General features: G+C 66.3%; 200 protein-coding genes, 2 tRNA genes, 1 other RNA gene and 1 riboswitch (2 of these 204 cut by a window edge). Of the genes, 112 read left to right on the top strand and 91 right to left on the bottom strand.

Annotated elements, in window-relative coordinates; all coding sequences use genetic code 11:
* Together BM43_RS20430 and BM43_RS20425 are read left to right on the top strand one after the other, a co-directional pair.
* Positions 1-167, top strand: partial view of a MarR family winged helix-turn-helix transcriptional regulator gene (locus tag BM43_RS20430; RefSeq protein ID WP_036049465.1) — the 3' portion only. 286 nt of this gene lie to the left of the window's left edge; 167 of the gene's 453 nt are visible here — the last part of the coding sequence; its start codon lies beyond the left edge, outside the window; it ends in the stop codon at positions 165-167.
* A 143-nt stretch (positions 168-310) separates the two neighbouring features.
* A complete protein-coding gene (locus BM43_RS20425) occupies positions 311-1,630 on the top strand; it encodes an MFS transporter (RefSeq protein WP_036049468.1) in 1,320 nt (439 codons plus the stop codon).
* 183 nt (positions 1,631-1,813) lie between these two features.
* Here the strand turns inward: BM43_RS20425 and fusA are convergent, their stop codons facing one another.
* The 4 genes from fusA to BM43_RS20410 all read right to left on the bottom strand — a co-directional run bounded on the left by fusA (position 1,814) and on the right by BM43_RS20410 (position 6,114).
* Entirely contained in the window at positions 1,814-3,925 is a 2,112-nt protein-coding gene (gene fusA, locus BM43_RS20420; RefSeq protein ID WP_013699158.1) for an elongation factor G, read from the bottom strand.
* Between the two features lie 414 nt (positions 3,926-4,339).
* Entirely contained in the window at positions 4,340-4,858 is a 519-nt protein-coding gene (locus tag BM43_RS20415; protein ID WP_036049471.1) for a DUF192 domain-containing protein, read from the bottom strand.
* 217 nt (positions 4,859-5,075) lie between these two features.
* The gene (locus BM43_RS39245; protein WP_013699156.1) at positions 5,076-5,279 is read right to left on the bottom strand and encodes a hypothetical protein; all 204 of its coding nucleotides are present in this window, start codon (positions 5,277-5,279) and stop codon (positions 5,076-5,078) included.
* 256 nt (positions 5,280-5,535) lie between these two features.
* Positions 5,536-6,114 carry a pseudouridine synthase gene (locus BM43_RS20410; RefSeq protein ID WP_013699155.1) on the bottom strand — a complete coding sequence of 193 codons (579 nt, stop codon included), beginning with the start codon at positions 6,112-6,114 and terminating at the stop codon, positions 5,536-5,538.
* Between the two features lie 235 nt (positions 6,115-6,349).
* Between BM43_RS20410 and icd the strand changes: the two genes are divergently transcribed.
* A complete protein-coding gene (gene icd, locus BM43_RS20405) occupies positions 6,350-7,603 on the top strand; it encodes an NADP-dependent isocitrate dehydrogenase (RefSeq protein WP_017920497.1) in 1,254 nt (417 codons plus the stop codon).
* 168 nt (positions 7,604-7,771) lie between these two features.
* Complete coding sequence (locus BM43_RS20400; RefSeq protein ID WP_036049473.1) at positions 7,772-10,000, top strand: NADP-dependent isocitrate dehydrogenase; 2,229 nt, start codon at positions 7,772-7,774, stop codon at positions 9,998-10,000.
* 183 nt (positions 10,001-10,183) lie between these two features.
* Here BM43_RS20400 and BM43_RS20395 read toward each other — a convergent pair whose 3' ends face one another.
* The gene (locus tag BM43_RS20395) at positions 10,184-10,411 is read right to left on the bottom strand and encodes a hypothetical protein (protein ID WP_013699152.1); all 228 of its coding nucleotides are present in this window, start codon (positions 10,409-10,411) and stop codon (positions 10,184-10,186) included.
* A 659-nt stretch (positions 10,412-11,070) separates the two neighbouring features.
* Here BM43_RS20395 and BM43_RS20390 point away from each other — a divergent pair.
* From BM43_RS20390 to BM43_RS20365, 6 genes are all read left to right on the top strand, one after another.
* Positions 11,071-13,473: an ATP-binding protein gene (locus tag BM43_RS20390; RefSeq protein WP_013699151.1), complete on the top strand. Its 2,403-nt coding sequence runs from the start codon at positions 11,071-11,073 to the stop codon at positions 13,471-13,473.
* A gap of 13 nt (positions 13,474-13,486) precedes the next feature.
* A complete protein-coding gene (locus BM43_RS20385) occupies positions 13,487-14,221 on the top strand; it encodes a methyl-accepting chemotaxis protein (RefSeq protein ID WP_036053020.1) in 735 nt (244 codons plus the stop codon).
* The gene (locus BM43_RS20380; RefSeq protein ID WP_036049474.1) at positions 14,218-14,745 is read left to right on the top strand and encodes a hypothetical protein; all 528 of its coding nucleotides are present in this window, start codon (positions 14,218-14,220) and stop codon (positions 14,743-14,745) included. The genes BM43_RS20385 and BM43_RS20380 overlap by 4 nt, the downstream gene beginning before the upstream one ends.
* Positions 14,746-14,785: 40 nt before the next feature.
* Complete coding sequence (locus BM43_RS20375; protein ID WP_025098178.1) at positions 14,786-15,751, top strand: chemotaxis protein CheX; 966 nt, start codon at positions 14,786-14,788, stop codon at positions 15,749-15,751.
* A gap of 20 nt (positions 15,752-15,771) precedes the next feature.
* On the top strand, positions 15,772-16,137 hold the full coding sequence (locus tag BM43_RS20370; RefSeq protein WP_013699147.1) for a response regulator: 366 nt from the start codon (positions 15,772-15,774) through the stop codon (positions 16,135-16,137).
* Between the two features lie 154 nt (positions 16,138-16,291).
* Positions 16,292-17,884, top strand: coding sequence for a multicopper oxidase family protein (locus BM43_RS20365; RefSeq protein WP_036049476.1), 1,593 nt, complete (start codon positions 16,292-16,294; stop codon positions 17,882-17,884).
* Positions 17,885-18,021: 137 nt separating this feature from the next.
* On the opposite strand, the gene BM43_RS20360 is transcribed toward BM43_RS20365, so the two are convergent.
* Positions 18,022-18,225 (bottom strand): cold-shock protein, encoded by a 204-nt coding sequence (locus tag BM43_RS20360; protein ID WP_004196460.1) that lies wholly within the window; start codon positions 18,223-18,225, stop codon positions 18,022-18,024.
* A gap of 531 nt (positions 18,226-18,756) precedes the next feature.
* On the opposite strand from BM43_RS20360, the gene clpS reads away from it, so the two are divergent.
* Both clpS and clpA read left to right on the top strand, forming a co-directional pair.
* Positions 18,757-19,071, top strand: a complete 315-nt coding sequence (gene clpS / locus BM43_RS20355; protein WP_036049478.1) for an ATP-dependent Clp protease adapter ClpS — start codon at positions 18,757-18,759, stop codon at positions 19,069-19,071.
* A complete protein-coding gene (clpA, locus tag BM43_RS20350; RefSeq protein ID WP_025098176.1) occupies positions 19,068-21,365 on the top strand; it encodes an ATP-dependent Clp protease ATP-binding subunit ClpA in 2,298 nt (765 codons plus the stop codon). Before clpS ends, clpA begins: the two co-directional genes overlap by 4 nt.
* 120 nt (positions 21,366-21,485) lie before the next feature.
* On the opposite strand, the gene dut is transcribed toward clpA, so the two are convergent.
* From dut to BM43_RS20325, 5 genes are all read right to left on the bottom strand, one after another.
* Positions 21,486-21,932, bottom strand: coding sequence for a dUTP diphosphatase (gene dut / locus BM43_RS20345; RefSeq protein ID WP_013699142.1), 447 nt, complete (start codon positions 21,930-21,932; stop codon positions 21,486-21,488).
* Positions 21,933-22,012: 80 nt separating this feature from the next.
* Positions 22,013-23,224 carry a bifunctional phosphopantothenoylcysteine decarboxylase/phosphopantothenate--cysteine ligase CoaBC gene (gene coaBC / locus BM43_RS20340; protein WP_036049481.1) on the bottom strand — a complete coding sequence of 404 codons (1,212 nt, stop codon included), beginning with the start codon at positions 23,222-23,224 and terminating at the stop codon, positions 22,013-22,015.
* A gap of 104 nt (positions 23,225-23,328) precedes the next feature.
* On the bottom strand, positions 23,329-23,829 hold the full coding sequence (gene lspA, locus BM43_RS20335; protein WP_013699140.1) for a signal peptidase II: 501 nt from the start codon (positions 23,827-23,829) through the stop codon (positions 23,329-23,331).
* Between the two features lie 2 nt (positions 23,830-23,831).
* Entirely contained in the window at positions 23,832-26,669 is a 2,838-nt protein-coding gene (gene ileS / locus BM43_RS20330) for an isoleucine--tRNA ligase (RefSeq protein WP_036049482.1), read from the bottom strand.
* 96 nt (positions 26,670-26,765) lie between these two features.
* A complete protein-coding gene (locus BM43_RS20325; RefSeq protein ID WP_308416487.1) occupies positions 26,766-27,761 on the bottom strand; it encodes a bifunctional riboflavin kinase/FAD synthetase in 996 nt (331 codons plus the stop codon).
* 154 nt (positions 27,762-27,915) lie between these two features.
* Here BM43_RS20325 and purN point away from each other — a divergent pair, with 154 nt between their 5' ends.
* The 6 genes from purN (at position 27,916) to nadC (ending at position 34,873) form a co-directional block, all read left to right on the top strand.
* Positions 27,916-28,575: a phosphoribosylglycinamide formyltransferase gene (purN, locus tag BM43_RS20320; RefSeq protein ID WP_017918714.1), complete on the top strand. Its 660-nt coding sequence runs from the start codon at positions 27,916-27,918 to the stop codon at positions 28,573-28,575.
* A complete protein-coding gene (locus tag BM43_RS20315; RefSeq protein WP_036049484.1) occupies positions 28,572-29,966 on the top strand; it encodes an RsmB/NOP family class I SAM-dependent RNA methyltransferase in 1,395 nt (464 codons plus the stop codon). Before purN ends, BM43_RS20315 begins: the two co-directional genes overlap by 4 nt.
* Before the next feature lie 14 nt (positions 29,967-29,980).
* Positions 29,981-31,330 (top strand): mechanosensitive ion channel family protein, encoded by a 1,350-nt coding sequence (locus tag BM43_RS20310; protein WP_036049486.1) that lies wholly within the window; start codon positions 29,981-29,983, stop codon positions 31,328-31,330.
* Positions 31,331-31,551: 221 nt separating this feature from the next.
* Positions 31,552-32,748, top strand: coding sequence for a DesA family fatty acid desaturase (locus BM43_RS20305; RefSeq protein ID WP_013699134.1), 1,197 nt, complete (start codon positions 31,552-31,554; stop codon positions 32,746-32,748).
* Between the two features lie 119 nt (positions 32,749-32,867).
* On the top strand, positions 32,868-33,995 hold the full coding sequence (nadA, locus tag BM43_RS20300) for a quinolinate synthase NadA (RefSeq protein WP_013699133.1): 1,128 nt from the start codon (positions 32,868-32,870) through the stop codon (positions 33,993-33,995).
* Entirely contained in the window at positions 33,992-34,873 is an 882-nt protein-coding gene (gene nadC / locus BM43_RS20295; RefSeq protein WP_036049489.1) for a carboxylating nicotinate-nucleotide diphosphorylase, read from the top strand. Before nadA ends, nadC begins: the two co-directional genes overlap by 4 nt.
* A 131-nt stretch (positions 34,874-35,004) precedes the next feature.
* Here the strand turns inward: nadC and nadB are convergent, their stop codons facing one another.
* From nadB to radC, 4 genes are all read right to left on the bottom strand, one after another.
* Entirely contained in the window at positions 35,005-36,585 is a 1,581-nt protein-coding gene (gene nadB, locus BM43_RS20290; RefSeq protein ID WP_013699131.1) for an L-aspartate oxidase, read from the bottom strand.
* Positions 36,586-36,803: 218 nt separating this feature from the next.
* The gene (gene rpmG, locus BM43_RS20285) at positions 36,804-36,971 is read right to left on the bottom strand and encodes a 50S ribosomal protein L33 (RefSeq protein ID WP_007180630.1); all 168 of its coding nucleotides are present in this window, start codon (positions 36,969-36,971) and stop codon (positions 36,804-36,806) included.
* Between the two features lie 17 nt (positions 36,972-36,988).
* Positions 36,989-37,222, bottom strand: a complete 234-nt coding sequence (gene rpmB / locus BM43_RS20280) for a 50S ribosomal protein L28 (RefSeq protein WP_004186391.1) — start codon at positions 37,220-37,222, stop codon at positions 36,989-36,991.
* Positions 37,223-37,488: 266 nt separating this feature from the next.
* Positions 37,489-38,337: a RadC family protein gene (gene radC / locus BM43_RS20275; protein ID WP_036049491.1), complete on the bottom strand. Its 849-nt coding sequence runs from the start codon at positions 38,335-38,337 to the stop codon at positions 37,489-37,491.
* A 134-nt stretch (positions 38,338-38,471) separates the two neighbouring features.
* Here radC and BM43_RS20270 point away from each other — a divergent pair, with 134 nt between their 5' ends.
* The 7 genes from BM43_RS20270 to BM43_RS20240 all read left to right on the top strand — a co-directional run bounded on the left by BM43_RS20270 (position 38,472) and on the right by BM43_RS20240 (position 44,973).
* Positions 38,472-38,927 carry an FKBP-type peptidyl-prolyl cis-trans isomerase gene (locus BM43_RS20270; RefSeq protein WP_013699129.1) on the top strand — a complete coding sequence of 152 codons (456 nt, stop codon included), beginning with the start codon at positions 38,472-38,474 and terminating at the stop codon, positions 38,925-38,927.
* A gap of 2 nt (positions 38,928-38,929) precedes the next feature.
* Positions 38,930-39,910 carry a 4-hydroxy-3-methylbut-2-enyl diphosphate reductase gene (ispH, locus tag BM43_RS20265; RefSeq protein ID WP_013699128.1) on the top strand — a complete coding sequence of 327 codons (981 nt, stop codon included), beginning with the start codon at positions 38,930-38,932 and terminating at the stop codon, positions 39,908-39,910.
* A gap of 153 nt (positions 39,911-40,063) precedes the next feature.
* Positions 40,064-41,113, top strand: a complete 1,050-nt coding sequence (locus tag BM43_RS20260) for a hypothetical protein (protein WP_144417683.1) — start codon at positions 40,064-40,066, stop codon at positions 41,111-41,113.
* A 212-nt stretch (positions 41,114-41,325) separates the two neighbouring features.
* Complete coding sequence (locus BM43_RS20255; RefSeq protein ID WP_013699127.1) at positions 41,326-42,276, top strand: branched-chain amino acid ABC transporter permease; 951 nt, start codon at positions 41,326-41,328, stop codon at positions 42,274-42,276.
* 10 nt (positions 42,277-42,286) lie between these two features.
* Positions 42,287-43,459 carry an ABC transporter permease subunit gene (locus tag BM43_RS20250; RefSeq protein ID WP_036049496.1) on the top strand — a complete coding sequence of 391 codons (1,173 nt, stop codon included), beginning with the start codon at positions 42,287-42,289 and terminating at the stop codon, positions 43,457-43,459.
* A 24-nt stretch (positions 43,460-43,483) separates the two neighbouring features.
* Entirely contained in the window at positions 43,484-44,257 is a 774-nt protein-coding gene (locus BM43_RS20245) for an ABC transporter ATP-binding protein (protein ID WP_013699125.1), read from the top strand.
* Positions 44,257-44,973: an ABC transporter ATP-binding protein gene (locus BM43_RS20240; RefSeq protein WP_013699124.1), complete on the top strand. Its 717-nt coding sequence runs from the start codon at positions 44,257-44,259 to the stop codon at positions 44,971-44,973. Before BM43_RS20245 ends, BM43_RS20240 begins: the two co-directional genes overlap by 1 nt.
* A gap of 140 nt (positions 44,974-45,113) precedes the next feature.
* Here BM43_RS20240 and BM43_RS20235 read toward each other — a convergent pair whose 3' ends face one another.
* The 3 genes from BM43_RS20235 to BM43_RS20225 all read right to left on the bottom strand — a co-directional run bounded on the left by BM43_RS20235 (position 45,114) and on the right by BM43_RS20225 (position 48,153).
* Positions 45,114-45,569 (bottom strand): GNAT family acetyltransferase, encoded by a 456-nt coding sequence (locus BM43_RS20235; RefSeq protein WP_036049498.1) that lies wholly within the window; start codon positions 45,567-45,569, stop codon positions 45,114-45,116.
* Between the two features lie 19 nt (positions 45,570-45,588).
* Complete coding sequence (locus tag BM43_RS20230) at positions 45,589-46,773, bottom strand: acetylornithine transaminase (RefSeq protein WP_025098159.1); 1,185 nt, start codon at positions 46,771-46,773, stop codon at positions 45,589-45,591.
* A 348-nt stretch (positions 46,774-47,121) separates the two neighbouring features.
* On the bottom strand, positions 47,122-48,153 hold the full coding sequence (locus tag BM43_RS20225) for a CDP-6-deoxy-delta-3,4-glucoseen reductase (RefSeq protein WP_036049502.1): 1,032 nt from the start codon (positions 48,151-48,153) through the stop codon (positions 47,122-47,124).
* Between the two features lie 26 nt (positions 48,154-48,179).
* On the opposite strand from BM43_RS20225, the gene BM43_RS20220 reads away from it, so the two are divergent.
* Positions 48,180-49,295 (top strand): NAD-dependent epimerase/dehydratase family protein, encoded by a 1,116-nt coding sequence (locus BM43_RS20220; protein WP_080752238.1) that lies wholly within the window; start codon positions 48,180-48,182, stop codon positions 49,293-49,295.
* Here BM43_RS20220 and BM43_RS20215 read toward each other — a convergent pair.
* Complete coding sequence (locus BM43_RS20215; protein WP_013699119.1) at positions 49,288-49,476, bottom strand: hypothetical protein; 189 nt, start codon at positions 49,474-49,476, stop codon at positions 49,288-49,290. The two genes, BM43_RS20220 and BM43_RS20215, sit on opposite strands and share 8 nt — an antisense overlap.
* Positions 49,477-49,608: 132 nt before the next feature.
* Positions 49,609-50,325 (bottom strand): 16S rRNA pseudouridine(516) synthase, encoded by a 717-nt coding sequence (locus BM43_RS20210; RefSeq protein ID WP_036053023.1) that lies wholly within the window; start codon positions 50,323-50,325, stop codon positions 49,609-49,611.
* A gap of 281 nt (positions 50,326-50,606) precedes the next feature.
* Here BM43_RS20210 and BM43_RS20205 point away from each other — a divergent pair, with 281 nt between their 5' ends.
* Positions 50,607-51,611, top strand: coding sequence for a LysR family transcriptional regulator (locus tag BM43_RS20205; RefSeq protein WP_036049507.1), 1,005 nt, complete (start codon positions 50,607-50,609; stop codon positions 51,609-51,611).
* Between the two features lie 34 nt (positions 51,612-51,645).
* Here BM43_RS20205 and BM43_RS40675 read toward each other — a convergent pair whose 3' ends face one another.
* Positions 51,646-52,866: a hypothetical protein gene (locus tag BM43_RS40675; protein WP_144417682.1), complete on the bottom strand. Its 1,221-nt coding sequence runs from the start codon at positions 52,864-52,866 to the stop codon at positions 51,646-51,648.
* Positions 52,867-52,993: 127 nt separating this feature from the next.
* Between BM43_RS40675 and BM43_RS39240 the strand changes: the two genes are divergently transcribed.
* Both BM43_RS39240 and BM43_RS20195 read left to right on the top strand, forming a co-directional pair.
* Complete coding sequence (locus tag BM43_RS39240) at positions 52,994-53,302, top strand: PAAR domain-containing protein (RefSeq protein WP_370448927.1); 309 nt, start codon at positions 52,994-52,996, stop codon at positions 53,300-53,302.
* Positions 53,303-53,718: 416 nt separating this feature from the next.
* Positions 53,719-54,807, top strand: coding sequence for a type VI immunity family protein (locus tag BM43_RS20195; protein WP_036049513.1), 1,089 nt, complete (start codon positions 53,719-53,721; stop codon positions 54,805-54,807).
* A gap of 1,018 nt (positions 54,808-55,825) precedes the next feature.
* On the opposite strand, the gene BM43_RS39230 is transcribed toward BM43_RS20195, so the two are convergent.
* From BM43_RS39230 to BM43_RS20185, 3 genes are all read right to left on the bottom strand, one after another.
* A complete protein-coding gene (locus tag BM43_RS39230) occupies positions 55,826-56,368 on the bottom strand; it encodes a GNAT family N-acetyltransferase (protein WP_080742217.1) in 543 nt (180 codons plus the stop codon).
* 123 nt (positions 56,369-56,491) lie between these two features.
* Complete coding sequence (locus BM43_RS20190; protein ID WP_036049516.1) at positions 56,492-57,103, bottom strand: class I SAM-dependent methyltransferase; 612 nt, start codon at positions 57,101-57,103, stop codon at positions 56,492-56,494.
* Between the two features lie 151 nt (positions 57,104-57,254).
* Entirely contained in the window at positions 57,255-57,830 is a 576-nt protein-coding gene (locus tag BM43_RS20185) for a recombinase family protein (RefSeq protein ID WP_010114312.1), read from the bottom strand.
* A 358-nt stretch (positions 57,831-58,188) separates the two neighbouring features.
* On the opposite strand from BM43_RS20185, the gene BM43_RS39225 reads away from it, so the two are divergent.
* From BM43_RS39225 to BM43_RS20150, 10 genes are all read left to right on the top strand, one after another.
* Entirely contained in the window at positions 58,189-59,838 is a 1,650-nt protein-coding gene (locus BM43_RS39225) for an AAA family ATPase (protein ID WP_157693218.1), read from the top strand.
* Between the two features lie 4 nt (positions 59,839-59,842).
* Positions 59,843-60,775, top strand: coding sequence for a DUF4435 domain-containing protein (locus tag BM43_RS39220; protein WP_158380927.1), 933 nt, complete (start codon positions 59,843-59,845; stop codon positions 60,773-60,775).
* 813 nt (positions 60,776-61,588) lie between these two features.
* Complete coding sequence (locus tag BM43_RS39215) at positions 61,589-61,864, top strand: helix-turn-helix transcriptional regulator (RefSeq protein ID WP_230081259.1); 276 nt, start codon at positions 61,589-61,591, stop codon at positions 61,862-61,864.
* Positions 61,861-62,385: a hypothetical protein gene (locus tag BM43_RS20175; protein ID WP_036049524.1), complete on the top strand. Its 525-nt coding sequence runs from the start codon at positions 61,861-61,863 to the stop codon at positions 62,383-62,385. The genes BM43_RS39215 and BM43_RS20175 overlap by 4 nt, the downstream gene beginning before the upstream one ends.
* Positions 62,386-62,712: 327 nt before the next feature.
* A complete protein-coding gene (locus BM43_RS41750) occupies positions 62,713-62,889 on the top strand; it encodes a hypothetical protein (RefSeq protein ID WP_088555494.1) in 177 nt (58 codons plus the stop codon).
* Complete coding sequence (locus tag BM43_RS20170; RefSeq protein WP_036049526.1) at positions 62,882-63,184, top strand: hypothetical protein; 303 nt, start codon at positions 62,882-62,884, stop codon at positions 63,182-63,184. Before BM43_RS41750 ends, BM43_RS20170 begins: the two co-directional genes overlap by 8 nt.
* Positions 63,177-63,389 (top strand): hypothetical protein, encoded by a 213-nt coding sequence (locus BM43_RS20165; protein WP_009962292.1) that lies wholly within the window; start codon positions 63,177-63,179, stop codon positions 63,387-63,389. The genes BM43_RS20170 and BM43_RS20165 overlap by 8 nt, the downstream gene beginning before the upstream one ends.
* Positions 63,382-63,729, top strand: a complete 348-nt coding sequence (locus BM43_RS20160) for a hypothetical protein (protein WP_036049532.1) — start codon at positions 63,382-63,384, stop codon at positions 63,727-63,729. The genes BM43_RS20165 and BM43_RS20160 overlap by 8 nt, the downstream gene beginning before the upstream one ends.
* Positions 63,730-63,738: 9 nt before the next feature.
* Positions 63,739-64,065: a hypothetical protein gene (locus BM43_RS20155; protein WP_011545897.1), complete on the top strand. Its 327-nt coding sequence runs from the start codon at positions 63,739-63,741 to the stop codon at positions 64,063-64,065.
* A 127-nt stretch (positions 64,066-64,192) separates the two neighbouring features.
* Positions 64,193-67,054: a DUF927 domain-containing protein gene (locus tag BM43_RS20150; protein ID WP_036049534.1), complete on the top strand. Its 2,862-nt coding sequence runs from the start codon at positions 64,193-64,195 to the stop codon at positions 67,052-67,054.
* Between the two features lie 615 nt (positions 67,055-67,669).
* Here the strand turns inward: BM43_RS20150 and BM43_RS20145 are convergent.
* The 3 genes from BM43_RS20145 to BM43_RS20135 form a co-directional block, all read right to left on the bottom strand.
* Positions 67,670-68,884, bottom strand: a complete 1,215-nt coding sequence (locus BM43_RS20145; protein ID WP_036049536.1) for a tyrosine-type recombinase/integrase — start codon at positions 68,882-68,884, stop codon at positions 67,670-67,672.
* A 172-nt stretch (positions 68,885-69,056) separates the two neighbouring features.
* Positions 69,057-69,141 (bottom strand) — tRNA-Leu (locus BM43_RS20140).
* Positions 69,142-69,281: 140 nt separating this feature from the next.
* Positions 69,282-70,223: a CysB family HTH-type transcriptional regulator gene (locus BM43_RS20135; protein ID WP_013699099.1), complete on the bottom strand. Its 942-nt coding sequence runs from the start codon at positions 70,221-70,223 to the stop codon at positions 69,282-69,284.
* A gap of 224 nt (positions 70,224-70,447) precedes the next feature.
* Between BM43_RS20135 and BM43_RS20130 the strand changes: the two genes are divergently transcribed.
* The 6 genes from BM43_RS20130 (at position 70,448) to cobA (ending at position 76,643) form a co-directional block, all read left to right on the top strand.
* The gene (locus BM43_RS20130) at positions 70,448-72,127 is read left to right on the top strand and encodes a nitrite/sulfite reductase (RefSeq protein WP_036038519.1); all 1,680 of its coding nucleotides are present in this window, start codon (positions 70,448-70,450) and stop codon (positions 72,125-72,127) included.
* 18 nt (positions 72,128-72,145) lie between these two features.
* Positions 72,146-72,682 carry a DUF934 domain-containing protein gene (locus tag BM43_RS20125; RefSeq protein WP_013699097.1) on the top strand — a complete coding sequence of 179 codons (537 nt, stop codon included), beginning with the start codon at positions 72,146-72,148 and terminating at the stop codon, positions 72,680-72,682.
* Positions 72,679-73,416, top strand: coding sequence for a phosphoadenylyl-sulfate reductase (locus tag BM43_RS20120; RefSeq protein ID WP_036049538.1), 738 nt, complete (start codon positions 72,679-72,681; stop codon positions 73,414-73,416). Before BM43_RS20125 ends, BM43_RS20120 begins: the two co-directional genes overlap by 4 nt.
* Positions 73,417-73,500: 84 nt before the next feature.
* Positions 73,501-74,463: a sulfate adenylyltransferase subunit CysD gene (gene cysD / locus BM43_RS20115; RefSeq protein WP_013699095.1), complete on the top strand. Its 963-nt coding sequence runs from the start codon at positions 73,501-73,503 to the stop codon at positions 74,461-74,463.
* 22 nt (positions 74,464-74,485) lie between these two features.
* A complete protein-coding gene (locus tag BM43_RS20110) occupies positions 74,486-75,802 on the top strand; it encodes a sulfate adenylyltransferase subunit 1 (RefSeq protein WP_036049540.1) in 1,317 nt (438 codons plus the stop codon).
* Positions 75,803-75,860: 58 nt separating this feature from the next.
* Positions 75,861-76,643, top strand: a complete 783-nt coding sequence (cobA, locus tag BM43_RS20105) for a uroporphyrinogen-III C-methyltransferase (RefSeq protein WP_036049542.1) — start codon at positions 75,861-75,863, stop codon at positions 76,641-76,643.
* A 172-nt stretch (positions 76,644-76,815) separates the two neighbouring features.
* Here cobA and BM43_RS20100 read toward each other — a convergent pair whose 3' ends face one another.
* The 3 genes from BM43_RS20100 to lptF are packed head-to-tail and all read right to left on the bottom strand — an operon-like array spanning position 76,816 to position 79,458.
* Complete coding sequence (locus tag BM43_RS20100) at positions 76,816-77,190, bottom strand: sirohydrochlorin chelatase (protein ID WP_013699092.1); 375 nt, start codon at positions 77,188-77,190, stop codon at positions 76,816-76,818.
* Positions 77,191-77,214: 24 nt separating this feature from the next.
* On the bottom strand, positions 77,215-78,363 hold the full coding sequence (gene lptG, locus BM43_RS20095; RefSeq protein ID WP_013699091.1) for an LPS export ABC transporter permease LptG: 1,149 nt from the start codon (positions 78,361-78,363) through the stop codon (positions 77,215-77,217).
* Between the two features lie 3 nt (positions 78,364-78,366).
* Positions 78,367-79,458 carry an LPS export ABC transporter permease LptF gene (gene lptF, locus BM43_RS20090; RefSeq protein ID WP_036049543.1) on the bottom strand — a complete coding sequence of 364 codons (1,092 nt, stop codon included), beginning with the start codon at positions 79,456-79,458 and terminating at the stop codon, positions 78,367-78,369.
* Between the two features lie 109 nt (positions 79,459-79,567).
* Here lptF and BM43_RS20085 point away from each other — a divergent pair, with 109 nt between their 5' ends.
* The 3 genes from BM43_RS20085 to BM43_RS37625 are packed head-to-tail and all read left to right on the top strand — an operon-like array spanning position 79,568 to position 83,023.
* Positions 79,568-81,079: a leucyl aminopeptidase gene (locus tag BM43_RS20085; RefSeq protein WP_013699089.1), complete on the top strand. Its 1,512-nt coding sequence runs from the start codon at positions 79,568-79,570 to the stop codon at positions 81,077-81,079.
* A 43-nt stretch (positions 81,080-81,122) separates the two neighbouring features.
* Positions 81,123-81,539: a DNA polymerase III subunit chi gene (locus tag BM43_RS20080; protein WP_013699088.1), complete on the top strand. Its 417-nt coding sequence runs from the start codon at positions 81,123-81,125 to the stop codon at positions 81,537-81,539.
* 17 nt (positions 81,540-81,556) lie between these two features.
* Positions 81,557-83,023 (top strand): DUF2486 family protein, encoded by a 1,467-nt coding sequence (locus BM43_RS37625; protein ID WP_052409257.1) that lies wholly within the window; start codon positions 81,557-81,559, stop codon positions 83,021-83,023.
* 148 nt (positions 83,024-83,171) lie between these two features.
* Here the strand turns inward: BM43_RS37625 and BM43_RS20070 are convergent, their stop codons facing one another.
* Positions 83,172-83,498, bottom strand: a complete 327-nt coding sequence (locus tag BM43_RS20070; RefSeq protein WP_013699086.1) for a c-type cytochrome — start codon at positions 83,496-83,498, stop codon at positions 83,172-83,174.
* A 156-nt stretch (positions 83,499-83,654) separates the two neighbouring features.
* Positions 83,655-85,328, bottom strand: coding sequence for a dihydroxy-acid dehydratase (gene ilvD / locus BM43_RS20065; protein ID WP_036049545.1), 1,674 nt, complete (start codon positions 85,326-85,328; stop codon positions 83,655-83,657).
* A gap of 130 nt (positions 85,329-85,458) precedes the next feature.
* On the opposite strand from ilvD, the gene BM43_RS20060 reads away from it, so the two are divergent.
* On the top strand, positions 85,459-86,370 hold the full coding sequence (locus tag BM43_RS20060; protein ID WP_013699084.1) for a LysR family transcriptional regulator: 912 nt from the start codon (positions 85,459-85,461) through the stop codon (positions 86,368-86,370).
* Positions 86,371-86,464: 94 nt separating this feature from the next.
* The gene (gene lgt / locus BM43_RS20055; protein ID WP_036049547.1) at positions 86,465-87,355 is read left to right on the top strand and encodes a prolipoprotein diacylglyceryl transferase; all 891 of its coding nucleotides are present in this window, start codon (positions 86,465-86,467) and stop codon (positions 87,353-87,355) included.
* A 129-nt stretch (positions 87,356-87,484) separates the two neighbouring features.
* Here lgt and BM43_RS20050 read toward each other — a convergent pair whose 3' ends face one another.
* The 5 genes from BM43_RS20050 to BM43_RS20035 all read right to left on the bottom strand — a co-directional run bounded on the left by BM43_RS20050 (position 87,485) and on the right by BM43_RS20035 (position 89,985).
* A complete protein-coding gene (locus BM43_RS20050) occupies positions 87,485-88,186 on the bottom strand; it encodes an SIMPL domain-containing protein (RefSeq protein ID WP_036049549.1) in 702 nt (233 codons plus the stop codon).
* A gap of 196 nt (positions 88,187-88,382) precedes the next feature.
* The gene (locus BM43_RS20045; protein WP_013699081.1) at positions 88,383-88,844 is read right to left on the bottom strand and encodes an EVE domain-containing protein; all 462 of its coding nucleotides are present in this window, start codon (positions 88,842-88,844) and stop codon (positions 88,383-88,385) included.
* Between the two features lie 198 nt (positions 88,845-89,042).
* Positions 89,043-89,224, bottom strand: a non-coding RNA gene (gene ssrS / locus BM43_RS37840) — 6S RNA.
* Positions 89,225-89,317: 93 nt separating this feature from the next.
* Positions 89,318-89,632 carry a cell division protein ZapA gene (locus tag BM43_RS20040; protein WP_013699080.1) on the bottom strand — a complete coding sequence of 105 codons (315 nt, stop codon included), beginning with the start codon at positions 89,630-89,632 and terminating at the stop codon, positions 89,318-89,320.
* Positions 89,629-89,985, bottom strand: a complete 357-nt coding sequence (locus BM43_RS20035) for a hypothetical protein (RefSeq protein WP_013699079.1) — start codon at positions 89,983-89,985, stop codon at positions 89,629-89,631. Before BM43_RS20035 ends, BM43_RS20040 begins: the two co-directional genes overlap by 4 nt.
* Before the next feature lie 175 nt (positions 89,986-90,160).
* A riboswitch (cobalamin riboswitch) is annotated at positions 90,161-90,441 on the top strand.
* A 67-nt stretch (positions 90,442-90,508) separates the two neighbouring features.
* Here BM43_RS20035 and BM43_RS20030 point away from each other — a divergent pair.
* The 6 genes from BM43_RS20030 to cobC all read left to right on the top strand — a co-directional run bounded on the left by BM43_RS20030 (position 90,509) and on the right by cobC (position 96,955).
* Positions 90,509-92,518, top strand: a complete 2,010-nt coding sequence (locus BM43_RS20030) for a TonB-dependent receptor domain-containing protein (RefSeq protein ID WP_036049551.1) — start codon at positions 90,509-90,511, stop codon at positions 92,516-92,518.
* 75 nt (positions 92,519-92,593) lie between these two features.
* Positions 92,594-93,619: a FecCD family ABC transporter permease gene (locus tag BM43_RS20025; RefSeq protein WP_036053027.1), complete on the top strand. Its 1,026-nt coding sequence runs from the start codon at positions 92,594-92,596 to the stop codon at positions 93,617-93,619.
* Positions 93,620-93,624: 5 nt separating this feature from the next.
* Positions 93,625-94,467, top strand: coding sequence for an ABC transporter ATP-binding protein (locus BM43_RS20020; protein WP_036053029.1), 843 nt, complete (start codon positions 93,625-93,627; stop codon positions 94,465-94,467).
* A gap of 79 nt (positions 94,468-94,546) precedes the next feature.
* Positions 94,547-95,602, top strand: coding sequence for a nicotinate-nucleotide--dimethylbenzimidazole phosphoribosyltransferase (cobT, locus tag BM43_RS20015; RefSeq protein WP_036049553.1), 1,056 nt, complete (start codon positions 94,547-94,549; stop codon positions 95,600-95,602).
* A gap of 13 nt (positions 95,603-95,615) precedes the next feature.
* Positions 95,616-96,374: an adenosylcobinamide-GDP ribazoletransferase gene (locus BM43_RS20010; RefSeq protein WP_036049556.1), complete on the top strand. Its 759-nt coding sequence runs from the start codon at positions 95,616-95,618 to the stop codon at positions 96,372-96,374.
* The gene (gene cobC, locus BM43_RS20005; RefSeq protein WP_036049559.1) at positions 96,359-96,955 is read left to right on the top strand and encodes an alpha-ribazole phosphatase; all 597 of its coding nucleotides are present in this window, start codon (positions 96,359-96,361) and stop codon (positions 96,953-96,955) included. Before BM43_RS20010 ends, cobC begins: the two co-directional genes overlap by 16 nt.
* Positions 96,956-96,971: 16 nt before the next feature.
* Here cobC and BM43_RS20000 read toward each other — a convergent pair whose 3' ends face one another.
* The 4 genes from BM43_RS20000 to cobU form a co-directional block, all read right to left on the bottom strand.
* Positions 96,972-97,940, bottom strand: coding sequence for a cobalamin-binding protein (locus tag BM43_RS20000; RefSeq protein ID WP_230676252.1), 969 nt, complete (start codon positions 97,938-97,940; stop codon positions 96,972-96,974).
* An 18-nt stretch (positions 97,941-97,958) separates the two neighbouring features.
* The gene (cobD, locus tag BM43_RS19995; RefSeq protein WP_036049562.1) at positions 97,959-98,999 is read right to left on the bottom strand and encodes a threonine-phosphate decarboxylase CobD; all 1,041 of its coding nucleotides are present in this window, start codon (positions 98,997-98,999) and stop codon (positions 97,959-97,961) included.
* Positions 99,000-99,104: 105 nt separating this feature from the next.
* Positions 99,105-100,049 carry an adenosylcobinamide-phosphate synthase CbiB gene (gene cbiB / locus BM43_RS19990; RefSeq protein ID WP_013699070.1) on the bottom strand — a complete coding sequence of 315 codons (945 nt, stop codon included), beginning with the start codon at positions 100,047-100,049 and terminating at the stop codon, positions 99,105-99,107.
* Entirely contained in the window at positions 100,043-100,603 is a 561-nt protein-coding gene (gene cobU, locus BM43_RS19985) for a bifunctional adenosylcobinamide kinase/adenosylcobinamide-phosphate guanylyltransferase (RefSeq protein WP_036049563.1), read from the bottom strand. The genes cbiB and cobU overlap by 7 nt, the downstream gene beginning before the upstream one ends.
* Before the next feature lie 63 nt (positions 100,604-100,666).
* Here cobU and BM43_RS19980 point away from each other — a divergent pair, with 63 nt between their 5' ends.
* From BM43_RS19980 to BM43_RS19970, 3 genes are all read left to right on the top strand, one after another.
* Positions 100,667-102,166: a cobyric acid synthase gene (locus BM43_RS19980; protein ID WP_230676253.1), complete on the top strand. Its 1,500-nt coding sequence runs from the start codon at positions 100,667-100,669 to the stop codon at positions 102,164-102,166.
* A gap of 104 nt (positions 102,167-102,270) precedes the next feature.
* The gene (locus BM43_RS19975; protein ID WP_013699067.1) at positions 102,271-102,699 is read left to right on the top strand and encodes a DoxX family protein; all 429 of its coding nucleotides are present in this window, start codon (positions 102,271-102,273) and stop codon (positions 102,697-102,699) included.
* 404 nt (positions 102,700-103,103) lie between these two features.
* Entirely contained in the window at positions 103,104-103,745 is a 642-nt protein-coding gene (locus BM43_RS19970) for a ParA family protein (RefSeq protein ID WP_017921374.1), read from the top strand.
* 85 nt (positions 103,746-103,830) lie between these two features.
* Here BM43_RS19970 and panD read toward each other — a convergent pair whose 3' ends face one another.
* From panD to BM43_RS19950, 4 genes are all read right to left on the bottom strand, one after another.
* A complete protein-coding gene (gene panD, locus BM43_RS19965) occupies positions 103,831-104,217 on the bottom strand; it encodes an aspartate 1-decarboxylase (RefSeq protein WP_036049566.1) in 387 nt (128 codons plus the stop codon).
* Between the two features lie 43 nt (positions 104,218-104,260).
* Positions 104,261-105,100: a pantoate--beta-alanine ligase gene (gene panC, locus BM43_RS19960; RefSeq protein ID WP_013699064.1), complete on the bottom strand. Its 840-nt coding sequence runs from the start codon at positions 105,098-105,100 to the stop codon at positions 104,261-104,263.
* A gap of 279 nt (positions 105,101-105,379) precedes the next feature.
* Positions 105,380-106,249, bottom strand: a complete 870-nt coding sequence (locus tag BM43_RS19955) for a segregation and condensation protein A (RefSeq protein WP_036049568.1) — start codon at positions 106,247-106,249, stop codon at positions 105,380-105,382.
* Between the two features lie 4 nt (positions 106,250-106,253).
* Positions 106,254-106,442: a DUF3460 family protein gene (locus BM43_RS19950; RefSeq protein WP_013699062.1), complete on the bottom strand. Its 189-nt coding sequence runs from the start codon at positions 106,440-106,442 to the stop codon at positions 106,254-106,256.
* A gap of 319 nt (positions 106,443-106,761) precedes the next feature.
* Here BM43_RS19950 and BM43_RS19945 point away from each other — a divergent pair, with 319 nt between their 5' ends.
* Positions 106,762-108,561: an autotransporter assembly complex protein TamA gene (locus BM43_RS19945; RefSeq protein WP_036053033.1), complete on the top strand. Its 1,800-nt coding sequence runs from the start codon at positions 106,762-106,764 to the stop codon at positions 108,559-108,561.
* Positions 108,562-108,583: 22 nt separating this feature from the next.
* Positions 108,584-112,954, top strand: coding sequence for a translocation/assembly module TamB domain-containing protein (locus tag BM43_RS19940; protein ID WP_036049570.1), 4,371 nt, complete (start codon positions 108,584-108,586; stop codon positions 112,952-112,954).
* A 132-nt stretch (positions 112,955-113,086) separates the two neighbouring features.
* On the opposite strand, the gene metG is transcribed toward BM43_RS19940, so the two are convergent.
* Positions 113,087-115,243 carry a methionine--tRNA ligase gene (gene metG, locus BM43_RS19935; protein ID WP_036049571.1) on the bottom strand — a complete coding sequence of 719 codons (2,157 nt, stop codon included), beginning with the start codon at positions 115,241-115,243 and terminating at the stop codon, positions 113,087-113,089.
* 555 nt (positions 115,244-115,798) lie between these two features.
* A complete protein-coding gene (locus BM43_RS19930; protein WP_013699058.1) occupies positions 115,799-116,449 on the bottom strand; it encodes a YiaD family glycine zipper/OmpA-like lipoprotein in 651 nt (216 codons plus the stop codon).
* 346 nt (positions 116,450-116,795) lie between these two features.
* Here BM43_RS19930 and apbC point away from each other — a divergent pair, with 346 nt between their 5' ends.
* From apbC to BM43_RS19905, 5 genes are all read left to right on the top strand, one after another.
* Positions 116,796-117,884 carry an iron-sulfur cluster carrier protein ApbC gene (apbC, locus tag BM43_RS19925; RefSeq protein ID WP_036041144.1) on the top strand — a complete coding sequence of 363 codons (1,089 nt, stop codon included), beginning with the start codon at positions 116,796-116,798 and terminating at the stop codon, positions 117,882-117,884.
* A 126-nt stretch (positions 117,885-118,010) separates the two neighbouring features.
* Positions 118,011-118,541, top strand: a complete 531-nt coding sequence (locus tag BM43_RS19920; protein ID WP_013699056.1) for a superoxide dismutase family protein — start codon at positions 118,011-118,013, stop codon at positions 118,539-118,541.
* A 106-nt stretch (positions 118,542-118,647) separates the two neighbouring features.
* Complete coding sequence (gene dcd, locus BM43_RS19915) at positions 118,648-119,217, top strand: dCTP deaminase (protein ID WP_013699055.1); 570 nt, start codon at positions 118,648-118,650, stop codon at positions 119,215-119,217.
* A gap of 86 nt (positions 119,218-119,303) precedes the next feature.
* Complete coding sequence (locus tag BM43_RS19910) at positions 119,304-121,583, top strand: arginine/lysine/ornithine decarboxylase (protein ID WP_013699054.1); 2,280 nt, start codon at positions 119,304-119,306, stop codon at positions 121,581-121,583.
* Between the two features lie 2 nt (positions 121,584-121,585).
* Entirely contained in the window at positions 121,586-122,326 is a 741-nt protein-coding gene (locus BM43_RS19905) for a lysozyme inhibitor LprI family protein (protein ID WP_036049574.1), read from the top strand.
* Between the two features lie 68 nt (positions 122,327-122,394).
* Here BM43_RS19905 and BM43_RS39195 read toward each other — a convergent pair whose 3' ends face one another.
* From BM43_RS39195 to ppc, 5 genes are all read right to left on the bottom strand, one after another.
* Complete coding sequence (locus BM43_RS39195) at positions 122,395-122,940, bottom strand: DUF4276 family protein (protein ID WP_080742212.1); 546 nt, start codon at positions 122,938-122,940, stop codon at positions 122,395-122,397.
* 35 nt (positions 122,941-122,975) lie between these two features.
* Positions 122,976-124,163, bottom strand: coding sequence for an AAA family ATPase (locus tag BM43_RS39190; protein ID WP_080742211.1), 1,188 nt, complete (start codon positions 124,161-124,163; stop codon positions 122,976-122,978).
* Between the two features lie 71 nt (positions 124,164-124,234).
* Complete coding sequence (gene argH, locus BM43_RS19900) at positions 124,235-125,641, bottom strand: argininosuccinate lyase (protein ID WP_036049576.1); 1,407 nt, start codon at positions 125,639-125,641, stop codon at positions 124,235-124,237.
* Between the two features lie 147 nt (positions 125,642-125,788).
* Positions 125,789-126,652: a helix-turn-helix transcriptional regulator gene (locus BM43_RS19895; RefSeq protein ID WP_036049577.1), complete on the bottom strand. Its 864-nt coding sequence runs from the start codon at positions 126,650-126,652 to the stop codon at positions 125,789-125,791.
* A 347-nt stretch (positions 126,653-126,999) separates the two neighbouring features.
* Complete coding sequence (gene ppc, locus BM43_RS19890) at positions 127,000-130,101, bottom strand: phosphoenolpyruvate carboxylase (RefSeq protein ID WP_036049580.1); 3,102 nt, start codon at positions 130,099-130,101, stop codon at positions 127,000-127,002.
* Between the two features lie 203 nt (positions 130,102-130,304).
* On the opposite strand from ppc, the gene hemC reads away from it, so the two are divergent.
* From hemC to BM43_RS19875, 3 genes are read left to right on the top strand one after another with little or no spacing between them, the layout of a single operon-like run.
* The gene (gene hemC / locus BM43_RS19885; RefSeq protein ID WP_013699047.1) at positions 130,305-131,276 is read left to right on the top strand and encodes a hydroxymethylbilane synthase; all 972 of its coding nucleotides are present in this window, start codon (positions 130,305-130,307) and stop codon (positions 131,274-131,276) included.
* On the top strand, positions 131,273-133,474 hold the full coding sequence (gene hemDX, locus BM43_RS19880; RefSeq protein ID WP_036049582.1) for a fused uroporphyrinogen-III synthase HemD/membrane protein HemX: 2,202 nt from the start codon (positions 131,273-131,275) through the stop codon (positions 133,472-133,474). Before hemC ends, hemDX begins: the two co-directional genes overlap by 4 nt.
* Before the next feature lie 2 nt (positions 133,475-133,476).
* On the top strand, positions 133,477-134,667 hold the full coding sequence (locus BM43_RS19875; protein ID WP_036049583.1) for a heme biosynthesis protein HemY: 1,191 nt from the start codon (positions 133,477-133,479) through the stop codon (positions 134,665-134,667).
* A 77-nt stretch (positions 134,668-134,744) separates the two neighbouring features.
* Here the strand turns inward: BM43_RS19875 and BM43_RS19870 are convergent, their stop codons facing one another.
* From BM43_RS19870 to BM43_RS19860, 3 genes are all read right to left on the bottom strand, one after another.
* The gene (locus BM43_RS19870) at positions 134,745-136,049 is read right to left on the bottom strand and encodes an MFS transporter (protein WP_017920073.1); all 1,305 of its coding nucleotides are present in this window, start codon (positions 136,047-136,049) and stop codon (positions 134,745-134,747) included.
* A gap of 106 nt (positions 136,050-136,155) precedes the next feature.
* Positions 136,156-136,914 (bottom strand): SDR family oxidoreductase, encoded by a 759-nt coding sequence (locus BM43_RS19865; RefSeq protein ID WP_036049585.1) that lies wholly within the window; start codon positions 136,912-136,914, stop codon positions 136,156-136,158.
* Between the two features lie 88 nt (positions 136,915-137,002).
* Positions 137,003-138,442, bottom strand: a complete 1,440-nt coding sequence (locus BM43_RS19860; RefSeq protein ID WP_036049587.1) for an aldehyde dehydrogenase family protein — start codon at positions 138,440-138,442, stop codon at positions 137,003-137,005.
* 248 nt (positions 138,443-138,690) lie between these two features.
* Between BM43_RS19860 and ppa the strand changes: the two genes are divergently transcribed.
* The gene (gene ppa, locus BM43_RS19855) at positions 138,691-139,218 is read left to right on the top strand and encodes an inorganic diphosphatase (protein ID WP_013699041.1); all 528 of its coding nucleotides are present in this window, start codon (positions 138,691-138,693) and stop codon (positions 139,216-139,218) included.
* Positions 139,219-139,350: 132 nt separating this feature from the next.
* On the opposite strand, the gene BM43_RS19850 is transcribed toward ppa, so the two are convergent.
* Together BM43_RS19850 and BM43_RS19845 are read right to left on the bottom strand one after the other, a co-directional pair.
* On the bottom strand, positions 139,351-139,851 hold the full coding sequence (locus BM43_RS19850; protein WP_036049590.1) for a GIY-YIG nuclease family protein: 501 nt from the start codon (positions 139,849-139,851) through the stop codon (positions 139,351-139,353).
* Between the two features lie 74 nt (positions 139,852-139,925).
* Entirely contained in the window at positions 139,926-141,107 is a 1,182-nt protein-coding gene (locus BM43_RS19845; RefSeq protein ID WP_036039482.1) for a GNAT family N-acetyltransferase, read from the bottom strand.
* A 106-nt stretch (positions 141,108-141,213) separates the two neighbouring features.
* On the opposite strand from BM43_RS19845, the gene BM43_RS19840 reads away from it, so the two are divergent.
* A complete protein-coding gene (locus BM43_RS19840; RefSeq protein ID WP_036049591.1) occupies positions 141,214-142,899 on the top strand; it encodes an NAD+ synthase in 1,686 nt (561 codons plus the stop codon).
* Between the two features lie 54 nt (positions 142,900-142,953).
* Entirely contained in the window at positions 142,954-143,292 is a 339-nt protein-coding gene (locus BM43_RS19835; protein WP_036049593.1) for a P-II family nitrogen regulator, read from the top strand.
* 239 nt (positions 143,293-143,531) lie between these two features.
* On the opposite strand, the gene BM43_RS19830 is transcribed toward BM43_RS19835, so the two are convergent.
* The 6 genes from BM43_RS19830 to BM43_RS19805 all read right to left on the bottom strand — a co-directional run bounded on the left by BM43_RS19830 (position 143,532) and on the right by BM43_RS19805 (position 149,492).
* Positions 143,532-144,605: a porin gene (locus tag BM43_RS19830; protein ID WP_036049596.1), complete on the bottom strand. Its 1,074-nt coding sequence runs from the start codon at positions 144,603-144,605 to the stop codon at positions 143,532-143,534.
* A gap of 683 nt (positions 144,606-145,288) precedes the next feature.
* Entirely contained in the window at positions 145,289-146,068 is a 780-nt protein-coding gene (locus BM43_RS19825) for an ABC transporter ATP-binding protein (protein ID WP_025096599.1), read from the bottom strand.
* An 18-nt stretch (positions 146,069-146,086) separates the two neighbouring features.
* Positions 146,087-146,800: an ABC transporter permease gene (locus tag BM43_RS19820; RefSeq protein ID WP_013699034.1), complete on the bottom strand. Its 714-nt coding sequence runs from the start codon at positions 146,798-146,800 to the stop codon at positions 146,087-146,089.
* Positions 146,797-147,486 carry an ABC transporter permease gene (locus tag BM43_RS19815; protein ID WP_036039488.1) on the bottom strand — a complete coding sequence of 230 codons (690 nt, stop codon included), beginning with the start codon at positions 147,484-147,486 and terminating at the stop codon, positions 146,797-146,799. The genes BM43_RS19820 and BM43_RS19815 overlap by 4 nt, the downstream gene beginning before the upstream one ends.
* 181 nt (positions 147,487-147,667) lie before the next feature.
* Entirely contained in the window at positions 147,668-148,444 is a 777-nt protein-coding gene (locus BM43_RS19810) for an ABC transporter substrate-binding protein (RefSeq protein ID WP_036039489.1), read from the bottom strand.
* Between the two features lie 499 nt (positions 148,445-148,943).
* A complete protein-coding gene (locus BM43_RS19805) occupies positions 148,944-149,492 on the bottom strand; it encodes a periplasmic heavy metal sensor (protein WP_036049597.1) in 549 nt (182 codons plus the stop codon).
* A 228-nt stretch (positions 149,493-149,720) separates the two neighbouring features.
* On the opposite strand from BM43_RS19805, the gene BM43_RS19800 reads away from it, so the two are divergent.
* Positions 149,721-150,446, top strand: coding sequence for a response regulator (locus tag BM43_RS19800; protein WP_013699030.1), 726 nt, complete (start codon positions 149,721-149,723; stop codon positions 150,444-150,446).
* On the top strand, positions 150,430-151,743 hold the full coding sequence (locus BM43_RS19795; protein WP_013699029.1) for an ATP-binding protein: 1,314 nt from the start codon (positions 150,430-150,432) through the stop codon (positions 151,741-151,743). The genes BM43_RS19800 and BM43_RS19795 overlap by 17 nt, the downstream gene beginning before the upstream one ends.
* Before the next feature lie 150 nt (positions 151,744-151,893).
* Here the strand turns inward: BM43_RS19795 and BM43_RS19790 are convergent, their stop codons facing one another.
* Positions 151,894-152,160, bottom strand: a complete 267-nt coding sequence (locus BM43_RS19790; protein WP_013699028.1) for a double-stranded DNA-specific endonuclease — start codon at positions 152,158-152,160, stop codon at positions 151,894-151,896.
* 532 nt (positions 152,161-152,692) lie between these two features.
* Here BM43_RS19790 and BM43_RS19785 point away from each other — a divergent pair.
* The 5 genes from BM43_RS19785 to BM43_RS40645 all read left to right on the top strand — a co-directional run bounded on the left by BM43_RS19785 (position 152,693) and on the right by BM43_RS40645 (position 162,002).
* Positions 152,693-154,447, top strand: coding sequence for an ABC transporter permease (locus BM43_RS19785; RefSeq protein WP_013699027.1), 1,755 nt, complete (start codon positions 152,693-152,695; stop codon positions 154,445-154,447).
* Positions 154,448-154,469: 22 nt separating this feature from the next.
* Positions 154,470-155,798 carry an ABC transporter ATP-binding protein gene (locus BM43_RS19780; RefSeq protein ID WP_013699026.1) on the top strand — a complete coding sequence of 443 codons (1,329 nt, stop codon included), beginning with the start codon at positions 154,470-154,472 and terminating at the stop codon, positions 155,796-155,798.
* A 395-nt stretch (positions 155,799-156,193) separates the two neighbouring features.
* Entirely contained in the window at positions 156,194-158,716 is a 2,523-nt protein-coding gene (locus tag BM43_RS19775) for a type VI secretion system Vgr family protein (RefSeq protein WP_080742179.1), read from the top strand.
* Positions 158,717-158,778: 62 nt separating this feature from the next.
* Positions 158,779-161,493 (top strand): hypothetical protein, encoded by a 2,715-nt coding sequence (locus tag BM43_RS40650; RefSeq protein WP_144417681.1) that lies wholly within the window; start codon positions 158,779-158,781, stop codon positions 161,491-161,493.
* Positions 161,494-161,513: 20 nt separating this feature from the next.
* Positions 161,514-162,002: a hypothetical protein gene (locus BM43_RS40645; protein ID WP_059443142.1), complete on the top strand. Its 489-nt coding sequence runs from the start codon at positions 161,514-161,516 to the stop codon at positions 162,000-162,002.
* 272 nt (positions 162,003-162,274) lie between these two features.
* On the opposite strand, the gene BM43_RS19770 is transcribed toward BM43_RS40645, so the two are convergent.
* Together BM43_RS19770 and BM43_RS19765 are read right to left on the bottom strand one after the other, a co-directional pair.
* On the bottom strand, positions 162,275-162,775 hold the full coding sequence (locus BM43_RS19770; protein ID WP_013699023.1) for a hypothetical protein: 501 nt from the start codon (positions 162,773-162,775) through the stop codon (positions 162,275-162,277).
* On the bottom strand, positions 162,772-163,404 hold the full coding sequence (locus BM43_RS19765; RefSeq protein WP_036049603.1) for a hypothetical protein: 633 nt from the start codon (positions 163,402-163,404) through the stop codon (positions 162,772-162,774). The genes BM43_RS19770 and BM43_RS19765 overlap by 4 nt, the downstream gene beginning before the upstream one ends.
* Before the next feature lie 259 nt (positions 163,405-163,663).
* Here BM43_RS19765 and BM43_RS19760 point away from each other — a divergent pair, with 259 nt between their 5' ends.
* Together BM43_RS19760 and otsA are read left to right on the top strand one after the other, a co-directional pair.
* Entirely contained in the window at positions 163,664-163,876 is a 213-nt protein-coding gene (locus BM43_RS19760) for a hypothetical protein (protein WP_036049605.1), read from the top strand.
* A 200-nt stretch (positions 163,877-164,076) separates the two neighbouring features.
* Entirely contained in the window at positions 164,077-165,495 is a 1,419-nt protein-coding gene (gene otsA / locus BM43_RS19755) for an alpha,alpha-trehalose-phosphate synthase (UDP-forming) (RefSeq protein WP_036049608.1), read from the top strand.
* Positions 165,496-165,607: 112 nt separating this feature from the next.
* On the opposite strand, the gene BM43_RS19750 is transcribed toward otsA, so the two are convergent.
* From BM43_RS19750 to BM43_RS19740, 3 genes are all read right to left on the bottom strand, one after another.
* A complete protein-coding gene (locus BM43_RS19750; RefSeq protein WP_036049610.1) occupies positions 165,608-166,978 on the bottom strand; it encodes an MFS transporter in 1,371 nt (456 codons plus the stop codon).
* Positions 166,979-167,151: 173 nt separating this feature from the next.
* Entirely contained in the window at positions 167,152-167,655 is a 504-nt protein-coding gene (locus BM43_RS19745; protein WP_025096584.1) for a YbhB/YbcL family Raf kinase inhibitor-like protein, read from the bottom strand.
* 139 nt (positions 167,656-167,794) lie between these two features.
* On the bottom strand, positions 167,795-168,184 hold the full coding sequence (locus BM43_RS19740; protein WP_036049612.1) for a DUF5594 family protein: 390 nt from the start codon (positions 168,182-168,184) through the stop codon (positions 167,795-167,797).
* A 208-nt stretch (positions 168,185-168,392) separates the two neighbouring features.
* On the opposite strand from BM43_RS19740, the gene BM43_RS19735 reads away from it, so the two are divergent.
* Complete coding sequence (locus BM43_RS19735) at positions 168,393-168,761, top strand: hypothetical protein (RefSeq protein ID WP_029949158.1); 369 nt, start codon at positions 168,393-168,395, stop codon at positions 168,759-168,761.
* 219 nt (positions 168,762-168,980) lie between these two features.
* Here the strand turns inward: BM43_RS19735 and BM43_RS19730 are convergent, their stop codons facing one another.
* Entirely contained in the window at positions 168,981-169,370 is a 390-nt protein-coding gene (locus tag BM43_RS19730; protein WP_036049615.1) for a hypothetical protein, read from the bottom strand.
* Positions 169,371-169,548: 178 nt separating this feature from the next.
* Between BM43_RS19730 and eco the strand changes: the two genes are divergently transcribed.
* Entirely contained in the window at positions 169,549-170,085 is a 537-nt protein-coding gene (gene eco / locus BM43_RS19725) for a serine protease inhibitor ecotin (protein WP_036049618.1), read from the top strand.
* 28 nt (positions 170,086-170,113) lie between these two features.
* Here eco and BM43_RS19720 read toward each other — a convergent pair whose 3' ends face one another.
* The 3 genes from BM43_RS19720 to BM43_RS19710 all read right to left on the bottom strand — a co-directional run bounded on the left by BM43_RS19720 (position 170,114) and on the right by BM43_RS19710 (position 172,076).
* Complete coding sequence (locus BM43_RS19720) at positions 170,114-171,349, bottom strand: serine hydrolase (RefSeq protein WP_036049620.1); 1,236 nt, start codon at positions 171,347-171,349, stop codon at positions 170,114-170,116.
* A 112-nt stretch (positions 171,350-171,461) separates the two neighbouring features.
* A complete protein-coding gene (locus BM43_RS19715) occupies positions 171,462-171,674 on the bottom strand; it encodes a hypothetical protein (protein ID WP_025096578.1) in 213 nt (70 codons plus the stop codon).
* Positions 171,675-171,803: 129 nt separating this feature from the next.
* Positions 171,804-172,076 carry a hypothetical protein gene (locus BM43_RS19710; RefSeq protein ID WP_013699011.1) on the bottom strand — a complete coding sequence of 91 codons (273 nt, stop codon included), beginning with the start codon at positions 172,074-172,076 and terminating at the stop codon, positions 171,804-171,806.
* A gap of 301 nt (positions 172,077-172,377) precedes the next feature.
* Here BM43_RS19710 and BM43_RS19705 point away from each other — a divergent pair, with 301 nt between their 5' ends.
* Both BM43_RS19705 and BM43_RS19700 read left to right on the top strand, forming a co-directional pair.
* Positions 172,378-172,923 carry a hypothetical protein gene (locus tag BM43_RS19705; RefSeq protein WP_036049622.1) on the top strand — a complete coding sequence of 182 codons (546 nt, stop codon included), beginning with the start codon at positions 172,378-172,380 and terminating at the stop codon, positions 172,921-172,923.
* A 190-nt stretch (positions 172,924-173,113) separates the two neighbouring features.
* On the top strand, positions 173,114-173,542 hold the full coding sequence (locus tag BM43_RS19700) for a hypothetical protein (protein ID WP_017920641.1): 429 nt from the start codon (positions 173,114-173,116) through the stop codon (positions 173,540-173,542).
* An 84-nt stretch (positions 173,543-173,626) separates the two neighbouring features.
* On the opposite strand, the gene BM43_RS19695 is transcribed toward BM43_RS19700, so the two are convergent.
* Complete coding sequence (locus tag BM43_RS19695) at positions 173,627-175,339, bottom strand: hypothetical protein (protein WP_174490196.1); 1,713 nt, start codon at positions 175,337-175,339, stop codon at positions 173,627-173,629.
* 379 nt (positions 175,340-175,718) lie between these two features.
* On the opposite strand from BM43_RS19695, the gene BM43_RS19690 reads away from it, so the two are divergent.
* The 5 genes from BM43_RS19690 (at position 175,719) to BM43_RS40635 (ending at position 178,687) form a co-directional block, all read left to right on the top strand.
* Positions 175,719-175,991: a helix-turn-helix domain-containing protein gene (locus tag BM43_RS19690; protein WP_020381335.1), complete on the top strand. Its 273-nt coding sequence runs from the start codon at positions 175,719-175,721 to the stop codon at positions 175,989-175,991.
* Positions 175,992-176,123: 132 nt separating this feature from the next.
* The gene (locus BM43_RS19685; RefSeq protein WP_036049625.1) at positions 176,124-176,387 is read left to right on the top strand and encodes a hypothetical protein; all 264 of its coding nucleotides are present in this window, start codon (positions 176,124-176,126) and stop codon (positions 176,385-176,387) included.
* 354 nt (positions 176,388-176,741) lie between these two features.
* Positions 176,742-177,134, top strand: coding sequence for a DUF6232 family protein (locus BM43_RS19680; RefSeq protein ID WP_052409226.1), 393 nt, complete (start codon positions 176,742-176,744; stop codon positions 177,132-177,134).
* 472 nt (positions 177,135-177,606) lie between these two features.
* On the top strand, positions 177,607-178,230 hold the full coding sequence (locus BM43_RS40640; RefSeq protein WP_126242625.1) for a hypothetical protein: 624 nt from the start codon (positions 177,607-177,609) through the stop codon (positions 178,228-178,230).
* Positions 178,217-178,687 (top strand): hypothetical protein, encoded by a 471-nt coding sequence (locus BM43_RS40635; protein ID WP_126242624.1) that lies wholly within the window; start codon positions 178,217-178,219, stop codon positions 178,685-178,687. Before BM43_RS40640 ends, BM43_RS40635 begins: the two co-directional genes overlap by 14 nt.
* Positions 178,688-178,806: 119 nt before the next feature.
* Here the strand turns inward: BM43_RS40635 and BM43_RS42500 are convergent, their stop codons facing one another.
* A complete protein-coding gene (locus BM43_RS42500) occupies positions 178,807-178,932 on the bottom strand; it encodes a hypothetical protein (RefSeq protein ID WP_255222508.1) in 126 nt (41 codons plus the stop codon).
* Between the two features lie 663 nt (positions 178,933-179,595).
* Here BM43_RS42500 and BM43_RS40630 point away from each other — a divergent pair.
* The gene (locus BM43_RS40630) at positions 179,596-181,017 is read left to right on the top strand and encodes a hypothetical protein (RefSeq protein WP_144417680.1); all 1,422 of its coding nucleotides are present in this window, start codon (positions 179,596-179,598) and stop codon (positions 181,015-181,017) included.
* A gap of 82 nt (positions 181,018-181,099) precedes the next feature.
* Here the strand turns inward: BM43_RS40630 and BM43_RS19665 are convergent, their stop codons facing one another.
* A complete protein-coding gene (locus BM43_RS19665; RefSeq protein ID WP_036053041.1) occupies positions 181,100-181,675 on the bottom strand; it encodes a recombinase family protein in 576 nt (191 codons plus the stop codon).
* A gap of 443 nt (positions 181,676-182,118) precedes the next feature.
* Positions 182,119-189,633, bottom strand: coding sequence for a CHC2 zinc finger domain-containing protein (locus BM43_RS39185; RefSeq protein WP_080742178.1), 7,515 nt, complete (start codon positions 189,631-189,633; stop codon positions 182,119-182,121).
* A 395-nt stretch (positions 189,634-190,028) separates the two neighbouring features.
* On the opposite strand from BM43_RS39185, the gene BM43_RS39180 reads away from it, so the two are divergent.
* The 9 genes from BM43_RS39180 (at position 190,029) to BM43_RS19625 (ending at position 196,433) form a co-directional block, all read left to right on the top strand.
* Entirely contained in the window at positions 190,029-190,883 is an 855-nt protein-coding gene (locus BM43_RS39180; RefSeq protein ID WP_172535057.1) for a hypothetical protein, read from the top strand.
* Between the two features lie 102 nt (positions 190,884-190,985).
* On the top strand, positions 190,986-191,249 hold the full coding sequence (locus BM43_RS39175; RefSeq protein WP_080742177.1) for a helix-turn-helix transcriptional regulator: 264 nt from the start codon (positions 190,986-190,988) through the stop codon (positions 191,247-191,249).
* A complete protein-coding gene (locus BM43_RS39170; protein WP_080742176.1) occupies positions 191,249-191,725 on the top strand; it encodes a hypothetical protein in 477 nt (158 codons plus the stop codon). Before BM43_RS39175 ends, BM43_RS39170 begins: the two co-directional genes overlap by 1 nt.
* A gap of 366 nt (positions 191,726-192,091) precedes the next feature.
* Entirely contained in the window at positions 192,092-192,268 is a 177-nt protein-coding gene (locus tag BM43_RS41745; RefSeq protein WP_088555490.1) for a hypothetical protein, read from the top strand.
* Positions 192,261-192,563, top strand: coding sequence for a hypothetical protein (locus tag BM43_RS19645; RefSeq protein ID WP_015876770.1), 303 nt, complete (start codon positions 192,261-192,263; stop codon positions 192,561-192,563). Before BM43_RS41745 ends, BM43_RS19645 begins: the two co-directional genes overlap by 8 nt.
* Positions 192,556-192,768, top strand: coding sequence for a hypothetical protein (locus tag BM43_RS19640; RefSeq protein ID WP_009962292.1), 213 nt, complete (start codon positions 192,556-192,558; stop codon positions 192,766-192,768). Before BM43_RS19645 ends, BM43_RS19640 begins: the two co-directional genes overlap by 8 nt.
* Entirely contained in the window at positions 192,761-193,108 is a 348-nt protein-coding gene (locus BM43_RS19635; protein ID WP_036049647.1) for a hypothetical protein, read from the top strand. The genes BM43_RS19640 and BM43_RS19635 overlap by 8 nt, the downstream gene beginning before the upstream one ends.
* A 9-nt stretch (positions 193,109-193,117) precedes the next feature.
* A complete protein-coding gene (locus tag BM43_RS19630; RefSeq protein ID WP_011545897.1) occupies positions 193,118-193,444 on the top strand; it encodes a hypothetical protein in 327 nt (108 codons plus the stop codon).
* A 127-nt stretch (positions 193,445-193,571) separates the two neighbouring features.
* Positions 193,572-196,433, top strand: coding sequence for a DUF927 domain-containing protein (locus BM43_RS19625; protein WP_036049649.1), 2,862 nt, complete (start codon positions 193,572-193,574; stop codon positions 196,431-196,433).
* 617 nt (positions 196,434-197,050) lie between these two features.
* On the opposite strand, the gene BM43_RS19620 is transcribed toward BM43_RS19625, so the two are convergent.
* The 3 genes from BM43_RS19620 to BM43_RS19610 form a co-directional block, all read right to left on the bottom strand.
* Positions 197,051-198,265 carry a tyrosine-type recombinase/integrase gene (locus BM43_RS19620; protein ID WP_036049652.1) on the bottom strand — a complete coding sequence of 405 codons (1,215 nt, stop codon included), beginning with the start codon at positions 198,263-198,265 and terminating at the stop codon, positions 197,051-197,053.
* Positions 198,266-198,428: 163 nt separating this feature from the next.
* Positions 198,429-198,503: transfer RNA gene (locus BM43_RS19615), tRNA-Arg, on the bottom strand.
* 180 nt (positions 198,504-198,683) lie between these two features.
* Positions 198,684-198,866, bottom strand: coding sequence for a rubredoxin (locus BM43_RS19610; RefSeq protein WP_013698980.1), 183 nt, complete (start codon positions 198,864-198,866; stop codon positions 198,684-198,686).
* Positions 198,867-199,085: 219 nt separating this feature from the next.
* On the opposite strand from BM43_RS19610, the gene BM43_RS19605 reads away from it, so the two are divergent.
* The 5 genes from BM43_RS19605 (at position 199,086) to BM43_RS19585 (ending at position 206,963) form a co-directional block, all read left to right on the top strand.
* Positions 199,086-199,508, top strand: coding sequence for a DUF4399 domain-containing protein (locus tag BM43_RS19605; RefSeq protein WP_036049653.1), 423 nt, complete (start codon positions 199,086-199,088; stop codon positions 199,506-199,508).
* Between the two features lie 190 nt (positions 199,509-199,698).
* Positions 199,699-201,657: an ATP-binding cassette domain-containing protein gene (locus BM43_RS19600; protein WP_025096556.1), complete on the top strand. Its 1,959-nt coding sequence runs from the start codon at positions 199,699-199,701 to the stop codon at positions 201,655-201,657.
* 200 nt (positions 201,658-201,857) lie between these two features.
* Positions 201,858-203,843 (top strand): DNA topoisomerase IV subunit B, encoded by a 1,986-nt coding sequence (locus BM43_RS19595; RefSeq protein ID WP_025096555.1) that lies wholly within the window; start codon positions 201,858-201,860, stop codon positions 203,841-203,843.
* A 54-nt stretch (positions 203,844-203,897) separates the two neighbouring features.
* Complete coding sequence (gene parC, locus BM43_RS19590) at positions 203,898-206,222, top strand: DNA topoisomerase IV subunit A (protein ID WP_036049654.1); 2,325 nt, start codon at positions 203,898-203,900, stop codon at positions 206,220-206,222.
* Between the two features lie 282 nt (positions 206,223-206,504).
* The gene (locus BM43_RS19585; protein WP_013698975.1) at positions 206,505-206,963 is read left to right on the top strand and encodes a CopD family protein; all 459 of its coding nucleotides are present in this window, start codon (positions 206,505-206,507) and stop codon (positions 206,961-206,963) included.
* An 88-nt stretch (positions 206,964-207,051) separates the two neighbouring features.
* Here BM43_RS19585 and BM43_RS19580 read toward each other — a convergent pair whose 3' ends face one another.
* From BM43_RS19580 to BM43_RS19550, 7 genes are all read right to left on the bottom strand, one after another.
* Complete coding sequence (locus tag BM43_RS19580; RefSeq protein WP_036049655.1) at positions 207,052-208,257, bottom strand: chromate transporter; 1,206 nt, start codon at positions 208,255-208,257, stop codon at positions 207,052-207,054.
* 160 nt (positions 208,258-208,417) lie between these two features.
* Positions 208,418-210,769, bottom strand: a complete 2,352-nt coding sequence (locus BM43_RS19575) for a bifunctional diguanylate cyclase/phosphodiesterase (protein ID WP_036049657.1) — start codon at positions 210,767-210,769, stop codon at positions 208,418-208,420.
* A gap of 582 nt (positions 210,770-211,351) precedes the next feature.
* Positions 211,352-212,236, bottom strand: coding sequence for a PhzF family phenazine biosynthesis protein (locus BM43_RS19570; protein WP_045577485.1), 885 nt, complete (start codon positions 212,234-212,236; stop codon positions 211,352-211,354).
* A complete protein-coding gene (locus BM43_RS19565) occupies positions 212,233-212,691 on the bottom strand; it encodes a RidA family protein (protein WP_036049658.1) in 459 nt (152 codons plus the stop codon). Before BM43_RS19565 ends, BM43_RS19570 begins: the two co-directional genes overlap by 4 nt.
* Positions 212,692-212,752: 61 nt before the next feature.
* Entirely contained in the window at positions 212,753-213,928 is a 1,176-nt protein-coding gene (locus BM43_RS19560; RefSeq protein WP_036036011.1) for an aminotransferase-like domain-containing protein, read from the bottom strand.
* A gap of 45 nt (positions 213,929-213,973) precedes the next feature.
* Positions 213,974-214,885 (bottom strand): DMT family transporter, encoded by a 912-nt coding sequence (locus BM43_RS19555; RefSeq protein WP_036049660.1) that lies wholly within the window; start codon positions 214,883-214,885, stop codon positions 213,974-213,976.
* Between the two features lie 58 nt (positions 214,886-214,943).
* Complete coding sequence (locus tag BM43_RS19550; protein ID WP_036049661.1) at positions 214,944-215,627, bottom strand: VOC family protein; 684 nt, start codon at positions 215,625-215,627, stop codon at positions 214,944-214,946.
* Between the two features lie 415 nt (positions 215,628-216,042).
* Here BM43_RS19550 and BM43_RS19545 point away from each other — a divergent pair, with 415 nt between their 5' ends.
* The 7 genes from BM43_RS19545 (at position 216,043) to mctP (ending at position 223,892) form a co-directional block, all read left to right on the top strand.
* Positions 216,043-217,536 (top strand): aminotransferase-like domain-containing protein, encoded by a 1,494-nt coding sequence (locus BM43_RS19545; RefSeq protein WP_036049663.1) that lies wholly within the window; start codon positions 216,043-216,045, stop codon positions 217,534-217,536.
* A gap of 262 nt (positions 217,537-217,798) precedes the next feature.
* On the top strand, positions 217,799-219,697 hold the full coding sequence (gene htpG, locus BM43_RS19540) for a molecular chaperone HtpG (protein ID WP_036049665.1): 1,899 nt from the start codon (positions 217,799-217,801) through the stop codon (positions 219,695-219,697).
* Positions 219,694-220,302: a chorismate--pyruvate lyase family protein gene (locus BM43_RS19535; RefSeq protein WP_036049667.1), complete on the top strand. Its 609-nt coding sequence runs from the start codon at positions 219,694-219,696 to the stop codon at positions 220,300-220,302. The genes htpG and BM43_RS19535 overlap by 4 nt, the downstream gene beginning before the upstream one ends.
* Entirely contained in the window at positions 220,299-220,811 is a 513-nt protein-coding gene (locus BM43_RS19530) for a DNA-deoxyinosine glycosylase (RefSeq protein WP_036049670.1), read from the top strand. The genes BM43_RS19535 and BM43_RS19530 overlap by 4 nt, the downstream gene beginning before the upstream one ends.
* A gap of 124 nt (positions 220,812-220,935) precedes the next feature.
* Positions 220,936-221,862 carry a class I SAM-dependent methyltransferase gene (locus BM43_RS19525; protein WP_025096541.1) on the top strand — a complete coding sequence of 309 codons (927 nt, stop codon included), beginning with the start codon at positions 220,936-220,938 and terminating at the stop codon, positions 221,860-221,862.
* Positions 221,863-222,102: 240 nt separating this feature from the next.
* Positions 222,103-222,345, top strand: coding sequence for a DUF3311 domain-containing protein (locus tag BM43_RS19520; RefSeq protein ID WP_025096540.1), 243 nt, complete (start codon positions 222,103-222,105; stop codon positions 222,343-222,345).
* The gene (gene mctP / locus BM43_RS19515) at positions 222,342-223,892 is read left to right on the top strand and encodes a monocarboxylate uptake permease MctP (RefSeq protein ID WP_036049671.1); all 1,551 of its coding nucleotides are present in this window, start codon (positions 222,342-222,344) and stop codon (positions 223,890-223,892) included. The genes BM43_RS19520 and mctP overlap by 4 nt, the downstream gene beginning before the upstream one ends.
* A gap of 125 nt (positions 223,893-224,017) precedes the next feature.
* Here the strand turns inward: mctP and BM43_RS19510 are convergent, their stop codons facing one another.
* The 4 genes from BM43_RS19510 to BM43_RS19495 all read right to left on the bottom strand — a co-directional run.
* On the bottom strand, positions 224,018-224,452 hold the full coding sequence (locus BM43_RS19510; RefSeq protein WP_036049673.1) for a VOC family protein: 435 nt from the start codon (positions 224,450-224,452) through the stop codon (positions 224,018-224,020).
* 186 nt (positions 224,453-224,638) lie between these two features.
* Entirely contained in the window at positions 224,639-225,592 is a 954-nt protein-coding gene (tal, locus tag BM43_RS19505; RefSeq protein ID WP_036049675.1) for a transaldolase, read from the bottom strand.
* A 239-nt stretch (positions 225,593-225,831) separates the two neighbouring features.
* On the bottom strand, positions 225,832-227,052 hold the full coding sequence (locus BM43_RS19500) for a benzoate/H(+) symporter BenE family transporter (protein ID WP_036049677.1): 1,221 nt from the start codon (positions 227,050-227,052) through the stop codon (positions 225,832-225,834).
* Positions 227,053-227,182: 130 nt separating this feature from the next.
* A protein-coding gene (locus BM43_RS19495; protein WP_036049678.1) for a vWA domain-containing protein crosses the window boundary here: on the bottom strand, positions 227,183-227,383 show its end. 975 nt of this gene lie beyond the right edge of the window; only the last 201 of its 1,176 coding nucleotides appear in the window; its start codon lies off the right edge, out of view; it ends in the stop codon at positions 227,183-227,185.

Genomic DNA, 227,383 nt, shown 5'->3' with positions numbered 1-227,383 from the left:
GGCAGACGCTGATCGCGCTGGCCGAGGTCTATCGCGAGCGCCTGCGGGCCAGCCGCGCGGCGCGCGAGGATTGGCTCGGGCGCGCTCTCGAGGCACGCCTGTCGGCGGCCGAGCGCCAGGAGCTGGCTGCCGCCGTCACGCTGCTGCAGCGGCTCGCGGAGGACTGAGCGATGAGGCGCGGCGAGCGATCCGATTCCTCTGTACCGAGGTGCTTGCCGGCCAGCCGCGCGCCGCGTTCGGTTGTCGCTTCCCTCGCTTGCACCTCCCGCGCTCCCGTCGCCTGCACGTCCACCGCCAGCCCGGAGCCGCGATGAACCTGGCCCGCTCGTTCCGTTCGCTGCGTCATCCGAACTACCGCCTGTGGGCGGCCGGTGCGCTGGTCTCGAACATCGGCACCTGGATGCAGCGCACCGCGCAGAGCTGGCTGGTGCTGACCCAGCTCACGCGCCACGACGCCTCGGCGGTGGGCCTGGTGATGGCGCTGCAATACGCGCCGCAGATGCTGCTGCTGCCCTGGACCGGCTACGCCGCCGACCATTTCGACCAGCGCAAGCTGCTGCGCGTGACCCAGGCGCTGATGGGCCTGTTCGCGCTGCTGCTGGGCCTGATCGTGGTGACCGGCGTGGCGCGGCTCTGGCATGTCTATGTGTTCGCGCTGCTGTTCGGCAGCGCGGCCGCCTTCGACGCGCCGGTGCGGCAGACCTTCGTTACCTCGCTGGTCGGCGACGAGGACCTGCCCAACGCGGTCGCGCTCAATTCCACCGTGTTCAATGCCGCGCGCATGGTCGGCCCTGGCGTGGCCGGGGTGGTGATCGCCTCGGTCGGCACCGGCTGGGCCTTCGTGATCAACGGGCTGTCGTTCGGCGCGGTGCTGCTGTCGCTGTCGCGGCTGCGCGTCTCGGCCCAGCATCCGGGCGCGCGTTCGCGGCGCGCCCAGGGCGGGCTCGCGGCCGGGTTGCGCTACGTGAGCGGCCGGCCCGACCTGATCGCGATCCTCGCCATGCTGTTCCTGATCGGCACCTTCGGCCTGAACTTCCAGATCTTCATCTCGACCATGGCGGTGGACGTGTTCCATGCCGGCGCGAGCGGCTTCGGCCTGTTGTCGTCCATCATGGCGATCGGCACCATTGCGGGCGCTTTGGTGGCCGCCGGCCGGGAGCAGCCTAACCTGCGCACCCTGCTGGCCGGCTCGGCGATGTTCGCGCTCGGCTGCGCCTGCGCGGCGCTCTCGCCGGGCTTCTGGATCTTCGCCGCGATGCTGGTGGTGACCGGCATCGCCTCGCTGACCATCACCAATACCTCGAACAGCCTGATGCAACTGTCCACCGAGCCCGGCATGCGCGGGCGCGTGACGGCGCTGCGGGTGGCGATCGTGATGGGCGGCACGCCGATCGGCGCGCCCATCGTCGGCTGGGTGGCCGATCGCTTCGGCCCGCGCTGGGCGCTCGGGGTGGGCGCCGCCGCGGGCGTGGCGGCCGCGCTGGTCGCCATCCGCGCGATGCGGCGCCAGGCGCGCGACGGCGAGGCCGCGGCGGCGGCCAAGGCCTTCGACGTGGTGCAGGCGATCGCCTCGGAGCCGGCGGCCGGGCAGGCCTCGGCCGCTTCCCGCGAGCCGCCCGCGCGGCGCTGAAGCACGATGCTGAAGCGCGGCGCGCCCCTGCGAGCCCGCCGCCATCCGCTGCCCGAGCCGGTCGCGGCATCGACCGCCTTGCCGCCGCGGCACGCCCAATAAAAAGCCCGTCCACCAGGGACGGGCTTCGGAATTCAGGGCGCCGCCCGCGAGCGGCGCCCCGTGTCGATCAGCGGGCCGACCTCAACCCGCCTTCGACTTGATCACGGCTTCCGAGACGTTGTTCGGCGTTTCCGCGTAGTGCTTGAACTCCATCGTGTAGGTGGCGCGGCCCTGGGTGGCCGAGCGCAGCGAGGTCGAGTAGCCGAACATCTCCGAGAGCGGCACCTCGGCGCGCACGATCTTGCCGCCGCCGCCGGCGATGTCGTCCATGCCCTGCACGATGCCGCGACGGCTCGACAGGTCGCCCATCACATTGCCCATGAAGTCCTCGGGCGTTTCCACTTCCACCGCCATCATCGGCTCGAGCAGCACCGGCTTGGCGCGGCGCATCGCTTCCTTGAAGGCCATCGAGCCGGCCATGCGGAAGGCGTTTTCGTTCGAGTCGACATCGTGGTACGAGCCGAAGGTCAGGTGCACCTTCACGTCGACCACCGGGTAGCCCGCCAGCACGCCGGCCTTCAGCGTGTCGGTGATGCCCTTGTCGACGGCCGGGATGTACTCGCGCGGAATCACGCCGCCCTTGATCTCGTCGAGGAACTCGTAGCCCTTGCCCGGGTTCGGCTCCAGCGTGATCACGGCATGCCCGTACTGGCCGCGGCCGCCCGACTGCTTGACGAACTTGCCCTCGACGTCCTTCGCCTCGGTGCGCACCGTCTCGCGATAGGCCACCTGCGGCTTGCCGACCGTGGCCTCGACGCCGAACTCGCGGCGCATCCGGTCCACCAGGATTTCCAGGTGCAGTTCGCCCATCCCGGAGATGATCGTCTGGCCCGATTCCTCGTCGGTCTGCACGCGGAACGAGGGATCCTCCTGCGCCAGGCGGTTCAGCGCCAGGCCCATCTTCTCCTGGTCGGCCTTGGTCTTCGGCTCCACCGCCTGCGAGATCACCGGCTCGGGGAATTCCATGCGCTCCAGGATGATCGGCGCGTTCACCGCGCACAGCGTGTCGCCGGTGGTCGCGTCCTTCAGGCCGACCGCGGCGGCGATGTCGCCCGCGCGCACTTCCTTGATTTCCTTGCGCTCGTTGGCGTGCATCTGCAGGATCCGGCCCAGGCGCTCCTTCTTGTCCTTGGTCGCGTTGAGCAGGGTGTCGCCCGATTCCACCACGCCCGAATAGACGCGGAAGAAGATCAGCTGGCCGACGAAGGGGTCGGTCATGATCTTGAAGGCCAGCGCCGAGAACGGCTCGTCGTCGCTCGGATGACGCTCGGCCTGCTTTTCCGGATCGGCGAAGTCGTGGCCGAGGATGGCGGGCACGTCGACCGGCGAGGGCAGGTAGTCGATCACGGCGTCGAGCATGGCCTGCACGCCCTTGTTCTTGAACGCGCTGCCGCACAGCATCGGCACGATCTCGTTGGCGATGGTGCGCTGGCGCAGCGCCGCCTTGATTTCGTCCTCGGTCAGCGAATCGTGGTCGGTCAGGTACTTGTCGAGCAGTTCCTCGCTCGACTCGGCGGCCGCCTCGACCATCTTCTCGCGCCATTCATGGGCCAGCTCGACGAGGTTCGCGGGGATCTCCTCGTAGCTGAACTTCACGCCCTGGCTCTCGTCGTCCCACAGGATCGCCTTCATCTTGACCAGGTCGACCACGCCCTGGAAATGATCCTCGGCGCCGATCGGAATCTGGATCGGCACCGCCACGCCCTTCAGGCGATCGCCGATCTGCTTCTGCACGCGGAAGAAATCCGCGCCGACGCGATCCATCTTGTTGACGAAGGCGATGCGCGGCACCTTGTACTTGTTGGCCTGGCGCCAGACGGTTTCCGATTGCGGCTGCACGCCGCCCACCGAGTCATAGACCATGCAGGCGCCGTCGAGCACGCGCATCGAGCGCTCGACCTCGATCGTGAAATCGACGTGCCCGGGGGTGTCGATGATGTTGATCCGGTGCTCGGGATAGTTGCCGGCCATGCCTTTCCAGAACGCGGTGGTCGCGGCCGACGTGATCGTGATGCCGCGCTCCTGCTCCTGCTCCATCCAGTCCATCGTGGCCGCACCGTCATGCACTTCGCCGATCTTGTGGCTCACGCCGGTGTAGAACAGGATGCGCTCGGTCGTCGTGGTTTTGCCGGCGTCGATGTGGGCGCTGATCCCGATATTCCGATAGCGCTCGATGGGGGTTTTGCGGGGCACGTGAACCTCCTGGTGGTTCCTGGACGTACGGATCGGCCGAGATTGACCGGTCCGGGACTACTTTTTCGAGATTTCAAGCATAGCCTGTGCTCGTGGCTTTTGCAGGTGGGGATCGCGGGCCGGGATTCAAGCGGGGGCGCGAAACCTGGCGGGCGAGGGCGGCGGCCGGCCGGAAAGCCGCATCGGGCGTGCCGCGGCGGGCGATGCCGGAGGGACATTCAGCGGGGAATTCGAGACGATTCTGGGCGATTCAGGGCGGGCACGGCGGCGCGGGACGACGTTTCGGGCCGGGGCAGAGCCCCGGTCCGGCGTGGGCCACGCGCGATTTTCAGGCCCGCCGCGCGCGATCGCGCCGACGGGCTGCTGATGTATACAGTGACGACAAGGGCTGCGAGAAGGTCGTGCCGGCCGCGCTCACTGCTGCTGTTGCGGCTGCGGCAGGCCGTCGAGCTTCATGCCCGGCTTGATGCCCTTGGCCGTGAACCAGCCCTTGCTCATTTCCAGCGCATAGACGCCGTTGTTGCGCGGGCAATGGTTGTCGGTGGTCTCGGCCTGCATCTCGTCGATGTCGGTGATGGTGCCGTCGGCGCGGATGAAGGCGATCGACAGCGGGATCAGCGTGTTCTTCATCCAGAAACAATGGACCGCGTTCTCGTTGAAGACGAACAGCATTCCCTCGTTCGGCGCGAGCTGGCTGCGATACATCAGCCCCTGTTCGCGATCGGCCTCGTTGGCGGCCACGGCCGCGTCGATCACGTACATGCCGGCGCGCAGCTTGACGCGCGGGAACTCGCTCGGCTGCTTCGCGCCCGGCGGAATGCCGTTCGATTGCGCGAGGGCGGGCGCGATGCCGCCGGCGGCGAACGCGAGCGCGACGGGAACCACGGCAAGGCGCACGAGGCGGGACAGCGAAGAGCGCGGGGAGAATCGCACGACGGAACTCCTGAACGGGTAATCGAGGGCTGCATGGTACGCGATGCGCGCGCGCCGGTGCAGCGGGGATGCGCGCCTCGAAGCGCGCTGAAAGCTTCGCGGCCGGGCGCGCCTGGGGCGTGGCCAAAACAAAAAGGCAGATCGCCTCGCGGTGATCTGCCTTTCAACGGCATGGGAGCCGGGTTGCCGGCCCCGATGCTGCTTACAGCCTGCTTACTTAGTTCGAAGCAGCTGCCGGTGCTGCTGCGTCGCTTGCAGCTGCCTTCTTCTTCGAAGCGTGCTTCTTCGTTGCGTGCTTCTTGTGCGTTGCCTTCTTGGCCGGTGCCGAAGCGGCTTCCGGAGCAGCGGCCGGAGCCGAAGCTTGTGCGAATGCAGCCGTTGCGAACAGGCCAGCGACCAGAGCGGCGATCAGTTTGTTCATCTTGTGTTTCCTCAGCTTTAGTTAATTAACCAAATGACCCGGCATAGGAGTCAATTCGTCTAACGAGGCCATCCACCTTTCGGTTGACAGACGCGACAGGAAATTTTTCCTGGCGCTGCGGACACGGCTGCGGGCGGCTTCGGTCTGGAAGGACCAGGCTTACCGCGGCTTGGCGCCAATGCCGGATAGCTTCGGTCGGCATCTGCGTCTGATAACGGGCGGTCGAGAGGATCGGTTGACGCACGTCATGAAACTTTCATGCGTGGGGCGCAAAACCGTCCCAGGGCGCGCGCGGCGGCAGCGCGAGCGTGTCACCCGGTGCAAGGCCCAGCGCGAACAGGTCGAGCGCGCCGATGCCCACGCGCACCAGGCGCAAGGTCGGGTAGCCGACCGCGGCCGTCATGCGGCGCACCTGGCGGTTCTTGCCTTCGGTGATCGACAGCTCGATCCAGGTGGTGGGGATCGCGGCGCGAAAACGCACCGGCGGATTGCGCGGCCACAGCGTCTCGGGCGGTTCGACGTAATCGGCGCGGCAGGGGCGCGTCACGTAATCGCCGAGATCGACGCCGCGCGCCAGCGCCTTGAGCGCGGCGTCGTCGGGCGTGCCTTCCACCTGCGCCCAATAGCGCTTGACCAGCTTGTGACGCGGTTCGGCGATGCGCGCCTGCAGCGCGCCGTCGTCGGTGAGCAGCAGCAGGCCTTCGCTGTCGGCGTCGAGCCGCCCGGCCGGATAGACGCCGGGCGTGCGCACCCAGTCGCCCAGCGAGGGGCGGGTTTCGTGCGCCGAGAACTGGCAGATGGTGCCGAACGGCTTGTTGAGGGCGATCAGGGGCATCGAGGGAGCGGGCGCGGGGCGGGCCGCGTCGTGTGGCAAATGGCGGAATCTTAATGCATAATACGGAACGCCAAGTCTTTTGTCTTATATAAGACTTGATGGTCGTCGGCAGCCGCGCGCGTTGCTCGCGCCGCCTTGCCCGGTCGGGGCGCTAGAATAGCGGCCAAGGTTTTCTGTGCATCAGCCAGGCAACTACACGCTTTTCAATCAGCCCAGCCATTCACTGGAGTCGACCATGCCGTATCAGCACATCGTGGTTCCGGACGGGGGTGACAAGATCACCGTCAATCCGGATTTGACGCTCAACGTGTCGGATCAGCCGATCATCCCTTACATCGAGGGCGACGGCTGCGGCGTCGACGTCACGCCGGTGATGCTGAAGGTGGTCAACGCCGCGGTTGAGAAGGCCTACGGCGGCCAGCGCAAGATCCACTGGATGGAGATCTACGCGGGCGAGAAGGCCACGCGCGTCTATGGTCCCGACGTCTGGCTGCCCGAGGAGACGGTCGAGGTGGTGCGCGACTACCTGGTCTCGATCAAGGGCCCGCTCACCACGCCGGTCGGCGGCGGCATCCGTTCGCTGAACGTCACGCTGCGCCAGGAACTCGATCTCTACGTCTGCCTGCGCCCGGTGCGCTACTTCAAGGGCGTGCCCTCGCCGGTGCGCGCCCCGGAGAAGACCGACATGGTGATCTTCCGCGAGAACTCGGAAGACATCTACGCCGGCATCGAATGGCCGGCCGATTCGGAGCAGGCCAAGAAGGTGATCCGCTTCCTGCGCGAGGAGATGGGCGCCAAGATCCGCTTCCCCGACAGCTCCGGGCTGGGCATCAAGCCGGTCTCGCGCGAGGGCACCGAGCGCCTGGTGCGCAAGGCGATCCAGTACGCGATCGACCACGACCGCAAGTCGGTCACCCTGGTGCACAAGGGCAACATCATGAAGTACACCGAAGGCGCGTTCCGCGACTACGGTTACGCCCTGGCCCTGAAGGAATTCGGCGGCGAGCTGATCGACGGCGGCCCCTGGGTGCGCGTGAAGAACCCCAGGACGGGCGCCGAGATCACCATCAAGGATTCGATCGCCGACGCCTTCCTGCAGCAGATCCTGCTGCGCCCGGCCGAATACGACGTGATCGCCACGCTGAACCTGAACGGCGACTATATTTCCGATGCGCTTGCCGCGCAGGTCGGCGGGATCGGCATCGCGCCGGGCGCGAACCTGTCGGATTCGGTGGCGATGTTCGAGGCCACCCACGGCACGGCGCCGAAGTACGCGGGCAAGGATTACGTGAACCCGGGCTCGGAAATCCTGTCTGCCGAGATGATGCTGCGCCACCTCGGCTGGACCGAGGCGGCCGACCTGATCATCGCCGCGATGGAGAAGTCGATCCAGCAGAAGCGCGTCACCTATGATTTCGCGCGGCTGATGGAGGGCGCGACGCAGGTCTCGTGCTCGGGCTTCGGCAACGTGCTGATCGAAAACATGTAAGCAAGCCCAGCGGTATCGCCGGAGCGATCCGGCCACCCCGGCGCGCGGCCGATGTCGCCGGGGCAAGAAAGCGGTTCGTCGGCCTCGCATTCGCGGTTGGTTAGATCGCGGCCCGGTTGGTTCGCTCTCAGCGATCTTCTGTCAATTTCTCGGTTCCAAGCATCAAACATGTCCACGTCCAAGATCATCTACACCCTCACCGACGAAGCTCCGGCACTCGCGACCTATTCGCTGCTGCCGATCGTCAAAGCCTTCACGCATTCGTCGGGCGTCGACGTCGAAACGCGTGACATCTCGCTGGCCGGCCGTATCATCGCCGCCTTCCCCGAGGCGCTGACGCCCGAGCAGAAGATCAGCGACGACCTGGCCGAACTCGGCCAGCTCACGCTGCGCCCGGAAGCGAACATCATCAAGCTGCCGAACATCAGCGCCTCGGTGCCGCAGCTCAAGGCCGCCATCGCCGAGTTGCAGGCGCAGGGCTACAAGCTGCCGAACTATCCCGACGAAGCGGGCAACGACGCCGAGAAGGACGTCAAGGCACGCTACGACAAGATCAAGGGCAGCGCCGTGAACCCGGTGCTGCGCGAGGGCAACTCGGACCGCCGCGCGCCGCTGTCGGTCAAGAGCTACGCCCGCAAGCACCCGCACAAGATGGGCGCCTGGACCGCCGATTCGAAGTCGCACGTCTCGAGCATGAGCGAGGGCGATTTCTACGGCAGCGAGAAGTCGGCGCTGATCGGCACGGCCGGCAACGTCAAGATCGAGCTGACCACGGCCGACGGCACCAAGAAGGTGCTGAAGGAAAAGACCGCCGTGAAGGCCGGCGAGATCATCGACGCCTCGCTGATGAGCCGCGCCGCGCTGCGCAGCTTCCTGGAAGCGCAGGTCGCCGACGCGAAGGCCAAGGACGTGCTGTTCTCGGTGCACCTGAAGGCCACCATGATGAAGGTGTCCGATCCGATCCTGTTCGGCCAGGTGGTGTCGGTGTTCTATGAAGACGTGCTGGCCAAGCATGCCGACACGCTCGCCAAGATCGGCTTCAACCCGAACAACGGCATCGGCGATCTTTACGCGCGCCTGAAGGACCTGCCGGCCGAGACGCGCGCAGCGATCGAAGCCGACATCAAGGCCCAGTACGAGAAGCGCCCGCACCTGGCGATGGTCAACTCGGACAAGGGCATCACCAACCTGCACGTGCCGAGCGACGTGATCGTCGACGCCTCGATGCCCGCCATGATCCGCGACTCGGGCGGCATGTGGGGCGCCGACGGCAAGCTGCACGACGCCAAGGCCGTGATTCCGGACCGCTGCTACGCGGGCGTGTACCAGGCCGTGATCGACGACTGCAAGCAGCACGGCGCGTTCGATCCGGTGACGATGGGCAGCGTGCCCAACGTCGGCCTGATGGCGCAGGCGGCCGAGGAATACGGCTCGCACGACAAGACCTTCCAGATCCCGGCCGACGGCGTGGTGCGCGTCACCGACGAAGCCGGCAACGTGCTGCTCGAGCACACGGTGCAGACGGGCGACATCTGGCGCATGTGCCAGACCAAGGACGCTCCGGTGCAGGACTGGGTCAAGCTGGCCGTGAATCGCGCGCGCGCCTCGAACACGCCGGCCGTGTTCTGGCTCGACGCGAACCGCGCCCACGACGCGCAGATCATCAAGAAGGTCGAGCAGTACCTGAAGGATCACGACACCAGCGGTCTCGATATCCGCGTGCTGCCGCCGGTCGAGGCGACCCGTTTCTCGCTGGATCGCATCCGCGCCGGCAAGGACACCATCTCGGTGACCGGCAACGTGCTGCGCGACTACCTGACCGACCTGTTCCCGATCATGGAGCTGGGCACCAGCGCCAAGATGCTGTCGATCGTGCCGTTGATGGCCGGTGGCGGCATGTTCGAGACGGGCGCGGGCGGTTCGGCGCCCAAGCACGTCCAGCAGTTCAACGAGGAAGGCTTCCTGCGCTGGGATTCGCTCGGCGAATTCCTCGCGCTGGCCGCCTCGCTGGAGCACCTGGGCAACCAGTACCACAACCCGAAGGCGCTGGTGCTGGCCAAGACGCTCGACCAGGCCACCGGCAAGTTCCTCGACGAGAACCGTTCGCCGGCACGCAAGGTGGGCGGCATCGACAACCGCGGCAGCCACTTCTACCTGTGCCTGTTCTGGGCCCAGGCGCTGGCCGCGCAGACCGATGACGCGGAACTGGCCGCGCAATTCGCCGGCGTCGCCAAGACGCTGACGGAGAACGAGGCGCGCATCGTCGAGGAACTCGGCGCGGCGCAGGGCAAGCCGGTCGACATCGGCGGCTACTACCGTCCGAACGTCGAGCTGACCAGCAAGGCGATGCGCCCGAGCGCGACGCTCAACGGCGTGGTCGACGCGCTGGGCAAGTAAGCCGGGCGAGTGCCCGGCGCCGATCGATCGCATGCGAGCGCGATAACCGGCGCCGGACGAAACACGGCGCGCGAGGTGGGGTTCACCTTGCGCGCTGCGGCCTGTGTCGATAGCCGGGATGCCGGCTGTCGACCGGGCGAAGCGGGAGGCCCGCGCAGCGATGCGCGGGCCTCCCGCTGCCGTTTACACGTGGACGATTTCCCAGTCGTCGAGCTGGCCCGGGATATCGAGCGTGGACGTATCGACTTCCTCGAGCGTCGGGCAGTTCACGCCGCGCGCCAGGTAATCGACCGCGTGCTCGGGGCTCTGGAATTCACCGAGCGAGTCGTTGCCGAAAGTGGCTTCCCAGCCGTCGTTGCCCGGCAGGATATAGAACGATCCCTGGTCCGATCCGTAGCGAAATCCTTTCATTTCATCCTCCGCCTGCTAGTCAAAAAGAATCCGATGTGTGACGGTCATCGTGGGTGGCGCTGTCTGCCTGCCTGCGAAACCGTCGATCCATGGAAACCAGTCTACGTGCGCGCCGAATCCGGATCGAGCCCGTAGAGGTCTCGTTCCAAACAAAAATAAACCAACAAAAACAATGACTTGAAAAATATATTTCGCGATGCGCAACGTTGTGCGGCATTGCGAAAACGTCGATTTGTGCCCCGCACCACGATTTTTTACGACACGCGGCAACGTTCCGCATCGTGAAATTTTCGGGGTTCAGGGCGACGACGGGATGGCCGGCACGAAAAACCGAGGCCGGAAGCGCGGGCGAACGGGGGAGAGGAAGGGTGAAACGAGAGGAGAAATGGACCCGCGGGAGCTGAGCCCGAGCAGGCTGCGGACGATCCCGGAAAGCAGCCCGAAAACGCGATCCGGCCGGAGATTAACGGCATCGCTTCGACGATCTTTAGGCTTCCTCCGGGATATCACGTGGAAATTGTCCATTTCGATACCGAATTTCGGAAGGTCATCGTTCGGTCATATCGCGGTCGCCATAATGCGCCCGCCCGCCGATTCGTCCGATAGTTCGAACGGACGGGCGGGCCGACACAAAACACATGGCTGCTACGGGGATTCACATGACCATCCGACATCGCATTACGTTGCTTGTCGCGCTGATGTTCGTCGCGCTGGCGGCGATCGGCGGCTACGCCGTTTATCAGGCGCAACGCAGCGCGGCGAGCGTTCGTCAGGTGACGCAGGGCGTGGTGCCCAGCGCGCTCGCATCGTCTGATCTCGTCGCCGACGTCAAGGACGTCCAGATCGCGACGATGACGCTCATCTACGCGCCCGATGCCGCCATGGCCTCGCAGGCGCGCGCCGAACTCGACGCCAAGGAAGCGTCGCTGAACACCGCGCTCGACGCGCAGGGCCGCTCGGCGGCCAGCCACGCCCAGGCCGGGCTGGTCGACCAGGCCCGCGAGAGCCTCAAGAACTACTTCGACGCGATCCACGACACCGCCAGGATGAAGGCCGACGGCAAGGCCGAGCTGGCCCAGGCCAACCTGTTCGCCAACGTCGCCCAGTATCGCGACGAGCTGGAGGGCATCATCGAGACGCTGCGCATCGAGAAGAACCGCCAGAAGGACGAGGCGATCTCGACGCTCAACGGCATGCTCGCCACCACCACCATGACGATTTCGGCGGTGGCCGGCGTGGTGATCATCGTGCTGATCGCCGTCGGCCTGATGCTCTATCGCCAGATCGTGCGCCCGCTCGGCCGCATGCAGGAGATGATGAGCGAGATCGCCGCGAGCCAGGACTTCACGCGCCGCGTGCCGGTGGGCCGGATGGACGAGATCGGCCGCTCGATCGTCGCCTTCAACGGCATGATCGAGACGATCCAGCGCAACGCCGCCCAGCTCAAGCAGCGCACCGCCGACATCCAGGCGATGCTGCAGAACATGCAGCAGGGCATCCTGACCATCGTGCCCGGCGGCACCGTGCATCGCGAGTACTCGGCCTTCCTCGAGCGCATCTTCGAGACCGGCGATATCGCCGGCCGCCCGGTGATGGAGCTGGTGTTCGCCGATTCCGACATCGGCTCGGACGGCCGCGCGCAGATCGACGCGGCGATCGACTCCTGTCTCGGCGAGGACGGCATCAACTTCGAGTTCAACCAGCACCTGCTGGTCAACGAGATCGGCAAGCGCATGCCGAACGGCAGCGAGAAGCGCCTGGACCTGTCCTGGTCGGCGATCACCGACGAGACCGGCACCATCGTGCGCCTGATGCTCTGCGTGCGCGACGTCACCGAGCTGCGCGCGCTGTCGGCGCAGGCCAACGAGCAGCGCCGCCGCCTGGAGATGATCGGCGAGATCCTGGCGGTCAGCCAGGACAAGTTCCACGATTTCGTCGAGAGCGCCACCGGCTTCCTGCACGAGAACGAGCGCATCATCCGCCAGCACGAGCGCGCCGACAGCTCCGCGCTGGCCGAGCTGTTCCGCAACATGCACACCATCAAGGGCAATGCGCGGACCTACAGCCTGCAGCACCTGACCAACATCGTGCACGAGGCCGAGCAGGTCTATGACGAGCTGCGCAGCGCCGAGGCCGCGCGCGCCTGGGACCAGCACGAGCTGATGACCGACCTGGCGCGCGTGCGCGAGGCGCTCGACCACTACGCGACCATCAACAGCGTGAGCCTCGGCCGCCGCGGCCCGGGTGGCCCGGGCGCCGCGGTCGAGCCGGATCGCTACCTGGTGGTGGAGCGCCGCCGCATCCACGAGAGCCTGCGCCTGCTCGAGGCGGCCGATCCTTCGGATCCGCACGACTGGCTGAGCATGCGCGATTCGGTACGCGACACGCTGCGCCTGCTGGGCACCGAGACGCTGGGCGAGATGATCGCCGGCGTGACCGATTCGCTGCCGGCGCTGGCGCGCGACCTGGGTCGTGCCGAACCGCTGGTGCGCATCGACGACAACGGCTACCGCGTGCGCAGCGAGGCGGCGGGCGTGTTGAAGGACGTCTTCATGCACCTGCTGCGCAATGCGCTGGACCACGGCATCGAGCCGGTCGAGGCGCGTCGCGAGATCGGCAAGGCCGAGGCGGGCACCATCGACATCGAGGTCGGCGTCGACGCTGGCATGCTGCAGATCACCGTCAGCGACGACGGCCGCGGCCTGGCGCTGGAGCGCATCCGCGGCATCGCCGCCGAGCGCGGCTGGCTCGACGATCCGGCCGTGGCCGGCAACGACGAGGCGGTGGCCGCGCTGATCTTCCGCCCCGGCTTCTCGACCGCCAGCACCGTCACCGACGTGTCGGGCCGCGGCGTGGGCATGGACGCGGTGCGCAGCTTCGTGGTGCGCGCCGGCGGCAGCATCGCGCTGCGCTTCACCGACGATCGCCAGGGCGCCGCCTATCGCCGCTTCCAGACCATCGTCAGCCTGCCGGACCGCTTCGCGGTCGACAGCGTCGGCATCGTGGTCGAGGGCGGCGAAGCGCCGGTGCGCGACGCGGACCGGGCAATCGATCGGGCGTGACGGGGTGTTGATGATGCAAGCAGAAGTTCTGGCGGCCGTGTTCGCGATCGTCGCGGTGGCGGCGATCGCGGCGGCCGTGGTGCTGCGCCTGCGCCTGGCCGGCGCGCGCGACGAGCTGCGGCGCGGCCTGGCCGAGCGTGAGGCTGCGCGGGCGCATCTCGCCGCGCTGGAAGCCGATTGGACGCGGCGCGGCCAGGAGGCCGAGGACGCCGCGGCGGCGCGCGAGCAGTCGCTCGCCGAGACCATCGAGCACGCCTGCGCGCAGATCGCCGAGGTGCGCGCGGCGCTGGCCGCGGCCGTGCAGGAGCGCGATGCCGCCGCCGCCCTGGCCGCGCGGATCGCCGCCGAGGCGGCGCGCCTGCGCGGGCTGGCCGGCACCTTCGAGCGCTGGCACGAGCAGATGATCTCGTTGATGACGCAGAACCAGGACATGCACGCGAAGAACCGCGAGCTGTCCTCGATCGTCGCGCACGTGCTGATCGTCTCGTTGAACGCCTCGATCGAGGCGGCACGCGCGGGCACCGCCGGGCGCGGCTTCTCGATCGTCGCCAGCGAGGTGCGCTCGCTGGCCTCGCGCTCGCAGGAGCTTTCGAAGAGCTACCAGGACAGCCTGAACCGCAACGACCTGGTGACCACCGCGACCTTCCAGGACATCCAGGCCGGCGGCAAGATGATCACCGCCTCGCTCGGCAATGTTGATGCGCTGGCTACCCAGTTGCGCGGCCAGCTCGAACGGAGCGCCGCGTGATCGGATCGAACGCGATCGAGAGCTTCGAGCGGATCTTCTTCGGCGCGGCGCGCGCGCGGCTGGCCGGCGAGGGCGCCTGCCAGATCGTGCCGCGCGAGGCGCCCGATGCCGGGCGCGGGGTGGAGGCGGTGGTGCTGACGATCTCCTCGCTGAGCTTCCGGCTGCTGCTGTTGCTGCACTACCGCGACGACGACGCGACGCGCGCCCACTACGTCGGCGCCGCCGCCCAGCGCAGCCTGCGCGAGGCGATCCTGGAGGTGGCCAACCTCTGCTGCGGCGCGATCAACCAGGCGCTGGTCGAGCATTTTCCCGATCTCGGCATGTCCACACCCTACCGGCTGAACGGCGCGAGCGCCGCGCACCTGGCCGAACTGAAACCCGATCACCTGGCCGCCTACGACCTGAGCCTCGGCGAGGGCGTGAAGCTCGGCGCGACGCTGTGCGTGTGCGCCAACGCGCCGATCGATTTCGTCGCCGACATGCTCGATGTCGACGCGGGCGCGGGCGAGCTCGAACTGTTTTGAACGACGAACCACCGCGAACGAACTCGCGGCAGGAGAATCCATGACGACCCACGATACGCCCGTCAGCAAGGTGCTGGTGCTCGACGACAGCGACACGCATCTCGATGCGATCCGGCAGTTCTGCGACGAGCACCACCTGGTCGGGCTCAAGGCGCGCCGCAACCGCCTGCTGAAGGTGCTGCGCTCGAACATCGACCTCGGCGCGGTGCTGCTGGCGGCCGACTACGGCGGCTCGGCCGACGAGGCCGCCGCGGTGGCCGCGCAGATCGACGCGCTGCGCCCCGAGCTGCCGATCATCGTGCGCCGCGCCGATGGCAGCGACGAGGCCAGCCTGCCGGACGCGCTGCGTCGCGTGGCCTGCGCCAGCTACGCGCTGCCCGACCTCGAGCCGCTGCGCCGCGCGGTGGATGAGTACCTGTTCAGCCTGGCCTATCCGAACGCGCTGGTGCGCGGCATCGAGGAGATCACCGAGGCGCGCCTGGGCACCATGTTCCGCGGCATGAGCATCGAATGCGAGACGCCCTGCATCGTGCGCGACCAGATCATCTACGGCGAGGTGTTCAGCCTGATCGCGCTGGAGAGCGCCTGGTGCCGCGGCTACATGATGCTGCAGGCCGACGAGCAGCCGATGCTGGACTTCGTCGCGGCGATGCACCCGGACGAGCGCGCGCCCGATTTCCGCGACCTCAACGGCGTGCTCGGCGAGTTGACCAACCTGGTCTGGGGCGCCTTCAAGGACCGCTTCCTCGGCAGCAGCAACGGCATGCCGGCGAGCAGCACGGTGCAGGTGCCGCTGCTCGTCAATCACAAGCAGAAGTACATCTCCTTCGGGTCCGAGAACCCGCAGCTCTGCTTCAAGTATCGGGTGACCGACGATGCGTCGGGCCGCACCGTGACCCTCCATCAGCGCTTCGTGTTCAGCCTGCAATGGTCGCCGGAATCGTTCGACGACAGCGCGCAGGCGGTGGGCGAGATGGTCGAGGCGGGCGAGCTCGACTGGTTTTGAGTGACAAACGGAAAACAGACATGGCAAAGATTCTGGTGGTGGACGATTCGAGCACGGTGCGCGACGAAGTCGCGGGCTTCCTGCGCAAGAACGGGCTGGAGGTCGAGACGGCCGTCGACGGCAAGGACGGCCTGACGAAACTGAAAGGCAGCCCGGGCATCAAGCTGGTGGTCAGCGACGTCAACATGCCGAACATGGACGGCCTGACGATGGTCGAGAAGATCCGCGGCGAGCTCGGCAACGCAGCCGTCAACGTGGTGATGCTGACCACCGAGAGCAGCCCGGCCATGAAGGAACGCGGCAAGGCCGCCGGCGTGCGCGGCTGGATCGTCAAGCCGTTCCGCGGCGAGGCGGTGCTCGAGACCTTCCGCAAGCTGGCGAGCTGAGGCGACGTCGGGGCCGCCGCGTGAGCGGCAGGCTGCGCGCGAGCGCGAGCGGGATCGCGGTTTGCATCCGCAAGGTTTCGCGTTTGCGATGGCGCTGCTTGCGCGTCGCGCGTCTGGTGTATCGTCATCCCTTCGCTGACTCGGGATTCGATGGATGATACGCAGGCAATTCTTGCGCCGCGCGCTAGTCGCGGCAGCCACGCTGGCCTTCGCCCGCGCCGCGTTCGCTCAGTCGCACGCGATGCACGGCATGGCGGGCATGGACGACATGAAGGGCATGGCTGGCATGCACGACGCGCCGGCTTCCGAAGCCGCGGCCGACATGGAACTGGCGGCCGCCGACGCGCTGCCCGGCGGCGCGCCGCTCCCCCCTCTGCGCGTGCTCGCCAACCGGAGCGACACGCCGGGCCGTTTCAGCGCCACGCTGGTCGCCCAGCCGGTGGCGCGCCAATTGCTGCCGGGCGCCGCGCCCACTCCGATGTGGCTGTATGGCGATGCCGCGCAGGGTTCGGTCGCCGGCCCGCTGATCGAGCTGCGCGAGGGCGACCAGGTGGAAATCCGCGTCGTCAACCGCCTGCCGCAACCGACCACCATGCACTGGCACGGCCTGCCGGTGCCGCCCGACCAGGACGGCAACCCGCTCGCGCTGATCGAGCCGGGCGCATCGCGCATCTACCGCTTCACGCTGCCGAAGGGCTGCGCCGGCACGTACTGGTATCACCCGCATCCTCACAACATGACGGCCGAGCAGGTGTTCCGCGGCCTGGCCGGCCCGATCGTGGTGCGCGCCGCAGACGATCCGCTGGCCGGCTGGCCCGAGCGGCAACTGTTCATCTCCGACCTCAAGCTGGCCTCGGACGGCACGATCCCGCCGAACGACATGATGGACTGGATGAACGGCCGCGAAGGGCAGTTCGCGCTGGTCAACGGCGCGCGCCTGCCGCGCATCGATGTCGCGCAGGACGAACGCTGGCGCGTCTGGAACGCCAGCAGCGCGCGCTACCTGAACCTGTCCTTCGACGACGGCCGCGCCTTCGAGCAGGTCGGCACGGACGGTGGCCTGCTGGAGCGCTCGCGCAGCGTCAGCGCCCTGCTGCTCGCGCCGGGCGAGCGCGCCGAATTGCTGGTGCGCGCCGGCGATCGGGCCGCGAAGGCCATGCTGCGGGCAGGGACTTACGATCGCAGCAAGATGGCGATGGCCATGTCCGAGGACGACGAACCCTCGCTGCCGGCGGACCCGCCGCTGCCGCTGGCCGAGGTGGCGTTCTCGCCAGCCGCGGCCCGCGCGGTGTCGGCCATGCTGCGCCCGGTGCCGGCGCTGGGCGCGCCGGTCGCGCGCAAGACCGTCACGTTCGGCGAAGCGATGGACATGAACGCGATGATGGCCTCGAAGCCGGGGTCGCGCCCCGCCGGCATGCGCTTCATGGTGAATGGACAGAGCTGGTCGCCGCATCGCGCCACCCTCACCAGCCGACGCGGCGACGTCGAATTGTGGAGTATTGCGAACAATACGGACATGGATCATCCATTCCACCTGCACGGCACGCAATTCCAGGTGGTCGAGCGCGAGTATCGCGGCCGGCGCACGGCGGAGCCTTACCGCGCGTGGCGCGATACCGTGAACGTGAGAAAGGGCGAGACGGTGCGGATCGCGACGGTCCAGCACGAGGCGGGCGAGCGCATGTTCCACTGCCATATCCTCGAACACGAGGACCTCGGCATGATGGGCACGCTGAAGGTGGTGTGATCGCGCGAGTAGAAGAGACTGTCGGTCTCGGGCGAGGCCGACGGAAAGCGCTCAGGAAAATGCACGAGAAAGACGCCGGCAAGGGCGCAAAAAAAACCCGGCTCGGAGCCGGGTTTTTTATCGAGAATCCAATGCGCTCAGGCTGCCTGGATGTTCGAAGCCTGCTTGCCCTTCGGGCCTTGGACGACCTCGAAGCTCACCTTCTGGCCTTCCTTCAGGGTCTTGAAACCCTGCATGTTGATAGCCGAGAAATGTGCAAACAGATCTTCGCCGCCTTCGTCGGGCGTGATGAAGCCGAAGCCCTTCGCGTCATTGAACCATTTGACAATACCAGTTGCCATACCTACTTCCCCTGTCACTCAGTCGTTACCACGAGCACGCTCGAAAAGCTAAACGACCGGCAAATGCAGCCGTTCCCCCCTCACAAGCTCACCTCGGCCCATTCTCCGTCGTCAAAAAAGACAGATTGAAAAAAGTGCCAGCTTGATTGTTGGCGCTCTTTATTTGAGTGTCAAGGGGAATTTGTCGGTGGTTTGGGGGCCGTTGTAAAGAACCCATTTTCAGGGTTTATCCCGCTTTCCACTGTCATACGGGTGCCAAGCGAGGGTGCTTGAAAAGCCCCATAATCAGCCCATATAGCATGCTCGGGCGTCAGGCCTTCGAGCTTGGCGGGAATATGGGATACTCGATCCACGCGTCGCGACACCGGGCTGCCTGCCGGGTTGCGGACACCTTCGGAAGTCGGCGCCGCGAGCCGGTTTTCGCGGCGTGCGAGTGGCGCGAGTCTGTGAGCATGCAGGCTAAACGGTGCCGGCCGCAAGGCTGGTTTATGACAGGATTGCGGGCCTGTCCGAGTTGTTTAGAATGGGTGTATGGCGATTATCCCGGACAAGCAGGACAACACCGTCCTGGAACGCAGCGAGCAGAAGCTGAAGCCGCCTTCGATGTACAAGGTGGTGCTGCTGAACGACGATTTCACCCCGATGGAATTCGTCGTCATGGTGGTGCAGGAGTACTTCAAGAAGGATCGCGAGACCGCGACGCAGATCATGCTCAAGGTCCATCGCGAGGGGCGGGGGGTATGTGGGGTCTATACGCGGGACATCGCGTTGACCAAAGTTGAGCAAGTCGTTACCCATGCGCGGCAGGCAGGGCATCCGCTGCAGTGCGTGATGGAGGAAGCATGATTGCCCAGGAATTGGAAGTCAGCCTGCACATGGCGTTCATGGAAGCGCGCCAGGCGCGGCACGAGTTCATTACAGTCGAACACCTGTTGCTGGCGCTGCTCGACAACCCGACCGCGGCCGAAGTGCTGCGCGCCTGCGCGGCCAATATCGAGGACCTGCGCCAGAACCTGCGCAACTTCATCCACGACAACACACCCACGGTGCCGGGCACCGAGGACGTCGACACCCAGCCGACGCTCGGTTTCCAGCGCGTGATCCAGCGCGCGATCATGCACGTGCAATCCACCTCGAACGGCAAGAAGGAAGTGACGGGCGCGAACGTGCTCGTGGCGATCTTCGGCGAGAAGGATTCGCACGCGGTCTACTACCTGCAGCAGCAGGGCGTCACGCGCCTGGACGTGGTGAACTTCATTTCCCACGGCATCGCGAAGACGGGCAGCGCGGACGCGGCCAAGGCCGGCGACGGTGCACCCGAATCGGAAGACGCGAACGCGCAGAAGGAAACCCCGCTCGCGCAGTTCACGCAGAACCTGAACCAGATGGCCAAGGACGGTCGCATCGATCCGCTGATCGGTCGCGAAACCGAGGTCGAGCGCGTGGTGCAGGTGCTCTGCCGTCGTCGCAAGAACAATCCGCTGCTGGTCGGCGAGGCCGGGGTCGGCAAGACCGCGATCGCCGAGGGCCTGGCCTGGCGCATCACGCGCGGCGAGGTGCCGGACATCCTGGCCAACGCCCAGGTGTTCTCGCTCGACATGGGCGCGCTGCTGGCGGGCACCAAGTACCGCGGCGATTTCGAGCAACGTCTGAAGACGGTGCTCAAGGAACTGAAGGAACGTCCGCACGCGATCCTCTTCATCGACGAGATCCACACGCTGATCGGCGCAGGCGCGGCCTCGGGCGGCACGCTCGATGCGTCGAACCTGCTCAAGCCGGCGCTGTCCTCGGGCAACCTGAAGTGCATCGGCGCGACTACCTTCACCGAATATCGCGGCATCTTCGAGAAAGACGCGGCGCTGTCGCGGCGCTTCCAGAAGGTCGACGTCAACGAGCCTTCGGTCGAGCAGACGGTGGCGATCCTGCGCGGGCTCAAGTCGCGCTTCGAGGAGCACCACGGCGTGAAGTATTCGTCGGGCGCGCTGTCGGCCGCCGCCGAATTGTCGGCACGCTTCATCACCGATCGTCACCTGCCGGACAAGGCGATCGACGTGATCGACGAAGCGGGCGCGGCGCAGCGGATCCTGCCGAAGTCGAAGCAGAAGAAGACCATCGGCAAGTCCGAGATCGAGGAAATCATCTCGAAGATCGCGCGCGTCCCGCCGCAAAGCGTGTCGCAGGACGATCGCAGCAAGCTGCAGACGCTCGATCGCGACCTGAAGAGCGTGGTGTTCGGGCAGGACCCGGCGATCGACGCGCTGGCCGCCGCCATCAAGATGGCGCGTGCCGGCCTCGGCAAGCTCGACAAGCCGATCGGCGCCTTCCTGTTCTCGGGCCCGACCGGCGTCGGCAAGACCGAGGTGGCGCGGCAACTCGCGTTCACACTCGGCATCGAGCTGATCCGCTTCGACATGTCCGAGTACATGGAGCGTCACGCGGTCAGCCGCCTGATCGGCGCGCCCCCCGGTTATGTCGGTTTCGACCAGGGCGGCCTGCTGACCGAGGCCGTCACCAAGAAGCCGCATTGCGTGCTGCTGCTCGACGAAATCGAGAAGGCGCATCCGGACATCTTCAACGTGCTGCTGCAGGTGATGGACCACGGCACGCTGACCGACAACAACGGCCGCAAGGCGGATTTCCGCAACGTCATCATCATCATGACGACCAACGCGGGCGCCGAGTCGATGCAGAAGGGCACCATCGGCTTCACCACGCGTCGCGAGGTCGGTGACGAGATGTCGGAGATCAAGCGCTTCTTCACGCCGGAGTTCCGCAACCGCCTGGACGCGACGATCAGCTTCCGCTCGCTCGATGAGGAAATCATCATGCGCGTGGTCGACAAGTTCCTGATCCAGCTCGAGGACCAGCTTCACGAGAAGAAGGTCGATGCGCTGTTCACCGACGCGCTGCGCAAGTACCTGTCGAAGAACGGCTTCGATCCGCTGATGGGCGCGCGGCCGATGCAGCGCCTGATCCAGGACACGATCCGTCGCGCGCTTGCCGACGAACTGCTGTTCGGCAAACTCGTCAACGGCGGCCGCGTGACGGTCGACGTCGACGAGAACAACACCGTGCAGTTGTCCTTCGACAATTCGGCCGAACCGCCGAAGCCGAGCGAGGAAACGGTCGAAGTGGAGTGAGGCGCGAAGCGCCGGCCACGGCGCCATGAACAAACGGCGCGGGATGCGAATCCCGCGCCGTTTTCTTTTGTCTTTTGTGCAGCCGTTCGCTGCCTTGTCGGGCGACGAACGGCGACCGGCTTACTGGCGGCCGGTGCTGCCGAAACCACCCTCGCCGCGCTCGCTCTGCGCGAAATCCTCGACGATGTTGAAGCTGGCCTGCACCACCGGCACGATCACCAACTGGGCCAGGCGCTCGAACGGATTCAGCACGAATTCGCTCTGCCCGCGGTTCCAGGTCGAGACCATCAGCTGGCCCTGGTAGTCGGAATCGATCAGGCCGACCAGGTTGCCGAGCACGATGCCGTGCTTGTGGCCGAGGCCCGAGCGCGGCAGGATCAGCGCCGCGTAGCCGGGGTCGGCCACGTGGATCGCCAGGCCCGTCGGCACCAGGGCGGTGTCGCCCGGCTTCAGCGTGATCGGCGCGTCCAGGCAGGCGCGCAGGTCGAGGCCCGCGCTGCCCGGCGTGGCGTAGTTCGGCAGGTAGTCGCGCATGCGCGCGTCGAGGATCTTCAGGTCGAGTTTCATCCGGCAGGTCGCTGGCAAGAAGTCTGGAAGGAAGCGCCGGGCGGCCCGCTTCGCGCGCGGGCGCCCGGCAGGGGATTGCGTCAGATCAGGCGCGTATCGGGCAGGCGTTTCGCGATCTCCTCGATCAGCGTGTGCGCGAGCGTGGCCTTGGCCGCACGCGGCAGGCGCGTGGTACCGGCGGCCTCGAACAGCACCACCTCGTTGTCGTCGAGGCCGAAGGTCAAGGGGCCGAGGTTGCCGATCAGGAGCGGCACCTGCTTGCGGCGGCGCTTCTCCTCGCCATGCACCTCGAGGTCGCCGCTCTCGGCCGCGAAACCGACGCAGTAGGGCGCGTCGGGCAGGGCGGCCACGCTGGCCAGGATGTCCGGGTTCTCGACGAACTCCAGCACCGGCATCTTGCGATCGGCGGTCTTCTTGATCTTGTGCGCAGCCGGCTGCGCGACGCGCCAGTCGGCCACCGCGGCCACCGCGATGAACAGGTCCGCGTCGGGCACCGCATGCATCACCGCGTCGTGCATCTGCTGGGCGGTCTGCACGTCCTGGCGATAGACGCCCCAGGGCGTGGCCAGGTGGACCGGCCCCGCCACCAGATGCACCTCGGCGCCGGCCTGCTGGGCCGCGCGCGCCAGCGCGAAACCCATCTTGCCGCTGGACAGGTTGGTCAGGCCGCGCACCGGGTCGAGCGGCTCGAAGGTCGGGCCGGCGGTGATCAGCACGCGCTTGTGGGCGAGCCGCTTGGGCCGGAAGTGCGAGACGATCGCCTCGTAGATGGCCGCCGGCTCCAGCATGCGGCCGTCGCCGACCTCGCCGCAGGCTTGCGCGCCCGAATCGGGGCCCAGCACCGAGATGCCGTCGGCGCGCAGTTGCGCGGCATTGCGCTGGGTGGCCGGGTTCTGCCACATCTGGCGATTCATCGCCGGCACCACCAGCAGCGGGCAGTCGCGCGCGATGCACAGCGTCGAGAGCAGGTCGTCGGCGAAACCGTGGGCGAGCTTGGCGATGAAGTCGGTCGAGGCCGGCGCGATCAGGATCGCGTCGGCTTCGCGCGACAGGTCGATATGCGCCATGTTGTTGTCGACGCGCGCATCCCACTGGCTGGTGTAGACCGGCCGCCCCGACAGCGCCTGCATGGTCACCGGCGTGATGAACTGGGCGGCCGCCTCGGTCATGACGATCTGCACGCTCGCACCGGCCTTGGTCAGCAGGCGTGTGAGCTCGGCGATCTTGTAGCAGGCGATGCCGCCCGTCAGGCCGACGACGAGGTGTTTTCCTGCGAGTTCCTGGTGTTCCAACTGGACCTCCGCGAATGAAACGGGCCGGCGCCCCAAGGCCCGGCCCCGTAATTTACCGCGCGGCGCCTGCCGACGCTCGCGCGTCGGCGCCGGCCGGCTTGGCTTCAGCGCGTGCCGCGCACGCGGCGCAGCTCGTCGTAGATCAGCAGGATCGCGCCGATGGTGATCGCCGAATCGGCCAGGTTGAAGGCGGGCCAGTGCCAGCCGCCGACGTGGAAATCGAGGAAGTCGATCACGTGGCCGTACATCAGCCGGTCGATCACGTTGCCGAGCGCGCCGCCCAGGATCAGCGCCAGCGACAGGCTGAACAGGCGCTGGTGGCCGTGGCGCTTGAGCAGGTAGCAGATCACCAGGGTCGCGCCGATGCCCAGCGCCGTGAAGGCCCAGCGCTGCCAGCCGCTGGCGGCCGACAGGAAGCCGAAGGCCGCGCCGCGGTTGTAGACCAGCACCAGGTTGAAGAAGCCGGTCAGCGCATGCATCGCGCCGTAGCTGAAGGTCTTCAGCACCGCGATCTTCGAGAGCTGGTCGAACAGGATCACGATCAGCGAAATGCCCAGCCACGGCGCGAGCGCGCCGCCAGTGGATTTCGACAGGGTTTTCGCCATGGTTATGCAGCGCTCCGGGTTTCGCCGTTTTCAAAGAGGTTGGAGAAGCAGCGGCCGCACAGCGTCGGGTGCTCCGCGTGCGCGCCCACGTCGGCGCGGTAGTGCCAGCACCGCTCGCACTTCTGGTAGGTCGAGGCGGCCACCTCGACCGCCTCGTCGGCTTCCGAGGCCACCTCGGTGACGGTGGCCGCCGAGGTGATCAGCACGAACTTGAGGTCCTCGCCGAGGCTCGCGAGCGCCGCGTGGCGCGCGCCGCTCGCGCGGATCTCGACCTCGGCCTGCAGCGAGGAGCCGATCCGGTTCGCGCTGCGCGCTTCCTCCAGCGCCTTGGTCACGTCCGCGCGCACCGCGCGCAGCAGCGTCCACTTCTCGAGCAGGGCGGCCGCGCCGTCGATCTCGGGATAAGCGTAGTAGGTTTCCGTGAAGATCGTTTCGCTGGCCGGCTGGAACACCTTCCAGGCTTCCTCGGCGGTGAACGAGAGGAAGGGCGCGAGCACCCGCAGCAGGCCCTGCGTGACGTGGTAGAGCGCGGTCTGCGCCGAGCGGCGCGCCGGCGAGGCGGGCGCGCTGGTGTACAGCCGGTCCTTCAGCACGTCGAGGTAGAAGCCGCCGAGATCCTCCGAGCAGTAGGTCTGCAGCTTCGCCACGATCGGGTGGAACTCGTACTTCTCGTAGTGCGCGAGCAGCTCGGTCTGCAACTGGGCCGAGAAGGCGATCGCGTAGCGGTCGATCTCGAGCCATTCGGCGGCCGGCAGCGCGTCCTTCGCGTAGTCGAAGTCCGACAGGTTGGCGAGCAGGAAGCGCAGCGTGTTGCGGATCCGGCGATAGCCCTCGGTGACGCGCTTGAGGATTTCCTCGGAGATCGCCAGCTCGCCCGAGTAATCGGTCGAGGCGATCCAGAGGCGCACGATTTCCGCGCCCAGGCGGTTCGAGACCTCATGCGGGTCGATGCCGTTGCCGAGCGACTTGCTCATCTTGCGGCCTTCGCCGTCGACTGTGAAGCCGTGCGTGAGCAGGCCCTTGTAGGGCGCGCGGCCGTCGATCATCGAGGCGGTCAGCAGCGAGGAGTGGAACCAGCCGCGATGCTGGTCCGAGCCCTCCAGGTAGAGATCGGCCGGGAACTGCAGCGCGTCCTTGTGCGAGCCGCGCAGCACGTGCCAGTGCGTGGTGCCCGAGTCGAACCAGACGTCGAGCGTGTCGCGGTTCTTCTCGTAGAGGTTGGCCTCGTCGCCGAGCAGCTCGCGTGCTTCCAGCGTCTGCCAGGCCTCGATGCCGCCGGCCTCGACGCGCTTGGCCACTTCCTCGAGCAGCTCCAGCGTGCGCGGATGCAGCTCGCCGGTTTCCTTGTGGACGAAGAAGGCCATCGGCACGCCCCACTGGCGCTGGCGCGACAGCGTCCAATCCGGCCGGTTGGCGATCATGCTGTACAGGCGCTGCTTGCCCCAGGCGGGGTAGAAGGCGGTGTCCTCGACGCCCTGCAGCGCGACTTCGCGCAGCGTGCGGCCGCCGTCGTTGGGCTGGGTGTCCATGCCGGCGAACCATTGCGAGGTCGCGCGGTAGATGATCGGCGACTTGTGGCGCCAGCAGTGCATGTAGCTGTGGGTGTACTTCTCGCTGCGCAGCAGCGTGCCGGCGGCTTGCAGCGCCTCGACCACCTTCGGGTTCGCGTCCCAGATCGGCAGGCCGCCGAACAGCGGCAGCGATTCGATATAGCGGCCGTCGCCCATCACCGGGTTGATGATGTCGGCGTCGCTCATGCCGTGCGCCTTGCAGGAGACGAAGTCCTCCACGCCGTAGGCGGGCGAGGAGTGGACGATGCCGGTGCCGGTGTCGGTGGTGACGTAGTCGCCGAGGTAGACCGGCGAGCTGCGCTGGTAGCCCGGATGCGAGCCGGCCAGCGGGTGGTGGAAGCGCAGGCCCGAGAGCTTCGCGCCGGGCGCGGTGGCGATCACCTTGCCGCTCAGCTTGAAGGCTTCCAGGCAGGCGGCCACGCGTTCCTCGGCGAGGATCAGCAGGCCGCGCGGGGTGTCGACCAGCGCGTAGACGATTTCCGGGTGTGCGTTGAGCGCCTGGTTGGCGGGGATCGTCCAGGGCGTGGTGGTCCAGATCACGATGCCGCCGTCGGCGCGCGGCAGCGCCGGCAGGCCGAAGGCCTGGGCGGTGCGCTCCGGTTCGGCGAACGGGAACATCACGTCGATGGTCGGATCGGTGCGGTCCTTGTACTCGACCTCGGCCTCGGCCAGCGCCGAGCCGCAGTCGAAGCACCAGTTGACCGGCTTCAGGCCGCGATAGACGAAACCCTTCTCGATGATCTTGCCGAGCGCGCGCAACTCCTCCGCCTCGTTCTGGAAGTTCATCGTCTTGTACGGGTTCTTCCAGTCGCCGAGCACGCCCAGCCGCTTGAAGCCGACCTTCTGCTTCTCGATCTGCTCGGTGGCGTAGGCGCGCGCCTTCTTCTGCACCTCCGCGGCCGGCAGCGACTTGCCGAACTGCTTCTCGATCTGGATCTCGATCGGCATGCCGTGGCAGTCCCAGCCCGGCACGTAGGGCGCGTCGAAGCCGGCCATGTTGCGCGACTTGACGACGATGTCCTTGAGGATCTTGTTGACCGCGTGGCCGAGGTGGATGTCGCCGTTCGCGTAGGGCGGGCCGTCGTGCAGGATGAACTTCGGGCGGCCGGCGCTGGCCGCGCGGATCTTCTCGTAGATGCCGCGGTCCTCCCAGTCCTGCACCCACTGGGGCTCGCGCTTGGGCAGGTCGCCGCGCATCGGGAACGGCGTGTCGAGCAGGTTGACCGGATACTTGGCCTGCGGTTTGGAATCGGCTTTCTTGTTGCTCATGTCGGGAATCGCTATCTCGTTCGGGGACGCTCGCGCGTCGTGATCGGGGGACGGGCGCCGTGACGGCGCGGCGGGCGCCTGGCGCGCCCGGACGGGTCAGCTAATTCGGTCGGTCGCCGAGGTGGCGAAGCCGGTGGCGCGGCCGCCGGGCGGCACGCCGTGCGCGGCGAAATAGGCGCGCGTGTCGACCACGTCCTGCGCGATCGCGCGGGTCAGCGTCTCGAGGTCGATGAACTTGGCCTCGTCGCGCAGCTTCTTGAGGAACTCGACGCGCACCAGCTTGCCGTAGGCGTCGCCATGCCAGTCGAGGATGTGCACCTCGAGCAGCACGCGGCCCGCGTCCACCACGGTGGGCCGCACGCCGAGGCTGGCCACCGCCGGCAGCGGCTTCTCGCCCAGGCCGTGCACCAGCACCACGAAGATGCCCGACAGGGCCGGGCGCTTGTGCGCGATCGACAGGTTCAGGGTGGGGAAGCCGAGGTCGCGGCCGAGCTTGAGCCCGTGCGCGACGTGGCCGCTGATCGCGTAGCCGTGGCCGAGCGCCTGCTTGGCCGCGTCGAGATCGCCCGCGGCCAGCGAGGCGCGCACGCCCGAGCTCGAAATACGCGCGCCGTTGGGCGCGGCCAGCGTGGCCATCTGCTCGACGTCGAAGCCGTGGCGCGCGCCGGCTTCCTGCAGCGAGGCGAAATTGCCGGCGCGCCTGGCGCCGTAGCAGAAATCGTCGCCCACGATCATCCAGCGCGTGTGCAGGCCGTTGACCAGGGTCTGCTCGACGAAGGCCTCGGGCGCCTGGTTGGCGAAGGTATGGTTGAAGTGCTCGACCACCACCCGGTCCACGCCGTTCTCGCGCAGCGCCTCGAGCTTGTCGCGCAGCATCGCGATCCGGGGCGGGGCGCCGGCCGGATTGAAGAACTCGCGCGGGTGCGGCTCGAAGGTCATCACGCAGACCGGCAGCCCGCGCGCGTCCGCGGCCGCGCGCACGCGCGCGAGCAGGGCCTGATGGCCACGGTGGACACCGTCGAAATTACCGATCGTCAGCGCGCACGGGGCGCGGCTCTCGGCGTTGGGCAGGCCGCGAAAGACTTTCACGATAGCGGGTTGGCAGCGGGCTCGATGAAGACTAGGGAACCGAAATACGGCACAAACGGGGCGGGCGGATGCCGCAAAGCACAAGATTATAAACGGTTCGGGGCGATGGGCGGCTCGGCGGCCGGGAAACGGTGGTCCCGAATGCTAAAATCCGCGGATGAAAAATCTTGTCATCCTGATTTCAGGCCGCGGCAGCAACATGGAGGCCATCGTCGACGCCTGCGCGCGCGACGCCTGGCCGGCCCGCGTGGCCGCCGTGATCGCGAACCGGCCCGAGGCGGCCGGTTTGTCGTTCGCGGCCGAGCGCGGGATCGCGACGGCCGTCGTCGACCATCGCGAGCACGACGGCCGCGAGGCCTTCGACGCCGCGCTGGCCGCCGAGATCGAGCGTTTCGCGCCCGATCTGGTGGTGCTGGCCGGCTTCATGCGGATCCTCACGCCCGGCTTCGTGTCGCGTTTCGAGGGCCGGATGCTGAACGTCCATCCCTCGCTGCTGCCCAGTTTCAAGGGCATGCGCACGCACGAGGCGGCGCTGGCCGCCGGCGTGGCCCTGCACGGCGCCACCGTGCATTTCGTGATCCCGGAGCTCGACAGCGGCGCGATCGTCGCGCAGGCGGCGGTGCCGGTGCGCGAGGGCGACACGCCCGAGACGCTGGCCGCGCGCGTGCTCGAGGCCGAGCATGTGCTCTATCCGCGCGCGGTGCGCTGGTTCGTCGAGGGGCAATTGCGGCTCGAGGCGGGGCGCGCGGTGCTGGCCGACGGCACCTGCCGCTGGCTGGTCGCGGATGACAACAACAAACAGGGTGAGGGTGTATGAAGCTGCATGGTTTTCTGATTGGCCAGACCGAGACGCTGCTCGGCGACGTACTGAAATTCGCGGGCCCGGCCGATGCGACCACGAGCCGGTTCTTCCGCGCGCATCCCAAGCTCGGCCATGCCGAGCGTGGCGTGATCGCCGAGGCGGTGTTCGCGGTGCTGCGCCGGAAGATGGAATACGCGCACCTGGCCGAGAGCGGCACCGGCACGCCGGCGCGCCGCCTGACCCTGCTGGGGCTGATGCAGACGGCGGGCCGCTCGGCGCTCAAGCCCCATGTGTCCGAGGCCGAATGGTCCTGGCTCGACCACGTCGCCAAGATCGACCCGGCCAGCCTGCCGCTGCGCGTGCGCACCAACCTGCCCGACTGGATCCACCAGGCGCTGTCGCAGCGCTTCGATGCCGACGGGCTCGCGCAGTTCGCGGCCGCGGTCAACTACCCGGCGCCGCTGGACCTGCGCGTGAACGTGCAGAAGGCCACCCGCGACCAGGTGCTCGACGCGCTCAAGGCCTCCGGCATCGAGGCCGGCGAGACCCCGTTCGCGCCGAACGGCGTGCGCGTGATCGGCAAGCCGGCCCTGACCAAGCTGTCGATCTTCCAGGACGGCCTGATCGAGGTGCAGGACGAGGGCAGCCAGCTGCTCTGCTCGCTGATGGCGCCGCGCCGCGGCGAGATGGTGGTCGACTTCTGCGCCGGCGCGGGCGGCAAGACCCTGGCGCTGGGCGCGGCGATGCGCTCGACCGGGCGCCTCTATGCCTTCGACGTGTCCGAGAAGCGCCTGGCCAAGCTCAAGCCGCGCCTGGCGCGCAGCGGGCTGTCCAACGTCAACCCGGTGCTGATCGACAGCGAGCACGACGCCAAGATCAAGCGACTGGCCGGCAAGATCGACCGCGTGCTGGTCGACGCGCCCTGCAGCGGCCTGGGCACGCTGCGCCGCAATCCCGACCTCAAGTGGCGCCAGACGCGCGACTCGATCGAGGAACTCGCGCCCAAGCAGGGCTCGATCCTCGCCAGCGCCGCGCGCCTGGTGAAGCCGGGCGGCCGCCTGGTTTACGCGACCTGCAGCGTGCTGGAGGCGGAGAACGAGGCGATCGTCGTGCAGTTCCTCGCCGCGCATCCCGACTTCGTGCTGGTGCCGGCCAACAAGGTGCTGGCCGAGCAGCGCATCGCGCTCGATACCGGCGATTACCTGTCGCTGTGGCCGCATCGCCATGCCACCGACGGTTTCTTCGCGGCCGTGCTGGAGCGGCGCGCGAAGCCGGCCAAGCCGGCTGCCGCCAAGGCCGGCGCCGAGGCGGCGGCCCCCGCCGACGCGGCCGAAGCCGTCGAAGCCAAGGCCGTCGAAGCCAAGGCCGACGCCGCAGGTGCGGAAGCGGCCGACGAGGCGAGCTGATCGCGGGCGGCGCCATGCAGGATCCGCTGCTGTCGAAACGGCTGGCCGGCGTCGCGCGCGACTTCGGCCAGCCGGTGATGATCTGGCAGCTCGCGGTGCTGGCCGGCACGCTCGCGCTGGCCTGGCTGCTGGCGCGCTGGCTGCGTTCGCGCATCGAGGCGCGCCGGCGTGCCGCGGGCCGCGCTCCCGGTACCGGCGCGAGCAGCCTCGACCGGGCGCTGTTCCCGCTGGCCGGCGGCGTGTTGCTGCTGGTCGCGCAGGAGGTCGGCGAGCGCTTCTTCTCCACCTCGCTGCTGCAGCTCGCGCTGGTGCCCCTCTTCGGCATCGCGCTGATCTACCTGCTGTTCTCGGTCGCGCGCCGCGCCTTCGCCCGTGACGGCGATACCCACGCCTGGCTGTCGATCATCGAGAAGCTGGTCTCGGTGCTGGTGTGGGTGGCGATGGTGCTCACCGTGCTCGGCATCCAGCGCGACGTGGTCGATTGGCTCGACGGCGTGCGCTTCCATGTCGGCAGCGCTCACCTGAGCCTGCTCTCGCTGCTGTCGGGCTGCTTGTGGATCTGCGTCACCCTGGTGGTGGCGATGTGGCTCGGCTCGCTGCTGGAGGACCGCCTGTCGCGTGCCGCGACGCTCGACGCCAACCTCAAGGTGGTGCTGTCGCGGGTCGGCCGCGCGCTGCTGGTGGTGGCGGCGGTGCTGATCGGGCTCTCGCTGGTCGGCATCGACGTGACCGTGCTCGGCGTGTTCGGCGGCGCGCTCGGCGTGGGGCTCGGTTTTGGCCTGCAGAAAATCGCCAGCAACTACGTGTCGGGCTTCATCATCCTGCTCGACCGCTCGCTCAGGCTCGGCGACGCGATCGACGTGGGCGGCCTGCAGGGCATCGTCACCCAGATCCGCACTCGCTACACGGTGGTGCGCGGGCTGGACGGCTACGAGAAGCTGATCCCGAACGAGAAGCTGATCACCGACGTGGTGCAGAACCAGTCCTCGTTCCAGACTCGCGGCTACGCCAAGGTGGCGGTGCGCATCGCCTACAGCAGCGACGTGGAGGCGGCGCTGGCGTTGCTGGCCGAGGCGGCGAAGGATGTCGAGCGGGTGCTCGAGGACCCGGCGCCGGCGCCCTACCTGGTGGGTTTCGGCACCGACGGCATCGAGCTCGAACTGGGCTTCTGGATCGCCGATGCCGCGCGCGGCACCTCGGGCGTGCGCTCGGCGGTGAATCGCAAGCTGTGGCGGCTGTTCGGCGAGCACGGCATATCGGTGCCGCTGCCGCAGCGCGAGTTGCGCATCGTCGGGCAGGGCCCGGCGGCGAGCGCAGAAATCGGGGCGAATGGGGCGCGATCGGGCCCGGCGCCGGGCACTTGAAGCGGCCCTTTTTCCGTTTGTCGGGCCGCGAATGGACTGCTTCGCCGGGCTAGTCCGGCGTTGGACGCGAAGCCCCTTGCGCCATAGCAACAATCATTCATTTTTGACAGTTGCCCGGAACGGATACAGTAAAATTTCGTCTACACACGGTATGCTTTCATTTTTATGACGTCGGCGCGCGGTCCTGACCGGCGCCGTCTCTGAATTACAGGTAACCTGCCTTGCTGAATTCTGTGCTCGACTTCCTGGCCCACGGGCTGCTGCATTTCTCGTGGTGGCAGATCGTTCTGGCCACGCTTGTGGCCACGCACGTCACGATCGTCTCCGTCACCATCTATCTCCATCGCTGTCAGGCGCATCGCGCGCTCGACCTGCATCCGGCCGTCAGCCACTTCTTCCGGCTGTGGCTGTGGATGTCCACCGGCATGCTGACCGGCCAGTGGGCGGCCATCCATCGAAAGCACCACGCCAAGTGCGAGACCGAAGAGGATCCGCACAGCCCGCAGACGCGCGGCATCTGGAAAGTGCTGCTCGAAGGCGCCGAGCTCTATCGCGCCGAAGCCAAGAACGAGGAAACGCTGCGCAAGTTCAGCCACGGCACGCCGAACGACTGGATCGAGCGCAACGTCTACTCGAAGTACACGATCCTCGGCGTGAGCCTGATGATGGTGATCGACGTCGCGCTGTTCGGTATCGTCGGCCTGTCGGTCTGGGCCGTGCAGATGATCTGGATCCCGTTCTGGGCGGCCGGCGTGGTCAACGGCCTCGCGCACTTCTGGGGCTATCGCAACTTCAACTCGGCCGATGCGAGCACGAACCTGATTCCCTGGGGCATCGTGATCGGCGGCGAGGAAATGCACAACAACCACCACACCTTCGCCACCTCGGCGAAGTTCTCGAACAAGTGGTACGAGTTCGACATCGGCTGGATGTACATCCGCATCCTGTCGGCGTTCAAGCTCGCCAAGGTCAAGAAGATCGCGCCCACGCCGCGCCTGGTGGCACGCAAGGCCGTGGTCGACCAGGAAACGCTGCAGGCCGTGCTGTCGAACCGCTACGAAGTGATGGCGAACTACGGCAAGGCACTGAAGCGCGCCTACCGCCAGGAGCTCGCGCACCTGAAGGAGCTCGGTTCGAGCGAGAAGTACCAACTGCTGCGCGGCGCCCGCTCCTGGTTCCACAAGGACGAAGAGGGCCTGAACGAGCCGCAGAAGCGCCTGCTGCCCGAGATCTTCGCCAACAGCCAGAAGATGCATACCTACTTCCAGCTGCGCCAGGACCTGGCCTCGATGTGGGACCGTTCGAACGCTTCGCGCGAACAGCTGCTGGCCCAATTGCAGGACTGGTGCCATCGTGCCGAACAAAGCGGCATCAAGGCGCTGCAGGAGTTCGCGACGCGTCTGCGCCGCTACGCCTGATCTGAAATCGATTAGAATTTCGGAACGTCACAAACCCCGCGCTGGCGGGGTTTTTTCTTTTGTGCCGCCGCTTTCGCGCGGCGGCCGATCGGCAGCGCGAAGGAGCAGAGGAGAGGAAGATGCAAGCCGCGATCAAACCCGTCGAATACGACCGGCCGGGTGCCGTGTGCGGAGTCGGGCAGGCTTGGGCCAAGGTGCCCGACAGCCCGTCCGCGGTGGAGCGCGCAGCGCTCAAGGCACGCATCAAGGCGCTGCTGGAGCGCGAGAAGGCCGTGCTCGTCGCGCACTATTACGTCGATGCCGAATTGCAGGAGCTGGCCGACGAGACTGGCGGCTGCGTGGCCGATTCGCTCGAGATGGCGCGCTTCGGTCGCGATCACGCGGCGCAGACGCTGGTGGTGGCCGGCGTGCGCTTCATGGGCGAGACGGCGAAGATCCTGAGCCCGGACAAGCGCATCCTGATGCCCGATCTCGATGCCACCTGCTCGCTCGACCTCGGCTGCCCCGTCGACGACTTCTCGGCTTTCTGCGATGCGCATCCGGATCGCAAGGTGGTGGTGTATGCCAACACCAGCGCGGCCGTGAAGGCGCGCGCGGACTGGATGGTCACCTCCTCGATCGGCCTGGAGATCGTGGCCGACCTGCATGCGCGCGGCGAGAAGCTGATCTGGGCGCCGGACCGGCACCTCGGCAGCTATATCCAGAAGAAGACCGGCGCCGACATGCTGATGTGGCAGGGCTCCTGCCTGGTGCACGACGAATTCAAGGGCATCGAGCTCGACCTGTTGCGCGCCGAGCATCCGGACGCGAAGGTGCTGGTGCATCCGGAATCGCCCGAGAACGTGGTGGCGCTGGCCGACGTGGTCGGCTCGACCACCCAGCTGATCGACGCGGCCGTCAAGCTCGACGCGCAACGCTTCATCGTCGCGACCGACCTCGGCATCCTGCACAAGATGCAGCTCGCGGCGCCCGGCAAGACCTTCATCGCCGCGCCGACGGCCGGCAACAGCGCGACATGCAAGAGCTGCGCGCATTGCCCCTGGATGGCGATGAACGGCCTGGCGAACCTGGCCGAGGTGCTGGAGCGCGGCCATAACGAAATCTTCGTCGATCGCGCGATCGGCGAGCGCGCGCGCCTGCCGATCGATCGCATGCTGGAATTCGCGGCCCAGCACAAGCGGCGCGTCCAGGCCAGCGGCGACCTGCAGCGCGATGCGCAGTTGTTCTCGAACGTGGGGGCGGCATGAGCACGGCGGTTTCCCCGATCTACCAGGACATCGTTGGCGAATACGGCGCGGCCTTCGAGGCCGCGATCGCGCGCAACGTCGCCGATGCGATCGCCGAGGACGTCGGCAGCGGCGACCAGACCGGCCGCCTGGTGCCCGACGGCCCGGCCCGCCTCGCGCGCATCATCGTGCGCGAGGACGCGGTGCTGTGCGGCGTGCCCTGGTTCGAAGCGGTGATGCGCTCGGTCGATCCGGCCATCGAGGTCAGCTGGTCCTATCGCGAAGGCGATCTGATGCGCGCCGACACCACCGTCTGCGAACTGCGGGGCCCGGCACGCGCGCTGCTGACGGCCGAGCGCAATGGCCTGAACTTCCTGCAGTTGCTTTCGGGCGTGGCCAGCGCCACGCGCCGCTACGTCGCGCTGATCGACGGCCATCGCGCGCGCATCCTCGACACGCGCAAGACGCTGCCGGGCCTGCGGCTCGCGCAGAAGTACGCGGTGCGCGTCGGCGGCGGCGCGAACCAGCGCCTGGCGCTGTACGACGGCATCCTGATCAAGGAGAACCATATCGCCGCGGCGGGCGGGGTCGGCGAGGCGCTCGACGCCGCCTTCGCGCTCGAGGCGGGCGTGCCCGTGCAGGTCGAGGTGGAGACGCTGGCCCAGCTCGACACGGCGCTCGCGCATGGTGCGAAATCGGTGCTGCTCGACAATTTCAGCTTCGAGATGATGCGCGAGGCGGTGCGTGTGACTGGCGGCCGGGCGGTGCTCGAGGTGTCGGGCGGGGTGAATGCCGAGACCGTGCGCGATATCGCCTCGACCGGCGTCGACCGGATCTCGATCGGCGCGCTGACCAAGGACGTACGCGCCACCGATTTCTCGATGCGGATCGTCGACTGAGATCGCGGGCGATGGTGGCGCGTGATGCGCCATCCTCGCTGGCTCGCCATCCCTGGAAACAACAAGGCCGCTTGCGGAAACCCTCCGCAAGCGGCCTTTGTCATTGACCGCGCCACGCGCTCGCGCGTCGCTCAGCGGCGCGGCGAGAGCACCGTCGGCAGCGCCTTCGGCAGCGTATCGGGCCAGTCGCGGCTGAAATGCAGGCCGCGGCTCTCGCGCCGCGAACGCGCGCTTTCGACGATCAGCGAGGCCACGTCGACCAGATTGCGCAGCTCCAGCAGATCCGGGCTGACGCGGAAGTTCGCGTAATACTCCTGGATCTCGTCGCGCAGCAGCTCGATGCGATGCTTGGCGCGCGCCAGCCGCTTGTCGGTACGCACGATGCCGACATAGTTCCACATCAGGCGGCGCAGTTCGTCCCAGTTGTGGGCGACCACCACTTCCTCGTCCGGATCCGACACGCGGCTTTCGTCCCAGGCGGGCAGGGCGTCGTGCGCGACGCGCTCGTAGCCGGCCGTCTCGATCGCCTCGGCGGCCGCGCGGCCGATCACCAGGCATTCGAGCAGGGAATTGCTGGCGAGCCGGTTGGCGCCGTGCAGGCCCGTGTACGAGGTCTCGCCGACCGCATAGAGCCCCGCCAGGTCGGTGCGCCCGGCCAGGTCGGTCACCACGCCGCCGCAGGTGTAGTGCGCGGCCGGCACCACGGGAATCGGCTGCTTGGCGATATCGATGCCGAATTCGAGGCAGCGCGCGTGGATGGTCGGGAAGTGCTCACGCAGGAAGGCCTCGGGCTGGTGGCTGATGTCGAGATAGACGCAGTCGATGCCGCGCTTCTTGATCTCGAAGTCGATCGCGCGTGCCACGATGTCGCGCGGCGCGAGTTCGGCGCGCGGATCGTGGGCCGGCATGAAGCGCGTGCCGTCCGGCAGCTTGAGCAGCCCGCCCTCGCCGCGCACCGCTTCCGAGATCAGGAAGGATTTCGCGTAGGGATGGTAGAGGCAGGTCGGATGGAACTGGATGAATTCCATGTTCGCGACGCGGCAGCCCGCGCGCGAAGCCATCGCGATGCCGTCGCCGGTCGCCGTGTCGGGGTTGGTGGTGTAGAGATAGACCTTGCCCGCGCCGCCGGTGGCCAGCACCGTGTGCGGCGCCTCGATGGTCACGGTCAGCCCGGTGCGCACATCGAGCGCGTAGAGGCCGACGCAGCGCCCGCCGGGCAGGCCGATCCGATCCGAGGTGATCAGGTCCACCGCGTGATGGTTTTCGAGGAAGGTGATGTTCGGATGCTTGCGTGCGCGCTCGCTCAGCGTCGCCAGCACGGCATGGCCGGTCGCGTCGGCCGCGTGGATGATGCGGCGATGGCTGTGGCCGCCCTCGCGCGTCAGGTGGAAGCCGAGTTCGGCCGCCGCGTCGCGCGTAAACGGCACGCCCTGCGAGATCAGCCATTCGATCGCCGCGCGGCCGTGCTCGACGATGAAGCGGGTGGTGGTCTCGTCGCACAAGCCGCCGCCGGCGATCAGCGTGTCGCTGACATGGTTCTCGACGCTGTCGGCCGAATCGAGCACCGCCGCGATGCCGCCCTGCGCGTAGTCGCTCGCGCCTTCCATCATCGATCGCTTCGCGATCAGCGCGACCTTGCGCGTCTGCGCCAGGTTCAACGCGACCGACAGACCGGCAAGACCGCTGCCGACGATCGCCACATCGAAATTCATCTTGCTTCTCCGTTTCCGCGCTGTCGTCCGCTGGCTTGCCTCGTGCCGGCGCGGCCTGGCAGAGGAAGGCAGAGCATACCGCGATCCATGTGGCAATGTGTCACGGCGAAGACAAAAAGACGGCGCCTGCGTGATGCGGCGCAGGGCCGGCGTGCGCGGAAAACAAAAAGCCCCGCGAGAGCGGGGCTTTTCGTGTCATCAGGCCAGGGAGGCGAAGATTACTTGATCTTCGTTTCCTTGTACTCGACGTGCTTGCGAACGACCGGATCGAACTTCTTGATCAACATCTTTTCCGGCATGTTGCGCTTGTTCTTGGTGGTCGTATAGAAGTGACCCGTGCCAGCGGTCGACTCCAGCTTGATCTTGTCGCGTGCGCCCTTCGCCATTTTCGTGCTCCTTGGACTTAGGCTTCGCCGCGTGCGCGCAGGTCAGCGAGCACGGAATCGATGCCGTTCTTGTCGATCAGGCGCAGGCCGGCGTTCGAGACGCGCAGACGCACCCAGCGGTTTTCGCTTTCCACCCAGAACCGGCGGTTTTGCAGATTCGGCAGGAAGCGACGCTTCGTTTTGTTGTTGGCGTGGGAAACGTTGTTGCCGCTCATCGGCGCTTTCCCAGTTACTTGGCATACGCGTGCCATGAGAGCACTCCTAATACGCTGAATTCGGGTTCAATCGCCGATGAAGTTTCTTCGCTCAACGACTGCGAACCGCTGCCGTCTTGGAAAGACCGAGCCACACTGGATGGCCAGACCTCTCGTCCCTTCTTTGGCTTCAGAACTGGTTGGAAAAAAGTCAGACGGCGATTCTAACAGAAAAAATTCTGGAAAATCAACCCAATTTCCGGTGTCGATCGACCGGGCCTGCCTGATGGACCCGACGCGGCGTCGCCTCGAACGGGGCCATATCAGAGCAGCCCCGCCTGGGCAAAGGAGAAGGTCTCGCTCTCGCCCACCACGATGTGATCGGTCAGCCGCACGTCGACCAGCGCGAGCGCGTCGCGCAGCAACTGCGTGAGACGACGGTCCTCGGCGCTGGGCCGGACCACGCCGGAGGGGTGATTATGCGCCACGATCAGCGCCGCCGCACCGGATTCCAGCGCGCGCCGCACGATTTCGCGCGGATAGACGGCCATCCGCGTGAGCGAGCCGATAGTGCTTTCCTCCAGTTCGAGCAGGCGGTGCTGGGCGTCCAGGTAGAGGCAGAGGAAGGTTTCGCGCCGGCGCGTGCCGATCTTCAGCCGCAGGTAGTCGCGCACGGCGCCCGGCGAATCGACCTGCGAGCGCGCGCGGGCGCGCTCCACCAGCGCGCGGCGCACCAGCTCGGTGGTGGCGATCAGTACCGCCGCGCGTGCCGCGGCAATACCTTCGACGGCCTGGATCTCGTGGTGCGGGGCGTCGAGCAGCGCGCGCAGCGAGCCGAATTTCTCGAGCACGCGCAGGGCGGTGTCGCCGCTGCGGCCGAAGCCGATCCCGTTGCCGATCAGCAGCGCGACCAGCTCCACGTCGGTGACCGCATCGGCGCCGCGCTGGAGCAGGCGTTCGCGGGGCAGGTTCTTGCACGCCTCCTTGCCCAGGCGCTTCTTATGCTTGCGAGGGGCGCCGGCTGAACCGGCCGGCGTCGCGACGGGCCTGGCGGCGGCCGACGCGATCGCCGTCAGGGCGGGCGCCGCCTCGGCGGCCCGTGCCGCCGGCGCGCAGAGGGATTCTGGCGATTCGGGCGCGTCATGGCACGCGCCGCTCGGATTCGAAGGCATCCGCTGTTCTCCGATGACGAGCGCGCAACACCGGGCGAGGCCGGCCGCGGGGCGACATTCCGCCCCGAGCGCTCAGGTGACTTACAATAGGGGTTTTGCGCTGTGCCGCCCGGCGGCGGACTGAACGAGTAAACATGAGCCTCATCGATATTTCAGAAGTGAAGCCCGGTTCCCACGTCACGCTTCATTACCGGCTTGCGCTCGCCGATGGTGCCGACATCGTCAACACCTTCGCCGACAAGCCGGCTACCCTGCTGCTTGGCGCCGGGCAACTCGCGCCGGCACTCGAGAACATTCTGCTCGGCCTGAAGTCGGGGCACCACTCGACCTTCCAGCTAGGGGCAGGCGAGGCCTTCGGTCCCCGCAATCCGGAGATGATCCAGCGCGTGTCGATGAAGACGCTGCGCGAGAACGGCATGGTCGGCGAGGATTTCACGCCCGGCGATCTGATCGAGTTCAATGCGCCTGACGGCGGCCGCTATGCGGGCGTGCTGAAGGAAGTGGGCGAGACCTCGGCGCTGTTCGACTTCAATCACCCGCTGGCGGGGCAGGCCATTACGTTCGAAGTGAAAATCATCGGGATTCTGTAACCATGAGCATTACCGATACGCTGTCCGGCCCGACCGTCGCGGCCGACGCCGAAATCCTGCTCGCCCAGCCGCGCGGCTTCTGCGCCGGCGTCGATCGCGCGATCGAGATCGTCGAGCGCGCGATCGCGATGCATGGCTCGCCGATCTACGTGCGTCACGAGATCGTGCACAACAAGTACGTGGTCGAGGATCTCAAGAAGAAGGGCGCGATCTTCGTCGAGGAACTCGAGGAAGTGCCCTCGGGCAACACCGTGATCTTCAGCGCGCACGGCGTGTCGAAGGCGGTGCGCGACGAAGCCGACGTGCGCGGCCTGCGCATCTACGACGCGACCTGCCCGCTGGTCACCAAGGTCCACGTCGAGGTCGCGAAGATGCGCCAGGACGGCGTCGACATCGTGATGATCGGCCACAAGGGCCACCCCGAGGTCGAGGGCACGATGGGCCAGGTCGAGCGCGGCATGCACCTGGTCGAGAGCGTCGAGGACGTGCTCGCGCTGGAGCTGCCCGATCCCGAGCGCGTCGCGCTGGTCACGCAGACCACCCTGTCGGTGGACGACGCGGCCGAGATCATCGCCGCGCTCAAGCGCAAGTTCCCCGCGATCCGCGAGCCGAAGAAGCAGGACATCTGCTACGCCACGCAGAACCGCCAGGACGCGGTCAAGTTCATGGCGCCCCAATGCGACGTGGTGATCGTGGTCGGCAGCCCGAACAGCTCGAACTCGAGCCGGCTGCGCGAGGTCGCGGAAAAGCGCGGCGTGGAAGCCTATATGGTCGATTCGCCGGACCAGATCAACCCGGCCTGGGTGGCCGGCAAGCGGCGCATCGGCGTGACGGCCGGCGCCTCGGCGCCCGAGGTGCTGGCCCAGGCCGTGATCGCGCGGCTGCGCGAGCTCGGCGTGCGCAACGTGCGCGCGCTCGAGGGCATCGAGGAAAATGTCTCGTTCCCGCTTCCGCGCGGGCTCAACCTGCCGCCCGCCGTCTAAGGTTCGATCCTTTTCATTCGTCGGATCAATTCCCCGATCCGATCGTCCCCCGACAAAGCGCGCCACTCGGCGCGCTTTTGTTTTGCCTTTCGGTTTCGCTTTCGCGCTTCGTTTTGCAACTGCTCGCTTCGCATAAGGTGCAACCCGGTTGCGATGATTTTGCGTCCATTTCATAAAAAAATGGTTGCAATGCAGGAAAACCCTGTCGAATCAGGAATATTGGTCGTCCTGAAATTGGAGTTACAATGCGCGCGTTTTCAGGCCGTAATGCATTGCAGACGAGGTTTTTGCAGTGTGCAGGAGACCGATTTAATGCAGCAGGAGTTGGCCGTTGCCCCCTCCGTGACAGGCAGGGTTGCAATCCTTCGCGCAGCGCGGGAACGGGGTACGGCGACGCGTGTCGGCGCGATGGTCATCGAGGTGGCTGGGCGCCGGCCGGATGACGAGCTTGGAGCTGGTCGCGGCGCGTCGAACGGGAAGCAGCACAACGGGAAGCAGAACGACAACGAGGTCTGTTTGGGGATCGAAGCAATGCATGCGCGTGGCCTGCGGGCCGCGCGGGTCCGCTCGGCGGACCCGGAATGGCCGGTGCCGATTGCAATGGGCATGCAAATTGCTGATTTGTCGGAGCGAAACGGAAGCTGCCGCGCGAGCCGCGCGGCGCATCAGGCCAGCCCGCTTCGGGCGCCCGGCATTCTTGGCGGTTTGGGTATTGTGCGGAATACGTTTTTCTTGAATCGTCCGGCCGACGCGGCAGCGCGGGCGGACGAGACGGCGGGCAGGATCGATGCACCGATGATGTGCGTCGCGATGCCCGTCTTCGGGGCGGGAATGTCCGGCGGCGCGATGCGCGGCGCCGGATCCGCCGCGATCGCGCCAGACGCGACGCGGCAAGCTCGCCACGCCGTCGATGCGTTCGCATCGGCGGCGGGCGGGTCGGCCGCCGGGCAGCAGGCCGGCGCCGCCGACATCAGGCCGACGCGGCGTGCCGCGCGGTCGTGCCGGAACGCGAGCCGGCAGGACGAGCGCATCGCAGCGCGCGCCACTCACCTCATGTCTGTTCCACGGGTTCCGTTCGCTCGCCGTCCGGCGGCGGGCGCTCGCTCGGGCGCGGACAGGCGGCAGGCGGCGTACCTGGGTGTAAGGATGCCTAACGACTTCATGGAGGCCAGGATTAACGTCCTCGATGTCGTGACGATGTAGCGACGGGACCCGTGACGGCACCGGAATCGTGCGGTGCCGTTTTTGTATCCGTTCCGGCGGCAGGCCGTGGTGTAGCAGCCACGCGAGGCGCGCCGGGACGTCATCACCCTTATCGGTATTTATTCGTACCCGCAGTGCCGTCGAGAGCGTGTATTCCTCGCCTACCCGCGTGGAGCAGCGTCTGTCGGACGGCACGGACCAAGGAGCTTTTAATGGATATTTTCGTCCAGCAGGTCATCAACGGGCTGGTGCTCGGCAGTGTGTACGCCATCATCGCGTTGGGCTACACGATGGTGTACGGCATTCTCGGCATCATCAACTTCGCGCACGGCGACGTGCTGATGATCGGCGCCATGGTGGCCCTGTCGGCGATCACGGTGCTGCAGAACCACTTCCCGGAACTGGGCAACGTCGCGACCCTGACGATCGGCCTGGTGATCGCCGCCGCGGTTTGCGCCGCGGTCGGCTTCACCATCGAGCGCGTGGCCTATCGGCCGCTGCGCCGCGCGCCTCGCCTGGCGCCGCTGATCACCGCGATCGGCGTGTCGATCCTGCTGCAGACGGCTGCCATGATGATCTGGTCGCGCAACCCGCTGCCGTTCCCGCAGCTGCTGTCGACCAATCCGCTCAACGTGATCCATCCGACCGACACCACGCCCGGCGCGGTGATCTCGCCGACTGAAATCGTGATCATCGCGGTGGCCTTCATCGTGATGGCGGGCCTGCTGCTGCTGGTGCATAAGACCAAGCTCGGCCGCGCCATGCGCGCCATCTCGGAGAACCCGAACAACGCCAGCCTGATGGGCGTGAACCCGAACTTCGTGATCTCGGCGACCTTCATGATCGGCTCGGCGCTGGCCGCGCTGGCCGGCGTGATGATCGCCTCGGAATACGGCAACGTGCACTTCTACATGGGCTTCATCCCCGGCATGAAGGCCTTCACCGCGGCGGTGCTGGGCGGTATCGGCAACCTTGGCGGCGCGATGGTGGGCGGCGTGCTGCTCGGCCTGATCGAACAGCTGGGCGCAGGCTACATCGGCAACCTGACGGGCGGCGTGTTCGGCTCGAACTACCAGGACGTGTTCGCGTTCGTGGTGCTGATCATCGTGCTGGTGTTCCGTCCGTCGGGCCTGCTCGGCGAACGTGTGGCCGATCGCGCATAAGGAGACCAAGATGACTTCCATTCAACCGATCGAAACCTCGACCACGCTCGTCGAAGAGCGCAACCCCGCCAAGACCCTGGCCATCGGCGTGGTGCTGGCGATCCTGGTCGCCGCCGCGCCGTTCGTGATCGGCGCGGCCGGCGGCAACTACTGGGTGCGCGTGCTGGACTTCGCGATGCTGTACGTGATGCTCGCGCTGGGCCTGAACGTGGTGGTCGGCTTCGCCGGCCTGCTCGACCTCGGCTACATCGCGTTCTACGCGGTGGGCGCCTACGTCGCCGCGCTGCTGACCTCGCCCCACCTGACCACGCAGTTCGCGTGGATCGCCGCGATGTTCCCGAACGGCCTGCATACGCCGTACTGGATCGTGGTGCCCTGCGCGATGGCGCTGGCCGCGCTGGCCGGCGTGCTGCTCGGCGCGCCGACGCTGCGCCTGCGCGGCGACTACCTGGCGATCGTCACGCTCGGCTTCGGTGAAATCGTGCGGATCTTCATGAACAACCTGGACCGCCCGGTGAACATCACCAACGGGCCGCAGGGGATCACGGGCGTCGCGCCGTTGCACATCGGCGGTTTCAACCTGTCGCAATCGCACACGCTGTTCGGCGTCACGATCACCTCGGTGTACCTGTACTACTACGTGTTCGTGATCTGCTCGCTGCTGGTGATCTGGGTCTGTACGCGCCTGCAGCATTCGCGCATCGGCCGCGCCTGGGCCGCGATCCGCGAGGACGAGATCGCCGCCAAGGCGATGGGCATCAACACCCGCAACGTCAAGCTGCTGGCCTTCGCGATGGGCGCCTCGTTCGGCGGCCTGTCGGGCTCGATGTTCGGCGCCTTCCAGGGCTTCGTGTCGCCGGAATCGTTCACCTTCTGGGAATCGATCGTGGTGCTGGCCTGCGTGGTGCTGGGCGGCATGGGCCACATCCCGGGCGTGATCCTCGGCGCGGTGCTGCTGGCGGTGTTCCCGGAAGTGCTGCGTTCCACCATGGGCCCGCTGCAGCATGCGCTGTTCGGCCATGAGATCGTCGATACCGAAGTGATCCGCCAGGCTCTCTATGGCCTCGCCATGGTGCTGATCATGCTGTACCGCTCGGAAGGCCTGTGGCCGGCGGCGAAGCATGAGGACAAGATCGCCAAGATCACGAAGCGCAACGGCAAGAAGGCCGCGGCTCGCGCCTAACGCACGCTTACGGAGAAACAAGCAATGAGCGAGAACATTCGACTGTCCGTGACGGGCGTCAACAAGCGCTTCGGTGGCCTGCAGGCGCTGTCGGACGTCGGCCTGAAGATCCGCGAGGGCGAGATCTACGGCCTGATCGGCCCGAACGGGGCCGGCAAGACCACCTTCTTCAACGTGATCACCGGCCTCTACACGCCCGATTCGGGCGAGTTCAAGCTGGACGGCACTGACTACACGCCGACCGCCGTGCACGAAGTGGCGAAGGCCGGCATTGCCCGGACCTTCCAGAACATCCGTCTGTTCGGCGGCATGACCGCGCTCGAGAACGTGATGGTCGGCCGCCACGTGCGGACCAGGCACGGCCTGCTCGGCGCGGTGTTCCAGACGCCCTCGGAGCGCCAGGAAGAGCGCGAGATCAAGGAGCGCGCGATCGAGCTGCTCGACTACGTGGGCGTGCTGCAATACGCCGACTACACCTCGCGCAACCTCTCCTACGGCCACCAGCGCCGCCTGGAGATCGCACGGGCGCTTGCGACCGATCCGAAGCTGCTCGCGCTCGACGAGCCGGCAGCCGGCATGAACGCGACCGAGAAGGTCGAGCTCACGCGCCTGCTCGACAAGATCCGCTCGGATGGCAAGACCATCCTGCTGATCGAGCACGACGTGAAGCTGGTGATGGGATTGTGCAACCGGATGACGGTGCTCGATTACGGCAAGGTGATCGCCGAGGGTCTGCCGCAGGACGTGCAGAAGGATCCGAAGGTGATTGAGGCATATCTCGGCGCAGGGGTGCACTGATGGCAGCGGCAATGTTGACGGTTACGGGCTTGCAGGTGAACTACGGCGGCATCCAGGCGGTGAAGGGTGTCGACATGGAGGTTCGCCAGGGCGAGCTGGTCACGCTGATCGGCGCCAATGGCGCGGGCAAGACCACCACCATGAAGGCGATCACGGGTCTCAAGCCGTTCTCGGCGGGCGACATTCTCTACGACGGCAAGTCGATCAAGGGCGTGCCCACCCACGAGCTGCTCAAGCGCGGCCTGGCGATGGTGCCGGAAGGCCGCGGGATCTTCGCGCGCATGTCGATCCTCGAGAACATGCAGATGGGCGCCTACCTGCGTACCGACAAGGAAGGCATCAAGAAGGACGTCGAGCGCATGTTCGGCTTCTTCCCGCGCCTGCGCGAGCGGGCCACGCAGTTCGCCGGCACGCTCTCGGGCGGCGAGCAGCAGATGCTGGCGATGGCGCGCGCGATCATCAGCAAGCCCAAGCTGCTGCTGCTCGACGAGCCCTCGATGGGCCTCTCGCCGATCATGGTCGAGAAGATCTTCGAGGTGGTGCGCGAGATCTCCAAGGAAGGCCTGACGGTGCTGCTGGTCGAGCAGAACGCGCGTCTCGCGCTGCAGGCGGCCGACCGCGGCTACGTGATGGACTCGGGCACGGTCACCATGACCGGCAATGCCCGGGACATGCTCGACGATCCGAAGGTGCGCGCCGCCTACCTGGGCGAATGACGCAATGAAGGCACGCGACGCCGGTCGACAGGCCGGTGTCGCGCGGCACATGAAAAAGCCGCCACGGTGATGAACCGTGGCGGCTTTTTTCGTCCGGGCGGCGGCCCCGCCAACACGGCCCGGCGCGGATCGGGATAGCCTCAGGCCGTCATCGGCAGCCGCTTGCCGAACGAGACCAGCGGCTCGACCTGGTAGCCGAGCGCCGCGTAGAAGCGGCAGGCCTCGTCGTTGTCCTGCAGTACCTGCAGGTTGATCTTGCGGCAGCCCAGGGCGGCGAGCTCGGCCTCGGCGTGCGCCATCATCGCGCGGCCGATGCCGAGCCGGCGCGCATCGTTGGCCACCGCGAACGAATAGAGCCAGCCGCGATGGCCGTCGTAGCCCGCCATCACGGTGCCCACCAGGCGCGCGCCGCGCAGCGCGACGAAGAGCAGCTCGGGCTGCGTGGCGAGCTTCATCTCGATCGCGAAGCGCGGATCTCGATGCGGCGCGCTGCGCTCCGAGTAGCTCGGGAAGGCCTCGATCCAGAGCGCGATCACCCGCTCGGTGTCGGCGCGCTCGAAGATCCGGATGCTCAGGTCCTCGTCGTCGGAATGCATGGCGGGCCTCGTCGTCCGATCAGAGCGTGTCGAGGATCGAGCGCAGCATCGCCATCATCTGGTCGATTTCCGCGTTCGTCACGTTCAGCGCCGGCATGAAGCGCAGCAGGTTCGGGCGCGCCGCGTTCAGCAGCAGGCCGTCCGGGCCCATGTCGCGCGCCTTCTCGACGATCTGCGGGCCGATGTCCTTGCCCAGCAGCAGGGCGCGCAGCAGGCCCTCGCCGCGCTCGCCCTCGAAGCCGCGTTCCTCCGACAGTTGCAGCAGGCTCTGCTTCAGGTAGTCGGCGCGCTCGCGCACGCTCTCGAGGAAGCCCGGCGCCACCAGTTGCGAGATCACCGAGTAGCCGGCGGCCGTCATCAGCGGGTTGCCGTTGTAGGTGCCCCCCTGGTCGCCGGCCTCGAACACCGCCACCTCGGCCTTGGCGAGCAGCGCGGCGAGCGGCACGCCGCTGCCGATGCCCTTGCCGAGCGTCATGATGTCCGGCTCGACGCCCGACAGCTCGTAGGCGAACAGCGTGCCGGCACGCCCGCAGCCGCTTTGCACCTCGTCGACGATCAGCAGCAGATTGTGCTTGCGGGTGAGCTCGCGCAGTTGCTGCATGAATTCGCGGGTGGCGGGAATCACGCCGCCTTCGCCCTGGATCGGCTCGAGCATCACGGCGACGGTCTTGCCGGTGATCAGCTTCTCGACCGAGGCGATGTCGTTGAGCTCGGCCTTCGGGAAGCCCGGCACCTGCGGCGCGTAGATCGTGTCCCAGCCGGGTTTGCCGCTGGCCGACATGGTGGCGAGGGTGCGGCCGTGGAAGCTGTGGTCGAAGGTGATGATTTCATAGGCGCCGTCCTTGAACTTGCGGCCCCACTTGCGCGCGAGCTTGATCGCGCCTTCGTTGGCCTCGGCGCCGCTGTTGGCGAAGAACACCTTGTCGAACACGCTGTGCTGCGTGAGCAGGCCGGCGAGCTTGGCCATCGGCTCGTTGTAGAAGGCCGGCGAGGGGTTCAGCAGGCGCTCGGCCTGGGTCTTCAGCGCCTCGACCACGCCGTCGTTGCAGTGGCCCAGGCTGTTGACCGCCCAACCCTGGATGAAATCCAGATAGCGCTTGCCGGTGTGATCGTAGAGCCAGGAACCCTTGCCGTGCGTGAACACGATGTCGGGGCGGTTCGTGATGTACATCAGCGAGTCGATCGGAAATTCGTTCAGAGGCATGGCGGCGAGCTCCAGCGGGTAGCGACAAGGGAAAAAAAGACAACAAAAAAGCCACGGAATGCCGTGGCTTGGTGGTTCGAACAGCTAGTGCGTAACGAAGAGGGGGTTACGCGTGCGTCCGTGACGAGCCGGCGGCAGCCATGAGGTGCGGCGAGCGGCGACGTCGGAGGGCGGACAGGAAGCGGTTCATGGCGCAAGCATACGGCATGACGCGGCAACAAGTAAACCGCTCGCTTGCGACAAACGAGTGTCGGCGCTGCATTTTCATGCCGGGCGCGACACCGGCCGGGCATGAAGATGCGGCGCGAGCGGGCGGTTCGGACCCAGGTCCGCCGCCCGCCGCGTGCCTCAGACGGCGTGGGCCAGGTCGGCCGCGCTGGTGAAGGAGTCCGCGTAGAACTCCTCGGCCGGCAACTGGTGGTGGGCAGTGAAATCGCGCTGGGCCGATTCGACCATCACCGGCGCGCCGCAGGCATAGACCTGGAAATCGGACAGGTCGGGCAGGTCCTCCACCACGGCGCGGTGCACGAAGCCGGTGCGGCCGGTCCAGGCGTCGTCGGCGTCGGGCTCGGAGAGCACCGGCACGAACCGGAAGTTCGGGATCTCGCGCGCCCATTGCTCGGCCAGCTCGAACAGGTAGAGGTCTTTCTTGCGGCGCGCGCCCCAGTACAGGCGCATCGGCCGCGTGAATCCGCGATGCCGCGCGTGTTCGACGATCGCCTTGATCGGCGCGAAGCCGGTGCCCGAGGCCAGCAGCACGATCGGCTTTTCCGAATCCTCGCGCAGGAAGAAGGTGCCGAGCGGCCCCTCGAAGCGCAGTATCTCGCGTTCCTTCATGGTGTTGAAGACGTGGTCGGTGAATTTGCCGCCGGGCAGGTGGCGGATATGCAGCTCGACCGGGCCTTCCTCGTGCGGCGCGCTGGCCATCGAGTAGCTGCGGCGCGAACCGTCCTTGAGGATGAACTCGATGTACTGGCCGGCCAGGTACTGCATGCGCTCGTTGGCCGGCAGCTGCAGCTTCAGCACGATCACGTCGTCGGCGCGCCGCTCGATCACGTTGACGCGGCAAGGCAGCTTCTTGACCTGCACGCCGTCGACGCCGGCGATCTCGCGCACGTCGATCTCGAGGTCGCACTGGGCGGTGGCGCAGCACAGCAGGGCCAGCCCGCGCGTGCGCTCGTCGTTGGACAGCGCCGAGGCCGCATGCGGGCGCTGCTCGACCTGCCCCTGGACGATCTGCCCCTTGCAGGAGCCGCAGGCGCCGTTCTTGCAGCCGTAAGGCAGATGCACGTTCTGGCGCAGCGCGGCTGCCAGCACGGTTTCGTCGGCCTCGACCTGGAACTGTCGACCGCTTTGCTTGAGGATTACGTTGAATGCCATAAGTCCATGAACCAAAAGTGGGGACCGTGCGAATCGTGCACGGCGGCTACAATGTTTGCGCTACGAATTCCGGTAACACCATGATTGCGACACGAATCCTGCGCCGCTCGCGCGTCCTGATCGTCGGCTGCGGCGATGTGGGCATGCGCTGCGTCGAACAGTTGCGCGGGCGGGCTCGTCCGCCGCGAATCATCGCGCTGACCAGCCAGCCGGCACGGCGCGCTGAGCTGGCCGCCGCGGGCGTGGTGCCGGTGGTCGGCGACCTGGACCGGCCGGCGACGCTGGCGCGGCTCGGCGGCCTGGCGCGGCAGGTGCTGCTGCTGGCGCCGCCGCAGCCTTCGGGCCCGGACGACCGGCGCACCCGGGCGCTGATCGCGGCACTCGGCGCACGGCACCGTGCGCGGGGCGGCCCGGCCCACTCGGGCGCGGCGCCGGTGGGCCGGATGCGCGCCTTGGCCGGGGCCTGGCGGCGCGGCACGGACCGCGGCCAGGCCGCGCCTGGAGCAGCGCGTATTGTACCCGAGGGGCCTGGCGCGCCCCTGCGCCTGGTCTATGCCAGCACCAGCGGCGTGTATGGGGATTGCGGAGGGGCGCGGGTCGACGAGACGTGGCCGGTGCGGCCGGCCAACGCGCGCGCGGTGCGGCGCGTGTCGGCGGAGCGCCAACTGCGGGCGGCCACGGCGCGCGGCGCGCTGTCGGCGCGGATCGTGCGGATTCCGGGCATCTACGCCGCCAACCGGCTGCCGATCGCGCGACTCGAACGCGGCACGCCGGCGCTGGTCGATGCCGACGACGTCTATACCAACCACATCCACGCCGACGACCTGGCCGCCATCTTGCTGGCGGCGGCCGTGCGCGGCCGCGCGGCGCGCGTGGTGCACGCCTCGGACGATACCGAGATGAAGATGGGCGAGTATTTCGAGCGCGTGGCTCGCGCCAGCGGGCGCGCCAGCCCGCCGCGCATCACGCGCGCCGAGGCCGAGACGCGGCTCGAACCGGTGCAGCTGTCCTTCATGCGGGAATCGCGCCGGCTGGTCAATACGCGGCTCAAGCGCGAACTGCGGTTCGCGCTGCGTTATCCGACCGTCGACGACTTCCTGCGTACCGTATCCGCGGACAGCGAACTCGGCTCGCTCAGATGATCGCGGGCAAGGCCTCGATCAACAGGAAGCAGAGCAGGGCGCCGATCAGCGCCCCAATCAGGTTCGGATGATATTTTCGTCGCAGATGCATCGTCGCCAGCAGCGCGCCGATCGCGACCGCGCCCATCACCGCGAATACCAGTATCACGGTCGAAAGTTCGAATGGACTGTTGATGCTCATGATCTTCCCCTGACCCGCTCGTTGTGCTCTTTTTTCTTCTTGTGATTCGAGTATAGCGGCGGTTTGTCGCGCGTCCATATTGCAATGCAACGTGTTTGTCGGGGCGGCGCAACGCAGGGGAACGTGGCGCGTTCAGGCGGCCGGCGGTGCCGCGCGCAAGGCAGCCAGGTCGGTCGCGTCGAGCCAGCGCCAGCCGCCCGGCGCGAGATCGGCCGGCAGCGTGTAGCTGCCCACCCGCTCGCGGTGCAGCGCCTCGACGCGGTTGCCCGAGGCGGCCACCATGCGCTTGACCTGGTGATACTTGCCTTCGAGCACGGTCAGCTCCAGGCTGCGCAGCTCGCGTGCCCGCGCGGCGACGGCCGCGATCGGTTTCGGTTCGCCATGCAGCAGCACGCCCTCGCGCAGGGCGGCCAGCTGCCGGTCGTCGAGCGCGTGCTTGACTTCGGCGAGGTAGGTCTTGGGGACCTTCTTCTTCGGCGAAGTGTAGGCGTGCACGAACTGGCCGTCGTCGGAGAGCAGCAGCAAGCCGGTGGTGTCCTGGTCGAGCCGGCCCACGCATTGCACGCCGCGCGCGCCGAATTGCGGCGGCAGCAGCGAGAACACGCTCAGGTGATGCTGCGGGTCGCGCGAGCATTCGTAGCCGGCCGGCTTGTTCAGCACGAGGTAGGCCTGGGCGCGATAGGGCCAGCGCGTGCCGTCGACGTCGAAATGGAGATCGTCGGTGGCGAAGTCGGCATCGGCATCGTCGCGGACGATACCGTCGATCGAGACGCGGCCCGCCTCGACGAGTGCGCGGCACTGGCGGCGCGAGCCGAAGCCCTGCGAATAGAGAATGGTTTCGAGATCCATGGCGCGCGCATTGTAGCAAGCGGGTGGCAGACCGGCGTGCAAGGCCGCTGTGCAGCGCTGGGCTTGATGCTTCGCATGATCGTCGCGCGGCATGGCGCATAACATGCGAGTGTCGTTTTCCATCGAGAAACTGCCCGAGCTCGGGTCGAGGTGACGTGTCGTCGATCGGGCTCGATGAATTGCTCAGTTCTCCTCCTTTTTTGGATAGGCATCGCGTAGCGCAGCCACACCGCCGTCGCCGCGTCCGGCTCGCGATGCCGTCCTCTCCCCGGCCGTGAACCATGCAAAACAAGCTACAGAACATGCGCATCTTCGTGTGCGTCGCGAACGCGAACAGCTTCACCGCCGCGGCGCGCCTGCTGAATACGACGATTCCGCAGGTGTCGCGTGCGATTGCCGCGCTCGAAGCCCATCTGCACACGCGCTTGCTGAACCGCACCACGCGGCGGCTTGCCCTGACCGAGGCCGGCGAGCGCTACTTGCATCGCTGCCGCTCGATCCTCGGCTACCTCGACGAAGCGGAAGCCGAGGCGCGCGACGCCAATGTCAATCCGAGCGGCTGCCTGCGCGTGCATTGCGCGGTGAGCCTCGGGCAGCACTATCTGGTTCCTGCCTTCGCGAAATACCGGCAGCGCTACCCGGACGTCCTGCTCGACATGACCTTGTCGCAACGGGCGCCTGCGTTGGTCGATGAGGGCTTCGACGTATCGGTTGTGGTCGGCGACGATGAGCTGCCGAGTTCGGGGCTGATCGGCGTGCGGCTCGGCGAGACCTTCGGCGTGCTGTGCGCCTCGCGCGATTATCTCGATCGTCATGGCAGTCCGCGCCGCATCGCCGACATGGCGAGGCATGCCTGCGTGGCCTATGAAGCGCCGGCGCCCGGCAGGAGCGAGTGGGAACTGGTCGGCCCCGACGGCCCGGAGCATGTCGCCGGGGCGGCTTCGTCGTTTCGCGTGAACTCCCATGAAGCGATGGCGGTGGCGATTCGCGAGGGAATGGGGATCGGCGTGCTGCCCGTCCACGCGGCGATCGACGGCCTGCGCTCGGGGGACTTCGTGCGCGTCATGCCGCAATGCCGCTCGCCCAGCGGGGTGATCTGGGCACTGTATTCGTCGAGGCAGTATGTGGACGCGAAGATCCGCACTTGGCTGGATTTCCTGCGCGAGGAGCTTGCGGTGCTGCAGCAGGCCGAGGCGAAGGCATTTCGGAGCCTGGACGGGCGCGGGAAGGATGAGGGGCTGCAGCATGCACTGCGTGCAGAGCTGGGACGATCTTGGCTGGAGTGACTGGTCCCGTGCCCGACGTGAGGGGCACAGGGCCTTAGCGGCTGAAGCGCTTGTCTTCGGTAAGCCGGCGGTGCTTCATCAGCGGCATCCAGTCGATCTGCGGCAATGGCGCTGCAGCGCGCGGCTCGACGGGCAGCGCGTTGATTGGCGAGGCCTCGAGAATTGCGGCTTCTTCAGCCGTTGCGATGCGAGGTTTGATCGATGCTCTTTGCGGCTTCGCGTGCCGACGCGTGGTGTCAGGCGATGAAGGCTTCATTGCCGAAGCCTTGTATGTCCTGGTTTTGTTTTCTTCGCGCCGTGACATTTTTGTCACGGCGTTTTTGCGTCGATCGCTACGTGCGACATGGTTTGGATTGGTTGCTCGCGGCACTTGCGCAATCACGGTCGGCGAAGCGGGTTGGCGTGGTTTCGCGGCGTGGTTCGATGTCGTTGTTGTCGCCGGTGCTGCCTGTGCCGGCGAGATAGTGTCCGCCGCCACCGCTTCGGGAGGCTGCGTCCGTCGATATGGCGAGCCGATCATCAGGCAGGCGAGCACGATTGCCATGCCGGCCACGGCGCTGACGGCGATCGGGCGATATCGCGGTCGCGGCATGAGCTTGATCAGGGAGATGCGCGAGGTAATGGAACCGAGCGACGCTGTGGCTTCTCGTCGTTTCGGCGTGAGGCGGATCGGGGAGCGGCCGCGCGACGATGGGATGTGGGCAATGGCGACGTCGATCGGATCGGCGGACTCGCATGTGGTAGCGCCCCAACGACACGATGGATGCGGTGCCATCACGTCGATGCAGTATGTCCACAGCGTGGCGCAATAGCCGAGGGGACATGGCGAGGCCGATTTCCCGATGGTCCATTCCCGACCGAACGGCAAGCCCAGCAGCGGCAGCAACGAGGGCCTGGCGAGTTCACCTTCGACAGTAAGGAATGACGGCTGGCTCATGGAGGCTGAGGTGTTGCTGCGTGCGGGATGTCGATCTCTGGACGGGACTGGGCGATTCTGGACGCTGGCGGGCAACCGGTCGATCTGATACGTCAGATATTCAGGCGGTGGATGCCAGATGCGGTCGAGTGATACGGGCTCGATGCGCGAGCAAAAAAAGCATGAATCGACGTGACATCGACGCACGTCTATATGGTGTGGTGGCGTTGCGATGCTGCCGGTTTCTCGATTGGAGAGGGCGTGTAGCGCGTCGCTCCGAAAGCCACGTCGGGCTTGCATCGGCAAGCGATAGAGCGCCGCTGGCGCGGCGCCGTTCATGCAAAAAGATGCACACGCTCCCTGGTTCGATCGCGCTTCGAATCTCGGCGGCATGCGGCATCAGCGATCTGGTCGCTCCTGCCCTGCACCTATAGAGTCCTCGCGTGCATTTGTCCGGGGACCCACCATGAGCTTTGCGTTCATTCGAGAAAGCGACACGACTTCCCACGGCGGCGCTGTGCTGTCGTCCGGAGCGATTACTTTCATCGACGGTCGGCCGATTGCGTTTGTTGGCACGATGGTTACCTGCCCGAAGTGCAAGGGAGTATTTCCGATCGTCACCAGCAAGAATCCCGGCATGAATTTCGACGGTCGGCAAGCGGCATTCCAGGGAGACATGACCGCATGTGGCGCGACGCTGATGGCTAGCCAGGGCAATGCTGTCGCGAACATGCCGGTGGGGTGCTGGTGGAACCACGATATCAGCTCGGCATGAGGCCGATGGTTCTGCGGAGCGTTATCGCGGTCGATTCCAGATCGTCGCTGCGAATGGGCAGCCGGCCGCAAACAGCCCGTATGGTTTGCGAGCGACCCCGGAAAGCCGCCCACGCAAGATAATCTGTCCAGCGTGGTCGAAATGAAATTCCCGCCGGATAGACGTGACATCGAGCAGATAGCGGATTACCGGGAAATCGCGGGCCCGCACGCGAAGGTCACCGAACTCGACCCGGCGGCCTGTGGCTGCCCTGACGACGGAGGCGGAGAGTCATCCAGTCCGACCGCCGACGCGCTGCGCGACGCCTTTTCGTCGATTGGAAGGCAGGTGAGGAAACTGCTCAACCAAACCGGGGCTGGCCCCGCCCCAGGAGGAGGCATGCCGCCTTCGGTACCCGTTCCAGTGTTCTAACGGACATGACCGACAAAGCATTTATCGAATACGCGAAAGCACATCAGCTCGAAGCGCTGATTTCCGGCGGAGCGCTCGAGCCGACCGACAAGCACGACTATGTCGGTGCTGCCGTCGCTGTGCGTGGCGCTCTGTTCTTCCGGAACGCTGCGGACCCTGAAGTACGCCGGGCGATATCGGAGTGCTACGAGCAATATCGCGAGATCGCGAAGGACGAATTGAAATGGCTTTGGCGGGACGGCAAGGAACCCATCAGGATCAAGGGCGGAAACCTTCCCACCGGCACATTTACGTCCTACTCCGACAAGTCTGCATTGACCGCATACGTGACATCGGGAGATGTCTCCGCCGACGCCGGGTTCTGGCATTTTCAGGTGTTCGGTCAGCAACGCTGGCGCGAGGCTCGCCCGCATGCTGGTCTGAACGCACTGACATTTTCCACGTCGTTGCTGTACGTCGCCGAAACCCCTGCTGCGTTCCAGACACTGTTCGTAGACTTCGCCCGTCGGCTCAAAGTTGTCAGTGGGTATGCCGGATACGCATTGAATCTCAGTCTGGCAAAAACCGCGGCAAACGTGCCGACGGAATATCAGCTCGCCAAGCAAATGATTGCCCTCGACGTTGGCGAACCGCTACTACAGGCGGCACGACTGCGTGACGGCATCAAGACAGTCGGCTGGCTTACCGCGCTCGACAAGGAACTGCTCGATAAGGCCGGTGGGCTCGATACCCTGCGAAACGAACTGCCTCCTAACTGGTACGCGCTCTACGATCTGAACGGCGACGTCGTGATCCAGGCCGGCCGGCGCCCTGAAGCTGGCTCGTCGACCGACGGTGATGAGAACGGGCCACCCGTTCCGCCTCCCAACTACGTGATCCTCAACGCGGCTCTCAAATCGGTGCGCGTTCCTTCCGTGTGGCAGTTGCAAATTGGCCAGCCAGGCTCGGCATCACCGTATTTCGCCACGACGGCCGAAAGCGATGACTGGCTGCGGCGCTTCGATGTATCAGACGATCGGCTTGTCGACTACAAGGCGAAGCTGCTTCATACGCCGCCGCTCGATGCCGACTGCACATTACCGGATCGCGCGTGATCAGTCGGTGCATGGTTGTCCACCGAGGCAGAGGCGCTAACGGTTCTCGTTGAGTACCGCATGGGAGCTTTACCTACGCGCAACACATACTGTTGAGTCAAGGGCTTACGCAATTTCAAACTGCACGACCGAGGCTGCTCAGGGTCAATCCAGCAGGTCCCGGTTGCAATTTGGCTGCACTGACACTCACTAGCTGTATCGCCCAAATCGACAAATCTCCACCCCGAATTTGGGGCTTGCCCGATTCCACCTGGAGCCTCCTGAAACGAAAAAACCCGCGACAGCCTAGCGCTGACGCGGGTTTTAGGCTTCAGGAAATTTCCCGAAGCTATGTCATGGTGCCAGGGCCGGAATGAAATTGTTCGCTGTGAGGCCCGTAATGTAAGGGGATTGCTTGTTGGGTGTTGATGAGTTGCCCCCAGAGTTGCCCCCCCGCGCTTCTGGCAGCCGCAGAATTCATATCGCTCTGCTGCGTGTGCCGTTCGGGCGAGGTCGTTCAGAAGATACCGACGGGCGTATCGGCGTAGGCTCGATCAGTCGAAGGCCCGTGCCGTGCGGAACGTTGCTGTGCCGCCGGAAGCAAAAATATTTGGAGATTTGGAGATAGACGGTTGTATCGGCCTGTAAGCCTTGTCTGGTAAGGCTGTGGTTATCTCCAAGTCTATCTCCAAAGTACACAGTTTCTTGGAGATAAAGTTGGAGACAGGCTGCTTAGCCATGGGGCCCGTACGACGACGTTGAGGTTGCCCCGCCTTCTGGAACGCTGCGCGCAAAGAACGCCCCGCGCGCCCACACCCCCGAGCCGCCGTCACGCTAGAAAGTTACTTTGCAACCGTCGCATCACGTCAGTGATTGGCACGAGCAAGCGCGGCATAATCGCGACAAGATTGGTGATCCGGGGGCTGAGATGTGCAAGTCCAGACCTGATCTCTCGGTCGGAGGCAGATCAGGTCTGAGATTGCGTGGACGTCACCTCATCAAGGGCCGTGATCGACCCGGAGCGGTCAATCATCCTTTCCTAAAGCGGCCGTTCGGGCGTTCCAGTGCGGCTCTTCCGGAAATCATCGAGTGTTCCGAGCTTCTCAGTGCGGGACGCCACTGTAGCGGCACGTCGAGCAGCGGGCTTTGAGGCCAATTCATCCACCGCAATGAAGAACTCGAAGGCCTTGTCATTCTCACGAGTCACACGGAATCCAAGCTTGCGATGGAAAGCGATAGACAATCGGTTGGTTTTGTAAACGTGGCTTCTAAACTCACCGATTCCTCGTTCGTTCGCAAGAGCGGCTATCTTTGCGAGTAGTTCGCTCATAACGCTGTACGTTCGGTGCAGAGGGTGTGTACCAAATGCGCCAACGAACCAGCAGGCTTCTGCGTCTGGTCGGAGCATTGCATAGGCAACGAGCCTGCCCTCCCGTCGCACTGAACATACTTCATTGACCTTCAAGGCTTTTTGCAGCTTCACTCGGTGCTCGTTCATGTCAAAGGCATCTCCCGCTTGTTCCGTGTGGGCACGTAACGTCAGGGAGTCGAGCATGAGGAGTTCGTCAACGGACGGCAGCATGTCGGGGATTCGTGCGATAAAGGGACATTTCCGGAGAGCGTACTTCGAATCAAATTTGTCGCCAATTCATGTCGGTTCGTCGAACGCCCGCGTCTGGCCGAAAGGACACCGTCATACCGGCCATCACTTCATGAAAGCAAGACGCGTCCACACGATTCCCTTGTCCCTATTTGCTTGCTGGACTGATCCGCTGCGGACGTTTAGCAAAAGCTGGAGACGATGGGCTTCGGCAAGCCGGATGGTGTCCTCCGCGGAAACGTCGAACATGCGCCGCCCCGCGGGAAAGGGCCCATGGCGCAGCGACAAAATGAGGACGCCGCCATCGACCAATAGGTCAGAGAGGGTGCCCATTCCTCGGCGACGTTGGAGTTCGTCGAGGTGCATCCACACTGCGGTAGCCATAACAACGTCGAACGTGTTTGTTCTCTCGGCGAGGAGGCAGAGATCCGGCAGGCTATCGTCCAGCCAGACAACGCTGGAAGCGGGATAGAAGTTGGTCGCAGCAGCCCGTAGCTCGTCGACGGGCTCAACCGCTACGACAGCGTGACCCATCAATGCCAATGCGGCAGCATCGCGGCCTATGCCCGCCCCTACATCGAGAATGCGTGAAGGTGCTTTCGGGATCAGGTGTAAAACTTGTCGGTGGCAGTCTTCGAATGAAATCTTGCGCCAGTCGTTAGCCAACACATCGGCATGCTTGCCATAACCTTCGGTTCCCGGAACGTCGATAGACATGGTGCATAGTGGATGATCCGATCAATCGATTGTCGACGATTGTGGTCAACGTGTCGAATGACGGTTCATGGCCGAACTGAGCCAGACAACCTGTCTGCTTGGTCTGCTGAGTCGGGCTCTAGCAGGGCGTGAGTTGAACGGCGCGCGCCGCTTAGACTGCGTCGCGTACCCGCATGATCGTCTGGCGGCTCGTGCCAAATCGCCGAGCAAGCGCGGCCACGCTTGCCCCCGCGTCCAACTCGCGCAGCACGTCCGCCCGCTGCTCGTTTGACAGGGCGGACGGCCGCCCCATCGCCTTGCCTTCCGCCTTCGCGCGAGCGATACCAGCGTGCGTGCGCTCAATCAACAGATCCCGCTCGAATTCGGCCACCGCGTTCAACACCTGCATCGTCATCCGGCCGGCCGCGCTAGTCAGATCGACGCCGCCAAGGGCGAGACAATGAACCCGGATACCGCGTTCGGCCAATCCCTCGACCGTGGCCCGCACGTCCATCGCATTGCGGCCGAGTCGGTCGAGCTTCGTCACGATCAACACGTCGCCTTCTTCCATCTTGACGAGCAACTGCGCAAACCCCGGCCGCTGATCGGCGCTTACGCTCCCCGAAATGCTTTCCGACACAACGCGGCGCTTGTCGACCGAGAAGCCGGCCGCCTCGATCTCTCGTAACTGGTTCGCGGTGGTCTGGTCGGACGTACTGACACGGGCATAGGCAAAGGTTCGGGACATATCGGGCACTCAATCTGTACGAAATAGATGTCCGAATGTAAGGCAATGTCCAAAACATTTCAACCCTTATTTTCGGACAGGGCAAAATGCCCCTGTCCGCAAGGGATCGATTTTGGACGGGCGCATTTGATTGGAGGCCGATTGCTTTCCGGTAGGTCGCTGGGACAGACAGGGAGGTGCCACTATTCGAACGAAAACAACCAGCCCGCAAGGGGCGACCAAGTTAGGGGGAAGGAGTCGTTTGAGTTGATCCGTGCTCAACCACCGCTCTCTCATGTTTTCAATGACCCTGCCGATATCGGCAGAGGGGATAGCTACTCATCGTTGCTTCTCCGGGCCGCAAGGGCCTCGAAAGATCTTGTCCAGAGATCAACCGCCGGAGAGAGCAACACGCGCTGAAGAAGCCTCCGGAAACTCTGGGGTGATGTATGCTCAAGGCTCCGCACAAGGAATTATAGAAATGGAAAATCGCAGTCAGGGTGAATCGGTGCAGTCGGCCATGCAACCTTCAATCGTTGAGTTTTTTTCCATCGATGGACTCTACGGATATCGTTCAGTTGGCTTGTCGTCAAAATACGCTGCGACTGTCTTGATTGCGCGAAACGGCTCGGGAAAGACGACATTGATCGCTGCTTTAGACGCGTTTCTTCGCGGGCAATTCAGTCGATTCATCGGGCTTACGTTCGAAAAAATCACATGTCGCTTAAGAGGTCAGTTGTTCGAGTTCGAGATCTACCGGAGTGATATAGAACAGCTTTCTGACTTTGCTCTAAGAGGCGAGTTCGCAGCGCGTGCCAAAGCGTGGGATGTGCAACCGATGGCGCTGCTAGCGCTAGTAGAGGGTCCGATTAGAACTCTGGGTTATCCCGAGCTTGTCGACGACCCGACGTTCTCCGCCATTTACGCGAAGATGGGTTATGACTACGCAGTTGCAAAGAGCCAGTGCGAGCGTTTATCCAAAGACTTATCCGAACAGGACCTCAGGATCAATCAGATCCGCAATCAGCTGGCGTCGACCTTAAAGGACTTCGAGATCGTTTATTTGCCAACTTACCGACGGATCGAATTATCTCTGCCCGGTCCGGACGTGCGTCGCGGCGAAAGGAAGAAGAGTGTTTTGTCGCGCCTCGGCGTCACTCGCACGGGGTTGTATTCTGCAGACATACAATTTGGGCTTGGTGATATATCTGATCGCCTAGCGGCAATTTATTCGGAAATGCTGTACACATCCAATCAAGGCTATGGCAAGGTCAGTGCAAACATTATCAACGACTTGATATCTGGAAAATATCGAGACAGCGCGAATAGCGCCACAACGGAATTCCCATCTCGCGAATCGCTCGACATATTTTTTTCGAGAATCAAGGACGCATCAAGAGAGTATCGTCGTGGACCCTATAGTTTTTTTGCGCCCCCAAATCTAGATCCGATTTATAATGGAGACATACCAGAAGATTCGGCTCCATTTTTAACTTACTTCCTAAACCAATTGAACTCGGTAATTTTGGAAACTCGAGGTTACGAGGAGCGCGTTCAGGCTTTTATAAGTAACTGCAACAAATATTTATCGGGAAATGACGAGTCAACTGACGAGTATACCTCGCCGCTCGAAAATACCTTCGATAGCAAGAGGCTTGATTTCGATCGACGGGCCCTTGAAGTAACGGTGAAGAGCGTAGCGACGGGCGACGACGTACCGCTGGAATCACTGTCGTCTGGAGAGAAGCAAATGATGTCGCTATTTGCGAGACTATATCTTTACCCCGGTCCCAAGATAGTACTTATTGATGAACCAGAGTTGTCACTTTCGCTCGACTGGCAGCGTCAAATATTGCCTGATGTGTTAAGGGCGCCGACATGCCGACAGGTGATCGCAATCACTCACTCACCCTTTATTTTCAACAATGAATTAGAGCCCTTTGCGGGTTCTCTGCGTTTTAGAATCGCGCCCACACGCAAACGTGACACGAATGACGGGGATTTGAATCTCGACGATGACGAGGTTTAAAAAAATGGATGGAAATATTTCAGAGAATGTTTTTAGGGATGGATATTTCAATAAAATCAAAGATTCAGTGAATTTGGGGGTGGTAGAAAAGAGTCAATTTGCAGCATTTTCATCGGCTATCCCTGATGATGTGAAAATTTTTAGTTACGAAGGGCGCGACGACAAGATAGCTTACGATCATTGGGTTAGGCGGATTGACGGGGAGTTAAAATACGAGCCGTACGTTTCGGAAACAAAGCATGCAAATTTACAGCTTTTTGATTCACTGCAACGTGACTTAACGGGGTTGGGTGATCGCGTTTATTTCTTCGTCGATCGAGATTTTGATGACATCCAAGGCAGAGCTCCGCATGACAAATTGTTTATGACCGACAGATATTCGATCGAGAGCTACTTGGTATGCGATAAACTGCTGGACGAACTTCTGAAAATCGAATTCCATTGCAATGGATATTTGCCGGTTCGAACCAAGATTATTGAGTTATTCAAAACTGCTTACGAAGGATTTTTAATTGCCACAAAGGATCTGAATTTTCGCATCTTCCTTGCGGCCCGGGAAAAGATAAAGAGAATTGAAGATTTGCCCGCGGGAATAAATGTAATTGCTGATGTTGGCTTGAACGGGGTGACCGCAATCGACAGGCCAATTCACGAGATTGTCAAGCTGGAGCGGGAGCCGACCGACGAGGAAGCCGCTCGTTGGCGTGGCGAGTTTGAAGCCCTTGAGCCAACTGAGCGCTATAGAGGAAAGTTTGCGCTTTCTTTTTTTGTGAAGTGGTTGACGTTGTTGCGCCAAGACCGCCTAGCGAATCCGTCTGTCTATTTCGGAGATGTGCCGCTTCCTAACTACGGAGTTAAAGGTAATTTCTCTTTCGACAGCCTTGTACCACGTGCAGCATGTCCGAGCGGGTTATCTGCGTTTTTAGGTGGCGGTTAATGATTGCCGGTGCCGATTGCACGTGCTCAAATGTCGACTGGATGAGGAGCACTACACCATCCAGCGCATCAAACGATGCGTCGCGCGGTTTGCCTTGCCACGTCTCGTACCAAGGGTCGAAATTACCGGAAAGAGTGACTGTGTGCAGGGGCTGAATCGCGGTCTGAATCGTGACCCTGAAACCCTCAGGGTCAAAAATAACTGCGTTCAGCCTCATGTCAATGCCGGTGTACGTCGCCAAGTCGGCGATCCGTCGCGCTCAACGGGCAACGATTTTCAAGTTCCGCTCCGGTCATTTGAGAATTCCGCACAGAGGTGTCGTGCGATCATCAGGGACGAATCGAAATTTCGGTCAATCTAGCCACGCCCTCAGTCTCAGTTTCGACTGTCGACGATTGGCGCGGCGTTATCGAATGACTGCAATAGGCCGAACGGTGACACGATGTATTGCAGTCTTGGATAATCCGAAACAGGTCTTTTATAGGGGCAGACCTTTCGATATAATTGCGGTACTTGTTAGCACCTAATCGAACACGGTTCTAGGGAATCTGTGGGCGATGCAAGGAAAAGGCGGGGAATGCTCAATCGCTGAGCATATTTCGTCGAGCTGATGAGATGGGTGCCGGGGGGTGTGCTACCAACACATCCCACCGGCGATTTTTTGGCTTGGCTGCCTGTTCCATAATTGGCGGAACCACAAGAGCCACCGCGCCTAGGAAACGCTTAGCTCTTGTTAGGACGGATGATACCGCGCGCGGCGCGCCGTGCAAAGTAACTTTGCAAAGTTACTTTGTGCGTCTCCCGAGAACTTCATTGCGCCCGTACTTTGATAGTACGGCGCGGTTTATTGCTGCCGCTTTCCTCCTTCTTGCGGAACAGGCCATTTCTGAACAGAAAATGGCTCTTAAGATTCTTCGACTTATTGGTGTACTGGATTGCGTCGGCGTCAAGAAAACGACGCTGTATCGCTGGATTCGTGAAGGCAAATTTCCAGCGCCGGTCCAGTTAGGGACCAGGAGCGTCGGCTGGCGCGCGCAAGACGTCCAGAACTGGGTCGAATCCCGCCAATCGACGCGGGAGCAAGCATGAGCGCGCCCTCCCTTATGATCGATCGCGGCGGCCCGTATGGTCGCGCGATGGGCGCGGCCGTCACGGCGCGCGACGCCGCGTTCGTGCGTTGCCGCGACACCCGCCTCCGCAAGCTCGCAGGAATCCTCGATGACATCGAGGGCTGCTTCTGGAACCGTGGCGACGACACCGGCAAGCTCGTTGCGATCGCCGTCACGCTTGCCTCAACGCTCGCGCTCGAAGCCCCGCGTCTGACGACAAAGCAACTTGGCATCGCCTGCGAGAAGTTCGTCCAGGCGATCGCCGCTGCTGAACAGGATTCGGCGAACTATCGTCGTTGGCAGTATCGACAGTTGCGGAAAGCCTATCGTGCGCTTTACAACGACATCGATGCGCAGTGCACGGACGGGACGCGCCGTTTGCAAGTTAGCGCCCTGCTGCGGGGCGTCGCGCTCGGCCAATCACTGGCGCAGGCCAGCTCGCGACTGGATATCGAACAGCTCAAGCTGGCGATCGCCGTGCTCAAGGGGGAGGCCGCCTGATGCTCGCCCAAAGTCGCTTTGCACTAGGCAATACACGGCGAGGGCGTCGCGATTTGCGTCGTCCAGTATCGCGCGGTATTCTGTGCGCGTCGCTGAGACAACAGCGACCCGGATTGGCGTCCGGAACATGCAAAAGGCGGACAACCGCCGCAGCGCGGTTTTTTTACGTCCGCACGCTAAGCGCCTTCAATGGTCGGGCCTTGGTGGGGGTGCCTTCGGGCACGCCGGTTTCCTTTTGCGCCGGTACGCCAACTCCGTCATGTGCCCGGCCACCCCAATTGGCGTTGGGGGCCGGGTTCCGAACCCAGCAAAAGGAGGTCGCACCCAATGCGCCAGTCCACGCACGCCCGTACCGGGCAGCAATCCCATCTCATTCAATCCATCGTCCGCGCAGCACTACGCGACGCGGCAATCGCCAGCACGTATCAAGACGCACTCGACGCAACCGGCGCGGCACTGGCCGCGATCGCGGCGCTCGTGCGTGCGGAGGTACGCCATGGCTGAGCTGCGCTGCAAGATTGGCGATCTGGCGATCGTCACGCAATGCGATGCGCGCTCACGCATTGGCATGCTGGTTGAGGTGGCATCGGCTTCCCCGACGCCCGATCACGATTGGCGCGTGCGGATCTTGGGCGGTCCCGTCACGGGGCGCAGCGCCTACGATCGGCGGTTCGGCGAATTCACGCATGCTGCCGTGCATGACTGGAACCTCACACCGATTCGCGGCGAAGCGGAGCTGGATTGCGCGATCGACGTCCGGCAACTGCTCGCGTCGATCCTGGAGGTGCGCCATGTCTGAATTCCGCCTGCCGAACGAAGTCAAGATGATCGCCATGTGTGCGGCCCATCAGTTCGCCCATCTCGAAGCGCTGTTCGATGCCGTCCGTGCGCATCTTCCGGAGGACACCTACGAGCGCTCGCTCGTCGACATGGGGCAAGGCGTTGCGAGCCGGTACTCGGCCGAAATGCGCCGTACCGCGCAGCCGGAGGTGTGCCATGACTGATCAGCGCATCCGAACCGCGGTTATCAATGGATTCGATAATGCGCCGCCGCTCGATACCGGCGCTCCGATCGAGCTGCAATTCGCCGTCGACCTTGGCGCGATCTGCGCCGACGCGTGGCTCGACCTGAAAGGCGACGTGCGGCTGCACGACTATGCGGCGCATCAGGCCGCCGCATTCGCGCGCGGCATGGAAGCCGCCATGCAGGACGAGGGCGACGTCGACGCGCACCGCGTGACGATCAGCCGCCAAGCATTCGCGGCCGGCCTGATGGGACGGGTGCAACAGCACCTGTTCGCCGCGCTCGGCCTCGTCACGCGCGAATCGCGCACGACGCACTGAGAGGCGATCATGGCAAAGACGAACAAGAATGCCGTGCAACCGCTCGCGTCGCACTTCGTGGCCGAGGTGAATCGCCCCGATCACAACCGCATCGGCACGCGAATCAGTGACGCCATGGAACTGCTGGACAGCCTGCATTGGGCGGCCGACAAGGCCATGTCCGATGACGACTACTGGCTTGTGCTGAGCCTGTTCCGCGCGTCCCTCCCGTCGATCGGCGCGGCGCTGGAGGCGGCGAACGACGCCCTTGGCGAATCGCGGCTCGGCCGCTACGTCTACAGCAACGACGTCACGGCCGGCGGGGCCGTTCTGTCGGTGCCTCGCGCGGCCGGCTGACACCCCGCCGCTAGGCGTCGTCGCATCATTCAATTCTTCGCGCGTCGAGTAGCTGCTTGCCCGATATGGACTACTAATCGGGAGCCTGCCGACGCGCGTCCAGTGGGAACCTATGAGTAACGCACCCATGTCCGAATTCGAGCGGGCGAGAGTCGCGCTCGGCTATGTTCCGCCCGACGACCGCGACACGTGGCGTCAGGTGGGGATGGCGCTCAAGGCCGAGTTTGGCGAGGAGGGCTTCGCCCTCTGGAACGAATGGAGCCAAGGCGCGCAGAACTACAACGGCAAGGACGCGCGCGATGTGTGGAAGTCGTTCAAGGGCGGCAAGATCACCATCAACACGCTGTTTCACCTCGCCAAGGTCGGCGGCTTCGATCCGCGTGCGCATCGGGCGAAGCCGGTCGATCCAGCGGAGCGCGAGCGGCAGAAAGCCGAGCGCGCGGCCCGCGAAGCGGCCGAGCTGGCCGCGCTGGCCGAGAAGCAGCAAGCCGCGTCGGCGCTCGCCGAATCGATCTGGTCGGCGGCCGAGCCTGCGCCGGCCGATCACCCGTACCTCGTCCGCAAGCGCGTCCCGGTCGACGCGCTACGCGTCTATCGCGGCGGCTTGTGCATCGGCACGGCCGCATGCGACGGCGCACTCGTTATCCCGGCCCGTGACGCGGACGGGAAGCTGTGGACGCTGGAATTCGTCCTGACGGACGGCCAGAAGCGCTATCTGCCTAACGGCCGCAAGGCGGGTTGCTTCTCGTTGATCGGCGGCCCGCTATCTTCCGCTCCGGCCACGCTGCTGATCGGCGAGGGTTACGCCACGTGCGCGACGCTCGCGGCCGCGACGGGCTATCCGGCCGCCGTCGCGTTCGACGCCGGCAACCTGCACGCGGTCGCGACGGCGCTGCGCGGCCAGTATCCGGACACCCGCATTGTCGTTTGCGCCGACGACGACCACACGACGAAGGGCAATCCGGGGGTGACGAAGGCCCGCGCGGCGGCCGAAGCCGTCGCCGGCATCGTCGCGGTGCCGGACTTCGGTCCGAACCGTCCAGCGGCCGGGACCGACTTCAACGACCTGGCTGCGCACCTTGGCCCGGATGCGGTGGCCGCTGCCGTGCGCGCTGCGCTCGCGCCGGCCGGCTCGGCGGATATCGGCAAGGGCAAGGCTGCTCCAGCCGCCGCAAAGCCCGCCAAACGCCCGAAAACGGCCCGCGCGCAGGACGGCAAGTCGCGGTTCGTCGTCGACGACAAGGGCGTGTGGTTTCACGGCTTCAACAACCAGGGCGATCCGCTCCCGCCGCATTGGGTCAGCACGCGTATCGACGTGATCGCGGAGACGCGCAACGAGATGAACAGCGAGTGGGGCTACCTGCTCGAATTCACGGACCGCGACGGCATCCTGAAACGGTGGGCGGTGCCGGCGGGGCTCTTTGCCGGCGACGGTACGGAGCTGCGCCGGATGCTGCTCGATATGGGTGTGAAGCTTGGCGTCACGCAGATCGCCCGCACGCAGATCGCGAACTATGTGCAGATGGCGCAGCCGGACGAGCGCGTGCGCTGCGTGCCTCGCGTCGGCTGGCATCACGGCGCGTTCGTGCTGCCCGATCGCGTCATCGGCACCGGCAAAGAGGCGCTGATCTATCAGGCCGATACGCCGATCCAGAGCCAGTTCAAGGAGCGCGGCACGCTGGACGACTGGCAACGCGAGGTCGCGGCCTACTGCGTCGGCAATAGCCGGCTGCTGTTCTGCGTCGCTACCGCCTTCGCTGGTCCGTTGCTGCACTTCTCCGGGCTTCAGTCGGGCGGCTTTCACCTGCTCGGCACGACGTCGAAAGGCAAGTCGACGGGCGGCGTCATCGCCGCATCCGTGTTCGGCTCACCGGACTACGTGCGGAGCTGGAAGGCGACCGACAATGCGCTCGAAGCCGTCGCCACCCAGCATAGCGACGCGCTGCTGATCCTCGATGAAATCGGGCAGGTCGAGCCGCGCTTGGTCGGCGATGTGATCTACATGCTTGCGAACGAGTCGGGCAAGGCTCGCGCGTCGCGTAGCGGCTCGGCAAAGCCGGTTCTCACGTGGCGGCTGCTGTTCTTGTCGAACGGCGAAAAGAGCGTGTCCGCGCTGATGGCCGAGGGAAACAAGCCGATGAAGGGCGGTATCGAGGTTCGCTTGCCCGCGATCCCGGCCGAGGTTGGCGAAATGGGCGTCGTGGAGAAGCTGCACGGCTTCCCGACGCCGGCCGCGCTGATCGAGCATCTAGAGCGGCACGCCGGCATGCACTACGGCACGGCCGGCCCCGCGTTCATTGAGTGGGCGTCGTCGCAGGCTGGCGAGCTGGCCGAGCATCTGCGCATGCGCGTTGACGAGTTGGTCGGGCAATGGGTGCCGGACGGCTCGCACTCGCAGGTTGCACGCGTCGCCAAACGGTTCTGCCTCGTTGCGGTGGCCGGGGAACTGGCGACGGCGCACGGGCTAACCGGCTGGCCGGAGGGCGAAGCGGTCGAGGCCGCGCGTCGTTGCTTCGAAGGCTGGCTCGAACTGCGCGGCGGCACCGGCAATTCGGACGAGGCGGAAGCCGTGCGGCAGGTACAGCATTTCCTCGCCGCGCACGGCGACAACCGTTTCGTGTGGATGAACCGGGCGCAGGACGACCATCGGCCGAACGTGCCGCATCGAGCGGGCTTCAAGCAGCACGTGAAGCGCGACGAGCGGCGCACGCCCATCGCCTCCGATCGCGAGTATTACGCCGAGTTCGGCGGCAAGATGAGCGCCGACGATGCCGAAAGCGTCGAGACGGAATACCTGATCGAAGCGGCCGTATTCCGCAAAGACGTGTGCGCGGGCTTTGATCACAAGATCGTCGCCAAGGCACTGATGAAGCGCGGCGTGCTGATGCCGCGTAGCGACGGCTATCCGTACCGGCAGGAGTACATCCCCGGCCACGGTAAGTTCATGGTCTATCGCGTGTTGCCGTCCATCTTCACGCTTGAGCTGTGAAATGCACCGCCGCCGTCCGGGAGGGCGGTGGCGGGCATTCCTTTGCGCGGCATTTTTGGCCCGTGCGCCAAAGTTACTTTGAGCGATACGCTCCAGACGGAACAGGGCGGGCGGCTGCCGCGAATTTTGCCTCAGCTGTAACAATCCAGCCCGGTTTATCTCCAGTATCTCCAGCGTTCTCCAAATCGTTTGGAGACACGCGAAGCCTTACTCCACAAGGCTTTGCGGCCGATTCGGGCGTTTATCTCCAAATCTCCAACTCATTTTGCACCGAGCGGACAGGCGTCGACCAACTGTATCGACTGGGAAGCCAGACGGGGCGCGGCTCTCCGGGATTTGACGGGCATCAGAGACGTGTTTTTGAGGGGGGTGTCCACGATGTGCCCCGATCGCGCATTGTTGCGCCGGTCGCAAGTGTCGGGGTGGCCGGAAAGCGGGGGACCCTGCGTCTAGGGCAAAGACGCGGGGGCTCACACCCGCGCTTTTTCTCTATCCCAGAGACGCCAAGGGGGGTCATATTCATACCGAAATGCAGGGCGTCGGTATCGTCTGACCAAGTGCTTGAAAATGGTGGGAGGGGCGTGACAAGGGGGTCATACGCGTGGCGGCACGGGTCTATCCGGCCGCCGCAATCGGAATGATTTCCGCCCCTGCTTTGAGCTTGTCGAGGTAGTCCGCCCACTGTTGCATCATCGAACGTCGGGCCTTGATGAATTTCGTTCGGTTGTACGCGCGCCCAAGGCTGTCAGGGACGGTATGCGCTAGTTGGTGCTCGATCACTTCCGGCTTTTCCTCCAGTTCTTCATGCAGGATCGTCCGTGCCATTGCCCGGAAGCCGTGACCGGTAATCTCGGTGCGAGTGTCGTAGCCAAGGCGACGAAGGGCTGCATTGATAGCGGCCTCGCTCATCGGGCGATTTCGGTCGCGGGCACCGGGGAACACGTAGACGCCATCGCCAGTCAGGGCGTGAAGCTCGCGCAAAATCGCAACCGCCTGGGTGGCCAGCGGAACAAGGTGATCCGTTTTCGTTTTGTTGACGAAATAGCGCCACTCGCCTTTGTCGAGCTCGAATTGTGACCACTGCGCCTTGCGTAATTCGCCTGGGCGGACGAACAGCATCGGGGCTAGTCTGAGCGCGCAGAGAACCGGGAAAGTACCCGTGAAGCCGTCGAACGCGCGAAGCATCTCGGCAACTTTCTCGGGCTCGGTGATCGAGGCAAAGTGCGTTGTCTGGGCGGGCGGAATGGCATCGACCAAATCTCGGGCTGGATCGGTCTTGCAGTGCCCCTCTTTGATGCCATAGCGGAATACCCGGCTTATCTCGCTGCGGATGCGATGGGAGGTAAATCTCGCTCCGCGCCCATCTACGCGCTTTAGTACAACCAGTATCTCCGGGGCGTCGATTTCAGCGATAGGGCGCTTGCCGAGCCATGGGAATACATCGTTCTCCATGCGGGCGAGTGTCTTGTCATGCTGCGCTGGCTCTACAGTCGTCTTGCGCTCGGCCATCCAGCCGCGAGCGACAACCTCAAACGAATGGGCGGCCGCAAGCAGGCTGGCTCTTTTTTCCGCCTTCTTCGCTTCACCCGGATCGATGCCGGCAGCGAGCTTTTCACGGGCTTCGTCGCGCTTCTTCCGTGCGATCGCCAAGGTAACGTCCGGGTAGACGCCGAGCGAGTAGCGCTTTTCCTTGCCCCCAAACCGGTATTTAAGGCGCCACCACTTGCCCCCGCTCGGGGCGATTTCCAGATAGAGGCCGCCTCCGTCGAACAGGCGCACGGGCTTGTCGGCAGGCTTGGCGTTCCGGATGGCTGTATCGGTTAATGGCACGGGGGCAACTCCTGACGGGTAAGGCAATTTCGGGTGGGTTGCCCCCAATGTTGCCCCCACTTGCCCCCGGCTGTCTACGCACCACACGGCACTTTGCCGGAATGAAAAAACCCGCGAAGCCTAGAGCTGTCGCGGGTTTTAGGACTCCCGGGAACTTCCCGGAACTATGTACTGGTGCCCAGGGCCGGAATCGAACCGGCACGCCTTGCGGCGGGGGATTTTGAGTCCCCTGCGTCTACCAGTTTCACCACCTGGGCAGAGAATTCGCGCCTTGCACGTACGATTGCGCGCAGGCTAATCGTCGATTATGTCGGAAATTCGGGCGCCCGGCAAGCGCTGAAGCTGCCACGGGCGTCTTCCATGATCCATACATATAAACAGGCCAGCCCGCGCCCGCTCACAGCTCGTAAGACTCCGCCTCGCCCTTGAGCGCCTGCTCGATCAGCTTGCGGTTGAGCGTCGGCGACAGCAATTCCACCAGCGTATACACATAACCACGCAGATACGCCCCTTGCTTGAGCGCCACCCGCGTCACGTTGCTGCCGAACAGATGCCCGACCGGGATCGACCGCAGGTTGCGGTCACGCTCCGGGTTGAAGGCGATATCGGCCAGGATGCCGACCCCGAGCCCGAGTTCCACATAGGTCTTGATCACATCGGCGTCGATCGCCTCGAGCACGATATCGGGCGACAAGCCGCGCAGCGCGAACGCATGGTTGATCTTCTTGCGGCCGGCGAAGGCGTCGTCGTAGGTGATCAGCGGGTACTGGGCCAAGTCGTCGAGCGAGGGCGGCCGGCGTTCCAGCAGCGGATGATCGGCCGGCACCACGGCGGCGTGATGCCACTGGAAGCAGGGCAGCGACACCAGTTCCTTGTAGTCGGCGATCGCCTCGGTGGCGATCGCCAGGTCGGCCTGGTCGTGGATCACCATCTCCGCCACCTGGGTCGGGCTGCCTTGCAGGATCGACAGATGCACCTTCGGGAAGCGCTTCTTGAACTCGGCGATCGCGGCCGGCAATGAGTAGCGCGCCTGCGTGTGCGTCGCCGCGATGGTCAGGTTGCCCTGATCCTGCGCCGCGTAATCCTTTCCGACCCTTTTTAGGCTTTCGACTTCCTGGAGGATGCGCTCGACCGAGGCCAGGATGATCCGCCCCGGTTCGGTCAACGAACGTACGCGCTTGCCGTGCCGCGTGAAGATCTCCACGCCCAGTTCGTCCTCCAGCTCGATGATGGCCTTGGAGACGCCCGGCTGGGACGTGAACAGGGCCTTGGCCGCCTCGGTGAGGTTGAAGTTCTGGCGCACGGCCTCGCGCACGAAGCGAAATTGGTGCAGGTTCATATATAACCCTTCCGCATATGGAAAGAATTTTTTAGTCGTTTGATATATAAAGCGAGTTTATTACGATTCACCCTGGTTTTTCAAATATGGATATCTGTATTCGTCATTAGCAAATGAGCGGGCCGAGGGCTAGACGGCCGGCAGCTCGGTGCGGGCGGATGTGGAATTCGGGCGCGGCGTGGCTAGGACGCCGTGCGGTCAACACGAAACCCTGGGGTCCCCGAATGTATCAGTACGACCAGTACGACCAGACGATCGTCGACGAACGCGTCGCGCAGTACCGCGACCAGGTGCGTCGCCGGCTGTCGGGCGAATTGAGCGAAGAAGAGTTCCGCCCGCTGCGCCTGCAGAACGGCCTGTACATGCAGCGCCACGCCTACATGCACCGCATCGCGATTCCTTACGGCAACCTTCGCAGCGACCAGCTGCGCATGCTGGCCGTGATCGCGCGCGAGCACGACCGCGGCTACGGGCACTTCTCGACGCGGTCGAACATCCAGTTCAACTGGATCCAGCTCGAGGACACGCCCGAGATCCTGCGCAAGCTCGCCTCGGTCCAGATGCACGGCATCCAGACCTCGGGCAACTGCATCCGCAACATCACCGCCGACCAGTTCGCGGGCGTGGCGCCCGACGAAGTGATCGATCCGCGCCCCTGGGCGGAAATCCTGCGCCAGTGGTCGACGTTCCACCCCGAATTCGCCTGGCTGCCGCGCAAGTTCAAGATCGCCGTGTCGGGCGCCAAGGTGGACCGCGCCGCCGTGCAGATGCATGACCTGGGCGTCTACCTGTCGCGCAACGAGCAGGGCGAGGTGGTGGCCAGCATCCTGGCCGGTGGCGGCCTGGGCCGTACCCCGATCGTCGGCTCGATCATCCGCGAGAACCTGCCCTGGCAGCACCTGCTGACCTATTGCGAGGCGGTGCTGCGCGTCTACAACCGCTTCGGCCGCCGCGACAATCTCTATAAGGCGCGGATCAAGATCCTGGTCAAGGCGCTGTCGCCGGAGAAGTTCTCGCAGCAGGTCGAGCAAGAGTGGCAGCACCTGAAAGATGGCCCGTCGACGCTCACGCAGGCCGAGCTCGACCGCGTCTCGAAGGATTTCGCGCCGCCCGTCTACGAGAAGCTGGCCGACACGGACGCTTCCTACGAGCAGCACCTGCTCGAGAACAAGGCCTTCGCGCGCTGGGTCGAGCGCAACGTGGCGCCGCACAAGGTGGCGGGCTACGCGGCCGTGACGCTGTCGCTCAAGCCGAACGGCGTGGCGCCGGGCGACGCGACCGACGCGCAGATGGACACCGTGGCCGACTGGGCCGACGCCTACTCGCTCGGCGAGCTGCGCGTCTCGCACGAGCAGAACCTGATCCTCGCCAACGTCAAGAAGCGCGACCTGTTCGAGCTGTGGGAGAAGGCCAAGGCGGCCGGCTTCGCGACGCCGAACATCGGCCTGCTGACCGACATCATCGCCTGCCCGGGCGGCGATTTCTGCTCGCTGGCCAATGCCAAGTCGATCCCGATCGCGCAGGCGATCCAGGAGCGCTTCGACGACCTGGACTACGTCTACGACCTCGGCGAGATGTCGCTGAACATCTCGGGCTGCATGAACTCCTGCGGCCACCACCACGTCGGCAACATCGGCATCCTCGGCGTCGACAAGGACGGCGCCGAGTGGTACCAGATCTCGCTGGGCGGCGAGCAGGGCACCGGCGCGGACGGCCTGAAGCTGGGCCGCGTGATCGGCCCATCGTTCTCGGCGCATGAAGTGCCGGACGTGATCAGCACGCTGGTCGACACCTTCGTGGAATCGCGCATCGACGGCGAGCGCTTCATCGATACCTACCAGCGTATCGGTCTCGCGCCGTTCAAGGAACGCGTCTACGCGGCCCGCCAGCCGGCCCACGCCTAAGCAACGAGGAATTAGCAGATGGCTTCGATTATCAAGAACCGCGCCGTGATCGACGACGCATGGCAAGTGGTGCGGGCCGCCGAGGACGGCGCCCTGCCCGCGGTGGACGCGCTGCCGGCCGGCAAGCTGCTGGTGCCGCTGGCCTACTGGCAGGCCGAGCGCGAGGCGCTGGTCGCCGCGCGCGGCAAGGACGAACTGGGCGTGTGGCTCGCGCCGGACAGCGAACCGGCCGAGCTGGTCGCCGATTTCGACAAGCTGACGGTGATCGCGGTGGACTTCCCGCGCTTCGGCGACGGCCGAGGCTACAGCACGGCGCACCTGCTGCGCAATCGCCACGGCTGGACCGGCGAGCTGCGCGCGATCGGCGACGTGCTGCGCGACCAGCTGAACTACATGTCGCGCTGCGGCTTCGACGCCTTCGCGGTGCGCGCCGATCGCGACCCGCACGACGCGCTGAACGCCTTCACGGAGTTCTCGGAACGCTACCAGGGCGCGGTGGACGACGCGGTGCCGCTGTTCCGCCGCCGCGCCGCCTCGGCACAGGTGAACGCATGAGCGACGTCCTCACGCCCGAGCTGAGCGCCAAGGTCGAGCGGCTCGACGCGCTGCTCGCCTCGATCGCGGCGAGCCATGAGCGCGTGAAGTTCGCCAGCAGCCTCGCGGCCGAGGACATGCTGGTGACCCACGCGATCCTTTCCAAGGGCCACGCGATCGGCATCTTCTCACTGAACACGGGCCGCCTGCATGCCGAGACGCTCGGCATGATCGACCGCGTGCGCGAGCGCTACGGCTACGAGATCGAGCAGTTCCATCCGCAGCAGGACGCGATCGACCAGTACGTCGCCGAGCACGGCCTGAATGCCTTCTACGAAAGCGTCGAGCTGCGCAAGTCCTGCTGCCACATCCGCAAGGTCGAGCCGCTCAACCGCGCGCTGTCGGAGGTGGATGCCTGGGTGACCGGCCAGCGCCGCGAGCAGTCGGTGACGCGCGCCGAGCTGCACGAGCAGGAGCAGGACGAGGCGCGTGGCATCGCCAAGTACAACCCGCTGGCGGACTGGACCGAAGCCGAGGTCTGGGCCTACCTGAAGGCCTTCGAGGTGCCGGTCAATCCGCTGCACGCGCGCGGCTACCCGAGCATCGGCTGCGAGCCCTGCACGCGGGCGATCCGCCCCGGCGAGGACAGCCGCGCCGGTCGCTGGTGGTGGGAGTCGCGCGACACCAAGGAATGCGGCCTGCACATCACGATCGCGCCGGTGTCGGAGCTGCCGCAGCGGCCGGTGAGCGCCTGAGGCGCCGCGGCCCGACCCAAGCAACGAAAGCAATCGCGCCGCCCGCCACGACGGGCGGCCAGCAACCCAGTAAGGACTGACATCATGAGCACGACGCTCGAACAATCCGCCTTCGCATCGCCGGCCGGCACCGCCAGCCGGATGGGCCACCTCGACTGGCTCGAGGCCGAGTCGATCCACATCCTGCGCGAGCTGGTGGCCGAATGCAGCAAGCCGGCCCTGCTGTTCTCGGGCGGCAAGGATTCGGTCGTCGTGCTGCATCTCGCGCTGAAGGCCTTCGGCCTGGGCCCGGATCGCAAGACCTCGCTGCCGTTCCCGCTGGTGCATATCGACACCGGTCACAACTACGATGAGGTGATCGACTTCCGCGATCGCCGCGCCAAGGAAATCGGCGCCGAGCTGGTGGTCGGCCACGTCGAGGATTCGATCCAGCGCGGCACCGTGGTGCTGCGCCGCGAAACCGATTCGCGCAACGCCGCCCAGGCCGTCACCCTGCTCGAGACCATCGAACAATACGGTTACACCGCGATGATCGGCGGCGCGCGCCGCGACGAGGAAAAGGCCCGCGCCAAGGAGCGCATCTTCTCGTTCCGCGACGAGTTCGGCCAATGGGATCCGAAGGCCCAGCGCCCGGAACTCTGGAGCCTCTACAACGCGCGCCTGCACAAGGGCGAGCACCTGCGCGTGTTCCCGATCTCGAACTGGACCGAGCTCGACGTCTGGCAATACATCGCGCGCGAGCAGCTCGAACTGCCCTCGATCTACTACGCGCACCAGCGCGAGATCGTGCGCCGCAACGGCCTGCTGGTGCCGGTCACGCCGCTCACGCCGATGCGCGAGGGTGAGGTCAGCGAAACCGCCCAGGTGCGCTTCCGCACGGTCGGCGACATCTCCTGCACCTGCCCGGTGGAGAGCGATGCCGACGACGTCGAGAAGATCATCGCCGAGACCGCGGTGACCGAGATCACCGAGCGCGGCGCCACGCGGATGGACGACCAGACCTCCGAGGCCGCGATGGAACAGCGCAAGAAGCAAGGTTATTTCTGAAGCACGCGAGGACACAGACATCATGAGCATCATCGAGAACCACGAAGACCTCGGCGTGTTGCGCTTCATCACGGCGGGCAGCGTCGACGACGGCAAGAGCACGCTGATCGGCCGCCTGCTGTACGACAGCAAGGCCGTGTTGTCGGACCAGCTGTCCGCGCTGTCGCGCGCCAAGAACAAGCGCACCGTCGGCGACGAGCTCGACCTCGCGCTGCTGACCGACGGTCTGGAAGCCGAGCGCGAGCAGGGCATTACGATCGACGTGGCCTACCGCTACTTCGCCACCACCAAGCGCAAGTTCATCATCGCCGACACGCCGGGCCACGAGCAGTACACGCGCAACATGGTGACCGGCGCCTCCACCGCGCACGCGGCCATCATCCTGGTGGACGCCACGCGCGTCACGGTCGAGGGCGGCGTCACGCAATTGCTGCCGCAGACCAAGCGCCACAGCGCGATCGTCAAGCTGCTCGGCCTGCAGCACGTGATCGTCGCGATCAACAAGATGGACCTGGTCGGGTATTCGGAAGCGACCTTCAACCTGATCCGCGATGCCTACGTCGTGCTCGCGCAGCAGCTCGGCCTGGAAGGCGTGCGCTTCGTGCCGGTGTCGGCCCTGAAGGGCGACAACATCGTCACGCTCTCGGACAGCATGCCCTGGTACGCCGGCGAGCCGTTGCTCGACGTGCTGGAGACGCTGCCGGTGGCGATCGACGGCGGCGAGGCGCTGCGCTTCCCGGTGCAGTGGGTGGCGCGCCAGGACGGCAGCTCGGCCGACGATTTCCGCGGCTACATGGGCCGTGTCGAGGCGGGCGAGGTGAAGGTGGGCGACGAGATCGCGGTGCTGCCCTCGGGCCGCACGGCGACCGTGGCGGAGATTGTCGCGCCGGTGCCGGGCGGCACGGCTGCGGTAGAATCCGCCTTCGCGGGGCAGACCGTCACGATCCGCCTCGCCGAGGACGTCGACGTCTCGCGCGGCGACGTGTTCGTGCCGAACGCGCAGCGCATCGAGCCGGCCCGGAAGCTGGAGGCCGATCTCTGCTGGTTCGACGAAACCCCGTTGTCCCCGCAACGCAAGTATCTGCTCAAGCAGACCACCAACACGGTGTTCACCAAGATCGGCGCGGTCAAGCAGGTGCTGGACGTGCATACGCTGTCGCACGCCAGCGACCGCCAGGACCTGAAGATGAACGACATCGGCCGGGTGGCGCTGACGCTGCAGAAGCCGATCGTCTGCGATACCTACGATGCGCATCCGGGCACGGGCGCGTTCGTGCTGATCGACGAGGCGACCCATCACACGGTCGCCGCCGGGATGATTCGCGCCTACTCGGCGTGAGTCCGGCGCCGTCGGCCTCGCGTGTCGCGGCCGACGGCGTTCTACCAATGAAAGGCTTATGGGCAAGGTGTATCTGATTGGCGCCGGACCCGGCGCGGCCGACCTGATCACGGTGCGCGGCGCGCGCCTGCTGGGCCAGGCCGAAGTGGTGCTGCACGACGCGCTGATCGAGCCGGCGATGCTCGATTACGCGCCGAACGCGCGCCGCATCGCGGTCGGCAAGCGCTGCGGCCAGCGCTCCACGGCGCAGCAGTTCATCAACAAGCAGATCATCGACGCGGCGCGCGAGCACGCGGTGGTGGTGCGCCTGAAGGGCGGCGACCCGATGCTGTTCGGCCGGGCCGACGAGGAGATGCGCGCGCTCGAGGCGGCCGGCATCGACTACGAGGTGGTGCCGGGCATCACCGCGGCGCTGGCGAGTGCCGCCGCGCTCAAGCGCTCGCTGACGCTGCGCGGCGTGTCGCGCAGCGTGGCCTTCGCCACCCAGAGCCGTGCGCCCGGCAGCGACGAGATTCGCGAGCAGGTGCAGGCCGATTCGCTGGTCTTCTACATGGGCCGCGACAGCGCGCCCGGCATCGCCCGGCAACTGATCGACGCGGGCCGCGCCGGCGACACGCCGGTGGCGATCGTCGAGGCCTGCAGCACGCCGCGCGAGCGCAGCCTGGCGCTGACGCTGGCGCGCATGGCGGCGGGCGAGGCGCAGGCCTGGCTCGATCCCTCGCAGCCGAGCCTGCTGATGATCGGCGCGGCCTTCGCGGAACGCGCGGGAGCGGTGGAGCCGGGTAGCGGGGAGGCCACCGGGCAGCCGGCAGGCAAGGGCGAGGTCCGCAACGCGGCCTGAGCTGCGGGTCGGTGAAGCGCCCGTCAATACCCGCAGCAGTCGATACGAAGCAACGCCGGCCCTCGGGCCGGCGTTTCGCATTTCAGCGGCACATTCCCCGCACCATGAACAACGCCGGCGCGAGGCCGGCGTTTCGTATTTCAGCGAGCGGGAGCGCATCCCGGTCGAAAGTTCAGTCGCCCGCTTGCTGCAGGCAGTATGTCGCGATCGCGTCGAGCACCGAATCGTCCTCGCCGATCGCCGTGGCGCAGCGGATATCCACGCCGGGATGCGCCGCGCGGCAGGCCTCGACGATCTCGGGCAAGTCGCGCCGCACATGGCCACCCTGGCCGACGAACACCGGCACGATGGTGACGGTCGCGCAGCCGGCCGTGACATGGGCGGCCACCGCGTCCTCGAGCTCGGGCGGCATCAGTTCGAGAAAGGCCAGCGCGACGGGGCCGCTGGTATGGCTGGCGCGCACGCGCTCGGCCAGCCGCTCGAACGGCTCCATCCAGCGCGGGTCGCGCGAACCGTGTCCGAACAGGATGATCCCGTGTCTGCTCATCTTCCCTCCGTGGTGATCAGTGGCTCAGTGCCGGTCGACCCACTTGAGCCCGAACAGGCCGAGCGCCAGGTAGATCAGGCCGGGTAGCGCCGCGGTCAGCGGCGCAGGCCAGGTGTTGAGCGTGCCGATATGCGAGAACAGCGTGTTGAAGAGCTGGAAGCTCATGCCGAGCATGATGCCGCCGAACACCTTCACGCCGACCACGCCGGCGCGCGTGTGCAGGTACGCGAACGGCAGCGACAGCACCAGCATCACGAATACCGCGAACGGGTAGAGCAGCTTGCGCCACAGCGCGATGTCGTAGCGCTGGGTGTCCTGCTGGTTCTCGCGAAGATGCTGGATGTAGCGGAACAGGTTGAAGATCGACATGCGTTCCGGCGACACCAGCAGCACCGAGAGGATCTGTGGCGTGAGGTCCGAGCGCAGCGAATACTGCGGCATGCTCACCTGCTCGGAGCGATAGACCGGGTTCAGCGCATCCTTGGGCGTGTTCGGCGCCGGCACGATCGGCGAGAGCTGGGTGTCGGTCACGTCGGTCAGCAGCCAGTGGCCCGGCGGCGCGTAGCGCCCCGACTTGGCGATGCGCACGTTCTGCAGCTGGAACTTCGAGTCGAACTCGTAGATCCGCACGTTGCTGATGGTCGAGTCGGGTGAGAGCGTGCCGACGTTGACGAAGCGCGTGACGGGCTCGCCGTTGTCGCGCGCCGTCAGCGTGTCCTTGACCCACACGCCCGACTGGAAGTTCGACGACACCGAGGAGCCGAGCGCCTCGAGCCGCACGCGCTCGGAGAGCTGATCGGTATAGGGGCCGATGAACTCGCCGATCAGGTAGGTGACGATCACCAGCGGCACGCCAATCTTCAACAGCGAGCGCAGTGCCCGGTTGGTGGCCAGGCCCGAGACGCGGAAGATGGTGAATTCCGAGTTGGCGGCCATCTGCGCGAACACGTAGATGGCGCTGATCAGGGTGGCGACCGGGATGATCTCGTAGAAGCGCGAGGGCGTCTGCAGGCCCACGCGCAGCACCGCGTAGCCGAAGTTGTAGCTGCCGTGGCCGACCGAGTTCAGCTCGCTGATCAGGTCGAAGAAGAAGAACAGCCCCGAGAACGCGAACAGCACGAACACGAAGGTCAGGTAGATCTGGCGCGCGAAGTACTTTTCGTAGAGCCGCATCGGTCAGGCTCCCCGGCGGAACGTGGCGCGCGAGATCAGCGGCCGGTTGCGCACGCGCATCCAGAACAGGAAGGCGACGATGCCGGCCACCACCAGGTGCAGCACCACCAGGCCCACGCCGAACGGGATCTTGCCGCGCTCGATCTGCGACTGCATCACGTTGAGCAGGTTCGAATACGTCAGATAGATCAGCACGGCCATCACGAGGTTCACGGTGCGGCCGCGCCGCGGGTTCTGGTAGGCCAGCGGGATCGCGAGAATCATCAGATTGATGGCGATCAGCGGCAGGCCGACGCGCCAGGCGAATTCGGCGAGGTTCTCGTCGGTCGGATCGCGCAGCAGGTCCAGCGTCGGGGTGCTGGTGGTGGTCGGCTGGGTGACCACCTGCTTGCTCTGGATCTTCACGCCGTAGCGCTCGAACTGCATGATCTTGAAGTTCGGCTGGCCGGGCACGCCGTCGTAGCGGCGGCCGTTTTCCAGCACGATGAAGCGGTCGCCGTTCTGGGCGGTCTCGGTATGGCCGGTCTGCGACACCACCACGTTGACCTTGCCCTGCTCGGTGGTGGTGACGAACACGTTCTGCACGGCGGCCTGGTCGGCCGACATCTTCTCGATGAAGAACACGCGGTTGGTGGACGGCGACTCGCGGAACTGGCCCGGCGCGAGCAGCGAGACTTCGTCGCGCTGCTGGAAGCGCGCCTTGATCAGCTTGCTCTGCTGGTTCGACCAGGGCCAGCCGACGAAGGCGAAGAAGGCGATCAGCACGATGATGGGCGTGGCGAACACGCCGATCGGCTTGATCAGGCGCGTCAGGCTCACGCCCGAGGCGAGCCAGACCACCATTTCGGAGTCCTTGTACCAGCGCGTGAGCACGAACAGGATCGACACGAAGAGGGTGCCGACCAGGATCATCGCGAGATAGCCGATCACGGTGAGGCCGATCAGCACGAGCACGTCCTTCGGGCTGACCTGACCGGACGCTGCATAGCCGACGATGCGGATCATCATCGACGTCAGCATGATCGTGAGCAGCACCATGAAGACAGCGCCGGCGGTGTACGCAAGCTCGCGCTGGAGGGAGCGTTCGAAGATCATGTTTGAGGCGAAGAGGGCGGGGAGGGATACAGCGCGCCGCCACAGGAAAAATAGCGGATAATTGCGGCTTTCACCCACATAGCCCAGATTTTATCCGAGGACAAGCGCGATGGACTTTAGCATAAAAGGCTTTGATTGGAGCAAAGGTGCGTCCAAGGGGTTCCTGACCGGCAAGTCCGACTGCGTGGTGGTCGGCGTGTTCGAGTCGCAGACGCTGTCCGGCGCCGCGCTCGACATCGATGAAGCCGTCAAGGGCCTGGTGTCGCGCCTAGTCAAGGCCGGCGACATGGACGGCAAGCTCGGCAAGACGCTGTTCCTGCACGAGGTCGAGGGCATCGGCGCGTCCCGCGTGCTGCTGGTCGGCCTCGGCAAGCAGGACGGCTTCGGCCAGAAGGCCTACCAGGAAGCCGCGCGTGCCGCCTGGCGCGCGCTGCTGGCCACCAAGGTCGGCCAGGTCGCCTTCACGCTGGCACAACTGCCGGTGGCCGAGCGCGGCGCCGAGTGGAGCGTGCGCGCCGCGATTCTCGCGCTGCGCGGCGAGACCTACCGCTTCACGCAGATGAAGAGCAAGGCCGAACCGGCCCCGGCCACGCTCAAGCGCGTGGTGTTCAGCGTCGATCCGGCCGACGAGAAGGCCGCCAAGCAGGCCGCCAAGCAGGCCGTGGCGATCGCCAACGGCATGGATCTCACGCGTGACCTGGGCAACCTGCCCGGCAACGTCTGCACCCCCACCTATCTCGCCAATACCGCCAGGCAGCTGGCCAAGGACTGGGGCCTGAAGGCTGAGGTGCTCGGCCTCAAGCAGATCCAGGCGCTGAAGATGGGTTCCTTCCTGTCGGTCACGCGCGGTTCGGTCGAGCCGCCGCAGTTCATCGTGCTGCACTACCAGGGCGCCGCCGCCAAGGTCGCGCCGATCGTGCTGGTCGGCAAGGGCATCACCTTCGACACCGGCGGCATCTCGCTGAAGCCGGGCGAGGGCATGGACGAGATGAAGTACGACATGTGCGGCGCCGGCTCGGTGCTGGGCACCATGCGCGCGCTCGCCGAGATGGAGCTGAAGCTCAACGTGGTGGCGATCGTGCCGACCTGCGAGAACATGCCCTCGGGCCAGGCCACCAAGCCGGGCGACATCGTCACCAGCATGAAGGGCCTGACGATCGAGGTGCTGAACACCGACGCCGAAGGCCGCCTGATCCTCTGCGACGCGCTGACCTACGCCGAGCGCTTCAAGCCGGCCGCGGTGATCGACGTGGCGACCCTGACGGGCGCCTGCGTGATCGCGCTGGGCCACCACAACAGCGGCCTGTTCTCGAAGGACGACGCGCTGGCCGGCGAACTGCTCGACGCCTCGCGCGAAGCGGGCGATCCGGCCTGGCGCCTGCCGCTCGACGACGAGTACCAGGACCTGCTGAAGTCGAACTTCGCGGACCTGGCCAACATCGGCGGCCGTCCGGGCGGCAGCATCACGGCGGCCTGCTTCCTGGCGCGTTTCGCGGAAAGCTATCCGTGGGCGCACCTGGACATCGCCGGCACGGCCTGGAAGAGCGGTGCCGCCAAGGGCGCCACCGGCCGTCCGGTGCCGCTGCTCTCGCAGTTCCTGATCGACCGCGCCGGCGCGTGAGTGCAAGGTCGGAAAAGGCAGGCATGACGCGGCGGGGCGCCCGATGACACGAATCGATTTCCATTCGAACGTCGGCGACTCGCTCGCGTATGCGTGCCGGCTGCTGCGCAAGGCCTACCTGGCCGGCCAGGCCGTGGTGGTCTGCGCCGAGCCGGCGCGGCTGCGCACGCTCGACGAGCGGCTGTGGACCTTCTCGCCGCTCGATTTCATTCCCCATTGCTCGGTCGACAGCCCGCAGGCCTCGCAGACGCCGATCGTGCTGACCACCGATCTGTCGCGCGCCCCGCACGACGGCGTGCTGCTCAATCTCGGCGCCGAGGTGCCCGCGCAGTTCGCGCGCTTCGCCCGGCTGCTCGAGGTGGTCGGCAACGCGCCCGAGGAACTGGCGGCCGGCCGCGATCGCTACCGTTTCTACCGCGACCGCGGCTACGCGCTGAACAACTACAAGCAAGGCGGCTAGTCGCGCCTGGAGCCAACATGCCCGACGCCCACAACGAGTTCGACATTCCCGTGCTGACCGACGTGCTGGTGCCCGGCAAGTCCGTGCTCGCACGTCGTCCCTGGCAGGCCGCCGATGCGGCGCCGCCGCATGCCACCGACCTGCCCGAGTTGCCGCCGCAGGTGCCGCCCGAGCTGGCGGCTTCGGGCCTGCCGACGCTCGGCGGGGGCGCGGGCTTGTCCACCGCCTATGGCGCGCCGGCCGGAGCCGGGGCCGATGCGCTGCCGGCTTCGCACCTGGCGGCGGGCGAGCCGGCCGCGCTTGCACCGCGAGGGCTGGTTTCCTCGCCGGCGACGGCGCAGGGCGCCGAGGCGCCGGCGGAGCCTGTGTTCGTCGCGGCGGAGCCGGTGACGGTGCCGCCGGAATTCGCGGGCGAGCCGCAGCCCTTGCCTGAGGCGCACGAAGCGTCGGTTGCCAGCGAGCCGACGCAGGCGGAAGCCGCGTTCGTCGCGCCGGAGCCGGTATCGACGCCGCCGGAATTCGCGGGCGAGCCGCAGCCCTTGCCTGAGGCGCACGAAGCGTCGGTTGCCAGCGAGCCGACGCAGGCGGAAGCCGCGTTCGTCGCGCCGGAGCCGACATCGACGCCGCCGGAATTCGCGGCCGAGCCTCAGCCGTGGCCCGAGTCGCATGAGGCATCCACCTTCAGCGGGCCCGACCCGGCCGAAGCGGCATTCGTCGCGCCCGAGGCGAGCATCCCTCAGGAATTCTCGGCAAGCCCCGCTCCGCTCGTCGAGCCGCAGTCATCGCCGCTCGAATCCACTGAGGCCGAAGCCGTGTTCTTGGCCGCCGAGCCGGCGGTTCCCCAGGAATTCGCCGCGGCGCCGCAGCCGCTGCCTATCGAGGCCGTTCCCGCCGAGATGGAAGCGCGGCCCGATCCGCGCGACGACGAGCACGATGCGCCCGACAACGCACCGCTGGCCTATGCGCTCGACGGCCCCTCGCAAGAGCCTGCCGCCGCCTCGGCGACGCTGCACGGCGAAGCACTGCATCGGGCACCAGTCCCTCCCGACGATCTCGCCGCGCGCACCGAATCCGTGCTGCATCGCGTCGAGACGCTGGCGCCTGCCGCCTTCGCGCAGTTGTCGCCCGTTGCCGCCGAGACGCCGGTGCCGGCACGTTTCGCCGATGTCGAGGCGCTCCCGCCCGCCGAGCTGATCGGTGCTGCGCAAGCCGAACCCGTGCCGCCGCCCGCGGCGCCGATCGATTCCCGGCATATCGCCGAGCGGCTGCAAGGTCGTGTCGCCGACTATCTGTCCGGCGAGGGCCGTGCCCTGATCGACGCGCGTTGCCGCGAGGCGGTCCAGCAGCATGCCGCCTGGCTGGTCGGCGAGGTGTCGCAGCAGGTGGTGACGGCGCTGGCGCCTGAATTCGAGCGCTGGGTGGCCGAGGCCGTCGACGAGGCGCTCGCTCGGCGCGGCGCGCCGCAATCCCGGCAGGAGCACTGAGGCGTTCAGGGAGGTCGGCCAGGGCGGCTGGATCCGGCGCCCCGGCTCGCGGGACCGCTGCGGCCCCGAATGACAAACGCGCGACGCGCACTCCAGGTGCGCTCGCGCGTTTTCTTGTTTCAGGCCGCCGCTTCGCCGCGGCCCGTGTTCATTTCAAGGTCAGGATCCACTGCGCGAGGGTGCGCGCCTCGTCGCCGGTCACCTGGGTGTTGGCCGGCATCGGCACCGGCCCCCACACGCCGACGCTGCCCTTGACGATGGTCTGCACCAGATAGTCGGCCGCATCGGGGCGATTCATGTAGCGATCGGCGATGGCGTGGAAGGACGGCCCCATCAGGGGCGCGGCGACCGCATGGCAGGCCATGCAGTTCCTGCGTTGCGCGAGCAGCGGGCCGCTGGCCGGCTGCTGCGCCTGGGCCGGCAGGTTCGCGGCCAGCAGCAGGGCAAGCGTGGCTCGCAGTAGCGTGATTCTCATACGGGGTCTCCGCCGGCGCGAGGGCCGGCCTGGCTGTCCGCGCATTATAGAAGCAAAGAGGGCGCGAGCTCGTCGCGCCCCTCGTGCCCCTCGCGCCCCTCGTGCGAGTCGGCCAGGCCGTTCCTTCCGTCTTCTTTGCTGCCCGCGGCGAGTGCTTCAGCCCGTCACGGCGCCGCGATTCGCCGGCAGCGCCAGCGCCGCGTACTTGGCCAGCACGCCGCGCGTGTAACGCGGCGCCGGCCGCTGCCAGGCGGCGCGGCGGCGCGCCAGCTCGGCATCGTCGACATTCAACTGCAGCAGCAGGCGATGCGCGTCGATGGTGATCGAATCGCCTTCCTGGACCAGGGCGATGGTGCCGCCGGCGAAGGCCTCCGGCGCGACGTGGCCGACCACCATGCCCCAGGTGCCGCCCGAGAAGCGCCCGTCGGTGATCAGGCCCACCGATTCGCCGAGCCCCTTGCCGATGATCGCCGAGGTCGGCGCGAGCATCTCCGGCATGCCGGGGCCGCCTTGCGGGCCGAGATAGCGCAGCACCACCACGTCGCCGGCGCGGATGCGGTCGTCGAGGATCGCCTGCAGCGCGCTCTGCTCGTCGTCGAACACGCGCGCGGGCCCCGTGATCACCGGATTCTTCAGCCCGCTGATCTTGGCCACCGCGCCGTCCTCGGCGAGATTGCCCTTGAGGATCGCCAGGTGGCCTTCGCGATAGAGCGCCTGGTCGATCGGGAAGATCACCTGCTGGTCGGCGCGCGGCATCGAGGGCACCTCGCGCAGCGTCTCGGCCACCGTCTGGCCGGTGATGGTGAGGCACTCGCCATGCAGCAGCCCTGCATCGAGCAGGATCTTCATCACCTGCGGGATGCCGCCCGCGCGATGCAGGTCGGTGGCCACGTAGCGGCCCGAGGGCTTCAGGTCGCAGATCACCGGCACGCGTCGGCGGATCCGCTCGAAGTCGTCGATGCTCCAGTCGATCTCGGCGGCGTGCGCGATGGCCAGGAAGTGCAGCACGGCATTGGTCGAGCCGCCGGTGGCCATGATCACCGACACGGCGTTCTCGATCGATTCGCGGGTGATGATGTCGCGCGGTTTCAGGTCCCGCTTGACGGCCTCCACCAGCACGCGCGCCGACTCGGCCGCGGAATCGACCTTCTCCTGGTCGGGATTGGCCATCGTCGAGGAATAGGGCAGCGCCATGCCGAGCGCCTCGAAGGACGAGCTCATGGTGTTGGCCGTGTACATGCCGCCGCAGGAGCCCGTCGAGGGGCAGGCATTGCGCTCGATGCCGTCGAAGTCCTCCTGCGACATGCGCCCGGCCGTGAACTCGCCGACCGCCTCGAAGGCCGAGACGATGGTCAGGTCCTGCCCCTTCCAGTTGCCCGGGCGGATCGTGCCGCCATACACGTAGATGCCCGGCACGTTCAGCCGCGCCAGCGCGATCATGCCGCCCGGCATGTTCTTGTCGCAGCCGCCCACCACCACCACGCCGTCCATCCACTGCCCCTGCACGCAGGTCTCGATGCAATCGGCGATCACCTCGCGCGAGACCAGCGAATACTTCATGCCCTCGGTGCCCATCGACATGCCGTCCGAGATGGTGGGCGTGCCAAAGATCTGCGGATTGGCGCCGGCCGCCTTGACGGCCTCGACCGCCGCGTCCGACAGGCGCTGCAGGCCGGCATTGCAGGGCGTGATGGTGGAGTGGCCGTTGGCGATGCCGATCATCGGCTTGTCGAAGTCCGCCTGCTGGTAGCCGAGTGCGTAGTACATCGAACGGTTCGGCGAGCGGGCCACGCCCTGCGTGATGTTTTTCGAGCGACGGTTGTAGGACATGGGGGACTCCATCCGGGTTGTGGACATCCGGCGCGCGCCAGGGCAGCCGTGGTCAGGCAAGCATGGGCTGTCCCTCGGCACCTGTCCAATATATTATTCGTGGCCAATTGAGTCGCTGAGGATATCAATCATGGCCGAACCGACCCCCGATCTGCGGCAATGGCGCTACTTCGTGGCGGTGGCCGAGGAGCGTCATTTCGGGCGCGCGGCGACGCGCCTGTCGATCACGCAGCCGCCGCTGTCGCAGGCGATCCGCGCGCTGGAGGCCGCGCTCGGCGTGCTGCTGTTCGTGCGCACCCAGCGCTCGGTGGAGTTGTCGGCGGTCGGCGCGGCCTTGCTGCCCGAGGTGCGGCGCCTGCTGGCGGCCGCCGACGCGCTGCCACCGCTGGCCACCAGCCTGGCGCGCGGCGAGGCCGGCACGCTCGCGCTGGCCTTCGTCTCGACCGCCGATTACGGCCTGCTGCCGGCGCTGCTGCGCGAGTTCGGGGCGCGCTACCCGCGCGTGCGCCTGCAGCTGACCGAGGCCACCAGCGACCTGCAGGTCGAGATGCTGGCCGAAGGCCGGATCGACGCCGGGCTGGTGATCGAGCCGCTGCCGCCCCGCCACGCGGCCGGCCTGTCCTATCTCGGCGTGGCGCGCGAGCCGCTGGTGGTGGCGATGCCCGAGGAGGCCGCGGTGCCGGGCGAGGACGGCCCGATCGGGCTCGAGCAACTGGCCGATCTGCCGCTGGTGATCTTCCCGCGTCGTCTGGCGCCCGGCTTTTATGACATCATTACGGGCTGCTATGGGGCGCGGGGCCTGACGCCGCGCATCGGCCAGGAGGCGATCCAGATGCAGACCATCGTCAGCCTCGTGTCGGCCGGCATGGGCGTCGCACTGGTGCCGCAATCGCTGCGTAACCTGCGTCGCACCGGTGTCGTCTACCGTGCGCTGGCGGGCGGCACGCCGATCGTCGAGACCGGCCTGGTCTGGCGCACCCGGGACGTCAGCCCGGTGCTGGCGGGCTTCATCGAGATCGTGCGGCGCGCCGCGCCGGCCTGATGCACGCGGCGCGAACGCGGGCGGGATCGCACCGTCAAACAGCAGGCGCGGCGCACGAACGCCGCGTCGATTCAGCAACCATCCACACCGACTCATGATCATTCACCCCAATTTCGATCCCGTCGCGATTCATCTCGGACCGTTGGCCGTGCGCTGGTACGGGCTCATGTATCTCGTCGGCTTCATCGCGGCGATCGTCGTCGGCCGCGTGCGGCTCAAGCTGCCGCATGTCGCCGCGCAAGGCTGGACCGCCAAGGACATCGACGACATGATGTTCTACGGCGTGCTCGGCGTGGTGCTGGGCGGGCGGCTCGGCTACGTGCTGTTCTACAAGGCCGGCTACTACTTCGCGCATCCGCTCGACATCTTCCGCGTCTGGGAAGGCGGGATGTCGTTCCACGGCGGCTTCCTCGGCGTGCTGGCCGCGATGGTGCTGTTCGCCTGGCAGCGCAAGCGCACCTGGCTGCAGGTGACGGACTTCATCGCGCCGATGGTGCCCACCGGCCTGGCCGCGGGCCGCTTCGGCAACTTCATCAACGGCGAGCTGTGGGGCCGCGTGACGAGCCCCGACGCGCCCTGGGCGATGCTGTTCCCCGGCGCCTCGCGCGACGACGCGATCTGGCTCGCGCATCATCCCGACCTCGCCGCGAAGTGGAACCTGAACGAGGTGTTCATGCAGTACCAGATGCTGCCGCGCCATCCCTCGCAGCTCTACGAGATCGCGCTGGAGGGCATCACGCTGTTCCTGCTGCTGTTCTTCTTCTCGCGCAAGGCGCGCCCGACCGGCGCGGTGTCGGCGCTGTTCCTGATCGGCTATGGCCTGGCGCGCTTCACGGTGGAATTCGCCCGCGAGCCCGACGATTTCCTCGGCCTGCTCGCGCTGGGCCTGTCGATGGGCCAGTGGCTGTCGCTGCCGATGATCATCGCCGGCGTGCTGATGATGCTGTGGGCCTATCGCAAGGGGCGTGTCGCGACGCCGGCATGAGTTCGCGCGGTCCTCGTCGAACGATGTGACACGACGATGTGAAAAAGGCCCGACCGGTGCAAGCCGGTCGGGCCTTTTGTCATCTCATGCCGCCACGCCGCTCGCGGGCGGCACGCGCATCGACGCGATTTACTTCATCTGCACCGAGCCGTTCACGTTGACGGTGACGGTCGACTTGCCGCCCTCGACGGCGATCGGCGCGGCGGCGGCCTTCGCCATCATCGGCGCGGCGTCCATCGCCATCATGCGCGGGTAGGGCTGCACGCTGCGGCCGCCGCCGACATTGACTTCGCGGATCGCGTAGCCGCTGTAGCCGAAGGCCTTGGCCGCCTCGGCGGCGCGGTTGCGGAATGACTGGATCGCTTCCGAGGTCAGCTTCTGCTCGGCCGCGCGCTGCGCTTCCGGCGACAGCGAGAACTCGACGTTGCCGACTTGCAGGGTGCTGGCGAGGTCACCCGCGAGCTTCGAGGCCGCGGTGAAATCGCGCGACTCCAGCACGATCTCGGTGCGGCCGCGCCAGGCGGCGATCTTGCCGTCGCGGTCGTTGCTCGGGTAGACCGAGAAGCCGCCGGTGCGCGCGGTCACGCCCGACACGCCGCGCGCGCGGGCCAGCGCGGCGTCGGCGCGGCGATTGAGCTCGGTCGTCAGGCTGCCCGGATCCTTCGCTTCCTGTTCGTAGAACAGCGTGATGTCGACCACATCCTGCGGCACGTCGGTGCTGGCCTGTGCCGACAGCGACAGCACGCCCGCAGGCTGGGGCGCGACTTGTGCCTGCACCGCGGGGATCACGGCGGCCAGGGCGAGGGCGAGTACGGCAGCGGATTTTTTCATCGTATGAGCTCCTGTTCTGTGCGCGGCCAGCGGCCCGTGCCACATCGTGCCGCGCGTCTTGTCGAGGCGATCGATGGAACCGGGGTTCCGCCGATCGCGCGAGCGTTAGGCCGATGAAAGGCGTGCCGAGTTCCGGCACCACACGCGCGATTTACCTTTGCTGACAGATCTCGCGGCGAGCCGGCCGGCACCTGCCTCACTTCATCAGCTTCTCGGTGATGAACTTCCATTCGGCGCGCGTGACCGGCGTGATCGAGAGCCGGTTGCCCCTGGCGAGCACGCGCATCTCGGCGAGCTCGTCGTGCTCGCGCAGCGCGGCCAGCGGAATCAAGGGGGTCTTCTTCACGAAGCGCACGTCCACCAGGCTCCAGCGCGGCTCTTCCCGCTTCGACTTCGGATCGTGATAGGGGCTGGCCGGATCGAACTGGGTCGGATCGGGATAGGGCGTCGACGAGACTTCGGCCAGGCCCGCGATGCCGGGCTCGGGACAGCTCGAGTGATAGAACAGCACGCCGTCGCCGATGCGCATGGTGTCGCGCATGAAATTGCGAGCCTGATAATTGCGCACGCCCGTCCAGGGCAGGGTGTGTTTCGGCGCGGCGGCGAGATCGTCGATGCTCGCCTCGTCCGGTTCGGATTTCATCAGCCAGAATTGCATGAGGGCGGTCCGCTGAAAGAAGGGGCAGGGAACGCGCGCGGCGGGAGCAGCGGCCGTCGCGACGACGCTTGCCGGGTGAGACGGGAATGCGATCGCCTAGCGTGCCTCGTGATCGCCGATCCAGGGCACGCGAGCCGTTTGAAGCACAAATCGAAGCACAAATGAAAACGGCATCGGAACTGGTCCGATGCCGTCGAATAGGTCCCCGCCTTGGCCGCTAGGCCGGCATCCTGAACCTGAGGTTCAGAATTGGTCGCAGTTAGCAGCACTTCGGGTACATCAGACAGAGTGACGCGCGCGCCCGTGCTACAAATTTCCGCAACCGTGCACATGGCATTGGTTCAAGGAATATATGACCTTGGCGAACCAGGCAGGGAAGCTGAGAGAACCTAGTGAATCCGATCTTGTGAAACGAATTCGCATGAACCGCTTACTTCGGTGCAGCCGCTGGCTTGTCCGCCGCGCCGCGCTGCTTACCGCGACTCGTGCTGGGCCAGTACCGCGCCGAGCTGTTCATTCATGTGGCGCATTGTACGCCGGATTTCTTCCGCGGGAAATGCCTCGCCGTGACGAACGCTCTGTTGCAGGCGAAGCAACTCCGAGGCGAGCGACAGCGCGGCCATCACCGCGATCCGATCGGTGCCGCGCACCGAGCTGTTGGCGCGGATCTTCGACATCTCGGCGTCGACGCGCGCGACCGCCTCGAGCAGGGCTGCTTCGGTTTCCGGCGAGCAGGCGAGGCGATAGGCCTGGCCGAGAATCGAGACTTCGATCTGCTTGCTGCTCATGCATGTTCTCCGTGGCTGGCCGCGTCGTCGCCGCCGTTGCCGGCAGCCTCGCCGCCGCCGAGCAGGTCGAGCTGGCTGTCGCCGTCGGCGGCCTGGCGCGTGCGCGGCAGCTTCTCGAGGATCGCGTTGAGCTTGATCTGCGCATCGTCGATCTTCGCCGACAGCGCATCGCGCTCGGCGACCAGGCCGTTGCGTTCGTCGCGCAACTGATCGAGCTCGACGCGCACGGCTTCGGCTTGCGCGCGCAATTGCGCGACTTGCTCCTCGAGCGCGAGCCGTTCCGTGTGATGGCGTTGGTTCAGCGCAATCAGGCGGCCAATGTTCTGGGATAGGGTTTCGAGTTCGTTGAGCATCTGCTGCGTCCTCTAAAGACCGGGCATTTTAGCGCGGAAAGCGCCTTGTACCGACTTTTGTAACGTATCCAGACGTAACCACCCCCCTTCTTGCCGCGAAGTGACACGGGAAATGCCGTTTTGCCGGCGTTGCGTGCGTCCGACGCGCGTTTCTTGACGCTGCCCGGGGGCGCTCCTACACTGGCGCCGCTTCGGTGCTCGCGCGCGGCCTCGACGAGGGCGCGCGCGGTTAAACGGGAAGCAGGGAGCAATGCCCGCGCGGCATGCCAACCTGCGCTGCCCCCGCAACGGTAAGCGACCGCGTCGATCGCGCTGGCGATCCTGGCGCAAGCCGCCCCTCGATGGCGGCCCTCACGCGAACGAGGGCCGCCGTGGCCACTGCGCGCCTGGTTCGCGCGGGAAGGCGGGGGTGGGCTGGTCGCCAGCCCGGATACCGGCCGAAGCGGGGAAGCGCGCGGCCTGCGCGCTTCCGGAGGCGGCGCTGCGGGGAGGCAGGGCCGCGCGAATCCACAGGATGTTCCCGATGTTCACCGCGTTTGTCCGCGCCGCCCTGCTCGCGGCTTGCGGGCTGCCTTGCCTGTCGCTCGCCCAGGTTGCGCAGGGCGCGTCCCGCGCGTCTGATATAGCCGCCGCCAGCGATGCCAGCGCCGCCAGCGATGCCACGGGCTCCGCCGCCGCGCCGTCCGTCGCGCGAAGCAGCGACCGCGCCGCCGTTGCGTCCACCGCCACGGCTTCATCCAGCGCCGCATCGTCCGCCGATCCCGCCGCGCCGGTCGCGCTCGACTCGGTGGTGGTGAGCGCGAGCCGCGGCGCGCAGAAGCTCGCCGACGCGCTGCCGCAAACCACCCTCTTCACGCGCGAGGACATCGAACACAGCAGCGCGTCCGATCTTCCTGGCCTGCTCGCGTTCGCACCCGGCGCGCAGATCGTGCGCAACGGCGGCCCCGGCTCGAACACCTCGCTGTTCCTGCGCGGCGCGCAGTCGAACCAGTCGCTGCTGCTGATCGACGGCGTGCGCGTCGATTCGGCCAGCCTCGGCGCCGCGCAACTGAGCCAGCTCACGCTCGAGCAGATCGACCACGTCGAGATCGTCAACGGCAACGTCTCCTCGCTGTACGGCTCGGGCGCGATCGGCGGCGTGGTGCAGGTGTTCACGCGCGACGGCGGCAATCATCCGCCGCGCTTCTATTTCTCGGCCGGCTACGGCAGCTATCACACGCAGTCGCAGCAGGCCGGCGTCTCGGGCCGGCTCGATGCGGACGGCAGCACCACCTTCTCGCTGTCGCTGTCGCGCGACAAGACCGACGGCTTCTCGGCGATCGACCCGGTGCAGCAGCCGGGCGCCAATCCGAACGCGAACGGCAACCTGAACGAGAGTCTCTCGGCCTCGCTCAAGCATCGTTTCGCGAACGGCTGGCGCGCGGGCCTCGACTACTTCCAGTCGAACGGCGAGAACAGCTACGACAACCCCTTCGGGCAGGCCACGACCGATCTCAACACGCTCTACAGCCGCGTGCAGCAGATCTCGGCGCACGCCGAGGGCAAGCTGACCGACTGGTGGACCACCCACCTGCGTGTGTCGAGCGGCAACGACCGCAGCCAGAGCTGGCTGAACGGCGCCTACACCGACCACTTCAACACCGACAACCGCCAGTACAGCTGGCAGAACGATTTCACGGTGGCGCGCGGCCAGGCCATCCAGGCCGGCTACGAGCGGCTCGACCAGGCCTTCGCTTCCGATGTCTACTCGGCGCCGCAGCGGCACGTGAATTCCGGCTGGCTCGGCTACACGGGCCGCTTCGGCAACAGCCAGGTGCAGGCCAACCTGCGGCGCGACCAGTATTCGGATTTCGGCGGCGCGAACAGCTACTATCTCGGCTACGGATACGACCTGGGCGAGCACTGGAAGGTCACGGCGAGCTATTCGGATGCGTTTCGCGCGCCGACCTTCAACGACCTGTACTACCCCGATGCCGGCAATCCCGCGCTGGTGCCCGAGCGCAGCCATTCGATCGAGGCCGCGCTGCAATATGCCTCGGACGCGCTGGGCGTGATGCGGCTGAGCCTGTTCCAGACGCGCTACGCGAACCTGATCCAGTACGAGCCCGATGCGTCGGGCCTGGTCTATACGGCGCAGAACGTCGGGCGCGCCAAGGTGCAGGGCATCGAGGGCTCGTGGCAGGGGCATCTGGGCAAGACCGACCTGCACGCCTCGGCGACCTTCCAGAACCCGGTCGACCAGAGCGGCGACCAGGACCTGCTGCGGCACGCGCGGCGCTTCGCGTCGTTCTCGGCCAGCCATCCGTTCGGCGGCTGGCGCGTCGGTGCCGAGTGGCTGCTGAGCGGCGCGCGCAGCGACAGCGCGCAGACGCTCGGCGGCTACGGCGTGGTGAACCTGACGGCGCGCTACGACATCACCAAGGCGTGGTACGTGAGCGCGCATCTCGACAACCTGCTCGACAAGGACTACCAGCTTGCCTACGGGTACAACACGCCGCGGCGCGGCGCCTACGTCACGATCGGCTGGCGCTAGCCATGACGTCGCGCACGGCGCAGGCATGAGCTTCGCGAGGAACCCCGCTTGAACACGTTCGCGCGCACGGCGAGCATGACGCGCGGCCGCGCCTGGGCGATCTGGGCCGCGCTCGCGCTGGCCGCCGCCCTGGTGCTGGTGGCCGCGCTGACGCTCGGCAGCGTGCCGATCCCGCCGCGACAGGTGCTGGGCGCGCTGTTCACGCCGGCCGGCGGCGATCCCCTGGCCGGCGAGATCGTGCGCACGCTGCGCCTGCCGCGCGCGCTGGCCGGCTTCGGCTGCGGTGCCCTGCTGGCGTTGGCGGGCGCGCTGCTGCAGGTGCTGCTGCGCAATCCGCTGGCCGAGCCCTATGTACTCGGCGTCTCGGGCGGCGCGGCCGGGTTCGCGCTGGCGGCCATGATCGCGGGCGCCGCCTGGTGGTGGGTCGATGCCGCCTCGTTCGCGGGCGCGCTGCTGTCGGTCGCGCTGGTGCTCGGCCTCGCGCATCGCTCGCTCAGGCTCGGCCCGGCGCGCGGCACTGTGCGCGATACCGTGCGCGAGGCCTCGCCGCGCCTGCTGCTCACCGGCGTGGTGGTGGCCGCCGGCTGGGGCGCGCTGATCACGCTGATGCTGTCGATCGCGCCCGACAGCCGCCTGCGCGGCATGGTGTTCTGGCTGGCCGGCGATCTCGGCAGCGCGGCGCCGCCCTGGTTCGCACTGGCCGCGCTGGCCTGCGCGCTGCTCGCGGCGCTGCCGGTCGCGCCGCAGCTGAACGTGCTGCTGCGCGGCGAGCTCGGCGCCGCCGCGCTGGGCGTGCCGGTCGCGCGGCTGCGGCTGCGTCTCTACCTGATCGCCTCGCTGGCTGCCGCGGCCTCGGTCACCACGGCCGGCACCATCGGCTTCATCGGCCTGGTGGTGCCGCACGGCTTGCGGCTCGCCTTCGGCAACGACCAGCGCATGCTGCTGCCGGCCGCGGCGCTCGCCGGCGGCACGGCGGTGATGGCGGCCGACCTGGTGGCGCGCACCGTGATCGCGCCAGCCCAATTGCCGGTCGGCGCGATGACGGCGCTGATCGGCGTGCCGGTGTTCCTGTGGATGCTGTTGCGCGGGCCGGGACGATGAGCGCGATGTCTTCCTCCCCGTCTTCCACGCCGGCTGGCGGCGACTGGCGCGTGCGCGAACTGCGGCTCGTGGCCGGCTCGCGGGTTTTGGTCGAGGCGCTGTCGCTGCGCTTCGCGCCGGGCGAGCTGTGGTGCATCGCCGGCCCCAACGGCGCCGGCAAGACCACGCTGATCTCGGTGCTGGCGGGTCTCGACGCCCCGGCGGCCGGGCAGGTCGAGGCCGACGGCCTGCCGCTTGCAAGCTGGCCGGCCGCGGCACTCGCGCGGCGTCGCGCGCTGATGCCGCAAGCCCAGCACGACGCCTTCGCGGCGAGCGTGTTCGATACCGTGCTTGCGCACCGCTTTCCGCACCTGGGCGGCTGGGGCTGGGAAGGCGAGGCCGACCGGCTCGCCGCGCGCGCCGCGCTGGCGGCGCTGGGCCTGGCCGAGTTCGCGGCGCGCGACGTGCTCACCTTGTCGGGCGGCGAGCGCCAGCGCGTGGCGCTGGCTGGCGTGCTGTGCCAGGACGCGCCGCTGCTGCTGCTCGACGAGCCGCTCGCGCACCTGGACCTGCAGCACCAGGCTGCCTGCCTGGACGCGCTGCTCGCCTGGTTGCGCGCCGCGCCGCGCACGGTGATTTTTTCGTGTCACGATCTGAACCTCGCACGGCGCTACGCCACGCACGCGCTGCTGCTCGACGGACGCGGCGGCGCGCTGGCCGGCCCGGCGCGCGAGGTGCTGTCGGCCGAGGCGGCGAGCGCCGCCTTCGGTTATCCACTGGTGCTGATCGAGCGCGACGGCCACGAGGCGCTGGTGCCGATGTGGCCCGCGCATGCCACGCCGCCGCTTTCTCGACCACCGCCGCGCTGAATCCTCTCCACCTGTCGACCCGCCCACCCGAGCCTGTGCGCCCGACGCGCCAGCCTCCAACCGAACCGAAGAACGCCGCATGAACCCGACCTATACCGTCCCGAAGCTCGAAGCGCTCGACGACACGCTGAGCGCCACGCTGCAGCACCTGATCGACACCAAGACCAAGCCGCCCGGCAGCCTCGGCAAGCTGGAAGCACTCGCCCTGCAACTGGGCCGGATCCAGCGCAGCACCCGGCCGCGCATCGAGCGGCCGGTGACGATCGTGTTCGCGGCCGACCACGGCATCGCGGCCGAGGGCGTGAGCCCTTATCCGCAGGCGGTCACCGCCCAGATGGTGGCGAACTTCCTGGCCGGCGGCGCGGCCATCAATGCCTTCTCGAAGCTGGCCGGCTGCGAGCTGGAGATCGTCGACGCGGGCGTGGCCACGCCGCTGCCGGCCTCGCCGCAGCTGATCGCGGTGCCGGTCGCGGCGGGCACGCGCAACTTCGCGCAGGAGCCGGCGATGAGCGAGGCGCAGCTGCACGCGGCGCTGGCGGCCGGTGCCGCGCGCGTCGCGCATCATGCGGCGCTCGGCACCACGGTGATCGGCTTCGGCGAGATGGGCATCGCCAATACCTCGGCCGCGGCCTGCCTGATGAGTCGCCTGGTCGGCCTGCCGCTGGCTGAGTGCGTGGGGCGCGGCACCGGCCTCGACGACCAGGGGCTGGCCCGCAAGCGCGCCGTGCTCGAGGCGGCGCTGGCGCGCCATTCCGAGGCACAGGCGCCGCTCGAGGTGCTGGCCACCTTCGGCGGCTTCGAGATCGCGATGATGACGGGCGCCTTCCTGGCGGCCGCGCAGGCGCGCATGGCGATCCTGGTTGACGGTTTCATCGCCAGCTCGGCGCTGCTGGTGGCCGCCGCGCTGCAGCCGGCGGTGCTCGACTACTGCGTGTTCTCGCATGTCTCCGACGAGAACGGCCATCGCCGCATGCTCCAGCATTTCGGCGCGGCGCCGCTGCTCGCGCTCGACCTGCGCCTGGGCGAGGGCACCGGCGCCGCGCTCGCGCTGCCGCTGCTGCGCGCGGCCACCGCTTTCCTCGACGAGATGGCCAGCTTCGAGGCGGCCGGCGTCGCGAACCGCGAAGATGCCTGAGCCGGGAATAGGCATGCGCTGGCGATCCGAATGCCGTTATTTCTTCGTCGCGCTGGGTTATTTCACGCGCGTGCCGGTGCCGCGGCGCATCGGCTACGCGGCCGGCGATCTCGATCAGGCGGCGCGTTATTTCCCGCTGGTCGGCGTCTGCGTGGGCGCGCTGGCCGCCGGCGTGTATCTGCTCGCCGCGCGCATCTGGCCGCCGGGCGTGGCGGTGCTGCTGTCGATGGCCGCCAGCCTGGTGGCCACCGGCGCGTTCCACGAGGACGGGCTCGCCGATAGCTGCGACGGCTTCGGCGGCGGCTACACGCGCGAGGACGTGCTGCGCATCATGCGCGATTCGCGCATCGGCAGCTTCGGCGCGGTCGCGCTGGTGCTGGCGCTGGCCCTGAAGTGGCAAGCGCTCGCGGCGCTGCCGCCGCTGCGCGCGGCCTGGACCCTGCTGGCCGCGCATGCGGCGAGCCGCGTCGCCGCGGTCAGCCTGCTGATGACGCTCGACTACGCGCGCGAGGAGGGCAAGGCGCGGCCGGTCGCGCAGCGGATGTCGGCGGGTGCCTTCGGGTTCGCGGCGCTGTGCGGCCTGCCCTGGCTGTTCTGGCCGGACTGGCGCGCGGGCCTCGCGGCGCTGGCCGCGCTGCTGGTGGTGCGCGCGCTGCTGGCGCGTTACCTGCGGCGTCGGCTTGGCGGTTATACCGGCGACTGCCTCGGCTTCGCGCAGCAGCTTTCCGAGCTGGCGATCTACCTCACGGTGCTCGGATGGACCTCGTCCTGATCCGTCATCCTGTGCCGGCCGTCGAGGCCGGTATCTGCTACGGCGCGTCCGACCTGCCGCTTGCGGGCGAGGCAGCCGTCGAGGCGGCCGCGATCGCGGCGCGGCTGCGCGCGGCGCAGGTGGATTGGCCCAAGGCGATCCTGGCGAGCCCGCTGCAGCGCTGCGCCTCGGTCGCGCAGGCGATCGGCGTGCTCGCGGCGCGTCCGGTGCGGCTCGACGCGCGCCTGCGCGAGATCGATTTCGGTACCTGGGAGATGCGGCGCTGGGACGAGATCGGCGCGGCCGCGCTCGATCGTTGGCAGTCCGACCTGATGGGCGCTCGCGAGCATGGCGGCGAGAGCGCCGCGCAGTTCGTGGCGCGCGTGGAGTCGTTCGCGCTGCCGTTCGCCGCGTCGCTGCCCGAGGACGCGAACGCGATCCTCGTCACCCATGCCGGCGTGATCCGCGCGCTGGCCTCGCTGTGGCTCGACGTGCCGCTCGACAGCCTGCTCACGCGCGCGATCGCCTATGGCGGCCTGGTGCGCTTCTCGCGCGATGCGCGCGGCTGGCAACTGATTCAGTGGGACGAGACGCTCGGCTGAGCGCCCCGTGCCGTTTTCAGCGGCGCCGCTCGCGCGCCGTTTCCAGATCCCGACAGACCTGTTCCGCGCCGAGCGCGAGCCGCGTCGTCGGCCGTGTCAGCCAATCGCCGTCGACCGCGAACAGGTTGCCGCGCGCGACCGCCGCCAGCGACGGCCAGCGGCGCCAGCGATCGAGGCTCGGCAGGCTCGCGTCGCTGGCGGTGGCGCCTTGCGCGGTGGCGACGATCGCCTCGGGATCGGCGGCCAGCACGGCCTCGTCGCTGACGGTCGGTGCGACCGGCTGCAGCGCCGCGAACACGTTGCGGCCGCCGCACAGCCTGAGCACGTCGCTGACGATCTGCGCGCCGTTCAAGGTGGTCAGCGGCCGGTCCCAGATCTGCAGGAACACGGTGACCGGCGGCCTGGCCGAATAACGCGCGCGCAGCGCCGCGATGCGCTGCCGGTAGTCGGCGGCGGCCCGGTCGGCCTGCTCGCGCGTGCCGAGCAACCGGCCGAGCTTGTCGAGCGAGACGGCCACGTCGTCGAGCCGTTTCGGTTCGCTGAAGTAGAGCGGGATGCCGAGCGCCGCCAACTGCGCGGTCTGTCGGTCGGCGTTGCCGTGACGCCAGACCACGATCAGGTCCGGCTTGAGCGCGACGATGCGCTCCAGGTCGAGCGAGCGGTTGTCGCCGACGCGCGGCAGCGCGCGCGCCGCTTCGGGGTAGTCGCTATAGGACACCGCGCCGACCATCGCGGCGCCGCCGCCCGCTGCATAAAGCAGCTCGGTGGCGTGCGGCGCGACGCTGATCACGCGCCTGGCCGGCGCGGGCAAGGTGACGGTTCGGCCGACGTCGTCGATGACGGTGATGGCGTTCGTCGCGGCTGCCGATGCGGCTGCCGGCGAGCTTGCCGAGGCGACCGAGGCAGCCGCGGCGGCAACCGGCGCGACGAGCGGCACGGCAAGCAGCGCCGCGAGCAGCCCGCCAGCGAAGCTTCGACCAAGCATGGCTTGCGCGCGCATCGATCAGCGCCCGGCTGCGCCGTACGCGGCGGTAGCCGCGTAATGGTCCAGCGCATCCTCGAGCCGCAGCCATTCCTCCTCGATCCCCGGCAAGCCGATCCGCAGGCTCGGCGCCTGCGCGAAGAAACGCGTCCAGACGCCTTGAGTGGCGAGCGCCTCATGCAGCGCCCAGGCGCGCGGATCGTCGGTCCAGCAGAACAGCGGGGTGGCGCGCACCGCGAAGCCGTGCAGGCGCAGCAGTTCCGCGAGCCGCTCGCCGTCGGCCGCCAGGCGCTCGCGCGTGGCCTTCTGCCAGCCCCGGTCGGCCAGCGCGGCCGACACGGCGTGCCGCGCCGGGCCGCTGACGGTCCAGGCACCGAGCTCGGCGCGCAGCCGCGCGAGCGGCAGCGGCGCGGCCAGCACGAAGCCGGCGCGCACGCCGGCCAGTCCGAAGAACTTGCCGATCGAGCGCAGCACGAACAGGCCGTCGCGGCCGGCATCGGCGGCCAGCGTATCCTCGCCGCTGGTATCGGCGAAGGCCTCGTCGACGATCAGGGCGCCGCCGCGCGCGGCCAGTTGCGCGTGCCAGCCCAGCAGGCGCTCGCGCGTGAGGCGCTCGGCGGTCGGATTGTTGGGATTGCCGACGATCACGTAACGCATCGATGGCGGCAGCAGGGTCGCGTCGGCATCGAGCGTCGCCAGCGTGTGGCCGTGGCGCAGGAAGGCCGGCGCGTATTCGCTGTAGGCCAGCGGCGCGACGCCGGCGATGCCGGGCTCGAGCAGCGCGGGCAGCGCGCGGATCGCGGCCTGGCTGCCGGCCACCGCCAGCACGTGCGCGGCGTCGGGCGCGCCGTAGTAGCGCGCGGCCAGCGCGGCCAGCGGTGCCTCGTCGCCGGGCAGCCGGCGCCAGGCCTCGGCCGGCATCGGCGGCACCGGGTAACCGATCGGGTTGATGCCGGTCGAGAGATCGAGCCAGCGTGCGAGCGGGATGCCATAGCGCTGCGCGGCGTCGTGCGGATTGCCGCCGTGCGTGATGGCGGGAGGATGGATAGCGGAGTCGGTCATGGGGCGGGTCGGGCGGGGCGATCGACATCGCCCGCCGCGCGGAATCGAGGAAAGGGGATGGACGTGGCGCGGGCCGCGGCGCGAGGCCGGCGGCGGGCCGGGGCCTCAGCCATGCCGGGTGGCGACCGAGAGCGCGGCGCCGGCCAGCAGCAGCGCGAGCCAGAGGATCGAGGTGCGTGCCACCAGCGAGAGCGCCGCGCGCACGTGGGCGGGCGAGGCCGGCTCGCCGGCGCCGAGCGTGGGACGCGTCTCGAGTTCGCCGTGATAGACGGCCGGGCCGCCCAGCACCACGTTGAGGCTGCCGGCGCCGGCGGCCATCACCGGCCCGGCATTGGGGCTGTCCCATTGGCGCGCCTGGCTGCGCCAGCAGCGCCAGGCGTTAGCGGTGTCGCCCAGCAGGGCGTAGCTGGCGGCCGTGAGCCGCGCCGGCACCCAGTTCAGCGCATCGTCGATGCGCGCCGCGGCCCAGCCGAAGCGCAGCAGGCGCGGCGTGCGATAGCCCCACATCGCGTCGAGCGTGTTGGCGAGCCGGAACATCAGCGCGCCGGGGCCGCCCGCGATGGCGAACCAGAACAGCGCGCCGAAGATCGCGTCGTTGCCGTTCTCCAGTGCCGATTCGACCGCCGCGCGCGACAGCGCCGAGGCATCGGCCTCGCGCGTGTCGCGCGAGACGATGCGCGCGGTCAGCGTGCGGGCCTCGGCGAGATCGCCGCGAGCGAGGGCGGCGCCGATCGGCGCGATATGCTCGGCCAGGCTCTTGGCGCCGAGCGCGAACCACAGCAGGGCGACATGCACGGCGGCGGCCAGCGGCCAGGGCAGCAGGGCGAGCAGCAGCAGGGCCGCCAGCACCGGCGGCAGCACCGCCAGGCACCAGGCCGCCACGCCGATCGGCCGGCCCAGCCGGCCGTGGTTCAGGCGCGCCTCGATGGCCTGGGCCAGGCGCCCGAAGGCGACCAGGGGATGGCCGCGGCGCGGCTCGCCGAAGCGCCAGTCGACCAGGAAGGCCGCGACCGCGAGGATCGCCACCGCCGGCAGTGACAGCATCAGCATGCCGGTTCTCCGGGCGCTTTCACGCGCATCGGCAGGCCCGCCACCACCAGCGTGACGTGGGTGGCCAGCGCTGCGATGCGTTGGTTGAGCCGGCCCAGTTCGTCGACGTAGCGACGCGTCTCGGCGCCGAGCGGGATCACGCCCAGGCCGATCTCGTTACTGACCACGATCACCTGGGCCCGCGAGGCGCGCAGCGCGTCTTCCAGCGTCGCCACGCGCGCGGCGAGCGTGGCCTCGTCGACGGCCGCGCCGTCGGGCGGGCAGAGCAGGCCGGCGAGCCACAGCGTCAGGCAGTCGACCAGCACGCAGGCGGCGGGATCGTCGAGCGCGGCGATCGCCTCGGCCAGCGCCTCGGGCGCCTCGACCAGGGCCCAGTCGGCCGGGCGGCGCGCGCGATGATGGGCGATGCGGCGATCGAATTCGGCGTCGCCGACCACGCGCGCGGTGGCGACATAGGTGACGGCGTGGCCGCTCGCGGCGGCCAGCCGTTCGGCATGCGCGCTCTTGCCCGAGCGGGCGCCGCCGAGCACGAAGGTGAGGTGGTGCGAAGTCATCGCGTGATTGTAACGGCGCGCGCGATAATGCGGCCTTCCCCATACAGCCCGATGGCCCGCACCATGACCGTTTCCGATCGCCTGCCCTCGCTGCGCGGCACGCTGATGATCCAGGGCACCACCTCCGACGCCGGCAAGAGCACCGTGGTGGCCGGGCTGTGCCGGCTGGCGCGGCGCGCGGGCGCGCGCGTGGCGCCCTTCAAGCCGCAGAACATGGCGCTCAACAGCGCGGTGACCATCGACGGCGGCGAGATCGGCCGCGCCCAGGCGCTGCAGGCGATCGCCGCCGGCATCCCCGCGCATACCGACCTGAACCCGGTGCTGCTCAAGCCGAACAGCGATCGCGGCGCGCAGGTCATCATCCACGGCCACGCGCGCGGCAATCTCGATGCGCGGGCCTATCACGCCTACAAGCCGGTGGCCTTCGAGGCCGTGCTGCAATCCTACGAACGCTTGCGCGCCGCCTACGACGCGGTGATCGTCGAGGGCGCCGGCAGCCCGGCCGAGATCAACCTGCGCGAGGGCGACATCGCCAACATGGGTTTCGCCGAGCATGTCGACTGCCCGGTGGTGCTGGTCGCCGACATCGATCGCGGCGGCGTGTTCGCGCACCTGCTCGGCACGCTGGCCTGCCTGTCGCCGAGCGAGCGCGTGCGCGTGCGCGGCTTCGTGATCAACCGCTTCCGCGGCGATCCGGCCTTGCTGAAACCCGGCCTCGACTGGCTGGAGGCGCAAACCGGCAAGCCGGTGCTCGGCGTGCTGCCCTACCTGCACGGACTCGCGCTCGACGCCGAGGACATGCTGCCGAGCCTGGCGCGCACCGAGGCCAGCGATCGCGCGGCCGGCGTGCTGCGGGTGGTCGTGCCGGCCGTGCCGCGCATCAGCAACCACACCGACTACGACGCGCTGCGCGCGCATCCGCGCGTCGATTTCTCTTACTGGAAGAGCGGCCCGATCCCCCCCGCCGACCTGGTGATCCTGCCCGGCTCGAAGAGCGTGCAGCGCGATCTCGAATGGCTGCGCGCCAATGGCTGGGATCGCGCGATCCAGCGCCACCTGCGCTACGGCGGCAAGCTGATCGGGATCTGCGGCGGCATGCAGATGCTGGGCCGCTGGCTCGACGATCCGCATGGTGTCGAGGGGCCGCCGGCTCGCGTGGCCGGGCTCGGCCTGCTCGACTACGACACCGAGCTGCGGCCCGAGAAGACGCTGGTCAACGCGGGCGGGCGGCTCGGCTGGGGAGACGGCGCGACCGTGAGCGGCTACGAGATCCACATGGGCGAGACGCGGGGCCCGGCGCTGGCGCGGCCGGCGCTGCGGCTGGACGGGCCGGAAGGCGAGCGGCCCGACGGCGCCATCTCCGAGGACGGGCAGATGCTGGCCACCTACCTGCATGGCCTGTTCGACGCGCCCGGCGCCTGTGCCGCGCTGCTCGAATGGGCCGGGCTGGACCGGGCCGAGGCGGTCGACTGGGCGGCGCTGCGCGAGGCCTCGATCGAGCGGCTTGCCGATACCTTCGCCGCGCATCTCGATCTGGAACGCATGTTCGGCAGTTTCGCCTGATCGATTCGTTCTTTTTGGGAAGTAATGTAATCCGATCCGGAGATTTATCGGCGAAAACGCTTCGAATAGAGTTCGCTCCATTCCCTTTCTCGATGGAGTCCGCCATGAACCCGAATCGCTCCGCCGAACTCGGCGCCACCTTGCTGCGCTTGGTGCTCGGCGTGCTGTACCTGATCCACGTCGGCCAGAAGCTCTTCGTCTTCACCCTGCCGGGCACCGTGCAGTTCTTCGTCTCGATCGGCCTGCCGGGCTGGCTCGCCTATGTGACGATCGCCGTGGAGTTGGTCGGCGGCCTCGCGCTGCTGGGCGGGATTCAGGTCCGGGTCGTCTCCCTGGTGCTGCTGGTGTTCATGCTCGGCGTGGTGCACACGCATTTCCCGAACGGCTTCGGCTTCGATTCGCCGCATGGCGGCTGGGAATATCCGGCCTTCTGGGCGGCCGCGCTGGCGGTGCAGGCGCTGGTCGGCGCGGGCGCCTATGCGCTCGGCGGCAACCGCGCGGCGGCCAAGGCCGGCGTGCAGCGCGCGGCCTGAGCAGGCGACGAGGGGCGGGCGATCGCCGCGGCGGTATCGCCACCGCCCGTTTCCTGCCGTCGATACCCCTGCGCGCAACGCGGCCTTTGAGCGGGCCGCGCCTGCCGCGCCGCCACGCACCGGCGCCGGTTCCGGCTGTCACCGGCTCGGCGCCGTCGACGGCCGGAACCCGGCGCCAGGCCCGCTTCCGGCCACCGGCCACGACGCTGGCCCGGTTTCTCCCGCCGACCGATCCGTCCAGCCGGGCCCCCCTAGCCGGCACGACGCGGCGATACCCGCCCATCCGGCCGTGATCGCGCCTGCCCCGTTCCGGGGCGGGGCATTTTGCCGATATCATCGCTCCCTGTATCCGCAACTTTCCGTGGCGCCGCCGACCGGCGCCGCGCGGCTTTCCGGGGGTGTACATGACGGTGATCGTGGTGGCAAATCCGAAGGGCGGCGTCGGCAAGAGCACGCTGTCCACCAATCTGGCCGGGTATTTCGCGGCGCAGGGCGCCTGGGTGGCGCTGGCCGACCTGGACCGGCAGCAGTCCTCGCACGGCTGGCTCGCGCTGCGGCCCGCCACGCTGCCGGTCATCGAGGCCTGGGCGCTCGACCCGAACGCGCCGGCCAAGCCGCCGCGCGGCCTCGAATACGCGGTGATCGACACGCCGGCCGGGCTGCACGGCAACCGGCTCGACCTCGCGCTCGACCTGGCCGACAAGGTGATCGTGCCGCTCCAGCCCTCGATGTTCGATATCCTCGCCACCCAGCAATTCCTCGAGCGGCTGGCCGCCGAGAAGGCGGTGCGCAAGGGGGCGGTGCAGGTCGGCATCGTCGGCATGCGCGTCGATGCGCGCACGCGCTCGGCCGAGCAGTTGCAGCGCTTCGTCGAGGGGCTCGAGCTGCCGGTGCTCGGCTACCTGCGCGACACGCAGAACTACGTGCAGGTGGCCGCGCACGGCCTGACCTTGTGGGATGTCGCCCGCAGCCGCGTCGAGAAGGATCTCGAGCAGTGGCAGTCGATCGTCGACTGGGCGCAGGCCAGGCCGGGCAAGGCCGACTGAGCCTGGGGCGGGGCATCAAAAACGAAACCCGCCGTTCTCGCGAACGGCGGGTTTCCGCTGCCGGCGGCCGCGAACGGCGCGGCGCTCAGGTCCAGCTCTGGGTCGGCACGTGGTCGCGGCTGCCCTTCATCCTGTTGTGCTCGTCGACGAACACCAGGTCCGGCTTCCAGCCGGACTTCAGGTCGGCCTCGTCGACCACCGCGAACGCGGCGATGATCACCAGGTCGCCGAGCTGCGCGCGCCGCGCCGCCGAGCCGTTCAGCGAGATCATGCCGCTGCCGCGCTCGCCCTTGATCGCGTAGGTCGAGAAACGCTCGCCGTTGTTGATGTTCCAGATGTCGATCCGCTCGTTCTCGACGATGTTCGAGGCTTCGAGCAGGTCCTCGTCGATCGCGCAGGAGCCTTCGTAGTGAAGCTCGCAGTGCGTGACCGTGGCGCGGTGGATCTTCGATTTCAGCATGTGGCGCTGCATGGTGTGTCCTGATGCGGTGAGGCGGAAGCGCGACGGCGGGCCGTCAGATTTCCAGGTTGTCGATGAGGCGCGTGGCGCCGAGCTTGGCGGCGGCCAGCACCACCAGCGGCTCGCCGCCCTCGAGCTGTTCGGCGCTCGGCGCGACCAGGTTGGCGCGGCGGCGGATCGCGATGTAGTCGGGCTGCCAGCCGCGCGTGGCCAGCGCCTCGCGGGCCGCGGTCTCGACCTTGGCCAGGTCGCGCTCGCCGCCGAGCACCGTCTCGCGCACGCGCTGCAGCGCGCGCGCCAGCTCGGGCGCCTCGGCGCGCTCGGCCTCGCTCAGGTAGCGGTTGCGCGAGGACAGCGCCAGGCCGTCGTCGTTGCGCACCGTTTCGGCGGCCACGATGTCCACCGGCAGCGCGAGCTGGTGGCACATGCGGCGCACGATCATCAGCTGCTGGTAATCCTTCTTGCCGAACACCGCCACCTTCGGCTGCACGCAGGCCATCAGCTTGGTGACCACGGTGCACACGCCGGTGAAGAAGCCGGGGCGGAACTCGCCCTCCAGGATGTCGCCCAGGTCGTGGGGCGGCTGCACGCGGTATTCCTGCGGCTCCGGGTACAGGTCGCGCTCGGTCGGCGCGAACAGCACGTAGACGTTTTCGCTCTGCAGCTTCTCGATGTCGTCCTGCAGCGTGCGCGGGTACTTGTCGAAATCCTCGTTCGGGCCGAACTGCAGCCGGTTCACGAAGATGCTCGCGACCACCGGGTCGCCATGCTGGCGCGCGAGCCGCATCAGCGACAGATGGCCTTCATGCAGGTTGCCCATCGTCGGCACGAAGGCCGTGCGGTTCTGGCCGCGCAACTGGTCGCGCAGCTCCTGGATCGTGCTGATGACTTTCATGGTCGGTAGAGCGGTTCCTCGCGCGCATCGCGCGTTGCCGCCGCGCGGGGCGCGGCCTCGTGGTCGGACGGTTCGCTGGCCCGCGAGCCGGGCAGGGCGCGAGCGTCGGCGATTGTAGAGGATTTGCGGCTGAAGCGCACCGATAAGCGCACGATCGTTCGCTTTTTATCCGGGCGCGCCGCGCGAAAGGCAGGACAGACGGGGCCGTGCCGGCCCGTCTTCGAGACGAAAGGGGAGGAAGCCGCGGGAGGAAACAGCGCGAGGCCTGGCGCGCCCGCCTCAGGCCGGCAGGTAGGCCAGGCGCACGTAGATCGGCGCGAAGGGCTCGGGCTGGGTGATCTCGATCAGCGATTCGCGCGCCAGCTCGAGCATGGCGATGAAGTTGACCACCACCACCGGCACGCCGCGCGAGGTGTCGAACAGCTCGGCGAACTCCATGAAGCGCACGTTCTGCAACTGCCGCAGGATCAGGCTCATGTGCTCGCGCACCGACAGCTCCTCGCGCGAGATCTTGTGATGCTGAACCAGCTTGGCGCGCTTGAGCACGTCGGCCCAGGCCGCGCGCAGGTCGTCGGAATCGACGTCCGGGAAGCGCGGGGTGATGCTCTGCTCGATGTAGACCTCGGCGCGCAGGAAGTCGCGGCCGAGCTGCGGCAGTTGGTCGAGCCGCTGCGCGGCCAGCTTCATCTGCTCGTATTCGAGCAGGCGGCGCACCAGCTCGGCGCGCGGATCCTCGGCTTCCTCGCCGGTGTCGGCCTTCTTGACCGGCAGCAGCATGCGCGACTTGATCTCGATGAGCATCGCCGCCATCAGCAGGTACTCGGCCGCCAGCTCCAGGTTCGACTCGCGGATCTGGTCGACGTAGCCGAGGTACTGGGCGGTGACCTCGGCCATCGGGATGTCGAGCACGTTGAAGTTCTGCTTGCGGATCAGGTACAGCAGCAGGTCCAGCGGGCCCTCGAAGGTCTCCAGGAAGACCTCGAGCGCGTCGGGCGGGATGTAGAGATCCTGCGGCAGCTTGAACAGCGGCTCGCCGTACAGGCGCGCGAAGGCGGCGACGCCGTCCACCGTGTCGGGCGTCGAATCGGCGCCGGCACGCGCGGTGAGCGCGTCCTCGGGCGGGGCGGCGGCCTCGTCGGCGGCGCTCACGGGATCAGAAGTTCTGGTAGTAGACGTAGGAGGTCTGCTTGACGCGCGATTGCTGCTGCTCCGAACGCTCGTCGAGGTCGATCGGCTGCTTGTCCCACAGCAGGGCGCGGCCCTTGCGCTGCTCGTCTTCCAGCGTCGGCTTCTGTTGCTTGAGCTGGTTCAGAAATTGCGTGACGTCGGACGTGTACGACATGGTGGGTTCCGTTCGAGACGGGCCGGTGCGCGCTTGGCGCCGCCGCCCGGGTTGGGGATGGCGGGATTTTACCGCATCGCGGGGAACAGCCGGCGTTCAGGCGCGTCGAATGCCCGCGGTGTGTATCTGCACGCGTGCTTTTGAAGATCTTTCAAGCTTTGGCCTCTGTGGCGCCATGTCGCTGTGGTCAAATGTGGTTTTTTCATCCGATCAATTTCCGAGGGGGCGGTATTTGACAGGGCTGGCCATTCCACCCGATGCGCGTCGTGCCCGCCGCAAGGCGATCCCGGGCGCCGAGGCGATCGTTTCCAGCAAGGCGATGCCTGCCAGCCAGGCGAGTTCCGCCGGCCAGGCGCCGTCGCCGTCTTCCCGCTTCCCGTTGCTGCCGCGCCTGGTCCGCCTGACGCTGGGCGGCTGCCTGGCGGCCAGCATCGCGCTGCCGGCCTGGGCCAAGTACAGCGTCGATATCGACGCGCCGCGCTCGGTGCGCAAGCTGCTCGAGCAGCACCTCGACGTCTCGCGCTTCGCCAAGCGCGACGACATCTCCGACGACCAGTTCGAGTTCCTGATTACCGCCACGCCCCAGCAGGTGCGCGACCTGACCGCCACCGAGGGTTATTTCTCGCCGGTGGTCTCGACCGACGTGCGCAACCGCGACGGCAAGCGTTCGGTGACGGTCAAGGTGGACCCGGGCCCGCAGACCGACGTGGCCGGCGTCGACCTGCAGTTCAAGGGCCCCGTCGGCACCGAGGACCCGAAGCAGGAAACCGCGGCGCGGCTGGCCTTCTCGCTGCACGAGGGCGATGCCTTCACGCAGTCGGGCTGGGACGGCGCCAAGAATGCCGCGCTCAAGCAACTGCAGTCATATCGCTACCTGGGCGCGAAGATCGTCAGCTCGCAGGCGCGCATCGATCCGCGCACGCGCACCGCGAAGCTCGCGGTGAGCTTCGACAGCGGGCCGACCTTCACGATGGGCGCGCTCGACGTGTCGGGCGTGCGGCGTTATCCCGAGAAGATCGTCACCAACGTCAACCCGCTCGGCGTGGGCGAGATCTACGACGTGCAGCGCATCAACGAGCTGCAGCGCCAGTTGCAGAACACGCCGTATTACGCGAGCGTGGCGATCGACGTCGGCGACGACACCAGCAAGCCCGAGGACACGCCGGTCCACGTGAAGGTCAGCGAGTATCCCTACAACAGCGTGCGCGGCGGGGTCGGCTACGCGACCGATACCGGGCCGCATGTCCAGGGCTCCTATACCTATCTCGACACCTTCGGCGCGGCCTGGCCGCTGCAGGTGTCGGGGCGCATCGACCAGATCCAGCAATACGGGCAGGTCCAGCTCTCGATGCCGCCGAGCCCGCACGGCTGGACCAACAGCGCGCTGGCCTCGTACACCAACACCAACGTGTCGGACGTGCGCATCTACAGCGCGCGCCTGGGCCTGCAGCGCACCAAGACCAGCCAGAACATCGACTATTCCTACTCGATCATGTTCTACCAGGACCGGCTGGACCAGAACGGCGCCGGCCCGACCACCAGCCGCGCGCTGGTGCCGCAATGGTCCTGGACGCGGCGCAACGTCGACGATCCGCTGTTCCCGCGCTCGGGCAACCTGATCCACGCCGAGGCCGGCTTCGCCGTGAAGGGCGTGCTGACCGACCAGAGCTTCATCCGCGGTTACGCGCGCGGCCAGCAGTACATCCCGATCGGCAAGCGCGACCTGATCTTCTTCCGTGCCGAGCTGGGCGGCGTGTTCACCAGCGGCGGCTCGGCCGGCATCCCGGCCTCGCTGCTGTTCCGCGCGGGCGGCTCGAACTCGGTGCGCGGCTACGGCTACCAGAGCATCGGCAACAGCGTGGACGGCTCGGTGCTGCCGACCAAGTACCTGATGACGGGCACCGCCGAATACCAGCACTGGTTCAACCACGACTGGGGCGCGGCGACCTTCTTCGATGTCGGCACCGCCACCGATGCCTGGGGCGAGCGGGTGTTCTATCCGGGCGTCGGGCTCGGCGCGCGCTGGCGCAGCCCGGTCGGGCCGGTCAATGTCGACCTCGCCTATGGCCTGCGCAATCGCAGCGTGCGTCCCTACCTGACGCTCGGCATCGCATTCTGACGAGGGTTTTCCGGATTCCAGCATGACCAAGCACGATTCCCCGCCACCGCCGAACGACGCGCCGCCGCCGCGAGACGAGCCCCGCCAGCCGCCGCCGCGCCGGCCGCGCCGGCTCGGCCGCGCGCTGGCCTGGAGCGCCGGCGTGCTGCTGCTGGTGGTGGTGCTGCTGGCCGGCGCGCTGGCCGCGGCGGTGATGACCGAGCGCGGCACGCGGCTGGCCTGGCAGGCGGCCGTGGCGGTGTTGGGCGGGCGGCTCTCGGGCACGCTGGAGGGCGGTTCGCTGGCCGAGGGCGTGAGGATCTCGAAGCTGGCCTGGGTTCCCCCCGGCGGCAAGGGCACCGAGGTGCGGATCGACCATGTGGAAGGGCGCTGGGCGCTCACGCGCGCGCCGCTGCGCTTCACGCTCGACTACCTGCGCGCCGGCACCATCGACGTGACGGTCGTGCCGTCGCCGTCCGAGACCACGCCCACCACGCTGCCGGAGAATCTCGATCTTCCGTTGCAACTGACGCTGCGCGAGCTGCGCTTCGATACGCTGCGCATCCACGAGGCGGGCTCGACCACCGAGCTGACGAAACTGCTCGCGCACGGCCAGAGCGATCGACGCCATCACGCGCTCACGCTGGAGCGGCTCGATACGCCGTTCGGCGCGCTGACGGCCGATGTGCGGCTCGACGGCGCGCGCCCGTTCGCGATCGCCGGCACGGCCGGTTATTCGGGCAAGGTGTCGAACGAGCAGGTCGACGCGCATGCCACGCTGTCGGGCTCGCTCGAGGCGCTGGTGCTCGACCTCGACGCTTCCGGGATGAAGCTGGCCGGGCGCGCCCATGTGGAGGCCGCGCCGTTCGGCGCGGTGCCGCTCACGCGCGCCACGCTGGCCTTCGATCACGTCAATCCGCGCGCGCTCGCGCCGGGCGCGCCGCAGGCCGACCTGGCGGTGCGCGCCGCGCTGGCGCCGGCCGGCGAGTTGGCGGCCCAGGACGACAGCGTCTCGGGGCGCGCGCTGGCCGCGCTCGCGGCTTCGTCGGCTTCGTCGGCTTCCTCGGCGACGGCTGCCTCGGCTAGCCAAGTGGCGGCGGCTGCGGCTTCCGCTGCGTCGTCGTCGACGGCCGCATCGCGCAGTCAACTCGCGGCAGCGTCCCCGGCTTCCGCCGCGAGCGCCGGCTCGGCCGCTGCCGCGTCTTCCGCGTCCGTTGCGCAGCACGGCGCCGCCGCGGGCAAGCCACCGCTGGTGGTGGCCGGCACGCTGTCGGTGGTCAATGCGGCGCCCGGCACGCTGGCCGAAGGCAAGATCCCGCTGGTCGACATCCACGCCAGGCTGCGCCTGGATGCCCACACGCAGCGCATCGACGATTTCGTGATGCGCATGCTGCGCGAGGGCAGCGTGACGGGCGGCGGCGCGCTGGCCGCCTCGCGCGGCCGCTTCGACCTGAAGCTGGCGAATCTCGACCCGACGCTGTTCTCCAGCGCGGTGCGGCCGATGCGGCTCGGCGGCCCGGTCGCCGTCACGCTCGACGGCGGCTCGCAGCGCGCCACGGTCGAGCTGAGCGATCCGAAGCTCGCGCTGGGCCTGAGCGCCGACCTCACCACCGACGCGAACGCCACCACCATCCAGCGCGCGCGCGTGTCGGCGGGCAAGGGACGCGTCGACCTGAGCGGCGTGCTCAAGCACGACAAGAATTCGAGCTACCAGTTCAAGGCGAACCTGGTCGACTTCAATCCGCTGGCCTTCTCGACGCTGAACCCGGGTAGCTCGGCCCCCCCGAAGGGCGGGGCGGGCGGCAAGGGCCGGGCCGCCGCGACGGCCAACGCGAAGCGCGGCGCGACCGCCACCGCGAAGACCGCGACGGCAAGCGCGACCCGGACCGCCGCCGCGCCGTCCCGCGCGGGCCGGCCCGTCGATGCGCGCGTCAACGGCACGCTCACGGCGAGCGGCGCGCTCGCGCCGGCCCTCACCACGAAACTGCAGTTCCGGCTCGGCGACAGCGTCTACGACGGCGTGCCGATGACGGGGCAGGGCACCGTGCAGGTGGCCGGCACGCGCCTGTTGCCGAGCACGGCCGAACTCTCGGTGGCGGGCAACCAGGTCTCGCTGAACGGCAGCTTCGGCGCGCCGGGCGACCGGCTGCGCTTCGCGATCGACGCGCCGCAGCTCGACCGGCTCGGCTTCGGCCTGCAAGGGCTGGTCGCCGCGCACGGCGAGGTGACCGGCAGCATCGCGCATCCGAACGTCGCGGCCGACTACCGAGCCACCGGCGTGGTGGTCGGCAGCAACCGGATCGGCTCGGCCGAGGGCAGCGCCGAGATCCGCGACGGCGCGAATGGCGCGCTGTCGCTGACGGTCGATGCCAGCGACCTGGCGCTGGGCTCGCTCGACCTGAAATCGGTCAAGGCGAAACTGGCCGGCACGCGCGCGCGACATACGCTGCAGGCCTCGGCGATCGGCAATGCCGAAGGGCGCGTGATCAACCTGCAACTGGCCGCGGCGGGCGGCCTGGTCGAGACCGGTGGCGGCAGCCGCTGGGACGGCACCGTCTCGCAACTGGTCAATCGCGGCACGCCGGCCGTTTCGCTCGACGCGCCGCTGACGGTTTCGGCCGGCGCCGATCGCGTGATCCTGGGCGCCAGCAAGCTGACCGTCGAGGGCGCGGTGCTCACGCTGCGCAGCTTCGCGCTCGACCACGGCACGATCCGCACCGCCGGCACGCTCAGCAACCTGTCGATCGCGCGCGCCCTGCAGGTGCGCGAGTTCCTGACCGGCGAACGCGCACCGGTGCGCACCGACCTCGTGCTCGACGGCGACTGGGACCTGACGCTGGCGGCCAACGCCAGCGGTCACGTGCAGATCCGCCGCCGCGCCGGCGACGTGACGATCGAGGCCGGGCGCGGGATCGCCTCGCTCGGCATCACCGCCCTTGAGGCGCGCGCCGAATTCGGCGCGGGCAACCGGCTCAACGCCACCGTGCATGCCAAGGCGAGCCGGATCGGCACCGCCGACGCGACGCTCGGCATCCCGTTCGCGATGCGCGACGGGGTGATCGGCGTGGCCGAGAACGGCCCGCTGTCGGGGAAGATCGACGTCGACCTGCCGGCGCTGCGCACCACCGGCGGCCTGCTCGGGCCGAGCTACCTGTTCGACGGGCGTGCCGCGCTCAAGCTGAGCGTGGCCGGCACGCCGGCCAAGCCGGACCTGTCGGGCATGCTGACCGGCGACAATCTCTCGGTGACGGTGGTCGACCAGGGCGTGCAGTTGAAGGACGGCATCGTGCGCGTGAAGCTGACCGACAACCTGGTCGACTTCCAGCAGGTCGAGTTCCACGGCGCCGACGGCACGCTGCGCGCCCTGGGCCGCGTGCGGCTGGACGGCAACGCGCCGGACCTGAGCGCCAGCGTGGTGGCCGACAAGCTCGAGCTGTTCGCCTCGCCCGATCGCAAGCTCTCGCTGTCGGGCAGCGCCAGCGTGAAGAACGACGGCCCGCGCGGCCAGCTCGCCATCGACGGCAAGTTCACGGTCGATCGCGCGCTGTTCGACCTGCCGGAATCCTCGGCGCCCTCGCTGTCCGACGACGTGGTGATCGTGCGCCCGGACGGCACCGTGCCGGGCGAGGTCAAGACCGTGGCCGGCGTGCCGAAGTCGATCGCCGAGAAGCCGGCGCCGGCGCTCGGGCCGCGCGCCAATATCGATATCGACCTGGGCAACCAGTTCCGCTTCAAGGGGCATGGCGCCGATCTCGGCCTGCGCGGCACCATCACCGTGATGAGCGCGCCGGGCACGCCGCTGCGCGCGGTAGGCAACGTGCGCGTGACCGAGGGCTCCACTTATTCGACCTTCGGCCGCAAGCTGTCGATCGAGAACGGCTTCTTCACCTTCAACGGGCCGATCGCGAACCCCGGCATCAACATCCTCGCGATGCGCCGCAACCAGGAGGTCGAGGCCGGCGTGCAGGTCACCGGCACCGTGCAGTCGCCGACCGCCAAGCTGGTGTCCGAGCCGAACGTGACCGACAACGAGAAGCTGTCCTGGCTGCTGTTCGGGCACGGCACCGACCAGGGCAACAACCTGGGCCAGCAGAACACCATGACCACCGCGCTGGCCCTGCTCGGCAGCGCCACCGGCAAGCGCGTGGCGCAGACGGTCGGCCTCGACGAGTTCACCATCGGCCGCAGCGACGTGGGCCTGACCGATCCGCAGGTGGTGCAGCTCTCGAAGGCGATCAACGAGCGCTTCGTGCTCGGCTACGAGCAGGGCCTGCAGTCGGCCAGCAATGCCTTCAAGGCGACCCTCAACCTGTCGCGCTTCTGGTCGGTGTCGGCCTATGGCGGCACCTTCCAGGGCGTCGACCTGAACTACACGCGGCGCTTCGATCGCTGGTGGTGGGCGCGGCGGCACTGAGGCCTCGCGTGGATTCGCGCCCCAGGCCAGGCGCCGTTCGCTCGCGAGCGGCGATCGTTCCGGCCGCGTGAAATGAAAAAGCCCGCTCACGAGGAGCGGGCTTTTTGCTGGTTCGCGCTTGCGGCTTGTCGATCAGCTCACGCGCATGCCGGGCTTGGCGCCGCTGTGCGGCTCGAGGATGTAGAGGCCCGGTTCGGCGTTCTCGTCCTTCGACGAGGCGGCCAGCACCATGCCTTCCGACATGCCGAACTTCATCTTGCGCGGCGCGAGGTTGGCGACCATCACCGTCAGCTTGCCGACCAGGTCTTCCGGCTTGTAGGCCGACTTGATGCCCGAGAACACGTTGCGGGTGGTTTCCTCGCCGACGTCGAGCGTCAGTTGCAGCAGCTTGTCCGAGCCCTCGACGGCCTGGCAGGCGACGATCTTCGCGATGCGCAGGTCGATCCTGGTGAAATCGTCGATCGAGATGGTGCCGTCGCCGGCCGGCGCGGCGGCTTCCTTGGCAGGCTTCTTCTTCGCGTCCTTGGCATCCTTCGAGGCCTTGGCCGCGCCCTCGGCGCTGGCGGCCGCGTCGGTGGCGCCCAGCGAGTCGCGGTTGGCGGCCAGCAGTGCCTCGATCTGCTTCGGGTCGACGCGCGTCATCAGGTGCTGGTAGGCATGGATCGGCTGCGTCGAGGACAGCGGCGTGGCCGCGCTGGCCCAGCTGAGCGGCGCGATGCCGAGGAAGGCCTCGACGGCCTCCACCAGCTTCGGCAGCACCGGCTTGAGCGCCAGCGACAGCAGGCGGAACGCTTCCAGGCTGACGCTGCAGGTCTCGTGCAGGGCCACCGCGTTGGCCGGGTCCTTGGCCTGCTCCCAGGGCTTGGCGGTATCGACGTAGCCGTTCACGGCGTCGGCCAGCTCCATGGTCTGGCGCAGCGCGCGGCCATACTCGCGCGCCTCGTAGTGCGCGGCGATCTGCGGGATCGCCTCGCGCAGCGAGGCCAGCAGCGGGTGGTTCATCGCGCTGTCCTGCACGCGGCCCTCGAAGCGCTTGATCAGGAAGCCCGCCGCGCGGCTCGCGATGTTCACGTACTTGCCGACCAGGTCGCTGTTCACGCGCGCCTGGAAGTCCGCGAGGTTCAGGTCGAGGTCTTCCATGGTCGCGTTCAGCTTGGCCGCGTAGTAGTAGCGCAGCCATTCCGGGTTCATGCCGGTGTCGATCACGCTCTTGGCGTTGATGAAGGTGCCGCGCGACTTCGACATCTTCGTGCCGTCCACCGTCAGGAAGCCGTGCGCGAACACGTTGGTCGGCGTGCGATGGCCCGAGAACTCGAGCATCGCCGGCCAGAACAGCGTGTGGAAATAGAGGATGTCCTTGCCGATGAAGTGATACTGCTCGGCGGTCGAGCCGGGGCGGGTCCAGGCCTCGAAATCGAGGCCGAGCCGGTCGGCGAGGTTCTTGAAGCTCGCGTAGTAGCCGACCGGCGCGTCGAGCCAGACGTAGAAGTACTTGCCGGGCGCGCCGGGGATCTCGAAGCCGAAGTAGGGGGCGTCGCGCGAGATGTCCCAGTCGGCCAGCTTGGCCTCGCCTGCGTCGCCGAGCCATTCGCGCATCTTGTTGGTGGCCTCGGGCTGCGCCAGGCCGCCGACCCAGCCGCGCAGGAAGTTCTCGCAGCGCGGGTCGGAGAGCTTGAAGAAGTGGTGCGTCGAGGTCTTGCGCACCGGCGTGGCGCCCGACACCACCGAGTAGGGATTGATCAGCTCGGTGGGCTGGTAGGTCGAGCCGCAGACCTCGCAGCTGTCGCCGTATTGATCCTTGGCATGGCACTTCGGGCACTCGCCCTTGATGAAGCGGTCCGGCAGGAACATCTCCTTGACCGGGTCGTAGGCCTGCTCGATGTCGCGCTCGGCGATCAGGCCCGCTTCCTTCAGCGCGAGGTAGATGTTCTCGCTGAGGACGCGGTTCTCCTCGGAATCGGTGGTGTAGAAATTGTCGAAGGAGATCCCGAAGCTGTCGAAATCGCGCTTGTGCTCGCCCCAGACGCGCTCGATCAGCTGCTTCGGGCTCAGGCCTTCCTGTTCCGCGCGCAGCATGATCGGCGTGCCGTGCGTGTCGTCGGCGCCGACGTAGTAGACCTCGTGGCCGTGCATTCGCAGCGTCCGCACCCAGATGTCGGTCTGGATGTACTCGACCAGGTGGCCGATGTGGATTTGCCCGTTCGCATAGGGCAGTGCGGAGGTGACGAGGATCTGGCGGCGGCTCGAAGGCGCGCCGGCCTGCACGGTATTGAGGTCGGATGCGGACATAGGGTCGTCTGGAAAGCCGCGACGGGTGCGGCGGTAGCACGGGGGAAACGCGTAGGAGTCTGCGATTCTAGCAGGCGGGCGGGAATCGATCGCCGCCTCGCGCGCGGGCTGCCGGAAAGGGCCGTTTTCGTGCCGTTTTCAGCCCGCAAACACGGCAAGGCGCGGATTCTTCGTCGATAGCCGTGACAGTCTTTCGATATGCTTTCGTCGATGCCGGGCTCGGCGGCGGCAGCGATTCGCCGGCACTGGCCAGCTGGTTCGGGAAGGGGAGAGGCGCGGAGGAAATCGACGCGCCATCGCCCGGATTGCTGCGCTGCAGCAGGCGAGCGGCAGGCAAAAAAAACCGGGGCGACTTTTGCCCCGGAGCAACAACGACAAGAGGAGAATGGTGACGCGTCTGCAAAGCAACAGTCGCGTACCGTAAGGAAAGACCCGGCGCTTTCGAATAAGTTCGAAAAAATTTGCGAATCTTCACAGACAGCCGCGAAAGCCTTGCCGGGCGGGCCTGTGCGCATCGCGCACAGGCCCGCCCATCCTCCCGCGAGTCGTCCTCGCTTACTGCTGCGGCTGTTGCGGCGCGCGCAGGTAGATCTCGACGCGGCGGTTCTGCGCGCGGCCGGCCTCGGTGGCGTTGTCGGCCACCGGGTTCGAGGCGCCCATGCCTTGCGCGCCCAGGCGGCCGCCCGCGACGCCGCGCTGCACCAGCGCGGTCACCACGCTTTGCGCGCGGTTCTGCGACAGCGTCTGGTTATGCGCGGCCGAACCCGTGCTGTCGGTGTAGCCGACCACCGAGGCGGTGATCTGCGGGTTCTGGTTCAGCGTCGAGGCCAGGTCGTTGAGCAGCGGGGCGAAGGCCGGCGTGATCGCGTACTGGTCGGTCGCGAAGGTCACCGAGCTCGGCACGTTCAGCTTCAGCGAGCCGTCCGGCTGTTCCGTCACCTGGGTGCCGGTCTTCTGGGCCGACGGTGCCAGGCGGTTCTTGATCGCCTGCCAGTTGTAGCCGGTCACGCCGCCGACCAGGGCGCCGACGCCGGCGCCGATCGCCGCGCCCTTGCCGCCGCCCGCGAGAGCGCCGATGCCCGCGCCGAGTGCCGCGCCGGCACCGGTGCCGACGGCGGTGTTGTTGCCTTGCGGCGAGGCGCAGCCAGCCAGCAGGGCGCCTGCGAGGGCGAAGACGGACAAGCGCGTCGCGATTTTGGTATTCATGTCGAGTTCCTCTCTGAAGTGAACGAGTCGGTCACTACGCGGTGGAGCGCCTCGCGTGGACGAGGCGCCTCAGGCGGGCCGCATGCCCCGTTCGGGACCAAGGCTGTTCGGACGGAGCGGCGTCCAGCCTCTACAATATAGGCGCTGCGGGGCCGATGTGTCCCCGACCTGCACCGCCCGCGATCATTGCGCCGCGGCCGGTTTCGCGCAATGTCGTGCAATAAATTCTTTCACTTTTCCCGTCCGCTGCGCCGCAATCTGACGATTGATGACGTTTCGTCGGCAGAATCGTCGGTATCGAGGCGATTCCGTGACATGCGGGCGAGGTGGTACCCACGGAGTTTCGATGAGTATTGAACGGGCCACTGTCGACGCCGCGCTCGCGGCGCTCGTCGACCCCAACACCGGCCGCCCCTACGCCGCCAACAAGGGCATTCGCGAGGTCTCGATCGACGGCGACACGGTTTCCGTCAGCGTGGTGCTCGGTTACCCGGCGCTCAGCCAGCACGAGGACGTGCGCCAGCGCGTGGCCACCGCGCTGGCCCAGGTGCCGGGCGTGCGCGCCGCGCGCGTGGCGGTCAGCCAGGACATCGTCGCCCATACCGTGCAGCGCGGCGTGAAGCTGCTGCCGAACGTGAAGAACATCGTGGCGGTGGCCTCGGGCAAGGGCGGCGTGGGCAAGAGCACCACCGCCGTCAACCTGGCGCTGGCGCTGTCGCAGGAAGGCGCCTCGGTGGGCATCCTCGACGCCGACATCTACGGCCCCTCGCTGCCGACCATGCTCGGCGTGCACGGCCGCCCCGACTCGCCCGACGACAAGTCCATGAACCCGCTGGTGGGCCACGGCCTGCAGGCCAACTCGATCGGCTTCCTGATCGACGAGGACAATCCGATGGTCTGGCGCGGGCCGATGGCGACCTCGGCGCTGGAACAGTTGCTGCGACAGACCAACTGGCAGGATCTGGACTACCTGATCGTCGACATGCCGCCGGGCACCGGCGACATCCAGCTCACGCTGGCGCAGCGCGTGCCGGTGACCGGCGCGGTGATCGTCACCACGCCGCAGGACATCGCCCTGCTCGACGCCAAGAAGGGCCTCAAGATGTTCGAGAAGGTGGGCATCCCGATCCTCGGCATCGTCGAGAACATGAGCATCCACGTCTGCTCGAACTGCGGGCACGAGGAACACGTGTTCGGCGCGGGGGGCGCGGCGCGCATGGCGGCCGACTACGGCGTGCCGGTGCTCGGCAGCCTGCCGCTGGACATCGCGATCCGCGAGCAGGCCGACAGCGGCACGCCGACCGTGGCCGCCGCGCCCGATTCCGCGGTGGCGGCGCGCTATCGCGAGATCGCGCGGCAGGTGGCGATCGCGATCGCCGAGCGCGCGAAGGACATGAGCGCGAAATTCCCCTCGATCGTGGTTCAAAATACGTAAAACCAGGCGCACGGCGATGTTTCACGCAGGGCAGCCGGGGTATGATGACGACTTTTCCCCTGGTCCCCTTTTTCTGTACGGCCAGCGCGGCTGCCTACCCGGCAAGCGCGCCGGCGTGAGGATCGCATGAAACAACGATTCGACGGGACGGCTGGCGTCACCGCGCTCGCCGTCCTGGCCGCGACGGTCCTGCTCAATGGCTGCACCTCCTTCGCGTCGACCCACGAGAAGCGCGCCGACGCGATGCTGCAGCCGACCGTCGGCAGCCAGACGCGCGGCGCCGTGAGCTTCGTCGAGCGCCCCGACGGGGTGCAGGTCACCTACAACATCGTCGGCCTGCCGCCCAACAGCGACCACGCGCTGCAGATCCACGAGCGCGGCGACTGCAACGCCGTGGACGGCTCCAGCGCCGGCCCGGTGTTCGCGCCCGCGGCCGACCGGCTGCGCGCCGGCGCGCGCGTGGCGGGCGACCTCGGCAACCTCCATGCCGATTCCACCGGCGTGGCGGCCGGCTTCATCGTGGCCCCCGACCTCGCGCTCGACGGCGTGCGCTCGGTGCTCAACCGCTCGGTCCTGATCCATCGCGACGCCAGCGACCCGGCCTTCCCCCAGCACGGCGCGGGGCCCGGCCTCGCCTGCGGCGTGGCGCGCCAATGACGCGCCGCCGCGCGGCGGCCGCGATCGCGTAAAATGTGCGCCTTTCCCTGCCGCCGGCCCGCCCGGCGGCGCGACCCCGATCTGTAGCCTTACCTGGCGCCTTTTTATGAGCATCAAGTCCGACAAGTGGATCCGGCGCATGGCCGAGCAACACAAGATGATCGAGCCCTTCGTGCCCGACCAGGTCCGCGCCTCCGAGGACGGCCGCAGGATTGTCAGCTACGGCACCTCGAGCTACGGCTACGACATCCGCTGCGCCGACGAATTCAAGATCTTCACCAACATCAATTCGACCATCGTCGATCCCAAGAACTTCGACGAGGGCTCCTTCGTCGACTTCAAGGGCGATGTCTGCATCATCCCGCCGAACTCGTTCGCGCTGGCGCGCACCGTCGAATACTTCCGGATCCCGCGCACCGTGCTGACGGTCTGCCTGGGCAAGTCCACCTACGCGCGCTGCGGCATCATCGTCAACGTCACGCCCTTCGAGCCCGAATGGGAAGGCTACGTGACGCTCGAGTTCTCGAACACCACGCCGCTGCCGGCCAAGATCTACGCGAACGAGGGCGTCGCGCAGGTGCTGTTCTTCGAGAGCGACGAGGTCTGCGACGTGTCCTACGCCGATCGCGGCGGCAAGTACCAGGGCCAGCGCGGTGTCACGCTGCCGAAAACCTGATCTGGTTGTTTACCCGCTACGCCAACCAGTGACCGGGTGACCGCTGTGCTTCGCGCGCCGCGGTCGTTCTTTTTGGAGATTCGCCCATGAAGTTTCGTTTTCCCGTCGTCATCATCGACGAAGATTTCCGCTCCGAGAACATCTCGGGCTCCGGCATCCGGGCACTTGCCGAAGCGATCGAGAAGGAAGGGGTGGAAGTCCTCGGCCTGACGAGCTACGGCGATCTGACCTCGTTCGCGCAGCAGTCGAGCCGCGCGTCGTGCTTCATCCTGTCGATCGACGATGACGAGCTGATGCTCGGGGAAACCGGCCCGGACGGCGAACTGCCCGAACTGGCCACCGCCATCCTGGAACTGCGCGCCTTCGTGACCGAAGTGCGCCGCCGCAACGCCGACATCCCGATCTTCCTGTACGGCGAGACGCGTACCTCGCGCCATATCCCGAACGACGTGCTGCGCGAGCTGCACGGCTTCATCCACATGTTCGAGGACACGCCGGAGTTCGTGGCGCGCCACATCATCCGCGAGACCAAGGTCTACCTCGATTCGCTGGCGCCGCCGTTCTTCAAGGAGCTGGTCAAGTACGCCGACGAGGGCTCCTATTCGTGGCACTGCCCGGGGCACTCGGGCGGGGTGGCCTTCCTGAAGAACCCGCTCGGCCAGATGTTCCACCAGTTCTTCGGCGAGAACATGCTGCGCGCCGACGTCTGCAACGCCGTCGACGAACTCGGCCAGCTGCTCGACCATACCGGCCCGGTGGCCGCCTCGGAGCGCAATGCCGCGCGCATCTTCAGCGCCGACCACCTGTTCTTCGTCACCAACGGCACCTCGACCTCGAACAAGATCGTCTGGCACGCCAACGTGGCGCCGGGCGACATCGTGCTGGTCGACCGCAACTGCCACAAGTCGATCCTGCACGCGATCACCATGACGCATGCGATTCCCGTGTTCCTGACGCCGACGCGCAACCACTTCGGCATCATCGGGCCGATCCCGCGCGACGAGTTCAAGCCGGAGAACATCCGCAAGAAGATCGAGGCGAACCCGTTCGCCCGCGAGGCGCTGCAGAAGAACCCGAACGCCAAGCCGCGGATCCTGACGATCACCCAGAGCACCTACGACGGCGTGATCTACAACGTCGAGCACATCAAGGACCTGCTGGGCGACCTGCTCGACACGCTGCACTTCGACGAGGCCTGGCTGCCGCACGCGGAATTCCACGAGTTCTACCGCGACATGCACGCGATCGGCGCGGGCCGACCGCGCACCGGCTCGCTGGTGTTCGCCACGCACTCCACCCACAAGCTGCTGGCCGGCATCTCGCAAGCCTCGCAGATCGTGGTGCAGGACTCGGAGAACCGCACCTTCGACAAGCACCGCTTCAACGAGGCCTACCTGATGCATACCTCGACCAGCCCGCAGTACGCCATCATCGCCTCGTGCGACGTGGCCGCCGCGATGATGGAGCCGCCCGGCGGCACCGCGCTGGTCGAGGAGTCGATCGCCGAGGCGATCGAGTTCCGCCGCGCGATGCGCAAGGTCGACGCCGAATACGGCGACGACTGGTTCTTCTCGGTGTGGGGCCCGGACACGCTGCCCGAGGAAGGGATCGGCTCGCGCGAGGACTGGATCCTGCGCCCGAACGACCGCTGGCACGGCTTCGGCCCGCTCGCGGAAGGCTTCAACATGCTGGACCCGATCAAGGCCACCATCATCACCCCGGGCCTGGACGTGGACGGCGAGTTCGGCGAGACCGGGATTCCGGCGGCGATCGTCACCAAGTACCTGGCCGAGCACGGCATCATCGTCGAGAAGACGGGCCTCTACTCGTTCTTCATCATGTTCACGATCGGCATCACCAAGGGCCGCTGGAACTCGATGGTCACCGAGCTGCAGCAGTTCAAGGACGATTACGACAACAACCAGCCGCTCTGGCGCGTGCTGCCCGAGTTCGTGGCGCAGTTCCCGATCTACGAGCGCGTCGGCCTGCGCGACCTCTGCACGCAGATCCACGACGTCTACCGCGCCAACGACATCGCGCGCCTGACCACCGAGATGTATCTCTCGGACATGGAGCCGGCGATGAAGGCCTCGGACGCGTTCGCCAAGCTCGCGCACCGCGAGATCGACCGCGTGCCGCTCGACGAGCTGGAAGGGCGCGTCACCAGCATCCTGCTCACGCCGTATCCGCCGGGCATTCCGCTGCTGATCCCGGGCGAGCGCTTCAATGCCACGATCGTCAACTACCTGCGTTTCGCCCGTGATTTCAACGAGCGTTTCCCGGGTTTCCATACCGACGTGCATGGCCTGGTGGCCGAGGAAGTGAACGGGCGCGTCGAGTACTACGTCGACTGCGTGCGCGACTGACGATGAACCGGCTCGAGACTTCAGCCCTGGCGCGCGGCTCACGCGCGCGTGGTGCCTTCGCGGTGGCGCTGGCCTTCGCGAGCTGGCTCGGCGCGGCCGCGCCGGCGCGGGCCGAGGTCGCGGCCGCCGACCCGATCGACGTGGCGATGCGCCAGTGCCTGGCGCGGCGCGACCGCTCCTCGACGGTCGGCCAGATCCAGTGCATGGACGAGGCGCGCACCAAGTGGCTCGCGGCCGTCGACGAGGCCTTCCAGCAACTGACGAACGTGGCACCGCCCGCCGCCAGGCGCGGCTGGCAGGAAAGCCAGCGGCGCTGGCTGCTGTGGCGCAAGGACGAGACCCTGCTGACGCAGGCCGTCTACGCCACCACCAGCGGCACCATGTACGCGATGGCGAGCGCCGACATGCGGATCCAGCCGGTGCGCGACCGCGCGCTGTCGCTGCGCGACGCGGCCGATCGCTACGCTCGGCCCAACGGCGGCGCCGATGCCGTGCATCGCGTGCGGGCCTGCTCGGACGACGCGGCCTGCGAGCACGCGCTGTTCGACCTGAACCGCTATTACGTGAAGCTGCAAAAGCGCATGCCGGCGCGTTCGCGGCCGATGCTGGTGCGTGCCCAGCGCGCCTGGGTGAGCTTCCGCGACGGCACCACGCCGATGATCAGCGAGGAGCAGCGCGTCGACCTGATCGGCGCGCGCGTGGCCACGCTCAAGCGGCTGTCGGAGACGGTCAACAACAAGTAGACGAGAAGAGCAAAGATCGCAAGTTCGCGTCTTGCGATTCTTTGCTACTGAGCGCCAAGTAGCCGTTCTCAATCGGGAGCGGCGACATTTGCGATTTGCCTCACTCCGGCTATGAAAACGCCGAAACTATGTGAGGTATTGTTTTCGGCGGATAGAGAAAGATGCGGAGCGATAGCGCGAGCACCAGAAAGCTTCTGGAACGAAGGAACGGCGGATTTTAATTCAACTGACGGTTTATTGAGCGAATCCGGCTTCGCGAAACGTTTTCTATGACGGACTGTATTGACCTCGATGTCTGGGTATGCCGATGCTAGAGCAACGAGATCCCCGACGTACCAACTTTCAAGCTCTTGGCAAACAAGCCGGACCAGCGTATCCGGTCGGCCTGATTTGTTGCATAGTGTTTTGATGCGCTTCTTGACCGCGACGCAGTCCGCGTTGTCATTGTCTCTAACGATAACAAATCTGGCACCCGGCTCGCGCCAGCCTTGAAGCTTGCGAGGAATGCTGCGATCGAGATCGCTCTTTCCTTCATGGGGGATACAGAGGAAATCGATTTCGGCTTCCCAATCTGGGATCAGTCTTGGCAGCAAGACATTCAGTAAAGCCGCCATCGATGGTTCTTCCAGAAGAAAAATGACACGCCCCGTCACCGGTTGACCCCCTCGAACAATCCTTGTTTCCACAGATATCCGGGCAGATCACCTTGATCGAAGAGTGATCGAAGGTTGTCCGAATCGCTGGCACGAGAGATGACAGTGAAGCCATCTTCCTTTTTTAGACAGTAAATTTCGTCTAGTGTGAGTGCGTTGAGAAAGTCGGGTGAATGTGTCGAGATGAACACTTGGCCGCCACGTTCGGCATAATCACGAAACTCTTCGGCGAGCTCTGGCAGAAGTTCGGGGTAGAGTTGGTTTTCTGGCTCTTCAACCGCAAGCAGTGGAAACGGTTTTGGGTCGTGCAATAGAACCAGATACGCGAACATCTTGATAGTACCGTCGGAGACATACCTCGCGATGAACGGGTCTTTGAAGCTTCCATCCTGGAATCGGAGTACGAGGCGGCCATCTTCAGTCGGTTTGGCTTCGACTACGGAGACGCCAGGCACTCGACGCTTCATGGCATCGAGTACACCGTCGAAGCAATCGCGATGATGTTCGAAAAGGTAATTTGCAACAAGGGGAAGGTTGTCGCCGCGTGTGGACAAATGTTCCGCGTAACCATCTTCCTGGCTCGGTCTTGCTTCGGAAACGTGAAAGTCTGAAATATGCCAACTCTCGATCATTTGGCGGAATGCACTTGCGGCTTTGAATCGATCAAACTGTCCCAGGCCTTTGATAGCCAGGATATCTGTTCCATCCAGCTCCTGCTCTTCACGAGATAGTGACTCATCGGCTTTCGAAAAGTCTTCCTCATTGGTGATCGCATAGCCTTTGCCATACGTGAAATCAAGGAAGTGAAATGGGGCGCCATAGCTGCTGCGTTTATATCGCAGTACTTCACGGGCAACGACAGGGCGCCCGTTGAGATCTGGTTCGACTTTCAGCAGGTATGTGACGAGGCGCTCGCGGCCGGTAATTTCAAGCCGAAACTGTAGGGTGATTTCAATGGGTTCGTGAGCAAACCCCCGGCTCGCCAGCTCTCGAAATCCACCGCGCTTTGCAACGGCTTTCCCGACGTTCATCACCAGTGCATCCTTGAGAAAAGAAAACACGTCAAAAAGCGTGGTCTTTCCTGTGCCGTTCGCGCCGACTAGTACGCATAGGCGCGGAATGTTCGTGAGCCGGGTATCGCGAAACAGGCGGAAATTTTTGATCTCGATAAATTCGATCTGCATTTTCCCACCTCATTGGTTGTCGACATTGTGGCAGTGGGTGTGCCCCACTGCTTGTGCGAGATCAATAAATGTCAGTCAAGCGCCGCGCGGGCCGCCGCGATCGCGGCGCGCACCTGCTCGGGCGCGGTGCCGCCCGGGTGGTTGCGGCTCGCCACCGAGCCTTCCAGCGTCAGGTAGCCGAACACGTCATCGCCGATCAGATGGGCGACGTTCGGCAGTTCCTGCTTCATTTCCTCGAGCGTCAGGTCGGCCAGGTCGATGCCGCGATCGTCGCAGACCTTGACCGCGTGCGCGACCGCTTCGTGCGCATCGCGGAACGGCAGGCCGCGCTTGACCAGGTAGTCGGCCAGGTCGGTCGCGGTCGAGAAGCCCTGCAGGGCGGCCGCGCGCATCGCCTCGGCCTTGACCGTGATGCCGGCCACCATCTCGGCGAAGATCCGCAGCGTGTCCGCCACCGTGTCGACGGTGTCGAACAACGGTTCCTTGTCTTCCTGGTTGTCCTTGTTGTAGGCCAGCGGCTGACCTTTCATCAGCGTGAGCAGGGCCATCAGGTGGCCGTTGACGCGGCCGGTCTTGCCGCGCGCGAGCTCGGGCACGTCCGGGTTCTTCTTCTGCGGCATGATCGACGAGCCGGTGCAGAAGCGGTCGGCGATGTCGATGAAGCCCACGCGCGGGCTCATCCACAGCACCAACTCCTCCGAGAAGCGCGAGATATGCGTCATCACCAGCGCGGCGGCGGCGGTGAATTCGATCGCGAAGTCGCGATCGGACACGGCGTCCAGCGAGTTGGCGCAGATCCCGTCGAAGCCGAGCGTGGCGGCCACCGCGTGGCGGTCGATCGGGTAGCTGGTGCCGGCCAGCGCGGCCGCGCCCAGCGGCAGGCGGTTGACGCGAGCGCGGCAGTCGCGCATGCGGCCCGCGTCGCGCGTGAACATCTCGACGTAGGCCAGCAGGTGGTGGCCGAAGGTGACCGGCTGCGCCACCTGCAGGTGGGTGAAGCCCGGCAGGATGGTGGCGGCGTGCTGCTCGGCGAGCGCCAGCAGCGCGCGGCGCAGCTCGACCAGCAGCTCGCCGATGCGGTCGATCTCGCCGCGCAGCCACAGGCGGATGTCGGTGGCGACCTGGTCGTTGCGCGAGCGGCCGGTGTGCAGGCGCTTGCCGGCATCGCCGATCAGCGCGGTCAGGCGCGCCTCGATGTTCAGGTGGACGTCCTCGAGGTCGAGCTGCCACTCGAATTCGCCGCGCTCGATCTCGCCCCGGATCTGCGCCATGCCGCGCTCGATCGCGGCCAGGTCGTCGGCGCTGATGATCTTCTGCGCGGCGAGCATCTTCGCGTGCGCGAGCGAGCCGGCGATGTCGACCAGGGCCAGGCGCTTGTCGAAGAAAACCGACGAGGTATAGCGCTTGACCAGTTCCGACATCGGTTCCGAGAAGCGGGCCGACCAGGCCTCGCCCTTTTTGTGCAATTGGGACGTCATGGCGATTCGTAAGGAGGGTGGAGCGGCGCGAGCCGCAGAGCAGATGCGGATTCTAGCATTCGGCGGCGCCCGGCCCGGCCGGCGGCGGGGACGGAACGGCGCGCGGGCGGGCGGCGCCCGGCGCCGCGGCGGCCCGGCGGCGTGTGGTCAGCGCGGCGGGGCGGCTGCGGGCTCGAGCGCGGCGGCTTGCCCCGCCTCGGCCGGCGCGCCCGGGATCAGCACCACGAATTTCAGGTCCTCGCGATGCGCGGGCTTCAGCGTGGTCTGATGGTAGACCAGGTGGCCGTCGCGCGGGTGCGTGAAGGCACGTTCGCCGCCCTCGCGCTCGACCACGTCCTGCGAGGCCCAGTAATGCGCGAAGGCTTCGCTGCCGGCCCGCAGCGCGTCGATCAGGCCGCGGGTGGGCGCGTCGTTCAGGTGGCGGATCGAATCGGCGCGGAATTCGGCCACCAGCCGCCGCGCGCGCGTGTCCCAATCGACGATCAGCGCGCGCGCGGCCGGCGAGAGGAAGGTGAAGCGCAGCAGGTTGCGGTCGTGGTCGCCGTCCAGCCAGCCCGCGAACAGCGCGGCGGCCGGCGCGTTCCAGGCCAGCGCGTTCCATTGGCGGTCGAGCACGTAGGCGGGCGCGGCCACCAGGTCGACCGCGGCCACCAGCGTGTCGGGCACGTCGGCGGTGGCCAGCTCCGGCTCGGCCGGGTCGCGCTGGGCCGCCAGCTCGAACAGGTAGGCGCGCTCGGCGCGCGACAGGCGCAGCGCCACGGCGATCCGCGCCAGCGCGTCGGCCGAGGCCGAGACTTGCCGGCCCTGTTCGATCCAGGTGTACCAGGTCGGGCTCACGCCGCAGAGCTGGGCCACTTCCTCGCGGCGCAGGCCCGGCGTGCGCCGGCGCGGGCCCGGCGGCAGGCCGAGCGCCTCGGGCGTGAGGCGCTCGCGGTGGGCGCGGATGAAATCGCCGAGCGCACGCGCCGGGGTGGCGTCGAGCGGGGGCGGAGCGGGGCGGGACGGGCTCATGGGCGGGTGAGGGCGAACACTGGGGCGGAACGGGGCGGGCGCGAGCTGCGCCGCCGTGGTGGCGGGTAGCGCTGATACCGGGATACATCCCGGATCGATACTGGTACCCGCGCGTTCGCCATTGTAGCGGGTCGTCGCGCGCGGCGTGCCGGCACTGGGCGGGGCGACGGAGACGAGGGCGCGGGGCGGCGCTCGGGGCGCGGATCGTCGGCCAGGCCGCCAGCGTGAACGGCGGCCCCTGAAACGACTAGGCGCGGACATCGTTGCCGATGTCCGCGCCTAGTCAGTGAGTGCCCAGACGGCCGGCAGCGCGAGAGTGCCGCCGGCCGTCGAGCCCGCCTGTCGTCTCAGCCGGTATTGCGCAGGCCCGCCGCGATGCCGTTGATGGTCAGATGGATCCCGCGCCGCACGCGCGCATTGGTGTCGCCCGCGCGGTGCCGCTTGATCAGCTCGACCTGCAGGTGGTTGAGCGGATCGAGGTAGGGGAAGCGGTTCTTGATCGAACGCGCCAGCAGCGGGTTGGCCGCCAGCCGCGCCTCGTGACCGGTGATCTCGGCCAGCGCGGCGGCGGTGCGCTCCCATTCGGCGACGATGCGCGCGAACACGTGCTTGCGCAGCTTCTTGTCGGCCACCAGCTCGGCGTAGCGCGAGGCCACGGCCAGGTCGGTCTTGGCCAGCACCATGTCCATGTTCGACAGCAGGTGCGAGAAGAACGGCCAGTTGCGGTTCATCTTCTGCAGCAAAGCCAGGCGCTTGGCGCGCTCGGCCGCGGGGTTGGCCGAGTTGGCCGCGCCGTCGAGGTAGGCCGCGAAGGCGCTGCCGAAGCCGTACCAGCCGGTTAGCAGCAGCCGGCACTGGCCCCACGAGAAGCCCCAGGGAATCGCGCGCAGGTCTTCGATCTTGCGGTTCTTCGGGTCCTGCAGTTTGCGCGAGGCCGGGCGGCTGCCGATGTTGAGCTCGGCGATCTCGCTGATCGGCGTCGAGGAGAAGAAGTAGTCCTTGAAGCCGGGCGTCTCGTAGACCAGCGCGCGATAGGCACCCATCGCCGCGTCCGACAGCGTCTGCATGGTCGCCTCGAAGGCCGGCAGTTGCGCGGGCGCGTTGTTGCGCGGCAGCAGCGAGGCCTCCAGCGTGGCGGCCACCACGGTTTCCAGGTTGCGCCGGCCGATCTCGGGGTTCGAGAACTTGCTGGCGATCACCTCGCCCTGCTCGGTCAGGCGGATCTGGCCGTTCACGGTGCCCGGCGGCTGCGAGAGGATCGCCTGGTAGGTCGGGCCGCCGCCGCGGCCGACCGTGCCGCCGCGGCCGTGGAACAGGCGCAGCTTGATGCCGTGGGCGCTGAACAGCTCGACCAGGGACAGCTCGGCGCGATACAGCTCCCAGTTCGAGGTCAGGAAGCCGCCGTCCTTGTTGCTGTCCGAGTAGCCGAGCATGACTTCCTGCTCGCCGCCCTGGTGGGCGACCAGCGCCTGCATGCCGGGCAGCGCGAAGTAGTCGCGCATGATCTCGGGCGCGTTCTGCAGGTCGGCGATGGTCTCGAACAGCGGGATCACCATCAGGCCGTGCCGGGCATGGCCGTACGCGCCGAAGCTGCCTTCCAGCAGGCCGGTTTCCTTCTGCAGCAGCAGCACCTCGACCAGGTCCGATACCGTTTCGGTGTGCGAGATGATGTAGTTGCGCACCGCGCGCGGGCCGAACTTGGCACGCACCTCGCGGGCCTTCTCGAGCACGCCGAGTTCGCTCTTCGCGAGATCGGAATAGTCGAGATAGGGGATGCGCAGCGGGCGCGGGTCGGCCAGCGCGGCCAGCAGCACGCGCAGCTTGTCGGCTTCGGCGAGCGCCGCGTAGTCGGCCTCGACGCCGGCGCGCGCGAACAGCTCGGCGATCACCGCCTCGTGGATGTCCGAGCTCTGGCGCAGGTCGATGCTGGCCAGGTGGAAGCCGAACACCTCGGCGGCGCGCACCAGCGGCGCCAGGCGCGGCGTGGTCAGCGAGGCGCCGTGATGCGCGACCAGCGAATCCTGCAGCACGCGCAAATCGCGCGCGAAGGCCTCGGAATCGGCATAGGGCGTGGCGCGCACCGGCGGCGCGCCGCGGCCGGCGCTGCGCACCGCCACCACGCCCTCGCCCAGGCGCACCCGGGCGCTGGCGGCGATGCGCGTGTAGATGCCGATCAGCGCGCGCCGGTAGGGCTCGTCGACGCGATGCGGCGACTGGTCCGGCGAGGCCGCGGCCAGCGCCTTCACTTCGTCGCTGGCGCCCACCAGCAGGTGCGAGACCGACAGCTCGGCGCCGAGCTTGTGGACCTGCTCCAGGTAGTGCTCGAGGATCACCGTGCCTTGCCGATGGATCGCCTCCTCCAGGGTGGCGGCGGTCACGTTCGGGTTGCCGTCGCGGTCGCCGCCGATCCAGCTGCCCATCTGGAAGAAGGCCGGCACGCGCGCGTCCAGGCCGTGCTCGGCCAGCGCCTCCTCGATGTCGGCGTAGAGCGCCGGCAGCTCGTCGAGGAAGGTGGCGCGGTAATAGGACAGCGCGTTGTCGATCTCGTCGCCGACCGTCAGGCGCGCGTCGCGCAGCATGCGGGTCTGCCACAGCGAGGTCACGCGCGCGCGCAGCAGCGATTCGTTGTGCGAGCGCTCGCGCGTGGTCAGTTGCTGGTCGCGCTCGGCGAGCAGGCGGGCGATGTCGTGCTGGGCGTCGAGGATGCTCTTGCGCTGCACCTCGGTCGGGTGGGCGGTCAGCACCGGCACGATCAGGGCCTCGTCGAAGAAGCGGCGGATCACCTCGGCCGAGGCGTCGCCGGCGTCCTTCAGCGCCTGCAGCGCGAAGCCGACCGTGCCGGCCTGCGGCGTCGAGCCGGCCAGCGCGTGGATGCGGCGGCGGCGGTTGTGATGGCGGTCCTCGGCGATATTGGCCAGGTGCGAGAAGTAGCTGAAAGCGCGCACCACGCTGACGGTCTGCTCGGGCGTGAGCTTGCGCAGCATGCGGTCGAGCGTCTGCGCGGCCTCGCGGTCGTCCTCGCGGCGGAATTTCACGGCGTGCTGGCGGATCGTCTCGACCACCTGGAATACCGCCTCGCCTTCCTGCTCGCGCACCACGTCGCCGAGCAGGCGTCCCAGGTAGCGGATGTCCTCGAACAGCGGCTGGTCCTTGTCCTCGCGCGTACGGCCGTTCGTTTTCGGCGCGGCGGCGCGCTTGGGCGAGGTGGTCGGGCGTGTCGAGGTGGCCGGGGCGGCGGGTTTCGTGGTCGCGGCGCTTGCCTGCTTGGTTTCCGGCTTGGCGGCCGCCTTGCTGGCGGTCTTGCGGGCCGGTTTCGTCGTGGCTGGGCCGGCCGGGCTGGCGGCCTGCTTGCCGCGCGCTTGCGCGGGCGCTTCGGCGGGTGCCGGCGCGGTGACGTTGGACGAGGCAGTATTGCGGCGCGCGGCGCGCGCCGATCCGGAGGACTTCACGATGGGTTTCCTTGGGAAAGCACGAGTGAACGGGAGACTTCGGGCACTGACTGCGATACGGGAAACAGCGGCGGCGGACCGCCGCGCACCACGCCGGCCGCCGGCGGGCGGCCTCGCTCGCGCGCCGCGCCGCCCGGGAAAAGGGGACGGGCGTGCGTGCTACCATTGTCCGATCCTGATTCCCGTCCTTCGATGCCGCTGCAATGAATTCCGAGACTCTTACGGCCGACGCTCCGGCGACGCTCACCATCGCTTCGCGGGAAAGCCGCCTGGCGTTGTGGCAGGCTGAACATGTGCGTGATGCGCTGCGCAAATTATATCCAGCTTGCGACGTGAAAATCCTCGGGATGACCACGCGTGGTGACCAGATTCTCGACCGTACCTTGTCAAAGGTCGGCGGCAAGGGTCTATTCGTGAAGGAACTGGAGAATGCGCTGGCCGACGGCCGGGCCGACCTGGCCGTGCATTCGCTCAAGGACGTGCCGATGTCGCTGCCCGAGGGCTTCGTGCTGAGCACCGTGATGAGCCGCGAGGATCCGCGCGACGCCTTCGTCTCCAATGATTACGCCTCGCTCGACGATCTGCCCACCGGCGCGATCGTCGGCACCTCCAGCCTGCGCCGCGAGGCGATGCTGCGCGCCCACTATCTGGACTTCGACGTGCGTCCGCTGCGCGGCAATCTCGATACGCGCCTGGCCAAGCTCGATCGCGGCGACTACGCGGCGATCATCCTGGCCGCGGCCGGGCTCAAGCGGCTCGGGCTCGGCGATCGGATCCGCGCGCTGATCGACGTCGAGACCAGCCCGCCGGCCGCGGGCCAGGGCGCGCTCGGCATCGAGATCGCGGCCTCGCGCACCGACGTGGCGCGCTGGCTCGCGCCGCTGCACGACAGCGCCACCGCGCTGGCCGCCGAGGCCGAGCGGATGGTGTCGCGCGCGCTGGGCGGCAGTTGCTCGGTGCCGCTGGCCGCGCATGCGATCTGGCACGGCGAGCGGCTCGAATTGACGGGGCGCGTGTCGAACACCAGCGGCACGCGCGTGCTGACGGTGCGCCAGGACGCGGCCGTGACCACCCCCGACGAGGCGCTCGCGCTCGGCAAACAGGTGTCCGACGAACTCGAACGGCAGGGCGCCTTCGAGATCATCGAGGCGCTGCTCGGAGACCAGACCCGATGACCCGGACCCGCGCGTTCACGGCAGTGCTGACGAAGCCCGAGGGGCAATCGGCGGCGCTCGCCGCGCAACTCGCGGCGGCCGGCATCGAGGCCTTCGACTTCCCGCTCATCGACATCGCGCCGGTGGCCGATCCGGCGCCGCTCGACGCGGCCTTCGCGCGGCTCGATGCCTATGCGCTGGTGGTGTTCGTCTCGCCGAACGCGATCGACCGGGCGCTGGCGCGTTTCAACGCGATCTGGCCGCACTCGCTGCCGGTCGGCGTGGTCGGCCCCGGCAGCGTGGCCGCGCTGGCGCGCCACGGCATCGCGGCGCCCGCGCATCGCGTGATCGCGCCCGGCACGCAGCCCGAGGACAACGGCGGCGACGAACCGCGCTACGACTCGGAAAGCCTTTACGCGCAGATCGAGCGCGCCTTCGTGCCTGTCGTGCCGCGTGCTTCGTCGGGAGCCGGCGCGGGCGTCGCCACCGACGACCATGGTCGCCATGGCGGCGATGAATGCAGCAGCGAGGGCGCGAAGCCTGTCGTTCCCGGCGATCAGGCCGGCGCCGCGGCCCGGCCTCTCGCGAACCCGGGCCCCGATTCCTCCCCTTCGTCCGATTCCCCCGCAGCGCCGGCCGCGGTCGGCCCGCTGGCCGGCAAGCGCGTGCTGATCGTACGCGGCGACGGCGGCCGCGACTGGCTCTCGAACCGGCTGCGCGAGGCCGGCGCCGAGGTCGAGCTGGTGGCCGCCTACCGCCGCATCGTGCCGGAGCCCTCGATCGGCGCGTGGGAGCGCGTACACGCGCTGCTGGCGGGCGAGCCGCATGCCTGGCTGGTGACCAGCTCGGAAGGCGTGCGCAACCTGCGCGAGCTGGCCGACGAGCACCTGACCGGCGCCGAGCGCGACGCGCTGCGGCACGCGCCGCTGGTCGCGCCCCATCCGCGCATCGCGGATACGGCGCGGGCCATGGGTTTTGATACGATTACGCAGTCCGGCGCGGGCGATGAGCGCATCGTCCACGCCTTCCGAACGTTGGCCGACTCGGCCGCTCACGCGGCGCAAGCCGCATCGGTGCCCTCTCGCATGACAGATACCAACGATTCCAGCAAGGCTTCCTCCCAGGCCGCCGCCGCGCCCCCGCGGCCCGCGACGCCGTCCAATGCCCCCTTCACGCCCTTCGAGGCGCAGCAGCCGCGCCGCTCGGGCGGTACCGCCGGCGTGCTGCTGTGGTGCGTGGTGGTGGTGCTGGCCTGCGCGGCCGGCGCGGGCGGCTTCGTGCTGAACCGCAAGATCGAGAAGCTCGACCAGCTCGCGGTGCAGCGGCAGAAGACGTTCGACGCCGCCACCGCCGAGATCCGCAACAAGTCCGACCAGGCGCTGGCCAACGCGCACCAGGTGGACGCCCAGCTCTCGCAGCTCGCCGGCAAGCTGTCCGATGCGCAGGCGCAGCAGCAGGCGCTGCAGCAGCAATACCAGGATCTCTCGCGCAATCGCGACGCCTGGTTGCTCGACCAGGTCGAGCAGACGCTGTCCGGCGCGAGCCAGCAATTGCAGTTGACGGGCAACGTCCCGCTGGCCCTGGTCGCGCTGCAGAACGCCGACCAGCAGCTCGCGACCTCGCAGGGCGCGCAGGCGATCGCGGTGCGCAAGGCCATCGCGCAGGACATCGACAAGCTCAAGGGCGCGCCCTCGGTCGATCTCACCGGCCTGGCCATCAAGCTCGACGACGCGATCGGCCGGATCGACGCGCTGCCGCTGTCGGGCGAGGCACCGATCGGGCAGGCGCGGCCGCGCGCCGCCCACCCGGGCGATATCGCCAGCGAGGCGGCCGCGACCGGCCAGCCGCGCTGGAAAGTCTGGTGGCACGAGGTGAGCACCGGCATCGGCGCGCAACTGACCAGCCTGGTGCAGGTGCGCCGCATCGACAATGCCGATGCGATGCTGACCTCGCCCGAGCAGGGCTACTTCGTGCGCGAGAACGTCAAGCTGCGGCTGCTGACGGCGCGCCTGTCGCTGCTCGCGCGCAACGAGTCGGCGATGAAGTCGGACCTGCACGCGGCGCAGGCGGCGCTCGCCCATTACTTCGACGCCTCGTCGAAGGACACCCGGACCGTCGAGGATCTGTTGAAGCAGGTCGATGCCGCGTCGCTGTCGGTGGCGGTGCCGAACCTGAGCACCAGCCTCAACGCCATCCAACAGTTCAAGAGCCGGGGTTGACGATGACGCTGCGAGGAATCCTCTGGCTGGCCGTGCTGTTCGCGATCGCCGTGGCGCTCGCGACGGTCGGCCGCTTCGACGGCGGGCAGGTGCTGATCGTCTACCCGCCGTATCGCGTCGACGTATCGCTGAACCTGTTCATCGTCTCGATCGTGGTGCTGTTCGTGGTGATCTACGCGCTGTTGCGCATCGTGCGCAACATCTGGCGCATGCCGCAGCGGGTGGCCGCCTATCGCAAGCGGATGCGCTACGAGAAGGCGCATGCCTCGCTGCGCGACGCGATCGCCAATCTCTACGCGGGCCGTTTCTCGCGCGCCGAGAAGGCCGCGCGCGACGCGCTGTCGGTCGACGACAACCAGAGCGCGGCGGGCCTGGTGGGCGCGGTCGCCGCGCATCGCATGCACGAGTACGCGCGCCGTGACGAATGGCTGGCCCGCGTCGATGCCAACGAATGGCAGGAGGCGCGCCTGTTGGCCACCGCCGACATGCGCGCCGAGGCGCGCGACGCCGAGGGCGCGCTGGCCGCGCTGGCCGAGATGCAGGCCTCGGGCGGCAAGCGCATCCATGCGCAGCAGGTCGCGCTGCGCGCGCAGCAGCAGTTGAAGAACTGGGCCGAGGTGCTGAAGCTGGCCAAGGCGCTGGAGAAGCGCGAGGCGCTGCATCCGGCCGCCGCGGTGCGGATGCGCCAGCAGGCCGCCGAGCATCTGCTGCGCGACCGTCGCCACGACGCCGATGCGCTGCTGGAAGTGTGGCAGTCGCTGTCGGCCGCCGAGCGGCAATCGCCGCGCCTGGCCGACCTGGCCGCCGAGCTGCTGGTCGCGCTGGAGCGCCAGCCCGAGGCGCGCCGCATCGTCGAGGACGCGCTGGCCCACAACTGGGATGCGCGCCTGCTGCGTCGTTATCCCGACACGGCCGGCAGCGATGCGCTGCCGCTGATCCAGAAGGCCGAAGGCTGGAAGCGCGATCATCCCGACGATGCCGAGCTGCTGGTGGCCCTGGGCCGGCTCTGCCAGAAGCAGCAGCTGTGGGGCAAGGCGCAATCCTTCCTGGAGGCGGCGCTGAAGCTGTCCGACAGCGAGGCGCTGAAGGTTCGCGCGCATCGCGCGCTGGCCAGCCTGTTCGAGCATCTCGGCGACCAGGAGAAGGCCGCGCGCCATTACCGCGAAAGCGCGCTGGCGGCACAGCTTGGCTGAGGCAGGCGCTTCGCGCGCCGCAAACGAAAACGGCAGCCCTGGAGGCTGCCGTTTTGCATTGTCGGCCTCGGCCGGCCTCAGCGGTTCACCAGCGCCTTCGGCACCGACAGCGCCAGCAGGCCGCCCAGCACGCAGAACGCGGCCAGCATCACCATTCCCGCATCGTTGCTGCCGGTGGCCTGCTTGAGCCAGCCGATCATGTAGGGGCTCAGGAAACCGGCCAGGTTGCCGATCGAGTTGACCAGGGCGATGCCGGCCGCCGCCGCGGTGCCGCCCAGGAAGGCGGTGGGCAGGCTCCAGAACAGCGGCAGGGTGGTGAGGATGCCGATCGTGGCGAGCGTGAGGCCGACCATCGCCAGCGCGGTCTGGTGCGCCCAGACCACCGACAGCAGCAGGCCGATCGCGCCCAGCGCGGCGGGCAGCGCGACGTGCCAGCGGCGCTCGCGGCGACGGTCGGCGCTGCGAGCGATCAGGATCATGCCGACCACGGCGGCCGCGTAGGGGATCGCCGAGAGCAGGCCGATCGTGAACGAGTCGGTCACGCCGGTCGACTTGATGATGGTCGGCAGCCAGAAGCCCACGCCGTACAGCCCCATCACGAAGGAGAAGTAGATCAGCGCCATCAGCCACACGCGCGGGCTGGCCAGCACGCGGCCGATCGAATGGTCGTCCTTGAGCGCCTCCTCGGCCTGCACGTTGCGGGTGAGCAGGGCCTTTTCCTCGTCGCTCAGCCAGGCGGCCTTGGCGATGCGGTCCTCGAGCGCGGCCAGCACCAGCAGGCCGACCAGGATCGAGGGAATCCCCTCCAGCAGGAACAGCCACTGCCAGCCGGCCCAGCCGTTGCTGCCGTGGAAGGTCTTGAGGATATAGCCCGACACGGGGCCGCCGATCACGCCCGACAGCGCGATCGCGGTCATGAAGAAGGTGGTCATGCGCCCGCGCCGGTTGGCCGGGTACCAGTAGGTCAGGTAGAGGATCACGCCGGGGAAGAAGCCGGCCTCGGCCACCCCGAGCAGGAAGCGCATCACGTAGAACATCGCCGGCGTGGTGACGAACATCATCAGCGCCGAGATCAGCCCCCAGGTGATCATGATCCGCGCGATCCAGACGCGCGCGCCCACCTTGTGCAGGATGATGTTGCTCGGCACCTCGAACAGGAAGTAGCCGAAGAAGAAGATGCCGGCGCCCAGGCCGTAGACGGTGTCCGACAGGTTCAGGTCGGCGGCCATCTGCAGCTTGGCGAAACCGACGTTGACGCGGTCGAGGTAGGCAACCACGTAGCAGAGCATCAGGAGCGGCGCGAGCCGCCAGGTGACCTTCCTGTAGGTGGCCGTCTCGAACGCGGACGGCTGGCCGGGATAGGCCGGTGCGGTGCTTGCCATGGGTCGTCTCCTTGCGTTGTCTTGATTTTTGAGGTCCTGCCGGTGCTGCCGGTACCGCTTTGCCGGAAGGGCCGGGCGCATCGCGGCGCCGCGGCCTCCGCGCCGCTCAGATGCAGCGGCCGCCGTCCACCTCGAGGCAGGTGCCGGTGATGAACTCGGCTTCGTCCGAAGCCAGGTAGAGCGCCGCGTTGGCGATGTCCTGCGGGGTCGAGAGGCGGCCCAGCGGGATCGTCGCGAGAAAGCGCTGGCGGTTCTCGGGGGTGTCCTCGACGCCCATGAACTCGGTCATCAGGCCGGTCTCGCCGAGCACCGGGTTGATGCAGTTGACGCGGATCCGGTCGGCGCCGAGCTCGGCCGCGAGCGCCTTGCTGGCGGTGATCATCGCGCCCTTGGTGCTGTTGTACCAGACCAGTCCAGGGCGCGGCCGGATGCCGGCGGTGGAGGCGATGTTGACGAACACGCCGCCGCCGGCCTGGCGGAAATACGGCACCAGGGTCTGCACGCTCCAGAACAGGCTCTTCATGTTGACCGCGTAGACGCGGTCGTACTCGGCCTCGCTGACCTCCAGCACCGGCTTGTTGCGATGCGTGGTGCCGGCGTTGTTGACCAGGATGTGGACCTGGCGGAAATCCTCCAGCGTGGCGGCCAGCAGGGCGCGCCAGTCCTCGCCGCGCGAGACGTCGCCGGGCACCGCGATCGCCTTGCCGCCCGCCACCGCGATCTCGCTGGCCACGCGCTCGGCGGCCGTGCCGTTCAGGTCGTTGACCACCACGTTCGCGCCCTCGCGCGCGTAGGTTTTGGCGATGCCCTCGCCGAATCCCGAGCCGCCGCCCGTGACGATGGCTGTCTTGCCCGCAAGCCGCATGAATCGTCTCCTGTCTCGTGTCGATGATCCGAAGGCGCGCCGGTCTTGCCGCCGGGCGCCGCTTGAAGCGTGCCGCGCCGCGTGCCGACTAGCCGTGCTTCAGCGCGATGGTCTTGAGCACGGTGAAGCCGTAGAGCGCCTCGAAACCCTTCTCGCGCCCGTGGCCCGAGTGCCCGCTGCCGCCGAAGGGCAGCTCGACGCCGCCGCCCGCGCCGTAGTTGTTGACGAACACCTGGCCGGCGCGCACGCGCCGCGCTAGCCGCATCTGGCGCGCGCCGTCGCGGGTCCAGATGCCGGCCACCAGGCCGTAGGCGGTGCCGTTGGCGAGCGCCAGCGCTTCGTCTTCGTCGCGAAAGCGCATCGCGGCCAGCACCGGGCCGAACACCTCTTCCTGCGCGAGACGATGCCCGGGCGGCACGTCGCGCAGCAGGGTGGGCGCCTGGTAGAAGCCGCTTTCGGGCGCTTCCGGCACCACCTCGCCGTGCGCGGCCATGGCGATGCCGTCGTGCTGCGCGTCGGACAGGAAATCCCAGACGCGCTGCTGCTGTTTCGCGTTGATCAGCGGGCCGCAGTCGAGGTCGGCCAGGCCCGGGCCCACACGCAGCGCGTTGAAGGCGGTCGCAAGCCGGTCCAGCAGCGGCTCGTAGACGCCGTGCTCGATCAGCACGCGGCTGCCGGCCGAGCAGGTCTGCCCGCCGTTCTGCACGATCGCCGAGACCAGCACCGGCAGCGCCGCGTCGAGGTCGGCATCCGCGAACACGATCTGCGGGGACTTGCCGCCCAGCTCCAGCGTGACCGGCACGTGGCGCTCGGCGGCGGCCTGCGCGACCAGCCGGCCGGTGTCGGGCGAGCCGGTGAAGGAGATGTGGTCGATGCCCGGATGCGCGGACAGCGCGGCGCCGGCCTCGTGGCCGTAGCCGGTCACGATGTTGAGCGCGCCGCCCGGCAGGCCCGCCTCGGCCGCCAGGCGCGCCACCAGCAGCAGCGACAGGCAGGCGTCCTCGGCCGGCTTGACCACGCAGGCATTGCCGGTGGCCAGCGCCGCGCCGACGCTGCGGCCGAAGATCTGCATCGGGTAGTTCCAGGGCACGATATGGCCGGTGACGCCGTGGGCTTCGCGGATCGTCAGCACGGTATAGCCGTTCTGGTAGGGCAGGGTCTCGCCGTGCAGCTTGTCGGCCGCGCCGGCGTAGAACTCGAAGTAGCGCGCCAGCGCGGCGGCGTCGGCGCGCGCCTGCTTGAGCGGCTTGCCGGTATCGCGGCATTCGAGCTGGGCGAGCGCCTCCTGCTGCTCGGCCACGCGCTGCGAGAGCCGGAACAGCAGGCGGCCGCGTTCGGCCGCGCTGGTGGCGCCCCAGGCGCCCTCGAAGGCGCCGCGCGCCGCGCGCACGGCGGCGTCGATGTCGGCGGCGCTGCCGCGTGCCAGGCGCGCGAACGGCGCGCCGTCGGACGGGTCGATCACGGCGATCGTCTCGCCGTTCGCGGGCGCGACCCATTCTCCCGCGATGAAGTGCCTTGCCTCTTCCATGCCTGCTCCTGGCTCCTGGGTATCGAGGTACGACCGAAGCTGCCGCGGATGCTGGGGCGGCGATGCACGGCAGGCCGGGCGCGGCGATCGCGGCAGCTGCGGGGCCTGCATTTTGTTCGCGCCGCGGGCCAGTGTGCACCTAACTTCGCCGGAGCGCCATCGGGTGATTGGCTATAATGGCGGCTCTTCGCGGGGGCGAGATCGTTTGCGCCCCGTCCCGTTTTCCCATCGTCATGCAGAGAGCGCTCATGAGCTTCAGCAATGTTCCGGCCGGCAAGGATCTGCCGCACGATTTCAACGTCATCATCGAAATTCCGGCGCAAAGCGACCCGGTCAAGTACGAGGCCGACAAGGATCTCGGCCTGCTGGTGGTCGATCGCTTCGTCGGCACCGGCATGCGTTACCCGGTCAACTACGGCTTCATCCCGCAGACGCTGTCGGGCGACGGCGATCCGGTCGACGTGCTGGTGATCACCCCGTTCCCGCTGCTGGCCGGCTCGGTGGTGCGTTCGCGCGCGCTCGGCATGCTGCAGATGACCGACGAGTCGGGCGTCGACGCCAAGCTGATCGCCGTGCCGCACGACAAGGTGTGCCCGATGACGGCCAACCTCAAGTCGCTGGACGACGTGCCCGAGTACCTGAAGGACCAGATCAAGCACTTCTTCGAGCAATACAAGGCGCTCGAGAAGGGCAAGTGGGTGAAGGTCGACGGCTGGGCCGGCATCGAGGCCGCCCACAAGGAAATCTCGGAAGGCGTGGCCAACGCCCAGAAGTAAGCCCGCGTCGCGGCGGCGGGCCGGCGTGCCGAGAGGCCGCGCCGGGATGCCGCTGCCGGCTTGCGCGAAACCGCGCGTGTCCCGTTTCGGGGCCGCGCGGTTTTTTCATGGGCGCGTGCCCGGTTAGCGGGTTCAGGCGCGCGGGGAGCGGGCGGTACGGGAGCGGCGGGCGCGTTTGGGCGGGGTTGCGTCGAGTGCCGGTTCGGCCTGGACCTTGATGCCGACTTCGATCGCGGCCGGGCCAGCTTCGGGGGCGGTTGCAGCGAGGGGAACCTGGGCGAGCGCTGCGTCGATGGCCATGTCGATCGGCGTGACGGCGGGCTCGATCGCCTCGATCGCCTCGTCATCATCGACCACGATCACGGCCGGCAGCACCGAGTCCAGCGAACGCCGGCCGCCGGCCAGTTCGCGTTTCTGCGCGGGCGTCAGGCGCTTGACCCAGTATTCGGCGCGCGAGGCGCTGGAGCGGTCGGCCAGCTCGAACGAGGCCAGCACCGCGCGCGGCTTGCGCGAGCGCGTGTAGCGCGCGCCGGTGCCGTTGGCGTGCTGGGCGAAGCGGGCGTCGACGTCGGTGGTGATGCCGGTGTAGACGCTGCCGTCCTCGCATTCGATCAGATACAGGTACCAGGACATGGCGCGGCAGGGAAAGCGAAGCCGTCAGTGTCTCAGAAAAACCGCTCGGCGCGCCGCATCGCGCGCCGGCGGCCTCATCGCGCGCCGCCGTCCTTGAAGGGATTGTGCTCGCGCAGCTCGTCCACGTAGGCGTGGATCTGCCCGGTCTCGCGCTTGAGGAAGTCGCCCACCGCGTCCGAGAAGGCCGGGTGCGCGAGCCAGTGCGCCGAGTGCGTGACGGTCGGCATGAAGCCGCGCGCGAGCTTGTGCTCGCCTTGCGCGCCGCCCTCGAAGGCGCCGAGCTTCTCCTCGATGCAGAACTCGAGCAACTGGTAGTAGGCGGTCTCGAAGTGCAGGCAGGGCACGTGTTCGAGCGCGCCCCAGTAGCGCCCGTAGAGCGTGCCGCCGCCGGCCTCGCCGCGCGCGTAGACGGCCAGCGCGCTGGCGATCGGCTTGCCTTCGGCCTCGGCGATCACCAGCAGCAGGTTCTCGGGCATGGTCTCGCCGATCCGGCGGAAGAAGTCGAGGTTCAGGTACGGGCTCGAGTAGTGCTCGCGATAGGTCTGCCGGTAGCAGCGCGAGAAGAAGCGCCAGTCGGCGTCGCTGGCGTCTTCGCCGCGCACGCGGCGGAAGCTGACACCGGCCTCGGCCACCTTGCGCCGTTCGGCACGGATGTTCTTGCGCTTCTTCTGTTCGAGCGTGGCGAGGAAATCGTCGAAATGGCGATAGCCGTCGTTGAGCCAGTGGAACTGCACGCCCTCGCGCAGCATCATGCCCATCTCGGCCAGCAGGCCGGCTTCCTCCCCGGTCGGGAACAGCACGTGCAGCGAGGACACCTCGCTCTGCTCGGCCAGCGCCACCAGGGTGGCGGCGAGCTGGCGCCGCGCGCGCTCGTTGGCGGCGAGCAGGCGCGTGCCCTGCACCGGCGTGAAGGGCACCGCGCAGAGCAGCTTCGGGTAATAGGGCACGCCATTGCGCTGGTAGGCGTCGGCCCAGGCCCAGTCGAACACGTACTCGCCGTACGAATGCTGCTTGGCATAGACGGGCGAGGCCGCCACCAGGGCGCCCGTGTCGGCCTCGCTCAGGGTGAGGAAATTCGGCGACCAGCCGGTCTCGCCGACCGCGCAGCCGGTGGCGTGCAGCGCGGCGAGGAATTCGTGGCGCAGGAAGGGCGTGGGATGCGCCTGTCGAGCCAGCAGGGCGTTCCACTCGCCGGCATCCACTTCCAGCGGAGAGCTCAGGAGCCCCATGCGATAATCGATGCGTTCGTGTTTCAACCGTCTGAGATCCGTTTCGATCGGCATGCGCGCGACAGGCGCGGCGCGCCGTTGATGCGCCCGGAGGCATTCGTCACGCGGCCCGCCCGGCCGCGCAGGTTCCGTCATGAAAACCCGTATCGCTCTTGCCCAACTGAACGTCACCGTCGGCGATTTCGCCGGTAACGTCGCCCGCCTCGTCGAGGCCGCGCGTGCCGCGCACAAGGATGGTGCGCAGCTGCTGGTCGCCCCGGAGCTGGCCTTGTCGGGCTACCCGCCCGAGGACCTGCTGCTGCGTCCGGCCTTCTTCGCGGCAGCGGCCGAGGCGCTGGCCGAACTGGCGGCGCGCCTGGCGCCGCTGGAAGGCCTGGCGGTGCTGGTCGGCCATCCGCTGCGCGAGTCCAGCGCCGATGGTAATGCAAACCGCCCGATCGAGCGCGGCGCCGCCCCCGTCGGCACCTACAACGCCGCCTCGCTGATCGTCGGCGGCGAGGTGGTGGCGACCTATCGCAAGCAGGACCTGCCCAATACCGAGGTGTTCGACGAGAAGCGCTATTTCGCGACCGATCCGCAACCCTGCGTGTTCGAGCTGAACGGCACCCGGTTCGGCATCGTGATCTGCGAGGACGTCTGGCACGCCTCGGCCGCCCAGCTCGCCAAGGCGGCCGGCGCCGAGGTGCTGCTGGTGCCGAACGGCTCGCCGTATCACATGAACAAGGACGCGGTGCGCGTCGACATCCTGCGCGCGCGGATCCGCGAGACCGGCCTGCCGATGGTCTATGTGAACCTGGTCGGCGGCCAGGACGAGCTGGTGTTCGACGGCGGCTCCTTCGTGCTCGACGCCGCGGGCGAGCTGGTGGCGCGCATGGCGCAGTTCGAGGAAGGGCACGCGATCGTCGAGTTCGAGGGCGCGCGGCCGCTGCCCGGCGAGATCGCTCCGGCGCTGTCGACCGAGGCCCAGGTCTATCGCGCGCTGGTGCTCGGGGTGCGCGACTACATCGGCAAGAACGGTTTCCCCGGCGCGCTGATCGGCTTGTCGGGCGGCGTCGATTCGGCCCTGGTGCTGGCGGTGGCCTGCGACGCGCTCGGGCCCGATCGGGTGCGCGCGGTGATGATGCCCTCGCGCTACACGGCCGATATCTCGACCACCGACGCAGCCGACATGGCGCGTCGCGTCGGCGTGCGCTACGACGAGATCGCGATCGCGCCGATGTTCGACGCGTTCCGCGCCTCGCTGGCCGCCGAGTTCGCCGGCCGCGAGGAAGACGCGACCGAGGAGAACATCCAGGCGCGGATCCGCGGCACGTTGTTGATGGCGCTGTCGAACAAGTTCGGCTCGATCGTGCTGACCACCGGCAACAAGAGCGAGATGGCGGTCGGCTACTGCACGCTTTACGGCGACATGGCGGGCGGCTTCGCGGTGATCAAGGACATCGCCAAGACCCTGGTCTATCGTCTCTGCCACTACCGCAACGCGGCCGCCGAGTTCGGCAGGCTGGCGGTGATCCCGGAGCGGATCCTCACGCGCGCGCCTTCGGCCGAGCTGCGCGAGAACCAGACCGACCAGGACAGCCTGCCGTCCTACGACGCGCTCGACGCGATCATGCGCATGTACATGGAGGAGGACCGGCCGCTGGCCGAGATCGTCGCGGCCGGTTACGACGAAGCCGACGTGACGCGCGTCACACGCCTCATCAAGATCAACGAATACAAGCGGCGCCAGGCGCCGATCGGGATCCGCGTCACGCACCGCGCGTTCGGCCGCGACTGGCGCTACCCGATCACCTCGCGCTTCACGGAACGCATCGACTGATGGGGCGTCGCGCGTAGAATCCGTCCAGGACGTCCCCTTACCCGGAGCATCATCATGAAACGCATTACCGCCATCATCAAACCGTTCAAGCTCGACGAAGTGCGTGAGGCGCTCGCCGAGGTCGGCCTGACGGGCCTTACCGTGACGGAAGTGAAGGGCTTCGGCCGCCAGAAGGGCCATACCGAGCTCTATCGCGGCGCCGAATACGTGGTCGACTTCCTGCCCAAGATGAAGATCGAGGTGGTGGTGGCGGCCGACCAGGTCGACCAGGTGGTCGACGCCGTGATCGGCGCGGCGCGCACCGGCAAGATCGGCGACGGCAAGATCTTCGTGTCCGACGTCGAGCGCGTGATCCGCATCCGCACCGGTGAGGAGAACGAAGCGGCGGTCTGAGCGACGTTTTCGCGATGGCTCGCGCGGCGAGCCGGTTTCGGCATGGCCCGGGTTCGCCGGGCCATTGTCGTTTACGGCGACGGCCGGCGCGAGGCCGGCCTGTCGTCGGGGATGCCATCAAGTTGCGCGCGCACCAAATAAAAAACGGTGCGATACCCCTTCGGGTACCGCACCGATACGCGCCTCTCGCAGCAGCGTGAAACTCGATGTCTTGTAATGCCTGATGCGTCTCGCGACGATCAGAACAGGTGCTGGATACCTGCGTAGATGCCGGTCTGCGAACCGCCAGCCTTCGGGTTGCCGGTCGAGACCGCCGTGCCCGCCGGGTTGGCGTTCAGGCCGAAGTTGGCCGTCTTGCTGTTGCGCAGCGTGGCGGCCTGCAGGTCGAGCAGGGTGCGCTTGGACAGGTTGTACGAACCGCCGATCGTGTAGATCGTGGCATTGCCGCCGCCGTTGTTGGCGTTCACGTGGTAGACCGCCGCGATCAGCGCTGCCGCCGGCGTGGCTTGCCACGTCACGCCGCCCCAGACCTGCTGCGTCGTCGTGATGCCGTTGTTGGCGGCCGGGCCGCCGTCGGCGTGCGAGGTCTGGTAGGCAGCCTGCAGCTTGAACTGGCCGAGGAACACGTTCGCGCCCGCGAAGTATTCGCGCGAGTAGTTGAACACGTCGTCGAGCTTGCCGTTGGCCGGATCGCGCGCTTCGTCGTAGATGCCGCGCAACTGGAACAGCGAGTTCGTGTAGGTCAACTGCAGACCGGCGCTGCGGCCCTGGTTGGTGGTGCCGTTGCCGTTGAAGTTGGTGGCGTTCGACAGCGCGTACTGGCCGTAGGCGTCGAAGCCGTAGATGTTCGGCGACTGATACGAAATGTTGTTGCTGGTCTTGTTCCAGTTACGGCCACGCACCAGCGAGGCGGTCGACCAGTTCGACTGACCGAACGGGTCGAAGTCCCACACGCCGTTGGCGATCGCGAGTTCGCGACCCAGCAGCAGGGTACCGTAGGCGTCGTTCGAGATACCGACCGTCGCGAAACGGTCCCAGATCGTGCCGCTCGAGCCCAGGCCGCCGGTCATGGTGTTGAACGCACCTTCGAGGTGGAACAGCACCTTGTAGCCGCCGCCGAGGTCCTCGACGCCCTTGATGCCCCACAGGCTGGTGCCCCAGTCACCGCTTTCCGCGCGGATCGTGTGGCCGGCCTGGCCGCCGTTCAGGTATTCGAGCCCTGCGTCCAGGCGACCGTACAGCGTCACGCTGCTTTGCGCCTGCGCTGCCACCCCGGCAGTCATCAATGCTGCCGCGAGCAATGCTTTCTTCATCATCTCCTCCATACCCTGTCAAAAAGTCAACCCACCAACTGCGCAAGATGCCGGATGCGCAATGCATCCGGTCAACATGGGATAACCAGGGAGACCACCTGCGGCTGCCGGGTAGGCTGGCGCGTTTCTTGTGCGGACGTACCGTTTTGCAGGCCGTTTTGCCGATCGGGCAAGCCGGGGGTCTCCTGTGTCATGAAGTCAAACTACATTTCATGACTTTCGTTTTGCTACTTTGGTTACTAATTTAGCAAAAATACACTTTCGTGGCGACGAAAATCGTTGTTTGACTAGCTGGTGTCGCCAAATTGCCATAATGACGGGGCGCGACCGTTTCGGGAGGGCTGGGGAAAATGCCGAAAAGGCTTGCTGCACAAGGCGTTCACGGTTTCCGGGAGGGGGGGTCAAGGATTGCCACTATTGACGCGATGGGACGAGCGGCGTACCTCTGCGAGAGGCCGAATTCGTTAGCTATCCGTAAAAGAATGATCGGATAGTGGGAGTGCTGGGCTTGTTTGTTTACTTCGATTTTCTAAACAACTGCGATGTCGCGGCGGTTTGCGCGAGGCAAGCGCGGAGAAGGGGCGGAGGTTTAGAAGCGCGATGCGTCGATCGCGTCGGTAACGAAAAGAAGGGCGGGAGACTGCCGGCACCGCGCATGCGATGCCGGCCAGGCGAAAGGGGGATTACTTCAGGCTGCCCGACAGGAACTGCTTGAGGCGTTCGCTGCGGGTATTGCCGAACACCTCGGCCGGCGCGCCTTCTTCCTCGACGCGGCCCTGGTGCAGGAACATCACGTGGTTCGAGACGTTGCGCGCGAAGCCCATCTCGTGCGTCACCACGATCATGGTTCGGCCTTCCTCGGCCAGCTTCTGCATCACCTTCAGCACTTCGCCCACCAGCTCCGGATCGAGCGCGGAGGTGGGCTCGTCGAACAGCATCACGTCGGGCTGCATGGCCAGCGCGCGGGCGATCGCCACGCGCTGCTGCTGGCCGCCGGAAAGATGCGAGGGATACTGCTTCTCGAGGCGCGGCGCGAGGCCCACCTTCTCGAGATATTCGCGGGCGCGTTCCTCGGCCTCGCGGCGCGACAGCTTCAGCACGTTCACGGGCGCCTCGATCACGTTCTCGAGCACGTTCATGTGCGACCACAGGTTGAAGTGCTGGAACACCATCGCCAGCTTGGTGCGCACACGCTGCAACTGCCTGGTGTCGGCCGCCTTCAGCGCGCCGCCCTTGTCCTTCGCGGTGCGCACCTCTTCGCCGTCGACGAAGATGCGCCCGGCGTTCGGTTGCTCGAGGAAGTTGATACAGCGCAGCATGGTGCTCTTGCCCGAGCCGGACGAGCCGATCACGCTGATCACGTCGCCGGCATGCGCCTTCAGCGACACGCCCTTGAGGACTTCGTTGCTGCCGTACTGCTTGTGGAGATCGTCGACGAAAAGCTTGTGCATCTGGGAATTCATCAGGAGTCCTCGCGCCGTTTATTTGCCTTGCGGGCGCAGGTAGGCGAGCCAGCGTCGCTCGGCCTGGCGGAACAGCCACACGAGCGTAAACGAGATCGCGAGATAGAGGAGCGCGGCGATGCCGAACGCGTGGAACGACATGTAGGTTGCCGAATTGACGTCGCGCGCGATCTTGAGGATGTCGGGCACGGTGGCCGTGAACGCCACCGTGGTGGCGTGCAGCATCAGGATCACTTCGTTGCTGTAGAGCGGTAGCGCGCGGCGCAGCGCCGAAGGCAGGATCACGCGGCGATACAGCGTGAAGGTCGACATGCCGTAGGCGCGCGCGGCCTCGATCTCGCCATAGGCCGTCGACTTGATCGCGCCGGCGAAGATCTCGGTGGTGTATGCGCAGGTGTTCAGCGTGAAGGCCAGCAGCGTGCAGTGCATGCCGTCGCGGAAGAACTGGTTGAGCATGGTGGTGTCGCGCACCACCTGCAGGCTGTAGAGGCCGGTGTAGCAGAGCAGCAACTGCACGTAGAGCGGCGTGCCGCGGAACACGTAGGTGTAGAGCCACACCGAGCCCGACAGCCAGCGCCGCTTGGACACGCGCGCGCAGGCGAGCGGCACCGACAGGCAGAAGCCCAGCCCGATCGACACCACCAGCAGCCACAGCGTGATCGCCACGCCGGTGAAGCGGTACCCGTCCGTATACAGGTAGTTGCGCCAATATTCCTGAATCAGCTCGATCATAGTTCCGCCTTGCGCACACCCGTGGAGTAGCGCTTTTCCAGCCACATCAGCACGAAGTTCGAGATCGTCGTGATCGCGAGGTAGATGGCCCCCGCGAGCAGCGTGAAGAAGAAGAAACGCAGCGTGCCCTTGCCGGCGTCCTGCGAGGCCTTGACCACGTCGGCCAGGCCGATGATCGACACCAGCGCGGTGGACTTGACCAGCACCTGCCAGTTGTTGCCGATGCCGGGCAGCGCGAAGCGCATCATCTGCGGGAACATCACGCGCGTGAACACCTGCCAGCTGCTCATGCCGTAGGCGGCGCCGGCTTCCAGCTGGCCGCGCGGCACCGACAGGAAGGCGCCGCGGAAGGTTTCGGTGAAGTAGGCGCCGTAGATGAAGCCCAGCACCAGCACGCCGGCGGCGAACGGGTCGATGTCGATCTGGTCCCAGCTCATCAGGTCGGTGAGCTGGTTCAGCCAGATCTGGATGCTGTAGAACAGCAGCAGCATCAGCACCAGGTCGGGCACGCCGCGGATCAGCGTGGTGTAGAGCGTGCCGATGCCGTTCGTGACGCGGTTGCGGGAAAGCTTCGCGCCGGCGCCGAGCAGGCCCAGGATGAACGACAGGATCAACGACAGCACCGCGAGCTTGACGGTCTGCCAGGTGCCGGAAAGTATCAGCGGGCCGTAGCCTTGGAGAAACATATGTGGTCCTTGACGGCGCGTCGTATGCGCCGCGAAAGACGCGTGCCGCGTATCGGGCGGCACGCCCCGTGCATGTGGGTCGGGCCGCCTGGTGATTCCGCCGGGCGGCGTGCGACTTCTTCCTGCCAGGGCGGCCGCCGTGCACGCTCGGCGCGCGGCGGCCGCCCTGGCCGAAACGTGGTTACTTCGCCGAATACACGCTGAACGAGAAGTACTTGTGCGACAGCCTGTCGTACGTCCCGTCCTGGTGCATCGCGGCGAGGGCGGCGTTGATCTTCGCCTTCAGGTCCGTGTCCTCCTTGCGCAGGCCGATCGCGGTGCCGTCCCCGATGGTCTTCGGGTCCTTCACCTCGGGGCCCGCCCAGGCGAAGCCCTTGCCGCGCGGCGTGCGCAGGAAGCCGTAGTCGGCCTGCAGCTCGTCCTGCAGCGCGGCGTCGAGCCGGCCGGTGCCCAGGTCGGCATAGACCTGGTCCTGGTTCTGGTACGGCACGATCGTCACGCCCTGGGTCTCCCAGTAGGTCTTCGCGTAGGTTTCCTGCGTCGAACCCTGCTCGACGCCGACCGTCTTGCCCTTGAGCGAGGCCACCGTCGGCAGCAGCGGCGAGCCGGCCTTGGCGATCATGCGCGCGGGCGCGTCGTACAGCTTGTCCGAGAAGTCGATCTGCTCGCGGCGCTTGTCGGTGACGGTGAGCGACGAGACGATCACGTCGAACTTGCGGGCCTTCAGCGCCGGGATGATGCCGTCGAGATCCTGGGCCACCCAGGTGCAGCGCACGGCGATCCGGGTACAGATCTCGCGAGTCAGGTCGACGTCGAAGCCGACGATGTCGCCGTTCTTCGCGACCGACTCGAACGGCGGATAGCTGGCATCGACACCGATCCGGACCGTTTTCCATTCCTTCGCGAAGGCGCTGCCCGCCATCAGGGCGAGCGCTGCGCACAGGGCGAGCTTGTTCATCAGTTTCCTCTTGCGGCTGCTGCTTGCCGGCCCGTTCGTCTCGCGCGCCGGCCCTATTCTAGGTAGCCAAAATTCGGCCTCGGCGGCTTCGGCGAACGGTCGGGCGGGGCCCGGCCGGCCAAAAGCGCGGTATTTTACCCGAGCCGGCGGCGCGCAAGCTCGAATTACGGCTCGGATCGTTGCGCATCCTGTCGCGAGGCGCAATCGGGGGCGACACGGGCAGGCGGCGCGGTGCCGGTGGGCGCCGCGCGGGACAGGCAGGCCTGGACGGCGGCGATCGTACCGCGACGCGGGCGGCGACGACTGTCAACAATGATGTCGGGGGAGGGCAGCGAGGGGCGGGGCAGCGCAGGGAGGGCGACGAGCCCGCGCGGGACGCGGACGTCTGGAGCGAGCGCGTAAGGCGCAGTGAGGGGCTAGGCAGGACCGGGGCCCGGCGAGCAGGCCCCGGCGAATGGCTCGCGATGCCGGCGGCACCGCGAGCCGGCCACGCCGGCGCTTACTGCGCGGCGGCCGAAGCGGCTGCCGGCTTGGCGGCCTGGTGGTGGCCCCAATGCGCCTTCATCTTGTCGTGGCGCGCCTTCATCTTCGCGAACTGCTGCTTGAGCGCGGTGCTGACCTGGGTCTTCTGCTGGTCGTTCAGGCCGTCGTAGAAGGCCAGCCAGGCCTTCTCGGTCTGCTCGTGCAGTTGGCGGTTCTGTTCGCCGATCTGGTGGCGGGCGGCCGCCAGCGCGTCGAGGTCGAGGATCGGCTGGTTCTGCGCGGCCTCGAACTGCGAGCGGCCCTGCTCGAAGTTCTGGCGCATCGCCTCGCGGTTCTGCTTGGAGGTGGCCTCGGCGGCCTGGTATTGCTGCTCCTGCGCCGGCGTCAGCTTGAGCTGGTCGTGCAGGCGCTTGAACACTTCCATCGGGCCGCCGTGGTGCCAGTGGTGATGCATGCCCGGGCCGCCTTGCGGGCCGGCCGGATCGGCCGCGCGAGCGGCGGCGCCGAACGAAAGGGCCAGTACGGTGGCGGCGGCGATAGCCACGAGAGACGTCTTCTTATACATTGCGATGACTCCTGGTCGAATGGGTGGAGCGACCGGCGGGGCGGGCCTTCGGGCCGCCGCCGTCCGTATCGGTAAGACGCAGCGTAGCCAAGCGCCCCGCCCGTCGTGTTACCTCCACCCTGCCCGCGGTTACCATGCATTACATCCGGCTTGCGCGGTAATTCCCAGTAACCCATTCGCGCCTTTGTTTCAGTCGGCTTCCTCAACCCGCACGATAAAATCCACGCCATGACTACCCAGATCCTCATCGTCGACGACGACCAAGAACTGCGCGACCTGCTGCGCGACTATCTCGTGCGCCAGGGCATGGAAGTATCGGTGCTGCACGACGCGGCCACCCTGGAGAAGCGCCTGGAGCGCGAGCGTCCCGACCTGATCGTGCTCGACCTGATGATGCCGGGCGTCGATGGCCTGACCGCGCTGCGCCAGTTGCGCGCGGCCGGCGACGACATCCCGGTGATCATGCTGACCGCGCGCGCCGACGACGTCGACCGCATCGTCGGCCTCGAGCTCGGCGCCGACGATTACCTCGGCAAGCCCTTCAACCCGCGCGAACTGCTGGCCCGTGCCCAGGCGGTGCTGCGCCGGCGCCGCGCCACGCCCTCGGCGGCCGCGCCCGAGCAGCGCGAACCCTATGCGTTCGGCCGCTTCGTGCTCGACTTCCAGGCGCGCACGCTGTCGGTCGACGGCAAGCCGGCCACGCTGTCGAGCAGCGAATTCGCGCTGCTGAAGATCTTCGTCAACAACGCGCTGCGCACGCTGACGCGCGAACGCCTGCTCGAACTGCTGCACGGCCCCGAATACGACGGCACCGACCGCGGCATCGACGTGCAGGTGTGGCGTCTGCGGCGGATCCTCGAAAGCGATCCGTCCACGCCGCGCTTCATCCAGACGGTGCGCGGACGCGGCTACGTGTTCGTGCCCAACGGCGAGGCCCATGCGCAGACCCATTGATTCGCTGTTCGGGCGGCTCGCGCTGCTGGTGGTGGGCGTGCTGCTGCTGTCCCACTTCGCGTGGTACCTGGCGATCCGCTTCGACCGCAACGAGACGCAGATGCGCTACGCGGTGGAGGAGGCTGCCTTCCTGGTGGACGCGGTGCGCCAGCACGAGGAACGCACGCCCGACCAGCCGCTGCCCTCGCGCGTGCGGATCGTGCCGCCGGACAGCGCGGACGTGCCGCGCGAGGACCCGGACCTGCCGCCGCCGCCCAAGCGTTTCCTGGAGGATCTGCGCGATCGCATGCCGCCCGGCACCGAGGTGCGCTTCGGCACGCCCGGCAGGCCGCCCGTGTTATGGGTGAAGGAGCCTCACGATGCCAACTGGATCGTGGTGCCGGCGCAGCCGCTGCATGCGCGCCGCTCGCGCGACCGCATGCTGCTGTGGCTGGCGATGATCTTCTCGGCTGCCGTGATGGCGGCCCTGTTCGCCGCCTGGCAACTGCAGCAGCCGCTGCGCTCGCTGGCGCGCGCGGTCGGCCGTTTCGGCCGCGGCATGACGGTGCCGCCGGTGCGCGAGAAGGGGCCGCGCGAGCTGCGCCAGCTCACACGCGGCTTCAACCAGATGGTGGAGCAGGTGTCGCGCGCCGAGAACGATCGCGCCGTGATGCTGGCCGGCGTCGCGCACGACCTGCGCACGCCGCTGGCGCGCATGCGGCTGCGCGCCGAGATGATGGACGATGCGCGCCTGCGCGACGGCGTGGTGCGCGACGTGGACTCGATGTCCCACATCGTCGACCAGTTCCTGGTGTTCGCCAACGGCGGGGCCGATCGCAGCGAGGTGGTCGAGGTCGATCCGACCTGTGAGCGGATCGCGCGCACCTATCGCGCGGTCGCGCCGAACGCGCAGCCGGTCGAGATCGCGCTGGCGGCCGGGCCGGGCTTCCGCCTGCCGACCGCCACGCTCGACCGGATCCTCTCCAACCTGCTCGACAACGCCCACGCCTACGGCGCGCCGCCGGTGCGCATCGCCACCGAGCGCGGCGCCGAGGGTTACGTGCTGACGGTCAGCGACGGCGGCAAGGGCATCGCGCAGCGCGACCTGGCCGACGCGACGCGGCCCTTCGTGCGGCTCGACCCGGCGCGCGGCGGCAATGGCCACAGCGGGCTGGGCCTGGCGATCGTCGAGCGGCTGGTGCAGCGCACCGGCGGCCAGTGCCGGATAGGCAACCAGGAGCAGGGCGGGCTGCGCGTCGAGATGGTGTTTCCGTTCGACGTGGTGCCGAAGCCGGAGCGCGAGCATGTGGGTGCGTGAGCGGCGCCTGGCCGGCCCCGGCGGCGTGATGCCGTTACGGCAAGCCAAATAAAAACCCCGGCGATGCCGGGGTTGTCCTGCCGCGCCACTCGCGCGGCGGGAGATCGAATCACGCGCCGACGGCGCAGCAGAAGCCGCGCCGTGCCGCGCTCACTCGCCGAACAGCGAGCCGAGCGTCTCGGCCGCGTGGCTGTCGATCGTGTTGTAGGTGACGCTGGTCGCCTCGAAGATATACAGCGTGGTGTACTTGCCGAGCCGCTCGAGGATCTCGTCCTGCAGCGACTCCGGCACCACGTTCATGTTCAGATACCACGCGGTCGACGACAGCCGCGCCTGGAATGTGCCGTATTCCTGCATCAGCGTATAGAAAGCATCCGCGTCCTGATCCCGGCACACGATAACCAGATTTCCTGCCATTCGGCCCTCCTGCCTGTGACGTTCGTTCTTGCGTAGCAGCCTTGATCATACCTGCTTAGTCGCCGCCGCTCGCCGGCGGTTCGTTTTGTATTCGCGCGGCGCGACGGCGGCGGCCGGCGCCCGCGCGTGTTGCGTTCGCGCCCCGGCGGGTTTCCCCGCATCCCGGATCGCGGCATAATTCGCCCTTGCGCCGCGTCGCGCGAGTTGCATCCCGCTTGCGACTTCTTTCAAATTCCCCGCATTCCACCCGTGCATTCCTTCGAATTGGGTGTGGTTTGTCTGCGATTGCCGGGGGATGCCTTCATGTTGCGTACCGGAAGCTTGTGCCTGTCACAGGGGTTGTAGTAGTGTCGTGCCGTCGCCGTGCCGGCCCTTTTTGGGCGGCACGGGATGGTGAGCGAGCGGGGCTGCGGTAGCCGACGCTCGGAATTGTCCAGTCATAAGCAAACACCGCAATGCGCCTTACCATGAGTCACGAACGCATGCTGGCCTCAAATTTCGCTTCGAACGGCCATGCCGGGGAGGGTGCCTGATGGATTTTGGTTTCAATCCGAACCGGATCGCGAACGCCTCGGCGTGGCGTGTGCTGCCCAATCGCTGGGACTTCATCGCCTTTCCGCTGATCCTCTGCGTGATCGCGATGGCGGCGGTGGGCTTCCACGAGACCATGGCGCCGATCGGCACGCTCAGCACCCAGAAGATCTCGCTCGATCCCGCCAACCTGCCCGAATACGCGCTGCGCACCACGCTGCGCATGCTCGCGGCGATGGTCGCCTCGCTGGTGTTCACGCTGGTCTACGGCACGCTGGCGGCCAAGAGCCGCCGCGCCGGCATGGTGCTGGTGCCGATCCTCGACATCCTGCAGTCGGTGCCGGTGCTCGGCTACATCTCGTTTACGGTGACCTTCTTCCTGGCGCTGATCCCGAGCCGCGTGGCCGGCGCCGAGCTGGCCGCGATCTTCGCGATCTTCACCAGCCAGGCCTGGAACATGACCTTCAGCTTCTACCAGTCGCTGCGCACGGTGCCGCGCGACCTGGACGAGGTCTCGCGCGGTTTCCACCTGACCACCTGGCAGCGCTTCTGGAAGCTCGAGGTGCCGTTCTCGATGCCGGGCCTGGTCTGGAACATGATGATGTCGATGTCGGGCGGCTGGTTCTTCGTGGTGGCCTCTGAAGCCATCACGGTGGGCAATCACACCATCATCCTGCCGGGCATCGGCGCCTACCTGGCGCAGGCGATCTCGGACAAGAACATCGGCGCGATCGGCTGGGTGATCCTGGCCATGACGGTGGTGATCCTGGCCTACGACCAGTTGCTGTTCCGCCCGCTGGTGGCCTGGGCCGACAAGTTCCGCATGGAGAACACCAGCTCGGGCAATGCCCCCGAATCCTGGCTGCTCGACCTGGTGCGCCGCACGCGCCTGATCCACCAGTTGCTGGTGCCGGCCGGCTGGCTGCTGGCGCGCGCCGCGCGGCTGCCGTTCCGGCTACCCTCGTTCGACGCCGCGCGCTTCGCGCTGCCGCGCGTCGAGAAGCAGGCCTCGCGCGCGGCTGACATCGGCTGGGCGATCCTGGTGCTGATCGGCACCGCCTACGTGGTGTGGCGCGTGGTCAGCTTCGTGGCCACCGGCGTGACGCTGGCCGAGGTCGGCCATGTGTTCCTGCTGGGCCTGGCCACGTTGCTGCGCGTGCTGGTGCTGATCGCGATCGCCTCGCTGGTGTGGGTGCCGATCGGCGTGTGGATCGGCCTGCGCCCGGCGCTGGCCGAGAAGGCCCAGCCGATCGCGCAGTTCCTCGCCGCGTTCCCGGCCAACCTGCTGTTCCCGGTGTTCGTGATCGTGATCGCGCGCTTCCACCTGAATCCGGACATCTGGCTGTCGCCGCTGATCGTGCTCGGCACCCAGTGGTATATCCTGTTCAACGTGATCGCCGGGGCGACTTCCTATCCCAACGACTATCGCGAGGCCGCCACCAACTTCCGCATCCGCGGCTGGCAATGGTGGCGCCAGGCGATCCTGCCCGGCATCTTCCCCTACTACGTGACCGGCGCGATCACCGCCTCGGGCGGCGCCTGGAACGCCAGCATCGTCTCCGAGCTGGTGCAGTGGGGCGACACCAAGATCCAGGCGCACGGCCTCGGCGCCTATATCTCCGAGATGACCGCCGCCGGCGACTATCCGAAGATCATCATGGGCATCACGGTCATGTCGCTGTTCGTGACCCTGTTCAACCGCCTTTTGTGGCGCCCGCTGTACGCCTACGCCGAAGCGAAGCTGCGGCTCGACTGAGACTCATTGAGAGCGAAACGCGATGCAAAACCAGAATGCTGTCCAGACGCCGCCGGCGCCGCCGCGCCTGGGTGACGAGATCCTGAACGTCAAGGACGTCAGCCGCGGCTTCAACAAGACGCAGGGCGAACTGCTCGTGCTCGACGGGGCCAACCTGTCGCTGCGCGAGGGCGAGATCGTCGGCCTGCTGGGCCGTTCGGGCTCGGGCAAGTCGACCCTGCTGCGCATCATCGCCGGGCTGATCGAGCCGACCGGCGGCGAGGTCACCTATCTCGGCAAGCCGCTGAGCGGCCCGGCCGAAGGCGTGGCGATGGTGTTCCAGACCTTCGCGCTGTTTCCCTGGTTGACCGTGCTGCAGAACGTGGAAGCGGGCCTGGAGGCGCTCGGCGTCGGTGCTCGCGAGCGGCGCGAGCGCGCGCTCGCGGCGATCGACCTGATCGGCCTGGACGGTTTCGAGAACGCCTATCCGCGCGAGCTGTCGGGCGGCATGCGCCAGCGCGTCGGCTTCGCGCGCGCGCTGGTGGTCGATCCGACCATCCTGCTGATGGACGAGCCGTTCTCGGCGCTCGACGTGCTGACCGCCGAGACGCTGCGTACCGACCTGCTCGACCTGTGGACGCAGGGCAGGATGCCGATCAAGTCGGTGCTGATCGTCACGCACAACATCGAGGAAGCGGTGTTCATGTGCGACCGGATCCTGGTGCTGTCGTCGAACCCGGGACGCGTGATCGCCGAGATCAAGGTGCCGTTCAAGCATCCGCGCAATCGCCTGGACCCGGCCTTCCGCAAGCTGGTGGACGACATCTACGCGAAGATGACGGCGCGCCAGACCGGCGAGGCCACCAAGAAGGGTCTCGATTCGGGCAGCTGGCTGCCGCGCGTGTCGACCAACCTGATGGCCGGCCTGATCGAGACGCTGGCCGCGCCGCCGTACCACGGCCGCGCCGACATGCCGGAAATCGCGCGCTCGCTGCATCTCGAGGTGGATGATCTGTTCCCGATCGCCGAAGTGCTGCAGCACCTGGGCTTCGCCGACGTGCGCGAGGGCGACGTGTTCCTGACGCCGCCGGCGCGCGTGTTCGCCGAGTTCGGCACGCAGGAGCGCAAGATGATGTTCGCCGATCACCTGCTGCGTCACGTGCCGCTGGCGGCGCGGATCAAGAAGGTGCTCAACGAGCGGCCCGGCCATCGCGCGCCACGCGTGCGCTTCGAGCAGGAGCTGGAGGATTTCCTGTCGGACAGCGCGGCCGAGGAGACGCTCGACGCGGTGATCGACTGGGGGCGTTATGGGGAGATCTTTTCGTATAACGACCAGACGGAGATCTTCAGTCTGGAGGATGTGGAGTCTTGAGGGTGGTGGTGGGTGGGTGCCGGGGATGGGCATCCGTCTTGAAGCCGATGTGTGATGGGTAGTGAGAAAGGCGCGATCGATCATCGCGCCTTTTTTGTTTTGTTGAATCAGGTCAAAAAAATTTCGACCCGAAGAGTAGTGGCATCAAAGTAAAACAAACCGCTTGATGGCATTTTCACGAAGGGCTTCGATGGTGCGGCAGCGGGCTGTTGCCGATGTCCTCCTAGCGTGTTGCGACGCCGCTGCGCGTCTATCGCGCGATCCTTTCCAATGCCTTTCGGGCGGGGATTTCCTTGATCTCCCGACGTCATTAGAATCCTCAGACAAGTGAAGCCGGGGAGCCGTCCCCGCGAGAGAGCAGGCCGTGATGAGGCCGACAACAAGATGGGTAACGAATGAACGTGACCGATTTGACTCAGGCCATTCAGGGCGGACTGATTCAGCAAGATCGGCTGGTCAAGACGGACATTCCGTCGCTGCCGGCCAACACCATGGTGCCGTGTCGTGTCCTGACCGCGTCGGAACTCGGTCGTGACTTCAGCGTGACGCTCGACATGATCTCGACGGCTGGTGACGTCGAACTCAAGGCGGTGATCGCGCAGCCGATGAGCTTGTGGATCCAGCAGGCGGACAAATCCTATTTACCGATCAACGGCTATGTGCATACCGCGCGACGCCTCGGTGCAGACGGCAGTTTTACTGCCTATCAGTTGGTTTTCGCGTCGTGGATGCACTTCCTGCGATTCCGCAGCGACATGCGCTATTGGCAAGATCGGAGCGTCGACGCAATCATCACCGACGTATTCAATCAGCATCCGCAAGCCCAAGGCAATTTCCAGTTTGCCTTGTCGAAAGCATTGCCGTCGCGGTCGTATTGCCGCCAGAGCGAATCCGACTGGAATTTCGTCCATCGACTGATGGAAGAGGAAGGGCTATTCGGGTTTTGGCGGCAGAGCAAAGACGGTAAATCGCATACGCTCGTGGTGACCGACGACGTTCATTCGCTCGATCCACTATCGTCGAATCCGGTCCAGTTCTATCGATCGGGCGCCGGCAGCGAGGTCGATGCGTTCACCCAGTGGAGTGGCTCCCGGACCCTGCAGAGCACGACCCATACGACGCGCACGTTCGACTACAAGACACCATCGACCGTTGCCAATCCGAAAGAAACGACATTGCCGACGATGGCCGGCCAAGGGGCGCTACCCGAACAAGCCGAAATCTACGAATACACGGGTGCCTATACCTATCCGCAGCAGGATCGAGGTGAACACCTGTCGAAGATTCATCTGGAGGAGTGGGAATCGAAAGCGAAACGTTTCTTCGGCGTGGGCGGCGTTCGGGGGATCGACGCGGGGCTGCGGTTCGAACTGACCGGTCATCCTGAGCATGATCGGGATTCGGCGAATCAACGTGAATTCGCTGCGATCAAGGTTCGACGGTACATCGAGAACAATCTGCCGCTGTCGAATCAGGAGGCGAGCTTTCCACATAGTTTGCAACGCGCACTGGCGCTGGCCAAGACGGGCTATGCGGGGGAATCGGTTCCCCATGATGATGGTTCGGCTGGTTTTTTTCTGGTCGAGGTGGAGGCGCAGCGCGCGACGGTCCCATATCGCAGCCCGTTCGAGCACAAGAAGCCGAAAATGCATCTCGAGACGGCGATCGTCGTAGGGCCTCAGGGTGAAGAGGTGTACACGGACGAATTGAACCGTGCGAAGGTGATGTTCGTCTGGGATCGGCAAAACCAGGGCGATGCCGGTGCGTCGTGCTGGGTGCGGGTCGCGCAATCGGATACGGGGGGCGGCTACGGTGGCGTGCACATGCCGCGCATTGGCGAGGAAGTCATCATCGGTTACGTCGGTGGTGACTGCGATCGCCCGATCGTGCTGCACCGCGTGTACAACGGAAAGGTCAAGCCTCAGTGGCATAGCAACGGCATCCTGTCGGGATACCGATCGAAGGAGTATTCGGGAGCCGGCTACAACCAGATGGTGATGGACGACGCAACTGGCCAGAACCGTGTCCAACTGATGAGCAGCAGCGCGAATAGCATGCTGCACCTCGGCTATCTGATCGATCAAAGTGGAAACTCGCGCGGTGCTTACCTCGGCAGCGGCTTCGATCTGCGTACCGACGACTACGGCGCGGTGCGCGCTAGCCGTGGCCTGTATGTCACTACCTATCCCAAGACGATCCGTAGCCAACCGCTTGATGTGAAGGAGACGCAGCAACAGCTCGTCAATGCCGAGAGCATCGTCGAGTCGCTTTCGGAAGCGAGCGTGCAGCATCAGGCCGAAAGCCTGCAGGATGCGCACGATGCGATGCGGGCGCTGACCGATGCGACTCAGAACAGCGTGAGCGGCGCGCTCGGTGCGGGGGGCAATACAGCAGGCGGGGGGACTGGCAGCGCCAATACGTTCCAGCAGCCGGTGATGGTGTTCGGCAGCCCGGCTTCGATCGGCTTGTCGTCGCAGCAATCGGTGCATGTGGCGGCGAACCAGCACATCAGTCTGGTGAGTGGGCAGAGCACGCACATAGCGGCTGGAAAGTCGCTGATCGCAAGCATTGCTCAAAAACTCAGCTTGTTTGTGCAGAACGCGGGAGTGAAGCTGTTCGCGGGCAAGGGTAAGGTTGAGATTCAGGCTCATGACGATAATGTCGAGCTCATTGCTCAAAAAACGATAAAGATACTTTCAGCTACGGAAAATGTCGTGCTTGTTGCCAAACAGGAACTCTTACTGACATCGGGCGGTGCATATATACGCCTGAAAGACGGCAACATCGAGATTCATGCGCCGAGCATCATTGACGTGAAGGGGGGGCAGCACAGCTTTGGTGGGCCGGTGCGGCTTGATGAGAAATTCCCAGCGTGGGCCGGTGCCGAGGGTGCACGCTCGATGGACTTTTCTGGTTGATCCAGATGCCGTCGATGAATTTCCATGCTGACGCGTAAATTGATCTGAATAGAGGAGATCGCATGGCGCAACAATCGGAACCACTATCGCAGGCTGCGGGCTGGGCTTACCCGTTTCCGCTAAAGGAGGCCAACGCCACAAGTGCTGCTACGGGCCCAGAGGCTTATTTGGCTGCGCTCGCCGTTGCCGATGATGGCTTTTATCCGCTTGGCGCAAATGGTCTTTGGCACGGTGGTATCCACTTCGGAGCATCGACCGCCGGGAAGTTCGACCAAGAGGGCGGTGTCAAGTGCATTGCCGATGGTGAGGTAGTGGCATTCCGGCTTGACTCAAAGCTTCAAGATGTGACCTATCCTGATGGTAGTAAAGCTGGTTATTCGCGAGGCTTTACACTCGTACGTCATCGGCTGGTGCTGCCGCCAGTCCCACCCCCAGCGCCTGCGCCGGGCAGCACACCGGCTCCTGTGCCAAGGCCGACTACTGAAATGCCACCACCGGCGGCCGACATACTTACGTTCTTCAGCCTCTACATGCATACATTGCCGTTCGATGGCTATGATGTGAGCCGGCCATCCCATGGGCAAGCGAAGACGCTGCCCGCATACTACGGGGCGAGTGAGATTCGTAGCGTTGGCGCCTCGGCGTCGGATCCGCGCTTGACTGACGCCGGTCATGCCGATCCAGCCGCGCTCGGGCTGCGCGTGCGCGCGTCTGCTTCTGGGCACGCCAATGTGGTGGGTTGGCTTGCGCGTGGTACCACGCTCAAGGTTGGACAGGCGCATGGCCAGTGGGGGAGGGTTGATAGTTTTGTATCAGGTTCGCTGCAGTCCTACGATGAAGGAAAGCCTGATCCGGCGGTTTCCGTCGGTGGTTGGGTTTATCTCGGTGAACTCGGGAAGCAACTCCAGCCTCCCCCGCTGGATCAAGTCTATGTGTTGCCGAAGCCGCACAAGATTGCGGCGGGCGAGACGGTGGCTTATCTCGGTGAATATCAACGACTGGCAGAGGCGCGTGCACACCACACGCTACCACCCAAACTGGGTGAGCGCCCATTGTTGCACGTTGAGGTATTTACCGGCGACGATCTGAGCGCATATCTTGCACGTAGTCGTGTGCGTGCCCCGCAACTCGATCCAAAGGCGCGCCGGTTGCTGCTGATCTCGAAAGGCGCAAAGCTTGTGCAGCCCTCGGTAGCCGACACTTCGATTGCTGCTGGTGCAGTCGTTAAGGCTGCTGCTGATTCGCCTGCTTCCGGCCCATGGGTCAAGGTGGTGTTTGTAAATCCTGCGGGCCATCCGGTCGCTGGCCAACCGGCGCGCTGGATTCTTCGCTCTGATCTACAGGTGAGTGGTGCACGCCAGGCTTGGAGAGAATTCCCATTAAATGTCCAGTCGGCAGGTGGCAATGCTGCAGCTTGGGCGCGCGTGGTATATACGCCCTCGACGCAGTCGTGCGCCGAAACCGACAATAAAACCTGGTACGCAGTCAGCATTGCCGATGAGAACAACGTCCAAGTAGACGGTTGGGTTTGCGATTACGCTCACCCACTGGTGGAGCTGAAGAGTTCGTGGGACTGGCCTGGATTTGACGTCGTGAATCTCGACGCCTCGGTGTCGGATATGTTTCAACGAGCATTATTCATCGCAGATAGCGGAACACCTGACGAAATCGCAGTTTTCGAAGATTCATTCAACGGCATCCGCTCAGACGACACCATTAAAAAGCTCGAGGACGCGATTGATGGCCAGAAACAAAAAGACGGAAAGATCAGCGCGCAAGAACTTAAATTGGCATTAAGCAAGCCATGGCTCGCGGATCGAATCGATCACTTGATCGTGAAATATGAGAGTGAATGGGGTGGCGAAATGAATAAGTGGGATGCGCTCGATTCGCATATGCACGCAGGCTTGCCGGTTTGGCAAGCGGAGAAGAAACGGATTGACGCTCTGCGGTACTGGAGCGGGGCGGCGGCAGTGTTACCGGCCACTACAACTATATTTCATCTTCATCCGATCGGATTGGTAGGAAATTTTCGCACCGGTTTTCAGTTTACCGTGGCAATGTTGCAGCACATCTTTCCAAGTGCGAGTGTAGCAACATTGCAGTCTGTTATCGATGAATTGAATCCTCATATTGAGTTATTTAAACTCGACAAGACACTTCGACGCGAGCATTTTTTTGCGCAGATACGACGCGAGTCGGGACCTTCCCTGACAGTTCACGATGGAGAAAGCCTGAATTATCCGCCTGATCGTTTAAAGTTGAAGTTTAGCTATTTCGCTAAGTATCCTGACGAAGCCGATTTGTATGGACGTACGGCTCAACATCCCGCTGATCAGGAGGCCATCGCCAATCGCGCCTATGAACACCGCGGCGACAATGGCCCTGCCGCGAGTGGAGATGGGTGGAAGTTCCGTGGCAGAGGTTTGATCCAGACCACCGGACGCAGGCAATACAGGCTCTTCAGTGAGTGGCACCAAAAAAATGCCAGCAACTGGCCGAGCGACGCCGACCTAGATTTTCTGGTGAGTTACACCTTGCTCGGTGAAATCAAGTATGCGGTGCGATCGGCAGCGGCGTATTGGATCAACAACGGCATGTATACCGCTGCGGATCACGGCGCGACCGAGGACGATGTTGACAAAATCACTCGTGCTATCAATCCGGGACTGTTCGCGCATAAACCTGGTCAACCTATCAACGCGGAAAACATGGCCGACATCATTGATCGGCGGAACAATTTTTCTTCTATTCACACGTGGGGAGGTTTGCAGTGATGCGTATAGCAGGAATCTTTATGGTTGGGCTGGTGTCGCTCTCCCACTATGGTGCTGCTCATGCACAGGGGGGGCAGAGCGAGTCCGTCCAGGATGAGAAGACGCTGTGTAGCGAAGACGAAGATGTGTACTTCAGTTGTCCGCTTGAGAATGGGAAAACGATCTCTGTTTGTGCCAAGGGCAATACCAGCCCCAATCAGGGCTACGTACAGTATCGTTACGGTACGAGGATAGATGCCTTCCCGTTTCCTGCCAAAAGCATTGCCCCCACCAAAGTTTTGGGAATCACAGATGTGTCAGAGGGGAGCATCCGAGGTCTGCACCTGAAATTCTTCAAAGGACTGTACACGTATGTAGTGTCCTCTGTCCCGCCGGGCGGTGTGTACGTATCGAAAAACGGAAAAATCATATTCGACAAGATATGCCAAGCTTCTCAGTACAAGAGTTTTTCGAACAAGGTATTTGATGGCATCAATCAGTCGCCAGTGTTAGAGCTCGACATGCACTGACCACCGCTCGTATTGGCCTTTCGGATTTCGAAAATTGATTATGCTTGGAGAGCGCCTACGGAAGGCTGTCCGGTCCAATCATAGGCCAGCGGCGTCTAGTATTCCCTGGGCAGTCCAGGCTTGCTTGATGGAAGACGTGTCACGTTTCCCTACAAGAATGCTGCATCGATCCGTACACGCTTGAGAGCACTCGGTCTGTGATTGGATCACGATGCCCCAACGATGCGCGCGCGGTCACACGACCCGCGCGCATCGTCGTTTTCCGATCCCGCCTACTGCAAACTCCCCCAACGCGCCACGGCCGGCTCCGCCGAAGCCCAGGTCCAAGCACCACCCTGCGGCGCCTCGCAGGCACTGGCGATATACCAATCCGCCTTGTCGCCATCCTTCACCGAGAACGCGAATTCCTTGCACAGCGCCAGCGGCGTCGAGAACGCGCGCGTCACGCGCACCTCGCCCTCGCCGTTGTCGATCGGGATGCGGTTCTTCACCTTCCACGGCGCCACCTGACCCACCGCGAGCCCGCCCGCGGTGCTGGCGATCACATCCTGCTGCCCCGCCTGGAACGCCTTCATGGTGCGATTGACCGCTTCGTCGGTAGCGGCCTGCACGGCGATGCCCACGCCGATGCCGATCGCCGGATTGGCGGTGACGAGGCCGGTGGCCGCACCCGCCAGCGCGCCGCTGGCCGCTCCCGCCGAGCCGCAGCCGGGCAGCGTCGCGACGCCCGCCGCGAGCGCGCAGACGATCGCGACGGTGCGCAGCGCGATCATTGCAGCGCTCCCCAGCGGCCGGTGGCCGGCTCGGCCGAAGCCCACTTCCATTTCGGTCCGTCGCGGCAGATGGTGGCGACATAGAACGACGCGCCGCTCGGGACAGCGGCCGGCGCCGATGCCGCTACAGCCCCGGAAGCCGCCGCTGCCGACGAGGCGCCGGCTGCCGCCGCGACCGCCTTCTTCGCATCGCTGTCGACCGAGAACACGATCTCCTTGCAGTCGAGCGGGCCCACGCTGATCAGGCGGCTGACGGTCACGCGGCCGAACTCGTCGTCCTCGATCGGCATCGTGTGATGGGTGGACCAGCGCGCCACGCCGCCCACCTCGAGCGGGCCGGCCGCGTCGGCGATCTGGCCTTGCGAATAGGTGTGCGCGACACGCTGCGTGTACTGCACGCCGGCGCGCGCCGCGGCCACCACGCCCAGGCCGATGCCGGTCGCCACCGCCGCATTGTTGGTCACCTTGGCGGCCACGGCCGCGCCGGCGATACCCGCGCCGGCGGTGGCACCTTCGCTGTAGAGGGAGTTGCAGCCGGAGAGCAGCGTCGACAGCAACGCCGCGCTGGCGAGCGCCAGGCTCGCCGCGCGACGTGCCGGCCGCCCGAGCCTTGCAGTGCGTGAATTCATGCTGGATGCGGTCCTGTCTGGTAACCGCCGCGCCCGCTCCTGACGGCGCGGCACCGGCCGCCATTGTGGTGCAGATATCCGACCCGAATTGCAAAAGATGGATAAACGTTTGCGGCGCCGGTCGGCGCACAGTGTCATACAAAAGCGTTGGCGAGGGTCGTATCGTTACAAATTGAAGGTAATTGTTACCTTCGCAGGGATCGGGCCAGCCTACACTCGTTCGTCACTGACTGTTTCCACGGCGACGCCGCACAGCTCAATGAGACACCCTGCCATGCGCCGCACGCGGCGCAACCCCCGCCCGCAACACGACGAAGGCGCGAGCCGCCCCGCCGTGCCCACCGGGCCGTCTTCTCCCGCGTCCACCGGCGCCGTGCCCGAGGCACCCGCCGACGGCGATCACAACCAGGGTGGCGCGCGTCCCGAAGGGATCGACTACCAGCGCGATCTGGGCTCCGAACAGGACGCCTGAACGCTTCATCGCTCATATCGACCTTGCCTTGGGTGACGGCGTGTTACTTGCGCGCCTGCGCCGCGCTTGGCCGTCCAGTCGGCATGCGAGATCGAGAAGCGAACATCGCGCCGTCGCGCCGGGCACAGCACCTGCTCGCGACATCAGGCATCGGCGTGTGTTCTTGCGCCGTCCCCATCAAGCACAGGAGGTCAAGCCGTATGAGCAGATTGATCGTGGTTTCGAATCGCGTGGCAGCCGGCCAGGATACGCGTCCCTCGGCGGGTGGTCTCGCCGTGGGCGTGCTCGACGCGCTGCGGCAATCGGGCGGCGTCTGGTTCGGCTGGAACGGCGAGATCGTCGGCGAGGCGGGCGAGCCTGTGATCGAGCGCGAAGGCAACGTGACCTACGCGACGGTCGGCCTGGCGCGCCGCGACTATGACCAGTACTACCGGGGTTTCTCGAACGCGACGCTGTGGCCGGTGTTCCACTACCGCATGGATCTCGCGCGCTTCGATCGCCAGGAGTACGAAGGCTATCTGCGCGTCAATCGCACCCTGGCCAAGCAACTGAGCAAGCTGGTCGAGCCCGACGACATCATCTGGGTTCACGACTACCACCTGCTGCCCTTCGCGCACGCGCTGCGCGAGCTGGGCGTGCGCAATCCGATCGGCTTCTTCCTGCACATCCCGTTCCCCGCGCCCGAGGTGCTGCGCACGGTGCCGCCGCACGACGAGCTGGTGCGCTTCATGGCTGCCTACGACGTGGTCGGCTTCCAGACCGAATCGGACAAGCAGTCCTTCGTCGATTATCTCGAGCGGCGCGGGATCGGCACCGCCTCCGAGGACGGCGTGCTGCACGTGCATGGTCGGGTGGTGAAGGTCGGCGCCTATCCGATCGGCGTCTATCCCGATGCGATCGCCGAGGCCGCGGTCCAGCATGCGCAGCGCAAGCCGGTGGCCGCGCTTCGCGATGCGATCCGCGACCGCAAGCTGGTGATGAGCGTGGATCGCCTCGATTATTCGAAGGGGCTGGTCGAGCGCTTCCAGGCCTTCGAGCGCTTGCTGTCGAACGCCTCGGGCTGGCAGGGGCGCGTGTCCTTCGTGCAGGTCGCGCCGCCGACCCGCTCGGACGTGCAGACCTACCAGCGCATCCGCCAGACGCTCGAAGGCGAGGCGGGTCGCATCAACGGCCGATTCGCGCAACTCGACTGGACGCCGATCCAGTACCTGAACCGCAAGTACGAACGCAACCTGCTGATGGCGCTGTTCCGGCATGCCCACGTCGGTTATGTCACGCCGCTGCGCGACGGCATGAACCTGGTGGCCAAGGAATACGTCGCCTCGCAGAACCCGGAGGATCCGGGCGTGCTGGTGCTGTCCGAGTTCGCCGGCGCGGCGGCCGAGCTGCCGGGCGCGCTGATCGTCAACCCGGCCGATCTCTCGCAGATGGCCGATGCGCTGGAGCGCGCGCTGTCGATGCCGCTCGGCGAACGGCGCGAGCGTCACGGCAGCAATTTCGCCGCGCTCAAGCGCAACGACTTGGGCGTGTGGCGCGATTCCTTCCTGTCCGACCTGCGCAGCGTCGCGACCGCCGCCTCGATCACGCGGCGCGTGGGCCGGCGCGTGGCCGATGCGTGACGAATCGAGCCGATAAGGCCAATGCTGCATGAAGCAACGACGGCACCGCGAGGTGCCGTCGTTTTTTACATGGAGAGGGAAGAAAGGCTCGGTCCGCGAACCGTCGTCGCGATCAAGCCGTTTGCGCGGGCGGCGTCGCGCCGAGCCGCAGCAGGCTCACGCAGGCCGCGATCGCCGCGAACACGGTGGCCACGTAAAGCGCGAGGGTCGGCCCGTGCTGCGGCGCGACGCTGAAGATCAGCGCGACGATCGCCGCGCCCAGCGTCTGCCCCGTCAGCCGCGCGGTGCCGAGCATGCCGCTGGCGCCGCCGCTGCGATGGCGTGGCGCCGAGGACAGGATGGTGCGATTGTTGGGCGACTGGAACAGCCCGAAACCGGCACCGCACAGCGCCATGCGCCAGACGATGTCGAACGGCGCCGGATGCGAGCCCAGCATCGCCAGCGCGAGCAGCCCGGCGGCGAACAGGCCCAGGCCGATGCCGCCCAGCATGCCGGCCGAATAGCGATCCGAGAGCACGCCGGCCAGCGGCGCGGCCACCATGATCACCAGCGGCCAGGGCGTCATGTAGAGCCCGGTTTCCACCTGCGAGAGCCCGAGCGTGTGCTGCAGCCAGAACGGCAGCGCGACGAAGGCGAGCATCTGCGAGGTGAAGGAGGCGATCGATGTGCCGATCGACAGCGCGAAGATCGGGATGCGCAGCAGGTCGACCGGCAGCAGCGGCGCCGGCTGGCTCAGCTGGCGCCGCACGAACACGTAGCCGAGCCCCACCGCGCCGATCGCGCCGGCTGCCACCAGCGCATGGTTCTGGCTGTGGCCGAGCCCGTCGACGGTCATGATCACCAGACCGAACACGCAGGCGTTCAGCACCGCGCTGAGATAGTCGTAAGGCGCGTCGTGGCCGCGGTTCGGCGGCAGCGCGCGCAGGCCGACCGCCACCGCGGCGATGCCGATCGGCACGTTGATCGCGAACAGCCAGGGCCAGTGCGCCACCGCGAGCACGGCCGAGGCCACGGTCGGCCCGACCGCCGAGGACAGCGCCACCACCATCGCGTTGAGCGCGACGCCGCGGCCGAGCAGCCGCGTGGGATAGGTCATGCGCACCAGGGCGGTATTGACGCTCATGATGCCGGCCGCGCCGAAGCCCTGGATCACGCGCAAGGCGGCCAGCGAAGCCAGCGAGTCGGCCAGCGCGCAGCCCAGCGAGGCCACAGTGAACAGCATCAGGCCGCCCAGGTAGACGCGCCGGTAGCCGATCCGGTCGCCGAGCGCGGCCAGCGGCAGCAGGGAGATGGTGATGGCGAGCTGGTAGGCGTTGACGACCCAGATCGAGGCGGCGTCGCTGGCTTGAAGATCGCGCGCGATGGTCGGCAGGGCGACGTTGGCGATCGCGCTGTCGAGCACCGCCAGCGTGATGCCGAGCGCGACGCAGACGATCGCCCAGTAGCGTTGAGGAAGGGGCAGGCCGTTATCTTCGGCGTTCATGGCGTGTCTTGGCACGAGGCGGCTATGCCTTCGTGGCACGGCCGCCGGTCGATCGGTTGCGGGCGCAACCGGTTCGCAGTTCTCGGACGCGGTGGCGCGGGATGGGTGCCGTCTCTCGGCGGCACGCGGCTGGCGGCGGCATCGGCCCGATGCCGCCGTCGGGAACAGCGGGCTTACTTGAGTGCGTAGAGGCCGGTATAGCTGGCCGAGGCGATCTCGTTCAGGTGGATCATGAAGCGCGCGATCGCGTTGGTGGTGTCGGGCGTGATCGGCAGGCTGTCCACCTTCAGCGCGTGCACGCGGAAGATGTAGCGATGGGGCTTGTCGCCTCGCGGCGGCGCGGCACCGCCGAAACCCTCGTCGCCGTAGTCGTTGCGTACCTGCACGGTGCCGGCCGGCAATTGCGCGCCGCCGGGGGCGCCCGCGCCGGTGGGCAGGCTGGTGGTGCCGACCGGCAGGTTCACGGCCACCCAGTGCCAGAAGCCGCTGCCGGTGGGCGCGTCGGGATCGTAGACGGTGACGGCCAGGCTTTTCGCCTCGGCCGGCACGCCTTCCCAGCTCAGCGCCGGCGAGAGGTTGTCACCGTCCACGCCGAAACCTTCGTGCCGGTACTCCTGGGCTTTCGGCATCAAGCCGTTTTCGGGAAATGCGTCGGTGCGCAGCCGGAATTCGGCCATGGGCGTCTCCAGAATGTCGAGTTGGACCAGGCGCGTCGCCGTGCTGGCGGCAGGCACCGCCATGCCGACGCGAACCGGGCGAGTGTATCACCGGCATTGCGAATGCGACGTGTCGCCGGGGCGCTCCATGCCGACTGGTTCAGCCTTCGAAATCGAGCCCGCCCAGCAGGATCAGCGGCTCGCTTTGCGTGCGCGAGCCGAAGTCGATGCCGCGCGCGTCCTCCCAGTTCGGCAGCTTGCGCGAGAGTGCGTCGAGATAGTGCGCAAAGCGCGTGCCGTCGTCGGCGCCGACCAACTGCTCGATCTCGTCGGTATCCCAGGTCATGGTGAGGTTGAGCGGGAATGTGTAACCGTGCAGGCCGCGTAGATGCTCGTGGGAGGTGTTGACGATATCGACGTGGGTCGGGTGGCCGTGCCCGCCATAGGGACGTACCGTGGCGGCGACGTGCGGGCCGAGCAGGGCTGTGATGCGTTCGGCGATGCGCGGCGCGAATTCGGCGTCGAACCGATGTGCGATGTCGGGGTTCATGGCGGCGCCTCGGGGATCGAAAGGGATCGAATATCCCGAAAATGCTAGCACGCGACCCCAAGCCGCGCCTCACCTGGCATGGCACAGGCTTACGCGGCGGTCTCGCCCGGTTTACAGGCGTAATCCGGCGTTACCACTTGCTGCACCTGTTACGGCCGAGCCGTCCCAGAATGGTCTCCATCACGTACCACCTTGAGTGGAGAGCAACATGATCAACAAGAAAATCGTCGCGGTGCTGGTGACTGCCGGTGCGCTCGTCGTCGCAGGCCCGGCTTCCGCCCATGGGCGTTGGCACGGTGGGCATGGCGGCGGCGGTGGCGCTGTGGTCGGCGCGCTGATCGGCGGCGCGGTGCTGGGCGCGATCGTCTCGTCGGCGCTGGCGCCGGCTCCCGCGTATGCTGCGCCGGCCTACGCGGCTCCGGCCTACCAGGAACCGGCTTATCAGCCGGCCCAGTATCAATACCAGCAGGCTTATGCCGGCCCGCCCCCGGGCACCTGCTTCGATCGCTACCGCAATGTCTATGTGGCTTGCGGTCCGCAGCCGGCGCCAGGCTATTACCAGCAGCCGGGTTGGTAAGCCGCTGAACGGCACGAGACGGCGCGCGTCCTGCAGGGCGCCGCCGGTCTTCATTCAGTTGCGGGAAATACGCAGCGCCCGCTCCGGGTTTCCGGGGCGGGCGCTGTTTCGTTGGCGGGGCGGTGATCGCCCGTCGAGCAGGCGCCGCCGGATACGAGATCGGCCGGCAAGGCCGGCCGATTCACTGATACATCTGGTTGCAAGTTGCGCGCGCCGACCTCAGTGGCCGTGACCGCCGCCACCGCCGTGGCCACCGCCGCCTCCGCCGCTCCAACCGTTGCCGCCCCGTCCGCCGCCGCCATGCCAGCCACCGCCGCCGCCGTGCCAACCGCCGCCGTTGCCATGCCAGCCGCCGCCATTGCCGCGCCAGCCGTTGCCGCCGTGCCAGCCGCCGCGATCGTGCCAGCCATGGCCCCAGCGGTCGCCGCGATACCAGCCGCCACCACCGCCGCCCCAGACGTTGACCGTGCCGTAGACAGGCGCATAGCCGGGGCCATAGGCGTAGCCGTCGGTGTAGTAGGGATCCGAATATCCGTAGTAGCCGTCGGGGGCGGCGACGCAGCCTGCCAGGGCAGCCGCGATCCCGAGCGTTCCAAGCAGTCTCAGCATGTGGGTTCTCCAGGGTGCTGTTGGTTAGGAAAGGAACGACTTGGGCAAGTTCGGGACCAATTGTGTCAGGAGATTACAATCGCGTAAGTCCTGCCGCGCCGGTGTGTCACGCACCGGCATCGTGCGGCGGCGCGCATCCTGTTTCTGGTTACTTCCACCGTTCGATCAGGAGATCCGCATGCCTTGTCCGACCCGCTTGTCCTTCGTCGCTGCCGCAGCACTCCTTGCCCTCGGCACGGCGCGTCTCGCCGTGGCGCAGAGCGAGGCACCCGCGCCCGCATCCGTTGCCACGCCGGCCGCCGCCAACGTCGACCTGAAGGCTTATCCGGCGCCCGCGGCCGGCATGCAGCGCGCGGTGATCACGCTGCCGCCCGCCGAGCTCGAGGAGGACGTGCGCGTGCAGGTGATCGTCGGCAAGACCATGCCGGTCGACTGCAACATCCGCAGCTTTCCGGCCCGCCTGCAGCACGAGACCGTGTCCGGCTGGGGCTACCCCTACTATCGCGTGACCGATATCGGGCAGGTGGTCTCGACCATGAAGGCCTGCCCGCCCACCGCCGCGCCGCAGACCGAATTCGTGATCGCGCAGGGCGACGGCTTCCTGCTGCGCTACAACAGCCGGCTGCCGGTGGTCGTGTATGCGCCGGTCGGCTACGAGGTGCGCTACCGGCTCTGGCAAGGCTCCAACGAGGTCGGGCGCGCGGTGGTGCGCTGAGCCTCGCCATCATCCCCCATCGCTGCCTTCAGTGCAGCGAGCAGTTCAGCCAGTTGCGGATGCGGATCGCGTCCGCGATATGGTCGCGCGGGCCGGGCGCGTCGAGCAGCACCACGTCGACGGGCCGCGCGCCGATCTGGTAGCGCATCACCACGCAGTGGCCGGCCTCGTTGATGAAGCCGGTCTTCTGCAGCGTGATGTGTCGATCCCCGCCGCGCACCAGCGCATTCGAATTCACATAGCTGAGCTGGCCGTGTCCCGGCCTCACGATCTGCGCGCGATCGGTGGAGAAGGCGCGGATCGTCGAATAGCGGTTCGCCGCCGCGACCAGGCGCGAGAGATCGCGCGCGGTCGAGACATTGCGCGGCGACAGCCCCGTGGCGTTGACGAAATGCGTGTTGCTCATGCCGAGCGTGCGCGCCTTGCGGTTCATTGCCGCGACGAAGGCCGGGCGGCCGCCCGGGTAGTCGCGCGAGAGCGCGGCCGCCGCGCGGTTCTCCGACGACATCAGCGCGATATGCAGCATGTCGCGGCGCGACAGCGTCGAGCCCACCTTCAGGCGCGAGCCGGTGAACTTGATGGTGTCGCGGTCGGCGCCGGTGACGCTGATCCTGCGTGCGAGCGGTGCGCGGCGATCGAGCGAGACCACCGCCGTCATCAGCTTGGACACCGAGGCGATCGGACGAATCTGACTCGCATTGCGTTCGAGCAGGACCGTGCCGGTGCGCTCGTCGACCACGTAGATCGCGCGTGAGCGCAGCAGGCGCTTGGTGGCTGGCGTGTAGCCGCAACTGGCCAGCAATTGCGGCCGGGCGCCGGCGCCGGCGGCGGCAGCGGCCTGGGCGGCGGCGGCGCGAGCGCTGGCCGTCACGCGCGGGGCATGGCCCGGCGTCGGCAGCGGCTTGCGCTTCGGGTGGGTGCCGCGTGCGGCGCGCTTGCGATGCAGCCGCTCGTGCTGCGCGGCCACGGCCGGCTTGGGCGTGACGCGGCGGCGCGGCTTCTTGCGGATCGTCGTGTGCGCACGCGGCTTGTGCGCCTTGGCGCGTTTGGCATGCGGTGCCGGCTTGATATGCCGCTTGTTCGGCTTGGCGATGCAGCGGCGGGCGTGGGCGCCATGGGCTGTCGTCGCGCAGGCGCGAGTGCCGGGCGCGGCCGATGCGGCCTTGGGCAGCAGCGACGCGGCGAACGTCATCAGGAGCAGGGCGAGCAGGCGTCGCAGGGCGGGGAGACGAGGGGCAAGACGGAAGATAGGCTGGCGAATCATGCGGAATACGGCGGTTGGGCGGGCGCGGACCGGGCTGGCCGCGTCGCGCGTATGACCGGCGCCGCGCGCGAAGATTCACACGCGATTCCTGCGCGGGGCAGGATCGCGGCGCTCAATCCCAGAAACTGCGAATCGTCACCGCGACGATCACGGGCACCGAGAACACCAGCGGGATCGCGAAATAGGGCGCTTCGCGATCGACGATGTAGCTGTGGATCACCCAGCCCGCGCCGATCAGGAAGGTCGTCACGCCGGCGACGATGGCGATCAGGTTCTGTGTCCGGGTGGACGGGCGGCGTTTGGGTTTGTCGGATTCGGTGGGCATCGTCGGCGACGGCGGGAACGAAGGCGGCTGGCGCATCCAGGCGCGGCGGCCGGTCGCGCGACGCGCGACTCGACCATCATCGAACAAAGCGAGGCATCGCGCAAGGCGCGAGCCCCGCGCGGCGCGGGCTCAGGCGGCCGGATCGGCCTCGCCCGCCTCGACGCCGGCCGCGCCTTCGAGCAGGCGGCGCGTGGAGCGATACGACTGCAGCATCTGCTCCGGCCAGGGCGATTGCAGCATCACGGCCTCGTGGTTCTCGAAGGCCGAGGAGATCATCTGCGCCAGTTGCGGCGAGCGCAGGTGGCGCAGCAGCACCGTCAGCGCGATCGCGGTGGCCTGGCCGGCGCCGGCGGTCTGCAGTTCGGCGGCGGTCAGCGCGGCGATTTGTTCGTTGACGTTCATATGGGACTCCATCCAGTGCGGTGTGACAGGGGCCGCGACGGGCGCGGCAAAGGCGGGATTTTCGCACGAGCGCGGGACACGGGCGGGATGTGGCTGGCGGCGAGGCCCGGACGGGCGGGTCGAGGCGATGCGATTTGGGGTTTATGCACAGGCGCCGTTGGTCGGGCCGCTGTGCATAAGTTGGCTGTGCGCGCGAGTCGCGGCTGGTTTCGTAAACGCATTGCCGGCTTCGCTAAACCCGCGGCGCGCGGTGGCGATTCGGGTGTAATGCGATGGCCCATATTCGACACAGGCCGCCATCATGGTGAGGACTTCCAGCAACATCACGCCGATCGCGCCGGCCGAGGTTTCGCGCAACGACAGCCACCCGCCGTCCAGCCTCAACCGGCAGGACCCCGGCGGCGCGGTGCGCCGGATTTCCACGGCGCACTTCGCCGGGATTCCGCAGAGTTTCTCGACACAGCGACAGCAAGCGGGGGCCGCGGGTTCGCGCCCGCGCAATCGCACCGCCTTGCCGGGCGGCGATAGCGCGGCGCATGCATCGGCCGGGCCGGATCCGCGCATCGCGCATTTCTTCGCGCAAGCCGCGCCGCCCCTGCCGATACCGAGTGACGTGGCGATGCAGCAGGACATCCTGTCCACGCTCGGCCCACTCAGCGATTCCGAGTCGATGGCCGTGATGCATGCGCTTCAGCAGCATTCGGGGCTGCCGGAGGGCACGCATCCGGCTGTCGCGAAGGTGCACGCGGAAATGTTGAAGAAGATGACCCAGCAGATGCATCGGATCCTTGATGAGATGGTCAAGAATCTCGAGAAGGCGAAGGAGAAGGATATCGACAAGGAGTAGGGGGCAACTCCGCGCTCGTGCTTTACAAATCGCTTGGTTTTCTTTAGTTTTCGTTCGCGGTTATTTCACGTCGCCATTTCGATCGGCGTATATCGATAATCGTGTTGCCCGATTGCGCGTTCGTAATCGGGCAATCATCGAGTGCCGTCGACGTGCTTGCCGCAACAACAAACAACAAGGACCAGGCCAGATGAAAAAGAAGCTTTGCCAACTGCTGGCGGCACTGTGCGTGCTGCCGGCGACGCTTGCCACCGCGCAGACCCAGACGTCGCCCGTCGGTTATTGGGAGGCGGTGTTCTATTACGCACCGGGCGGCGGACATTATGCCAATCAGGGCGTGTGCTTTAGTGCGAACAATACCTGGTATGGCACGACCCAGCATTGGAACGGAAACTGGTTTCTCAATGGTGCCGAGTTCGAGTGGTATGGCACGGCGCCGATCGTGCAGGGCGGTACGTCGACGAATATCGCGACGATCGGCACGTCGCAGTTCGCGGCGGGGACCATGGCCGGCAATTACGCCGAGTGGATCGTGCCGGGTACTCCACCTTTGTCGTGGGACAAGCACTACACCTATCAGTTGATTTATCAAGGGGCCGTTTGCCCGCCGGCCGCGTGAGCGCGGTTTTACGTAATGGATGAAGAACGGCGCCTCGGATCGAGGCGCCGTTCTTCATGGCGGCCGATATCGGTCCTGTCTCTCTCAGCTTGCATTCCCGCGTGCCTGGACAGTTGCCGCCGCCACTGTCGCATCAGGTGCCTCAGCCGGAGTGGGTAGGCAAGGCCCCACGTTTTCAGATAGTGAGGATGTAGGGATGGTTGCGTCCGTGAGCTTTGTGCATTCACGCAAGCTGAGATCGACCAGGCCGAATCCAACTGTTCGCATGTCGTGTTTGTTTTCGCTCACGTCACAGGGCCGAAGGGCTCCCCGCACCTCGATGGCAATCATCAGCAAGCGGCGCTGAACGGCATCCGCATCGAGATCGACGATCCATTCCAGGCCACCGTCCTGATTGACGGCGGCTCGGCATTCCCGACCGTTGACGGTGATCCTCACGTCCGGCGCTTGCGCGGGAGGCGGGGCATAGACGTAGCCGCGCAGGGTCAGGACGAAACCTGCGTCAGCCCTGGCGGCTGCCGAGCAGTCCAGCGGCACCAGCAGCCAGGCGCGCGGCTCCGCTGTCCATGCTCCCCATGATTCGGGCCAGTGCCAGCCGTGCGTGAAGAATGTGGTCGCCGCGGCGGGGGTGCCCGAGGCGAGGTTCATCGGCTGTTCCGGCGTCAACACCGGGAATTCGGGCAAGCCGCTCGCAGCCGGGTCCAGCCCCCAACGGTAGGCGAAGATCTGGGTGAGCGTGTCCTCGGCAAACGTCGGGGACGGCGCTGCGGACAAGCGCGAGCCGAGCTGGCTTCGCGCGGCCGAGAACGCTTCCAGCGAGCGTGCGCTGGCCACTTCGAGCCGTACCGGAATCCAGGCAGAGCACTCGGGTGGCAGCCGGCCGGCGGTATTGCGGTCGTCGGCAAGCAGGTACCGAACGTCGCTGCAGCCCAGATAGGGCGCTTCCTTGAGCACGCCGGACGATATCGCGCCGACGAAAGCCAGGTTGTCGGCGCAGAGCAGGCTGTAGGTGTTGTGCTTGATCAGCAGGGCATTGGGGATGCTGTCGAGCAGGACATCGAATTGCCGCGTATCGGCCTGGGCAGGATGAGGGCGGATGGCCAGCAGGTCGACCTGTTGTGCCCACTGGCGGATCGGTTCGATGAAATCGGCAGGCTGGGCCAGGCGCCCGCCGCCGACCAGGGCAAGGTCGACGCTGGTCTGCCCGACGAACAGGCCCACGCTCAGGTCGGCGTTCACGATGGACGAATGTCCGCGTCGGGCGAAGTGGCCGCGCAGGCCGGCCGCGGTGGACCAGAACGTCTCCTCGTCGATGCGCAGGTGCTCGAGTTCTTCCCGGATGCCCGGGTCGTTGGTGCGCACGGCCAGATGCAGGTCACGCGTGAAGCGGATCGAGTCGATTTCCACGTCGATGAAGGCCGCGCCCTGGCTGTCCACGTATTGCATGATGGCCGGCGTGAGGCCCCAGCCGATTACCAGGCTGGCGGGCGTCAAGGCCAGCATGGCCAGGTGCTCGGCTGCGGGTTGCAGGTCGGCGACGCAGGCGGCCGCCCAGCCGGCACGGTCCGAGGGCAGGCCCAGGCTTTCCATGATCTTCGGCACGCAGATGCTGCCGCGCTGCGACTGCACGCTGAGCTCGCGCACGCGCCAGCCCAGCCTCGATGCACCCGTGCCGAAGAAGGCTCGCAGGAATTTGCGGTTCTCCGGCGAGGGAGGCAAACCGTTTTCGGCTACCCGGAAAAAATCGTCGATGAAGACTAGTTCCTCGATGGGTGGCCGTTGCTTCCGTGACTGCATGGTTCCTATGATTCTTCTTGAGGGTTGCTTGTATTGATCGAGAGAGTGCGATTTTCCGTGCCAGGAAGGGGCTTGCCAATCGGGACGGGCCAGCATGGACAAGGGCGCGGGTGAGAGCATCGACGCGTCGCTGTCATTTCTGGATATCGGCGCGCGAGAGCGGGGCTGTAGAGGGGGCGCTCAAGTTCCTTGTGGGACGTTTGGCTATGACGTGCTTATGGTTCGATTTGTGCGTTTCCGTCGCATTTGAATAGTCACCCTAAGGGTGATACCTTTCGGAGCACTGGGCTATGCAACCCGCTGTGCCCGATATTCCGAAAGGAGCTCACCATGAAGCTATGGCTTTACGTCTACACGCACCCATGCGAGACAAAATCGAATGAAATATCAGCCGCCCAGCAGCGACGCGTTGCGTCTTCTCAAGGAGCGCCTGGGCTATACCAATGCCCAGATGGCGAACTTGTTCGGCGTATCGACGGCACGTCAATTTCACAAATACCTGTCGGACGAGGACAGGCGCGAAATGGGCTTCCACGTTTTGATGTTTGGCGCTACGAATCTAGCCTTGATGGTAGGCCCGGTGGCAAGCATCGATCAGATTCTCGAGGTGGCCCGCTCGGTCGGGGCGTTGATCGAGTTGAGCAAGGAGTAAAGGTTGTTGTCGAGTGCAGTCGATCGGTGCGTGTCGATGTCCATCTCGTGAGGCTCGCCTATTTGGATGCGCGTGACATATCCAGCGGAGCTCCGTATAGGCTGACTGTCTTTGCGCATGCGGAGGAGTCGTATGAGTGAGCACGTCAACAGCGCCATTCGGGCCGCCGATGAGTTGGACGCGAGCATGCGCGCTTTCCGTTATGTCGGAGCCATTTTCGACGCGATTTTTTGCTATCTCAGGTCGGGTACCATCGATCACAGTGCGCTGATGTACCTATGCGAGGTCGGCCATGAAATCGCGGCGCAGCATAGCAAGCGGGCAATTGAAGTATCCTGGGACGTGCGTCATGACCCTCTGTTGGCGTCGACTGATTCGCAGGGCGGCGATGGTTGACGGTGGGCGCTAGAGAGGTCTGCCAGATTGGCCTAAGCTGCGGGGTTACCGATCGTGAGAGATGTGGGAGGCTAACTGGTCACCGACAGAATTCAAATGTCAACGCCAGAAGGGCTTAGCGGGAGATTTTATAAAAATATGCCCCCACTGGTGCCCCTAAAAAACCGTTGCCGTGGATTGTACAGGTGCGATTCCTGTTGGCTACCGGCGCTCGCTACATTCGACCACTACTTGCCAACGGTAACCAATTCGGTATCGTATCGGACTAGATAAGTTCGTCACGCTGACGCAGCACTTATTCATTTTAGGATAGGTAGCGATGATTAAAACACGACCAACGATTCGGGGGAATCAATGAGTACAACTGTTAGCCAGTCTAACGGCATGGGCGAAACCGTGTTTCTTCAGCACGGGAATGTAACTGTCACGAACACGCGCTTCATCGTGCCAGGGCAGACCTACGCCATGAGCAACGTTACCTCCATCAAGCATGTGGAAAAGGCGCCGTCGAGAGCGCTGGGAGTGATCGTAGCAATCATCGGATTGTTGCTGTTGTTCGCCAAGGTCTGGGTGTTCGGCCTCGCCGCGATCGCAATCGGCGTATTCGTGGCGTGGAACGCGAAAGGGCAGTACGACGTAGTCCTGCATACCGCATCTGGCGAAGTACGGGCGTTCCAATCGCCGGATCGAGGCCTCGTCCAGCAGATCGTGTCCGCGCTCAATCAAGCCGTGGTATTCCGCGGCTAGCCCAATTTTTACTCGGCTGCTCGATGTCGTCGGCACGTCGCTGCTGCTATGAGCGCAATCGACTGGGAGATCACAGAATGAAAAGAATCCTCGCAGTGCTGCTGTGCATTGCTATTGCCGCCCCGACTGCAGCCACCGCTCGCGGTGGCCACTATGTCGGCGGCCATGGTTCCTCGCACAAGGGAGGTCACTATAAGAACGCCCGAACCGGTGATCGTTACGAGCGTCGGAACTAAAAAAGTAAGTGCATATCGACTCGGCGAGTTGTGGGCCGCCCATCGCAAAAACTATTTCATGTGATATTCATGGCAACTGACAAAAAACCTTCTAATCCGGGCAATATCCAACGCAAAGTCCCGACCCGGGATGGTCATCGACCGACCCCATCCAATGAAAGCTATCGCGAGAAGAGGAGTCCCAACGTCGTGACGAGTCGTGCACCCATTACTGAACCGCCGCCGAAGCCGAAGAAATGAATGAGGTAATCGACGATGGTCCTAGTGACGGCGCATGGACTCGCAGGCACGACGTACTGTATCACACGGAAATGTCGGCACTTTACCACCAGAAACGGGAAAGATTCTTCGAGTTGTGGGATAAGTTGACTAAAGCGTTTTCGTTGATTGGCGGATCGGCGGCTCTTTATAAGGCTTCCGATCCTTCCGTTGTTGCTGTCATCGCTGTTGCGATAACTACGGGTTCGGCGTTGTCTCTTGTATTTGGTTTTTCGGAGCGCGCTCGTCGACATTCAGAGTTGTCACGTGAATTCAAGAATTTAATTGCCGACATTTTTAAGATTGGCCCCTTTCAATTCACTGAGGAGAATATCAACCAATGGAATGAAGCTCGGTATCGAATTGACGCCAAAGAACCACCTGCTTTGGGTTTGTTGGTGCAAATTTGTCAGAATGAAATGGCTGTTTCGCAAAATCAATCTCATAATATCGTTCCAATAAAATTCGGAATGAGATTGATTGCGCACTTCATCGATTGGCCAGTTCCATCTCAAATAAAAACGGAGCCTACTCGGGTGTGTTTGTTGGGTAAATTTTGGAGATGGGCATTTAAGGGTGAAATTAAAGATGACAAGAGTTAGCGGCATCGAAATGCATCGTGCTCGCCAAGTAGCCTTGTCCGGGGCAGGCTTGAGTGCGGTCGCGGTAAGTTTTTTAAAATTATTGGAAGATTTTTTGGCGAGCGGATTATGCGGCGATCTGGGCTTACAACTGCGGCGCGCAAGCTCTTCTGTCGCCGAAGACTTTAGTTTGAATACACCTCACGGTGAAATCGACGCCATGTTTGATCACGCGTTCAAGGGTACGAAGATTGTTGGGCGCTATCGGTTCTTCGCGATGGACAGGGCACTGTCATCTGCGGACGCATCTAAAACTATCATGACAATTTTGCTTGATAGCAACCGGATGTTGGCCTTCGATCCGCATCAACCCTTCGAGTGGGAACTCGACATGGGGCCTCGTCACACCCAGGAAGTGATGAGTGACTTTCTTCTGTCTCTGCTGGCACATCAGCAAGCGACTCTGACTGCGTACTAAGGCATGCGTGTGCATGGATGAAGCGGCCTCGGGGTTGTGCACGCCGAGTTGCGTTACTTGTCGAGGCAGGAGCAGGGATGACTATCGGGGATGTGGCGGGGCTTATCCAGGCCGTCGGCTCAATCGCTGCGATCATCGCGGCCTTCTGGATTGGCAGCGCTCAGGGCCGTCTCGCGGTGCAGATGCGTCAGGCGGATCGCGCGGAGCGTCTGGATGCGATCGCGACGATTCTGGGTATGGCGCATGTCGGCATGATGCTGAAGCCAACTGCATGGGGGCATCGGATTTGGGGGCATTCGCCTATCTCCCCAAAAATGCCCTCACTTAACTTGGCTTGTAGTGGTCAAGGTTGGGCAATGATGGCAACAAAAACCCCGCACAGCAAGGCTCTGCGGGGTTTTTTAGGCAATCTTGGGAGGCTTTGGGAGGGTAACTGGTCCCCGACAGAATTCATATCTCTAGGCGGCACATGCAATTTGGCTGGGCATAGTGCATAGATACCAACAAAAATACCAACACGTATCTCGGCATAGGGGTGATCGCCGATAGCAGGCGGTACAAGCGACGGTTGCCATGCCGCCGAGCGCAAAAATCTTTGGAGATTTGGAGACAAGCATTCATTTCGGCTTGTCAGCCTTGTCTGGCAAGGAGATCCCTATCTCCAAACGTATCTCCAGAACACTGATTTTCTTGGAGATAACTTTGGAGACAGACGCCTAACAGGCGCGTTCATACGGCTGCTCGCGAACTTTCGTCCCGTCTGGGGCGTTCCGCGCAAAAGAACTCCCCGGCCGCCAGTCTCCCGCGCGGCGATAGCGATTGAGCGTGATGACTGGTCGGAGCGGGTTTGCCGCTGTCTCAAGCTAGAATATTGAGACCAGACGAACGACCAGCACGGGGTGGGGGCAATGCAGAGCTTTTGCGATTACTACGGTATCGATCCTGATGCATTCGAGGCTTCAGGCGCGCTTGATCCTGTATTCGGAGTCGATACTCGGCTTTTTATCGACCCTTGTCTGCTCAAGCACACGGATACCGAAGAGCTAGCTAACAGCTACGACCGAGTGTCCCAGCATTTTGCGGACGTTCTGAAGGTTGTCTCGAATATTGGTGTCGAAGGTGACGTTTTCTGGCGTACTGCTGATCAGAGGCTTACGTTTCCGGAAGTGCACGGGTTGTGCATTGGGTATGCCACCAACGGGAAAACAGGGAGCGGGATGGGGCCGGGGCTTCGAAAACCCCTGCTTCAAACTGTAAAGAAGATCATCGATGCGGGTGTGAAAGATCCCGCGTTATTCGAGTTGGTCGGCGCGTTCGAGGATAATATTGGGCCAGATAGAATTAGTGATATGGTTGCCCGTATTATCCTTGAAGATCTAGTTAAATTTACGCAGCGGGTATGTAGTGATTTTGGAATTCCAATGGAGCCGTTGGTGGTTTCCAAAGGATTGCCGAAAGAGGATATGCCGCTGAATCCGGTTACGGGGAACGCCGTTATCTTGGTTCCTCGGGATATATTGCGTGATCTTCCGATCGCGGAAACGTATGGCGATATTTCAAGAATCGCATACGAAAATAAGCTCCTCAGAGATGAATTAAATGCGATCATTGGTGATTCGTGGCGGAAAGCGACGCTCTCTGATCAAAAAGAGGTTCTGCGAAACTCGTTTATCAAACACCCGGATATTCTACTGGATGTCCTTAGCGCATATCACAAGGCCGGTCGGAGCCTGTACGATTTCAAGGATGACCCAGCCGGCGAAACTCGATGGTATCGAGCTTCTAAGGAATTCTCGGCGGCATATCCGCTGGAGCTGACGCTTGAGGCTCCTGCCGATACCGAGCGCGTTTTTGCAGTGGTGAAGAAGATCTGTCAGCATTTTCGTGAGTTGATTGAGGATAATCAGCTTTGCAAGCTTCTTTATAATAAGGGTGGAACTCGAAAGCATGAGTCGGCTGCTCAATTGATATTTTTCGGGATCGCGTCCGCATATTGTCGTGCGAACGGTCTTGAGTTGTCGCCCGAGAGTGATGGCGGTCGTGGGCCAGTGGATTTTAAGCTAAGCAGCGGTTTTGATGGGCGAGTTTTGGTCGAGGTGAAACTTTCTAGTAATTCTCAGCTGTTTCATGGTTTCGAGAAGCAGTTGCCGATATACCAAAAGGCAGAGCGGGCAACGAAGGGGGTGTATTTGGTCATCGATAACGGAGGGGCCTCCGAGGATCGAATGGCTGCATTCCGTAATCTTGTGCTGTCTGCGGGAAAGGACGCGCCGGAAGTGATTATTGTTGACGGCATTCCGAGGCCCTCTGCCAGCAAAGCCGATAAATGATCAGCGATTGCTCAATAATCGTTGGTAGCGGGGTGAGGGTATTTTGTGATGCGGCGAAAAGTAACTTTGATACGTCACTGCTCTACGCCGCATCCCGTACGCGCATAATCGTCTGACGGCTTGTCCCATACCGTTTAGCAAGCCCGGCCACGGACGCACCTTCGCCGAGTAAGTGACGTACTTCGTTTTGCTGTTGCTTCGTTAGCGCAGCTGGTCGGCCCATAGATTTCCCTTCCGCTCTTGCCCGTGCGATGCCGGACTGGGTGCGTTCAATCAACAGGTCGCGTTCAAATTCAGCGACGGCATTCAATACCTGCATCGTCATCCGGCCGGCAGCGCTGGTCAGGTCGACTCCCCCGAGCGCGAGGCAGTGAATCCGAATGCCCCGCTCTGCCAGCGCCTCGACGGTCGCACGCACATCCATCGCGTTGCGGCCAAGGCGATCGAGTTTCGTCACGATCAGAACGTCGCCTTCCTCCATCTTGAGTAGTAGCTCGGCAAACCCCGGACGCTGGTGCGCGCTTACGCTTCCAGAAATGCTCTCCGTAACGACGCGGCGCTTATCGACCGAAAAGCCAGCCGCCTCGATCTCGCGGAGTTGGTTGGCTGCGGTCTGATCAGTCGTGCTTACACGGGCGTAGGCGAAAGTTCGGGACATGCTGCTCTCGATATGTACGAAATTGATGTCCGAATCATAGCCCATGTCCGAAAATAGCGAAACCTAATTTTCGGACATGGCTTCGTAGGCATGTCCGAAAGGGTTCGGTTTTGGACAGGGCGTTCGGTTGGGGCAGCAGCGAAGATGGTGGTTGTTGAACTAGGTGTTGACGACATGGATTAAAGGATCGCGCCTTGCGCAAATGGCACAACCGACCGATCGCTGCCTTCCGACTTGCAAAGTCGAGCGTCAGTGACGAGGCGATTAGTGTCATTGGCCGCATACCGCCAGACTCGTTGCCGGCCTACATGAAATCCGCTCCGCTGAAATTGTCGTTGAGCCCGAGCGTCGAGCGGGTGCGCGCCACCCGGTTATTGGTGGCGTCTACGCGGACGCTGGCGCACACCCGACTATTCCGCAGTGCTATCTCGATGTTAGCTTGGTCAGTCGACGTCAGAATGCGATGCGGCGTCCCGGTGCCATGGGGGGACGGCGATGCTGGGAAAGCTCTGCCCCTCTCTCAGGGTTAGATCAACGTCTAGGAAATCCAGCCACGCTGGCTCGAGATTCAGCGGACCATATGCAGCATGGGGCTGCTGATGTCTGTCTCGTGCCCAGGCTCGCAGGCGCTCGCGCACAGATTTGTCGTCGGCGAAAAGTTTTGCAAAGTTGTCCAGCTCTACGCCATCCGAACTCGCGGAGTTTCTCAAATCGTCGAAGGCTTTCCACAGTGACTCAACGCGCTTCCGTGGGTGTGAAGCCGTGGCGACTTGGGCAAGCGCTGCCTGTACATCGTTCGCATTCGCTGCTCCGTCAATTTGTGGTGGCCCATCCTCCACCAGTACCCGGTGAAGATTTACCTTATTGACGTCGCTGTCGAGCAATTCGACTATCGGTAAGTAGGCCACCAACACGACTGGCTCGGGGAGCAACTGTGGTCGCGGCTTGCCACTTACCACATGCACCGGGTCTATGTCGGCAACTACCAGCGCCTGGTCGGCGTCGGACAGTGCACCGTCTGCGCGTGCCGTAAGAATGCCTCGACGCCAACCGTGATACGGCGTTAGGGTCTCAATTAGACCGGCATAATTGCCATGCCGATTGGTGGCCGAATCGATACCAATGAAGCAACTGCCGCCGCACGCGATGTTCGATTTGGCAGCGTTGCAAAATACTGTTGCTGTACCAGACGCCAGCACACTGGCCTGCCCAGCATGCCAGTAATCATTGCTTCGGGACGTCGCTGCCGGCACCAGTAAAACCGTGCGCCGGCTGGTACGATTCTCTTGAAGCACGGATAGGGCTTTTCCGACTGCCGTAAAGTCTTCCGAGACGATTTCTAAGGCGTTTTGTCCGAGTCCTCCAGGAAAGCGACTCATCATCGCATCCATCTCTTTCTGCAGCGGCGCAATGTTTGCCGGGCTGGTGAGCAGGAACAGTTCGGAGCAGATCAACTCCATGCAATAGCGCAGTGAAGGCATCTCTTCGGCAACCGTTCTAAGCAGCTCTTTTTGGCGCTCCGATGGTAGGTCGAGCTCGCCAAGTTGATCCAGCAACTGGTCGATTCTGAACAGAGGTTGCAACGTGCGCCAATCCGGCCGGAACAATTCATTGGCAGCCACAGAGCGGTATTTCTTGCCTCGCCAGAATCGAAGCGTATCTGGTGGATTGCGAAGGCCAGTAAAGAGGGCCTTTGACATTTTCTCATCGGGGCGCCACAGCATCGTGAGCGGTGCCATCAAGTGATGAACATCGCCTCCGGCTGGCGCGGCATCGCCCCGATCACCGACTGACTGCCCAAAGTGACGGTATGTCCCTGCAAGTACCGCGAGGCCAGGATACTGGCGACGAAGCTCGTGCTCCAGCCAGTCGACCGTTTCGCGCCGGACAGATACTTCTGGGAGTACCAATAGTTCCACATTGAGGAGGTGGCAGGCATCCAAAGCGCGCTTCAACAGTCTCCGCCGCCGGTGCTCGGGCCAGCTTGGTACTGATTCGGGAGCGGTCGTCGGCCAGGTGTGCTCTCTGCCACGCACGGCAGCGTTGTCAGCCATAGCCATTGAACTTTGCGCAACCAGTGCCTTCCGCAGATTTTCGCGTCCCCGTTCAGGCATACCCATGCCGAGCAAGCCAACCTCTGCCAGCGGATGGCTGTAACTCTCGTCTACACGCCACTGCAGCAGCGCGACTCGCATGTGAGATGGGGATTTCACCTTGCCGCGCTCTACCCACGATGCGCGCTGCGATTCTCGGACCATCTTGCGGATCGCATCTACGTTACTGGCTGGTGCGCGCAGATCCTCAGCACGATCCTGCTGGGTGCCGCCGTCAGAGGTCTTGGCGGTCGAATCACCCATTCCATCCTTCTGCATGCTCGGCGCTGCAGTTGGCGATTCGATCACCTGTACCGGTGGTACTTCTCTGGGTACGGGGGAGGGGGAGTTATGCCACCAACGTCCGAGCTTGTCATCTAGTGTGTGAATTGACAGTAGTTCGTCGTCGGCACGCCTCCGTACTTCAGTCCACGTTGCCAGCCGCCGGTTGCCCCGGTGCATGCGAGCCACGCTATCTGCCGAGCCAAGCCCGGTGTACTGTAGTTTGGTCAGCGTCCATTGCTGGCTCTCGGCGTCGGTGAAGCCGTTATCGTCCCGATGGCGCCGAAAGGACGGAGCTTCTACTTGTCGAATTACCAACCCCAAGTACTGGTCAACCTGCTGTATCGCGCTAGCTAGGACATTCAGTAGCGAACGCCATGCATCGGCGTCGTACGCCGGCATGTCGTCGTAGGGCCATGTCCATTGCCGGTTCTCAACCTTTTCCGGCGACGCTGACTGCCATTTCCGCAGATGCTCGTATACCGAGCCCAATGGGTTGTCGCCAGATGCATCTAGCACCTGTGGAGCCACGCTATCGAGAATTCCCAGAAGCGCTAGCATCCACTGCCAGGGTGTCACTTCTTTAAGGCCTGCCCAATCGTCGTCGCACAGGCCGTTGCGTACGGTATCGTAGTCTCGTTGAGGGTTTTGTCGGCTAGCGTCCGGCAAGTTCCAACCCACGGGTATTGGCAGGCGCTCGGGCAAAGAAAGAGGACTGCGGTAACGTGCTATGCCCCAGGCCGAGGCCACCAAGCCGCGCAGCGCCACTCCTGTGGCGGCCAGCGCAACGCCGATATGCAGAGCTTGGCCGGGGCCAAGCGCCGTACCATCTTGAGGGCCATCGGTGCGTACGTCTAGATAGTCACCATCCAACGAATCGGCCAGCGCCAGCAGCAGGGCGAGATCGGTTCGGAGGGACGTGCTGGCGCGATCATGCTGCAATGGTAACCACTCCAGCACACTGAGCGGCATGCGTTGCAGTACCAGAGTCGGTAACAGGTGCAAGCGATCCCGGAGATCGCTGGGTCCCTTGCGCTGCAGTCGCATAGCCATACTGCGTGTTTCAGCTTCGGTATGCAAAACTACTTTGACCTGTTCCGACGCATCAAGTGACGGATCAAACCGGCGCAGAATGTCCAATGATCGTTGGACCGTTGCGGGAAGTCCATCGCCCACTTTGTCTTGTACCTGGGCGTCGGCAATCCAGGTGCCACGTAGCTTACTCAGTTGCTGTCGTAACACGTATTCTTCGATCTGGTGGGGATGCGCCAGCGCGTCGTCTTCGTCGCTCGCACTCACCTCATTGGAGAGGTCGAACGCCATATTCAGTGCGTCACTCACCGCACATCCCAAGCGCCACAGCTTGGTGTATTCGCCGCCTGGTACGCTAACGCTGCGCAAGCCTCCCCGGCCATCGCGTACCCAAGCGCTGACGCCCAGATGATCGCTGGCGACAGGGCTGGACACTAAATACCACTTACACGCGCTCACCTCATTGACAGCGGGAGTCATATCAGCAGTAGGCTCGTGAGCCAAATGGGCCATGACTATGACCCATTCATTGCCGGCACCAGCATCCTGACGTTGAATGACATGCAATACCTCGTAAAGGTCGGCCGCAAACCGCGCGCGATTTGCAGGATGCAACGTATCGAAGACGAGTCGAATGGGTTGTTCGCCTTGGAATCTGTGCAGTCCGTGCGCTAGGTCGACCGGCCCCTGCCAGCTTAGAACCATCGACGGGACGCTATGTGCGTGCGCATCGGTCAACGTGGCACCGACAAGTCGTGTCGCCAATTTGGCGTCGGGTTGCGACGTGAAGGCAAAGAGCCGAATGTCCGAGGTGTCCATGTTCGGGATGTAACCCAACATGCCAGCATCTGCCACCGGCAGTGGTGGCAAGACAGCGATTTCCTGCGAGCTGTCGAGGCCGTTGCCGATCAGTTCCCGATATAGCTTGAGTACATCCCAGCGACTAAATCTAGGGGGGCCCGCAGTGTTCGCCACGAGAAACTGCAAGGCGATTCTGCTGCCCTCGGCGTCCAGACTCCCGACCATCATTTCCCGGTTCGCTGCCGGAGGCCGGATATACGCGCACGCGATTCTGATCTCTCTCGGACCATCGCTTTCCATTGGGTTGAAATCAATCGGCAGCAGATCCAAGGGATGCGACTTCGGCTCAACGTTTGCGTCATAGCGATTGAGCAAGATCGCTGCCAGACACAACCAGTCCGTCAACGTCGGGTTGATGGATTTTTGAGAGTCCACATGAAGCTTGGGTTTAATGTTTGGTACGCGCTGCAGCGCCTTCCATTGCACCTTCCTTGCCCGGTTTTGGATATGAGTACGGTTACGTGTCAGCGTGATTCCCTGCAGTAAATCGTCTTTCTCCAGGATGGTTTTCGCCAAAGCATCGAGTGCTTTGCGATGCAGGTCGATCCATTCTTGAGTGCGCCCCTTCTGCATCGATGGCCCAGAGTCCATCAACATATCCAGTCCCTCTATCGCGAACAGAATGTCATAACCTTGGCGGTGAAACCCGGATGCCCACGCGTGGCCGGCGCATACATTTTCCCAACGTTGGCGGTAGGCGTTCCAGATGACTTTCCATGCATCCACATTCGGCACTTCCGGATGCTCAATCGATTGCATGGCCACTTGCCACCAAAGCGCTCGAGCACACTTGCCTAGGTCACTCGGACGCAGGTCTGGTGCTCGCATGGCATCGCGCACCTTTTCATGAACCGTGACAGGATCATCCAATAGGTTGGGATGCCGCAAAAGGTGCAGGGCGCTTTGGCGATCCATGGATCCGACATCGTCTGTCCCCATGCCCCAGCCGGTTTCGCCATCGCCAACCAGGGGCGGCTCCCAGGCGGGTACCGATGGCGCTAAAGCCCGTCCGTTGTTGAGTTGCTGCATAACCCATTCTGGCGACCCTGGAGCTACGGCTTCGCCTTTACGTACGAGCGTCAGCGCGAGATGCGAGGCCGCATTCTGCACCGCTTCGCGCATTGCATTTAGACGGGTCTCCGAGTCCGCCAACAAGACGATGTCATCCACATAACGGGCATACCCTACACGCGGCCGCTCAGGATCGTTTGGATGGCGTTGGTCTGGTTGGCGCATGAAAGAGCGGGCCGCGGCATCCAATGGAAACATCGCGATCGTACCGATCCACGCCGAAATGACTGGGCCTTGCGGAATACCAATAACCTCGGCGCTAGAGTGTTCGCTTCCGTCGTCAGGGTGTCGGTAGCGATGTTCAAATAGGCTGCCGCACAGGAGATCCACCAGGTGTTTTGCCGCATCTTTCGCGTCGTGAGCTGGCAGATCCAGAAGCTTCGAAATGTCCTTTGCCCCGCTGATCGTAAGAGCTTGCTCAACGGGTGCTTGCAGTCGGTCGCGCACGACGTAGCGTTGGATAGAGTCGTAGTATCGTTTGGCGTCCAGCCGCAAAACGTGTACATGTGGGCCGATGGCTCGGGCCTGTCGTCCCAATGACGCCATGTAGCCGCGCCAGCACTCGATGTAAGGCCGAAACATACCTTGGTCGCTCGGCTTACGCCGACCTTCCAGCACGTCCATGTCGATTTGGTAAGCAAAACTCAGAACGGGCTCCTCATAGGGGCCGCGTTCGTCGTCACGTAATGCCGGACTCAGCTCTCTTTCGCCTACATAGCCGGTAAGCCGTACTTCGCCTTCGGATGCGAACCAGCGCACTGCGGGAATGCAATCGGAGAAGCTTCGTGGCCCTTCATGCGAGAAATCATGTCGTTCCGTGAGCAGTTCATTCATCAGGAACTGCTGCAAGTGCAGGTCAGCCGGGTGAGGCATAACTTTGCACCGTGGATCGCCTAACACTTTGTCATCACCGGACAGCTTTCGAGGTAAATGCACTGCGTCGCAAAGAGCGGCCGGGCGCCAGGCCGGTTGTTTCAAGCGATCCTCTGCAAGGATGTTGAACAGTTGGGCATTACGATCCAAGACGCGCCAAGTCTCATCGTCGCAGGGTAGCTCGCCGCGGCGTGAGCCGTGCTCGGCCAGCATGCGAGCGTGGTTGAATCTGGCCTCTTGCTCCACCAGAAAGGTGAGTTCGATAGGCTGCCGTGCTGCATGACCAGCCGGTTGCTGTGGCCTGAGAAGTGCAAGAAGATCTGCGACCCATTGAGGCCGCGGCTCGGCCAGAGCCCCGAGCCGCTGCGCCCAGTCCGCTACAGCGCCGCTGAGGGCTCGCACCGCGCGAACTGCTTGTAATAGCGCTCGCTCCCGCGGGTAGCGTGAGATGCCATTCCAGAGCTCGTTGCTGAGCAGTGGTGTCGCGTCCTTGTACCCTATGCCAGCGGCGACCAGAATGCCTACGGCAGGCAACGCATGCTGATCGAGCATGGCAATCGCCTCGTCACGATCGAACGAATTCAGGATTTCGTCCGGATCTTTGCCGGTCAACATGTTGTCGCCGTCCCCGAAGCCAATCCACTCCGTCGCCACACCGGGCAAACCCAATAGTTGACGGCATGCACGGTTCGCGCCGTCGAAACCTGGCCCGTCGCGATCGAAGAACAGGCGCAAGCTCAGGTGCATTCCACCAGGTGGGTTTGCCGCTTCTAAGAGGGTGACGAGTCCTTCGCGTTGCTTTTCGCTCAGGCTGGATCCCATCACGGCGACCGCCGGCAGGTTCAATGATTGGAGCCGCAAGGCGTCCAGAAAGCCTTCAGCGACGTACAGCACCGGATGAGACTGACCGGCCTGAACTGTAGCTCGCATTGCCTGCCGTGCTTGATGGGCGTTAAACAGGACTTCACCCTTGCTGAAGCCTGGCGTTAGCAAATATTTGGCCACCATGTGGGCGGCCATGTTGTTCAGTCTCGATTGTGGCCTATGACGTCCAGCGAAGCCTATGAGTTCGTTCGTTGCCGAGCGAATTGGAATCAGCACACGACCATCGTGAAAGTAGTCCCTGAATTGCTCGCTCAGGTTTAGTGAAGTCTGAGAGTTTGTCTTTATCTCAGGCCGCAACCGCACTAGTAACCCGGAGGTCAAGAGACCATCAATTAGTTCCTGTTGCCTTCCAAGGCTCTCCGACTTCAGGGCCCGGACCAGAATCGAACTGACGGGCAGACAGCGCAGGCCGAGACTGTAGAGGAAGTCGCGATCAAACCGCCTGTCTCGGCACCAGTCGACAAAGCCTGCTTCATCATGCTGCTGGTCGAAGACGCGATTTGCAAAGGCGAGGGCATCGTCACGTGTAGACCTCTCGGCATCGGGGCGTGCATTGGCAGTACGCTTAGGCGCAATGCCCATACTGCGGGCGAGCCACTCGATGGCCGGCTTGAACTCTGCGCCCTGAACCCGCTTGACTAGATCCACCGCATAACCATGCGCGTTACACGAAAAGCAGTGGTAGTGCGATGGGCTACCGGAGTCGCGTGGGTATAGTACGAGCGACGGCCGCGTATCCTCGTGGAACGGGCAAAGGGTGACGAGGTTCGCACCGATCTTTTCAACATCCATGCCGAGGCGACGCGCGACTTCGGGCAGTTCGGCTTTTGACAAGACCTCGTCAAGGTCGTACCAGTTCATACTATCTCCCCTATTGGTTCTACGCCGTAGGCGGCCGACTAACTCCCCGTATTTGAATTGTCTGCCCGGCCTGAATTTTTCACGAAGAAGCGAGCATGCAACCTAGCCTCGATCCGCATTATCGTAGGCATTTTATATCTAGGGACGGGAAGGCAACCCGACCGTGGGCCGGTCCGATCCCAATCTATCTGCATGCACCGGTCCCGGTTAGAAATGCTGCTGCTTACAATGAGTGCAGTAGTTGTTTGGTTTCGGGCATCGACGGAGTGGTCAGCCAGTGCGGAGATTCGTGTGAAAATGTAGCCCGCCAAGCCTAGGGCGGCCACCCGAAGACCGGATACCTTCACCGGCTGGCTTGACACTCTTCATGAGGGGCGCATGTGAAGGATGCGCGGATGAATCAAATCTATAGTTCATGGGTGCCGGCTACGATCCGGCAGGAATGCGACCGCGTGTGTCGCCACGGAACGCCGTATTCGGCACGAGAGCTTGAGGCGGCGAAGCGGTTAGCTACTGATCCCAGAATGCGCGATTTTTATAGCTCCTCGCGTCTCAGTTGGTCGCGAGGGCGAAATGCTCCCAGCGCATGGCGGCTATGGTTTCAGATTGCGCTGTCCGCAGTCGGTATTGACGAAACAGGGCAGCGCGAAGCTATCGAGCGACAAAGGCAAAACGTGTCGCGCCTCACGCAGGTACTTGGCGAAGCGAGCGCTCTGCTTAGCGAGATTGAGCAGGAGCAGGAACACGCTCCTGTTTCAATGCCTCTTGAATTCACCGACATCCTGCATCTGATCGATGCGGCCGCTACGCGGGGAGACATCGTCGACCCGTGCGACCGTGCGCTCTATGAGGAAAATGCGCGTCCGCGTCTCGATGACATATTCCGCTTTAACAGCAGCCCAGCGTGCTTCCTTCCTTCTGTATCGCACGTTATGGCTGCGCTTGAAAGCTTCGCGGCCGATCTGAATGGACAGATGGCCGATCGCAAGACTATTCCATGGACTGGAACTCTGAGCGCTGATTGGCTTACGTCGCAAAAGGAGGGAGGAGAGATTCGCACCTACTTGCGTACAGTCGATCGAAAAATGTGGGAGCTGAGGTGGGAATATGTCGATGCACGTGGGGCCGAGTGCTGGCGACTTCCCGACACATTACTCGCGCTCCAGAGCAAAGTGGCTTTGGGTTTGCCCGATCTAGAGGGGTTCGTTGATCGAGTGCGGAAAGGCCGGATTAAGCCGGAAGATTTGTAGCCGGGATTGAGAAAATACCTTCCGTTCTTCAAGCCGTCGCAAAAAATTACGATAGCTCCCAATCTTTGCCAATGGTGGCCTAGATTTGCTTAGGGAGTAAAAATGCAGAGCAAGAATGCGTATGCGCTACAAACCCCGGACGGACTGCCACTTGACGGCTTCTCGCGCTGGGAAAGTCTGCGTCGCTTCATCCCGTTGTCTCGCGAAACTGTCCGCCAACGCGAGCTGGAGGGCCGCTTTCCGCGCGCAAGTCGTCTGACGCAGCGTTGCACCGTCTGGCCGAATCGTGAGATCCATCGCTGGATGGCTGATCCGCTGAACTATCGTTCCGCTGACCCGGTCCGCCCAGCGACGGAGGGCGCGTAATGGCAATCAGTGTGACGAGGGCCGCACGCGTGATGGTGCCGCCGACTGCCCGTACGTGTCGCATGTGGCTTGATGCATGCACGACATTTGATGACGCACGTGAGATGTGCGGCGATGTTGAATTGCTTGGCAAGGCTGCGCACCTGGAGCGCATGTCGGTGGCCCTTTGGGGACATTGCGACCGCGCATGCTGCGCCTCAGCTATTCAAGCAATGCACATTGCACGGCTACTCGTCGCTCAGGACAAGCCGCCAGCGACGCCTCGCGCGGTATTGGCGAGCGAACTGCAAGGGGCGGTTCTCGATGTTGGCGATGCACTGGACCGCGCCGGCCGCTCGTATTCCGATCCGGTGGTGCAGCAGGTCGACGTTCTCACCGAGCTGCTTTGGTCGCGTGGTGATGACAAGCACGCACGCGCTGCCGTACGTCTGCAACGCATCGCGGTAACTCTGATTCAGAGTGGGGTAAGCCTATGACCGCGACGCTTTGCGAAAGTCACTTTGCTGCGACGAAGGGCGCGGGATGTCGGCCGCGCCGCGCCGCTGTTTCTGTTCCGTCCCTTCCTCGATTTGCGCATCGCGGCGGTGCGCAGTATCCTGTGGATGTCGCTGAGACAACAGCGGCCCGGGGTGACAGCCGGAAATTGCAAAAGGCGGACAACCGCCGCTGTGCGGTTTTTTTACGTCCGTACACCTTGCGCCTTCTATGGTCGGGCCTTGGTGGGGGTGCGTTCGCGCACGCCGGTTCCCTTTTGCGCCGGTCTGTCAACCCCGCCATGTGCCCGGCCACCCGTTTGACAGCGGGGGCCGGGTTCCGAACCCAGCAAAAGGAGGTCGCACCCAATGCGCCAGTCCACGCACGCCCGTACCGGGCAGCAATCCCACCTCATTCAATCCATCGTCCGCTCAGCACTGCGCGACGCGGCAACCGCCAGCACGTATCAAGACGCACTCGACGCAACCGGCGCGGCACTGGCAGCGATCGCGGCGCTCGTTCGTGCGGAGGTACGCCATGGCTGAGCTGCGCTGCAAGATTGGCGATCTGGCGATCGTCACGCAATGCGATGCGCGCTCACGCATTGGCATGCTGGTTGAGGTGGCGTCGGCTTCCCCGACGCCCGATCACGATTGGCGCGTGCGGATCTTGGGTGGTCCCGTCGCGGGGCGCAGCGCCTACGATCGGCGGTTCGGCGAATTCACGCATGCTGCCGTGCATGACTGGAACCTCACACCGATTCGCGGCGAAGCGGAGCAGGATTGCACGATCGACGTCCGGCAACTCCTCGCGTCGATTCTGGAGGTGCGCCATGTCTGAATTCCGCCTGCCGAACGAAGTCAAGATGATCGCCATGTGTGCGGCCCATCAGTTCGCCCATCTCGAAGCGCTGTTCGATGCCGTCCGTGCGCATCTTCCGGAGGACACCTACGAGCGCTCGCTCGTCGACATGGGGCAAGGCGTTGCGAGCCGGTACTCGGCCGAAATGCGCCGTACCGCGCAGCCGGAGGTGTGCCATGACTGATCAGCACATCCGAACCGCGGTTATCAATGGATTCGATAATGCGCCGCCGCTCGATACCGGCGCTCCGATCGAGCTGCAATTCGCCGTCGACCTGGGTGCGATCTGCGCTGACGCATGGCTCGACCTGAAAGGCGACGTGCGGCTGCACGACTACGCGGCGCATCAGGCCGCCGCGTTCGCGCGCGGCATGGAAGCCGCCATGCAGGACGCAGGCGACGTCGACGCGCACCGCCTGACGATCAACCGCCAAGCGTTCGCGGCCGGCCTGATGGGGCGGGTGCAACAGCACCTGTTCGCGGCGCTCGGTCTCGTCACGCGCGAACCGCGCACGACGCACTGAGAGGCGGTCATGGCAAAGACGAACAAGAATGCCGTGCAACCGCTCGCGTCGCACTTCGTGGCCGAGGTAAATCGCCCCGATCACAACCGCATCGGCACGCGGATCAGTGACGCCATGGAACTGCTGGACAGCCTGCATTGGGCGGCCGACAAGGCCATGTCCGATGACGACTACTGGCTTGTGCTGAGCCTGTTCCGCGCGTCCCTGCCGTCGATCGGCGCGGCGCTGGAGGCGGCCAACGACGCCCTTGGCGAGTCGCGGCTCGGCCGCTACGTCTACAGCAACGACGTCACGGCCGGCGGGGCGGTTCTCTCGGTGCCTCGCGCGGCCGGCTGACACTCCGCCGTTAGGCATCGTCGCATCATCCAATTCTTCGCGCGTCGAGTAGCTGCTTGCCCGATATGGACTACTAATCGGGAGCCTGCCGATGCGCGTCCAGTGGGAACTTATGAGTAATGCACCCATGTCCGAATTCGAGCGGGCGAGAGTCGCGCTCGGCTATGTTCCGCCTGACGACCGCGACACGTGGCGTCAGGTGGGGATGGCGCTCAAGGCCGAGTTTGGCGAGGAGGGCTTCGCCCTCTGGAACGAATGGAGCCAAGGCGCGCAGAACTACAACGGCAAGGACGCGCGCGATGTGTGGAAGTCGTTCAAGGGCGGCAAGATCACCATCAACACGCTGTTTCACCTCGCCAAGGTCGGCGGCTTCGATCCGCGTGCGCATCGGGCGAAGCCGGTCGATCCTGCGGAGCGCGAGCGGCAGAAAGCCGAGCGCGCGGCCCGCGAAGCGGCCGAGCTGGCCGAACTGACCGAGAAGCAGCAAGCCGCGTCGGCGCTCGCCGAATCGATCTGGTCGGCGGCCGAGCCTGCGCCGGCCGATCACCCGTATCTCGTTCGCAAGCGCATCCCGGTCGACGCGCTGCGCGTCTATCGCGGCGGCTTGTGCATCGGCACGGCCGCGTGCGACGGCGCCCTCGTCATCCCGGCCCGTGACGCGGACGGCAAGCTGTGGACGCTGGAGTTCGTCCTCACGGACGGTCAGAAGCGCTATTTGCCGAACGGCCGCAAGGCGGGCTGCTTCTCGTTGATCGGCGGTCCGCTATCTTCCGCGCCGTCCACGCTGCTGATTGGCGAGGGTTACGCCACGTGCGCGACGCTCGCGGCCGCGACGGGCTGCCCGGCCGCCGTCGCGTTCGACGCCGGCAACCTGCACGCGGTCGCGACGGCGCTACGCGGCCAGTATCCGGACACCCGCATCGTCGTGTGCGCCGACGACGATCACACGACGAAGGGCAATCCGGGCGTGACGAAGGCTCGCGCGGCGGCCGAAGCCGTCGCCGGCATCGTCGCGGTGCCGGACTTCGGTCCGAACCGTCCAGCGGCCGGGACCGACTTCAACGACCTGGCCGCGCACCTTGGCACGGATGCGGTGGCCGCTGCCGTGCGCGCAGCGCTCGCACCGGCCGGCTCGTCGGATGCGGGCAAGGGCAAGGCCGCACCGCCCGCCGCAAAGCCCGCCAAGCGCCCGAAAACGGCCCGCGCGCAGGACGGCAAGTCGCGGTTCGTCGTCGACGACAAGGGCGTGTGGTTTCACGGCTTCAACAATCAGGGCGATCCGCTCCCGCCGCATTGGGTCAGCACGCGTATCGACGTGATCGCGGAGACGCGGAACGAGATGAACAGCGAGTGGGGCTACCTGCTCGAATTCACGGATCGCGACGGCATCCTGAAACGGTGGGCGGTGCCGGCGGGGCTCTTTGCCGGTGACGGCACGGAGCTGCGCCGCATGCTGCTCGATATGGGCGTGAAGCTTGGCGTGACGCAGATCGCCCGCACGCAGATCGCGAACTATGTGCAGATGGCGCAGCCGGACGAGCGCGTGCGCTGCGTGCCGCGCGTCGGCTGGCATCACGGCGCGTTCGTGCTGCCCGATCGCGTCATCGGCACCGGCAAAGAGGCGCTGATCTATCAGGCCGATACGCCGATCCAGAGCCAGTTCAAGGAGCGCGGCACGCTCGACGACTGGCAACGCGAGGTTGCGGCCTACTGCGTCGGCAATAGCCGGCTGCTGTTCTGCGTCGCTACCGCCTTCGCTGGTCCGTTGCTGCACTTCTCCGGGCTTCAGTCGGGCGGCTTCCACCTGCTCGGCACGACGTCTAAGGGCAAGTCGACGGGCGGCGTCATCGCCGCATCCGTGTTCGGCTCACCGGACTACGTGCGGAGCTGGAAGGCGACCGACAATGCGCTCGAAGCCGTTGCCACGCAGCATAGCGACGCGCTGCTGATCCTCGATGAAATCGGGCAGGTCGAGCCGCGCTTGGTCGGCGATGTGATCTACATGCTTGCCAACGAGTCGGGCAAGGCCCGTGCGTCGCGTAGCGGCTCGGCCAAGCCCGTGCTCACGTGGCGGCTGCTATTCCTGTCGAACGGCGAAAAGAGCGTATCCGCGTTGATGGCCGAGGGCAACAAGCCCATGAAAGGCGGTATCGAGGTGCGCTTGCCCGCGATCCCGGCCGAGGTCGGCGAAATGGGCGTCGTGGAGAAGCTGCACGGCTTCCCGACGCCGGCCGCGCTGATCGAGCATCTAGAGCGCCATGCCGGCATGCACTACGGTACGGCCGGCCCTGCGTTCATCGAGTGGGCGTCGTCGCAGGCCGGCGAGCTGGCCGAGCATCTGCGTGTGCGCGTCGACGAGCTGGTCGGGCAATGGGTGCCGGACGGCTCGCATTCGCAGGTCGCACGCGTTGCCAAGCGGTTCTGCCTCGTTGCGGTGGCCGGGGAGCTGGCGACGGCGCACGGCCTGACCGGCTGGCCGGAGGGCGAAGCGGTCGAGGCCGCGCGTCGCTGCTTCGAAGGCTGGCTCGAACTGCGCGGCGGCACCGGCAACTCGGACGAAGCCGAAGCCGTGCGGCAGGTACAGCATTTCCTCGCCGCGCACGGCGACAACCGTTTCGTGTGGATGAACCGGGCGCAGGACGACCATCGTCCGAACGTGCCGCATCGAGCGGGCTTCAAGCAGCACGTGAAGCGCGACGAGCGGCGCACGCCCATCGCCTCCGATCGCGACTATTACGCCGAGTTCGGCGGCAAGATGAGCGCCGACGATGCCGAAAGCGTCGAGACGGAGTACCTGATCGAAGCGGCCGTATTCCGCAAGGACGTGTGCGCCGGCTTCGATCACAAGATCGTCGCCAAGGCACTGATGAAGCGGGGCGTGCTGATGCCGCGTAGCGACGGCTATCCGTACCGGCAGGAATACATCCCCGGTCACGGCAAGTTCATGGTCTATCGCGTGCTGCCGTCCATCTTCACGCTTGAGCTGTGAAAGACGCCGCCGTCCGGGAGGGCGGTGGCGGGCATTCCTTTGCGCGGCATTTTTGGCCCGTGCGTCAAAGTTACTTTGAGCGATCCGCTCCAGATGGAACCGGGCCGGCGGTTGCCGCGAATCTTGCCGCTTCCGTAACAATCCAGCCCGGTTTATCTCCAGTATCTCCAGCGTTCTCCAAATCGTTTGGAGACACCCGAAGCCTTGCCCGACAAGGCTTTACGGCCGATTCAGACGTTTATCTCCAAATCTCCAACTCGTTTTGCACTGAGCGGACAGACGTCGACCATCTGCATCGACCATGAAACTAGTCGGGGCGCGGCTCTCCGGGATTCGAGGGGTGTTGACGACGTGTTTTCGAGGGGGGTGTCCGCGATGCGCCCCGATCGGGCATTGTTACGTCTGCCGCAAATGTCGGGGCGGCCGGAAATGCGGGGGACCCTGCGTCTAGTGCAAAGACGCGGGGGCTCACACCCGCGCTTTTTCTCTACCCCAGAGCTGCCAAGGGGGGTCATATTCATACCGAAAGGCAGTGCGTCGGTAGCGTCTGACCAAGTACGGAAAAATGGTGGGAGGGGCGTGACAAGGGGGTCATAGGCCAGCCAGCCGGTGGCGCACTACCTGGCGGCCGTCAGCGGAACGATCTCCGCGCCTGCTTTGAGCTTGTCGAGGTGGTCGCCCCATGCCTGCATCATCCGCCTGCGCTCCGGCAGGTATTCCGCGTGGACATAAGCCGCCGTTACCTGGTTACGCTCCGCGTGCGCCATCTGGCGCTCCACTACATCCCGGCCGAACCCCAATTCGCGTAGAGCCGTAGCGGCCAGGCCCCGGAAGCCGTGCCCCGTCATTCGCGACTTGTAGCCCATGCGATAGAGCGCATAGAGCATCGTATTGTTCGAGATGTGACTTCGGCCCTGCACGCTGTAGAAGACGAAGCGGTGATTGCCGTTCATCGCGCGGAGCTGGGCGAGCACGTCGAGCGCCTGTCGCGATAGCGGCACGATGTGCGGGTCGCGCATCTTCATGCGCTCGGGCGGCACGCGCCATTCCGCTGCAGCCTCGTTGAACTCCGCCCACTCAGCGCGGATCATTTCCGTTGTCCGCACGAAGGTTAGCGCCATGAGCTGGAGAGCGAGCCTGGTGACGAGATCACCTTGGTAGGCGTCGATGTCGCGCATGAGCTGGGGTATCTCCGTCGCCTTCACGCGAGCCATGTGCTGTACGCCGGGGCCTTTCTTCAATACAGTCTGCGCGTCGATATCGGCCGCCGGGTTCCGGGTGCATCGTCCTGTCATGATGCCGTACTGGAAGACTGCCCGAGAGCGCTGAAGGATCCGCTTCGCCGTCTCACGCACTCCTCGCGCCTCGACCTCACGAACGATGGCGAGCATCTGCGGCGAATCGATCTCTGAGATGGGCCGAGCGCCAATCTTCGGAAACACGTCGACCTTGAGCGAGTGCAGCACCTTCTCGGCATAGCTATCCGTCCAGCCTGGGTGCTGAGAGTCGAACCATTCGCGGGCGACCGCTTCGAAAGAATTGGCCGCTGCGATCTCGGCCGCGCGCTTGGCTTCCTTCTTCGCCTCGCCTGGATCCGAGCCGGCGGCGATCTGCTCGCGGGCGTCATCGCGCTTCTTCCTGGCGGCGGCCAGCGTGACCGCCGGATAGACGCCCAGGGCGAGCGTCTTCTGTTTTCCGAGGAAGCGATAGGACAGCCGCCAATACTTGCCGCCGTTCGGTTGGACTAGCAAGAACATCCCGCCGCCGTCCGTCAGCTTGTACGGGGTGTCGCCGGCCTTCGCGTTCCGCACTTGTATGTCAGTGAGAGGCATTGTTGGTATCTGAGGTGTTGGTATGTGCTGATACCAACAAAAATACCAACAGATTCTCCGGCTGTCACTGAGCAAAGTTTGGTGACGCTGGGAGCTAGATGCCCGTCTGTCGGGGCTGAGCGGGGGATTTTTAGTGAAGCTTGGGGATGTTTGGGGGCAGGGCTGGTCCCCCCGACAGGAATCGAACCTGTATCTAGCGCTTAGGAGGCGCTTGTTCTATCCATTGAACTACGGGGAGCGGATAGTCGCGAGGTAACTCATCGAGCGTACCTGCGTGAGCAATGCAGAGGACCCGGGCGCCACAGCTAGGCATGAGCAACCCATTAAGCGGGTGAGAGTATAGCAAAGACCACCGCCCTGAAAAATCTCAAGCAACCAGACCCTCAAATCGAGCGAATCGCCTTCGCCCCGAGCATCCTCAAAACTCCACCACCACAAAATCATCCTTGCCCACATCGCACAGCGGGCAACGCCAATCCGCCGGAATATCCGCGAACCGCGTCCCTGCCGGCAGCCCTTCATCGGGCAGGCCTTCTTCCTCGTTGTAGGTCCAGCCGCAGATAAGGCAGACCCAGCTCTTGAATTCGACGACTTCGCTCATGGTGTTCATTCTGAAATGGGATGACGGGCATCCGGACCGGCACCGCATTCTCACGCTCGCGCGCGCATGCGCCCCGTGTGCGCCCCGACAAACCGCGCAATATACCCGAAACACCCGGCCGTTCCGCGAAAGCGGCACCTTGGCTCAGCCACGAGGTTTTCACGAGCCGGGGTGTATGCTTGGTCGCGCTTCACCCACAACATCGAACAGGAGAGAAGCATGAACACGAGCAAGCGATGGATGGCCGGCATGCTTTGCGCCAGCGCGTTCGCGGCGGTGGCGCTGGCGGGCACGGCGCGGGCGGAAGAACCGCACGTCTATTTCGTCGCGCCGGCCGAAGGCGCGACGGTCTCGAACCCGGTCCACGTCAAGATGGGCGTGGAAGGCATGCAGCTGCGCCCGGCCGGCGACATGACGCCCAACACCGGCCATCATCACCTGGAGATCGACGGCGGCCCGATCCCGAAGGGCGAGGTGATCCCGGCCAGCGAGCATTCGCTGCATTTCGGCAAGGCCCAGACGGAAACCGATATCCAGCTGCCGCCCGGCAAGCACACGCTGACGCTGCAGTTCGGCGACGGCATGCACCGCTCCTATGGCCCCGCCATGAGCCAGACGATCACCGTCAACGTGGATCACTGAGGCACCTCATCAATACCGGCGCAGGCGCGATCCCGCTCCTGCGCCGGCCAGCCCCCGGCAAGCCTCGGCCGAGCGCGCGGCATCCCGCGAAACGCTCGCTCGCCACCCCCGGCCATCCGGCCGAAGCGGCGCCGCCCGCGATGCCCGTTACAATGGGCGTTTCCGAATCCCTTTCTTCGCCGCTCCCCCCATGTCGCTCTATTCCATTACCGGCGCGCAGCTTGCGTTCGGTCACGTCGCGTTGCTCGATCACGCGGATTTCTCGCTCGAAGCCGGCGAGCGCGTCGGTCTCATCGGCCGCAACGGGGCGGGCAAGTCCTCGCTGCTGAAGATCGTCGCCGAACTGGCCCGCCCCGACGACGGCCTGGTCACGCGCCAGCAGGACCTGGTGACGGTCTACGTGGAGCAGGAGCCCGAGTTCGGCCCGGGGCAGACGGTGTTCGAGGCGGTCGCCTCGGGCCTCACGCACACGCAGGCGCTGCTCGACGAATTCGACGTGATCGCGCACCGCCTGGCCGACACGCCCGAAGGCGCGGAACACGACGCGCTGATGGCGCGCATGAACACGCTGCAATCCTCGCTGGACCTGCACGACGCCTGGAACTGGCGCACCCGCGTGGCCACCACGCTGGCGCAGATCGGCCTGGACGGCGCGCAACTGGTGGAAGCGCTGTCGGGTGGCATGAAGAAGCGCGTCGCGCTGGCCCGCGCGCTGGTGCTGCAGCCCGACGTGCTGCTGCTCGACGAACCGACCAACCACCTCGATTTCGAAGGCATCCGCTGGCTCGAGGAACTGCTGGTCTCGCAGCGCTCCAGCGTGCTGTTCATCACCCACGATCGCGCCTTCCTCGACCGCGTCGCCACGCGCATCGTCGAACTCGACCGCGGCCGCCTGCTGTCCTATCCCGGCAACTTCTCGCAGTACCAGGTCCGCAAGGAACAGCAGCTCGAGGTCGAGCGCGTCGAGAACGACAAGTTCGACAAGCTGCTCGCCCAGGAGGAAGTCTGGATCCGCAAGGGCGTCGAGGCGCGCCGCACGCGCAGCGTGGGCCGCATCGCGCGGCTGGTCGAGATGCGCAAGGAGCGCACCGAGCGCCGCAACGCGCAGGGCAATGTCCGGCTCGACGTGGCGCAGGGCGAGAAGTCCGGCAAGATCGTCGCCGAGTTGACCGACGTGACGATCCGCTACGACGGCCGCGCCTACATCGACGGCTTCACCGGCACCGTGATGCGCGGCGACAAGATCGGCCTGATCGGCCCGAACGGGGTGGGCAAGACCACCATGCTCAAGCTGATCCTCGGCGAGCTGACGCCCGACGAGGGCAAGGTGCGCACCGGCACCAACCTGCAGGTGGCCTACTTCGATCAGATGCGTGCCCAGCTCGACCTCGACAAGAGCCTGGCCGACACCATCAGCCCCGGCAGCGAATGGGTCGAGATCGGCGGCACCCGCAAGCACGTGATGAGCTACCTGGGCGACTTCCTGTTCGCGCCCGAGCGGGCCCGCTCGCCGGTGCGCTCGCTGTCGGGCGGCGAACGCAACCGCCTGCTGCTGGCGCGCCTGTTCGCGCGCCCGGCCAACGTGCTGGTGCTCGACGAGCCGACCAACGATCTCGACATCCCCACGCTCGAACTGCTGGAAGAACTGCTGACCGACTACGACGGTACCGTGCTGCTGGTCAGCCACGATCGCGCCTTCCTCGACAACGTGGTCACCTCGGTGATCGCGGCCGAGGGCAAGGGCCTCTGGCGCGAGTACGTGGGCGGCTTCACCGACTGGCAGACCCAGCACGCGCGCTCGGAAGAACTGGCGAAGGACGCCGCCAGGCGCGGCGGCGAAGCCGCGCGCGAGGCCGCCCCGGCGCCCAGGGACGACGCCAGCAAGAACGCCGCGGCCGGCCGCAACACGCAGCGCAGCGTCAAGCTCTCGTTCAAGGAGCAGCGCGAGCTCGATGCGCTGCCCGAGCAGATCGCCGCGCTGGAGGCGGAGCAGAAGGCGATCAACGCGCAGCTCGAGGACGGCAGCATCTTCGCGCGCGACGCCAAGGAAGGCACGCGGCTGACCGAGCGCTACGCGGCGCTCGACGACGAACTGCTCGTGGCGCTGGAGCGCTGGGAGGAGCTCGAGGCCAAGCGCAAGCCGTCATGAGCGCGCGCGCAAGGAACCAGTAAAATACGCCGCGTTCCGGCCCTGGTGCCGTTCGCGGCGCCGGTGCGCCGCCCGCTTTCGGAGCAGTCGCGTAATCGCATTGTTTCGATTGGCTTTTTTATCGAATTCAACGTTTTGTCCACGATGTTGTCCACATCAACTGGGGATAACAGCGGCGGACGATTGACGAACTAGCGCCTATGTCCACGAAAAAGCCCGCAGCGGCCTACAGCGAAGCATCGATCAAGGTGCTGAAGGGCCTCGAGCCCGTCAAGCAGCGGCCCGGTATGTACACGCGTACCGAGAACCCGCTGCACATCATCCAGGAAGTGATCGACAACGCCTCCGACGAGGCGCTCGGCGGTTACGGCAAGCAGATCATCGTCACCCTGCACGCGGACCAGTCGGTCTCGGTCGAGGACGACGGCCGCGGCATCCCGTTCGGCATGCATCCCGACGAGGGCGTGCCGGTGGTCGAGATCGTTTTCACGCGCCTGCACGCGGGCGGCAAGTTCGACAAGGCCGCCGGCGGCGCCTACACCTTCTCGGGCGGCCTGCACGGCGTGGGCGTCTCGGTCACCAATGCGCTGGCCACGCGCCTGGACGTCACGGTCTGGCGCGAGGGCAAGTTCGCCGAGCTCGGCTTCGCGCACGGCGACGTGGTCAAGCCGCTGGTCACGCAAAGCGCGGGCCGCGGCGAGAAGAAGTCCGGCACGCGCGTGCGCGTCTGGCCGGACGGCAAGTATTTCGATTCGCCGAACCTGCCGCTGGGCGAGCTGCAGCGCCTGCTGCGCTCGAAGGCGGTGCTGCTGCCGGGCGTGGAGGTGGTGCTGGTCACCGAGAAGACCGGCGAGCGCCAGAGCTGGAAATACGAGGACGGCCTGCGCGGCTACCTGCTCGACGAGATGAACGGCAGCGAGCTGCTGATCCCGCTGTTCGAGGGCGAGCGCTTCGCCGACGCGAAAACCTCGGGCGACGACAGCTTCGCCGACGGCGAGGGCGCCTCCTGGGTGGTGGCCTGGAGCGAGGAAGGCTCGCTCACGCGCGAATCCTACGTGAACCTGATCCCCACGCCGGCCGGCGGCACCCACGAATCCGGCCTGCGCGACGGCCTGTTCCAGGCGGTCAAGAGCTTCGTCGAGCTGCACAACCTGCAGCCCAAGGGCGTCAAGCTGCTGGCCGAGGACGTGTTCGCGCGGGTGTCCTTCGTGCTGTCGGCCAAGGTGCTGGACCCGCAGTTCCAGGGGCAGATCAAGGAGCGCCTGAACAGCCGCGACGCGGTCAAGCTGGTCTCCTCGTTCACGCGCCCGGCGCTGGAGCTGTGGCTGAACCAGCACGTCGAGCACGGCAAGAAGCTGGCCGACCTGGTGATCAAGCAGGCCCAGGCGCGCACGCGCGCCGGCCAGAAGGTCGAGAAGCGCAAGAGTTCGGGCGTGGCGGTGCTGCCCGGCAAGCTGACCGATTGCGAGACGCAGGACATCGCGCGCAACGAGCTGTTCCTGGTCGAGGGCGATTCCGCCGGCGGCTCGGCCAAGATGGGCCGCGACAAGGAATACCAGGCGATCCTGCCGCTGCGCGGCAAGGTGCTCAACACCTGGGAAACCGAGCGCGACCGCCTGTTCGCCAACAACGAGGTGCACGACATCTCGGTGGCGATCGGCGTCGATCCGCACGCGCCGGACGATCACGTCGACCTGTCGAACCTGCGCTACGGCAAGATCTGCATCCTGTCGGACGCGGACGTCGACGGCGCGCACATCCAGGTGCTGCTGCTGACGCTGTTCTTCAAGCACTTCCCGCAGCTGATCGAGCGCGGCCACGTGTTCGTGGCGCGTCCGCCGCTGTTCCGCGTCGACGCGCCCGCGCGCGGCAAGAAGCCGGCGCAGAAGCTCTACGCGCTCGACGACGGCGAGCTCGAGGCGATCCTCGACAAGCTGCGCAAGGACGGCGTGCGCGACACGCAATGGTCGATCAGCCGCTTCAAGGGCCTCGGCGAGATGAGCGCCGAGCAGCTGTGGGACACCACCATGAACCCGGACACGCGGCGCCTCGCGCCGATCGCCCTGGGCGGCCTCGACTACGACGCGACGGTCTCGCGCATGACGATGCTGATGGGCAAGGGCGAGGCCTCCGCGCGGCGCAGCTGGCTCGAGGAAAAGGGCAACGATGTCGAGGCGGATATCTGAGCGGCGTGATGCGCGCCGCCCACCGCCCCTGAACGGATACGGAAGCTACAGCAGATGGATGACAAGACCCCCGACTTTTTCGATGAGCCGCCGAGCCCGCCGGACGACGGCAACGTACTGACGCTCGGCGACTACGCCGAGCGCGCCTATCTCGACTACGCGGTGAGCGTGGTCAAGGGCCGCGCGCTGCCCGACGTCTGCGACGGCCAGAAGCCGGTGCAGCGCCGGATCCTCTACGCGATGAACGAGATGGGGCTGGGCAACAACGCCAAGCCCGTGAAATCGGCGCGCGTGGTGGGCGACGTGCTCGGCAAGTACCACCCGCACGGCGACCAGTCCGCCTATGACGCGCTGGTGCGCCTCGCGCAGGACTTCTCGATGCGCTACCCGCTGATCGACGGCCAGGGCAACTTCGGCTCGCGCGACGGCGACGGCGCGGCCGCGATGCGATACACGGAAGCGCGGCTCACGCCGATCGCGCAGCTGCTGCTCGACGAGATCGACCAGGGCACGGTCGACTTCATGCCGAACTACGACGGCTCCTTCGAGGAGCCGAAGCTGCTGCCGGCGCGCCTGCCCTTCGCGCTGCTCAACGGCGCCTCGGGCATCGCGGTGGGCCTGGCCACCGAGATCCCCTCGCACAACCTGCGCGAGGTGGCGGTCGCGGCGGTGGCGCTGATCCGCAACCCGAAGCTCACCCACGCGGACCTGATGCAACTGGTGCCGGGCCCGGACTTCCCCGGCGGCGGCCAGATCATCTCCAGCGACGCGGAAATCTCCGCCGCCTACGAAGTCGGCCGCGGCAGCCTGAAGGTGCGCGCGCGTTGGAAGATCGAGGAGCTCGCGCGCGGCCAGTGGCAACTGGTGGTCAACGAGCTGCCGCCGAACACCTCCTGCCAGAAGGTGCTCGAGGAGATCGAGGAGCTCACCAACCCGAAGATCAAGGCCGGCAAGAAGACCCTCACGCAGGAACAGGCCAACACCAAGAAGACCCTGCTCGACCTGCTCGACGCGGTACGCGACGAATCCGGCAAGGATGCGCCGGTGCGCCTGGTGTTCGAGCCGAAGTCGCGTGCCCTCGACCAGAACGAGTTCGTGCAGTCGCTGCTCGCGCACACCAGCCTGGAATCGAACGCGCCGCTCAACCTGGTGATGATCGGCAACGACGGCCGGCCCGCGCAGAAGGGGCTCGGCGCGATCCTCGGCGAGTGGGTCGGGTTCCGCCAGTTGACCGTGACGCGGCGCTGCCGCCACCGCCTGGGCAAGGTCGACGACCGGATCCACATCCTCGAAGGCCGGATGATCGTGTTCCTGAACATCGACGAGGTGATCCGGATCATCCGCGAGTCGGACGAGCCGAAGGCCGCGCTGATGTCGGCGTTCGGGCTGAGCGAGCGCCAGGCCGAGGACATCCTCGAAATCCGCCTGCGCCAGCTCGCGCGGCTCGAGAAGATCAAGATCGAGAAGGAACTGGAGGAGCTGCGCGCGGAGAAGGCCAAGCTGGAGGACCTGCTGGCCAACGAGAGCGCGATGAAGCGCCTCTTGATCAAGGAGATCGAGGGCGACGCCAGGCAGTTCGGCGACGACCGCCGCACCCTGATCCAGCAGGAGAAGCGCGCGACCTTCGAGGCCCGCGTGATCGACGAGCCGGTGACGGTGGTGGTGTCGCAGAAGGGCTGGGTGCGCGCGCTCAAGGGCCACGGGCTCGACCCGGCCAGCTTCAGCTTCAAGGCCGGCGACGGCCTCTACGCGGCCTTCCAGTGCCGCACGCCGGACACGTTGATCGCCTGGGGCAGCAAGGGCCGCGTGCACTCGGTGCCGGTGCAGGTGCTGCCGGGCGGGCGTGGCGACGGCGTGCCGGTCACCTCGCTGATCGAGCTCGAATCGGGTACTCACCTGATGCACTATTTCGCGGCCGGCGCCGAGCAGCCGCTGCTGCTGGCCTCGAGCAACGGCTTCGGCTTCATCGCCAAGGTCGGCGACATGATCAGCCGCCAGAAGACCGGCAAGGCCTTCATGACGATCGACGAGGGCGCGGTGCCGCTCGCGCCGATGCCGGTGATGCCGCTGGCCACCCAGGTGGCCTGCCTGTCGGCCCAGGGGCGCTTGCTGGTGTTCGGCCTCGACGAGATGAAGACGCTGTCGGCCGGCGGCCGCGGCGTGATCCTGATGGCGCTCGAGGACAAGGAAGCGCTGGTCCAGGCGCTGGCCATCGACGGTCGCGGTGTGGTGCTGCAAGGCACGGGCCGTGGCGGCAAGGCACAGGAGGTCGTGCTGGCCGGTGCCGCGCTCGCGCCGCTGGTCGGCAAACGGGCTCGCAAGGGCCGCGCGCCCGATCTCAAGCTCAAGCTCGCGGGCCTGCGCCCGATCCTCGACTGAGCCCGGCGGGCGCGCCAAGGTGCCCCGGCCAGGCTGCCAGCCCCGGCTGCGCTCACCGCGCGCCGGGGCTTTTTCATGGCATCGCGGCGCGCGGCTGGAGCGCGGCCTCGACGCGGCGCGGCGACAGCCGGCGCGATTTCGTGTCAAATGTCGCCCGCGCATCGAACCGACGGGCCGCGTGTCGGTCGAACCGGGTCATGCCGGCGCCCGCCGCGCGCTCGAGCCTGCCTCGATCCCGGTCCGGCGGCGCGTTTCGTCCGATAACAACACCCAGGATCGCTCATGTCCCACGCCATCGCCGTCGCGCTGTTCCTCCATCTCCTCGCCATCGCGGTCTGGGTGGGCGGGATGGTGTTCGCGCATTTCTGCCTGCGCCCCGCGCTGTCCGATCTCTCGCCGCAGCTGCGGCTGCCGCTGATCGAGGCGGTGTTCGGCCGTTTCTTCAACTGGGTGGCGGGCGCGGTGATCGTCACCCTGTTGTCGGGCGGCTTCCTGCTGACCGCCTTCGGCGGCGGCCACGCGAGCTGGCCGCTGCACGCGATGGCCGGCATCGGCGTGCTGATGATGCTGATCTTCGGCCATATCCGCTTCGCGATCTTCCCGCGCATCCGCCGTGCCGTGCAGGCTCAGAACTGGCCCGACGGCGCACGCGCGGTCGGCGCGATGCGCCTGCTGGTGCTGATCAACCTGGTGCTCGGCGTGGTGACGATCGGCACGGCGGTGCTGTCGCGCGGTTTCTGAGCCAGCCATGAGCGGCGCCGTGACAGCGGCGCCGTCGTGATATCGGCGGGGGAGGGCGAGGCGGGACCGGACGCCCGGAGCGTCTCGCTCAATGCCCCGCGAACAGCAGCCACCACCCGCCGCAGGCGAGCGCCACCATCCCATACACCGCATACACCGGCACCCGGCTGCGCAGGAAGGCCGCGCAGGCCAGCACGCCGATCAGCCAGTAGCCGGGCGCGGCCGGCATGCCCATCAGGATGCGCAGCACGGCGATTGCCAGGAAGGCGGTGGTGGCCGCGCGCAGCATGCGCATGCCGTGCTCGAAGCGCGGGTTGCGGCGCAGCCGGTGCACATGCCGCTGCGCGAACACCACCAGGCAGGCCGAAGGGATGAACAGCGCGGCGGTGCCCAGCAGCGCGCCGCGCCAGCCGTCGCTCAGGTAGCCGAGGAAGGGCACCACGTTCAGGAGCGGCCCGGGCGAGACCGGCGAGAGCGCGAAGGCCAGCGTGAAATCGTGTTCGCTGATGCCCACCGCCGGCGTGACGAACAGCGCCTTGAGCACCGGCAGGGCCGAGAAGCCGCCGCCGAACAGGGTCATGCCGGCACCGGCCAGCCGTGCCCACAGCAGCCTGGCCTCGTAGGCGGGCGGCATCGGCAGGGCGAACAGGAGCACCAGCAGGGCCAGCACCACCAGCATCGCGCGCTCGGCCGGCAGCAGCACGAAACGCGGCGCGCTGCCTCGCTCGTGGCTGCCGAACCAGCCCGCGGCGAAGGCGGCGAGCAGGATCGCGACGAAGGCGGCGGGGCTGTGCGCCAGCGTCAGCAACACGGTCGAGACCGCCGCCACCACCCGCTCGGCCCGGCCCTTGGCGAGCGTACGCACCTGGCGGAACCAGGTCACGCCGATCAGCGCCGCCAGCACCATGCCGAACGCGTGCAGCAGCATCGGCGAGGCCAGCGAGCGCACCGCCGGCGTGCGATAGAAGATCGCGAAACCGGTCATCAGCACGAAGAAGGGCAGCACGCTGGCCAGTCCCGCGATCCACGCGCCGGCGCGGCCGCGCAGCACCTGGCCGACCTGGATCGCGACATTGCAGCCGACCGGGCCGGGCACCATCCAGGCCAGCGCGATCAGGTCGGCATAGGTGGTCGAGTCGATGCGCCTGACGCGCTCGACATAATGGCGCTCGAGCTGCGCCATCATCGCCAGGCCGCCCCAGGACACCGCGGACACGCCCGCGACGATCCGGAACAGCGACCATAAGGATTCCTGCTCGCCGCGCAGGGCGGCGCTATCGGTGCTTGTGTTCATCGTTATCTTGGTCTCTCAGCGACGGGCGTTGGCCAACGCGTCGTCGATTCCGCCGGGTTTTGTTGCTGCCCGAATCGGGTCGGGCGCGGCGCCGCTCGGTGGCGACGTCTCGATTGCGCTGCCGTGCGAGGCGGAATCCGCACGGCGCGCCGGCTCGTGATCAGTCGCTCCCGGGGTTGCCCGGTTCGTTCTCGAAGTTGGCGATCGCGCGCGGTGCCGTCTCGCGCGTGCCGCACACGCCGAAGCGCGCCAGCAGGGCCGGGATCCCGTCGACCGGCACCGGCCGCGAGAACAGGAAACCCTGCGCCTGGATCTGCCCGAGCGCCGACAGCCAGGCCACCTGCTCCTCGGTCTCGGTGCCCTCGACCACCACCGTCAGGCCCAGCGCGCGCGCCAGGTGGACGATCGAGGAGACCATCACGCAGACGCTGCGGTCGGCCGGGATCGCCTGCACGAAGGAGCGGTCGACCTTCAGCGTGTCGACCGCGAAGCGGTGCAGGTAGGACAGCGAGGAATAGCCGGTGCCGAAATCGTCGAGCGCGATGCGGATGCCGAGCTTCTTGAGCGCCATGATCTTGTCCGAGACCAGCTCGGGGTATTCCATCATCGCGGTTTCGGTGATCTCGATCTCCAGGCGGTTGGCCTGGATGCCGCTCTCGTCGATTGCCTGCGAGATGGTCTCGATCAGGTCACCGCGCCAGAACTGCACCGGCGAGATGTTGACGGCCAGCGTCAGCGTGTCGTGGCCCTCCTCGCGCCAGCGCGCGAGCTGGCGGCAGGCGGTGCGGATCACGTAGTCGCCGATCGGCACGATCAGGCCGGTCGATTCGGCGATGGTGATGAATTCGTTGGCGGCGATCAGGCCGTGCTCGGGATGCTCCCAGCGCACCAGCGCCTCGAAGCCGGTGATGCAGCGCTGCGCCAGGTCGATCTTGGGCTGGAAGGCGAGGAACAGTTGCCCTTCCGAGAGCGCGATGCGCAACTGCTGTTCCCAGCGCATCAGGTGGTCGGCGCGATGCGAGAGATGCGGCGCGTAGAACTGGTAGCAGTTCTTGCCGGCATCCTTGGCGCTGTACATTGCCAGGTCGGCCTTCTTGAGCAGGTCGATCTCGCTTTCGTTGGCCACCGAGTGCAGGGCGATGCCGATGCTCGCATGCAGCACGAAGGTGCTGCCGCGCACGTCGAAGGGCTTGCCGAACATGCGTATCACCGATTCGGCCAGGCGCACCGCGCGGCGCTCGGCATCGTCGCCCTTGACCACCACCACGAACTCGTCGCCGCCGATGCGCGCCAGCGTGCCCTCGGCCTCGACCGCGTCGGACAGGCGCGCGGCCGTCATCTGCAGCACGATGTCGCCGGCGTTGTGGCCCAGCGTATCGTTGACGGTCTTGAAATTATCGAGGTCGATGAACAGGATCGCGAGACGCTTCAGGCTGGACGGCTGGGCCACGTCGTTGCGCAGCCCGCGCAGCGTGGTGTAGCGGTTCGCCAGCCCGGTCAGCAGGTCGTATTCGGCGAGCTGGGTCATCTCGCGCTCGCGGCCCAGCAGCTTGCCGATCAGCCCGGTGGCCACGCCGAAGAAGGCCAGCATGGCGAGCGTGATGAAGCTCGTCATCAGCAGGTAGACGTTGCGCGTGTGGTTGTAGTCGGCCAGTTCCTCGGCCTGCGACAGCCCCACCAGCACGCCCAGCGGATAACCGTCGAGATGCCGGTACGAGACGATCCGCAGGGTGCCGTCGATCGGGTCCGCGTAGGTGCCCGAGACGCGCTCGGCGATCGGGTACACGCCGGTGGCCGAGAAGGTGCCGGCCGCGTTGCCGGCCGAGCCGGTGCGCCGCGCCAGCACCGCGCCGGTGTCGGACACCACCGCGATCACGCCTTCCTTGCCGATCGCGGCATTGTTGTAGAAGTCGCTGGTGAAGTAGCTCGGGTCTTCCGAGACCACCACCACGCCGGCGAACTTGCCGTCCGGGCCGTTCAGGCGCCGCGTCATCTGCAGCGTCCACTGGCCCGAGACGCGGCCGAGCACCGGGCGGCTGATGTAGAGCTCGTCGTCGTTGTGGCTGGCGTGGACCTGGAAGTGCTCGCGGTCGGACAGGTCGAGCGGCTTGGGATGGGTTTCGGCGGTATTGGCGAGCAACTGCCCCTGCGCGTTGACCAGCGAGACCTGGATCAGCGTGTCGCTCGGCACCACGCCCTTCTCGACGGTGCTGGCGAGATTGAAATGATCGGGAGACTTCTCGAACTCGAACTTGACGAAGCGCGTGATCTGGTCGACCTGGTGGATCGCCTTGATGGTGTGCTGCTCGAGCGCGGTGGAGAGGATCGCGGCGGAAGCCGCGGCTTCGCGGTAGGCGCTTTCCTTCTCGACCGACAGCCGCATCACGATCACCGCCCACAGCAGCGCCAGCGCGAGCACGCCGAGCAGCGGGATCGCGAACAGCGCGCGACGGCGCGTCTTGCGCGCATGAGGCAGGCGCGCTTGCGCGGCGAGGTTGCGAAGCGAATTCATTGGAGGGCAGGGGGGATGATCGACATGGATGCGTGTTCGGATCACGAGGGCAACGAGGGCGACGACGGCCCGCGGCGCGATGGCTCGGGCTCCGGCAGCGGCGCGCCGCGGACAGCGCGCCTGCCGGCGACGGGAGCGTGCGGCCCTGGCCGCTTGCGCCGTGGCGCGGGCCGTGTGCCCGGGCCATGCGTGGTGGTGTCGCTCCCGCCCTTCGCGGCTTGTGTTTGGTATCCGACTCCTTCGACGGCTCGGCCCCGCCACGCAGGCGTGACGGACGGCCGATCTCCCGGTTGAACCCGCCGCCGGCCCCGGCGCGGGCAGTATCGATGACCGTGGTCTGGCGCCGCGGCCGGCGCCCAACCGCTAGGACCACGAATCACTCGGCATGCAGCAAAAACGGCCGATAGGTCCCGATATTACTGGTTGGAAAAGGAATTAGATAGCGAGGGCAAAAACCGAGACGCGGCGTGCGACGCTTGGTGGCGACCTGACGGCGGCTCGAACGCCGAAAACGCGGCGAAAACGCCCGGAAAGCCGATGGAAAGCCTGGGCGGGCGGCGCGGGAAGGCCGCCCGGCATGGTTCACGGCAGCAGGAAGCTGCCGTCGATCACAGTGATGGCGTCGCCGCCAATCCAGATTTTCCCGGTGGCGTCGTATTCGACCGACACCCGGCCGTCGCGGCCCAGCCCGGTGCCCTGGCGGGCCGTGTAGGTGGGGCCGGAATGCAGGCCCTGGTGCGCGAGCAGCCCGGCGATCGCGGCATTGGCGCTGCCGGTGACGGGATCCTCGACGATACCCGAGGCTTCGGCGGTAATCAGGCAGCGCACCTCGAAGTCGGCCGGGCCGCCCGCCGGATGCGGCGCATAGGCCGCCACGCCGAGCGCGCCGACCGCATCGGCGAGTGTGCGCAGCGCGTCCGGATCCGGCGCCAGCGCCAGACAGTCGGCCGCGGTGGCCAGGCGCACCACCAGCCAGGGCGTGCCGTTGTCGGCGGCGCAGGGCGTGGCCTCGAACACGATCGCCCCGGAGCGCAGCGCGGCGGCCAGCGCCGCGTGCGAGGCGGCGCCCAGGGGCGCCACGCGCGCCGGCGGCGCCGCGAAGGCGCGGGGGCCGCCTTCGGCCGGCTCGCGCAGCTCGACCAGCCCGGCGCCGCATTGCTGGACCAGGCGGCCCGGCGTGCGCGGCGCCAGGCCCGCCTCGCGCACCGCGTGGGCGGTGCCGAGCGTCGGGTGGCCGGCGAAGGGCAGTTCCCGGTGGGTGGTGAAGATCCGCACGCGGTAATCGGCGCGCGGATCGGTCGGCGTGCAGACGAAGCTCGTTTCCGAGAGGTTCGTCCAGCGCGCGATCGCCTGCATCTGCGCGTCGGACAACGGATCCGCATCGAACACCACGGCCAGCGGATTGCCGCGGAACGGCACCGCCGTGAAGACGTCGACCTGCTTGAAGCGAACCCGCCGCGCCGTCATTCGACTTCGGCGATCAGTTCGATCTCGACGCAGGCGCCCAGCGGGATCTGCGCCACGCCGAAGGCCGAGCGCGCATGCTTGCCGGCGTCGCCGAACACCTCGGCGATCAGCTCCGAGGCGCCGTTGGTGACCACATGCTGCTCGGTGAACTCGAGCGTCGAGTTGACCAGGCTCATCAGCTTGACGATGCGCTTGACGCGGTTCAGGTCGCCGGTGTGGGCGTGCAGCGTCGCCAGCAGGTCGATCGCCACGCCGCGCGCGGCGGCGCGACCGTCCTCGGTGGACAGGTCCAGGCCGAGCTTGCCGGCCCACACCTTGCCGTCCTTCTTGGCGATATGGCCCGACAGGTAGACCGTATTGCCACTTTGCGCGCTCATCACGTAGGCGGCGGCCGGCGCGCCCGCGCTCGGGAGTTCGATGCCGAGTGCCTTCAGCTTGTCGTAGACGTTTGCCATCTGTCGTATGTCCTTGGTTTGGGTTGGAGGGGTGATCAGGGGCCGGAAACCGGCGCGGGCCTCACAGGCGTTCGCGCAACAGCTTGCCGAGCCGCGCGACGCCCTGCTCGATCTGCTCGGGCGGCACCGTCACGAACGACAGGCGCAGGGTGTTGGCCTGCGCGTCGTTGGCGAAGAACGGCGCACCCGGCACGAAGGCCACGTTCTGGGCGATCGCGGCCTCGAGCAGGGCCATGCTGTCGATGCTCGCGGGCAACTGCACCCAGACGAACATGCCGCCTTCGGGGCGATTCCAGCTCACGCCGGCCGGCATGTGCCGCGCCAGCGCGTCGAGCATCGCGTCGCATTGTGAGGCATACAGCGCGCGAATGCCGGGAACGTGCTCGTCGAGGAAGCCGTCGCGGATCACCTCGTGGGCGATCCGCTGGGTCAGCGAGGGGGTGTGCAGGTCGGTGGCCTGCTTGGCCTGCACCAGCTTGAAATGCAGCGATTCGGGCGCGATCAGGTAGCCGATCCGCAGCCCCGGCGCGAGCACCTTGGAGAAGCTGCCGAGATGGACGATATGGTCGGGCGCCATCGACAGCATGGTCGGCAGCGGTTCGCCGCGGTAGTTGAGCGCGCCGTAGGGATCGTCCTCGATCACCGGGAACGGGCTCGACTGCGCGAAGGCGGCCAGCGCGCGGCGGCGCTCCACCGGCAGGCGGCGCCCGGTCGGGTTCTGGAAGTTCGGCTGGGCGTAGAGCAGGCGCGCGCCGGCGGTCAGTTCGGGGGTGAGCGCCTCGGGCACCAGGCCGGACTCGTCGCTGGGCACCTGCACGTAGTTCGGTTCGTGCAGCGAGAAGGACTGCAGCGCGCCGAGGTAGGTGGGCGTTTCCACCAGCACGCGGCTGGCCGGGTCGATCAGCACCTTGCCGAGCAGGTCCAGCGCCTGCTGCGAGCCGGTGGTGATCAGCACCTGGCCGGTGCGCACGCGATGACGCTCGGCGATCCACTCGCGCAGCGGCAGGAAACCCTCGGTGGCGCTGTACTGCAGCGCGGCGGCCGGCGCGTCGCGCAGCACGCGGTCGGCGGCCTCGCGCATGCGCTCGGCCGGGAAGGTGGAGGGCGCCGGCAGGCCACCCGCGAACGAAATGACATCGGGCTGCTCGGTGACCTTCAGGATCTCGCGGATCGCGGAGCTGGTCAGCTTGCGGGCGCGTTCGGAGAGGGGCCAGTTCGGTTGGGGCAGCTCACTCATGATGTCCTCATCGGGTGGGGAAGGTATGGATTATCGCTTGCGCGCTCAGCCGGCGCGAGCGGCTTGGGGCAGGGTCCGCACGCCGGAGCGGCGGCCCAGGATCACGGTGCCGATCACGGCCGCGGCGAACAGCCAGGTGGACGGCGTCACGGACTCGCCGAACAGCAGCGCGGAGAGCCCGATGGTGAAGAAGATCTGCAGCAGCTGGACCTGGCCGACGCGGGCGATGCCGCCCATCGCCAGGCCCGCGTACCAGGCGAAGAAGCCGATCAACTGCGAGAACAGTGTCACGTAGGCGAAGGCCAGCCAGACCGCCGTCGGCACCGGCTCGGCGTGCGTGAGGTGGTGCTGCCAGGCCAGCCAGCCGACCGGCGCGGCGAGAAACGGCGCGGACACCACCAGCGCCCAGCAGATCACCTGCCAGCCGCCCATCTGCCTGGCCAGGCGCGCGCCCTCGGCGTAACCGAGCGCGCCCACGCCGACCGCGACCAGCATCAGCAGGTCGCCCATCTGCGGGCGGCCGCCGCCGTCGCGCAGCGCGAACACGATCACCAGGGCGCTGCCGGCCAGCGCGCTGAGCCAGAAGCCGCGCGAGGGCCGCTCGCGCGACAGCCAGGCCGCGTAGAGCGCCACCAGCAGCGGCTGCAGGCCGTTGACCACGGCCCCGTGCGCGGCCGGCACGGTCTGCATCGACCAGGCCGAGAACACCGGGTAGGCGACGATCACACCGGCCGAGACCACCGCCAGGCTCTTCAGTTGCGCGCGCGTCGGCCAGGCCTCGCGACGCCACCACAGCAGCAGGGCGGCCGGCACGGCGGCGGCCAGCGCGCGGCCGAGGCCGTTGAGCAGCGGGTGGAATTCGGTGACGACGACACGCGTCATGGGCAGCGTCAGGCTGAAGATCGTCACGCCGAGCAGGCCTAGCAGCATGCCGCGGGTTTCGCGCGAATCGAACATCTTGATCGAGGCTCCGGAAGGATGAGGGGAACGGGCGAATGGCGCGGGCGGCGCGCCTTCAGCGCAGCGTGCGCGCCCCCTTGGGGGTGTCGAAGCTGGCCACCAGCGCGCGCTCCGGGGCGGCCGACACGGCCACCAGCTGGCCGGCGCCGAGCCAGTCGAGGTGCGCGACGATCGCCTCGGCCTCGGGATGGGTGGCGCTCAGCGAACTCAGCGCGACGTCGTGATGCGGCAGCGTGTCGGACGGATGGCGCGGCGTGTCCCACTGGATCAGCGAGGGCGCGATGCCGTCGGCCGCCTGGCCCGAGGCGTCGGGGAAGGTGCCATCGGCGGGTACCGTCAGGCTCCAGCGCCAGTCGCCGCGGCTCATCCGCGCGACCGGGGCGATCCGCTGCGGATACTGGCGGCGCCAGATATCCAGGTGGCGCGGCGGCTCCACGCGCGCCACCCAGTGCACCAGCGCCGGGCCCTGGGCGAGGCGCTGCTGCATGGCCGGCTCGTCGAGCGCGAACAGGCGCGGGCGCGGCGCGCCGGACGGCACCGGCGCGTCGGGATCGATCGCGATCACCTCCAGGTAGGCGCCGCCCCACAGGCCGAACAGCCGGTTGTGGGTGCGCATCAGCGGATGCGCGCCGCCGCCGGCGGGCTCGGTGCCGAGCGTGTCGGCGACGTAGGCCGTGCCCTCGTCGAGGGTGCGGGCGGCGATCACCAGATGGTCGAGTTTCAGCGGTCGTGCGTTCATGGCGGTTCGAATGGTCGGATTCCTTGCTGCGTGCGCGCGGACGGCTTGCCGGGGCGGGACGCACGGATGACGTGCGGCAATGCCCGCGGACCGCAGGCGCGGGGCGTGCGGCCGGGCTCGATCGAGCCGGTGCGGGCGGGTTCGGGCAAGGCCGGCGGTGCCGGGAGGGTGGATCCGGCGGCCGCGGCGGCGGGGCGCACGGGCTTCGATGGTAGCGGGCGCCCGGGCGCGCAACCATGCGGGGCGAACGATGCCGGGTATTTGCCGGATCCGGGTCGAATCCTCTCCGAATCCGGGCGATGGCTCGTCCACTCTGCGCTGGCGACCTGAAAACTGTAATCGCGTCGACCGGAACAGTAACGGTACAATCGGCGCAATACTTTTCTGTACAGTTCCCGCCCGCCGGAGGCCGCCGATGTCCACCGTTCCGCTCGACCAGATCCCCGCGCCGCACGACACCGCCACGCTGACCCTGGTCGACCAGTTGGTGCAATGGGCGCGCCGTCGCATCGACGAGCGGGTGTTCCGGCCCGGCATGCGGATGCCCTCGATCCGCAAGCTGGCGATCGACAAGAACGTGTCGCGCTTCACCGTGGTGGAGGCCTATGAGCGGCTGGTGGCCCAGGGTTACCTCGATTCGCGGCGGGGCTCCGGCTTCTACGTGCGCGAGCGCGGCCCGGTGGCGCTGCCCGGCGAGACGCCCCGGCCGCGGCAGGACGCGCCGCCGGCCGCGGTCGACAACACCATCGACGTGGTCTGGCTGCTGCGCAACATGCTGCGCACGGTCAGCCCGGAAAAGGGGCCGGGGCTCGGCTACCTGCCGGCGCGCTGGCTCGACGGCGAGCTGATCACCAGCGCGCTGCGCTCGCTGGGCCGCCAGGCCGGCGCGCAGATGCTCGGCCTGGGCCGCGCCCAGGGTTTCCTGCCGCTGCGCCAGCAACTGCAGACGCGCCTGGCCGAGCAGGAGATCGGCGCGACGCCCGAGCAACTGGTGATGGTCTCGGGCATCACGCATGCGATCGACCTGATCGCGCGACTGTTCGTGCGGCCCGGCGATGCCGTGGTGGTGGGCGACCCGGCCTGGTTCCAGATGTTCGGCCGTTTCGCCTCGCAGGGCGCGCGCCTGGTCGGGATGCCCTACACGCCCGCCGGCCCCGATCTCGACGCGCTCGAGACCCTGGTCCAGCAGTGGCGGCCGAAGATGCTGGTGATCAATTCGGTGCTGCAGAATCCCACCGGCACCTCGCTGTCGGCCGCGCAGGCGTTCCGGATCCTGCGCCTGGCCGAGGCCTACGACTTCCTGGTGGTGGAGGACGACGTCTACGGCGATCTGTGTCCGGCCCGCTATCCGGCCACGCGCCTGGCCAGCCTCGACCAGCTCAAGCGGGTGATCCTGGTCAGCAGCTTCTCCAAGACGCTGGCGGCGAACCTGCGGGTGGGCTACATCGCCTGCTCGCACGAGATCGCCAATGCGCTGACCGACCAGAAGATGCTGGCCGGCATGACCACCCCCGAGCTCAACGAGCGGGTGCTCTACAAGGTGCTCACCGAGGGCCATTACCGGCGCCATGTGGAGCGGCTGCGCGGCCGGCTCGACGGGGTGCGCGACAAGACGGCCCGGATGCTGGAGCGGGTCGGCATGCGCCTGTTCACGATGCCCTCGGCAGGCATGTTCCTGTGGGCCGACACCGGCGCCGATTCCGACGCGCTGGCCGCCGCCGCGCACGAGGAGGGTTTCCTGCTGACGCCGGGCAGCCTGTTCTCGCCGCAGCAGTCGCCGTCCACCTGGACCCGCTTCAACGTCGCCAATTGCGGCGATCCGGCGCTCGCGCCGTTCCTCGCGCGCTACCTCGATTCGGTGCCGCGGCGCCCGGCCGAGGCCGGCCAGGGTACGCTGGACGCGGCCTAGCCGGATCAGCCGGCTGGAAGGCCGGGCCTTCGGCGGCGGAGCTCGCCCCATGGCGGGCGAGCCACTTCCGGTTCGATCGATCCAGCGCGGCGCGCGATCAATAACATCAATCGCCTCGGGGTCTTGAAATCGCCCCAGCCGGCCCCATTTCGGTGCCCGAAGACACGATCCGGCGCGGATCCGGCCCCGCCTTCGCGGCGAGTGCCGCCGGGCCCGGCGGATCTCCTCCCTCATTCATCCCCTTTGGCTACAGGAAAACGCAATGGCACATGAAACGATGAGCTTCCAGGCGGAGGTCAAGCAGCTCCTCCATCTGATGATCCATTCGCTGTACAGCAACAAGGAAATCTTCCTTCGCGAACTGGTGTCGAACGCGTCCGACGCATCCGACAAGCTCCGTTTCGAGGCACTGGAAAACGGCGCCCTCTACGAGAACGATCCGAACCTGCGGATCCGCATCGGCTACGACAAGGCCGCGCGCACCGTCACGATCGACGACAACGGCATCGGCATGAGCCGCGACGAGGCGATCGCCAACCTGGGCACCATCGCGCGCTCGGGCACCAAGGAATTCTTCTCCAAGCTGTCGGGCGACCAGCAGCGCGATGCGGCGCTGATCGGCCAGTTCGGCGTGGGTTTCTACTCGGGCTTCATCGTCGCCGACCGCATCACGGTCGAGACGCGCCGCGCCGGCGCGCCGGCCTCGGAAGGCGTGCGCTGGGAAAGCGCGGGCGAGGGCGACTTCACGGTCGACGCGATCGAGCGCGCCCAGCGCGGCACCACCATCACCCTGCACCTGCGCGAGGGCGAGGACGAGCTGCTGTCCTCCTACAAGCTCAAGTCCATCATCCGCAAGTACTCGGACCACGTTGGCCTGCCGATCCTGATGAAGGCGGAAGAGTGGGACCAGGAAAAGGGCGAGATGGTCGAGAAGGACGAGGACGAGACCGTCAACCAGGCCAGCGCGCTCTGGACCCGTTCCAAGCAGGACATCACCGAAGAGCAGTACAAGCAGTTCTACCAGCACGTCGCGCACGACCACCAGGACCCGCTGGCCTGGACCCACAACCGCGTCGAGGGCCGCAGCGAGTACACGCAACTGCTCTACGTGCCGGCGCACGCGCCCTTCGACATGTGGAACCGCGACTACCGCGGCGGCCTGAAGCTGTACGTGAAGCGCGTGTTCATCATGGACGACGCCGAGCAACTGCTGCCGCAGTACCTGCGCTTCGTGAAGGGCGTCGTCGACTCGGCCGACCTGCCGCTCAACGTCTCGCGCGAGATCCTGCAGGAAAGCCGTGACGTGCGCACCATCCGCGACGGCGTGACCAAGCGCACGCTGTCGATGCTGGAGGAACTCGCGAACGCCGAGGACGATGCCGGCAAGGACAAGTACAAGACCTTCTGGACCGAGTTCGGCCAGGTCCTGAAGGAAGGCATCGGCGAGGACAACGCCAACCGCGAGCGCGTCGCCAAGCTGCTGCGCTTCGCCTCGACGCAGGGCGAGACGGCCGAGCAGAACGTCTCGCTGGCCGACTACGTCTCGCGCATGAAGCCCGAGCAGAGCAAGATCTACTACGTCACGGCCGACACCTGGCAGGCCGCCACCCACAGCCCGCATCTCGAGGTGTTCCGCAAGAAGGGCGTCGAGGTGCTGCTGCTGACCGATCGCGTCGACGAGTGGATGCTGTCCTACCTGAACGAGTTCGACGGCAAGCCGCTGGCCAGCGTGGCGCGCGGCGACCTCGATCTCGGCGCGCTCGACGACGAGGAGAAGAAGGCGCAGGAGGAAACCGGCGAGGCGATGAAGCCGGTGGTCGAGAAGATCAAGGAAACGCTCGGCGACAAGGTCAAGGAAGTGCGCGTGACCTTCCGCCTGACCGATTCGCCCTCCTGCCTGGTGGCCGACGACAACGACATGAGCGGCTACCTGCAGCGCATGCTGAAGGCGGCCGGCCAGCAGGCGCCGGCGATGCAGCCGATCCTCGAGATCAACCCCGAGCATCCGCTGATCAAGCAGCTGCAGCCCGAAGGCGCCGATTTCGCCGACTGGTGCCACCTGCTGCTCGACCAGGCGCTGCTGGCCGAGGGCGGCGCGCTGGAAGATCCGGCCGCCTTCGTCAAGCGCACCAACGCGCTGCTGCTGTCGCGCGCCGCGTGACACGGCCGCGCTTCGACGCGGCCGACGCGCACTGGCGCGTGGTGCCGCGTCCCGGCCTGGGTGCCGCGCCCCGCGATTGGCTCACGCGCGGCGGTTCGCTGACGGCGCACCTGGCCACGCTCGGCGCGGTCAGCGTGCGCGTCACGCGCGAGGCCGTGGCGGTGCCCTGGGCCGACGAGCCGGCCGCGCTGGCGGTCGTGCCGCGCCAGGCCTGCTGGGTGCGCGAGGTGGTGCTCAGCGTCGACGGCGAACCTTGCGTCGCCGCGCACAGCCTCACGCCGCTCGGTGCGAGCCGCGGCGTGTGGCAGGCGATCCGCCGGCTGCGCACGCGGCCGCTCGCCGAGCTGCTCTACAGCGATGCGCGGGTGTCCCGCTCGGCCCTGGTGAGCCGGCGCGTGATCGCCGGCCATCCGCTGCACCTGCTGGCGGCGCGAGCCCTGCCCGCGGGCGAGCCGCTGCCGCATGCGTTCGCCGCGCGCCGCTCGGTGTTCGAGCGGCACGGCGCGCCGCTGATGGTCAGCGAGTGCATGTTGCCGGCCTTGTGGCGGCGCGTGGGCGGGGCCGGCGCGCTCGAGCTCGCGCGCGAGTCGGATTCGGCCGCATGAGCGAGGGGCCGCAGGCGCTCAAGCGCAGCTTCCCTCCGGTGGTGGACGAACACACGCGCGTGCTGATCCTCGGCAGCCTGCCCGGCGAGGTCTCGCTGGCGCAGAGCCGCTATTACGCGCATCCCCAGAACCGCTTCTGGCGCCTGCTCGGCGAGGTGCTCGGCACCGAGCTGGTCGCCCTCGACTACGCGCAGCGGCTGCAAACCCTGCAGCGGCACGGCATCGGCCTGTGGGACGTGGTGGCCGAGGCCACCCGCATCGGCAGCCTCGACAGCCGGATCCGCGACCACGCCAGCAACGATCTCGTCACCCTGGTGCAAAGCCTGCCGCGGCTCGCGGCGATCGCCTTCAACGGCGGCACGGCGGCCAGGCTCGGCACGCGCGCGCTGGGCGAGCACGGCGCCGCCTACACGCTGCTCGGGCTGCCGTCGAGCAGCCCCGCCTACGCGGCGCTGCCTTATGCGGACAAGCTGCTGCAATGGCGTGTGCTGGCCGCCTTCCTGGCCTGACACGAAGCCGCGCATCGACGCACGGCGGATTCGGTGGCTGCGTCTGGCCGCCCGCGCCGCGCCGGTGCTATGCTCTCGATCCTCCCGTTTTCACCGAGTCGCGCGGCCTGCGCGATCCATCCAGATGACCCGACTGATCAAGCGTGCGTCCGCCGAGGCGCGCGCGTTTCGCCGCGACAACGCGCGCGACGACGAAACCCTCGCCCAGCGCCCCGAGGTGCGGACCAAATCGCGCGCGAACCGCGACGACCTGAGCGACGCACCGCTGATCGAGGCGCCGCGCAAGCCGCGCTTCGCGCCGGTCACGTTCTCCGAGGAGCGCGGCGTGCGCTACCTGCATTTCGGCACCGAGTGGGTGCAGGGCGCGATGCGGCTGTCCAGGCCGTTGGCGATCGAGCTCGAATACGCGCAGCAGATGATGGCCTGGCTGCTGTTCCTCGACACGCCCGAGCGGATCGTCCAGCTGGGCCTGGGCACCGGCGCGCTGACCAAGTTCGCGCATGCCTACCTGGCGCCGGCGCGCGTCGAGGCGGTCGAGCTGAATCCGGCGGTGATCATCGCCGCGCATTCGATGTTCGCGCTGCCGCCCGACGACGAGCGCCTGACGGTGCACGAGGCCGACGCCTGGGACTTCGTCAACGACGCGGCCAACCGAGGCACCACCGGCGCCCTGCAGATCGACCTGTACGACGCCACCGCGCGCGGCCCGGTGCTCGACAGCATGGCCTTCTATCGCGCGGTGCGCGGCTGCCTGGCCGAAGCCGGCGTGGCCACCATCAACCTGTTCGGCGATCACCCGAGCTTCGTGCGCAACATGAAGCACCTCAATGCGGCCTTCGATTCGCGCGTGATCGCGCTGCCGGAAGTGCACGAGGGCAATCGCGTCGCGCTGGCCTTCTCGGGCCCGGCCCTGTCGGTGTCCTACGCGCAGCTCGAGGCGCGCGCGGCGCATCTCGAGCACACGCTGAAGCTGCCCGCGCGCCAGTGGGTGAAAGCCTTGAAAGCATCGAAAGCCGAGCTCGGCGACGCCTCGCCGGACTTCACGATCTGACGGTTTCCCGGCCGGGCTCCCGCCCGCGCCCCGCGCCGCCGGCCTCCCCGCCGGCGGCGTCGCATCCGCCTCCCGTCTCCCGCCGCGCTCCGGGTTCGCCCGCGTATCTGACGACATTTCGGACTCTTATACTCTGTAAGCCTGGGCTCGCGGCAGTGGATCCGCCCGCGTTTCCTCGCATCGTCGTACCCGTTCAAGACATCTAAATAACCGGGCATAAGAGACACAAGAGGAGACGCCATGGCTCACGAAGCCAACGCCAACCAGGCCGCCAAACGCTGGCTCTGGCTGCTGGTGCTGCCAGTCATCGCGATGGTCTGGGTGCCGTCGTACAGCAAGGTCGAGCCGCAATGGCTCGGATTCCCGTTCTTCTACTGGTATCAGCTTGCCTGGGTGTTCGGCAGCGCGGCGATCACCGGCTTCGTCTACAGCAAGACCAAGCATTGCTGGCGCGCCAATCCCGCCAAGGAGGACGCGCAATGAACCTGACCGCCACCTTCGTGTTCGTGCTGTTCTTCGTCGGCGTGACGATCCTCGGCTTCCTCGCCGCGCACTGGCGCCGCGGCGATCTCGCCCATCTCGACGAATGGGGCCTGGGCGGGCGGCGCTTCGGCACCATCGTCACCTGGTTCCTGCTCGGCGGCGACCTCTACACCGCCTACACCTTCGTGGCGGTGCCGGCCCTGGTGTTCGGCGCCGGCGCGATGGGCTTCTTCGCGCTGCCCTACACGATCCTGATCTACCCGTTCGCCTTCGTGGTGTTCCCCAAGCTCTGGAGCATCGCCAAGCGGCACGGCTACGTGACGGCGGCCGACTTCGTCGGCGCGCGCTACGGCAGCCGCATGCTGGCGCTGGCCGTGGCGGTGACCGGCATCGTCGCCACCATGCCCTACATCGCGCTGCAGCTGGTGGGCATCGAGGTGGTGATCGGCGGGCTCGGCTTCGACACGCGCGGGCTGATGGGCGACCTGCCGCTGATCATCGCCTTCGCGATCCTGGCCGCCTACACCTACACCTCGGGGCTGCGCGCGCCGGCCATGATCGCGATCGTCAAGGACATCCTGATCTACGTGACGATCGCCGCGGCCATCATCGTGATCCCCTCGCAACTGGGCGGCTTCGGCCATATCTTCGGCAGCGTGCCGCCGCCCAAGCTGCTGCTCAAGGCGCCCGACGTGGACAGCCTGAACGGCTACAGCGCCTACGCGACGCTGGCGGTGGGCTCGGCGCTGGCGCTGTTCCTCTATCCGCACTCGGTCACCGCGATCCTGTCCTCGAAGTCGGGCAACACCATCCGCCGCAACATGGCGATGCTGCCGGCCTATTCCTTCGTGCTGGGCCTGCTCGCGCTGCTCGGCTACATGGCGCTGGCCTCGGGCGTGAAGGACATGCCGGAGTTCGCGCCGTACTTCAAGGCCTATGGCGCCAACTTCGCGGTGCCGGCGCTGTTCCTGCACTTCTTCCCCTCGTGGTTCGTTGGCGTGGCCTTCGCGGCGATCGGCATCGGCGCACTGGTGCCGGCCGCGATCATGTCGATCGCGGCGGCCAACCTCTATACGCGCAACATCCATCGCGAGTTCATCAACCGCAACATGACGCATCACCAGGAGACCAACGTCGCCAAGCTGGTCTCGCTGATCGTGAAGGTGGGCGCGGTGGCCTTCATCCTCGGGCTGCCGCTGACCTACGCGATCCAGCTCCAGTTGCTGGGCGGGATCTGGATCATCCAGACCCTGCCGGCGATCGTGCTCGGGCTCTACACGCGCGTGCTCGATCATCGCGGCCTGCTGGTTGGCTGGGCCGCCGGCATCGTCTGCGGTACCTGGATGGCGATCTCGCTGAAGCTGGCGGGCTCGATCTTCACGATACATCTGTTCGGCATGGCGATTCCCGGCTACGCGGCGATCTGGTCGCTGGCGGTGAACCTGGTGGTGGCGGTGGTGGTCAGCGTGGCGGTGCGCGTGGTCGGCATGGCGCGCGCCGAGGATCGCACGCGGCCCGAGGACTATCTCGACGTGGCCGAAGGTTGAGGGCGGGGTGACGCGGCGGCGGGCCTGCCCGCCGCGCATGAAGGATCGAGGCCGGCTCCCGCCTGACGCGGCGGGGCCGGCCTCGTGCTTTTCGGGAACGCGGCTCGATCGATCAGGGCTGCTGATCAGGGGCGCGCGGCCGGATCCTCGACGTTGACCATCCAGTGCACGCCGAAGCGATCGCGCAGCATGCCGAAACCGAGCGCCCAGAAGGTCGGGCCGAAGGGCATCGCCACCGAGCCGCCGCCGGCGAGCGCCTCGAAGATGCGCCGGCCCTCGTCGAGCGTGGCCGGGTTCAGCGACAGGGAATAACCGTCGTGAGTCTGCTGCGGCGCGCCGGGCCGGCAATCGCCGTCCGAGCACATCAGTTGCGATTCGCCGATCCGCAGGCTGGCGTGCATCACCTTGTCGGCCAGCGCCGGATCGAGCGGCTGGCCGGGATTGGGAGGCGCATCCTTGTGGCGCATCAGCATCTGGACCTCGGCGCCGATCGCGTCGCGATAGAACGCGATCGCCTCGTCGCAGCGTCCGCCGAAGAACAGATAGGCTTGGACTTGCATCGTCGTCTCCTGGTGGGCTCGTCCGACCTGGTTCGGCCTGCTGACGAGCACGATGAAGGCGGGGCGCGGCGCCCCGTGACGAGAAGTGTAGTGCGTGCCGGGCGGCGCGCACATGACAACGGCCGCGCGAGGCGGCCGTCGGGGGTGTTGCCGGCCGGCGCGGGCGCGGCCCGCGCCGGGGGAGGCTTAGCGCAGCGCTTCGATCAGGCCTTCGAGCTTGATCGCGTCGGCCGCGAAGGCGCGGATGCCCTCGGCGAGCTTCTCGGTAGCCATCGCGTCGTCGTTGAGCTGGAAGCGGAAGGCGGATTCGTCGATTGCAACGCGCTCGGCCGGCGCATCCTGCGCGCTGTCCGGCGACAGCTTGCGCTCGAGCTTGTCATTGCTCTCGTGCAGCTTCTGCAGCAGCTCGGGGCTGATCGTCAGCAGGTCGCAGCCGGCCAGCTCGGTGATCTGCGCGACGGTGCGGAAGCTCGCGCCCATCACCTCGGTCTTGTAGCCGAACTTCTTGTAGTAGGCGTAGATGCGGCGCACCGACTGCACGCCCGGATCGTTCGCGCCGCCGTTCTTGACCTCGTCCCAGTTGGCGCCGGCCTGCTTCTTGTACCAGTCATAGATGCGCCCGACGAAGGGCGAGATCAGTTGCGCGCCGGCCTCGGCGCAGGCGGCCGCCTGCGCCAGCGAGAACAGCAGGGTCATGTTGCACTTGATGCCTTCCTTCTGCAGGACCTCGGCGGCGCGGATTCCTTCCCAGGTCGAGGCGAGCTTGATCAGCACGCGCTCGCGGCCGATGCCGGCGGCTTCGTAGAGGCGGATCAGTTCGCGGCCCTTGTCGATCGAGGCCTGGGCGTCGAACGACAGGCGCGCGTCGACCTCGGTCGAGACGCGGCCCGGGATGATCTTGAGGATTTCGGTGCCGAAGGCGATCAGCAGGCGATCGATGATGACGTCGGTCGATTCGCCGGCGTGGTCGCGCACGGTCTTCTCGAGCAGCGGCTTGTAGGCATCCTTCTGGACCGCCTTCAGGATCAGCGAGGGATTGGTGGTCGCATCCTGGGGCTGATACTGCGCGAGCTGCTGGAAATCACCGGTATCGGCGACGACGGTGGTGTACTGCTTCAGCTGGTCGAGTGCGGTAGTCATGAGCGAATCGATGGTGGGCGCAAGGCGCCGGGTTCGACGGAAGGCCGCGCGACTGCGGCGCGGCGGCGAAGCGGGCCGGCCGACCCGCCCGCGAGCGGGGCGGGGAACGGCGACCGGAAAGCTCTATTCTAGGCCCGATTGGCCGGCGCGTCCGCGACGAGGCGGGTGGAATCGGGGCGGCAACGGGCGCGAGGCGCGCCGCGGCGCCGTTCGGCCGGCCGCGCGCGCTTCGGGTGGCCTCAGGCGCCGGGCGCGCGCCGCGCGTTCAGGATCAGTTGCGTGATCACGCCGGCCACCAGGCCCCAGAAGGCCGAGCCGATCGACAGCAGGGTCAGCCCCGAGGCGGTCACCATGAAGGTGACCAGGGCCGCCTCGCGCTGGCGCAGGTCCTGCATCGCGTTGGCCAGGCCGCTCATGATCGAGCCGAACAGCGCCAGCGCCGCCACCGAGACCACCAGCGCCTTGGGCAGCGCATCGAACAGCGCCGCGATGGTGGCGCCGAACACGCCCGCCACCAGGTAGAACAGGCCGCACCAGACCGCGGCCGGATAACGCCGCGCGCGATCCTCGTGCGCCTCGGGGCCGGTGCAGATGGCGGCCGTGATGGCGGCCAGGTTGATGCCGTGCGAGCCGAACGGCGCCAGCGCCAGCGAGGCGATGCCGGTGGTGGCGATCAGCGGCGAGGAGGGCGTCGCGTAGCCGTCGGCGCGCAGCACGGCGATGCCGGGCACGTTCTGCGAGGCCATCGCGACCACGAACAGTGGGATCCCGATGCTGACGATCGCCGACAGCGAGAAGGCAGGCACGGTGAGCACCGGATGCGCCAGGGCGATCTGGAAGCGACTGAAGTCGAGCAGGCCCAGCGCGCCGGACACGGCCGTGCCGGCCGCCAGGGTGGTGACGATCGCGTAGCGTGGCGCGAGCCGCTTGACCACCAGGTAGGTGAGGAACATGACGATCACCAGCGCGGTCTGGAACTGCGCGGCGCGGAAGATCTCGATGCCGATCTCGAACAGGATGCCGGCCAGCAGGGCCGAGGCGATGCCGGCCGGGATCCGCCGCATCAGCGCGTCGAACAGGCCGCTCAGGCCGACCGCGGTGAGCAGCAGCGCGCACACCACGAAGGCGCCGATCGCGTACGGGTAGGGCACACCGGGCAGCGAGGCCACCAGCAGCGCGGCGCCCGGCGTCGACCAGGCCACCACCACCGGCGCGCGATAGCGCAGCGACAGGCCCACCGTGGTCACGCCCATGCCGATCGACAGCGCCCAGATCCAGGACGAGATCTGCGCGTCGCTCAGGTGGGCGGCGCGGCCGGCCTGGAACATCAGCACCAGCGAGCTGGTATAGCCGGTCATCATCGCGACGAAGCCGGCGACCAGCGCCGACAGCGAGGTATCCGCGAAGAAGCGCGGGGCGGAGGCGGCCGGCGGCGAGCCGGGCGCTGGGGACGGATTCATGTTGCGAAGGCTCCGAGCGGGGAGGGAAGACGGTTCACGCGCCGCGCGGAACGCGACGGGCGATCCGGCGGCGCGGGGAGGATACAGCGGGTTGGGGCGGAACGGGGCGGCGGCGAAGCCGGCGGGGGCGCTACTTGCTCAGTTGCCGCATCGCGGCTTCCAGGCCGGCCAGCGTGAGCGGGTACATGCGCGCGCCCAGCAGGTCGCGAATGATCGCGATCGACTGCCGGTATTCCCATAGTCGCTCGGGCTCGGGGTTGAGCCAGGCGTGGTTGGGGAACTGGTCGGCGAGCCGGCGCAGCCACACGGAGCCGGCCTCGGGATTGTTGTA

Source organism: Burkholderia gladioli (assembly GCF_000959725.1).
GTDB lineage: Bacteria > Pseudomonadota > Gammaproteobacteria > Burkholderiales > Burkholderiaceae > Burkholderia > Burkholderia gladioli.
The sequence above is the reverse complement of the archived record's forward strand: the minus strand, read 5'-3'. Positions and strand labels throughout refer to the sequence as shown.

What these genes read in the sequence shown, in the direction of transcription:
- BM43_RS19850 (WP_036049590.1), bottom strand. Translation starts at nt 139,851, where the DNA reads ATGTCCTGGTACCTGTATCTGATCGAATGCGAGGACGGCAGCGTCTAC.
- BM43_RS19635 (WP_036049647.1), top strand. Translation starts at nt 192,761, where the DNA reads ATGACTGATCAGCACATCCGAACCGCGGTTATCAATGGATTCGATAAT.
- BM43_RS40640 (WP_126242625.1), top strand. Translation starts at nt 177,607, where the DNA reads ATGAATGAGGTAATCGACGATGGTCCTAGTGACGGCGCATGGACTCGC.
- BM43_RS19815 (WP_036039488.1), bottom strand. Translation starts at nt 147,486, where the DNA reads ATGTTTCTCCAAGGCTACGGCCCGCTGATACTTTCCGGCACCTGGCAG.
- ilvD (WP_036049545.1), bottom strand. Translation starts at nt 85,328, where the DNA reads ATGTCCTACAACCGTCGCTCGAAAAACATCACGCAGGGCGTGGCCCGC.
- BM43_RS40635 (WP_126242624.1), top strand. Translation starts at nt 178,217, where the DNA reads ATGACAAGAGTTAGCGGCATCGAAATGCATCGTGCTCGCCAAGTAGCC.
- BM43_RS19530 (WP_036049670.1), top strand. Translation starts at nt 220,299, where the DNA reads ATGAGCGAGGGGCCGCAGGCGCTCAAGCGCAGCTTCCCTCCGGTGGTG.
- BM43_RS40630 (WP_144417680.1), top strand. Translation starts at nt 179,596, where the DNA reads ATGCAGAGCTTTTGCGATTACTACGGTATCGATCCTGATGCATTCGAG.
- BM43_RS19710 (WP_013699011.1), bottom strand. Translation starts at nt 172,076, where the DNA reads ATGAACGTCAACGAACAAATCGCCGCGCTGACCGCCGCCGAACTGCAG.
- BM43_RS19700 (WP_017920641.1), top strand. Translation starts at nt 173,114, where the DNA reads ATGAAAAAGAAGCTTTGCCAACTGCTGGCGGCACTGTGCGTGCTGCCG.
- BM43_RS20135 (WP_013699099.1), bottom strand. Translation starts at nt 70,223, where the DNA reads ATGAACCTGCACCAATTTCGCTTCGTGCGCGAGGCCGTGCGCCAGAAC.
- BM43_RS20425 (WP_036049468.1), top strand. Translation starts at nt 311, where the DNA reads ATGAACCTGGCCCGCTCGTTCCGTTCGCTGCGTCATCCGAACTACCGC.
- clpA (WP_025098176.1), top strand. Translation starts at nt 19,068, where the DNA reads ATGATTGCCCAGGAATTGGAAGTCAGCCTGCACATGGCGTTCATGGAA.
- BM43_RS19600 (WP_025096556.1), top strand. Translation starts at nt 199,699, where the DNA reads ATGTCGCTCTATTCCATTACCGGCGCGCAGCTTGCGTTCGGTCACGTC.
- cobC (WP_036049559.1), top strand. Translation starts at nt 96,359, where the DNA reads ATGGACCTCGTCCTGATCCGTCATCCTGTGCCGGCCGTCGAGGCCGGT.
- cysD (WP_013699095.1), top strand. Translation starts at nt 73,501, where the DNA reads ATGAGCACGACGCTCGAACAATCCGCCTTCGCATCGCCGGCCGGCACC.
- cobU (WP_036049563.1), bottom strand. Translation starts at nt 100,603, where the DNA reads ATGACTTCGCACCACCTCACCTTCGTGCTCGGCGGCGCCCGCTCGGGC.
- BM43_RS40675 (WP_144417682.1), bottom strand. Translation starts at nt 52,866, where the DNA reads ATGAACGGCGCCGCGCCAGCGGCGCTCTATCGCTTGCCGATGCAAGCC.
- BM43_RS19695 (WP_174490196.1), bottom strand. Translation starts at nt 175,339, where the DNA reads ATGCAGTCACGGAAGCAACGGCCACCCATCGAGGAACTAGTCTTCATC.
- BM43_RS19835 (WP_036049593.1), top strand. Translation starts at nt 142,954, where the DNA reads ATGAAACGCATTACCGCCATCATCAAACCGTTCAAGCTCGACGAAGTG.
- BM43_RS19820 (WP_013699034.1), bottom strand. Translation starts at nt 146,800, where the DNA reads ATGATCGAGCTGATTCAGGAATATTGGCGCAACTACCTGTATACGGAC.
- BM43_RS20110 (WP_036049540.1), top strand. Translation starts at nt 74,486, where the DNA reads ATGAGCATCATCGAGAACCACGAAGACCTCGGCGTGTTGCGCTTCATC.
- BM43_RS19720 (WP_036049620.1), bottom strand. Translation starts at nt 171,349, where the DNA reads ATGATTCGCCAGCCTATCTTCCGTCTTGCCCCTCGTCTCCCCGCCCTG.
- BM43_RS20070 (WP_013699086.1), bottom strand. Translation starts at nt 83,498, where the DNA reads ATGAGAATCACGCTACTGCGAGCCACGCTTGCCCTGCTGCTGGCCGCG.
- BM43_RS19945 (WP_036053033.1), top strand. Translation starts at nt 106,762, where the DNA reads ATGCCTGCCAGCCAGGCGAGTTCCGCCGGCCAGGCGCCGTCGCCGTCT.
- rpmB (WP_004186391.1), bottom strand. Translation starts at nt 37,222, where the DNA reads ATGGCACGCGTATGCCAAGTAACTGGGAAAGCGCCGATGAGCGGCAAC.
- BM43_RS20215 (WP_013699119.1), bottom strand. Translation starts at nt 49,476, where the DNA reads ATGAGCATCAACAGTCCATTCGAACTTTCGACCGTGATACTGGTATTC.
- BM43_RS20150 (WP_036049534.1), top strand. Translation starts at nt 64,193, where the DNA reads ATGTCCGAATTCGAGCGGGCGAGAGTCGCGCTCGGCTATGTTCCGCCC.
- BM43_RS19940 (WP_036049570.1), top strand. Translation starts at nt 108,584, where the DNA reads ATGACCAAGCACGATTCCCCGCCACCGCCGAACGACGCGCCGCCGCCG.
- BM43_RS20270 (WP_013699129.1), top strand. Translation starts at nt 38,472, where the DNA reads ATGAGCCTCATCGATATTTCAGAAGTGAAGCCCGGTTCCCACGTCACG.
- BM43_RS37625 (WP_052409257.1), top strand. Translation starts at nt 81,557, where the DNA reads ATGCCCGACGCCCACAACGAGTTCGACATTCCCGTGCTGACCGACGTG.
- BM43_RS20035 (WP_013699079.1), bottom strand. Translation starts at nt 89,985, where the DNA reads ATGCTCAACGAACTCGAAACCCTATCCCAGAACATTGGCCGCCTGATT.
- lgt (WP_036049547.1), top strand. Translation starts at nt 86,465, where the DNA reads ATGATCATTCACCCCAATTTCGATCCCGTCGCGATTCATCTCGGACCG.
- BM43_RS20310 (WP_036049486.1), top strand. Translation starts at nt 29,981, where the DNA reads ATGCAGGATCCGCTGCTGTCGAAACGGCTGGCCGGCGTCGCGCGCGAC.
- BM43_RS19555 (WP_036049660.1), bottom strand. Translation starts at nt 214,885, where the DNA reads ATGTTCGATTCGCGCGAAACCCGCGGCATGCTGCTAGGCCTGCTCGGC.
- nadB (WP_013699131.1), bottom strand. Translation starts at nt 36,585, where the DNA reads ATGAATTTCGATGTGGCGATCGTCGGCAGCGGTCTTGCCGGTCTGTCG.
- BM43_RS39240 (WP_370448927.1), top strand. Translation starts at nt 52,994, where the DNA reads ATGAGCTTTGCGTTCATTCGAGAAAGCGACACGACTTCCCACGGCGGC.
- BM43_RS20195 (WP_036049513.1), top strand. Translation starts at nt 53,719, where the DNA reads ATGACCGACAAAGCATTTATCGAATACGCGAAAGCACATCAGCTCGAA.
- BM43_RS20255 (WP_013699127.1), top strand. Translation starts at nt 41,326, where the DNA reads ATGGATATTTTCGTCCAGCAGGTCATCAACGGGCTGGTGCTCGGCAGT.
- panC (WP_013699064.1), bottom strand. Translation starts at nt 105,100, where the DNA reads ATGAAAGTCATCAGCACGATCCAGGAGCTGCGCGACCAGTTGCGCGGC.
- BM43_RS20000 (WP_230676252.1), bottom strand. Translation starts at nt 97,940, where the DNA reads ATGCTTGGTCGAAGCTTCGCTGGCGGGCTGCTCGCGGCGCTGCTTGCC.
- htpG (WP_036049665.1), top strand. Translation starts at nt 217,799, where the DNA reads ATGGCACATGAAACGATGAGCTTCCAGGCGGAGGTCAAGCAGCTCCTC.
- BM43_RS19785 (WP_013699027.1), top strand. Translation starts at nt 152,693, where the DNA reads ATGGATTTTGGTTTCAATCCGAACCGGATCGCGAACGCCTCGGCGTGG.
- BM43_RS19630 (WP_011545897.1), top strand. Translation starts at nt 193,118, where the DNA reads ATGGCAAAGACGAACAAGAATGCCGTGCAACCGCTCGCGTCGCACTTC.
- BM43_RS19610 (WP_013698980.1), bottom strand. Translation starts at nt 198,866, where the DNA reads ATGAGCGAAGTCGTCGAATTCAAGAGCTGGGTCTGCCTTATCTGCGGC.
- BM43_RS20100 (WP_013699092.1), bottom strand. Translation starts at nt 77,190, where the DNA reads ATGAGCAGACACGGGATCATCCTGTTCGGACACGGTTCGCGCGACCCG.
- BM43_RS20050 (WP_036049549.1), bottom strand. Translation starts at nt 88,186, where the DNA reads ATGAAAAAATCCGCTGCCGTACTCGCCCTCGCCCTGGCCGCCGTGATC.
- BM43_RS20170 (WP_036049526.1), top strand. Translation starts at nt 62,882, where the DNA reads ATGGCTGAGCTGCGCTGCAAGATTGGCGATCTGGCGATCGTCACGCAA.
- BM43_RS19545 (WP_036049663.1), top strand. Translation starts at nt 216,043, where the DNA reads ATGTCCACCGTTCCGCTCGACCAGATCCCCGCGCCGCACGACACCGCC.
- BM43_RS20045 (WP_013699081.1), bottom strand. Translation starts at nt 88,844, where the DNA reads ATGCAATTCTGGCTGATGAAATCCGAACCGGACGAGGCGAGCATCGAC.
- BM43_RS20260 (WP_144417683.1), top strand. Translation starts at nt 40,064, where the DNA reads ATGATTTTGCGTCCATTTCATAAAAAAATGGTTGCAATGCAGGAAAAC.
- BM43_RS39190 (WP_080742211.1), bottom strand. Translation starts at nt 124,163, where the DNA reads ATGCAGATCGAATTTATCGAGATCAAAAATTTCCGCCTGTTTCGCGAT.
- BM43_RS19565 (WP_036049658.1), bottom strand. Translation starts at nt 212,691, where the DNA reads ATGGCAAACGTCTACGACAAGCTGAAGGCACTCGGCATCGAACTCCCG.
- clpS (WP_036049478.1), top strand. Translation starts at nt 18,757, where the DNA reads ATGGCGATTATCCCGGACAAGCAGGACAACACCGTCCTGGAACGCAGC.
- hemC (WP_013699047.1), top strand. Translation starts at nt 130,305, where the DNA reads ATGAATTCCGAGACTCTTACGGCCGACGCTCCGGCGACGCTCACCATC.
- BM43_RS20025 (WP_036053027.1), top strand. Translation starts at nt 92,594, where the DNA reads ATGACGCGCGGCCGCGCCTGGGCGATCTGGGCCGCGCTCGCGCTGGCC.
- BM43_RS20240 (WP_013699124.1), top strand. Translation starts at nt 44,257, where the DNA reads ATGGCAGCGGCAATGTTGACGGTTACGGGCTTGCAGGTGAACTACGGC.
- BM43_RS19795 (WP_013699029.1), top strand. Translation starts at nt 150,430, where the DNA reads ATGCGCAGACCCATTGATTCGCTGTTCGGGCGGCTCGCGCTGCTGGTG.
- BM43_RS20250 (WP_036049496.1), top strand. Translation starts at nt 42,287, where the DNA reads ATGACTTCCATTCAACCGATCGAAACCTCGACCACGCTCGTCGAAGAG.
- icd (WP_017920497.1), top strand. Translation starts at nt 6,350, where the DNA reads ATGCCGTATCAGCACATCGTGGTTCCGGACGGGGGTGACAAGATCACC.
- hemDX (WP_036049582.1), top strand. Translation starts at nt 131,273, where the DNA reads ATGACCCGGACCCGCGCGTTCACGGCAGTGCTGACGAAGCCCGAGGGG.
- BM43_RS19640 (WP_009962292.1), top strand. Translation starts at nt 192,556, where the DNA reads ATGTCTGAATTCCGCCTGCCGAACGAAGTCAAGATGATCGCCATGTGT.
- BM43_RS20245 (WP_013699125.1), top strand. Translation starts at nt 43,484, where the DNA reads ATGAGCGAGAACATTCGACTGTCCGTGACGGGCGTCAACAAGCGCTTC.
- BM43_RS20395 (WP_013699152.1), bottom strand. Translation starts at nt 10,411, where the DNA reads ATGAAAGGATTTCGCTACGGATCGGACCAGGGATCGTTCTATATCCTG.
- cobA (WP_036049542.1), top strand. Translation starts at nt 75,861, where the DNA reads ATGGGCAAGGTGTATCTGATTGGCGCCGGACCCGGCGCGGCCGACCTG.
- otsA (WP_036049608.1), top strand. Translation starts at nt 164,077, where the DNA reads ATGAGCAGATTGATCGTGGTTTCGAATCGCGTGGCAGCCGGCCAGGAT.
- BM43_RS19620 (WP_036049652.1), bottom strand. Translation starts at nt 198,265, where the DNA reads ATGCCTCTCACTGACATACAAGTGCGGAACGCGAAGGCCGGCGACACC.
- nadC (WP_036049489.1), top strand. Translation starts at nt 33,992, where the DNA reads ATGAGCACGGCGGTTTCCCCGATCTACCAGGACATCGTTGGCGAATAC.
- BM43_RS19950 (WP_013699062.1), bottom strand. Translation starts at nt 106,442, where the DNA reads ATGTCGTACACGTCCGACGTCACGCAATTTCTGAACCAGCTCAAGCAA.
- BM43_RS20375 (WP_025098178.1), top strand. Translation starts at nt 14,786, where the DNA reads ATGACGACCCACGATACGCCCGTCAGCAAGGTGCTGGTGCTCGACGAC.
- BM43_RS19685 (WP_036049625.1), top strand. Translation starts at nt 176,124, where the DNA reads ATGAGTGAGCACGTCAACAGCGCCATTCGGGCCGCCGATGAGTTGGAC.
- BM43_RS19525 (WP_025096541.1), top strand. Translation starts at nt 220,936, where the DNA reads ATGACCCGACTGATCAAGCGTGCGTCCGCCGAGGCGCGCGCGTTTCGC.
- BM43_RS19970 (WP_017921374.1), top strand. Translation starts at nt 103,104, where the DNA reads ATGACGGTGATCGTGGTGGCAAATCCGAAGGGCGGCGTCGGCAAGAGC.
- BM43_RS40650 (WP_144417681.1), top strand. Translation starts at nt 158,779, where the DNA reads ATGGCGCAACAATCGGAACCACTATCGCAGGCTGCGGGCTGGGCTTAC.
- BM43_RS20085 (WP_013699089.1), top strand. Translation starts at nt 79,568, where the DNA reads ATGGACTTTAGCATAAAAGGCTTTGATTGGAGCAAAGGTGCGTCCAAG.
- BM43_RS19585 (WP_013698975.1), top strand. Translation starts at nt 206,505, where the DNA reads ATGTCCCACGCCATCGCCGTCGCGCTGTTCCTCCATCTCCTCGCCATC.
- eco (WP_036049618.1), top strand. Translation starts at nt 169,549, where the DNA reads ATGCCTTGTCCGACCCGCTTGTCCTTCGTCGCTGCCGCAGCACTCCTT.
- BM43_RS19980 (WP_230676253.1), top strand. Translation starts at nt 100,667, where the DNA reads ATGACCGTTTCCGATCGCCTGCCCTCGCTGCGCGGCACGCTGATGATC.
- BM43_RS19930 (WP_013699058.1), bottom strand. Translation starts at nt 116,449, where the DNA reads ATGAATACCAAAATCGCGACGCGCTTGTCCGTCTTCGCCCTCGCAGGC.
- BM43_RS20205 (WP_036049507.1), top strand. Translation starts at nt 50,607, where the DNA reads ATGCAAAACAAGCTACAGAACATGCGCATCTTCGTGTGCGTCGCGAAC.
- BM43_RS19680 (WP_052409226.1), top strand. Translation starts at nt 176,742, where the DNA reads ATGAGTACAACTGTTAGCCAGTCTAACGGCATGGGCGAAACCGTGTTT.
- lspA (WP_013699140.1), bottom strand. Translation starts at nt 23,829, where the DNA reads ATGGCGAAAACCCTGTCGAAATCCACTGGCGGCGCGCTCGCGCCGTGG.
- BM43_RS19580 (WP_036049655.1), bottom strand. Translation starts at nt 208,257, where the DNA reads ATGAACACAAGCACCGATAGCGCCGCCCTGCGCGGCGAGCAGGAATCC.
- BM43_RS20130 (WP_036038519.1), top strand. Translation starts at nt 70,448, where the DNA reads ATGTATCAGTACGACCAGTACGACCAGACGATCGTCGACGAACGCGTC.
- parC (WP_036049654.1), top strand. Translation starts at nt 203,898, where the DNA reads ATGGATGACAAGACCCCCGACTTTTTCGATGAGCCGCCGAGCCCGCCG.
- BM43_RS39175 (WP_080742177.1), top strand. Translation starts at nt 190,986, where the DNA reads ATGCAGAGCAAGAATGCGTATGCGCTACAAACCCCGGACGGACTGCCA.
- BM43_RS19770 (WP_013699023.1), bottom strand. Translation starts at nt 162,775, where the DNA reads ATGATCGCGCTGCGCACCGTCGCGATCGTCTGCGCGCTCGCGGCGGGC.
- BM43_RS19730 (WP_036049615.1), bottom strand. Translation starts at nt 169,370, where the DNA reads ATGCTGAGACTGCTTGGAACGCTCGGGATCGCGGCTGCCCTGGCAGGC.
- BM43_RS20360 (WP_004196460.1), bottom strand. Translation starts at nt 18,225, where the DNA reads ATGGCAACTGGTATTGTCAAATGGTTCAATGACGCGAAGGGCTTCGGC.
- BM43_RS20010 (WP_036049556.1), top strand. Translation starts at nt 95,616, where the DNA reads ATGCGCTGGCGATCCGAATGCCGTTATTTCTTCGTCGCGCTGGGTTAT.
- BM43_RS20230 (WP_025098159.1), bottom strand. Translation starts at nt 46,773, where the DNA reads ATGCCTCTGAACGAATTTCCGATCGACTCGCTGATGTACATCACGAAC.
- BM43_RS20120 (WP_036049538.1), top strand. Translation starts at nt 72,679, where the DNA reads ATGAGCGACGTCCTCACGCCCGAGCTGAGCGCCAAGGTCGAGCGGCTC.
- BM43_RS19825 (WP_025096599.1), bottom strand. Translation starts at nt 146,068, where the DNA reads ATGAATTCCCAGATGCACAAGCTTTTCGTCGACGATCTCCACAAGCAG.
- BM43_RS19605 (WP_036049653.1), top strand. Translation starts at nt 199,086, where the DNA reads ATGAACACGAGCAAGCGATGGATGGCCGGCATGCTTTGCGCCAGCGCG.
- BM43_RS20080 (WP_013699088.1), top strand. Translation starts at nt 81,123, where the DNA reads ATGACACGAATCGATTTCCATTCGAACGTCGGCGACTCGCTCGCGTAT.
- BM43_RS20370 (WP_013699147.1), top strand. Translation starts at nt 15,772, where the DNA reads ATGGCAAAGATTCTGGTGGTGGACGATTCGAGCACGGTGCGCGACGAA.
- BM43_RS20020 (WP_036053029.1), top strand. Translation starts at nt 93,625, where the DNA reads ATGTCTTCCTCCCCGTCTTCCACGCCGGCTGGCGGCGACTGGCGCGTG.
- BM43_RS39180 (WP_172535057.1), top strand. Translation starts at nt 190,029, where the DNA reads ATGAATCAAATCTATAGTTCATGGGTGCCGGCTACGATCCGGCAGGAA.
- BM43_RS20185 (WP_010114312.1), bottom strand. Translation starts at nt 57,830, where the DNA reads ATGTCCCGAACCTTTGCCTATGCCCGTGTCAGTACGTCCGACCAGACC.
- BM43_RS19870 (WP_017920073.1), bottom strand. Translation starts at nt 136,049, where the DNA reads ATGGCAAGCACCGCACCGGCCTATCCCGGCCAGCCGTCCGCGTTCGAG.
- BM43_RS20160 (WP_036049532.1), top strand. Translation starts at nt 63,382, where the DNA reads ATGACTGATCAGCGCATCCGAACCGCGGTTATCAATGGATTCGATAAT.
- BM43_RS19975 (WP_013699067.1), top strand. Translation starts at nt 102,271, where the DNA reads ATGAACCCGAATCGCTCCGCCGAACTCGGCGCCACCTTGCTGCGCTTG.
- cobT (WP_036049553.1), top strand. Translation starts at nt 94,547, where the DNA reads ATGAACCCGACCTATACCGTCCCGAAGCTCGAAGCGCTCGACGACACG.
- BM43_RS20385 (WP_036053020.1), top strand. Translation starts at nt 13,487, where the DNA reads ATGCAAGCAGAAGTTCTGGCGGCCGTGTTCGCGATCGTCGCGGTGGCG.
- BM43_RS20060 (WP_013699084.1), top strand. Translation starts at nt 85,459, where the DNA reads ATGGCCGAACCGACCCCCGATCTGCGGCAATGGCGCTACTTCGTGGCG.
- BM43_RS19500 (WP_036049677.1), bottom strand. Translation starts at nt 227,052, where the DNA reads ATGAATCCGTCCCCAGCGCCCGGCTCGCCGCCGGCCGCCTCCGCCCCG.
- purN (WP_017918714.1), top strand. Translation starts at nt 27,916, where the DNA reads ATGAAAAATCTTGTCATCCTGATTTCAGGCCGCGGCAGCAACATGGAG.
- BM43_RS39195 (WP_080742212.1), bottom strand. Translation starts at nt 122,940, where the DNA reads ATGGCGGCTTTACTGAATGTCTTGCTGCCAAGACTGATCCCAGATTGG.
- BM43_RS20365 (WP_036049476.1), top strand. Translation starts at nt 16,292, where the DNA reads ATGATACGCAGGCAATTCTTGCGCCGCGCGCTAGTCGCGGCAGCCACG.
- BM43_RS19920 (WP_013699056.1), top strand. Translation starts at nt 118,011, where the DNA reads ATGAAACAACGATTCGACGGGACGGCTGGCGTCACCGCGCTCGCCGTC.
- panD (WP_036049566.1), bottom strand. Translation starts at nt 104,217, where the DNA reads ATGCAGCGCCACATGCTGAAATCGAAGATCCACCGCGCCACGGTCACG.
- BM43_RS19895 (WP_036049577.1), bottom strand. Translation starts at nt 126,652, where the DNA reads ATGAGCCCGTCCCGCCCCGCTCCGCCCCCGCTCGACGCCACCCCGGCG.
- dcd (WP_013699055.1), top strand. Translation starts at nt 118,648, where the DNA reads ATGAGCATCAAGTCCGACAAGTGGATCCGGCGCATGGCCGAGCAACAC.
- ispH (WP_013699128.1), top strand. Translation starts at nt 38,930, where the DNA reads ATGAGCATTACCGATACGCTGTCCGGCCCGACCGTCGCGGCCGACGCC.
- cbiB (WP_013699070.1), bottom strand. Translation starts at nt 100,049, where the DNA reads ATGCTGATGCTGTCACTGCCGGCGGTGGCGATCCTCGCGGTCGCGGCC.
- BM43_RS19875 (WP_036049583.1), top strand. Translation starts at nt 133,477, where the DNA reads ATGACGCTGCGAGGAATCCTCTGGCTGGCCGTGCTGTTCGCGATCGCC.
- BM43_RS19715 (WP_025096578.1), bottom strand. Translation starts at nt 171,674, where the DNA reads ATGCCCACCGAATCCGACAAACCCAAACGCCGCCCGTCCACCCGGACA.
- BM43_RS19865 (WP_036049585.1), bottom strand. Translation starts at nt 136,914, where the DNA reads ATGCGGCTTGCGGGCAAGACAGCCATCGTCACGGGCGGCGGCTCGGGA.
- BM43_RS20165 (WP_009962292.1), top strand. Translation starts at nt 63,177, where the DNA reads ATGTCTGAATTCCGCCTGCCGAACGAAGTCAAGATGATCGCCATGTGT.
- BM43_RS19570 (WP_045577485.1), bottom strand. Translation starts at nt 212,236, where the DNA reads ATGACGGCGCGGCGGGTTCGCTTCAAGCAGGTCGACGTCTTCACGGCG.
- BM43_RS39230 (WP_080742217.1), bottom strand. Translation starts at nt 56,368, where the DNA reads ATGCTGCCGTCCGTTGACGAACTCCTCATGCTCGACTCCCTGACGTTA.
- BM43_RS39220 (WP_158380927.1), top strand. Translation starts at nt 59,843, where the DNA reads ATGGATGGAAATATTTCAGAGAATGTTTTTAGGGATGGATATTTCAAT.
- BM43_RS20030 (WP_036049551.1), top strand. Translation starts at nt 90,509, where the DNA reads ATGTTCACCGCGTTTGTCCGCGCCGCCCTGCTCGCGGCTTGCGGGCTG.
- radC (WP_036049491.1), bottom strand. Translation starts at nt 38,337, where the DNA reads ATGCCTTCGAATCCGAGCGGCGCGTGCCATGACGCGCCCGAATCGCCA.
- BM43_RS42500 (WP_255222508.1), bottom strand. Translation starts at nt 178,932, where the DNA reads ATGCGCCATACCCAGAATCGTCGCGATCGCATCCAGACGCTCCGCGCG.
- BM43_RS19830 (WP_036049596.1), bottom strand. Translation starts at nt 144,605, where the DNA reads ATGAAGAAAGCATTGCTCGCGGCAGCATTGATGACTGCCGGGGTGGCA.
- BM43_RS41750 (WP_088555494.1), top strand. Translation starts at nt 62,713, where the DNA reads ATGCGCCAGTCCACGCACGCCCGTACCGGGCAGCAATCCCATCTCATT.
- BM43_RS20400 (WP_036049473.1), top strand. Translation starts at nt 7,772, where the DNA reads ATGTCCACGTCCAAGATCATCTACACCCTCACCGACGAAGCTCCGGCA.
- BM43_RS19665 (WP_036053041.1), bottom strand. Translation starts at nt 181,675, where the DNA reads ATGTCCCGAACTTTCGCCTACGCCCGTGTAAGCACGACTGATCAGACC.
- BM43_RS20390 (WP_013699151.1), top strand. Translation starts at nt 11,071, where the DNA reads ATGACCATCCGACATCGCATTACGTTGCTTGTCGCGCTGATGTTCGTC.
- BM43_RS20210 (WP_036053023.1), bottom strand. Translation starts at nt 50,325, where the DNA reads ATGGATCTCGAAACCATTCTCTATTCGCAGGGCTTCGGCTCGCGCCGC.
- cobD (WP_036049562.1), bottom strand. Translation starts at nt 98,999, where the DNA reads ATGACCGACTCCGCTATCCATCCTCCCGCCATCACGCACGGCGGCAAT.
- BM43_RS19790 (WP_013699028.1), bottom strand. Translation starts at nt 152,160, where the DNA reads ATGGCAGGAAATCTGGTTATCGTGTGCCGGGATCAGGACGCGGATGCT.
- BM43_RS19510 (WP_036049673.1), bottom strand. Translation starts at nt 224,452, where the DNA reads ATGCAAGTCCAAGCCTATCTGTTCTTCGGCGGACGCTGCGACGAGGCG.
- BM43_RS19810 (WP_036039489.1), bottom strand. Translation starts at nt 148,444, where the DNA reads ATGAACAAGCTCGCCCTGTGCGCAGCGCTCGCCCTGATGGCGGGCAGC.
- BM43_RS19775 (WP_080742179.1), top strand. Translation starts at nt 156,194, where the DNA reads ATGAACGTGACCGATTTGACTCAGGCCATTCAGGGCGGACTGATTCAG.
- BM43_RS19765 (WP_036049603.1), bottom strand. Translation starts at nt 163,404, where the DNA reads ATGAATTCACGCACTGCAAGGCTCGGGCGGCCGGCACGTCGCGCGGCG.
- BM43_RS19750 (WP_036049610.1), bottom strand. Translation starts at nt 166,978, where the DNA reads ATGAACGCCGAAGATAACGGCCTGCCCCTTCCTCAACGCTACTGGGCG.
- BM43_RS19550 (WP_036049661.1), bottom strand. Translation starts at nt 215,627, where the DNA reads ATGAACGCACGACCGCTGAAACTCGACCATCTGGTGATCGCCGCCCGC.
- BM43_RS41745 (WP_088555490.1), top strand. Translation starts at nt 192,092, where the DNA reads ATGCGCCAGTCCACGCACGCCCGTACCGGGCAGCAATCCCACCTCATT.
- BM43_RS19740 (WP_036049612.1), bottom strand. Translation starts at nt 168,184, where the DNA reads ATGAACCCCGACATCGCACATCGGTTCGACGCCGAATTCGCGCCGCGC.
- rpmG (WP_007180630.1), bottom strand. Translation starts at nt 36,971, where the DNA reads ATGGCGAAGGGCGCACGCGACAAGATCAAGCTGGAGTCGACCGCTGGC.
- mctP (WP_036049671.1), top strand. Translation starts at nt 222,342, where the DNA reads ATGAACCTGACCGCCACCTTCGTGTTCGTGCTGTTCTTCGTCGGCGTG.
- BM43_RS20125 (WP_013699097.1), top strand. Translation starts at nt 72,146, where the DNA reads ATGGCTTCGATTATCAAGAACCGCGCCGTGATCGACGACGCATGGCAA.
- BM43_RS19575 (WP_036049657.1), bottom strand. Translation starts at nt 210,769, where the DNA reads ATGAATTCGCTTCGCAACCTCGCCGCGCAAGCGCGCCTGCCTCATGCG.
- BM43_RS19860 (WP_036049587.1), bottom strand. Translation starts at nt 138,442, where the DNA reads ATGGAAGAGGCAAGGCACTTCATCGCGGGAGAATGGGTCGCGCCCGCG.
- BM43_RS19760 (WP_036049605.1), top strand. Translation starts at nt 163,664, where the DNA reads ATGAGACACCCTGCCATGCGCCGCACGCGGCGCAACCCCCGCCCGCAA.
- BM43_RS19520 (WP_025096540.1), top strand. Translation starts at nt 222,103, where the DNA reads ATGGCTCACGAAGCCAACGCCAACCAGGCCGCCAAACGCTGGCTCTGG.
- BM43_RS39170 (WP_080742176.1), top strand. Translation starts at nt 191,249, where the DNA reads ATGGCAATCAGTGTGACGAGGGCCGCACGCGTGATGGTGCCGCCGACT.
- BM43_RS19560 (WP_036036011.1), bottom strand. Translation starts at nt 213,928, where the DNA reads ATGAGTGAGCTGCCCCAACCGAACTGGCCCCTCTCCGAACGCGCCCGC.
- apbC (WP_036041144.1), top strand. Translation starts at nt 116,796, where the DNA reads ATGAGTATTGAACGGGCCACTGTCGACGCCGCGCTCGCGGCGCTCGTC.
- BM43_RS19910 (WP_013699054.1), top strand. Translation starts at nt 119,304, where the DNA reads ATGAAGTTTCGTTTTCCCGTCGTCATCATCGACGAAGATTTCCGCTCC.
- BM43_RS20225 (WP_036049502.1), bottom strand. Translation starts at nt 48,153, where the DNA reads ATGGCATTCAACGTAATCCTCAAGCAAAGCGGTCGACAGTTCCAGGTC.
- BM43_RS20410 (WP_013699155.1), bottom strand. Translation starts at nt 6,114, where the DNA reads ATGCCCCTGATCGCCCTCAACAAGCCGTTCGGCACCATCTGCCAGTTC.
- BM43_RS20315 (WP_036049484.1), top strand. Translation starts at nt 28,572, where the DNA reads ATGAAGCTGCATGGTTTTCTGATTGGCCAGACCGAGACGCTGCTCGGC.
- dut (WP_013699142.1), bottom strand. Translation starts at nt 21,932, where the DNA reads ATGAAACTCGACCTGAAGATCCTCGACGCGCGCATGCGCGACTACCTG.
- BM43_RS19905 (WP_036049574.1), top strand. Translation starts at nt 121,586, where the DNA reads ATGAACCGGCTCGAGACTTCAGCCCTGGCGCGCGGCTCACGCGCGCGT.
- BM43_RS20040 (WP_013699080.1), bottom strand. Translation starts at nt 89,632, where the DNA reads ATGAGCAGCAAGCAGATCGAAGTCTCGATTCTCGGCCAGGCCTATCGC.
- BM43_RS40645 (WP_059443142.1), top strand. Translation starts at nt 161,514, where the DNA reads ATGGTTGGGCTGGTGTCGCTCTCCCACTATGGTGCTGCTCATGCACAG.
- argH (WP_036049576.1), bottom strand. Translation starts at nt 125,641, where the DNA reads ATGACGTCCCAATTGCACAAAAAGGGCGAGGCCTGGTCGGCCCGCTTC.
- BM43_RS19735 (WP_029949158.1), top strand. Translation starts at nt 168,393, where the DNA reads ATGATCAACAAGAAAATCGTCGCGGTGCTGGTGACTGCCGGTGCGCTC.
- lptF (WP_036049543.1), bottom strand. Translation starts at nt 79,458, where the DNA reads ATGATCTTCGAACGCTCCCTCCAGCGCGAGCTTGCGTACACCGCCGGC.
- BM43_RS20155 (WP_011545897.1), top strand. Translation starts at nt 63,739, where the DNA reads ATGGCAAAGACGAACAAGAATGCCGTGCAACCGCTCGCGTCGCACTTC.
- ppa (WP_013699041.1), top strand. Translation starts at nt 138,691, where the DNA reads ATGAGCTTCAGCAATGTTCCGGCCGGCAAGGATCTGCCGCACGATTTC.
- BM43_RS19625 (WP_036049649.1), top strand. Translation starts at nt 193,572, where the DNA reads ATGTCCGAATTCGAGCGGGCGAGAGTCGCGCTCGGCTATGTTCCGCCT.
- BM43_RS39185 (WP_080742178.1), bottom strand. Translation starts at nt 189,633, where the DNA reads ATGAACTGGTACGACCTTGACGAGGTCTTGTCAAAAGCCGAACTGCCC.
- lptG (WP_013699091.1), bottom strand. Translation starts at nt 78,363, where the DNA reads ATGCGGCTCTACGAAAAGTACTTCGCGCGCCAGATCTACCTGACCTTC.
- tal (WP_036049675.1), bottom strand. Translation starts at nt 225,592, where the DNA reads ATGACTACCGCACTCGACCAGCTGAAGCAGTACACCACCGTCGTCGCC.
- BM43_RS19805 (WP_036049597.1), bottom strand. Translation starts at nt 149,492, where the DNA reads ATGTATAAGAAGACGTCTCTCGTGGCTATCGCCGCCGCCACCGTACTG.
- BM43_RS20235 (WP_036049498.1), bottom strand. Translation starts at nt 45,569, where the DNA reads ATGCATTCCGACGACGAGGACCTGAGCATCCGGATCTTCGAGCGCGCC.
- BM43_RS20175 (WP_036049524.1), top strand. Translation starts at nt 61,861, where the DNA reads ATGAGCGCGCCCTCCCTTATGATCGATCGCGGCGGCCCGTATGGTCGC.
- BM43_RS19690 (WP_020381335.1), top strand. Translation starts at nt 175,719, where the DNA reads ATGAAATATCAGCCGCCCAGCAGCGACGCGTTGCGTCTTCTCAAGGAG.
- BM43_RS19595 (WP_025096555.1), top strand. Translation starts at nt 201,858, where the DNA reads ATGTCCACGAAAAAGCCCGCAGCGGCCTACAGCGAAGCATCGATCAAG.
- BM43_RS39245 (WP_013699156.1), bottom strand. Translation starts at nt 5,279, where the DNA reads ATGAACAAACTGATCGCCGCTCTGGTCGCTGGCCTGTTCGCAACGGCT.
- BM43_RS19840 (WP_036049591.1), top strand. Translation starts at nt 141,214, where the DNA reads ATGAAAACCCGTATCGCTCTTGCCCAACTGAACGTCACCGTCGGCGAT.
- metG (WP_036049571.1), bottom strand. Translation starts at nt 115,243, where the DNA reads ATGTCCGCATCCGACCTCAATACCGTGCAGGCCGGCGCGCCTTCGAGC.
- ileS (WP_036049482.1), bottom strand. Translation starts at nt 26,669, where the DNA reads ATGAGCAACAAGAAAGCCGATTCCAAACCGCAGGCCAAGTATCCGGTC.
- BM43_RS19780 (WP_013699026.1), top strand. Translation starts at nt 154,470, where the DNA reads ATGCAAAACCAGAATGCTGTCCAGACGCCGCCGGCGCCGCCGCGCCTG.
- BM43_RS20190 (WP_036049516.1), bottom strand. Translation starts at nt 57,103, where the DNA reads ATGTCTATCGACGTTCCGGGAACCGAAGGTTATGGCAAGCATGCCGAT.
- BM43_RS19645 (WP_015876770.1), top strand. Translation starts at nt 192,261, where the DNA reads ATGGCTGAGCTGCGCTGCAAGATTGGCGATCTGGCGATCGTCACGCAA.
- BM43_RS19705 (WP_036049622.1), top strand. Translation starts at nt 172,378, where the DNA reads ATGGTGAGGACTTCCAGCAACATCACGCCGATCGCGCCGGCCGAGGTT.
- BM43_RS19745 (WP_025096584.1), bottom strand. Translation starts at nt 167,655, where the DNA reads ATGGCCGAATTCCGGCTGCGCACCGACGCATTTCCCGAAAACGGCTTG.
- nadA (WP_013699133.1), top strand. Translation starts at nt 32,868, where the DNA reads ATGCAAGCCGCGATCAAACCCGTCGAATACGACCGGCCGGGTGCCGTG.
- BM43_RS19800 (WP_013699030.1), top strand. Translation starts at nt 149,721, where the DNA reads ATGACTACCCAGATCCTCATCGTCGACGACGACCAAGAACTGCGCGAC.